The following is a 230,686-nucleotide window of genomic DNA, read 5'->3' as shown; positions in this document are numbered from 1 at the left end:
CACGACCTTGACGGAATACTGAGATATTCAGTGGATATCCTTCGACTGAGCATCTACCTGTTGTTGGGTGCTCTCGTTGTAGCGCTTATATACATAATAGTCCCGTATCTATAAATGGGGCACCAGGTTGATAGGAACGGAGTGATGTTATGAAATCGTATTTTAAACTTGCCAGGCACGAAGGGAACCGGATGCTATTTGACCTGGTTGAGATGTCTATCATATCTACCTACTGCGGGGAAGCTTTTCACCTGCATGCCGAAGGAGTGCGGGGAGCAGGGAAAACCACGATAATGCGGGCGGCCCGGGACATATTACCGAAGATTAGAAGGATTAAGGACTGTATATATAACTGTGACCCGGAGAATCCGCACTGTCCAGTACACAGGCACCTGGGAACGGAAGAGATACAGTCTCTTGGGATAGAGGAAATACCAATGCCTTTTTTGGAGATATCGCATTCCGCCAAAGTGGGGACGGTAGCGGGGAGTATCGACTTGGCGAAGATAACCGACCAGGTCAAACCGCAGGCGGCTCTTTTGCCCGGCATCATACCGCAGGCGCACAGAGGGATACTTTTCATTGACGAGATAAACCGGTTAGCTGACACTTCACCGGAGATAACCGATATCCTGCTGGACGTAATGGGTAACAAGCCGGGCAGGCTACAGATCGAGGAAGCGGGCCTCCCAGTAGTAGAAATTCCCATCACGGTATCGGTGTGGGCGGCTTCCAACCCTGACGAGGAACCGGGGCCCCTGGAAGAGGTGCGGAGGCAGCTATCGGACCGATTTGACATGGTCTACTACATGGGAAGAGCGGGGTCGGTGGAAGTAGTCGCGCAAATGCTGTTGAGTACCCGGAAGACCAAGACGGGAGTGGATGCCGAAGAAGTAAACTCGGCTAACGCCGAGTACCGTAAGAAGATAGTTGAGATGGCCAGGATGTACGAGGTGGCGGAGATGCCGGACTATCTCCGCGACTTTATCGCCCGGATGTATGTCAAGCACAACCTGGAGAGCCTGCGGGCTGTCGAAGCTATCCAGCAAGGGGCCATTCTGTACAGTGTACTGCACAAACGGAAGCAGGTTACCATCAGTGATGTGATCGACATGGTTCCGCTGGCGCTCAAGCACCGGGTAGATGGTGATACTTTTCTTAAGGTCACTAATAGCCTGACCTACGAATCTCCAAGAAAAAGAATACTGAACCTGCTCGGAAGAAAGCAGGAGACGGGGGAGGCTGGGTCGGCAGGATAACCTCGCGTCTGTTAAGAGCAAGAACATGGGAACGAGTTTGAAGGAGGGTGAAATGCCAGTGACCTCAATAGTGGAAGACTTTTGCAATAAGCTTGAACAACTCAGGCCTTTTTGTACAACAGGCATCTGCATATGGGTTACCAATACCGAAAAATTTGTCGGAATGGTCAAGGGGGAAGATTCACCTGGAGAATTCTTCGGAGTTGGGGATCCTCTTCAGGAAGGCGGAGCGGCACTCGAGGCCTTGCGAAGCAAGAGAGCGGTGAGCAGATTTGTTCCACGTGAGGTTTATGGGGTTGAGGCAAATGTAATTGCGGTACCCTTGTTCGACCCGGACAACCCGTACGAGCCTGTAGGTGTACTTGGACAGTCCCGGAGCCTCAAGAACCAGGTAGCCATAGTCAATATTTCCGAGACGCTGTATGCCTCTATCGAGCAGTTAAACCTCGCCTCACAGGAGGTGGCTTCAGGCGCTGAAGAGGTCGCGGTGCAATCTCAGAACATTTCGAATCTAGCTAACCGGGTAAGTGACGCGGTCAATGAGATCAAGACATTATTAAAGCGCGTTGGAGAAATCTCGCAAGAGACGAAACTTCTTGGAATTAATGCGCTTATAGAGGCTGCTCGCGCCGGAGAACAGGGACGGGGATTTGGCGTTGTCGCAGAGGAAATACGAAAGCTGGCGGACGGCGTCAGGCATCTCACCCAAGACATTAATCATACCCTGGTTAATGTTGAGGAACAGGTAAAAGATATGATTACCGCGGCTATTAAAGCCGGTGATTCTACTGCTCGCCAGGCGGCTTCCACCGAAGAGCTGTCCTCATCCCTCCAGGAGATTGAAGCAACCACCAATGGGTTACTAGATATTGCCAAACGGCTATAAAATACTTGCACGCATGCGTGCCGCGTTGTTAATGGAGTGTCCCGTGCTAGGACACAAATAGACGATATTAGGTGTACTGTTGTGGGACGCAGGCGGGTTTGCATACTTTTAAAATGGTGTTTCGAACAGAGGTTAAGAGAAAGACCGACGTATGGCAAGAGAATTGCATGCAGGACTGTATAAGCCAGGACTATTTCTAAGAAGAGTGTCTGCATAAATTACAAACGCTACGTTATACCGGGTTTTCCTGGCTAGGTCAGCTTTTCCTCCCGGAGTAGAGGTCGATCGTATCCGTGCGGTAGATACTGACGGGTAATATTGTGAAATAGAAGGGGGTGTGTATATAGCGTGATTTAGCTGGCAATGAAAAATATTCCGAAACTAAAGGAGGGGCGATTGTCTATGTTCAAAAAGATATTGGTAGCCATTGATGGCTCGGAACAATCAGTTAAGGCGGCACGCGCTGCGATCGATATCGCGAGTAAGAACGGCGGTGAGATACATTTGCTACATGTTGTCCGCCCACCTGCTTTCGATTACTCAGGTGTTGACTTTACGGGGTCTATGTTGCCGCCTGAGATTCCCGATTATTTGATAGATGAGTGGAGCAAAGTTGGGCAACTTATCCTTGACAAGGCCCGTAAAGAGGTAGAATCGGAAGACGTACAGACTACTATTGAGGTTGGGATGGGGGATCCCGCTCAGGTGATCTGTGATACGGCAGAGAAGGGCAATTACGAATTGATCGTTATGGGTAGACGCGGTGTGGGAGGTCTAGGTGGGTTATTACTAGGAAGTGTCAGCAACCGGGTTCTGCAATTAGCTTCTTGTCCCGTACTTATCGTACATTAACAGATTTGTTTTCAGGTGGATCGAGATGCCGTCTTCGAGGAACGAAGACGGCTTTTTTATTTAACCAATTCTTTTTCTGAGTTTAGCAAGGAATCGCCCGCTTTGTGGCATTACGGGCCATAGTTGACAATGCCCGACTGTGTCGCTTTGAGACATCTCTATCCGCCAAGTATTGACAGCCCCGTAAAGTACGTACCTTGACGCGCGGGATGGGACTGGCAAGGACCTTGCATTAGATATAGTCACCTTGACAATTGGACAGGTACTTGCGGAAAAGAGTATGCGCGCACAGGGTTCCAAAACGTTGCTATATACAGTAGCTATTTGGGTAAAATGCGGCTCATTAACATGGCGGACAGATGAAACATGTTGACACAATCACTATGTATCAGAAAGAAACACATTCATAAGATTAGACTTTTGCGCGCGGAGACGATACACAGTATGCGGTTTGGTGTTAAACATAAGTAACGATTGGCACGCTTCTTGCACAAACCAAAAGCGACGATTTGTTTATAACATCAGAAAGGGGGCCGAGAGGGTTGGGCGGCAAAACGATGGACGAGATACAGGTTGGGGAAAAGGCTGCGTTCAGCAAGACAGTGAGTGAGACTGACGTTTACCTTTTTGCTGGTATCACGGGTGACATGAACCCGGTACATGTCAACCGTGAATTCGCCGCGGAGACCCCATTTCGGAAACCCATAGCCCACGGCGTTCTCGGGTTAGGTTTAATCTCCAATGTCCTGGGTACCCAGTTGCCGGGGCCGGGGTCCATTTATGTGCAACAGTCTATAAAGTTTACCAAACCTGTATACGTTGGAGACACTATCACCGCGATGGTGGAGGTGATAGAAAAGGATGCTCAAAGGAATAAAGTTCGCTTGAGAACTTGGTGCCAAAACCAGGATGGCGTCATTGTCATGGATGGTGAAGCCCTAATGATGCCGAGAAAGGAGGTGAGTCGTGTAGATGGAGGACAAGCAAAAGTCTGTTAAGTGTAGCATTGATGACCAGGGTATAGCAATCGTAACTATTAATCGGCCGCATGCTCTGAATGCCCTTAACCGCGAGGTCTTCACAGAACTTGGCAAAGTGTTCGACGAACTGAGGGACAACCCTCGCGCTAGAGTGGTTGTCCTAACCGGCGAAGGACAAAAGGCTTTTGCGGCCGGCTCAGACATTACCGAGATGAAAGAGTGTTCAGTGTTGGAGGCCAGAGAGTTCGCCATGCTGGCTAACCGAACACAAGGGAAAATTGAGACTTTTCCCAAGCCAGTTATCGCGGCCGTTAATGGCTTTGCGTTAGGTGGGGGCTGCGAGGTAGCCATGGCATGCGATATAAGAATTGCTTCTTCGAATGCCAAGTTCGGTCAACCGGAAATCAATCTAGGGATAATTCCTGGTGGTGGTGGCACGCAGAGGTTGGCGCGGTTAGTCGGGCTGGGAAGAGCCAAAGAACTCGTGTATTCCGGAGGGATAATTGACGCGCAACGAGCTTATGAGATAGGTCTTGTCAACAAAGTCGTACCAGCAGAAGCATTAATGTCGGAAGCTTTGGGGCTAGCAGCTAAAATCGCCAGCAAGTCCATGCCCGTTTTGATGTTAGCAAAGGTTGCCTTTAATCATGGCTTTAGTATGGATTTGGACAAGGCGCTGCAGTTTGAGATCGAATGTTTTGCTGAGTGCTTTGGTACGGACGACCACACTGAAGGCATGTCCGCGTTTATAGAGCGACGCGAACCCGCATTCAAGGACAAATAAGTTGAGAAAGGAGACTGACTATGGAAGTGAAGAACATCGGCGTCATCGGTGCTGGTGCTATGGGTAGCGGAATAGCGCAAGTAAGCGCTGTAGCTGGCTACGACGTGGTCCTGCAGGACATCTACAGCACTGCCCTTGACAAAGCCAAGAGTACTATTGAGAAGAGCTTGGGGAAATTGGTTAGCAAAGGGAAATTGAGTGAGGCTGACATGAAGGCCGCCATGGAGCGCATCACGTTTACCACGGTGCTTGAGGAAGCCTGCCGAGATGCTGAACTGATTATCGAGTGCGTATTTGAGAATCTTGAACTCAAGCAGAAAATGTTCCAAGAATTCGAAAAGCTGTGCAAACCCGAGGCTATCCTTGGCACCAATACGTCTGCTCTGCCTATCACGGAGATTGCCAGCGTAACCAAGCGAGGAGACAAGGTTATAGGCATTCATTTTATGAATCCGGTGCCTCTTATGAAGGGTGTAGAGATCATTCGCGGGCAGCTCACGTCAGATGAAACCATGGAAACCACTCTGGAATACATCAAGAAGATTGGGAAAGAACCAGCTATTGCTGTAGACTACGCAGGCTTCATCGTCAGCCGGTTGCTAGACGTACTCATGAACGAGGCCGTAAAGCTGATGGAAGAAGGCAACAAACCTGAAGAAATTGATAAAGCTATGCAACTGTGTGCGGGTCACCCGATGGGTCCCTGTAAGCTGCTGGACTTGGTGGGAGCCGAAATTGCGATGCATGGCATGGAGACTATGGAACGAGATTTTGGCCCTAAATACAAACCGCATCCTCTGCTAAAGAAGAGAGTCCTGGCCGGCTTGCTGGGCGTAAAAACCGGCAAGGGATTCTATGAGTATTAAGCGCTATATGTCGTAATGAAGGGGGGTAACCGAATGAGAAACGTCAAGGAGTTGTTTGACCTGTCCGGTCAGGTGGCTATTGTTACCGGAGGAGCGGCAGGGATAGGAGTTCAAATGGCCTACGCGCTGGGAGAGGCCGGGGCCAACCTAGTCATAGCTGCCCGCAAGCTCGACCGCTGTGAAGAAGCAGCCCAACGGATGGAAAAGGAACTAGGGGTCAAGGTGATGCCGGCCCGGTGTGACGTTAGTAAGGCCGAAGAAATTGATCTTCTTTATGAGCAGGTCATGAAAGAATTCGGGCGAGTGGATATTTTGGTAAATAATTCTGGAGCCACGTGGGGGGCCCCATCCTTGGATTACCCGATCGATGGTTGGAACAAGGTCATTAATACAAATGTGACCGGTTCGTGGCTTATGTGCCAGAAAGCAGGTCAAATCATGGCCAAGCAAATGTATGGAAGAATAATTAATCTGGCTTCCCTGGCAGCATTTGTAGGCGCCAAGGCTGAAATTATGGACGCGGTGGCGTATCAAGCCAGTAAAGCGGCCATCGCTGGCCTGACTAAGGATCTGGCAGTCAAGTGGGCCAAGTACAACATCACCGTTAACGCGCTTGCCCCTGGATGGTTTCCTACCAAAATGACCCAGGGGACGTTGGACAAGAGCGAGCAACTCATGTTAGAGTACATCCCCATGGGCCGTTTTGGTGGCGATGATGAATTGAAGGCTGCCACCCTGTTTCTCGCTTCTCCCGGGGCAAGCTACTGCACAGGCGTGGTGTTAAGCGTCGATGGTGGCTGGGTGGCGATGTGACCTGGAGCCCTCCTTCCAAAGAGATGGGGTATCATGGTTGTCATACCCGTTAAGGGATGGTTCTAACGCTGGTACCCCACCCTCCCCTTATCTCATATGTAGGGTTGGTGTTTATTATAACCCTTTTAGCAACGTTTCGAAAGGAGATGTACTAGTTCAACACATGTGAGACATTATGGGCTAGCGCAGTATTGTTGTAAGAACTGGGTGGGGCTTATGTATCCCAGGCTTTGATGAGGTCTGAAGTCATTATAGACCTTGGAGGTCCATCGCTTCAACTCCGGCCGCATCGCATCCAGCCTTACATCGCCTTCGTAACACGACCAGAATTCTTCCCTGTACGTTCGGTTGAGCCTCTCCACCACTCCATTCAGTTTAGGGCTTCGCGGTGGCAGACAGAACAGCCTTATCCCATGTTCTTTACAGGCCAACTCGAAATCAGCGTAGAATTCACTTCCTCCGTCCACCTGTATGGCCTTTATTTCAAACGGGCATTCCTTTATGAGTTCCTCTAAAAACTCCTTGGCCAGAAAAGCCGTAGCTGCGCTCCTTACGTCCGCAAATCCCCATTTAGATACCACATCTCCTGCCGAAAATTGCTTGTACACACACCCGGGGTCCGGCCGCACGTCAAGGGTGTCAATTTGAATCATATCCCCAGGCTTTTCTACTCTGTATTCCTTGGGCTTGCGCGTGGCGTATATACGCTTTTTCGCTACTCCCCTTGCTTTGACCTTCTTTACCGGCTCCTTTAATACCCCTCTTCTTTTCAAATACCTGAGAATACGCCCTACCGTCGACTCTGATACCTCAAAACCTTTTCTCTTTAGCAGCACTACCAACTTCGCTTTTCCCCATCGCGGGTATTCTTCTCTTAATTCCCGGACCCTTTCTATCAATTCTACCGACCATGCCGGCTTCCTTACCCTCTTAGGCCTCCTCGACCTATCTTCAAGACTCCTTAGATTGCGTGGGTCAAATCTCTTTTTCCACCTGTAGTATGTGGACCTGGATATCCCGAATCTCCTGCATGTTACGGACACCGGATGAGTCCTGGCAAATTCCAAAAACTTAAGCCTAACCTTCGCTTCCTTCGAAATCTCTTTGATCCTCGAAAACCCTTTCGTCGATAACGGAATAATTCTGCCTATCCTCATGGAAGCTCCACTTCCATGAACCCGTAGACTTTTTTCGCTGTATAAGCTAAGCTTCATGGTAGGTGTGGGAGTCCTCCTTTCTATCCTTCGGTTTTCTTTCTCAAAACCTAGGATAAAGGGCCCCACACCTTCTTGTCTACTATACCCCCTTCCTTGCCTTGTCTTTCCCTCTACCTGTTTCACATGTGTCTGAACTTTGTCAGGAGATGGAAGTGAATGAGTTTTAAGAAGAGCAAGGACGACCTAGTATGTGTATCAGCGGTAAGGACTCCGTTCGGTCGTTTTGGCGGGTCAATGCGAGACATCGATATCTATGACCTAGGCGCCATTGCCATGAAGAACGCCCTAGAGCGGATAAAAATGGACCCCGAGTTGATCGACGAAGTCTGGTGGGGGTGTGGCGATACCACTAACTGTAAAGACCCCTACACCCCGGTTGTTGCTCGGCAAAGCATGTTGAAAGCCGGTATTCCACCGGAAAAGCCGTCTGTAACGTTTGACCAAGCCTGCATCTCTGGGATGGATGCGGTGAAATATGGAGGCCGGAGCATACAACTGGGTGAAGCCGAGATTGTCATGACTGGTGGTGCTACTAGCTTTAGTACGGTTCCATTCCTTCTCCGCGGCATACGGTGGGAAGGAAAACGTCACACGTCATTTCTAGTGGAGGATCCCATAATTCCTCTAGGATACAAGGATTACGCTCCGGTGGCAGTTGACTCTGGGGACGTAGCTGTTGAATACGGAGTATCCAGAGAGGAACAGGATGAGTTCGCAGTGGCCAGTCACGTTAAGTACGGCAAGGCCTACGAACGGGGTTTCTTCAAGCAGGAAATGGTTCCGCTGGAATTGGTCAAGAAGGATAAGAAAGGGAATGTAGTGTCTAAAAAGGTTTTGGAGATTGACGAGCAATATCGCCCTGACGTCAAAATTGAAGAACTAGCCAGGTTAAAGCCTATATTTGGCAATCCTACGGTAACGGCGGGTAACGCCCCGGGCATGAACGACGGGGCTTGCGCACAAATCTTCATGAAGCGGGAAAAGGCCGAACAGTTAGGGCTGGACGTCCTGTATACAGTGGTAGCCATGTCGTCAATAGCGCTTCAACCCCGGATTATGCCCGTATCCCCGGCATTTGCGATCAAAAAGTGCTTGGACGTGACCGGGTTAACCATCGACGATATGAAGTTCATCGAGATTAACGAGGCCTTTGCTTGCGTTCCACTGGTGGCAACAAAACTCCTGTCCAACCAGAGGTTCCTGACTAGCGACTACAACGAGATGGTTAAGGAAGCGTCGACCAAGCCCATCCTAGATAACGACGATAGCAAGTACCAGGAATTGAAGAGCAAGCTAAATGTCAACGGCAGTGCCATTGCGGTGGGGCATGCTAATACGGCCAGTGGTTCACGCATCATGATGACTGCTGCCTATAACTTGAAGGAAAACGGGGGCGGCTACGCTGCGTGTGCAATATGCGGCGGGCTGACTCAAGGAGCAGGTTGCATAATCTGGGTTGAATAACGACCTCATCCATAGCCCTGCGGAAGGTGGGGGCCTCCTTTTTGGGGGCTACCAGCCTTCCCGATTAGACGAAAGCCTGAAAAGGGAGGAGGAAGACCTGTGGCCAAGACCAAGATCCTTGAAGGAATAAAGGTAGTTGACTTTACTAGGGTGTATACCGGTCCGTTTGCGGGACAGATTCTTGCAGACATGGGTGCCGAAATTATAAAGATCGAGGATACCGGCCCTAACACCAATGAGCGCAGCTGGCCGCCCTTCGCACCCGGGACGGAGGAAAGCACGTATTTCATCGGCCTTAATCGGGGGAAGAAGAGTATAGAGCTGAACTTGAAGTACGAAAAAGCTCGCGAGATAGCATTTAAATTCATTGCCGAGGCTGACGTGGTGATGGAGAATTTTGCTCCCGGGGTAGCAGACAAGCTGGGAATAGGTTATGCAGCATGCAAGGCCGTGAAGCCAGATATTATATACACGTCTACTTCAGCGTTTGGTCAATATGGTCCTCTAAGCAGGCTCCCCGGGTACGACATGTTAGCCCAGGCGATGGGTGGGTTGATGAGTATTACGGGATACCCTGACATGCCGCTGCGGGTGGGCTCGTCTATTGGCGATGTAATTGCAGGTCTATACTGCTGCATCGGAATCCTAGGAGCTCTTCACTACCGCAGTCTGACCGGGGAGGGGCAGCACATCGATATCGCTTTGGTAGACTGTATCTTTACTTGTCTGGAAAACGCCGTACCGGCCTATACCATATGTGGCCGGGTCCCGCAACGCATGGGGAGCCGACACCCGGATGGGGGACCCTATGACGTTTATGTTTGCAAAGACGGGTTTGTAGGAGTAGTAGCGTCCAATGAAAAGCTGTGGGGTAACATGTGCCAGGCTATGGGACGTCCGGAACTTGCTACCGACCCCAAATTTAACAGTAATGCCGCCCGACTGGAAAACATCGAGGAAATGACCGCTATTATCAATAACTGGATGGCTAATTATACCGTGGATGAAGTGGTGAAGATACTAAGGGACGCCAGGGTGGCGGTGGCGCCGATTCTGGACGTACCGCAAATTGTAGAAAGCGAAAATACTAAAGCCCGGAACATGCTAGTTGAGTATGAACATGCTACAGCTGGAAAAGTGAAAGTGCCTGGGAATCCTATTAAATTCGGAGCATACGAAGCAATAGCGGAGCTGCCTCCGCCATTTAAGGGGCAACACACGAAGGAGCTGCTTCTGCAATTAGGGTACAGCGAGGCGGACGTAGAGCAGATGCTGAAAGACGGTGTCATTGGTGACGGGTTCATTACCAGAAAGAAATGAGGATTCGCGGAAAGGTATTCATTAACGGAGGTGGCTGTTTTGATCAGCTTTGAACTTACTGACGAACAAAAAGAAATGCAGGCATTGGCCCGCAAGTTTACCAGGAATGAAATAATTCCGGTGGCGGCCGAATTAGACCGCAAGAGTGAAATGCCGTGGGACATCATAAAGAAGGCTTTCGAAATCGGTCTGTGGAATTTCAACCTCCCCGCCAAGTATGGCGGTCTAGAACTGGACCATGTAACCGAGGCAATCCTCGTAGAAGAAATTGCCTATGGATGTCTTGGAGTCAGTGGAGCCTGGGACGGTAACACCCTCGCGCTCACCCCTATCCTCATTGCTGGCACGGAGGAGCAACAGGACCGGTGGTTGCCGCAGTTTGGAGAGGCTCCGGTCTTAGCAGCGTTTTGCCTAACCGAGCCCAACGCTGGGTCTGACGCTTCGAGCATGAACACCTTCGCGAGAAAGGTGGGTGACGAGTACATTCTGACGGGTACTAAGTGCTTCATTACCCACGGGGGAATCGCCAACATGTACACTGTCTTCGCGAAAACTGACCGGTCTGTCAAAGGGACTAAGGGAATCAGCGCGTTCCTGGTGCCTGGAGATGCCCCGGGCCTTTCCATGGGTAAAGTGGAGGACAAGATGGGCGACCGGGCGTCCCACATTGCTGAGGTCATTTTTGATGAAGTGCGGGTACCTGCTAGAGACCTTCTCGGTAAAGAAGGAGAAGGATTTAAGATCGCTATGCAAACGCTGGACAGAACCAGGATGAGCATCGGTGCAGCGGCGGTCGGGGTTGCGCGAAGAGCATACGAAGAAGCACTGAACTACGCCAAGCAAAGGGTTCAATTTGGTAAGCCCATCGCCAGCCAGCAGGCTATCGCCTTCATGCTCGCGGATATGGCAACGGAAATCGAGGCCGCCCGTGCCTTGGTCTGGAAGGCGGCTTGGGAGATTGACCATGGCAACCCCGACCCGAAGCTCGGAGCTATGGCTAAGCTGTATGCGGGAGACGTAGCGATGAAGGTTGCGGTTGACGCAGTACAGGTTCTCGGTGGGTATGGATATATGAAAGAATACCCGGTGGAGAAGCTGATGCGAGACGCCAAGATCCTGCAGATCTACGAGGGGACCCAGCAGATACAAAGGGTAGTCATCTCAGGAAGAATACTTGCCTAGATCGTTATCACAGCGTGAGGTATTCAAAGGCCCCAAAAATACGGTAATCGGTACGGCCTAGCGGCGGAGCTGTAACCGCCCGTTGGGCTGTACTGAGATACAGGGAGCGGGAAGGGAGGGGGGAGATAGGTTGGTAAAAGCACAAAGGGTTCTGCAACAATCAACTTGGTAAGGAGGAGATGGTGCAGTGGAAGGCGCGTACGGTCAAAGGTATATTCCTATTCCCGATGAGCATGCTCCGTTAAAAGCTATCCAGGTTGTAGTTTGGATTTTCGCGTGGATAGCCCTCATCCTGGACGTTATGGACTGGCAGCTCGTGTCAGTATCCGCCACCGCGATGATGGCCGACCTAAAGATTCCGGCGGCTTCTTTAGGGTTGGTTCTTGGGTTTCCTCTGCTGGGTGCGGGAATCGGTGGCTTGTTGTCTGGCTGGTTGTCCGACAAGTTTGGCAGGGTAAACGTGATGTTTTACTGCCTGTTATGGTATTCAATCTTCACAGTCTGTTTCGCTTTTGCAAACTCCCTAGGTATGATGCTGTTTCTAAGGCTAATGGTTGGTATCGGGTTGGGGGCCCAATGGGGTGTGGGTAATACCCTGGTTGCCGAGATTATGCCGGCTCGCCTTCGGATCATGTGTTCGGCAGTGATTCAAACGGGTTTTGCTTTTGGTCCGATGTTGGCGGCGCAGCTTGCTAAAGTGGTAATCCCCAGCTACGGCTGGAGGCCTTTGTTCTATTTCGGAGCTATTGGCGTTGTCATTGCTATTCTTGCTAAGATAGTAATTCCCGAGCCTGAAGCTTGGCTGAAGAAAAGACACGAAGCCCACCAGGGGCTGGTCAAACTTGGCAATATTGCCCAGCTCTTCTCTCCTGAACTACGCCGGCGTACCATATGTGCGTTCGGTTTAGTGTGGTTTACACTACTGGCCTACTGGGGTTCAATGAGTTGGATACCCAACTGGCTCGCCACTGACAGAGGGTTAGATATTGTTAAGGCTATGAACTACCTGTTAGTGTTGAACTGTGGCGGCGTCGTAGGTTACATCGTCTTTGCCTTTATTGCGGACAGGTGGGGACGGAAGCCGCCCGCCTATTTCGCCCTCGCAGCATCCTTCGTGGCAGTGTTGATATTTGTATCCATTAAGAGCGGCTCAACACTGCTGGCATTTGCACCGATATATGCTTTTATCACCTATCCGATATTTGGCATGTACGGCGGCTACATGTCTGAGCTCTTCCCGACTGAGGTTCGGGCTACGGCGGTGAATGGCATCTACAACTTGGCTCGGATGACGTCATTCTTTATGCCTTATATTATGGGTGCTATCGCTGCCGCCACTTCAATGACCGTGGCCATAGGATTTACGGCGGTTTTGTACCTGTGTTCGTTGGTGCCCCTTGCTCTCCTTCCAGAGACTATCAAAAAGGTGGGACAACGGGCGGTATCGTCTGGCGCAGGCGCTTAGCGGAAAAGATTGGAGCGTGTGGCCCGCAGAAGTGTGCTGGGGCCACACACTCTACACTGAGACAACACACGGGTCCCCCCAAGGGTCGGAAACAAGGATGTGGCAATGGTGGGTGTGAGCGTTGGTCTTAAGTTGGGAAAAGGACTGTACAACCAATGATACGGGTCATAGCGTCGCTTGGTGGTGATAATATGGTGAAGTCAAAGCCTAAGTGGAAGAATGTTGTTAATTCATGGACGTACAGGATCGCGGCTGCGATCATAGCTGTGGGAGTGACCTCAACTTTCTATTCAAATTTCCCAGCAGGTAATGTACCTTTGGTGGATAGTCTCATTTACTGGTCTATTTACTTAGTATGCATGGCAGTGATGTTGTTTATGGTGTTCGTGGTAGTCAGAAGACAGATGTAGGACCGCAAAGATGGAAATTAAAGATGGCTGAACGGTTGTGTCTCTTCTCCCATTGGTATCTTATGGGCTAATAAGCATAAGGAGAAACCGTTTGGGATAAGTTGTCAATTTACTTCCCCTGAATAGCTAAAGAGTCTAGCGCCCACATTACGGAACCGTGCGCTCCCATGCAATCGTTCAGCCTGTCTTTTATATAAGTAGCAGGTTTTGGCAATATATAGGTATTTGGCGAGATTCGCAAAAAAGTGAGTTCATATGCTGCAGTTTCTTGTTCCGGTTGGGCTATCAGGTGGGTACTCGTAGCCTTTCCGTTGTTGTAGTTTAATGTCGAAAACAGAAGCATGCTATAATGGGACTAGGCGGAATGTGTCTGTGCGGCCGAAATAATTCGCATGATGGGGGGGGTTGTTGAGGAATTCTGGAAAGGAGGGAGAATAGACGGATGCACGGGGACAAAAAGGAAATGATTCGTATCTGGAAGGTGTTGCGGGAAAAGGGGGAGTGTGAGGGAATTATAGTATCCCAGGAGATACGGGATTCCTGGGCCAGGAGCCGGGCTTATGGGGTAGACCCGTTTAAACGCAAGAATCATCATGTCCTTAGTGCAGAAGAGTTGGAGAAAAGGCGCATAAAAAACCGGGCACTACTCGAAGAGGCTACGGTGAGCATGCAGAACCTGTTCAAGTTCACTGAAGGTTCAGGGTTTGCTTTTACACTGGCGGATGGAGACGGGTACCTCCTCAAAAGGATAGGCGACAAGTGGGAACTGGAATTCACAGCCGGGGCCAACTTTAGCGAAGGAGCGAACTGGTCGGAGCAAGTCATGGGTACTAATGCAGTGGGGTTGGCACTGGCCCTGGGCAAACCGGTGCAGGTATTCGGCTACGAACATTACTGCCTGTGTGCGACCATAACTACCTGTTCGGCCTCGCCCATATTTGACAGTGATGGTAACGTTATCGGGGTGCTTGACATCACGGGTCCGTTTGAGCTTGTCAACCGTCATACATTGGGAATGGCTGTAGCCGCAGCGAGGTCTATAGAGAGGCAGCTTGCCTTGTACCAGGCTTGCCAGGAGAGTGAGATGGCCAACATGTACAAAAGCATTATCATGGACTCTATGTCGGACGGAGTTATAACCTTGGACCGAGAGGGAAAAGTAACGCATATGAATGGCCTGGCAGCCCGAATGTTGGGCCTCGATCCCCGGACGGCACTGGGTAAGAGGTTGTGCTCTCTAGTTCCATCAGGAAACAGGCTGTTCTTAGCCAAGTTGGCCGATAACAAAAAACTGTGCAGCGAACCGTTGATTCTGCGAAAAACGGATGAAACGGTTAAGCTGGCGGTCAGTTCTACCCCCTTGGTGAATCGCGATGACAAGGTACTTGGTAAGGTGGTTATTCTTCAAGCCATGCAGCAGTACAGGCGACTGATAAAACGGGTAGCAGGAGCACGGGCGAAGATCACGTTTGATGACATCGTTGGGAGCAGTAGCAATTTCAAAAGTGCGGTAAGGCAGGCAGAAAGGGCGGCTACTTCTGATTCACATGTGTTGCTATTAGGAGAAAGCGGAACGGGGAAGGATCTGCTTGCCCAAGCCATTCACAATGCGAGTAGCCGAGCGGGTGAGCCCTTTTTTGCTATAAATTGTGCTGCTCTACCCAGAGAACTTATTAGCAGTGAATTGTTTGGATATGAAGAAGGCGCCTTTACGGGAGCTCGCAAAGGAGGCAACCCAGGCAAATTTGAACTCGCAGACCAGGGTACGATCTTTTTGGATGAAATTGGAGAAATGGCGCTAGATCTTCAGGCATCGTTGCTACGGGTGCTGGAGGAAGGTAACGTTGTCCGATTGGGGGGAACGGAGGTAATTCCTGTTAACGTGCGGGTAATTGCAGCCACTAATAAAAATCTCATGGATGAGGTAAGGAAAGGCCGCTTTCGACTGGATCTTTACTATCGCCTTGGCGTAATTGTTATACAGATACCTCCGTTGAGAGAAAGAAAAGGAGATATCCCGGAACTTGTCGAGCATTTTATGAAGACCATAGGTCCGAGGATGGGAAAGAAAGTTGCCGGAATTGAGGACAGAGCTATGGATGTGCTTCTAGGGTATGATTGGCCTGGTAACGTCAGGGAACTGAGCAATGTAATAGAACGGGCAATTAGTATGATGCTTGGAGAGGTAATAACAGTAGATGTTCTGCCCTTCGATATAATCCAAAGCCAAGAAGGGTATATTCCTGTATGGGAAAAGACGCCTTCCCGGGATAACGTAGAAGAGCAACTCATAAGAAACTACCTGCGGAAGTTTAAAGATAATAAGAGTCGTGTCGCCAAAGAACTTGGGATATCGAGGAGTAGCCTGTATCGAAAAATGCAAAAGTACAGTATTGTATGAAGTTGCAACTCTCTAGTTACATTGGGGAAATTATTATCTGCGTTTGCTGCGACTGTGACGGTCGCAGTTTTTATTTGGGTCGAAATTCCCGGTAATTCTATGGAAGCCTGTACCGCCTCAATGTAAGCCGTAATCCGCCGTCGCCTGCCTATTATATACGGTCAGGATGTTTTCGTAAGCTAAGAGGGCTGCAGACATGCTCCCGGACAAAACCCGGAGAACGTAAATCTCAGATAATGGACAACAAGTTTATATCTCCAACTTCCACCCCTTCATGTCACACAGGAAGCTCCTTCCAAGCGCGTTGCCTATAAACACGCCGCAAGAAGAGCCGTAATCTGCAACATTGTTGCTATTATGGCCCTGCATGTTCCCTAGCCCTTACATTTATACGATAGACAGGCCGGACTTCTTCCTCAAATGTGTGAGAGGTGCGCATTGTTTGCTCCATACAAATCACTGACGCTGGTGGGAGAGAGGGGCAAACACGGCACCCCGCATAATTATCCCTTCCATGAGACCCGACTATGAGGCTATTGCCCGTTCGGTTCCATCACAGTGCAAAAGACCGTATTGTACGGCACGTGCAGTAAATCTGAACACCGTACAATAGCCTGGGTGTCCCATCTCGGGTCACTGACCCTAATTAAATGTACCGGATCGTATCCGGTAGCACTTTTAGCAGCTTAAAATTTACCTTCGAACCGAGGGTATAACCCTGATATGTCGAGTTCGGCATGATTCTTGCTACGACCTGCCAGCAGAGCACACTGCTTTTTTTGCTTTGCGTGAGGGCGATGTGGGGTATGAAGAGTGGTGGTCACTAAGACAAGCGGAACAAGAGACATGGTTTTTCTAGTTCAATCAGCGATCACGGATAACAAGGGAGGAAGACAATGTCATACGTTATTACAGATGAGTGTGTTGCTTGTGGTGTTTGTGTGGATGAGTGTCCTGTTGGGGCTATAACAGAGCATGAAGACAAGTACATTATTGACCCCGAACTGTGTACGGAGTGTGGTTCCTGTGTCGACGCCTGTCCTACGGGAGCTCCGAAGCTTCCGGGTGAATAAGACTGACTCATCCGTGCTGGTGCTTCGCGCAAATTAGTTAGGTGCTGGGTGTATGTACCACCTATGTACTCGCGAAGATACTATGCCAACGGCTGAGTGTTTCAGCTTGATCCGGGAGACCTCCATCCGAAATATGCATTTCGGTTTGTGCCTTTGCTATGTTGTTATGCCTCTTGTTCCGCATATCAACTCATAAGTGCCCGTAAGGTACGTTTGGGTTTGGCGTTTGAGTCCCATGCGGGAGTTGTTTTAGGTCCTATAACGCGTCTCGTCATCGGCGCGATAAGGGAAGCGTAGCTATTCGGGTATCGGGGTGCTTGGTCCAGAACCTACCTAAAGTAATGGAGAAAACTCATAACGTCGTGGATATTTACCACCTGGAATCTAATTGTGTCAGAGTGTGGCACGAAAGTTGCATTAAGCGTACCGTAGCAAGTGCTATGTAGGGGTGGGCCGAGTGCAGGTAGTTATTGTTTACAAGAATGACTGCCGGGCTACTTTGCTGGCAAGGGACTTACATGCCCGGCTGTCCTGCACCAAAGGGGTTGATGTCACTGTTCTCACAAGCCAAGACCTGCCAAACTATAATTACGGGGCGGAAGTAGTCTTTGTGCTCGGAGGAGATGGGACTGTACTGAGGGCTGCTCGGCATTTCAGCCGGCTCAGTGCTCCTATACTGGGTGTTAATTTGGGGAAAGTCGGGTTTCTGAGCAGTGTGGAACCGGAAGAAGTCATGGCTTCCCTGGACAAAATTCTAAGGCAGGAGTATGTCCTTGAAGAAAGGCTCATGCTGCAAGCCGTGGTTATTAAAAACAAAAAAGCACTATTAAGGGCGGTAGCCCTCAACGACGTGGTCATCAGGTCTGCTACGCCGCATATCGTTACTCTAAACTTGCAGCTCAATGGTAAGACTCTCGTTAGTTACCGAGGCGACGGAGTTATTTGTGCAACTCCTACGGGGTCTACTGGGTATTCGTTGTCGGCAGGGGGGCCAATCTTAAGTGCATCCGTGGCAGCGATTGTAATTACACCTATCAGCCCCCAATTTGGCAGTGCTAGGTCCCTCGTGGTCGGCGCCGATTCGCGCCTCGGGTTTGTAGTTGACTCTGACCGGAAGACCACCCTTTCTATCGATGGGGAAGAAACCTTGTTTCTTGCTAGCAAGGACAAGATTCTGGTTGAGCGAGCCAGTGAGGTGGCCCGCTTCGTCCAACTCAAACCGGTTGGCCAGCTTACAAAACTATGGCAGCGTATGGGTAGTGTAGAAGAAACCCTCCGGTTAGTGTCTCATAATCAAACACCCTGAACCGTCTTCCATATGTGTCGGAACGGTACACGGGTGTGAAGGTTAGTAGAAGGATTCCGACCGACAGGACTAAAACACAAGAGCACTCAAAGTACGCGTAGAAGGAGAAATATGCTCGATTCCTTTACGTTTCTGGAGGGCAAAGGAGGTGTTACTGTTATACGGATATGTTTGATAACTCCTTGTTTCATTTCACCATTACATGTGACGAATGGAGGGTTGTAAGATGTACGCAATAGTGTTCAGGGAGGAACTGGCACCAAAGATCAAGCTATTTAAAATCGAGGCGCCGGAAGTCGCACGTAAGGCCCGGCCCGGCCAGTTCATTATACTACGGATTGACGAGGAAGGAGAAAGAATACCTCTTACCATTGCCGATTACGACACAAATGTCGGCACAATTACCATTATATTCCAGGAAGTTGGTAAGACTACCGAATTGCTGGGTGAACTTCGGGAAGGCGACAGCATCCTTGATTTCGTAGGCCCCTTAGGGTGTCCGTCGGAGATAGAAAACTTTGGCACGGTGGTATGCGTAGGGGGTGGAGTAGGAGTAGCACCGGTATACCCTATCGCCCGTGCCCTGAAAGAAGCCGGGAACCGGGTGATATCCATAATCGGTGCACGTACTCGGGACATGCTTATCTGGGAAAACGAGATGCGACAGATAAGTTCCGAACTGCACGTAGCCACAGATGATGGGACCGCTGGCCGTAAAGGATTTGTAACCGATGTACTCACCGACGTATTGGCCCGGGAAAAGGTGCACAAGGTGGTGGCTATCGGTCCGGTGGTCATGATGCACGCTGTATCTCGGGTTACTCCGAAAGAGATTCCGGTCACGGTAAGCCTTAACCCGATAATGGTAGACGGGACTGGTATGTGCGGGGCGTGCAGGGTTGAGGTAGGGGATGCTACCAGGTTCGCTTGCGTGGACGGACCCGAATTCGACGGCCACCAGGTGAATTGGGAATTGGTACTGCAGCGTTCAAGGATGTTTGTTGAAGAGGAACGATTAGCGATGCAGAGTTTTCACCGTAAAGGGGGATGCAAATGTCAGAAGTAAGAAGAAAGATTATTCCTACCAAGCACCCTATGCCCCACCAGGATGCGAAAGAACGCTGCCACAACTTCAATGAGGTGGCACTGGGGTATGACGAAGACACTGCAGTAGCAGAAGCCCAGCGTTGTATCCAGTGTAAGAACAGTCCTTGTATGGAAGGCTGCCCGGTAGAAATCAATATTCCGGCCTTCATAAAAAAGATAACTGAGCGGGATTTCGCGGGGGCCATAAGCATCATTAAGGAGAAAAACAATCTGCCCGCCATTTGTGGAAGAGTGTGCCCTCAAGAAAACCAGTGCGAGAAAAAATGCACTGTTGGCAAGAAGCACGAACCGGTAGCCATCGGAAGATTGGAACGATTTGTGGCTGATTGGGAGATGGCGCACGGAAGCCGGTCTGTGAAGAAGGCAAAACCCAATGGCAAGAAGGTAGCTATAGTGGGATCAGGACCATCAGGACTTACGGCAGCGGCAGATCTCGCCCTTATGGGTTACAAGGTAACTGTTTTTGAAGCCTTGCATATGCCGGGAGGTGTACTTGTCTACGGGATTCCCGAGTTTCGGTTGCCCAAATCCATAGTAGCCCGGGAGATAGCCAGTATCGTCGAGCTGGGCGTGGAAATCAAAACCAACTATGTGGTAGGTAAACTAGGTAGGGTAGACGAGCTCTTGCAGGAAGGATATGATGCTGTGTACATTGGAACGGGTGCGGGTTTGCCATCCTTCATGAACATTCCAGGAGAAAACCTAAATGGAGTCTATTCGGCGAACGAATTCTTGACCCGCAACAATCTGATGAAAGCCTACAGATTCCCTGAATACCTAACTCCCATAAGAGTAGGAAAACGAGTAGCGGTTATTGGGGGAGGAAATGTAGCAATGGATGCAGCCCGTACAGCTCTTCGTTTGGGGGCGGAATCATATATTGTCTACCGTCGTTCCTTCGAAGAAATGCCTGCTCGCCGTGAAGAAATCGAACACGCCCGCGAGGAAGGAGTGCACTTTGAGATTCTCACAAGTCCTGTAGAAATTAAAGGAAATGAAGAGGGAAGGGTAACATCCATGGTATGTCAGAGATATGAACTGGGAGAGCCGGACGAGTCGGGACGGAGAAGCCCCATACCAATAAAGGGTTCGGAATACGAGATGCAAGTAGACACAGTAATAATGGCTATCGGGCAGGGCCCCAATCCCTTGATACAGCAAACAACCCCAAACCTGAAAACAAATAAGAGGGGGAATATAGTAGTTGATGACACCACGGGGCAGACTTCCATTCCAGGGGTTTTTGCAGGCGGGGACATAGTCACCGGGGCAGCTACTGTTATTTTAGCGATGGGGGCAGGGAAAAGAGCTGCTAGAGCTATACACGAGTACATTCAGAGCAAAGGATAAGGAAAAGAGGCAGACTGGTGAATTCATCGAGTGGGGAGGATGGTGAGTTGAGTCCGCATGACTGTCTAATACAGGGCCAGAGTTTAAATGATATTGGCCCAAAGCCCCAGAGCGGACGTGGCTCTGGTAGCTCATTACGATTCTCCCCCTTTTATCGTCATTATTGTTGATGCAGTGGTTTTTACAAAAATGGCCAATTGAGGAATTTTACCAACGAGAAAGAGTTCTTAAAGTCTTTCCTAATCATGAGTCAGTTTTAGGGCTGTCAAAGCTTTGTTCCTTGGGATAGGCATCAAAGTGGCCGAATGCCTCGTGTGGAAGAACGACCAACTGAACATGTATTGCGAAAGCAAGTTTGCCTAATTTAGCAAAGGTAACCGCTTCAATGATGCATAAGTAGCTGATGTAGGAGGGAGTTTAACCTGATCGGGTTCTCCCCGTTTTTATTGCATAATGCATATAGTTGGTGTATACAGCTTGCAATTGCCGGGACCTTAAATTAAGATACTTAATATATGAAAACCCGCGATATATCGAGCATCTGTGAATTAATTAACAAGTACCGGCTATCATGCTCTATTTGGGGCTGAATACATTTACGGAAGGGAGAGAAGGAGATGGAGAGGGTCTTGGTGGCTCCCAATCCCGCCAAAAAGGAATTTATCCGGCGTATCGAGCGGGAGAGCGGTACCGAGGTCAGTCTCTGCTACCAGTGCGGCAAGTGCGCGGCCGGTTGCCCTGTGGCTTTTGCTATGGACTATACGCCCCGGCAAGTTATAAGACTCTTGCAGCTTGAGTTGGTAGATGAGGCTCTGAAGGCCGAAAGCATATGGATATGCGCGACCTGCGAAACCTGCACTGCCCGGTGCCCGCGCGGGGTGGATATAGCATCTCTAATGGACGCTATGCGCCGGGAGGCTTTAGCTCAGGGGGTTGTCACCGACAAAAAGGTAGCATCCTTTAACCAGGCATTCCTGAATCTGGTTGAGAAGTACGGAAGAGTTCACGAGGTAGAGCTGACTTTGCAGTTCAACCTGAAGACCGGTCAGCTTTTCAAGGACATGGATTTAGGCCTGCCCATGTTTACAAGGGGTAAGGTACACCTCCTGCCGGCTGCGGTAAAAGGAAGGCAGGAAGTGAAGAACATATTTGAACGGGTAAGGCAGATGGGGGGTGACCGGAGTTGAAGCTGGCTTACTATCCCGGATGCTCCTTGGATGCCAGTGCCATCGAGTACAACCTTTCTACCCAGAAAACAGCATCGGTTTTGGGGGTGGAATTGGAGGAGATCCCGGGCTGGGGCTGCTGCGGGGCGACTTCGGCCCACAGCACCACCAAACTGTTATCGGTTGCTCTTCCCGCCCGGAATCTTGCCATAGCGGAAAAAGAAGGACTGGATGTTTTGGCCCCTTGCGCCGCCTGTTACAGCCGGTCCCGCGCTACCGAACACCGGGTGCGCGAGGACGCGGAGCTGGCCGAGAGGGTTCGGGAGGCCATAGGCATGCCTTACACTGCCAGCAACCGTACCTTATCGATATTAGAAGTGCTGGTGCAGACGGTAGGGCTGGAGGCCATTGCTGCCAAGGTGACAAATCCTTTGAAAGGGATGAAACCGGCCTGTTACTATGGCTGCCTCTTGGTAAGACCGGTCGAATACACGGGGTTTGATGACCCGGAGTACCCCCAGTCCATGGACAAAATAATGAAGGTTTTGGGAGCGAACCCGGTCAAGTGGTCGTACCAGACGGAGTGCTGCGGGGCTTCGCTCGTTACCATGAGACCGGATGTAGGCCTCAAGATGACCTACGCGATACTTAAGAACGCCGTTGAGCAGGGGGCAGACAGCATAGTGACCGCCTGCCCGCTCTGCCATATGAACCTGGACATGCGCCAAAGCCAGGTAGAAAAAACGTTTGGGGTCAAGTTTAACCTGCCCGTTTATTACATCACCGAACTGGTAGCGGTTGCTTGCGGTGTATCTCCCAAAGAAGTCGGTATCGACCGCCACTTCGTGGAGGCCTTTTATCACATAACTCATCTACCGCAGGAGATGGAGGAACCGCCTGCCGAGCCAGAAGGAAAGAAGGCTCAGAAGATTTCCGAAAGAATCGCCGAAGCTACACAACAGGGACAGCTAGAGAAAAAATCGACCGAGGAACCGGCACCCGAGTCAGGAGAGAAAACGCAGCCCGTGGAGCTCAACAAAGGCGCGGTGAAGCTCGCCGAGCGGCTTTTCCCGGATGACCAGGAGAAGGTCGAGCAAGCAGCTCGTTTGTTCAGCAAGGACCCGGAGAAGATGAAGAAAGTAGCCCAGATGATGGCCCAGGATAAAGAAAAGGCAGTCAAGGTCGCAGAAGCGTTTTTAAAGAAAGAGGCTAAGAGCGGGGCTGAGGAGGTGAGCAAAGAGTGAAAAGAGTAGGTGTATTCGTATGCGACTGCGGAACCAATATCGCGGGGGTTATCGACACGGAACGGGTGGCCAAAGAAGCCCTTACCATGCCCGGAGTGGTTTTCGCGACCAACTACAAATACATGTGTTCTGACCCGGGACAGGACCTCATCAAGAAGTCGATTAAGGAACACCGGCTCGAACAGGTAGTCGTGGCTTCGTGTTCACCCCGCATGCATGAAAACACTTTCCGCAAGGCCATAGCCGACGGAGGATTGAACCCTTACCTTTTCGAAATGGTGAACATCCGCGAGCAGGACTCATGGGTTCATTCTGATAAAGGCCAGGCGACTAAGAAGGCCATCGACCTCATCCGAATGGCTGTTTTCAAAGTCTTGAAGAACAAGCCCCTCACCTCCGGAACCATTCCCATCACCAAGCGGGCTCTGGTTATCGGCGGGGGTATTGCCGGGATGCAGTCAGCCTTGGATATCGCCGATGCCGGATACGAGGTTATACTGGTGGAGCGGGAGGCCACCATCGGGGGAAGGATGGTCCAGCTGGACAAGACCTTCCCGACCTTAGACTGCTCGGCCTGAATAAGCACACCCAAGATGGTTGCTGTGGCGCAGCACCCTAACATTAAGATGTATACCTACTCCGAAGTGGAGGCTGTCAACGGATATATCGGCAACTTCACGGTAACGATTCGCCGCAAGGCGAAATACGTGGATTGGGACAAATGCAACGGCTGCGGGACCTGCGAGACCAAGTGCCCGAGCAGGAACTTGAAGAGCGAGTTCGACCTCGGCTTGGGGACCAGGACCGCAATTTACAAGGCTTTTCCTCAAGCCGTGCCCAACAAACCGGTTATCGACGCTGCTAACTGCCGGAAGTTCAAGACCGGCAAGTGCGGCGTGTGCGACAAGCTTTGCCCTACCGGAGCGATAAACTTCGAGGACAAAGATGAAATAGTTACGGAGAATGTTGGAGCTATTGTTATGGCTACCGGGTTTGATCTATTCGATTGGACCCAGACTTACGGCGAATACGGATACGGACAGTATCCAGACGTCATCACCGGTCTACATTTCGAACGTTTGGTCAACGCTTCCGGTCCCACCGGGGGCAAGATCAAGCGGCCTTCGGACGGTAAAATACCGGAAAGCGTAGCTTTTATCAAATGTGTGGGTTCAAGGGACGACACCAAAGGCAAGACCTACTGTTCCCGGGCCTGCTGCATGTACACGGCTAAGCACGCTATGCAGGTCCTGGAAAAGATACCAGGGGCTGAAGCGTACGTGTTTTACATGGACGTCCGTACTGCTGGCAAGAGCTACGAGGAGTTCTACCAGCGTTCGCTCAAAGCCGGGGCCAAATACATCCGCGGCCGGGTCAGCAAGATCTACCCGCGCGGGGACCGCCTGGTGTTAAAGAGCGAGGATACCCTTTTGGGAAGGCCAATCGAGGTAGAGGTGGACATGGTGGTTTTGGCTACGGCTATGGTACCAGCCCGCGGGGCTGAGGAGATTGCCAAATTGGTGGGCTTTTCTACTGACAAAGACGGTTTCTTCCAGGAAGCCCATCCCAAGCTCCAGCCGGTGGAGACTTTCACCGGAGGGGTATACCTGGCCGGGGCTTGTCAGGGGCCTAAGGACATACCGGATACCGTGGCCCAAGCCAGTGCTGCGGCGGTCAAGGTGTGCGCGCTGTTCTCCAAGAGTGAGTTGGCCACGCAGCCGATGGTTTCGGAAGTGGATGCTTCCAAATGCTCCGGTTGCGAGTTGTGTGTACCGATCTGCCCGTACAAAGCTATCAGCATGAAAGCCGTTCAGGAACGGAGTCACGGTCATGTGATAGAGCGGAAAGTGGCTTCGGTCAACGAGGGTTTGTGTCAGGGCTGCGGAGCCTGTGTCGGGGCCTGCCGGTCCGGGGCTCTTAATCTGAAGGGCTTCACCGATGAACAAATAGTGGCGGAGGTGGATGCACTGTGTCTATAGATAATGGGAGCGGCTGGGAACCGAAGATTATCGCCTTTGCCTGCAACTGGTGTTCTTACGCCGGAGCGGACCTGGCAGGTCTTAACCGGTTGCAGTACCCGGCCGATGTGCGTGTAATTAGGGTTCCCTGCTCGGGTCGCATCGACCCGCAGTTCGTTATGCGGGCTTTCAGTCAGGGAGCGGACGGGGTGCTGGTTTCTGGGTGACACCCCGGAGACTGCCACTATGGTAGTGGCAATTATTACGCCAGAAGGCGCCACACCCTGATGAAGAACTTCCTAGAATACCTGGGGTTTGAGCCCGAACGTTACCACACTGCCTGGATATCGGGGTCGGAAGGGCAGAAATTCGCAGACGTGATAACCAAAGTGGTCGGCGATGTACGAAAAGTCGGACCCGCCAGAAAGTTGAGGGATGCCAAATGAAAGAACTTACGAGCCAGGTACGTGAGGTAGCGAAACGGCTTTTAGCAAACCAGAAGGTAGACTTGATACTGGGCTGGGAAAAGGGAGCCCAGCCGTTCCGCAGCAACCTAGCGGTAATACGCAGTACTGAAGAGGCAGACAGGCTGGTTTTCGACGAATTCTGTATCAACAACTTGAGCACCTATCTTCTGGATTACCGCGACGGACATGAAAAAATAGGCATTTTCGTTAAAGGATGCGATTCCCGCGGCGTGGTGCGGCTGATCGAGGATAACCAGTTTGCCAGGGAAAGGCTTTATATCATAGGTATTCCTTGTCCGGGCATGAAGGATCCGGTGGCCGCGGCCTGGGCAGATTCGGGCTTAGCCGGCAAGCCGGACAGCGAAGGGCTTGCAGCCAAGTGCCGCCAGTGCGTTCATCCGAACCCGGTGGTATTCGACGAGCTTTTGGGCAGCGAGCAGGCGCCTCACCTGGAAGGGGAGAGGTTCGCGGACGTAAAAAGGATAGAAGCCATGACCTCGGCCGAGCGATACGAATTCTTTGCCGAGATGTTTTCTCGGTGCATCCGCTGTTACGCCTGCCGGCAGATCTGTGTGGCCTGCAACTGCCGGAAATGCATCTTCGACGAGACCCGTCCCCAGTGGGTGGGCCGGGAGGTTAACCTGGCTGACAACTGGATGTACCATGTGGTAAGGGCCATGCACATAGCTGGGCGCTGCGTAGAGTGCGGTGAATGCGAGCGGGCTTGCCCGGTGGGCCTTCCTTTGATGCTTCTGAACCGCAAGCTGATCAAGGACGTCAACGAGTTATTCGGGCCTTATGAAGCCAGCTTGAAGCTGGAAGAAGGAGCCAAGCCTCCTTTGAGCGTGTACCGGCCTGATGACCCGGATAACTTCCTATAAAGAGAGGTGATACCGATGAAAGTACTGCCGAAAAACAAGGTAGAAGCTCTACTTGACTGGCTTGCGGAAAAAGGCGAGGTCTATGTACCCATGAATCAGGGTGTCACCAGCGAATTTGGCTTGTGGTCACCGGATACCAAGGGACAGCTTGACCTCCACAGCTTGAACACCTTGTTATCTCCTAAGGCGGTGGTTTTGCCCCAAACGGAAAGGATGTATACTTTTGTGGCTGCCGGCCCGGAGGCAGAAGTAACCGGGGTTTGCGAGCAGTCCGGAAACCGCTTTCTTTTCGGGATCCGTGCCTGTGACAGCAAGGCCCTGGCGGCTTTGGACCTGGTTTTCTTGACCAGGGGCTACGAAGACGGTTTCTACAAGGCCAGGCGGGAAGGGCTGGCCGTAATTGGCCGCGCCTGCGCAAAGCCCGGACCTAACTGCTTCTGCCAGGCCATGGGCGTGAATCCGCTGGAGCCGGAGGCTTGCGACGTGATCATATATGATCTGTCAGACGGCGACTTCGGGTGGGAAGCTAGAACTGAAAAAGGAGAAAGTCTCACCCGCGAGCTCCGTGATATATTGACCGAGAAGAGTTTCGATAAACCTCAGTTGGGGGCTTTCTCTACGAGTATCAACACCGAGGGTCTTTCTGAAAAGCTGGCGACCATGTTCGAAGACCCGGTCTGGGACGAACTGGCAAGTCCTTGCATGAACTGCGGTATTTGCACCTACCTGTGCCCCAGCTGTTACTGTTTTGATATCCAGGTCAAGACCAGGGGGAGCGAAGGTTACCGTTTCCGCTGCTGGGATTCCTGCATGTACCCCGAGTACACCCAGATGGCCGGGGGACATAACCCGCGGGAGCGAAAACAGGACCGGTTCCGCAACCGTTTCCTGCACAAGCTGGAGTTCTTCTGCGAACGTTACGGGACTTTCTTATGTACCGGGTGCGGGCGCTGTATCGTTTTCTGCCCGCAGGGGATCAACATCCTTTCTATCATAAACCGCTTGCAGGAGGTGAACGCGGATGTCAGGTAACTGCACGTGCGGTAATCCCCTGGTTCCCGGGATTGCCAAAGTGGTTGACATAATCGATGAAACTCCGGATGTTAAGACTTTCTACGTAACTACGGACAACGGCATCCCCTTCCCGGTAATGCCTGGCCAGCTGGCCATGGTCTCTCTGCTGCCGGTCGGGGAGGGTATGTTTTCCGTTTCCTGGCAGGCCGATGATCACCTGGAGTTTGCCATACGGCGGGTCGGGGTTCTGACCGATGCCCTGCACGAGATCGAGATCGGGCAGAAAATCGGGGTCAGAGGACCTTACGGCAACGGATTCCCGGTTAAGGAATGCGAGGGCAAGAACATGCTGTTCATCGGAGGCGGCATAGGATTAGCCCCGCTCCGGTCTTTCATCAAGTACTGCTTTCAGAACCGGGAAAAGTACGGAAAGATTCAGATTCTTTACGGGGCGCGCAGTGTGGCGGACCTCTGCTTTAAGCGAGAACTGTTCGAAGAATGGCCGGCCCAGCCTGACACTCAGGTCTTTACCACCATCGACCGGCCAGAACCTGGATGGGACGGGAAGGTGGCGTTCGTCCCCACTTACCTCGAGGAGTTGAACCCGAGTCCGCAAGACACCATCGCTGTCATCTGCGGGCCGCCGATAATGATAAAGCTGGTGTTAAAATCGATGGAGAAGATGGGATTCAGCGACGAGCAAGTTATAACCACCTTAGAAATGAGGATGAAGTGCGGCATAGGCAAGTGCGGGCGGTGCAACATCGGCTCCGAGTACATCTGCCTCGACGGGCCGGTTTTCAACCTGGCCCAGTTAAAGCGGCTGCCTCCCGAGTGGTAGGAGATATTCGCGGTTAAACGGCTCACCGTTGTCACTTGCAGAAACACAGAACCGGTTCTATTCAGACTCCCAAGCTCTAATGCACCATCGCGAGCGGAAATGTAAGGCGATTTGGAGAAGCGAGGGGACTAGATTCCTTGATCAGGCAGTAATCAGGGAACCTGTCCCCTTGGTTTTCTTACCGGAAGACGCTGCCTCCGTACAGCCAGCCCAGATAGAAAATGCCGACGATAACGATCACATGGAAGATCCACCATCCGGTTCTGAGAAAATGGAAGGTGCCCAGGTCCATAGGGGTATCGGTTCTCACCTGGTCGTCAGCCACCTGAAAACCTCCTTTCACCTAATTCACCACTGTTTTCATATCTTACTTTTTCCCAAAAACAGAAAATTATTCGCGGTGGGCAAAGCACCCGGCGGCTAAGTGTCTTAAGGATTCTGCTAGAAGGTTTTGACACCTGCATACTTTTCTGCTAAAAATACAATATATACTAGTAGTGCACAATACTGTGCACAGGGGTGCGAAAAGGGGGAATACTTTTGTTAGCCAGACCCGACATCTTGAATCCGACCCTTTACCGTTTGCTCGATATGTTTCGCCTTAATAAGGTGTACGTGCGGGGCGAAGGCAACTATCTTTACGATGAGGAAGGACGGCAATACCTCGATTTCATAGCCCAGTATGGAGCAGTTCCCTTCGGATACAACCCTCCCTTTTTGTGGGAAGCGATATCCGCTTTTCGGGAAGCGGGAATTCCCAGCCTGGTGCAGCCCTCCGTACCTCTAAAAGCTTCGGAATTAGCCCAGAAGCTGGCCGAGCTTGCGCCAGGCGAGCTTCAGTTTGCTACGTTTACCCAGAGCGGAGCCGAAGCGGTAGAAGCGGCCATAAAATTGGCGCGCTCGGCGACCGGCAGGTTCAAGATATTATCCTGCGAGAACAGTTTTCACGGAAAGACCATGGGGGCCCTGTCGGCTACCGGACGAGAAGTCTACCAGTCACCGTTTTTCGCTCCGGTTCCGGGATTCGAAAAAGTTCCTTTTGGGGACATTGACGCTCTCGAGGAAGTATTGGAGAGAGAGGCCGGCGAGATCGCGGCTTTCATCGTCGAGCCGATACAGGGAGAAGGGGGAATTGTAGTCGCCCCCGACGGGTACCTCAAGGCCGCTAAGGAATTGTGCCACCGCTTCGGGGTGGTTTTTGTACTCGACGAAATTCAGACCGGCCTTGGCCGAACCGGGCGGCTCTTGGCCTGTGAAAAAGAGGGTGTAGAGCCGGACATCCTGTTGCTCTCCAAGGCTCTGGGGGGCGGGCTGGTTCCGCTGGGAGTGTGTCTGTCCAGCCCCAGGGTGTGGAACGAGGGTTTCGGAAGGCTGCACAGCTCCACTTTTGCCAACAACAACTTTACCTGTCAGGTAGGGATTGCGGTTTTGGAGAAGCTGCTTGAAGACGAAGGACGGCTGTTGAAAGAGGTCGAGGCAAAAGGAGAATACCTGATTTCTAAGGTCGAGGAAATTCAGAGCCGCTGGCCGGGTGTTATTAAAGAAGTCCGGGGGGAAGGGTTGATGGTTGGCCTAGAATTCTCGGACTTCGGGCCCGAAGATTCGTTCGACATGATTTTCTTGAGCAAGCAGGGCGGGTTTTGCCCCTTAATATCCGGGCTCTTGCTCAACGTGTACGGCATCCGGTGCGCTCCATTTTTGAACAATCCCATGACCATGCGGCTGGAGCCGCCTTTGACCGTAACGGTTGAGGAAATCGATAGGTGTGTCGAGGCTTTAGACCAGATATGCGAAATCGTCTACAAGAAGGACTATGTTTGGCTGTTCAAATACCTCTTGGGGGACAACAGCCTGCCTGCCCAAATCAGGGATTACCGGAAGGCCACCTTGAGACCTGTGGTGGCTTCACAGCTAAAACCCGGAGAGAAGCCGTTGCACCGGTTCGCTTTCCTGATCCATTATCCGGGACGTGAAGACGTGGTGCACGCCACCCCCTCGCTAGAGCAGTTTACGGAAACTCAATTGGAAGAGTTCCTCGATTGGCAGGCAACTGAACCCGAGTCCCAGGTGCTGTGCCACATGCCTTCTCTGCGTTCCCGGACCGGCGAGGTGGTAGAAGGCTGGCTGATCGGGGTTCCTTTTGGTGCGAAGCAAATGATGACACTGCCCCGGTCGGTGGTCGTCCCCGTGATTCAGGAAGCTGTTGATATGGCAAGGGACATGGGGGCCGATGTAGTGGGGCTGGGCGCGTTTACTTCAGTGGTCACGCGCGGAGGTCGCGACGTGCAGGGAAGGGGCGTAGCAGTTACCAGCGGAAACAGCTTCACAGTCGCCATGGCGGTAGAGGCCACGTTCTTGGGAGCGGAAAAAATGGGCATGGATCTAGAACGGGCGACTGCGGCCGTGGTCGGGGCAACCGGATCCATCGGCAGGGTATGTGCCATTTTACTGGGAGAAAGGTTTGCCCGCATCAATCTTATAGGCAACCCATCCCGGAAAAACAGCAGCCTGCGCAGGTTGAGCAGTGTGGCTGACGAGATAGTGCTTCACGCCGTGTCGCGCAGGCGCCAAGGGGACCTACGGGGGCTTGCCGGATGGATCAACGGGGCCTTGAGCAAACTGAAAACCGGTTCAGAGGAGGGCGTGGACATTGCCCGAGAGCTGGAACACATCGGCAGTTCCTCCAATCCTGATGCCCTGCGCCCGCTTGGGGTTCTCGAGGCGGCAGCCAAACACCTGGGAGTGCCGTGCCCGGTGACGATCACTCTGGATATCGATAAAGGGCTGCGGATGGCAGACGTGATAATAACCGCGAGCAACTCGCCTGGCTACCTCATCGGTCCCGAGCACCTCAAGCCCGGGACTGTGGTGTGCGATGTAGCCCGGCCCCCCGACGTGTCACCTGCAGTCTCCGAAAAGCGAAAAGACGTATTGGTATTGGAAGGAGGGCTGGTCCAGCTTCCTGATAACGTCGCTTTCGGGTCTAACCTGGGCTGCCGTGCGGGCATAACCCTGGCGTGCCTGTCGGAAACGATACTCCTGGCCTTGGAAAACGATGGTAAGGATTACAGCATCGGCACTAGGATTCCCTTGGAAACGGTGGAGCATCTCCGCTGTTTGGGGGCCAAGCATGGTTTTAGACTGGCTGCCCTCCACTCCCGGGGCCGGGAAATAACGGACGAGGAAATACGAGAAATAAGAGCTCAGGCAAATCTTTGTGGTCAGCAAGCCGCAGGCGTCAGATAATCGAAAGACGCAGAATAACGCAGACCTTTATGACTCTCATCCGAGTCACCACTAGAGAATGAAAATGCGACTGTGGAGGAGTGTTAGCCAGCTCGCTCCAAGACTCCTCGCCTACAACACATCGGCTCTCTTCGGTGCGAAGCGGACCGCTCGGGATTCGGCATCCATGCACTCAGTCCCTCGCTGCTCGAAACCTCCTGTTTCTCGCTCCGCTTCGCAGCCCTCAGTTTCGCCGTGTGTTGCAACGGCTCGTCATACGTCGCTTCGCCCGGCTAACACTCCCCCTTCGACTCTATTTTCGGGGCAGACCCTTACGACACCTGCCGGTGTCACCACTAGAGAATGAAAATTCACAGAGGCTTTCTAACACCGCGGCAATCAACACTGCCAATTATATAATCATCTGTGGACATCTGTTAGAATCTGTGTGCATCTGTGGCTATTTTCGGGGCGGATTAACGCAGATTTTGGACCGAGGTAAAATACCCGGTTTTGTTTTTTTGAGAACGCAACATTGCTTAGGGAGCGATTGAGGAACTAAGGTAAAGTAATTTATAATACAAACAATAACAATACAAACAATCAGCGTTAATCAGCGTCTAGTGGTGACATTTCAACGGAAAGAAGGGGAGTGCTCGTGTACATTACCGAGATCAAGATCGGTCGGGATGGCAAGTGGTATGCCAACGGAAATGAGATGTTCCGGTTGCCGATAGTCAACCTGTTTGCCCGTCATCTAGAAAGAGATGAAAACGGCGGCTACTACATCCACCTGAGAGAAGAGACTTTCCCGGTGGTGGTAGAAGATGCTCCGTTTTATGCTATCGGCATCGATGAAAGTCAAGAGGACTTGACTTTGGTGTTTCACGACCGCCAGGAAATGAAGATAACCGAGCCCATGAAGATCCACTTCGTGGGAGATGTTCCCTATATAACCTTCAGGTGGGAAGGAGACACCCGTTTGTCTCGGGGTGTCTACTGGAGGATGTCCGAATACTTCGAGCAGAGGGGCGACGACATATACATAGTGCCGCCCAAGAAGAACTGAAGCGACCGCGCGCTGTTTTGGAGAAAGGAGGAGTAGATGTGAAGCTGTTGGAGCCGGTACGAATTGGAAACGTCGAGCTGAGGAACCGTATCGTCATGCTGCCCATGCATCTCGGTTTCTGCGAAGACGGTAAGGTGGGAGAACGGATTACTGAGTTTTACCGGGAGAGGGCCCAAGGCGGAGTAGGACTCATAGTAGTGGGGGGGTGTACCATCGACAAGCACAGCGCCTACTGGGGCATGGTGTCTCTGCAAGACGATAGTTACATCCCCGGTCACCGGCAGCTAAACCAGGTTATAAAAAGTCTAGGGGCTAAAACGTGCGCCCAGCTGTTTCAAGCCGGTCGCTACGCCACTTCGAGGTACAGCGGCATCCAACCGATTGCGCCTTCACCTATTGCCTCGAGCCTGACCCGGGAAGTTCCTAGAGAGATGACTGAGAAAGACATCGAGGAAGTAATACAGGCCTTCGCGGCTGCTGCCAGAAGGGCAGTAGAAGCGGGGTACGACATGGTAGAGGTTATTGCCAGCGCCGGTTATCTCATATCGCAGTTCTTTTCCCCTCTCACGAACCAGAGAGATGACGAGTACGGTGGAGATTTCGAAAACCGCTGCCGGTTCGGCGTTGAGGTCATCAAGGCCGTCCGCACGGCAATAGGCTCCGATTACCCGATTTCGGTGAGGCTCAGTGGGAACGAGTTCATGCAGGGCGGCAACGGCAGCCTAGAAATGGCCAGGTTCGCTGCCAGGCTTGAACAGGCGGGGGCTAACCTCTTTAGCGTTACCGGGGGATGGCATGAGTCTAGGGTGCCGCAGATAACCATGAACGTACCTCCGGGGGCTTATTCTTACCTGGCGCGAACGGTAAAAGAGGCTGTTAATAATTCTCAAGTCATCGCTTGCAACCGCATAAACGACCCGGTGATAGCAGAACAATTTCTCATAGAGGGGCAGGCTGACCTTGTAGGTATGGCGAGAGGCTTGATGGCGGATCCAGAGCTGCCGAGAAAGCTAGAAGAAGGCCGGTGGCACGAAATCCGTAAATGTATAGGTTGCAACCAAGGCTGCTTGGATGCGATTTTTGTTGGTGGAAGCTGCAGGTGTTTAGTGAACGCCAGGGCGGGACGCGAGGCCCAGACCAGACTTCGCCCGGTCGAACGGCCTAAAAAGGTACTGGTCATTGGCGGAGGTCCGGCTGGTATGGAAGCGGCTAGGGTAGCTGCTACGCGAGGTCACGACGTTACTCTCTGGGAGAAAGAAGTGAACCTGGGAGGTCAGCTAGAACTCGCAGCCGCCATACCGGGGCGCCAAGATTTTGTTCATTTGATCGATTACCTGGAAGACAGCTTAGTAGAGCTGGCAGTCAAGGTGGAGACTCAAAAGGAAGCGGATATAGGCGAGATAAAGAGATTCGGTCCGGATGCCGTGGTCATCGCCACCGGGGCCCGGCCGATTATGCCGGATATCCCGGGTATTGACTCTAAGAACGTGGTTGGGGCCTGGGAGGTACTGGCGTTCGAACCTGAACTCGGCAAGAGGGTGGTGATCATCGGCGGAGGGGCAGTAGGCTGCGAGGTAGCCCTGTTTATTGCCCGTATGGGGACCATCGATGCTGATACGGTCAAGTTCTTGTTGCTGAATGAGGCGGAACCCGTGGAGCGGATCAGGGAGCTGGCTCAGCGTGGTACCAAAGAGGTCGTGGTTGTGGAGCAGGACAAGAACATGGGACGGGGAATAGGCATATCAACCAGGTGGATTATCCTGCAAGAGCTGGCCCGAATGGGGGTACAGTTGCGGCCTTCTACCAAGGTCATAGCCATCGAGGAAGACGGGGTAGTGGTAAGCGATCCCCAGGGAAGAACCGAAAAGATACCAGCCGATGCCGTGGTAGTTGCTGTCGGATCTAAGCCCGCGAATTCCTTGTATGAAGAGATTAAGCAAGCCTTTCCAGAGACTTATTTAATAGGAGACGCGAAGGAGCCACGCAAGGCGTTGGAGGCGGTACATGAGGGTTTTGACGTGGGCAATGCGATATAGGGAAGGAATGGGTTCGGCTGCAGGAAGGAACATCTTCTGCGGTCGAACCCAATTGTGTTATAATCATCACAAGTGAGTTATAGGAGCGGGACGTAAAGTTGACTCGGGGATGGTGAGAGCGTAGTCGATTTCTTGAAGCATAGCCTCTCGGTCCTGTGGCAACCGACCTGTTATATTCCAGTAGTTGGATACATGGTCGCTGGTGACCATAGTACCTGGGCAATCCAGATTCTCGATAAGCAGCCGGATTTCCTGCAAAGCCTGGTGAGGAGTTAGGAGTTCGAATTCGCCACTGATGTACTGTTCATACAACGGCGAGTTTTGAACTGGCTGGTAGGTTCTGAATCTGATAAAGTCAGGGATAAACTGGTTCAGGACCCGAGCACTGTTTATCGCATGTTGCTCGCTCAGTTCTGGCCCTCCGATGCCCACTAGGTAGTACTCGCTGAGCTCGACCCCGGCTTGTTTCAGCTTTAATCCGGCCGAAATGATCTGGTCCGATGTAGTTCCTTTACATATGCGAGACAAAACGGTATCATCTCCGCTTTCCATGCCCATGTGAATGCGGGAAAGCCCTGCTTCTTTCAATGCAATCAGGTCCTCCAGGCTCTTCTTGTCAACGAAACGGGCCGAGCCATAGACTGTAATCCGTTCCAAGAACGGAAACAGCTGGCGAGCGTAAGAAAATATCTCGACCAGATCCTTGGTTTTCATTATTATCGTGTTGCCATCCGGGAAGAATATAGATTTTATCCAGTCTCCGTAATAGATCTTGGCCATACGCAGGTCGGCCTTGATTTCTTCAACCGGCCTGATTCTGAACTTGGTTCCTTTGTACATAGAACAAAACGTGCACTTATTATGAGGGCAACCGATGGTTGCCTGTATCAATAGACTGTTCGCTTCGCTCGGTGGGCGGTATACGACACCTTCGTAACGCATGTATTCACCTTCTCTGGGGGGTTTCGTATCTAGGTTAACAAAACTTACAGAAGAAGAAAAGGGGGATAATATGGGCAAATTTAAGCTGACTGCGAAGGAATCGCTTATGCTGGTCGTCGACTTTCAGGAGAAACTGATGCCCGCGATTGACCGCAGGGAGAAGATCATCCACAACGCCGGACTGCTTTTGCGCTTGGCCGGGCTCCTGAGTATTCCTGTGATCCTCACAGAACAATACCCTCAGGGTCTGGGGGTTACCGTGCCCGAGATCAAGGACGTGTTGCCTGAATACGCTCCTGTAGAAAAGAGATTGTTTTCTGCCTTTATCCCTGAAGTAGAGCAGAAGTTGAAGGAACTGAATCGCTCCCAAATCATCGTAACCGGAACCGAGACCCACGTTTGTGTTTTTCAAACGGTGCGGGACCTGGTAGCGGCAAGGTATGAGGTGTACCTGGTTCGGGATGCTGTGGGCTCAAGGTTTAAGGAGAACTACCAAAGCGGTTTAGAGTTGATGAGGGATCTGGGGGCTATCATCACCAACACCGAAACCGTTATCTTTGACCTGCTCCAGGTAGCTGAAGGGCCGGCATTCAAAGAAATGTCTAAGCTTCTTAAATGAAGGCCGTTTAGATGAAGAGTCAAAGCCTTGCAAGCGGGATGGCAGACTAGTTATCGTGTTGGAATATTAGGACGGTTTAAGACAGGGGTGCTGCATGTGAATCTGAGCGTGATGACCGTCGATGACGATGAAAGGGAAAGGATAGTGCTCCGTTATATATTGGAGCAGATAGAGGATGTAAAGATCATCGGTGAGGCCAACAATGGCTTAGAGGCAGTTCTTCTCATAAAAGACAAGAAACCGGACCTGGTTTTTCTCGACGTGAACATGCCCGAACTGAGCGGGTTGGAAACCGCGCAAAGGGTAGGAGAATTGAACAATCCTCCTCTGATCGTTTTTGTCACTCAGCATCCTGATTTTGCGGTGCAAGCCTTCGAGCTGGATGCTTTAGATTATATCGTGAAACCCATCACCCCTTCGCGTTTACAAGAAACCATAAACCGGGCTAAGAAACGGCTGGTTCACGAAAAACTTATCGAAAACCGAGTGGAAGAAAAGTTGAAGGAGCGCATAGATTTTTTTGTCAAAAGACTCCGCCGCGAAGAGGTGTTATTCGACAAGATACCGATTAGGGAGAGGGGAAAGATAACCCTTATCAATCAGGAGGATATCATTTTCGCCGAGAGTCAGGGCAAAAAAGTCTTTATTTATACGGACACCAACGAGTATCCTACTAACTATACATTGAACGAACTGGAAAACAGGCTTGACCGCAATACGTTTTTCCGGGTACACCAGGCTTTTATCGTGAATCTGAACCGCATCAAAGAAATCGAATCCTTCGGTGAAGGTTCGTATTTGATAAACCTGGAGAAGTCCAAAAAACAGATAATGCTCAGCCGTGCTCGGGCCAAAGTGCTGCGCAAGAAATTGGGGCTGTGAAGGCAGTACATCCCCAGAAATCGTCAGTTTATCCCTTTAAAATTTCACTTGACCGAGTCATTTGGAGCAGCGACAGGTTGCAAAAGAGCAACATGGCAGGTTTGGTAATATAGAGGTTTCTGAATGCTGGGTCTTATCATTGCCTTTCCGCTGGCCGGTCGTACCGCTCGATTTATAGAAATATCGTAAAGAAAAAGCTAACCATACCTGTTTCGAGACCAAATAGTAATGGAGATAGTGAAAACAATAACAAAATGTATTATGATGTAACTAGAGATAGAGTCGGAACGGTGAAAAGGACGGTCGGTTGACAGGAGGTGTTAATCATGAGTGACAGGGGGTTGTATGATGGAGCGGCAGTAAAGAAATTGTGGGAAGAAGAAAGATATCACGATGATTTTGAGATCGTGGACAGCGAGGGAGAAGAGGAAGAGGTTACGGTCTACGATGTCGATGTGGTCATGGGGTATTCGGTCGACATTCTGCAACTGGGTATCTACCTCTTCCTGGGGGCGTTGGTGACCGGGGTTATTTACACGGTGTTCCAGTACCTGTGACGTGCCGCGGGGCAGAGGAATGGAGTGATGTTTTATGAAACCATACCTGAAACTTGCCAGACACGATGGGAACCGGACCCTGTTTGATTTGGTAGAAATGTCCGTAATCTCTACCTACTGCGGAGAACCTTTCCACCTTCATGCAGAAGGACTGCGTGGAACCGGTAAGACAACCATTATGCGGGCGGCCAGAGATATCCTTCCTCCGATCAAGCGGATCAAAGGTTGTATTTACAACTGTGACCCCCAAGCTCCGCACTGTCCAATGCACAGGGATTTAACTCCGACCGAAATCGAGGCCATTGGAGTAGAAGAAATACCGATGCCGTTTTTGGAAATATCGCATTCGGCCAAGGTGGGTACGGTCGCAGGAAGTATCGATTTGGCAAAGATCACGGATCAGAATCATCCTCAAGCAGCGCTTTTGCCAGGCATTATACCTCAGGCTCACCGGGGCATCATCTTTATCGACGAGATCAACCGTTTAGCTGATACCTCGCCCGAGATAACGGATATCCTGCTAGACGTGATGGGGAACAAACCAGGCCGCCTGCAGATCGAAGAAGCGGGGTTACCGGTGGTGGAGATATCCATCACGGTGTCGGTATGGGCCGCCTCCAACCCGGACGAGGAGCCGGGACCGTTGGAGGAGGTCAGGCGGCAACTCTCGGACCGGTTTGACATGGTTTATTACATGGGGAGGCCGGGGTCGGTAGAAGTGGTCTCCCAGATGTTGCAGAACTCGAGGGCTATGAAGACAGGCGCGAACCTTGAAGAGTTGGAATCGGCCAACCAGGAATACAGGCAAAGAATAATAGAAATGGCGGCGCGTTACGCCGAGGCAGATGTACCAGACTTTGTCCGCAACTTCATCGCCAGGGTGTACGTCAAACACAACCTGGAAAGCCTGCGGGCGGTTGAGGCCATCCAACAAGGAGCTATTTTACACAGCATCCTGAAAAAACGGAACCAAGTTACGGTTGCTGACGTGATCGAGATGATCCCGCTGGGACTCAAGCACAGGGTAGACGGGGATACCTTGGTCAAGATAATGAACAGTCTGGAGTCGAGGTCTCCCAAAGAAAGCATCTTGAGCCTGCGGGACAAGAGGGAAAAGGGTAAGACGGGTCGAGAATCGAACGAAGAGCTTTTTGAGCCAGGAGCCCGAAGACTTAGAGATATCAGCAGGAGTGAATTGATCGCAACCGAAAAGGCACTGAACCCCAGCGATTTTTAGGGGGTGGTTCCTGTGGTAACTGATAAACATGCAGCCTTTGATAAATCGAGTGTCGTCGGCAACTATCTTTCCATCTATTTTGGGCAGGAACAGGGAGTCAGGTTGGGAGAAAGTACGGTGGTCAGTCGAAAGGCTCATGCCGTGGTTCCAGGCAAAAAAGGCAATGTGCGCATACTGGTGAACAGGGATGCAGGCCGTACCTATCTCAACTACGTTGACTCTGACCAGGTCGTACACATCGACGTGTTCCATGAACCTGGGGTAGTAGACGCTAGAGCGGTAGCCAAGGAAATATTCTGGGCAATTGAAAACTACCTGGTGGAAGAGAACCCGAATCTTAATTTCATGGAGGAAGAGAAGTTTAAAAACGTTCTAGACTATGCGTTGCGGATCGAGGTTACTACTCGAAGCGGAAAAGGAGTGGTGTATGACCTTTTCCAAGGAGAGGTGGGGCCGGTTTCGGAGGAAGAAGAAAAACTGAATCACGTTCACCTGTTGGCTAGGCTGACATCCGACCGGTACGGTGTGGTCCTCCCGGTAGCTGAAGCTGCGGAAGAGGCAGTAGTGAAGTCTGGGTTGCGGCTGGCTAAGGTGAAAAAGATATCTCATGGTAACGAAAAACAAAAGCCGGACAATTTTGCAGGATACATCGTGTTACCGTGGAAAAAGGCCAAGGGCGAATATAGCCAGATACTAATTCGTGAAAATCAGAACCAATTGATATTGAAACTTGCTGAAAAATTTGCTAACCTTGAAGAGGTTGAGGAATTCCTTGAAAGCTGTACCGCTAATATACTTAAGCGTAAAAGCCAGGACGAGCAAAGGCGGAAGTGGGGAGATGTAGACCACTACCTGGACCAATTGCAACAGCTGGGCTTGATTAAAAACGGACTTTTGGGTCCGGTCTTGACCAAGGAGGGACGCCAGCTCAAAGATTTTCTGCTCAAGCATCGGTGCGAACTGGAGGCCGAGATCAGGCGCAATATCCGGCACACCTCTTCGGTAGCCAGGAGATACCAGAAGATAGGCAAAAGCGATTACAAGCCGTCCCAGGTCTATTTCACCAACCGTAACAAAACGGTCAAGGTAGAGGATGGAACCTGGTCCGGAGACCTGGCGGTGCCGGAAACGGTTGTACAGGCCAAGAAGAGCAGTCTCCTGCGGGGAGAAAACCGGTTGACTATACACAAAGAGGACCTGCACGTGTACGACCGGAAGTCTTACGTTCCCATAGACGTTTGCCTCTTGATCGATGCGAGTGCCAGCATGGCCGGGGATAAGAGGCAAGCGGCGTGTTACCTGGCAGAGCACTTGCTCTTGACCGGCAGGGAAAAGGTAGCGGTTGTCACTTTCCAAGAGATGAGTGCCACGGTGGCGGTACCTTTTACACGGAATCAAAAGGTGTTGTCCAAGGGCTTGGCTCGCATCCGACCGGGGGGCCTGACTCCCATGGCGGATGGTATATTTACCAGTGTGGAGTTGATAAGATCTTCTCGGGTGCACAACCCGCTCCTGATACTGATAACGGACGGTATGCCCAACTTCCCGTTGTGGAGTTTTGATGCCAAGAGCGACGCCTTGGAAGCCGCCCGTAAGGTGGCTGAAGCGGGGATAAAGTTCGTTTGTATCGGACTTGAGTCGAATAAGGTATTTTTGCGAGATGTAGCCAAGCAAGCACGGGGAACCCTGTATATCGTGGACGACCTCAACCGGGATTCCCTGATAAACATAGTCAAGTACGAAAAAAGGGTTACTGAAGCTACTGGGATTTTGTAACTCAGCATTAGGCAAACTAGGTTTGCTTTAATGACTCCTCCTTCATAACTGTGAGCGCCTTGAGGGCGCTTCTTTTTTTGCCTGTTGCCGGGGCGGAATAAAAACACTGGCTTGTACATAGTATCTTAGGAGAAGGGTGGGGAGGGGATGGAACATGAGAAGCAGACGCTGGTGGCTGGTGGTTGTGCTGTTATACATCGCTTGCTTTAGTAGCGGGTGCTGGTTGACCGAAGATACCAGGCTCAAATCTTGGCGGGAGTGGATTAAGGTACCGGTGGAGGAGGGGAAGAAGGCTTCGTCAACCGCTGTTAAATCCAATCGTACCGCTAACATAAAAGAATTAACGAAAGAACGCATAACGGTTGAACTGTACTTCGCTCGTAAGGACGGTAAAGGCCTGGAGGCGGAAAAGCGGGATATTCCAAAGGAGGAAGGCATCGCTAGGAAAACCATCGAGGCCTTGCTGGCAGGGCCTCAAAACCCGAACCTGATCTGTCCTTTGCCTGAAGGAACCAAGCTTTTGGACATCAACATCAAGCCTGACGGGCTGTGCATCGTCAATTTCAGTCGGGAGATTACGACAGTAGCTCCGGGGAAGCCGGAACAGCTGGCCGTCGACGCGGTGGTGAAGACCCTTTGCCAGTTTCCCTCTGTAAAAGAGGTTAGGTTTATGGTAGAAGGGGATTATGTAGACACCCTGGCCGGAGGAGTAGACATTTCTCGACCATTGAAAGCTTGATTAAGAACCAAAAGCTCGGTGGAATGCTTATTTCCATGATTATCCGAACTTAGAATAACTAGCAAAACATGGGTTATTGACTTGTAGGGTAGAATGTAAGCGCGAAAAGTGCTAAATTATTTACTGGCATGTTTATGCGTATACTGAGTTTATGAAATGACATTTTTAAACAGGAGACAGGTTTTGAGAAGAGGTGTATTAGTTGGAACGTGCACAGCCCGTCGGGGTTTTTGACTCCGGCGTGGGCGGTCTTACGGTGGTAAAGGAGATAATCAAGAGGTTGCCCTGCGAGAACATAATATACATCGGTGATACGGCAAACGTACCTTACGGTGGGAAGCCGCCCCAAGAACTGATTCGGCTAGGCAAGAACATAATCGATTTTTTGATTAACCAAGGAGCAAAAGCGGTAGTGGCAGCATGCAACACCAGTTCGTCGGTGTCGATACCGATTTTAAGAGACATGTGCCCAGTACCGGTAATCGACGTAATAGTACCTGGAGCTGCCAACGCGGCAGCAGTCACCCGTAATGGCAGAGTCGGGGTCATTGCCACGGAGGCTACGGTGAAGACCGGGGCCTATACCAGACATATCAAAGCTCTATCTCCGGGGATTTCGGTTTATGAAGTGGCCTGTCCCCGTTTCGTGCCTTTGGTCGAGCAGGGGGTCCTAGAGGGGGACGAGGTAGAAGAGGTGGCGAACGAGTACTTGCAACCGTTGCGCCGGCAAGGGATAGACACTCTGGTCATCGGCTGCACTCATTACCCTTTCTTGATACCTGTTATTCAAAAAGTAATGGGCAAAGGGGTACGCTTGGTGGATCCGGCGGAAGAAACGGCTAGCCGGCTAAGAGCGACGCTGTTGGAACGGGGATTGGACAACCCGGGGACTACCAGCCCCCAATACCGGTTTTTTGCTACCGGTTCCAGCGAATCTTTTTTCCGGGTGGGGAAACTGTTACCCGAGATCGATATCCGAAAGGTGACGACGTTGAAACTGGAGCGGGGAATATGGGAAGGATAGGTTTTACTACGACTATACCGGTGGAGATGATTCTGGCGGCGGGCAAGGTTCCGGTCGACCTGAATAATCTCTTCATAAACGCGGATCGTCCCCAAGAACTGGTAGACCAGGCTGAGGAAGAAGGGTATCCGCGCAATATTTGCGGGTGGATAAAGGGCATCTACTCGGTCGCCCTGCAGCTGCCGGACATGGAGGCTCTGGTGGCAGTGATGCAGGGGGACTGTAGCAATACCCAAGCTCTGGTCGAGACTCTAGTGATGCAGGGGATCAAGACTATTCCGTTTGCTTATCCTTTTGATCGGGACCCGGACATGCTTAGACTTCAGATGGAAAAACTAAGGCAGGAGATGGGTGTAACCTGGGAACGAGTGGAAGAGGTAAGACAGGAACTGGCAGGTACGAGGGAGCTTTTGCGGGAGTTGGACGAGCTCACCTGGAAGCACAACCTGGTCAGCGGTTTTGAGAACCATTACTATCAGGTTAGTGCTACAGATTTTAACCAGGATCCGGAGGCTTTTACCCGCGAACTGGAAAGATTCGTGGATGAGGTTAAGTCACGGGCACCATTTCGGCAAGAAATTCGGCTGGCCTACATAGGGGTACCGCCCATAGTCAAAGACCTCTACCAGTACCTGGAGAGTCAAGGCGCCAGAGTGGTGTACAACGAGATCCAGCGGCAGTTTGCTATGCCGTTTAACGCTACCGATTTGGTGGAACAGTACCTGCTCTACACTTATCCCTACGGGGCTTTTGCCCGCCTCGATGATATTCTGGTCGAGATCGAGAAAAGAAACGTAGACGGGGTTATCCACTATGTTCAGACCTTTTGTTTTCGCCAGATCGAAGACATCATATTCCGCTCCCGTATCAAGAAACCGTTCCTTACATTGGAGGGAGACAAGCCGGGTTATCTAGATGCCCACACACGTATGCGGGTAGAGGCGTTCTTGAGGATGTTGGCTTCCGTTAAGGGTAATAAATGAGAGGTGGAGCGGTGTTGAGCTCGAGAACCGGGATGTGGCTAAAATGGTAGGTATTGATTTAGGCTCGCGCAATGTCAAGATAGTCCAGATGGTGGACGGTAAGGTTGTTAAGAAGCAGTCGTTTGATACGATTGCTTTCTACCGGCGCTTCGGGTTGGTAGGGGAGGGACGGCTGAGTCTTGATCTGGCAGAACTGGGCTTCGATGTGTACGAGGAACTTGTAGCCACCGGCTACGGGAAACTTGCAGTGACAGTGGAAGGGGCGGAACAGATTCCCGAGATTCAGGCCCATGTTTTGGGAGCTTGCCACAGTACTGGTTTCTCCAGTTTTACCCTGGTGGATATCGGAGGTCAGGATACCAAGGTGGTACAGATAAGAAACGGGCAAGCGGTCGATTTTCTTACCAATGACCGGTGCGCTGCCGGGTCGGGTCGTTATCTGGAACACATGGCGGGAATCCTGGGTATGGAGCTAGAAGAATTGGGAAGATACGACCAGGATCCGGTTCACTTGAATTCTACCTGTGCTATTTTCGGAGAGACCGAGGTCATAGGGCACATAGTAACCGGGTGCCCTGCACCCAGGCTGGCAGCAGGTGTGAACTACGCTGTTTACCGCAAGCTGGCTCCGATGATACGCAAGCTCAAGAGCGAGGTGTTAGTATTATCAGGCGGGGGGGCTCTTAATCAGGCTCTGGGCCGAATAATGTCCAGAGAGACTGGTTGCCAAGTCATTCAGGTACCGGAACCCCAATACAACGGGGCCATAGGATGCTGTATTTACAGGAGGAGGGTGTAATGGAATTAACGATTTTGGGGTGCTGGGCACCGTATCCCCGGGTCGGTGAGGCCTGTCCAGGTTACCTAATAAGAACTGAAAAGGCGACCGTGCTTTTAGAGTGCGGGCATTCCGTTTTTTCAGTTCTCCAGAAATACCAGGACTTCAAGCATCTGGACCTGGTGGTTATCAGCCATTTTCATCCTGACCATTACGTGGACCTTTATGCTTTTCGTCACGCTTTGCGTGCGACCAAGATGCTGGGGCAGCGGTCGGAGCCGTTACGACTGCTGGTTCCGGCCCAGCCGGTAGATATGTTCAACTACTGGTACAGCACCGAAGAGTTTAGGGTGGAGCCTATCGCCTGCCCGGTTGAGGTGCGAGATATCAAACTTAGTTTTGTGCCTGTTCTTCACACCATGCCGGGGTATATGATAGTGGCCGAGGATCAGAGAGGCCACCGCCTGGTTTATTCAGGGGATACCGATTACATCGAGGAGAGCTTGGGGGCAGCTGCTGGAGCAGATGTTTTGCTGGCAGAAGCGAGTATCCTGGATCGAGACCGGGAGTACGCCCGCAAGGCCAAGCATCTCACGGCTAAGGAAACCGGTCGGTGGGCAAACTGGTGCAGAGCCAAGAAGCTGGTTTTGACTCATTTTTGGCCCGAATATGACCTCAAAGAGATCGAAGCCGAGGCAAGATCCGAGTATTCGGGGGAACTGGTGCTCGCCCGTGAAGGGCTGAAGGTGGAGATTTGAATTTGTGCATGCTATACTTTTGTTTTTGTCTGCGTCTGTAAAGATGGTCATTATGGCAAAAGGGTGGGAAACGGGTGAGGGAAGTAGACTGTCAAGATATAGAGGCGGCGGTAGCCGACTTGGTAATCAGGGCCAACACTCAGCTGCCCCGTGATGTGTACGAGGCTTTAGAAAGAGCCTGCCAGGTAGAGGAATCGGACATCGGGAGAAGCTGTCTGGAGATAATTCTGAAGAACGCCGAGCTTGCGCGTTCGGAGGGGTTGGCCTTGTGCCAGGACACGGGACAGTTAGCCGTAAACGTCAAGCTCGGACAGGAAATACATATAACCGGAGGGAATCTGCTGGCGGCTATCAACCGAGGAGTGGCCAAGGGGTATCGGGAAGGATTCTTTCGGGCGTCGGTGGTAGATAATCCCATCTACCGCCGGAACACGGGAGATAATACCCCGGCCATCATCAACATCGAGGTCGTAGATGGGGATGGGCTGGAACTAGAGGCCATGCCGAAAGGCGCAGGTAGTGAGAACATGGGGAGACTAGCCATGCTCAAACCGAGTGACGGCTGGCCTGGTGTCGAAAGATTTGTACTCGAGACCGTAGAACAAGCAGGGCCTAACCCGTGCCCCCCGGTCATTGTGGGGATAGGGCTGGGCGGAAATATGGAGAAGGCAGCCCAGCTGGCCAAAAAGGCCTTATTCCGGCCCTTGGACGTCAAGAACCAGGACGAACGTTTAGCCCGGCTGGAAGGTGACTTATTGGAAAAGATTAACCGGCTGGGAATAGGCCCGCAGGGGTTTGGGGGACGGGTTACCGCTTTAGCTGTGGCCATAGAGTGTTTCCCTACCCATATTGCCAGCCTGCCGGTGGCAGTTTGTCTTGGCTGTCACTGTATGCGGCGGTGTACGACCAGGTTGTAGGAGGCAAAAGGATGCTGGAATTAAAGGCACCGTTATCGAATGAGACAGTGAACCGACTGCGGGTAGGAGATCTGGTTAAGGTGAGCGGCACGGTTTACACCGCCCGTGATGCGGCTCACCAGCTCATAGTGAAGGCTCTGGAGAAAGGGGAAAGCCTGCCTTTTTCTCTGGAAGGACAGATAGTGTACTACACCGGCCCTTGTCCTGCTCCGCCGGGAAGAGTAATCGGCTCCTGCGGACCTACCACCAGCGGGCGCATGGATGCCTACACCCCGCATTTGCTCTCTGCCGGGATGAAAGCCATGATTGGAAAAGGGGATAGGGGCGGAGAGGTAGTCGATGCCATGCAGAAATACGGAGCTGTGTACCTGGCAACAATAGGCGGAGCAGGAGCGTATTTAGCGGGTAAGGTCAAAAAGGCGGAAATGGTCGCTTACCCGGAGTTGGGACCGGAGGCAGTCATACGATTGGAAGTCGAGGGGTTGCCTTGTGTGGTTGCCATTGACTCCCGTGGAGGAAACCTTTACCATATAGGGAAACAGAGGTTCAACCGGGCTTGACGCGAGAGGTTCAAAAGCGTTCCAGCCTGCGCTTGAGGAGGAGTTAGTATGACTAGAACCAGCGGGCGGGCTTTCGACGAACCCCGGCCGATTAACATAATTACCGGATACACCAAGTTTGCCCCCGGATCAGTTTTGATCGAAACCGGGGACACCCGGGTAATATGTACGGCTTCGGTTGAAGACAAGGTGCCGCCCTTTCTCAAAGGAACCGGGACTGGCTGGGTGACCGCCGAATACTCGATGTTGCCCGGCTCGACCCCTACCAGGACTGCTCGGGAGGTAACCAGGGGCAGGGTCAGCGGCAGGACCTCAGAGATACAGCGGTTGATCGGACGGGCCCTGCGGGCGGTAGTTGATATGTCCGCGCTGGGCGAAAGGACCGTTTGGATCGACTGCGACGTCATTCAGGCCGACGGAGGAACCCGAACCGCTTCGATAACCGGGGCTTTCGTGGCCCTTTACCTGGCTATGCAGAAACTTAAAGAATCAGGTATAATCGAAAGACTGCCGGTCACCGATTACGTCGCTGCTACCAGCGTGGGCATAGTGCGGGGCATTCCTCTGCTCGACCTGGAGTACGGGGAAGACTCAGAAGCTGAAGTGGACATGAACGTGGTGATGACCGAGAGTGGAAAATTCGTAGAGATCCAGGGAACGGCCGAGAACAACCCTTTTAGCCAGGATGAGCTAGACGAACTGCTGCGCTTGGCTAAAAAGGGAATATCTATTCTCATCGCCAAGCAGAAGGCGGTTTTAGGGGCTGAGAAGTGAAATGGAAAGGAAGCTGGTCCTAGCAACACGTAACGGCAAGAAGTTGCAGGAGTTGAAGCAGCTTCTGGACGGCATGGGAGTGGAAATGCTCAGCCTTGAACAGTTTCCGGAGGTTCCCGAAGTGGAAGAGGACGGGGAAACGTTTGCTGAAAACGCAATAAAAAAGGCGAGGACTATAGCCGAAGTGACTGGAATGGTTACCCTAGCCGACGATTCGGGGCTTGAAGTTGACGCCCTCGGGGGCAGCCCGGGCGTGCACTCGGCCCGGTTTGCGGGGGAACACGGAGATGATGCTGCTAATAACGCCAAACTGATGGACCTGATGAGGGGCGTGCCTGAGGAAAAACGGGGTGCAAGGTTTCGGTGTGTTGTTGCCGTGGCCGTTCCTTGGGGCGAGGTACACCTAGCCGAAGGGACCTGCGAGGGAAAGATAGCCCACGAACCTCGGGGAGATTGGGGTTTCGGGTATGACCCGCTGTTTGTCGTAGAAGGGTACGGGCGAACCATGGCAGAACTGCCGCCCGAGGTCAAAAACAGCATCAGCCACCGGGGACGGGCTTTGGAGCGAGCACGGGCCATACTCGCTTCCTTATGGGAGGGAGAGTGAGTTGCGGATAGTTGTTTGCGGGGATACGCATGGCCGCATCAATATGATGAAAGCAGAACTAGGGAAGATGGAGGGAGTAGACCTTCTCCTGCACACGGGAGATTTCTATAAGGACGGGTTAGAGTTGGCGCGCTTTTCTGGAGTGCAGGCGCGAGTGGTTGTAGGTAACTGTGATATAGGGATGTCAGAGCCAGCGGAAGACTTGTTTGAGATTGAAGGCTACAGGTTTCTTTTGACACATGGTCATCTGTACAGGGTCAAAAACCATCTCATAAGCCTCAAGCTACGTGCCAAGGAGACAGGGGCAGACGTTGTAGTTTTTGGGCATACCCACGAACCGGGATGGGAGAAAATCGAAGGGATATGGTTTTTGAATCCGGGAAGTGCATCATTACCCCGGCTTCACCAGTACGGGACTTATGCCTTAGTCGAAATCGACCAGGACAGGATAACAACCCGCCTGGTGAAGATCCGATAACATGCAAATAAGGGACAGTTTTTGACGCTCAACGAAAAGGTATGGTAAAATAGTTTTTGCTACGGGGCGTGGCGCAGTTTGGGAGCGCGTCTGATTTGGGATCAGAAGGTCGCAGGTTCAAATCCTGTCGCCCCGACCAGCTCAAAGGCACACAAACCCTTGACAGACCTTAATTACAGCGATTTGTAAAATTCAGGGAGGCGGGGATAAGTCCTTCTAAGGATGTTGAAATATTGGGATTTCCTGAATCGTGGATTAACAAGGGATTAACCAGAGATTAACCGACTCGACAGTAGTTTGTAGGGCCTACAAAGGCCGATTTTTCTTTGAAAGGATGATCTGGTGATGGACGAGCGGACGCATAAAGAACAGGAAACGATATACGAGATATGCTCCTGCCGGTTCAAGCGGGCTAAAAACGGAGAATGGGAGCCTGGGATCGCGCTGAACGGCGGCAGTATAGCGGTGATAGACAAGTGCGGAAAAGAAGTCGAAGAAGTTTGGGATATTGACCGGACAGGGGATTTTGTTCTCAACATGGAGTGGTTTTTCGCAGGCAAAAAGTAACACCTAAGGCCCGTAAGGGCCTTTTTTATTTGCCCTAAAATATCACATAAGCTCCCTTATGTGATATAATTACCATGAAAGGAAGGTGTTTTTGGCATGAAAAACGTTGTTTATCTCGGTAAAAAAATGGCACATAACTGGGAAAGCGTTTTGGAGCGGTATGAGGACTACCTAAAAACAACCAGGGCCCGTCTCTCTGTGGAGAGCTACATGGGGGACTTGAGGCTGTTCCTGGAATGGCTTGGAGGCCGAGGCGAGGACAACCCCACGGCGGTAACTCCTTTGGATGCCTCAGAGTACAGAAGGTTTTTGGCCGACAAGGGATACAAGCCTGCCACGATTAACCGTAAAATCCAATCCCTACGCGCCTTTTACGGCTGGCTTCAGGAAGCCGGAATAGTGCCTGACAACCCCTTCCGGCGAACCAAGGCCGTACCTGCTCAGGAGCTCGCCCCTCGGTGGCTGACAAGGCCAGAGCAGGCAGCCCTGATGCGCGCGGTGCGGGCAAAGGGCAGGCTTCGGGACGAAGCGATGATAGCCCTGATGCTCTTCGCCGGACTTAAGGTGGGTGAATTGGTGGCCCTGGAGCGCGAGGACGTGGTCGTTCGGGAGCGGAGCGGAAAGGTGGTTGTAAGGCAGGGCAAAGGAAACAAGCGCAGGGAAGTGCCCCTAAACGCCACGGCCCGCGACATTCTCCGGCGATGGCTGGAGGAAAACCCGACCGGGCCCCTGTGGCCGTCTCAGAAGGGAGGCCGGCTGTCGAAAAGACAGGTGCAGAAGATCGTGGAGGACTGTGCATATATAGCCAAGCTAAAAGACGTTACCTGCCATAAACTCAGGCATACCTTCTGCAAGAACCTGCTCGACGCCGGGGTGTCTATCGACCAGGTAGCAGCTATGGCCGGGCACTCCCGGCTGGACGTAACCAAAAGATACACCGTGCCTTCGATGCAGGACTTACAGGAAGCAGTAGAGAGGACGAGCTGGGAGTGATGTGTCGATTAGAACGGTCATTTGTGTTTTCGCTCTTAAAACCTTTGACAACACCGTTCTACTCTTCTAGAACGGCCGTTCCAGGATGCGTTGACCTTGATTGCGATTTTCAGTCAACAAGCACCCTGAAAAGGCGGTCAACGACGCTGTTGACCATGGTCAACGTAAGAGTTTGGACGACATTTGGTCTGTTCGCTGGTTTCGCCACATCTGCTCTCTTCCAACTGATCAAGGAATTGGGAACGCAGGAAAAGGCAGCAGAAAGATTGGGATGGTCGGTTTCAAATGTAAGCTACTATAAGGCCATATCTGAATTACCGGATAGCGTTTTCACCGTAATTCGCAAATCAGTGAAAATTGAAATAAATGATACGGTGAAAGAAAATTTCACCGTGGTGAAAGGAAGACATTAGACGATATTTGGTCAGTCCGCTGGTTTCGCCACATTTGCTCTCTTCCAACTGATCAAGGAATTGGGAACGCAGGAAAAGGTAGCGGAAAAACTGGGGTGGGTTCAGCAAAACGTGAGTTACTATTTGCAAATAGCAAAACTACCCGAAGATGTTACAACGGAAATCCGCAACTCTGTTGGCAACTTTAAAACCTATCCAGGAAAACAAAAAAACAATAACAAATACTTGCGCTACCAATTGCGAAAATGTGATATAATAAGAACAGCACAGGTACATTGTATTGCGAGCTCAAAAAAATGTGCGAAATCCCGGAAGGCTTTTAAGCGTACCGGAAAAAGATGTGCGAAATATCTAAGAGCACATCCGTTAGCCTGTCAGCAGGCCCAAAATAGCGCAAGCTCAAGGCTTGCGTACGTGTGTTTGATTTGAAAGAAAGCCCTTCGTTTGTTCGAAGGGCTTTTTGTGCTTTTATGAGGACGTTGCGGACGCGCGCCCTCCATGTTGAGAGCTTAAAAAGAACAGGGCTTTCCTGTCATTTTGCCCGTCCTAAAATGTGCTGTTTTCCGCACGTAACGTAAAACCTGCCGAAAAAAAGAAAAGGCTGTAGAACACTCTATAGTCTTTTCTTTTCCTGCCCTTTCATCATATCGGAAAGTCGTCATCGTCTTCAATTTCTTTGATATCAGCGGGATCTTCGGTAGCTGGCCGGCGGCTCCAGCCTTTTATTAGGGCGTGTAGCGCTCGCAACAGTTCGGGGTCGTACTCATGCTCAGTTAGCTCCGTGTGTATTTGCAGTAATTCGTACGAGTTCTCGGGGATTAACATAGGTATCAGTTCATCGAGCCTAGTTTTCGCGAGCACATCAAGGCAATCCTGTATGCCTACACGATACCAAGCAAGGTGCCGTACGACCGAATTTGTGAATATATCGCTACCGCTCTTCGAACGCAACTCTCGCAAAATACCGTCAACGCCCTTACAAAAGTCGGATATCGACTGTGCTTCGCGAAGCAAGAGTCTATAGCTCCGCGCTTCGCCGAGTAAATCAGAAGACTCGTACCAGATGCGCTCGGCATCGGTTTTGTGTTCGGGTTGGCCAAAAACAAACGCCTTCAAGCGGGATCCAAGATGTTCTGAAGGAACAGTTAAACCCCGTTCAATTCGCGACAGGTGTGTAGGATCTACGCCCATAAGAGCAGCCAAGGTTCTCAGGGACATATTTTTCTCCCGGCGACGTTTACGAACTAAAGCACCGATGTTGTCGGTGTTCATACATAAACTCCTCCTAATTTGATTGTTGTTATTAGTATTATATTGCTTTAGCGACATTGAGAAAACAACAAAAAAAATGTAATGACTACACTACACTAGACTTGACATAGCAACATATATATGTAAAATAGAAGTAGAGATATCACTATCACTGTAGCGTGAACACCCACCTACCTGACATATAAAAAGGGGGTAAGGGCGAAGTATGCCCAAAAGCAAGGCAAAAATCAATTCCGCGATTTTAGACCACATTTTTACAGTAGGAAGTGGATACAGAGAGGACCTGTTCGCGTGGGACCCTGGGATCGGCTGCTGGCGTGCGCTCCTGACAGACGAGGAACTCGCGAGACGGGTGGAAGCAGAAACCGAACTGATCTGCTCAGCTGATCAAATTTGGCGCTGGAGGAAAAAGATGTTAATCGCCCCTGTCCAGCGCGGAGGGGCCCGGCCGGGGGCGGGGAGACCTAGGAAGACACAAGAAACACAGGAAGTAGGCGTGCCTGACGCTTATGACCGTGTTATATTCTTACACCGCCAGGACGTGTATGTACTGTCAAAATTTACCGTTTATGGGCAAGGGATATCGCATGGGGTCGACTCGTATTCCCTCACTACTTCCCCCACCACAGCGGCGGTTGTGGCCCTGCCGGGCACCGGGGGCGGAAAGAAGGGCCGCAGGGGAGGACGGAGCGACAGGCGGATGGCTGTGGCGAGGTTAGCCTGACTGGGAGGATGGCAAAAATGAAAACTGAACCGACAAATCTCAGAATGGAGCGAAACTTTGCGAGGGATACACATATTTTTCGTGCACCGAAGCAAGGTATAAAGAAACAATGTGAATATACACACACAGGTCAACCCGTGCAGCCTGCGGTTGTCTGGACCTGGGGAGACAAACGAGTGTTCGTTCTTCCGCTCGAAGTACTTGAACACTCTGGAATAGAAAAGTTACATTTCGTGCGAGATGTTTTAGCTGTTATAACGACATTATACATACAACAAAAAAACCGAAAGATAATCACCTCGCTTAGCCACATATGTCGCATGTTAAGACTTAGCGACAAAGGTGAAAATTTAACGCAAGTCTTAAACGCACTAGATTTTCTAAGTCTGTATACTATTAAAAGACAAAACGTTGTTCTGGGCTTCCAAAAAAGTGGAAAGGTCTCCTGGGGAGAAAAAATATTTGGTTTTTTAGACGGCTATACTCGTGTTTATGCGGAGGGGACCTTAGATGGACCGGAAAGGATCCTTCCTCCACGCCGACAACGAATAGAGATCCAGCTCAGCGAAGAATTTGCAAAGCTCTTAGACCTACGCGGACCTGAGGGACAGACACTTCTGAGTGAGTTGCCAGTAGACTTGTTGGTTCGGACAAGAAAGCTGAACCGTCGGCAAATAGCACCGGCCAAAAACCTTCTGTATTATTTATCCGGAAGAGGAGGCAGCGCAAAACTAAAAAAAGACACGTTGGTGGATATTTTACACATCAGCGCAAATCGGCCTAGACGAACGCAACAAACGTTATTGAGGCTACTTGACGCAATGACAGAGAAAAACATAATAAACTACACTTGTCACAAAGACACCTTTGACATAAGGCTTGTTTTTCCGACCTAGTATGCACATTTTTCCGACCCAGTATGCACATTTTTCCGACCCAGTATGCACTGGAAAAATTTTCTGAGCCTTGATAGGCCGAGGGTTCAGGGGGGTAAAATTCTTTAAGAATAATAAGAATTATAAGAATAGGGGCAAGCCCTTTTTAAGAAGGGGCTTGCCCCCTTTTTTTAAAATCCCAAAAAGGAGGTGTTGAGTGTTTTGGATAATCTTACCAGTTGGTTAGATGGCGTATATTCGCTTCTAGATCATGCCTTATTTTTCGGGGGTTTACCCGGTTTCAAGAGGTCTGGCTCAGGCTATATTGCGCGATGCCCGTGTGAAACACACGAGGACAAGCACCCTAGTTTTTATATGCCGGCTGGTCGGCCCTATGGTTTTTGTTTCGCCTGCGGGTTTAAACAAAGCTGGTGGGACGTGCTGGAATCCCGCGGCCTTCGGGGCTGGCAGGTGGTGGAGGAGCTGGCGAAGATGGCAGGCGTGGCCCCGCCCCCTCGCTCCCATTCGGGCGAGGTGGAGGGCGAGGCAGGAGAAGTAAAGGATGATGGGCGGGAGAGAGAGGACTGGTGGGAAACCCGGCGACGCGCGGTGTGGGAGCCGGAAGGCGCGGACGTGTTGGACTACCTTCGTTCGCGCGGGTACAGCGATGACCTGATCCAGCGGATGGATGTTGGCGCAAGACCTGTGAGCGAAGCGGGTGTCCCTGCCGGCCTAAAGCTCCCGGGCGGGCCCGAATACCGGCTTCTCGTCCCGTTCCGCTCCCGGGGCGGCCGCCTGGTTGCGGTAGCGGGCCGGCGGCTGGACGGCGGGGAGCCGAGATATATGTACCCGCCTGGTATGGGGCGAGCCTTGCTTGGCCAACACGTTCTGCGGCGCGATGCCGTGCCTGTGGTAGTTGAGGGCCTTATGGACGCTATAGTCCTTGAAGCGGCTGGTGTCCAGGGTGTGGTTGCCCTGGGCGGGGCTCAAGCAAGTGGTGGGCAGATAGAGGTGTTGCGCCAGTACCAGCGCGTGGTGCTGGCGCTTGATGCGGACGATGCCGGTCGTGCCGGGACCGAGCGGCTGGTCCGGGCCCTGGTCAGGAGCGGTGTGAAAACGTATGTGGCAGAGTGGGTTGGCGGCGCAAAGGATCCGGACGAGCTTTTCCGTACGGCGGGTGCGAGCCCGATTCGGGAGGCAATAGAAAATGCCACAGCAGGCCATAAATGGCTGATCCGGCGGCTGGCTCCGGGCCCGGGCGCGACAGACCAAGAGCGAGATGAATCGCTTGAGAAGGCATTGGATTTTTGCGAGGTGTTAGCGCGCCGGAGTCCAGCGGCGGCGGAGGACGCCGTACGGGAGATGGCGGCGGTTTATAGGCTGACGGTGGAGGCCCTGGGCGAAGAGGTGCAGCGGTTAGCTCGGAAACGGGCAGAGGAAGAAGAGAAGAAACGCTGGCAGGATGCGCTTCTGGCGGCCCAACGCGCTGTGGTGGAGGGGAAAATCGAAAAGGCGCGGGAGATGGTGCGGAAGGTAGAAGAGACGCGACCTGTTCTGTTGCCGATTCCAGCTGACCCTGAATTTTTGTTGCGTGCCGCGGCCGAGACCAAGGATGGGCTGGACACACCCTGGTACGGCCTCAATCGGCTTATGCGAATTGATCGCGGCGGAATGACTGTGGTGGGGGCGGCCACGAGCGTGGGGAAAACAACGTTTCTTCTGAACGTTTTTTTACACGCGCTTCGGAACAGCGATGGAACTGTGGTATATTGGTCGGGCGAGATCGCAGGCCCTCTTTTGGTTGCCCGGTTATTGGGGGTTTTAGTTGGGATGTCGGTTGGCGACGTGTTGCGTCTATTGCGTAGTGACGGGGAAGAGATGGATGAGTTAGAGGCTATGCAAAAGGAGTTGGCGACGCTTTTTGGGGAACGGGTGTACATCTTGGATAGGTCGGAAAGCACAGACGAACTCTGTTCTTTTGTACGGGGCTTGGCGCATGAACGGGAGGTGGCAGCAGTTTTTATAGATTATTTACAGATGCTTCCTCCTCCGGCGCGAGAGGGTCGCTATGCAACCCGAGAGCAAGAAGTTACTGCGGTTGCCAAAACATTACATGAAATTGCTCGTGATTTTAATGCAGCAGTGGTTACTGCCGCACAGCTTAGCCGCAGTAACCACCGGTACGCGGAAAGACCGTCGTTGACGGATCTGCGTGAAAGCGGCGGAATTGAGCAGTACGCAACGAGCGTTATCGGTCTTTGGAACGCAAGCATGGCCCGGGGCGCGGAAGTCTTTTCTTCTGGCGCGGTTCCGGCGGCCCCGCCGAGTGGCTGGTACTGGACACCGCGCGACAAAGACATTCCGGAGGCGGAGGCGGCGATGGCGATGGCGGCTAGCTGGGGTAAGACACTTCTGGAGGTATCTATCCTTAAATCGCGCTGGCACGGTAACGTAGGTAAAACTGTGCCCTTGATGTTGGACGGTGCCAGCGGCCGGATAACAGACCTGCCGGATGTGCCGGGCAGTTGTGGTTTTTGTGAGGGGAGCGGTGATGTTGGTGATGTCGTTGTGTCTTTGGGGTCTTTGGGGGCGACGGGCGGCAGCAAGAAGCGGGGCGGGAGGTGATGTGCCTTGGGAAAAAAGAGGTGGGAAAGGGTAACAGTTTTGGCGGCGGGGATGGCAACCCCTAAGAAGGCCCCTGAAGAGCGGGGGCCTTCTGATGTGTGGGACGCGCTTCTTCGTGCTACCGCTGGCGAACTCCGGGCCCTGCTGGAATTCGCGCGCGCCTGCGGCGCCGAGTTGGTTTACGGCGCCGGCGGCTGGCGGATCGAGGCCCGGCAAGCCCTAGGGGATGAATACCCGGCCTGGCGCGAAGCGATGATGTCTCACGTGGCGGAGCTCCAGGCCGCGCTTTCTGCCCTGGCTACTCCCGGCCCCAAGTCTGCTTTAGGACAGGGACAGAAAATTAAACCCTTGACGCGGTGTGCGGGATGTGGACAGGTGGTGGTACTTGGGGAATGGGAAGAGTTGGCAGAGGCAGCGTGGTGCGCTGTTTGCTGGAAACAGTTGGAAAGTAGGAGGTGTTAAAAGTGCCTTTTCCGCCAAAAGAACCGTCACGAGCTCGTTGCCGTGCTGGTCAGCACGCAACGATATTTGTGTCAAGGTCTTTCCGGGACTTTGTGGCTAGCGAGGCTAAGAAGCGAGGCCTTTCGGCTTCGGCGTTCATAAGGCTGGCCGTGGCAAAACTGGTGGAAGCAGAAAAAGAGGAGCTCCGATGACAGGGGCTTTTATTTTTAAAGAGCGGCGAGAGGAGGTGGTGGAGTCTCACAAGAGAGGGTCTGAGCAATCTCAACGCTTTTATGAAATGCTTTCATGAAATTGTTGGTAGGCAAAATTTAACTCAGGAGGTAGATGGTAGTGAACAGAAAGGCGATAGGCGGCGACGAACTGGTAAAAAGAATTGCAGACAAGACCGGACTGCTCCAGAAGGACGTAAGGGCGGTGCTCCGGGCTTTTGAGCAGGTCGTGAAAGACGCGCTGACGGACGGGTACGAAGTCCGGCTGGTCGGCTTCGGCACGTTCAGGACGAGAAGAAGGGCGGCCAGGAAAGGGCAGATTGGAGGCAGGGCCTACGAGATACCGGAGACCGTCGTCCCGGTGTTCGCACCGGGCAAGGGGCTCAAGGAAGCCGTGGGCGGCGAGACGGCGAAGCAGGGGTAGGGAACTCCGACGCCCTTTGCTCCGGCCTTGGGCCTTGGGCTGGACGGGCCCAAAGTGAGTGGTAAAGAGACGATTGCAGGGAGGTGGAGATTTGAGACGCTTCGGTATTGTTCTGCTGACCACGTTGGCGTTGCTGATGCTCCTGCCGGGCGCGGCATGGGCGTGGGTGGACGTAAAGGAGGCAACGCAGGGTGCGGTGCTCGCTGCGGCGCAGGACGGTCTGAAGGTGTACTTCGTTCCGGGAGCAAGGGCGACGGTCTCGGTGCCGCAGGTGGTTTCGGCCTGGAGCCGCCTGCCGGAAGATATCCGGGACAAGCTGGAGGGGCCCGTGTCCGTATATCTGGCCCGGGACGACGGGTCGCTGGTGGTGGACAGCAGCGTTTCAGCCAGCGTACGGCTCCAGGTGCTGGGAGTGTGCTCGGGGGCGGACACGGTGGTGTTGTATCCCGGCGCGGGGGTGCAGACTTTCCTCCACGAGCTGGGGCATATGCTGGACCACCGGTACGGAAGGGCCACGTCCAGAGAGTTTCTCCTGGCCCTGGTGCGGGACAAGCCTGCGCTCAGTACGGAGCCCGGCTATGTGGCGGCGGCGGTGTCCTACCTGTCGGGCTTTGCTCCCGACGCCGGCGGAGGGGACGTGCAGGTTTTCTTTTCCAGGGTCATGAAGGAGGAATTCGCCGACGCCTTTGCGCTGTACGCGGCGGACCGGGCCGGAATCGTGGAGGCGCTGCCGTCAACGTGGGAGGAGGTGAGGGCGAAGTACGCTGCGCGGTTTGAGTACTTTGATTCCCTGTTCTCGGTAGGGAGTAATTCTTAAACCGAAAACTAAGAAGATAAAACCAATTATGAGAAACCTTGGCAAAGCCCTATCGATTGATAGGAGCTTTATTTTTAAAGGGGGTGGGAATGAAGTTTTGCGAGCAGCGTCAGATATATTAAAAAAATCAAAAACGAAGGAGGTTAAATCAGTAATGCAGAAACTTGTGAAAGTACTGTCGATTTTCGCGGTGTGCTTGTTGCTGTGCGGGGTTGTCGCGGGCCCGGCTCAAGCGGTTACTGCACTGCAACCTACCCTAGAACAAGGTTTAGCCCAAGCGTTCGGGTATAAGTGGGGAGTATTAGAGTACACGCCTGTTAAAGAATTACCTTCGGGATATACTTTAGCGGGCACGGCGCTGGTGGGTTTTTGGACCAATGTGGTAGGCGAGGAGGGCCTTAATTTCCTGGCTGCTCCTATTGTCGCTACCGACGATAACAAAGCCTATATCATGATACCCCTGCCTCGTTCGAACGAACGGTTTGGATGGGCTGTGGTAAAGACGGAAACGCCGTCTTGGGAGTGTGATTTTGCACGAAAGATACAGGTTAAAATGGCGCACAAGGACGACCCTGACGCAGTAATCATGCTTGAGGCTGCTCTAGTGCCGTTGAAAGACCTTAAAGCGATTAACCATTCATACCTATACCCGTTGACTGTTTACGAAATGCCCAAATCTGTTAATTGGTCCAATGGTATTTACTAGTTTGCTGCCCACCGGTCATTTGATCGGTGGGCCAAACCAAACTTCAGAAAGGAGTGTTTTTATGCGAAAGCTCATGTCGATTCTGGTTGCTGTTTTAGTGCTGCTGGCCTTCTCCGGCCCGGCGTTCGCCTGGGTGATCTCTGAGGAGGATTATGCGGGACAGGCTCCCGTAAAGATCCTGATTAACGGCAAGGAATTCACCTGCCAAGACCAGAAGCCGTTTACCCTGTACGGGCGGACGTACCTGCCCTTCCGGGAGATAGGAGAGGCGTTGGGGTACAAGGTTGAGTATGTCCCTCAAAAAGGCCCTTGCAGGGCGATAATAAGTTGGGAGGATAAGGACGGGACTTATGTTAACCTTTACCCCGGCAGCACGAGTATGTACGTGGTGCCTCAAGGGGACCAAAGTAAAGTCTACAGGAAAAGTATCGATATTCCCCTGGTAGTCAAAGAAACGAACCGGACCGTGCTCCCCATCCGTCCCGTGGCCGAAGCCTTCGGCTGGAAAGTGGAATGGGATGGCAAAACGAGGACGGCAATACTGACCAAGGGGGTGTAGCTGTTGCGCCTAGTCAAAAAAAGCTTAAACTGCCTGCTGGCCGCCGCGATGCTTCTGGCGGTCTTTGTTATGCCTGTCCGAGCCGTTGTGGTTGGCCAGAACGGGGTTATGCTGGAAACCGTAGTACAGTCTCAAACCGAGGACTTGTATGTAGATCGCGATATGAAAACTGGAGTTGTTAGGAGCATCAGCTACGACATCGCATCCACCTACTCCACTGCCGGCATTCGCTACCGGACCACAGCTGTCACCATCCAGTTTCCCGGGATCCCCGGCGAGGTAATAATCCCGGTCAAAGACCAGTTGCTAACATACAACCAGGCCCTGAAGTCCAGCCCCGGCTTCAAATACGGCCAGACCTATTACTCTCAAGTAACCATCTCCAGAGACGCCATAATCAACGCAGCTCCAGAGCAGTACCGAGAAACGGTCAAGAAGGCCCTGGACAACCCCGAAGCTGTAGGCACGGTCAAGACCGGGGCGCATATCGAGATATATGACGTAAAGACTGACAAAGTGCTGGCCGTGCTGACCAGTCCCGAGGACGTGCTGAGGCAGACCATCATGCCCCAACACCGGGCCGACATGGTGACGAGGTGGCAGAATCTTGACCTGACAGCGGGTAAGAGAATACAGGCCGTGCAGATGCCCGATATCTCGGTCCGTTCCGATAAAGACGTCTACACTGGAGCTCCGGGATCTACAGTAAACATCATCGTGGCCGTCAAGAACGAAGGAAACATACCGACTGTCACCGACTTCGGAGCTCGTTGGCAGTCGGACGACTGGTCCAAGAAGATCTTCAGCAGGACTAACATCAATCTCAACCCGGGAGACGACCCGCACTATACGATTCCGGTAACCGTACCGACTACCGAAAAGAAGCTGGTCTTGAGGGCCAACATCGACGGCAACACGCCTCCGAACGAAGCCACCCTCGACAACAACACCAAGGTCGTGACGATAAAACCGGCGCAGGTAGACCTGAAGGTTACGATTACGCCGGTGCGCAACCCCGTCCCAATAGCCTGGAACTCTTCACACGGCAAGATAACGGCCAACGTGCAGGTAACCCGCAAGGACTCGGGGGAGCCCGTCCCGGCGAGGCTGACCATCACGGGACCCGGAGGAACCAAAACACTAAACTTCACTTCGATACCCGGACAGGCGTATGGGAACTACTACACCTTTGACAGAGCAGTTCCGGGAACCTACACGATAACAGCAGAAGTCTGGCCGACACAAGGACAGGACGCAAATCCAGCAGACAACAAAGCTTCCTGCCAAATACAGGTAATAAAGAAACAAGCTCCTATAACTGATGTTCCTAGAGAGCCCGACATACATGGCGAGTTGGGCGGAATGTGATATAATATACCTAGAGCTTGGTGTTAATGGTAATCATCCCCTTTCGGCAGAACACTCGGGGTCTAGTGCTTCGGGTGTTCTGCTTTTTTATGAGAAAAAAACAAAAGGAGGTATGCTTATGCGCAAGAAGGCAGAACACAAAGAAACTCACAATGTCATGCTGGTGATGCGGAAGGAAGATTTCGAAGCGCTTCGGGCGGAGGCGAAGAAAATCGATATACCAGTGGCTTCCTACGCAAAGTACCTGATTTATGAGGGCTTGCGCAAGCGAAAGGAAAGATGATATGCAAAATATGTTTTTTACGAAACTGCCAATTGAGCTCCTGGCCCATTCCATGCACGCAGGTGTGCTGGCAGTGCGGCTGCTAAGGGAGGTGCAGATACCTGGTATTCGAGAGGCCGTGTTCGTAACAGCGGCTTTTTTACATGACTTAGGAAAGGCTCACTGGCCGGAAAAGTTTATTATGGCTCCCCGGTATCTGCTGTCCAACAGCGAGTGGTACACCATGCGGGCACACCCGTTGGTAAGTGCAGATATAGCCTCCGAGCTAGGAGTATGTCCCGAGGCTGTAGAGATTATTCGCCAGCACCACGAGCGGCCTGGAGGGAAAGGGTACCCTCTCGGTATAGAACCTTCTGAGGCGGCTATGTGGCTTTCAGCCGTTGATGTAGTAGCGGCCATGTCCGAACCTAGGGCGTATCGTAAAAATCTACCTTCTATCGACGAAATTCGACGGGAGCTGGCATGGTGCCCGACACACATTAGGGAGACGGTAATCAACCTGGTTATTAACGCTAAGACAGTAAAGGAGGCGATTTAATGCGTGTTGCAGTGGATGTAGGATACGGCTGGACAAAAGCCCTTTCCGAGGACGGGAGGAAGGTTTCTTTTCCTTCCGCTGTATCCCGAGCGATAACCGATACGACCGGAGGGCTTTTTATCAGTCTGCCTCATGAGGTTAAAATTAACGGGGCAAATTGGTTTGTCGGTGAAAGAGCAAAGCAGTGCGTTTCCTGCCTGACCTTGCCTGGTCAATCCAGAAAGAACGGCGAAGTCCACGACATACTTCTCTTGACGGCGTCGTACCTTGCAGGGGCAGGAGAAAACGGAGACAAGCCCGAGCTGGCCGTGGGGCTGCCCCTGGCGTATTTCAAGAGCCAGAGGGACTGGCTGGCCGAGCACGTGCAAGGTTTAAACGCATGGGTCGGCGTCAACGGCACGGAGAGACACATATCCTTCACGCATGCGGAGGTCTTCCCCCAAGGGGCAGGGATTCTGGCCCTTTGCACAGACCTGCCGACGAGGGGGTATATACTCCTGATTGATGTAGGGACGTACACGACCGAGTTTCTGCTGTTTGAAGTCCGGCAAGTGGACGGTAGAGTGAGATATATCCCCATCCCGGATGCTTGCTCCAGTATAGAAGTGGGGGTACACACCGTTCACCAAGCCCTGGCGATATCATGGCGAGAAAAGGCCGGAGTGCCTCTTCCCGATCGTATGGTGGAAGAAGTAGCGCAGGCGGCGGCCAAGGGAGAGCCCGTCCTGCACGCAGGGAGGACGGTGGATTTGACGAAGCAGTACCATGCCGCCGTGAAGCAGACCGCGACGGCGATAGAGGCAGGGATAAAATCCGTGCTCCAGGACCGTGCTGAATTCGTCGCCAAAACCGTACTTGCCGGGGGAGGGGCACATGTGTTTGGCTCGCACTTACGAATGGCTTTTCCGAACAGTGAGACGCTGCCCGATCCTGTTTACGGGAATGCGAAAGGCTATCTCCGGCTGATGCAGAACTAACGGGTAGTTTGGAGGGGTTTGTATTACATTTGTAATACAACTTTAATCCAAGCTCAGTGTAATACATTTGTATTACAAAACCTGTTGGAAGCGAGGAATATCAATGCCTGAGAAGAAGCAGACCCGAACCAAGGTTATAGCGATACGCCTGCCCGAAAACCATCCCATTTTCCTTCTTCCTGAGGGCAGACGGTCTAAATTTGTCCGGCAGAGGCTTGAAGCCGATTTGCCGGAGGTTGATTATTTTCTGTTTCTTGAGGCCATTAAGGAAACTGTACGGGAAGTGCTCAGGGAAGAACTGCCTACACAGAACAAGGAAGAGAAAGAGAAAAAGGCGACGGTGAACCCCGTAGAACTGAAGCAGGACATTCTGTCCATTTTCGGCTGATATTGACGAAAATGGAGTATAGTGCTATCATGTAATTGGACGCGGGGCAGTTGAATACATACGGTCGTCGCCGATTCCCTGATATGTGAGCGAAGTCGGGTGAGTCGGCTTTTTGCGTTTTGGCTTCTTAGATTTTTCGGGAGGAGGTAACGACCGTATGTATGATGCGTACAACCTGTTTTATACGATAAGCGAGTTATACGACTTAATCCCCCGGATGGCGATATTCCTCATAGCTGCCCCGTTTGCGTGCAAGATATTCTTCGAGGCAGTATTGGCCTTGGCTGGCATGGGCTTTTACAGGGAAATGACTGCCTCGATACTGGCTAATATAACCGTGTTCATACTAGGGTACTTCTACGTCGTCCGTTTTTTGGACACGGGCTTTCTGTATCAGGGCTTTAATGTATTAAACGACTTGCAGCACGCTTTAACAAGCCTACCCTTCTAACAAGGAGGGCGGGCTTTGTTTTTTGCAGAAACCCAGCTCACTCCGTTCGCCCGACATCCACACCCTACCCTACGGAGTAGGACAGATGATGCTGGAATATTCAGGTAGCGACAGCACGTTAACGCAGGCGTCGGACTCCCGGCATCCTAGCGTCTGACGCCTGGCTCCTGGCTCCTATGCCGGAATTTGCCAAAGGAGGTGGTAGCTATTACCAGCAGAATAACCATACGGCTTCCCGAGAAACTGCATGCGTATTTGGTGACTGAAGCGAAGAAGAAGCACACCACGATATCGGCCGTTGTGGTGGACGCAATACAGCGACACCGGGACGGCTTCGTGGCCGAGGTCTTTGCCCGGGCCTGCCTGCGCCTGCTGTGCGAGGCCCGGGCCCAGGACCCGGAGGGCGCCCGGCGCCTGGAGTCCCGGCTGTTGACCGAAGCGCTTCGCGAGGCCCGGAGGGCCCGGGAGGGGGTGGAGCCCGGAGATGAGTAAGTGGAGAGTGAAGGTGGTGCCCTTACGGGATCCGCGGAAGGTGATGCGGGTTCTCCAGAGCCTGAGACGGCTGGCCGACCACGACTACGACGACCTGCTCCCTTCCGAGTTCTGGACGGAAGGCACCTACCAACTGCACCCACGCTGGGTGAACGCGTACCTTTTTGTGCTGGACCCTTTGCCCGGCCTGGACTGGGTGGCCCACGCGCGCCGGGCCGCGAGGCTCCTGGAGGCCCGGCAGGGAGTGGAGCTGGACTGGGCAGCAGGAGTGCGAAAGTCCGGGCAGGTGTGGCTAGTGGCGAAGGTGATGGCGTGGGAAGGGGACCGCCACGTGCGGTGGCACCCGGCCTCGGGGGATATAGAGGCCCTGGTGCGCATGTATCCTCCCCGTCCCAGGAAAAGGGAGGAGGAGCGAAGCCGTGAAAGGATGAGGTGAGATGGAAGGTATTGTTCAGACAGTAGCATTTACGGCCGTGCTGGTCATTGCGTTTGCGTACATGCTTTTTGGGCGAAGCGCAGGGAAATTGCTGTTGTGGGTGATGCTGCCGGTTATTTTTGTGACCTGGGTTTATTGTCTGCTGGCGAGGTGATGGTATGCAAAGAGCAGCACTTGTTAAATGGTTAGCAATCGGCATACTGGCGATTACAATGCTGATGGTCGCGACTATGTACCCGTACGGAGTGCTTTTTGTTTTGGTCTTGGCTGGGGGAGCTGCTCTGCAGCCCAGGTACGGGACAAGGGCATGGATGCCTGCTGTGCTGAGTGTTGGTCTGGCGGTTATATTCGTCTTTATGACATGGTCTGCGCTTAATTTTCGCCAGGAAATGAAGCAGGTCCTAAGCATAAAACCAGGGCAGAGCGTCCCTGTAGAGTCGGGGCCCGTACGGGTGAACATAGGGCTGATGCTTTCTTCGACGCCTTTTGACAAGATACCCCTGCCTGAGAAGGCAGGAAGGGCAGGGCTTCTGGGAGGTGTGATACTGGGTGCTATCCTGGCTGTTGGGTACAGACAGGGAACGGAGCACGGGCCGGACCGGGTTCACGGCCTGAAGGTAGCGTCCGGCGCAGCTCAGAAAGGCACCAGCAGGTGGGCCGGGGATGCGGACGTGGCGAAGGTGGCTGAGTTCGGGCCTCCCAAGGAAGGGAAATATGGTGGAGGAACTATAGTGGGGAAACTTCGTGGGAGAATAGTGAGACTACAGCCTGAAAAGTCCAAGCCTCCACTCCCACAACACGCCTGTGTGGTGGCCGGCACAGGCGCTGGGAAATCGTTCAGTTTCGTGATCCCGAATGTGGTGTCGGCTGCGATGGAAGGAGAGTCGGTGGTAGTCACCGACCCGAAGGGCGAGCTGGCGTGTACCTTGGGGCCGTGGCTCAAGTCAAAGGGGTATAAGGTGTATCTGTTTAACCTGGGAAATCCTGAATGGTCGATGTGCTGGAACCCGGTGATGGAGTGTCAGGATGATGAAGAGATCACAGCTTTTGCAACGGCTATAGTGCAGAACGCGGCAAGGGACAACAGTGGGTACTTCGTAATGAAGGAGATACAGCTTTTGAAAGCTCTTATATACCTGCTCCGTGCCGATTTTCCCGTTGAACAGGCACATCTCCGGAGCGCGCTCTCCCTGCTGAGCTGGCCCAAAGAAGCCCTAGACCGGCGATTCAGTGAGGCGTACAGGGTGGGTAGGCTGCCTCAAGTCGGGTATGAAGAATGGTGTGGTTCGGTGAGCTCAAACTACGACAACGCCGTTTCTGGACTCACGGCCAAGCTCGGGGTCGTTCGTGCGGAGTCTGTGGCGAAGCTTCTCTCCCGGCACGAAATAGACCTTTCGGCCATCGGCAGAGAGAAGGCTGTGCTGTTTTGTGTTTTACCGATTGGGGCAGGACACCTGAAACCCGTGCTGGCTTCGTTCTACTACTTCTTCTTCCGGCGTCTCTACGGGCTGGCAGCTGAGAACGGGGGCAGGTTGCCCAACCCCACTAGGTTCATCTTGGACGAGTTCGCGAACGTGGGACAGATACCGGGGTTTGTGGAAGTCATCTCGACCGCCCGCTCGCTTGGGATCAAGATCCAATTCGTACTGCAAGGCCTGAAGCAGCTCCAGGACGTCTACGGTGGCCCCGAGGCCATAATGGCGAACTGTCCCATCCAGCTTTTCCTCGGCGGGGATGACGCGACGACGACCCGGTACTTCAGTTCCCGTCTTGGTGAAGCAGCGGTATATGCTGAGTCCGAGCGCAAGGACGTTACCATGCCTTGGAATAGGATTGAGATACCCAAACGTACCGAGACCATCGTGAGGCGTGCCCTGATGGAGCCTGAGGAGCTTTCCCGCATGGACCCGATGGCTGCCGTTTGCCTGGTGCGCTGGTGCCTGCCTATGTATTTACAGAAACTGGGATGGACGGAGCTGCCCCAGAGCAAGGATATCCTGTCCCTGGCTGTTGCAAAACTATCTGAGCTCCAACCTGCGCGACCGGACGTGGTAGTGGATCTCCCGGAAATTCCAGAAGGAAGAAACGATGAAGCGCCGGACCGGGATCGTTCTTTCGAGAGGGGGAGCGATCTCAACGCTGACGGCGGGATAGGAGACTTTCTCAAGTCCCCGAAAGATGAACCTGAAAACCCAGATTATTTGTAATTTCCGGGTCAAGTGCTCAAATTGAGCACTTGATTTTCTATTATTTTCCCCTTAGGAGGTGCTAAGTGACATGACCGGTACGACTCATATAGCAGGGGGCGCACTGGCCGGAGCGATAGCAGGACACCTGACCGGGGATCCGGTAGTAGGGACGGTAATAGGCGCAATAGCAGGGCTTTTTCCTGACGTAGACCATCCGGGGAGCTTGGTGGGGCGACGCTTGCGCCCTATAGCTGTACTTCTCGAGGTGATGTTCGGGCACCGTTCTATTACTCACACCGTATGGTTCTGTTTAGGAATATGTTTGCTAGTAGGGATTCTTGCCGGCATAGTAAACGGCTTTCTGGTTCCTTTCGGCATACAAGGGCTTTCAGTGAGCTTAATTTCGATGTCAGTCGGAGCAGGAGCTCTCTCTCACTTAGCCCTAGACGCGCTGACTCGTTCAGGAATACGGCCGTTTCTGCCGGTTCCGCTCCCGGATCCGCTCCGGCGGCTGGAGCACATTCACGGGCCGTTGACTACCGGAAACCTGCTGTCGGAAGCACTGGTGACGAGCGTCTGCTGGCTGCTTGCTCTTTACTTTTTATGAAAGGGTGAAACCAGGATGGAATGGCTTAGGAAACAGTGGACAGATCACCCCCAAGCCGTGTACTTGGGCGCTCTGCTGCTGTTAACTGTATTGGCTTGGATAATCAGCGTGGGTTTGGTCGGTTCGCCTTCGAACAGTCTTGAGGGAGACGTCAAGCAGGAACAAACTTTCTCTGCTCCACGCAAAGGCTGGGATAACGACGTGAGATACGCCGTGGCTTCTGACGACTATTACGGAGTGCAAGTGACAGTAACGCCTACAGACGCAAATAAAGCAGTGATAAGCGCAAAAAGATCCGGGATGGGGATAATAACGACTCTATCCCCTGAGACAGCAAAAGCTGAGGTATCGTTCATGCTGTCCAAAAACTATTTCATACGCACCAAGCCAGCAGTGGGGCAAATGAGCACAAACATCAGCGACTACGCGCCGAAGACTTGCGTAACGGTGACTGGTGTTAGGGACGACGGCGTTAGGGTGTCCCTGGGAGAACAGTCGTGGAACAGAATTAGCCCGGAGTACCAAGAACTGGCAGTTACTACACAGGGTTTTACGAGAGTCGACATGACAGTGACCATCGGGCAGGGAGACGGCGTATGGCTCCCTCTCGAGGTTGAGATCAAGGAGGCGAACGTCCATGCAGCGCACTCAAAGTGAGTACGATGGGATAATGGCTTTTATATGGGCTGTTGTGAGCGTGACGATTGTGGCTGCGGTGCGATATCCGTATATTGCAGCCAGCATCGCTGCTGCTGCGTTGATTTCGCATTTCCTTCGCCTGCCGGAAGGAGCTCAATATCTGGTCTACGGCGCGCTTTTCGTATCGGGGGCGTGGTTTACTAATTACTATCGTTACTATCGGCAGTGGAAGCAGCAAACTAACCAGCTGGCGTCGGGACAGGAAACAGTCGTCCAACAGGCGGCTCAGCCTCAACAGGCAAACAAAAAATCCATTCACCGTTCTGTAGATGAAATCTGGGCCGAGATAGACTCCCTGACCGGGCTGGCAGAAGTGAAGGAGGCCCTTCACGAGATAGCGGCCGTGGTGCAGGCGGACCGGGAGCGACGGAAGCAGGGGCTTCCCCCGATGAAGCAGTCCCTACACATGGTCTTCCTGGGGAACCCCGGCACGGGCAAGACCACGGTGGCCAGGCTGGTGGGGGAGCTCTTCGCTTCGATGGGCGTCCTTCCGTCCGGGCACATGGTGGAGACCGACCGGAGCGGGCTGGTGGCGGGGTATATCGGACAGACGGCTCTCAAGACACAAGAGAAGATACGCCAGGCGATGGGCGGTGTTTTGTTCGTAGATGAAGCCTATTCCCTTGCCCGTGGAAGCGATGATAAGGATTTTGGCAGAGAAGCTGTCGATGTTCTGGTGAAGGCGATGGAAGATCACAGGGACAGACTGTGCATTATCTTTGCCGGGTACACAAAGGAGATGCAGGAGTTGTTCAAGGCCAATTCGGGACTGGAAAGCCGTATCGCCTTTACCATCACGTTCCCGGACTATACCCCCGAAGAACTGGTGGAGATAGCCCGGCTGTATGCGAAAAAGCGCGGCTGGAATCTTGGGCCGGGCGTGGAGGAGGCCCTGCTGGGGCGTTTTAAGGCGGTGTCTGACATTGGGAAGGCCGGGAACGGGCGTTACGCAAGAAACGTGATCGAGCAGATGGAGCGAAAGGCGGCCGTACGGATCTCCCGGAAGCAGGGGCCTGTCGATGTATTGACCATTGGAGATTTTAAACAAGGAGGATGATGGTATGCTGAAAAAGGCGAGTGTGTTGGTTTTGGTTTTATGTCTGCTTACAGTTGGAGCGACTCCGGTTCAGGCTAAAGATTATCCGGTATACGGCTTGCTTGAATTTAGAAATCACATTGAACCCGAAGCAAAACTGATTAAATCAGAACATGGTCTTTCAGTGTACGCTTACAGGAATGCAGCGCCCACAGAGTCTCAAGTAAACACGCTGTTTCAGGTGTGGAGTAAGCTTCCCGACGCTGTTAAACAAACTAGATACAACAAACCTGTAAGGGTATATTTTGTGCCGGACCCTGCAACGGATCCTAATTGTCGGGCACGAGGACGCTATCTCGAGCTCGGCGCATTTCTAGGGTTAGGAGATATCATATTGTACCCATCAGCGATCGACGGGACTTATAATCTAGCTTATGTGTTTTTACACGAGTTAGGGCACATGTTTGACGAGGCGATCGAGGATTCGTCCGAGTCATTAGACTATTTTATTGCAATGTTTGATGACCTACAGATAGACGGACTGCGGGGAAAACTGAACAAATCGCCTTACGAGAGTCCTTTGAAGCTAAATAAGATGTTATCGGAGGACTTTGCAGACGCATTTGCGAGTTACGCTGGTTTGTATTGGGGCATAAAAGAGGTTGCACCCCCTGACGAGTTTTTATGCGAGCGGGAGCGGAAAGCGTATCAGCATAGGTTTGTCTTTATCGAAAAACTCGTAAACAAAGCAGAGGAAAAGCAAAAAGAAGGCAAGGAAGGTGACGCCTAATGCTTACACATGTTGATCCTATAGAGGTCTTATTTCAAGCAACCAGGACAAGGAAGCCTATAGAGGGCCTCGTAGCAGCGCTGGAGAGAGTGGAGTCCCGACCCGTTTGGGCGGTCCGGCTGGCGAATCCGGTGCTGGAGATACGGGCTATCTGCCCTGTTGAGTGGAGCGGTGTCCATGAGAAAGATATGCCCGCGCTAGTTGGCACAAAACAGGTGTTCTTACCAAAGGAGCTCGACCGCGAGGCCGGCGTGGTTGTGTTGTCCCGAAGCGAATATGTCGAACAGGCTAAGGAGACCTTGAAAGCAACGATAAAACAGGGAGACGTGCTCCCTGCAACCGTGATAGCCGTTCTCCCACGCCGGGAGGATTCTCCAGCTCGGCTGGTAGTGGAGGTAGCAGGCGTCCCGGTGGAAATACCCCGGAAGCTGGCTTCCCGATCCTTGTCCCTGCCGTTGGATAGGCAGTACCGGCCGGGGCAGGTGATCGCGGTGAAGGTACTGGATCCGGAGAATCTGACCTTTTCGGTGAAAGACGCCTACCCCGACCCGTGGCAGGCGTACTCCTTTACGCGTGGGCAGATAATTTCCGGCACGGTAATACAAATAGTACAAGGTATAGTTTTTATAGAGCCGGACGTAGCCCCCGGCATAGCCGGAATCTCCCCCTACCCGGTCCGGGGGGAGGTGAGACGGGGAGACAGAGTGCAGTGCATAGTGGCGACCTTCGATCGTGAAAGAAAGAAACTACATCTTCGCCTTAGAAGGGTGATGTAGCATGAGGGGAATTATTACCGACGAGATGACGGCTGCAGTGCTGGCTTTCATTGAAACAGTCGGCCCGTGCCCTAAGCAGGCGGTAGCACGGGCCTTTCGCATGAGCGAAAGCGATCTGGACAAACACTATTCCCGGCTTCGTGCAGGGGGCTTTCTACGATGCGTCAAGCTAGGGGGAGTGACTTTCTTCATCCCGGCAGACTACGGACGCTTCGACCCTGCTGAAGCCGAGACCCGAGGATGGGTAATGGCCCGGCTGAAAGAAGCCGGGTGTGTGATTCTAGGGCCGGACCGGGTGCGCTTCCCTTCAATGGACGAAGCCCGAGTCCGGGTTTTCCCGGACCGGCGAGAAGCTGAGATTATGATCGCCGGCCAGCGGTATTTCATTTCCCAAAAAGATGCTAAATCTGAGAAAAGCCTAACACAAATCACGCGGAAGGGATAGATACCTGTGAAGGAAATAGAAATGCGATATATAACAGCGATAGGGAGCGGGATCATAACCGGGATAACAGCAGCCGTGATCACGTCAATATTCGCGTGGGCCCTGTGCGACTTCTTTCAACGTCCCTTGTGCCTATCGGCTCTCCTGCTGAGTTTGGGATTTTTCGTGCCGGGCTATTTTTGGTGGGGTGGAGGTTTGGATGACACCGATCAGCGCGTGTTATATCAACTGGGGCTAGTAGCCGGCCTTTCAGCAGGGCTTATTTTGTTAGTACGTCCTATTGCTCATCTCTTGAGCTACATGGTAAAATTAACTTAGGTTGGTTGGTGTTTAGGAGTCGTGCCCTTTAAAGGGCGTTAGGTGTTTAAAAGTTTATGCTCCCTTCGGGAGCGGTAGGTTTTTAAGAGTTAAACAGGCGTTTTGCGAGTCTCAAACAGGCTTGCGGCGCCTGTTTTTTATTTTTCGAGAAAGGGGATGGCTATATTGGGTACAGCGAGAAGAACTGCGTACTACATGTTAGCAGGCATAGCCCTGCTCTGTATCAGCGTAGGCAAAGGCCTTATAAAGGCGAGTCCCTCAGTGTTCGAGGACTTCCTTCGCGCTCTTCCGCGTTCAAGGAGCCTTTTCGAAGCGGTTCTGTTCGGCCTGGGAGGGATAGTCCTGGGGTTCCTGCTGACAGCAGCAGTGATATTCTTAGGGACGGTCCTTTATGGGGCAGGTAGGGCAACAGAGTGGGGATCCCGTAGGGTACTGCCTGAACTGAGAGAAACAACATGAAAGCGAGGTGATGTCCGATCGGCGGCGGCCCTGTCCCGCGTCCGAAAACTTTCGAGGCGCGGCGACAGGGGCCGTGCCTCGGGCATTATCAAGATAAGGGAGAGGAGATTATGACTCACGAGGAGATCAGAGAACTGTTGGCGAGAATCGAAACGCTTAGAAAGGAGCGCAACGAGCTCCTGAGACGGGCTGAAGACTTAGCAGCTGAAATCGAGACCCTAAAGACTATGCTGATGATGCAGGTTCCTCCTGTTGAACCGGATGTGTCCGTGCCGATACAGCAGGACCAACCCGGAGAGGAGGAAACCGCTGAAGGCGTTTTCAGGGTTCTCGAGGCGAGAGAGTCCAAACCAGGGGTAATAAGAGCTTTTGTTGAAGCAGAGGACGGCACTAAGACGGCTATGTACGCCAAGAACGGAGCGGGTAGAGAGCTCGCTTCTTCACTGGGCAAAACCGTAACCGTGACGTACAAAAAGCTCGACAAAGGCTTGTTCGCATTGAAAGTTAAAAGCGGAGGTGAGTTGAATTGATCACGAAAGACAAAAAAAGACTCGGAAAGTCGGAAATAACAGCCGAACTTTTGGCGATGGTGCTTCCTCTGACAGGGCATGATGAGGAATTGGACGACAGGATAGTATGGGGACCAAAGGGAGGGTTTAAAGGGTTTGAAGAATGCCCTTTAAGCTGGATCAGGTTGCCCGACAAACACTTGACCAATCAGGTAATTGCTAAGAATATCCGGCACGGGTTGCATTACGCATACCGCGCCAGTAACTACCTGAGTAAGTACTATCCTTACCCGGCGGACGCCTGGCGGCCTACGACAGCGTACATCCCATACACCCAGGAAGCACTTAAAATTTTAAAAGCCTATCGATGCAACGAGCTTTTCAAGGAAGTACGCCGTATTTTCCTCAACGAAGGTCCTCAGAAGGCCTTGGATTTTATCATTAGTACCGTGAGCATAGACGAGTAAAATTCCGAGAGTCAAAAAGGGACCTCCGGCCCGCAACCATCTCAGAAAGGAGGGATGGAGCGGGCCGGACACGCCCGCTCCGTGTTCAATTTCTGTGAGGCCCTTTCTCCGCATCGAATTCGAGGCGGACTGGGAAACCTTATTCAACAAACGCAATGCGCGCAATAAACGCAAAAAGCGGAGAGTTATTTTTAAAAAAGGGATAGTATCCCTTGTCTCGGCCACGGATTATTTACCGTCCAGGAGCTCCTGGTCGGTTGACTGGGCCGCTCCTCGGCGGTAAAATGGAGATGTGATACGATGCCAATTATATGCGAGTTTTGGGGCTTTAAGGTTTATATGTACTACCAAGATCACCTGCCGCCGCACTTCCACGTGCGCGGACGCGGGACGCACGCAGTCATTTCTCTTCCAGATGGTGCTCTCTTAGCAGGAGATCTCCCGTCAGGAATCGCTTCCCACATCGCGGCGTGGGTTCAAGAAAACGCGGAGGCGTTAATGGAAAACTGGCGGCGGGCACGCTGTAAGGAACCTTTGTTAAAGGTTCCTTCGCCAAAGCGAGGTGTATAACATGCAGTTTAGCGAGGGTATTGAGAGCGTCCTTCATGAGGTTCGAAGCGTGTACCCGGTTGCTCCCTATTACCTGATACTGGAATTCGAGAGCGGAGAGTACCGGGTGGTCAACTTTGAGCCTTTTCTTGAGGGGCCGATGTTCGAACCCTTGAAAGATCCTGCTTTCTTCCGTCAGGTGAAAGCTGACCCGGAGGCGGGGACTGTAGTCTGGCCTAACGGGGCGGATATGTGTCCGGACGTGTTGTACGCCAAGAGCGTGCCGTTGAAGCTGCCGGAAGAGCTGGGAGCATAAAACCAAACAACAAGGCGAGTTTCAGAAGCGGCCTAGATAGGCCGCTTTGATTTTGCACGGGCCGTCCGGCCCGCAACCATCTCAAGAAAGGAGGGATGGAGCGGGCCGGCTGGGCCCGCTCCGCTTATAATGGCGAGCGTATACGAGATCGTTACGGACAAAATCATCCAAGAGCTTGAGAAAGGGGTAATTCCTTGGAAACAGCCGTGGGCAGGCAAGCCCTTCCCGGTAAATTGGGAAACACAGCGTCCGTACCGGGGAGTCAACCTTCTGCTCCTTCCTCCTGGAGGGGAATACGCGACATTTAAGAAGATCACAGAAGCAGGGGGCAGGGTTAAAAAAGGGGCAAGGTCCTACACAGTGGTTTTCTGGAAGCTCTTGGACGTAGAAGAAGAAGGAACAGACGGCGAAACCGAAACGAAGACAGTCCCCTACCTGCGGTACTACCGTGTGTTCGAGGTAAATACCCAGGTGGAGGGGCTGCGGAGTAAGCAGGGGATAGGTCAATACAACCACGAGACAAAACCTACCGCCGAAGACATTGTGGCAAGAATGCCCAACAGCCCCGAAATAGAGCATTTTCCCGGAAGCGCAGGGTACTCCCTGAAGCGGGACGCTATCAGAATCCCGCGCTTGTCCGATTTTGAGACCGTAGAAGAGTATTACCAAACGCTCTTCCATGAACTGGTCCACAGCACGGCGCATCCTGGCAGGCTGAATCGGAAGGTGGGTCCCAAAGGCTCCAGGGAGTATGCCAAAGAGGAGCTCGTGGCCGAGATCGGGGCCAGCTTCCTGATGGCCGAAGCGGGGTTGGAAATACCCCTAACTAACACGGCAGGATATATAGACTACTGGTTGGGGGTGCTTCGGCGGGACAAGAGACTAATCGTGGAAGCCGCAGGAGCCGCTCAAAGGGCGGTTGATTATATCCTGAACAGGCAGGACGAAATACTACCGGCAAAACATATCGCCTAACGAATTTTTAACACTGCGATAAACAGGGCCGTCCGGCCCGCAACCATCTCAGAAAGGAGGGATGGAGCGGGCCGGACACGCCCGCTCCGTGTTGAATGGAAGTAACCTTGTTTGAAGGCGGAGAGTTGACACAGAAGCAGACTCGTCGTAGAAGGAAAAAGCAAGAAACGGCGAGCTACTACTGGGTCACGACCCGGCTGTTGCGCGAATCCGGCCCCTGGTACTCTCCCCCGATTACAGGGCCCGATGCTGTTGTGTCGCTGGTCAACGAACACCTAAACCTGGAAAACGCCGACAGAGAACACTTCGTGGTGCTGTATTTAAACAGTGGAAACCAGGTCACTGCCGCGCAGGTGGTGTCTATTGGATCCCTGTCCAGTACAGTAGTACACCCAAGAGAAGTGTTCAAGACGGCTATCTTGACCAGCTCTATGTCCGTAATAGCAATCCATAACCATCCTTCAGGAGATCCCGAACCGAGCTCAGAAGATATAGCCGTTACAAAACAGCTTGTCGAAGCTGGGAAAATCCTGGGAATAAAAGTGCTAGACCATATCGTTATCGGGAATAAGCGATTTTGGAGTATGCGAGGCATGAAACAGATATGAGAGACCGCCGGAAGGCGGTTTTTGTTTTAGGAGGTGCAGTAATGCCAATGTTGCTAAAAAACTGTTTTAAATGCAGGTTTTTTAGAACGATTTTTTGTGTTCATCCGGAAAGCATTGCGGCCACAAAAGAACAGATGCTTCCTGGTTGGTATCTGTGCTGCCAAAGAAACATCAAACTTGACGAAACAATAAAACCTGTAAAAGGTTTTCCGTGGATTGATCACCAGGTTTTGCGCCAGTTTGCAGCATTAAACGGAGCCGTATCCGTCAAATGCCCATTGGATGTCTCACCACGGCCCTTGCAAGGCGCATTATTCCGATGCGAGGACCTGGAACAAGGGCACCAAAAGGCGGACTAAGGATACTTACTACGCGCAATTTTAGAGAGGGCAAAAGAGGGGGTATATCGCGCACCCCCTCAAATTTTAGGTGCTCAAAACACTACACAGTGAGGTCTTAGAGAGGATAAAAGCCATTTTGAGAGGGGTTGATCTGATGCTCAGAGCATTTTACTATCCCGGTGCAAAAGGAACTATTCTCGCCGACGTGCTCCAAGTCTTAGAAAGCATTCCGCATCAGCACTACTGCGAACCCTTCGGCGGCTCGGCAATAGTGCTGCTCAACAAGCGTCCGGCGGAAATCGAAACCCTGAACGACCTTGACGGCGAGATAGTGAACTTCTTCAGGGTGCTCAGGGATAAACCGGAGGAGTTGATTCGGGCGGTAGACCTGACTCCGTATTCGCGGCAGGAATACCTATTAGCTATTCAGCAGAATGAAGAAATCTCGGACCTGGAGAGAGCCCGACGGTTCTTCGTGAGGGCCTGTCAAAGTTACGGAGGAACAGGAGCACAGAAACCCACGCGAGGCAGATGGGCGTACTCAGTGACAGGACACTGGACCGACACGGGAGCGGCAAAGTATCGACGGGTAGCAGAAAACCTGTACGCCGTTGCCAAGCGACTTCAGCGAGTACAAATCGAGTGCGATGACGCCTTTAATGTAATTAGGCGTTATGACTCTCCCGAAACCCTCTTTTACGTCGACCCTCCCTATCCGTTAGAAAGCAGGGTAGACCATAGCATCTACGCACTGGAGCTTGCCGATGAAAGCCACGATGAGCTTGCCGAGGTGCCGGCAGGGATAAAGGGAAAGGCAGTGCTCAGTACCTACGACTGCCCGCTGGCGAGAAGGTTGTACCCGGAAGGGAAATGGAAGTGGCACGGTTTTCCGGCCCGCGCAAATATCTCACGAGATCGACCCGCGCGAACAGAGATACTTATCGCGAATTACTGCTTCCCCAGGAACTTGTTTTAGACATAAAACAATGAGCTGTTATTTTTTCACAGCATTACCATTTCTACCGGCCTCAACAACGGGGGTTTTGTCTCGGGGATAGAATGAAGTATACCCCGCGCATTTTACCCGCCGTTTTGGGGCAAAATCGGGCAATCCGTTTAAAATTAGGGAAGGAGGTGAGGCGTTATTAAAGTCTATACCGTACCGGAAGTGGCAAAACTGTTGAGAGTGAGCAAAGACACGGCATATATGCTGGTGTATTCGGGACAGATAAAGACCATCAAGGTTTCTCCTAAGAGAGGGCTGAGGATACCTGAAGAAGCATTGAGAGAGTTTCTTAGGCAGGACAAAGGCGGGGATAGGTAGAATGCTTACCTATCCCCGCCTCCCTTTTTTAGGGAGGTGTTCGGATGCTTGAGAAACGAGGCAAGGGATGGCTCGTAAGAATCTATTTGGGAAGGGGTGAGGACGGTAAAAAGAAGTACTTCACACAGATGATATACGCTCCAACAGAATACATGGCCCGGCAGATGGAAGCCGATATAAGGCGAAAGTTAGTGAAGCCTGCCGGATACCGTGTGGCAGTGCACTCTTTGGGTGAATGGTTCGATGTGTGGCTGTCAGAGATCAAAGACACGGTTTCCTACCGTACGTGGAAAGAGTACGAATCCCATGTGCGGAAGCTAAAACCGCTTGTCGGGGACCTGCTGTTGTATTCTGTCCAAGCCGAGGCCCTCTCCAAGCGGCTGGCAGGACAGTTTACCCATCTCAGGCCCAAGACGAGGAAAAACCTTTACGCCACGCTTAAAACGGCTGTAAGAGAAGCCGTGGAGAGGAAACTTGCTCCGAGCGACGCTTTGGTGGGCTTTAAACTGCCTAGAGTGCCGCACGAGATAAGGCGAACCCTAGGCCGAGACGAACTCAAAAGGCTTATCGAAGCCGCTAAGGAGTACAGGCACGGACTCATCATAAGACTGTTGTGCGTAACCGGAGCAAGGTTAGGGGAGATACTCGGTCTCACGTGGGACTGTGTCGATGTTGAGCGAAGAACCATTACCATCGAAAAAAGCGTAGATACCAAACATAGAGTGCTTAAAGGGGACGTCAAGACTCCCCAGGCCAGACGCACTGTGGAGCTGGACGACGAAACCACGGCTCTACTCAAGGCTGTTATGCCGTCCGGCAAGGTAGTGCCGATACACTGGCAAAAAGAAAAAAGCCTGGTATTCCAGGCCGACGACGGTAGGCCGGTGAAATACGAGGCAGTAAGGAAGACACTGCGCAAGGCACTCGAAAAAGCAGGGCTGCCGATCATTCGAATTCACGATATTCGACATTCGGTTGTAACCCTCCTGCTTTCTGAGGGAGTACCCCCAATTCTTGTGGCTAACTTGGTCGGACACAACGTAGGCACGACGGTTAACTGCTATGCACAACAGGTCAGGCACGGCAAGGGTTTGCACCTCTAAAACGGGCACGGTATAATAAACGTGTGAGCGCACGGATTAACAAAAAGATTAACAACCGTGCGACGACGCTCGAAATTACGGGCTTTTAAAGGCACGGAATCAGGTTCAAATCCTGTCGCCCCGACCAGCTCGATAACCAGAAAGCCTTGATAGACCTTTATTTCAGCGATGTAGAAATTTGAGGGAGGCAGGGTCCCTACAGAATTCGGGTTGAGTGTTTACGAGAATCATAATAGAGAGAAACGTGACAGAGGGATGGTTCCCGTATGGTCATGTTTTGGGTGATGGAGCTCACCCCGCGTTAAGCGAAACGGCACCGGCTAATAGCTCCTGTCTAATACCAACCTAGACAGGGGCTTCTGTTTTTTAAGCTCATTTCTTTTAGAGAGGGGAGCAAGATCGGGTGTCGGCCAACATCTTATCGGAGACAATCGAATACCTCGAAAGCATTCGGACATACATCGACAGTGCTACCGCATCCGGGCTGGAAACTCTAAAAGAGAAAATGAAGAAAGACTACTTCAACCTGGCCATCCTCGGACAACAGAAACGGGGCAAGTCTACTCTCGTCAACGCGATTTTGGGGCAGCCGGTGCTGCCGATGGCAGTGACCCCCGCCACTTCGGTCATAACGGTTGTCGAGTACGGGGCTGAACCGACAGTCACAATTATCCACGAAAACGGCCTGCGCCGGGAAGTGACGGTAGGGGAGCTGGCAGATTACATCACCGAAGAGAGAAATCCCAACAACGAAAAGCAGGTAGCGATAGCCCACATAACCTTTCCCTCACGGCTTCTCGGCCGGGGTATCCGGCTGGTCGATACCCCCGGCGTAGGTTCCATTTTTGAACATAACACCCAGACGGCTTACGGATACCTGCCCCATATCGATGCTGCCTTATTTGTCTTCTCGGTCGATACACCGGTAGCAGTCGAGGAGATCAGGTACCTGCGCGATGTTCGCGAGCAGGTTCCTATGATCTACTTTGTTCTAAACAAGGCTGACTTCTATGCTGACCATGACGTGAAGCGGCTCGTGGATTTTACCCGCGTTGCGTTGGAAAAGGAGCTTGGGCAGTCGGTCGACGTGTATCCTTTATCTGCTCTTATGGCCTTGGAGGCGCAGGTAGCCCAAGACCCGCAGAAACTGGAGGAAAGCGGTTTTGCGGTGCTCGAAGAAGCCGTACTGGGTTACTTTTATACGCACCGGGACCGATTGCTGGAGGTGGCATTGCGGAACAAACTGGGCAATCTCCTGTTGCAGGTGTCGACCTCGCTTCGGGTGGAACGGCAGGCCCTCGAATTGCCGGTAGAAGAACTGCGGGCAAAGATAGCCAGCTATACCGAGTTTTTGGGAATAGTCGACAGGGAAACTCGGGATGTGGCCGTGCTCCTAGACGGCGAGGTGGAGAGAATACTTGAGGATCTGGATAAAAAATTTGGAAAAGACAGGTCGTCGTTAGAAAAGACCTTGGCTTTGATGTTGGAGAACTGGTACCAGCAGAATCAGGGTTTAAAGACCAGGTTTTTTATTAAAGCTATCGAACAAGAAGCCCTGACCAATCTCACCTCGGTTTTTGAAAGATGGAGGCAGGAAACGGATAAAGAGGTGGCGCGGGAATTCGAAGAGGCCCAGAACCGCTTCCTGTCCAGGCTGGACGACATTATATCGCGAATTTTGGGCAAGGCCTGCGAGGTTTTCGGTATCGATTACACGGGGGAGAGGTTCAGAGTAGACGTCACGGGGAAGTCAGAGTTCTACTATAAGGTGGGCCTGGACCCGCTGATGCTTGAGATCTCGCCCAGGGCGTTCTCGGGGTTGCTCCCCCGCCGGCTCCTTAACCGGATAATCTGGCAAGGAATGGCCAAGGACATTCCCCAGGACGTAGACCGGAATTACGGCCGCATCCGGTATGATTTCTTGAACCGCCTGCGACAGTCGGCTTTGGCCTTGAAGTCGCTTCTGAAGGAGGAGACTGAGCGGGCCAAACAGGCGGTAAACGCCAGTATAGAACAGGCCATGGAAATCAAGGGTAAAGGAGAGCAGGATGCCGTGGAACGCAAAGCGGAAATCGAGAAACACATAGAAAAGATGCACGCTTGTCTTGCTGAATTGAAGGGGGCGGCCAACAATTAGAAATAAGGGTAAATTTTGACTCAAGAGTTCGCTGCCGATTTCGCTAATTAGCCATACCGGAACGGGTATACGTGTGACTGTTTTCTTTCATGGGGACATTTTCACTGAACTATTACAAGGTGACAATATCACAGAACGATAACAATGAACTAGTACAAACCGTTGCAAAACCAGGATAAAGACAGTATAATAAGAAAGCGCAAGCGGGTGTAGCTCAATGGTAGAGCCCCAGCCTTCCAAGCTGGTTGCGTGGGTTCGATTCCCATCACCCGCTCCATGCGTTATGGTCCCTGTAGCTCAGCAGGATAGAGCAACGGACTTCTAATCCGTAGGTCGGGGGTTCGAATCCCTCCAGGGACGCCATCGCGAATTACAGGCGGTGCAACGCGCGTTCGTTGGGTAGAGTTAAGGAAAATTCCAATCACATTGACAGAGGATCGCGTGGTGGGCGTAGCTCAGTCGGCTAGAGCACCAGATTGTGGCTCTGGGGGTCGTGGGTTCGAGTCCCATCGCCCACCCCAAGTTTCTTTCTGAAAAGCCTTGATAATTTGGCATTTGAGGCAATTTGTAAAATAATGGAGGGCGGAACCTCTTCCTTTCAGGAATGCCGACATATAAAGTATTCTTTCTAGGGTTGTAATCAAAGTGTTAAACAGGAAGAAGTAATAACGCTAGGCTAATAGCTTAGCTTTTTTTGTTTAACATATTCTCGACGGGTACTGCTGGCCGGCTATCCCCCAGAAAAAGGGGGTCTTAGGATGGTATAAAGACCTGCCGTGGCTGAATTCAAGATCAGAGAGGAAGAAGCTGAATTCTGGGATGCCCACAGCTTGCGCGATCACTGGAACTAGATGGGGCCCGTTCAGGTGGAGGTAGATCCATAACTGACCGATATGGTTGCCAAACGGCGCAAGACTAAACGGATTACGCTCCGGCTCCGGGATTGCTAGCTGGAGGCCGTCAAGAGAATAGCCGAAAAGAAAGACATACCTACCAGACCCTGATACGCTTCCGGGTGGCTGAAGCCATCAGGCCGGAGGAAGAGAAAGAAACTTAATGTATCCCATTCCGAATCAGAGGCCTTCCTGTTTGGAAATTCACCTCTGCCTGCAGTCGTAGTATAATGTAACTACGGAGGTGACTACAATGGAATTTGTAAGCGTCAGGGACTTCAAAGCCCGCACCAGTGAGTTTATGCGCAAGAAAGAGGCCGTAATGGTTTTCCGAGGAAGCAAACCGGCGGGAATATTTATCCCTTGGGAGGATATAAGCCTTGAAGACGAGGTTCGGCGAGCAGCCCTGAAGGCTTTAGCGGAAAGGATTGCCGGAGAGCGGGAGAAAAAAGGGATAACAGAGAAAGAGGTGCTGGAGGACTTTGCGGCTTTCAGGAAAGATCGCCGTGGACGCTAACGTAATCCTTTCGGCGCTGATAGGCGGAAAGGCGATCAGGGTATTCATTGAGGCTAAAGAGTTAAAATTCGTCACGACTGACAGAGCGGTTGGCGAAGTAAGAGAATATATCCCGGTCCTGGCTAAAAGGAAGAGTTTGAGCAGAAACGTCATGGAAGCGGTGTTTTCTCTGTTGGAGCTGGAAGTTGTGGAGAAAGAGGCTTATCTGCAGCACGTCCCGACGGCCTTGGAACTGATCGGAAGGCGAGATCCTGATGATGCGGACCTTGTAGCCTTGGCCCTCGCTCTGAACTGCCCGGTGTGGACGAACGATAATGACTTGGTCGAGTTAAAGGAAATAAAAACCTTAACCACAGCGGAAATCTTGTGTTTGGTCGATAGTTGGGAAAATGGTTGAGTTTCACAAGCGCTAAGTACGGACTCCTGCGTTGTCTTTGTCAACGGACCTGTTGCCAAACTCACCGAAGTGAAGGATTTTTGCGGTTAATGTAGAATATTACACCATAAAAAGCAGAACATGGAGTGGTTCGCCTTGATGGGTCGTCGCGTATCCCAAGCCCAAGCTGTTTTACTACACGTCACTTGAAGAACGCATCCCCCAGGACCACCTTCCCCGGAAGATTTCCAGCGTCATCGACTTTTCTTTCATCTACGATTACGTCCGTTGCTGCTACAGTCACACCGGTTCTCCCTCTGTAGACCCGGTTGTTATTTTCAAGATGGCTTTGCTCGGATATCTGTATGGGATACCATCCTATCTAAGGCCCGGGTTCGCTTCGGAAGAGAGGTCTATGAGCAGTTCTTTCGCCACGTTGTCCAAGTATGTTAGGACCGAGGATTGGTACAAGGGGAAAAGGTATTCATAGACGCTACCATCATTCAAGCCAATGCTTCCCTTGATTCCTTAGTAGAAAGAGGAGTCTGTCACCAACTGCAAACGACACCGGAGGAATACCTTGAGCAGGTTTGGGGCGGACCAGCAAGAGATGGACGAGCCGCACCGACCCCGACGCATCGCTGGTTACCAGAAAGGGCTGGTTGAAGCCGATTCTGGCTCACAAGGTGCATATAGCTGTGGACGGAGGAAAAGCCCGAATTGTCACCGCCGTGGAAACGACGCCCGGAGGAGTAGCAGAGAGTCAGGTTCTGGCCACTCTTTTGAGCAAACACATCTTTGTCACCCATTGCAGGCCGGAAGAAGCAGTAGCCGACAGGGCTTACGGGACAAAAAATCTCAGGCGAGAAAGGATTAAAGCCGGTTTCAGATATGACAGTGAACGCGATATCTATATCTGTCCCCAAGGGAAAACGCTTTACCAGACAAAGGAACAAGCTGACGGCTCGGTAGTGTATAAGGTACACCGTCTGGCGTGCAAAGGGTGTCCCCACCACGGTACACTATTGTAAGGCTAAACGACCCGCGATAAAGAGGTACACGGACGAAGAACTTCTTTTCCGGGCAGAGAGCCACTTAAAGACGGAACGTGCAAGAACAAGCCTCAGGCAGCGCACATACTGGCCCGAGACCGTGTTCGCGGAGATGAAGGGTCCGCGAGGACTGCGCCGTGCAACCCTACGTGGTACGACGAAGGTACACACTCAGGTCCTGTTAGCCTTAGCGGTGCACAACATCAGGCAACTGGTCAAGGGAACAGGAAGAAAGAGAAAAAACTTGCGCAGGTTCACAGTTTAGTAGCCAACGTATTTGCGTCATTGTGGACTAACCCGTTCCCAATCCTCTTGCCTTAGCTAGTCGATAACGAAGCTGGCAAGAGGTCCGTTATCAGAAACAAGAATCATAAAACCCGCGTAAACCGTTCGGGACATTACGGCTGCGCTCCTGTTATTGGCCTAAGGCATCCTACAGTGTCTTGACGCCATCCTATGTATATGTTCTCTTGACAAATATCGGCAGAATGTATCAATATATACTGTGAAAAAGGGAAAGAAGTCCTAGTTGTACTTGGCATCAATCAGAACAAACGTTTTAAAAGAAGGTATCTTAAAGTCATAAGACCGGAAGCTGGAACAAGTATGTAGATTAATTGCGGAAAGACTTCTGATGTCATTCCGGCAGTGAAAGCGATGATTCGAATCTGAAGCCGGAATATGCAGGGATAAATTGGCAGTCCGGGCACAAAAAAGAAGTTTAGTGTGAGATTTCGATTCTGGAATCGTCGTTTCATGGTAATGACTAAGTTCGAATCAGACGGTTCAGTATTAGACGTATTTGTAAGCAAGGGATGGAAGAAATAAAAAAACAGGGAAAGGATAAATTGGCATGATATTTGCAGCCAACCAACCAACCAACCAACGGCTTCATAAAACGTGTATTCGATCTGTCAGTTTGCGCAGTAATAGCATGTTATGCTGCGTGTTTTTTACATGATCACGATAACGACAATAATCTAAGAGTTGGTACAGGCCCGGTCAGGGATATCGTCGATCTCTGCCCGGGTCTTGCTTTATGTAAACTAACACAAGTGTTGCGTTTTGACCGGCCTCAACATTCCACCCGAGAGATGAAGGGAATGATGGCTCTATGTCACATGTGAGGATATCTGGCGGGATTTTGGCCAGATTCCTGGTTGGGATTCGCAAGTGCCAGAACATACTTTGGCAGTATGACCCGGGCACTTACTTGCACTGTCAGAAAGTAGCTCAAATCGCATTCTTGCTGGGACGTTTGGTGGGACTTGACTCAGTGTCTAATCAGTACATTTATTTGGGAGCTCTGGTACATAACCTGGGCAAAATCACCATACCCAAGACTACCTTACACAAGAAGACGGCGTTGACTTCGGCGGAACTGGCCATCGTGCGGGAGCATCCACGTTGTGGCAGGGAAATTGCTCTCTGTATTATGAAAAACATATCAGATACTGAAAAACAGACGGTTTTGGATGCTATCGAGTACCACCACGAACGTCCGGACGGGAAAGGATATCTTTATGGTATTTCTGGTTCTGAGATTCCCTTGGCTGCAAAGATTGTTGTTGTAGCCGACGCGTTGGATGCCATGGTCAGTTATCGTCCTTATCGTTCTCGACCGAGCGGTCTGAGACAGGCGTTGAAGGAGTTGCAGGAGAACTCTGGCTCTCAGTCTGACGCGCAGATGGTTGAGAGGCTGGTGAAATTTCTCGCTGGAAGGTATTGATAAGTTTTGTCGTCAACATGGTCAAGGGCACCGATGAACATGCGGCAGCCGGGGAAGCACTATCAGCTGCCGTAGAAGAAGTAGGTTCACTGGCCGAATAGCTGGGCGACATTGCCCAAAAGCTCTAGTGGTTCGGATTCGAAATCTTGGAAGGAAAGTTGCTCAAAATCCGAAAACTCTTGTATACCCTAGAGAGAACAAACCCGTGGAGATCACTTAATTAATTCCCTCGTCCATAATACGGTCCGTGGACGGGTAATTGTTTTTTGGAACACATTCCGTGTTAAAGTTCTTTGGAAGCTAACGGTGTGAATATCAGACAGGAACATCTGACGCAGCGGACCGATGGTGACACTCCGATCAAGGTGAGCAAGGAAACGTTGGCTCAGAAAAACTTGTTTGTCAAGTATTGAGACGCTCGAAAATATGCCTGTGCTTCGAGGTCGTACTACAATCCTGACCCAGGGTTTTGGAAAGCATAAAATCGGCATAAACCGTTCTGGTGATTGCGGTTGAGCTATCGTTCAGGCCTACGTTAACCTGCAGTGTCTTGACACTGCTTGATTCGCTAATTTTGGCTCTTAAGTCAAAGAGGATTTGATGGAATTAATTATTGATTACGGGTGATAAAAAGCAGGGAAACATTGAACTACGTTGAGGATCTGCTCGAAAGAACATATACGGCGTATTTGGCAAGAAATTAGAGAGTCGTGGTCCGGAAAAAATGGCATTGCTTGCAGCGAGAATTCTTCTAGCGGCCTAATGACCAGCCTAGGAGGACGTGGGATGAGAAGAACGTATCGGTTTGAAGGGTCGAGCGTCAGCGAAGCCATCGCGAAGGCGGAAGAGACTCTGAAGGTTTCCCGAGAAAACATGAACATTGAGGTGGTCAAAAAAGACAGACGAGGGTTTTTGGGGCTTGGTCGCACTCGAGCCGTTATTAAGGTGACTTTAATTGACCCCAGGAGCGGCAGTGTGAGAGAAGATAAAGGCGATGGACAGCTAAACCGGTTGATACTTGAGGCGGCTGAAGAAGTAACCGAGGACCATGATGGCCTGGTAGGTGTCAAGGATGGATGCATAATCGTAATTCCACCAACAGGCAATGGGCGCTTTCCTGTTGTAGTTCCTTGCCCGGGGATGAGGCTCAAGGTAAATGGTATTAACTGTACCAAGCGAACAGTGGTGACTGACAGGGATAGTATCGAATGCGAAGTGGTGGCCACAGAGGAACAAAAGCTGTTCGAGGTTGAGGTCTCCAAGGACGGTTTTTGTGCCTACCTTACTGTCTATCCTCCAGTGAAGATAGTTAAGAGGCTTCGCGACTCCGAACCGGTCACTGAGCTCGAACTTGCTGTAGACGAGTTTGTGGAGCCTTTGCCTCCCTTGTCTGTGACTGAAGCGTTGGAGGCTCTGCGTGAAAAAGGGGTAGTATATGGTCTTGATGAGGAGAAGGTCGAGCAGGCAGTCCTCCGGCACAGTGGAATTCGCGTGGCAGTGGCTTTTGGCAAGCCGGCTGTACCTGGGAAGAACGGGTATCTGGACCTGGTGTTTAAGCGGCGTGTGAAAGCAGCCAGTGAGAGGAACAAAAAGATAAAAATTGATTTCCGAGAGCTGGCCGCCTTTGAGTTGGTAGAGGTGGGCGAGGTTATTGCCAGAATCATTGATCCAGTTCAAGGGCAGCCGGGGATGACGGTAACGGGAAAAGAGATACCCTGCGGGGTAGCCAAGCCGGTTCAGTTTAATGTTGGACAAGGAGTCAGGCAGGTCGATGATCGTTTGATTGCGACGATAAGCGGCAGGCCGAAGGTGACAGGAAGTTTGGTAGAAGTTTTGCCTCAGCTGGTAATTGAAGGTGATGTTGACCTCAGTACGGGTAACATCAAATTTTCAGGTGATGTCTTCATTCAGGGGGGCGTTGCACCTGGAATGACTGTCAGAGCTGAAGGCATGGTCATGATCTCAGGCATAGTAGAGAAAGCTTGCGTGATAGCTGGAGACGGAGTGATTAGCCTGAATTCAGTACTGAACTCGCGGGTACGGGCAGGGGGTGAATCAGCCGAGTTAGGCAAGGTGTTACCCCTTGCTAAGCAGATACTTCACGACCTGGAAATACTGAGCGACGCGGTGGAACAGGTAAACTTGAGACTCCAGTGGCGTGGAGAAGAACCGGTTCAGGCAGGAAGGATAGTCGAGGTACTGATTGAAAGGAAACTGCGTGAGCTTCCTCGTATGGCGAAAGAAGTTCTTGAAATATGCGAGCAGAAGGGGCTACATTTAGAAGCAGGCGAGGTCAAACTGTTTCAATCCATAGGAGACTTCGTCCTTCACCCCCTTTCCAGTCTGGTCAGCGGTGAGGCAGACCAGGTGCGTCAGTTGGTTGTGGATTTAAAGGAGTGGATATCGAACGTAGAGGATCGGATGAAAAGAAAATCGGAGGTTTATTTACGGTATGCTGTCAACAGCGAGGTTTATGCTACAGGGTCCATAACTGTTGACGGACAAGGCTGTTTCAACACCTTGCTTTCCTCGGGCGACCGGGTTACTGTGAAGGGAGAACCCGGCGTGTTCAGGGGAGGCCAGATAATTGCTGCCAACGAGGTTTACATAAAGGAGCTGGGATCCGAGGCGGGGGCTTTGACCAAAGTGGATGTGCGCGAAGACCGCCGGGTAGTTTGTGAACGCATCTTAGGCAGTACTCTCATCGGGATAGGAAGACGTTCGGTGAGAATAGATGAGCCCCGAAGATCTTTGGTGGTTTGGATGGATAAAGACCGAAGGATAAGGATGAGGTGAAACCGTGCGAATTCTTTATTCACGGCAGTACCGGCTTTATTTGAGCGAGTATATGCCGCCTTCAGGCTTCCTGCATGTTGTGAGGTATGCGATCGATTTGTTTAAAACAGCAGAACCGAATCAATTCCTAAACAAGCTGTTACCATATATATTGAGAAACGTTAATAAGATTGATTGGAACGCTGCTACTTGAAAATTGATAACAAATGGGTTGGAAAGACCATAGGCACGTAGACGTGCAATATTACCTGGGATAAAAGCTCAGGCACCTACCATCTCCACCTTGCGGCAAGTATCTTAACTCACGGCTACATGCCATTTGACCGGGAAGTTTTTACTCAAAATTTGGGACATGACCTTTACCGATGTCAGCTACCGCTTGGGTATACTTGTAGGGTGATATGTGGGATGTACTAAAGATAACTTTAAACTAAAAAACCCGCGGTAGAACCCTGGAGGCGACGCCTTGTGCTCGAATATTTGTGGAAGGGTGATATAGGTGACCAATAGGTGTTGTACATTACGTTTTCGAAATTGCGTAAATGTCGATGCCAATAGTTAGAACTGGTTTGATTCTTACGTCACTGCTCTTCGTCCATAACCGTATAACTCAAGAATGAGGAAGAAGATCGAGCCGGATTTGATTCTCTGTGCCGGGGATATGAATAGGCATCTGATATCCATTAGCCAGGGTGCGGTGCTGCTCCCATTTTTTGTTTTCAGATGATATCGGACTGTGCAAAGGTATCACTCGATAAACTTAGGAGGCAGCGGTTTACCGCCCATTGCGATTACTGCCTGCTCTATCGTTTGCAAGCCGCGGGTTATCATTTGCTTGGAAGTACCATGGGCGAGCGGCTTCCCTTCTTCATTGGTAACCATTGCTTCGGCCAAGCACACATTTCTTCCGATTTTTATGCGGCGACCCTTGACAATAAGCTTTCCTTCTTTAACTGGGGCCAAATTGTCAACGTTCAGATCGAGCGAAATTAACCCTATATTTTCATCTAGCTCGCAATACACTGCCCAGTAGGCCGCAGTGTCAATCAACGAAGAATAGACGCCGCCGTGAATACCTCCGAACGGATTAAGATGCTTTTTTTCCATCGTTGTTTCCACTAATGAATAGCCGGGACCGATATCGCGAACTACCATGGAAAGCAGTTGAAAGTAAGGCCCCGTGTTTATCAAATCGATAACTGCCTGTACGTGTTCGGGATTGAGCTTTCGCGCCATTAAGGATCACCCCCTTTCATTTACCCACCAGTTTTGTCCTCTTAGGAGTTTACTTTAGGTTTTATCCTCGACGTTGATTTGCTGTGCTACGTACTCGTCGAGTGCTTCTATCTTAACCAACCCAATGGCTAGGGATTTGTGGAAAGACACGACCATTTCTAGCATTTCTTCTTTAGATATAGCCTTTAATATTATCCATTTATAGAGCAGGTATTTTTCGACTGCTAGAATGGCATGGGCGATAGGAGCTACTGGCAGATTGCGAAAAATTCCATGCCGTATACCGTAGTCTATGTTTTTGATAGAGAATTCAATAAGCTTGTCATCAAACTCTTTTAGGCACTGGTCAATAACGTCGCTTGTTCCCGCTGCTCGGCAATATATCTCCGACAGTTTTTCATTTTGAGCAAACACTTCCATGGTCACTCTCTTTGTTTCGATGAAGCGAACGTAAAGATTTTTTTCCTGGGTGTAATAGTTCTTTATGCTGGAAATTATCTGGCTTAAGAATTCCTCTAAAAGTGCTTTTAAGATTTCTTCTTTACTGTTGAAGTATTTATAGAACGTACCGGTGCCGAGACCGGACCTGTCGATGATAGATCGTACTGAGGTATTGGAATATCCTTTTTCTGCAAAAAGTTCAAGCGCACTTTTCAGCAACCTTTTTCTTTTTTCCATCATTTTTGCCTGCAGATTCAAGCGTTTTGTATCCTGTAACAAGTTCAAGTACCTCATCCCTTCTGAATGAACGTTCGTTCCTAATCTTGTTACAAATTATAACTCTAATGTTTTTGACAAGCAAGCGAGACTTTTGCAAACTGACCGCTCCTTAAAAATCGGGGATATATCGTAGATAAAAAAGGACTTCACCCCCCCGTTTTGCCGAATTCTTTAGGTGAAAACATCCGAAAACAACAAGACAGAAAATACCATGCCCAAGCTATTATCCCGCTTAACCGGCGCAACGCCAAACAGCCCAAAGCCGAGTTTGACTGGGACGGAGTCTACTGTTTCTTCCTACGATAACTGGCAACGATTTTGCCGGTAGCGGTTGTTCTCGGTTTGTTTGAGTCTGGTTTTTTCGGATTATGCAAAAGTCTCTATTATAGAAAACTCTCTCGCTTAAGCAGGAATTTGCCTATAGAAAAGCTAAGACTTACTTCGCCAAGGCATACTATTTAAAGGCTGAAATGCGTCTTTGGGAGGTGTAGCAATATGCTCTACCGTTACAAAGTTATTCTGGAGTGGGATGAGGAAGGCAAGGGATATGTTGTTTCCGTTCCCGCCCTGCCTGGATGTTTCACCCAAGGGAATATCGTTGAGGAAGCCCTGGAGAGGGCCAAAGAGGCTATAGCGGGACACCTTGAAGCTTTAGCCCAGGAAGGTTTACCCCTGCCCACTAAAGACGTTGAAATAGCCGAAGTGCAGGTAGAGATAGCCTCATGAGCAGGCTACCCAGGGTCACGGGTAAAGAAGTGGTTAGTGCGTTAAAGAGGGCTGGCTTTGTGGTGAATCCCAAACCGCTGGGATGGTTTTTCTGGTTTATTTTTTGATTTGGCGGGCGGCACCCGACTGTCGAACATCTCTAAACCGCGCCAGCTCTTAGCATCCAAATCAAAGTCAACCGCAGGAACCGTCCCCGTGGTTGCCGCTGAAAAATCTCTTGCCATTATGTTGACCGATCAGCCATATTTGAATTTCTTTAACTGACCCTGCAGAGGGGGCGAAATGTGGGTTTTGGAAGGTTAAAAAAAGAACAGGCTCTGTAAGCTTATCATTGAACGCTGCCTGGAAGAAACGGCCGGGGACCGTTATTCTCCCTTGCGGTAAACCAGGCCCTCAAAAACGGCGATCAGATTATTCTTTTCGTCGCGTACTTTTACCCGGTAAAGCCGGGTCCGCCTCCCCTTAGTCTCTTCCACGGCCTCGGCGGTAAGGACTGCTCCGGGCGGGGGTGCCTGGACATAGGTAATTGTTACGCTCAGCGCGACAGCAGTTGTTCCCCCTGCATTGCTGGCAGCACCAAAGGCTGCATCGGCCACGGCAAAGATGGCCGCTCCATGCGCTCCACCGAGGAAATTACACAGCGAGTCCGACACCGCCATTTCTACCACCGCATACCCTGGTCTGACTTCTAAAAAGCGCATGTCCAGGTGGCGAGCAAAAGGATCGGCTGTAATTTTTTCTTTCACCTGGTCCTGACTCGCTTCATCACCCAGATTCATTGTTGCCACTTCACATCCTCCTTTCGTGATAGCCGAACGGTTTGTAAAAACCTTGACAAAGACAAAACCTGAGTCCAGTCAGAAGACCCTAACCACCTTTTTCAACAGGCAAGCCCGGCAGCGCAGGTTGCAGCCCCAGAAATAAAGACAGGCAATCTCGAAATCGGGTGAGTAAGTGACATGATAAACATTCGTGGCTTTTGCCAGCTGTAAAGAAGGGTTTGACAAACCCGGTATTTCTGTCGCCTTCATCATGCTTTTCCACCGCCTTATTCCTCTAACGTCTTCTGCAATCGCACCTCACCACATGCAGGATCATTTCCACAATGTGTCGAACCATTAACATGAGACCTCGCCCTCACCCTCCTTTGTTGACATTCGTGTTGGGATTTGATTACCCTATAGAGGCAACCTGCGAGGTCCCTTCTGCTACTTCCTGTCTCAATTTACCTACCACGATTTTACACTTTTGCGGGCGAAACGCGATAGCTTAAACGAGTTTTCTTGACAGTAGCTGTGAACAGGGCTAAAATTTGTTATGACAGGATTTTTGGGAAATTGGGGTTTATATTTGAGGAGAGGTTTAAATGGCTGTTACCAGGCGGCAGATGGACTTCTTGCGAATCATCAAACAGGTCTACGAAGCTACGAGCCTGCCCGTGCACTACGCTCGTGTGGCTGAATTGCTGGGAATAAGCAAATGGAGCGCTTATGAAATGCTGAAAACACTGGAAAGAAAAGGATTCCTGACCAGCCAGTACGAGGTCGACCAAGAGAAAAAGTATCCTGGGCGGGCACGGGTAATGTTTGCGCCTACTCAACTGGTTAATCTCGTATTGTCGGGAAAAACGTTGGAAGACATGGCACCCGTCAAGGAGTTTCAGTTGCTCAAAGAAAGATTAATGTCCTTCTACGACAAAACCACCAAGAACGCTCCCGAGGAACTTGTGGAACAAATGAGGACTGAATTGTCCAGCGCCGAAAATCCCTTAGTGTTCTGCGCATACGTAATCACCATCTTGATTTTGCAGTTGCAAACCTTGAGCAAAACCAGCATTTCTCTGCTCAAAAACGTGGCTTTGGAAGTATCCGAAGGGAAAATAGGGCTGGCCATGTTTGTTGGTGCTGCAATTGGCAGCATGGCAAAAACAGCTTCCCGGGTTCAGAGGCTTTCTCATATGGTTGACTGCCTGTCGGGGTTCCAGAAGAATCTGGCAATGCTGAGCCAATCTGAGCAGGCGCTGCTGATGAACTTTTTGAGTGAGACATTGGCAAAAGCGACATAATTTTTTTGCGAGTTATTTGTGGAATTTGGGGATAATGTTGATATTGGGGTAAGGGGTAATTTTTTTAAGATGATTTTGGGGATTTTGGGGAGACTTTCCCTGAACAGGAGGTGAGAAAACGTTATCTTTATTTGCTCTTATTCTTAAGATTCCCGGACGTGGTTGGCACCATCCCATCCTTGATTTAAAAAATAGGGGCAGAAAGGAGTGACTGAAAAGTGTTTGAGTACGCCAAAAAGATGGTCGGAGAAGCCGTGATAACGGAAGCGGCGAATTACCTAGCCAAAGACCCGGAAAACAACATTGAAAAACTTCTAAATATCGCCAGTAAGCTGGCTATACGCCAAAACCATAAAGAACAGATTGCATCTGCCGGTAAACACCTTTCCGACAGAGATTCTCACTGGCACAAGCTGCTTGTCAGGACTTTGAGAGAAACCCATCCGAAAGTCCGCGAACGTCTGGCCGTCAATTTCATCATCAACTCGGTGCTGCTCGGCATCCCCAAACAATACGAATTAGCGGAAAAGCTGGGTTATGCCGTACCGTGGGCTATTCTCATGGACCCTACCGACCGCTGCAACCTACGCTGCAAAGGTTGCTGGGCGGGCGAATATGCCAAGAAAAACGACCTCACTTTTGAACTGATGGACCGAATAGTCAAGGAAGGCGAAGAACTCAACATATTTTTCTACCTTTTCTCCGGCGGCGAACCGCTCCTCAGGAAAGACGACATTTTAAAGCTGGCAAAAAAACATCCCGACAGCGTTTTCCACATCTTCACCAACGGGACTCTGATTGATGAAAAGTTTGCCGAAGAATGCGCAGACGCAGCCAACATAATATTCGCGATCAGCATCGACGGTTTCGAGGAATCCACCGACATGCGCCGCGGTAAAGGGACCTTCGCCAAAGTCATGCGGGCTGCCGATATCCTGCATAAATATGGGCTTATTTACGGTTTCTCAACCACTTACCACCGCCACAACGTCGAAGAAATCACCTCCGACGAATACATCGACATGCTCGTCGACAAGGGTTTCCGTTTCGGATGGCTTTTCACCTATGTTCCGGTAGGTTCTGAGTCTGATTTGGAATTTATGGCCACTCCTGAGCAGAGGGCGTATGTTTGTAAGCGCATCCGAGAGATTAGGGCCACCAAGCCTATCCTTGTTGCCGACTTCTGGAACGACGGGGAACTCACCGGCGGGTGCATCGCGGGGGGACGGCGCTATTTCCATATCAACGCGGCCGGCGATGTAGAGCCGTGTGCTTTTGTCCACTATTCTTGCGTCAACATCAAGGACACGAGCCTAAAAGAAGCGCTCGGTAATCCGCTTTTTCTGGCTTATCAAGAGCGGCAACCGTTCAACGAGAACCACCTGCGTCCCTGCCCCCTTATAGACAATCCGCGGGGGTTGGCGGCCTGCGTCAAGGAGAGCGAGGCCCGTTGCACCCAGACGGTTTCGCTTGATGCCGAAAAATTTGCCACGAGCTTAGAAGCCTACGCTGCCGAGTGGGGCAGGAAGGCCGACAGGATTTGGGAACAAACAAGGAGAAACATTGACCGATAAAAAAGGGGAGGATTTACTGTTTAGTTCCATTGGTGGGACTGAAAGCTGTGGGATACCGGTGAAGCGTGTAATAACCGGTATCCCATTGTACAGCACTCGGTTTTAACATCACGGTTCAGCTCGGCCATTATTTTATTTTCAATGCTTCTTGCAGTCCATATCCGTCTGGAGAAATGTGATGGACCAAACCTATTCGTTCCGCTTCCTTTGCATTGATATGGCGCCCGGTCATGAGTATTTCGCCTGCTCGGGAAAGCCCTATCGAGCGCGGCAAACGTTGGGTAGAAAACAGGAGTCCTAGATTGACACCCGTAGCACCAACCCGGGCCGTCTCCTCCATAACCCTTATGTCAGCACAAAGAGCGAGCTCCAAACTGGCTCCCAGCGCAAAACCGCTGATAACTGCTTCTTGCAAAAATTCTATTCCAAGCGCATAGCATATTATTGGAAAAAATGTTGCGAAATTGGTGCTATTTAGTTGCCTGCGTGAGGTCGTTGTTCCCTATAATGGACGTATAGAACTGTTTGAAAGAAGCAGAAAGGTACTTCTATCTATTTAAATGTTCTATCTATTTAAATGAATATATGCAGCAAACGTGAAATACATTTGCTTACCAGCGCTAGGAGCGGGTTGCCAGAGGGAGGGGTTAATATGGCGGGGGGATGGCTATTGGATGGACAACAACTTCTCATGGATGCTATTATGACGGTCCCTTACATAGCCGCAATGATAGTCGACAAACAAGGCTACGTGGTGTTTGTCAACAGGACCTATCTGAAGATGCTAAAACGCACCGAAAAAGAGACATTGGGCAAGCATGTCAGTGAGATCACGCCTAACAGCCGCACTTTAGAAGTTCTCAAGACCGGCAAAGCTATAATCGGTTACTACTGGCCGATCAACGGGTACGAAGGAGTCGCTTCCAGCATACCGTTGTTTAAAAAAGGCGAACTAGTCGGGTGCCTGGCCTACAGCATATTTCTCGATGTTTGGGACGGCAAGACCTTAATGGAAAACCTGGTTAACGAATTAAACGTGTATAAGAAGGAAATAACCAGTTTGTACGCATCGAAGTATACGTTTGACGCCATCATCGGTGAGTCACAGGCTTTGCAGAAGGTCAAGAAACTGGCTTGTCAGGTAGCAAACCATCCGGATACCACGGTGCTGATTACCGGAGAAAGCGGAACCGGAAAAGAGTTGCTGGCTCACTCGATTCATAGCGCATCAAGCCGCGCCAGATTTCCTTTCGTGAAGGTAAACTGCGCAGCCATACCTGACAACCTGCTGGAAGCGGAGTTATTTGGTTATGGAGAAGGGGCTTATACCGGGGCCAAAAAAGGAGGCAAGCCCGGCAAGTTTGAGGTAGCTAATGGCGGCACCGTTTTTCTGGATGAAGTAGGGGACATGTCCTTGGCTATGCAGGGGAAACTGCTGAGGGTGTTGCAGGAAAAAGAGATGGAAAGGCTGGGAGACAACAAACCGATACGGGTGAACGTGAGGGTCATAGCTGCTACCAATCGCAACCTCGAAGAAATGGTCGAACAGGGGAGGTTCCGCGAAGACCTTTACTACCGGCTAAATGTTGTAAGGATCCACATGCCGGCCTTGCGCCACCGGTCTGGAGATATCCCTCTGTTAGTTAAGTATCTACTGTGTAAACTGAACAAAAAGTTAAAAACGTCGGTGATGGGGGTATCCGCGCCGGCTATGGAAAGGATTATGAAGTACAGCTGGCCGGGTAACGTGCGTGAGCTGGAAAATGTTTTGGAAAGGGCGTTGATTCTTGCAGAGATGAGCGGGTCCAAAACCATAACCCCTGAGTACTTAGTGCTGATGAACGACAGGGCAAATGCGTCTGCGGTTTCATTTGGGAAAGGGCTGAAGGCCCTGACCGAGGAGTTCGAACGACAGGTAATCGCCCGTGTCTTGGAAGAGACCGACTACAATAAGATGGAGGCTGCCATTCGCCTGGATATCGATGTTTCTTCACTTTACCGCAAGATAAAACGGTACGGGCTTGGGATCGGCAAAGGTGCTGGGGTCTAATCGAAGAGGGTTCAAAATGTCGGCGGCAAAGCCAAAGAGGAACTTTAAGCTGCCAGTTTCAGCCAAGTGAAACTGGCAGCTTGCATTTTCTCAGGCCTTTTTTACAGTCCCCTTCGAAATACCCCCTCGGGGTACACGACCCCAGTTTCCATAGGATGCCAAAACCTTGACCTTAGGGTTTAACGCCCTTTATAAACGGGTTTCCGTTTCTCCATAAAAGCTTTCATCCCTTCTTTCTGGTCTTGGGTAGAGAACAAGAGGGCGAATACTTTCTGTTCGAAAGCAAGCCCTGATGCGAGATCCACGTTCATACCGTAGTTGATAGCTTTTTTGAGAACACGCAGGGCCCCCGGAGGTTTGGCCGCGAGTTTGGCTGCTATTTTTTTGGCTTCGGTCATCAGCTGATCCGGAGGAACCACTTTGGCGACGAGGCCAAGACGTAACGCGGTGTCTGCATCAATTGGATCTCCCAGCATCGTCAAATACTTACACCACCCCGGGCCAATCAGGCGGGCAAGCCGTTGGGTTCCGCCCGCTCCCGGAATGATGCCCAGGTTGATCTCGGGCTGGGCGAACGTGGCATTTTCGGAACAAATGCGGATGTCACAGCACAGCGAAAGTTCGCACCCACCGCCCAGAGCCATTCCTGCTATAGCCGCTATAACCGGTTTTTCCAGATTAGCAACTTTGTCAAAAGCTTGGTGACAAAGGGCGATAAACGATTCGGCGGTGAGCGAATCGGCCCCCGACATGAACGCTATGTCCCCACCGGCGGCAAAGACTTTTTCCCCGCCCGTTATTATGAGCACTTTTACTTCGTCGTCCGCCGCTATATTGTCCATAGCATTCGACAGCTCGGTTAACATTTCACCATTTATGGCATTCAGTTGTTTGGGGCGGTTCAAGGTAAGGATCCCGATACCTGCGTCTTTCTCGAAAAGCAAAGTCTTAAATTCCATGCCGACCTCTCCCCCTCATTTCAATCCACTTTCACAACCGCGCAGTCCCCCTGGGCCAGCCCTCCGCAGATGGCAGCGACCCCGTATCCACCTCCCCGGCGGCGAAGCTCGTTCACTAAGGTTAGGGTTATCCGGAGACCGCTCGCTCCTACCGGGTGACCGATGGCTATCGCCCCGCCGTTGACATTAGTAATGTCGCGAAGCTTTTTTACCTTAGCTTCATCGAAATCACCCAGGATCTTGGTGGAAACCAGGGGCATGGCTGCAAAAGCCTCATTGATTTCTATGAGTTTGATGTCATCTAACGTCAGGCCAGTCGCGGCCAAACCCTTCTGAATAGCAGGAGCGGGAGCGATGGCGATTTCTCGGGCCGGGCGGGCGATGCTCACCACCCGCAGCAGGGTTGCTAGAGGCTTTAACCCCAGTTCTTGAGCTTTTTTTCTGGTAGTCACGACCACACCGGCAGCGCCCGTATTCATTCCCGGAGCGTTACCGGGAGTGACGGTAGGGCTCCCATACACCGTTGGCAGTTTGGCGAGTTCCTCTAAAGTGGTATCCGGGCGGGGCTGGGTGTCCCGATCCAGTATTACCGGCGGTTTTTTCTTACCCTGGGGTATTTGAATTGAAAATATCTCCTCTTTGAATATTCCCCGGGCTTCGGCTTGGGCATACAGCTTGTGGCTGCGTAAGGCCCATTCGTCCTGCATCTCGCGGGTTACGCCGTATTCGACGGCCACTTCCCCCGCGTCGACTGCCAGAACCCCAAAGCCCGCGTAACCCAGTTGAAAAAGGATATCCACCAGCTTGGCGTTCCCCAGACGGGGGCCTTCCCACCGGTACTCGGGAGGCAAGTAATATGGGACTCGGCTCATGTTTTCGACCCCTATGGCCATGCTGATCTCGGCCTCGCCTATCATCAGGTTCTTCCATGACTCCTGCAAGGCGGTCGTGGATGAGCAGCAAGCCCGGTCGATGCTCATAGATAGGGTTTCTTGCGGCAAGCCAGCTCTTATCAAAGCCTGGCGGGCGATGATGTCGGTCTGGGTTCCGGCTTCCAGAAGCAGGCACTGCCCCAGGTTGACCTCGTCGATCATCTGGGGTTCCAGTCCGGACCGTTTCAACAGTTCGGTTATCGTCCACTCTGCCAGCACGGCGCTGGGAACATTTTTAGTTACGCCGCCAAAGCGGTCAAAAGGCGTGCGCGCCGAAGCGATTATCACCACTTCGTTGTCAGGCATGGATTACCCCCCTTTCTTCTTCTGCAAGCTATTTGGGCTGCATCCTCAGGGCTCCGTCTAAGCGGATTACCTCGCCGTTCAGCATCGGATTTTCAACTATGTGCTGGGCCAGGCGCGCATACTCATCCGGTTTCCCCAGGCGAGAGGGAAATGGAATCATTTTGCCAAGGGCTTCCCGCACTTTATCCGGGAGCTGACCCAGCATCGGGGTATCGAAAATCCCCGGAGCCACGGTACATACCCTTATCCCGTGCTCGGACAAATCGCGGGCTATGGGCAACGTCATCCCTACCGTAGCTGCCTTGGATGCCGCGTAAGCCACCTGGCCTATCTGTCCCTCAAAGGCGGCTACCGACGCCGTGTTGATTATTACTCCCCTTTCTCCCTCTTCATTGGGAGGGTTCTCGAGCATGCGGGTGGCTACGGTTCGGATTACATCGAAGGTTCCGACTACGTTCACTTCGATGGTTCTTCTGAAGAGATCAAGATCATGGGGCCCTTTCTTCTTGTCAGTGGTCTTCATAGCTGCGGCAAACGCAGCGCAGTTCACGAGAATGTCGACTTTTCCGAACTTTTGTATGGTGAACTCCACGGCTTTCTGCACGTCATCCGGTTTAGCGATGTTCGTCTTTATGAAAGCTGCGTGTTCTCCCAGGCGTTCGGCCAGGGCCAGGCCTTTTTGTTCGTTGAGGTCGAATATCACCACGTTAGCTCCGTTTTTAACAAACCTGATGGCGGTAGCTTCGCCCAAGCCCGAAGCACCTCCGGTAATGATAGCACTCCGGTTCGCTAGTTCCATAATCTAATTCCTCCTTCCCAATTTCCATCACAGAACCCGATGACACTCGGACGTGTCCCAGTAGGCAAATCGAAAAATAATACCGGTGCTAACCTGTGGCTGGTTCCTTCACAGCCCCAATCCCCGGGCGATTATCAACTTCATGACTTCCGAAGTACCTGCGTAAATGCTCTGGACGCGGGTATCGGCCCACAGGCGAGAAATTTCGTACTCCGTGCAATAGCCATACCCCCCGAACAATTGAACACAGCGGTTGGCAACCCGATGGGACATTTCGCATACCCAATACTTTGCCATGCTCACCTCCTGAACCACGTCCTTACCCGCCATGTGGTGTAACACCAGGGTATCGACGAAGCCCCGGGCGAGCTGGATCTCGGTTGCTATTTCCGCCAAAACGAACTGGGTGTTTTGAAAGGAACTGAGAGGCTTTCCGAAAAGATGCCTTTGCTTTACGTAGTCGAGGGTCAGTTTTAAGCACCTTTCGGCCAGGGTGACGTTGACGATAGCGGCCAGCAGGCGTTCCTGCTGCAGCTTCTGCATTAGGTAGATGAACCCGTTCCCTTCTTTCCCCAAGAGGTTGCTGGCGGGTACCCGGCAGTCTTCAAAAAAGAGTTCGGCTGTATCCTGGGCGTGCAGGCCTATTTTGGGTATTTGCCTGCTTCGGATAAACCCGGGGGTATCTCTTTCCACCAAAAAGAGGCTTACCCCCTTGGCTCCGGCTGCGGGATCCGTCTTGGCAGCTACCACCACCAGATCGGCCAGAATCCCGTTAGAAATGAAGGTTTTAGAACCGTTTAAAATATAGTGGTCTCCATCCTTGACGGCCCGGGTTCTCATTGCCGCCAGGTCCGAACCGGCACCCGGTTCAGTCATGGCAATGGCCAGTATGATGTCGCCGCTGACGCATTTTGGCAGCCAGCGGGCTTTCTGGTCCTCTGTTCCGTAACTGGCGATGTACGGGGCGACGATATCGCTGTGCAAGAATGAGAAAAAGCTGATGACTCCTTTACTGCCTATTTCTTCGTTGATCACCACCGAAGCCAGAAAGTCGGCCCCCGCCCCACCGTATTTTTCATCCACCCAGGGGCACAAGAAACCGTAGTCCCCCATTTTCTTATAGACTTCACGCGGGACAATGCCTTTTTCTTCCCACTCGTTGTAATAAGGGACGACCTCGTTATCGAGGAAATCGGAAAAGGCACGCCGCAGCATCTCGTGCTCCGGGGTAAAAGGGAGAATTCTTTCCATCACCTATCCACCTCCTTAGTCCCCGGCGATCACAGCATTTCGATGACTGCCGCAATTGCCGGGCCACCTCCGGCGCACAGCGAAGCACACCCGATTTTGGCACCTCTGCGGCGCATTTCATACAGCATCGTAACCACCAGCCGCACCCCTGTAGAACCGGTGGGGTGACCCAAACCGATGCCCGAACCGTTCGCATTGACCCTGCTCATGTCGATTTTCAGCTCGCGGTTGCAGGCCAGCCACTGGGCGGCGAAGGCTTCGTTGATCTCGAAGTAGTCCACGTCCTTCATCTCAAGGCCGGCATACTTCAGGGCCTTGGGAATTGCGAACACCGGTCCGATGCCCATTATCCGGGGGTGAACACCGCAGGACGCCGTGCTGATTACCCTGGCCAAGGGCTTTACACCCAACACTTCGGCTTTGTTCCGGTTCATCAGGACTACCGCTGCCGCACCGTCGTTTAGGCCCGAGGAGTTACCCGCGGTCACGGTTCCGTCTTTTTTGAAAACAGGCGGCAGTTTGCTCAAGGCTTCAACGGTGACATCAGCCCGGGGATGCTCGTCGGTATCGACTACGACCGTTCCCTTGCGGGCTTTGATTTCTACCGGAGCGATTTCGTCTTTGAATTTCCCCTCCTTGATGGCGGCTGCTGCCCGGGTATGGCTGGTATAGGCCAGTTCGTCCTGTTCCTCGCGGGATATCTTGTACTCTTCGGCTAGGGTCTCGGCGGTGATTCCCATGTGATAGCCCATGATGGCGCAGTTCAGCCCGTCCCATATCAAAGAATCGAACGGCCCATCGTCAGCGTGGAACAGGCGGTATCCCTGGCGGGCTTTGAAAAGATAGTATGGAGCCTGGCTCGGGCTTTCTACCCCGGCAGCTAGAACCACATCGTTTTTGCCCAGCATGATCTCCTGGCAGCCAATCTCCAGCGCCCGGAGCGAAGAGCTGCACTGCTGGTTGATGGTGGCCGCATAGGCCTCCCAGGGAACCCCGATTAGGCCCTGGACCTGGCGGGCAGGATTGCCCTTGGCCCCTCCCTGCAGACAATGGCCCAGCAGTACCTGGTCTACCGTGTCAGGACTAATGCCGGTTCTGTCTAGGGCCGCCTTTCCGGCTATCGCTGCTAGCCGAATAAGCGGTACATCTTTAAGGCTGCCCATGAAGTCCCCTATGGGAGTCCTGGCTGCCCCCACTATTACTACCTCTCTCACCACTGGCAATGACACTCCTTTCGGCTTGATAAGGCTCTGCCCAAACCCGTTTTCTGGACTGGCATCCCTCCTTTCAGACGCTTTGTAAGTCAATCGCATCGCAAAAAGCGTGCCACTGGGGTGAGGATGGTCTGAAAGCCCGGTTTGACGCAGTACGGCTGCTCTTGTTCTTCCTCGACCGTAGTCAGAGTTTGGCAAAAATTCTTTACTGAGAACTCTTGGTTTGCCGAATTCTCCCCTAGGAGCCCTGAAATGCGAGACTTGGCAAAATTGACAAGGTTTTGAGATTCTGCAGAAAAAGCGCGGGCAAGGAAATTTTGCAAATGGTTGTCACTTGTGCAAAACGTACAACTGTACGTCTTTCGGGCAAGGAAAAGGTCTTTATGCTTATAAATTGGAAGCAATGCCGATTTTGGCGTAACACATGGGAAATAAACAGGTCATCTGCAGAGAGGACAGAAGGGAGTGCGTCGGAAATGAGCGCTGCTGGCATGGTACTTGCAAAACCAGCAAACCGATGCGGCAAAGTTTCCACAAGGCCTCTATAGCGTGGTGGTTCGAGGTCGCTGGCGAGAAGGGAGGGAAGGACTTGGCTTCCAGCAAGGTAGTTTCTCTGAAAGAAGCAGTACAAGAAATACAGGACGGGGACGTGGTTTTTCTGGGCGGACTCATCGACTGCCGCCGGCCCATGGCTGCAGTTTACGAGATGGTCAGGCAGAAAAAAAGAGGGCTAATCCTCTTGGCCGAGTGTTCGCTGGCAGAGGACATCCTGGTCGGGGCTGGCTGCGTGGCTGCCTGGCGGGGGTGTTACACCGGTATGGCCAGTTTCGGGTTGTCGCCTGCCACACAACGAAAAATCGAGCACGAGGAGCTTATCCCCGATGAGATCGGCCATATCGATATCATCCTGGGGGCCATGGCTGCTATGGCGGGAAGCCTCTTCGTCGCCACCCGGGTCACCCTGGGCAGCGATGTCCTCAACCCTTCGTACGACCGTACTGCCTGCATAAGAAACCTGGCCCGAAACCCAGAAACGATTCCGCGCAAAAAGTTCGTTCTCGTGGAGGATCCCTTTTACGGGCAGGGGACGGTGAAACTGCAGCCAGCCATGCGAATAGATGTAGCGGTTATCCATGTACAGGAAGCAGGGGAAGAGGGTACTGCAAGGATACAGGGCAGCCTGGCTTTTGACCACTACGCCGTACACGCGGCACGAAAGGTAATCATTACGGCGGAACGGGTGGTACCTGAGGAGTACCTGCGGCGGGATCCTAACCGTAACCAGATTCCGGCAACCAGCGTGGACCGCGTAGTAGAGGTGCCGTGGGGCGGACATCCGAGCCAGGTTCCAGGGTTCTATGACGTGGATATGCCTTACATCCGTGACTACTCAGTGCGGGCCCGCACGGAGGAAGGGTTCAAGAACTGGCTGGACGAATGGGTGGTAAGCCTGCCGTCTCGTGAAGCCTACCTGGATAAGCTGGGAGCTGCCAGGCTGGAAAAACTGCGCAGCGTTCCTCCCTTCGGCTACCGTCCGCGCAGAGCGCATGAGGCCGGCGAGAATAGGGGTATTCGTGAGGCGTATTGGCCTGGCGAAGCGACGTATAACGAGCAGGATGACCCTGCTCAAGTGGGCCGTTCGGCAGGGGAGGGGGTGGGACCGGATAGAAGGAAGCACAACCCAACTTGAGGAAAGGAGGTCCATCATGAAAAAGAGCAAGGTAGTGAGCCTGCAGGAGGCCATGCAGGAAGTGAAAGACGGTGACTGCATAGTCATGGGAGGCGTGGTGGAGGATCGCCGTCCGGTTGCCGCTGCTTACGAGCTGGTACGCCAAGGAAAAAGGGGCCTGATAATTCTAGCCGAGTGCTCTCTTTCCGAGGACATACTGGTGGGCGGCGGGTGCGCTGTTGCTTATCGGGGTACGTACAGTTCTATCGGGGCTTTTGGTATCTCCCCCTGTATTCAGCGGATGTCTGAGGAAGGCCGCATCATCATAGATGACATAGGGCACACGGAGGTGTGTCTTGAAGCCCTGGCAGCCATGGCAGGAGCGCCCTTTATCGCGACGAAACTTTGTTTAGGTACTGACGTGCTGAATCCCGCATACGACAACGTGGCTAAGATCAGGGAACTGGCACGGAACAAAGAAGTTCTCCCCGCCCAAAAGTACGTGCTGATGGAGGACCCATTTTTCGGGGAAGGGGTGGTGCAGCTTCACCCGGCCCTAAAGGCGGACGTTTTCATCGCCCACGTGCAGCAGGCAGGAGAAGAAGGGACGGCAAGGATTGACGGGAGCCTAGTCTTTGATCACTTTGCGGTCCATGCGGCTAAAAAGGTGATAATTACGGCGGAACAGGTGGTGCCGGAAGAATACCTGCGCCGGGATCCGAACCGTAACCAGATACCTGCTACCAGTGTCGACATGGTGGTAGAAGTACCCTGGGGAGCTCATCCCGGCCAGGTTTATAACTACTACGACATGGACATTCCCTTTTTGACGGAGTACGCCAAAAAAGCTCGCACCCAGCAAGGGTTCGAAGAATGGGCTGATGAGTGGATATTCAGTGTCAAGGATCATCTCGGCTATCTAAACAAGCTGGGGGCAGCTCGGTTAGAAAAACTCCGGGCCATACCTCCTTTTGGGTACCGCCCGAGAATGAGAGGAGGGATAAAGTAATGGCTCAGTTTGTGCGACCTGGAGATTATACACCGGCAGAGGCCATGGTAATTTACTCGGCCAGGGAGCTGAAAAATTTTGATGGGAAAATGGGGTTGATAGGTATCGGTTTACCACTTCTGGCAACCCAGGTAGCCAAAAAGCTGTACTGTCCGAACATGATAATGATAGTAGAAACCGGCCAAGCGGATGCTAATCCCATCGAAATTCCCATTTCTATCATGGACAGCCGGCTGACCTACGGGTCTTCCTGGCAGATGGGAGATCCCGAAGGGTTATTCCCGTTGGTCAGGGGGGAAATCGACTTCGGCTTTATCGGCGGGGCTCAAATCGACAAATACGGCAACGTAAATTCCACGTTCATAGGCAGCGATTACAACAAACCGGCCAAACGGCTGGCGGGAACGGCAGGAGCGGTCGACATCGGGGGATTCGCCAAAACCACCATCACCACCATGCACCACCAGAAGCGTCGGGTAGTAGAAAAGGTAGATTACTTGACTACTCCGGGATGGATGGTAAAGAAGTGGCCAGAAGGCACCTGGGTGAGGAGGGAAGAGTTGGGCTTGCCCGGAGGGCCTAGCTGCTTTATTTCCACCCTGGGTATCATGCGATACGACGACGAAACCAAAATCATGTACGTGGATCAGTACTTCCCCGGGGTCACGGTGCAACAGATTAAGGAAAACACCGGATTTGACATCGATGTTTCCCGGGCCACTGAGGCGGAACCTATATTAGTCGAAGAGCTGAGAGTGCTGCGGGAAGAAGCTGACCCCCTGAACATTTACCGGACCAGGTAGGCTGGTCCGGTTCAACGCTCAGGGAACCAGGGCTGTACAGTAGTGCAGACAGGAGGTGGAAAAATGGGCTTGCCTCTGCAAGGAATCAGGGTGCTCGACCTCTCCATGTATCTTCCCGGCCCGCTTTGTTCCCAATTCTTAGCCGATTTTGGGGCCGAGGTTATCAAGGTGGAAGAGCTTACAGGGGAGTGGGGGCGCTGGGTACCCCCGAAGATGGGAAAACAGAGCGCGCGGTTTTACGCTGTAAACCGCAACAAGAAGAGCATAGCCCTGAATCTGAAAACAGAAAAAGGGAAAGCCGTCTTCCGCAAACTGGTAGCGACTGCCGACGTGCTTCTGGAACAGTTTCGGCCCGGGGTTATGGATAAGCTGGGACTGGGCTACCAGCAACTTAGAGGAATCAACTCGCGGCTGATCTACTGCGCCATAACCGGATACGGGCAGACCGGCCCGCTAAAAATGGCGGGCGGGCACGACCTGAACTATCTCAGCCTGGCCGGGGTTACCGGCCTAACCGGAACCAAAGAGGGTAAGCCCGCCATGTCCGCCGCGCAGATCGCCGACATCGCGGGAGGAACCCACGGGGCTGTAAACGCCATTCTGTTAGCTCTCCTCGGCCGGGAGAAGAGCGGGGAAGGCCAGTTCTGTGATGTGGCGATGATGGATGGGGCCATCAACATGCTGGCCTACACCCTTGGAGAATGGTCCGGCGCCGGGCAGGAACCGCGAAGGGGAGCAGAGCTTCTCACCGGGGGTTATGCTTGTTACAATATCTACGAAACCAAGGACGGCAAGTACGTTTCCTTGGGGGCCATTGAAGATAAATTCTGGCAGGGATTCTGCGCCAAGATAGGCAGGCTCGACTTCATCCCGTTACAGTGGGTTCAGGACAAACAGGAAGAAATGATCAATGCCATAGGCGAGGTATTTAGAGATATGACCCGCGACGAGTGGGTCGAGTTTTTTGCCGACAGCGACATATGCTTTACTCCCGTTTTGAGCCTGGAAGAAATGGCAAAGCACCCGCAGGTCATGGAGCGGGAGATGGTCATAATGATAGACGATTTTCTCGGCACCGGAAAGGCCATGTTTGTACCGGGTATCCCCGTGAAGCTCTCACATACCCCGGGGCGGGTCAGGCTCGACTTTCCCGAGGTAGGCGAACATACCTGCGAGCTGCTTGAGGAACTGGGCTACACCTCCGAAGAGATATCGAATCTCAAGAACTCGGGCGTCGTGCAGTTTTAGGGAAGATCAACAACCCGGCACTCAGCCTGTGGCTGGGAGAAACCCGCAGTTGTTGGGGGTTTCGTTTCCTTTCGACTCCGGCTGAGTGCCGGCTTGACTTCATGGGGGCGAAGACCTTTTGCAGTACTGCCACGAGGGAAGTGTAAGCAGCCTGATCCGGCAGCGTAACGCTCAGGTCAGAAAAAAGCGGTGAGAACCCAAGAAAAAGCGCGTTTCGGGGCACAATTGAATGGGAGATCAACGTTATGGTATATTGAATGTAAACCAGCGTAGAGTTTCCGGTTGGAAAGAGTAGAGTTTTGTACATAATCCATTGAAAGTGGGGACTCTCTCGTCGATAGTTACTGACGTAGCTAATCACATCAAGGTTCCCAAGGATGTTTTGGTGAGGGAACTTTTCCATGAAAGATAAACTTGGGATTTCTGTGGTTACCTATCTAGGCCTTGTTTGTTAGTGGTTGCATGGTGTTGAACCCAGGCTATTTGGAAAAGGACGTGAGGCGGGGTGCTGTCAGCGGACGGGCAGAAACTGTTCGAGGCCAGGTACGCCATCCGGGACGAGAAGGGAACAGTGGCCGAAACCTTTGACCAAGCAGTAGGACGCCTGGCCCGGACTGTAGCGACGGCCGAAAAGGAACCGAGCCAGTGGGAGGAAAGGTTTGCCCGTATCATAGGGGAGCTCTTTTTTGTGCCGTCAACCCCAATCTGGGCCAACGTGGGCAAGCCCGACCGCCCTTGGCAACCGGCAGCCTGTTTTGTCCTACCCCTTGAGGATTCCCTGGAATCTGTATTCGAGACCCTGAAAGATACCGCCCTCGTGTTCAAATCGGGCGGAGGGGTGGGTTACAATTTCTCGGCCATCCGGCCCCGCGGGTTTCCGGTCCGCTCCAGCCAGGGCCAAGCCTTCGGGGTGGTGGAGCTCTTGCGGCTGTACGACCACGCGGCCGGGATTATCGTGCAGGGTGGGGTGCGGCGAGGAGCCTGCATGGGGATTCTGAACGCTGACCACCCCGAGATCCTCGAATTCATCCGGGCAAAACTGGCAGGGGGGCTGGCGAACTTTAACCTGTCGGTAGGGGTTGGCGACGCTTTCATGGAGGCCGTGCGCGAGAACGGCACCTGGCGGCTAGTTTTCAACGGTCAGGCGATCGCGGAATTACCAGCGGCCGAAGTGTGGGAAGCCATCGTCGAGGCCTCCCACGCTTGCGGAGAACCGGGGCTGGTTTTCCTTGATGCTCTTCAGAGGTCTAATCCCATTAGAGGAACAGTAATCGCCGCTACCAATCCCTGTGGCGAAGTCCCACTTCTTGCCGGGGAATCCTGCATTTTAGGAAGCATAAACCTGGCGCCTATGGTTGATGCCGCGGGGAACCTGAAAGAAGTGCAACTGGCGGAGACGGTCGGGATAGCGGTTAGGTTTTTGGACAACCTGATCGACGTGGGACAGTACCCGTTGACGTTCATAGCCCAGACCACGAGGGCTACTCGCAGAATCGGCGTTGGCTTTACCGGGCTGGCTGATGCTTTAATCAAGTCGGGCCTGGCCTATGATTCGGAAGAGGGGCGGGCTTGGGCGGACCGGGCTGCGGCCATCATCAAAGCAGCGGCTGAGGAAGCTTCTCGCGAGCTGGCGCGGGAAAAGGGGGCTTTTCCCTGGTGGGGAAGAAGCGTCTACTACCCGGATGACCCCCGGCGCAACGCCGCTCTCCTGAGTGTGGCTCCTACTGGGTCAGTCACGCTCATCGCTGCTTGCGAGGGGTACGGCATAGAGCCGATTTTCGCTGTGGCCTACACCAAGTCCACCAGTGCCGCCGGCAAGATAGAAGTGTTCTCTCCCCTGTTCTTGCAGGAATGCGAGAGGCATGGCATACCGGAAACGGTCCGGTCTGAGGTAGCCCGGCGGGGGAGTTGCCAGGGGGTTGACGGTATTCCCGCCGATATGGCCCGGGTTTTCAAAGGGGCCCGGGAGATCGCCCCGGAAGACCACCTGCTGATGCAGGCCGCGGTACAGAAGCACGTGGACAACGCGGTCAGCAAAACGGTCAACTTGCCTCGCGAAGCCACACCAGCCGACGTTGACCATACCTTCCGCTTAGCGTGGGAACTCGGACTCAAGGGGGTCACGGTCTTCCGGGAGGGCGCGAAACCAGCTCCCGTGACGGTGGGGGCAGGCGAACCTGAGGAACCGCCTGAAGCGCATCGAAACTGCTGCTGGGTGTGATACTTTATATGATATTGCACGCAGCCCGTGAGGACACTTGTCGGCATCACTGCTTAAATCTGGAACACATTTTATTTTCGAAGCAGGCCCCCCGTGGCACGCACAAGGGCCACGACTAGGGAACGATCAACAATCCGGCTACGAAGGCGACGGCATCTTGTGCCAGCTCCACAGCATCCTGTGCCAGTCTCGCGTTGAAGACGCGTGCTGGAATGCTGTCCGGCAGACCGTTAGGATAACGGGTGGCAATGTAATAGCCGTCAAGACAAGACCACACGGAACGCTTCTTTTCAAACCGGGGTTCGTATTTACTAGCGCGAGCAAGCAGGGAATCGACCGAGTGTCCCACTACTAATTCTTCTCCTTGCGCATAAAGGAACGCTTTTAAGGCCTTTTCGACCACTTGCTGCGAGAGAAAACAGGCAAGATGATACCCGCCCTCGCGCGCAAGCAACTGTACCCACTTAAGATCTTCGTTGGCCTGTTCCAACCATCTTAATCCTTCCTCAAGCGGGGTTCGCCTCATACAACACCACTCCCTCAGCGAGAGCTTTTTTTAAAAAGGGGCTGTCTTTTAATGATTCAAACTCCTGCTCGGTATAGACTATGATATCGGCATCAACCCGGGGCATGAGCTTTTGGTAGACCCAGCCGCACCGTTCGACGAACGGCAAATTGCTGTGCATGACAACGAGGAGATCGATATCGGTGAAAAGGTCCAGGCGACCGCGAGCCATGGAACCGAAGAGCAGTATCTTACTGGCACCGAGCCTGCGAAGTTCGAGCGTCAAGCGCTCGACTTCCAGGCGGAGCAGGTTGGCATGGTTCTCTCTCTCTTTTCCCGTAGTCGCTACGTCCAGGTGCAATCACTCCTTCAGCGCAAGTCATGGCGATCCATGTTAACCAGCGTCTAAGAATTGTGGCCTTCGTGGGCGGTGACGCGCGATATAGCCTCGCTCTGCAGCCTTCGCCCCACGGTGTGGCGCACGATAGCCTGGATGAGCTCGTCTTTGCGCTGCCTGCTTTTAACCGGCGCTTTTAAGGCCCGGCCCAGGGCCAAAAGATTGGCATTGGTTTTGGTCGACGGGTGAGCGGCCAGAAAAGCACGGGCCTCGGCCTCATCCCGGACGGTGGCTAAGAAAGCTTCGATGTCGGCAAAGCCCGGTTTCCCCTCGGCAGCGGCCGGTTTTTCCGCTTTTTCCTTTGGCTTTTCCTTCTCCTCGAGGACCCAGCGCAGTTTTCCCTGGACTAAGGCCCGGAATTCTTCGTCGGTCATCTGCGACAGGATGTCGCTCAAGAAGCTGAGAGCTTTAATAAGTTCCTCTTTCTTCATCTCATCACCTGCCCCGAAGATAGCCACAGATGGACACAGATGGTCACTGATGAACACAGATGGTCTTATAACCAAGAATTTTCCATCATATATTACAACGGCCCGGTTTTCATTCGCCACTGGTGACACTTTCAAGTGTCGTGGGGATGTGTAATATCTGCGACAATCTATAATAATCTGTGACCATCTACGGTAATCCGATGATAATCTGTGTTAATCTGTGCTTATCTGTGTTAATCTGTGGCTCTAAATCCCGCACTTTTCCATAAACTCAGCTACTAACGCTTCCAATTCCTCTTTAATCTCGCGCTGGGTGGGGTTGGCGGTTTTGCCCAGAATTACGGGGATGCCGTACTCAGGGGCATCGGCGTACATCGTCTTATTCTCTCGGACGTAGCTTTTGAAAGCCGGTAGACCGAGCTCTTTTTCTACCCGGTTCATGTAAGTGCGCTGCGCGGAGTACGGTTCTTTGGAGCGGAAGCTGACCATAGTGTACACGACTCCAGCCAAAATGGGATTAATCGGCTGGTAAGCACCATCGCTTTTTTCTGCGTACAGGTTGTAACGGTTTACCAGGAACTGTACGTGGCCAAGTAGAGTCTCCATCCCCAAGGTTGAGAGGTAGTCAGGCTTGGTCGGGATGATGTAGTAATCGCACGCTGCAACCGCGGTCTGGGTGATGATGTTAAAGGCCGGGGGACAGTCGATGATGGCCACGTCGAAGCGCCAGGGCGGGATCTGCTCCAGTGCCCGTCTGAGCCGGGAAAGCACCCGCAGGAAATTGGCCTGGCTCTGGCGTTCCGATGCCCCGGCCAGGGCTCCTCCCAATTCTATGTCGATCTCGAACAAGGTGAGATGAGAGGGAACCAGCTTCAAAAACCCGGTGTTGCTGATAATTTCGCGTTCCGGCTCCGCCCATATCTCGTCCAGGGGCAGCTCTCTGCCTGATTTAATAAACTCGTCGTACCAGCGCTTAATCGTCCTTTTTTCCCGGAGGTTTCTGTCCCAGAAAGGGACGCTGAAGAAAGAAAAAGTGAGGTTGGCCTGGGGGTCGAGGTCGATCAGGAGGACCTTCTTGCCGGCGGCAACGCACCCGGCACCCAGGTTAGCGGCCAAGGTAGTTTTCCCTACCCCGCCCTTAAAGTTAACTAAAGCCACGGTTTTCATTCCTCTTTTCCCCCTCATCTTCCCCAGCCCTTTTGATTTCTAGCCACAGATGAACACTGATTTTTCCAGTGTAACACAGATGCTGTCTGTGGGTGACGTTCAATCAACCGCAGAAGGTTAAAAAACTGCTTCAAAAACCAGTGTCTGGCACTGCCCCGGTCTTTTTACTTTATAACACATAATCGATGCTTTTTAAAACAGGTTTCGGGCGGTATCTCCTTGACATCTGCCCCGAATTCTTATATATTTACTATCGTCAGAAACACTGGGGTGTAGCCAAGTGGTAAGGCACCAGACTTTGACTCTGGCATTCGTTGGTTCGAATCCAGCCACCCCAGCCACTCAAATTCAAGCGGGCCATTAGCTCAGTAGGCAGAGCACCTGACTTTTAATCAGGGTGTCCGGCGTTCGAGTCGCCGATGGCCCACCAGGAAAAATCAAGGCCCCTCCGAGGTTGGAGGGGTTTTTTAATGTTTCAAATTTACCAGTTTTTATCGCAAAATATCGCACTTTATCGGTAGTCAGGTAGTCAAAAAGTAGTCAGAACAACCGTTCGAAAGAGCACCTGATTAGGAGCACCTGATTTGATTTTATGACTTGCTCAGGTGGTAAATATTCTGAATCTGACGTGCGGCCTGGGCAATATGCTCATCTTGGATATGGGTATAAATGTTTTTGGTTGTGGAGATGTCGGCATGACCAAGGAGATACTGGCAGGTTTTTGGGGGTATGCCTAGTTTATCAAGTGCGGTGGCATAAGTGTGCCGCAGCATGTGCCAGGTAAAGTAGAAACTGACCTTCTTTTGGACTGGCTCAAGTAGTCTCCTGACTGCCGTTTTGGTCATCTGTGTGCCCTGGTCGGAGGGAATAACAAACATGGACTTCTTAGGTTGAGACTGGAGCATGTCCCAAAGATGCGGGGGAATAGGAATAATCCTTTCCTCCGCTTTGCTTTTTGGAGATTTCTCTTTAGGTTGATTGTTGACGAACTCTACCGCCTTTTTCACGTGGATGGTCCGCGTATTCTCATCTAGGTCGGACCACTTCAAGGCAACCATTTCACCACGGCGCAAGCCACAGTACAAGGCTAAGTGGGTGGCGAGTTCCGCCCGGGTGCCCTTACAGGCTTGCAGGAGCTCTGCTACCTGTGCAGGCGTCAAAGCTTGCCGTTCGTTCGCCGGCACCTCATAGTATTCCGTGTACTGGGCCGGGTTACCACTTATCAGCCCGTTGCGGACCGCGTACTTGAACATCCCGTTTAGGGCCACCAGGACCTGCCGCTGAAGGCTCTTTGATTTGCCTTGTTCGCCCATTTGATTGATGAGGTTCTGGACATGGATGGGCCTCACATCTTTGAGCTTCATATTCCCCAGAGCGGGGAATATGTATTTGTTCATCGCCAGCAGGTATCCTTCCTGAGAACTGTTCCCTGTTTTGCCCTCTTTGACAGTTCTCCACCACTTTTCAGCCCACTCCTGGACCGTGATTTTGTTATCTGGGATGACCCCCAAAGCATACTGCATTTTTAAGGTTTCCTTTGCTTCGTTGACCTCTCGGATGGTGCGGCCATATACAAACTTGACTTTGCCGCCGGGCAAAGTAACTTTGGCCTGGTAGCGGCCGTCAGGACGTTTTTTCACGCGGTTTTCGCCTCCTCTCTAGAGAGTCTGCCTTTATTGGCTGTTAGCCTGTAGGTTTTGAAGACGTATTAGAAGAGGGTTAGCATTAATAGATGACGTGTCCAGTTGTTGCGCTGCATAGCGTTGTAATATGGCAATCTCTTTATCCAGTTGTTTTTGCTTGCGGTAGATTATGGCCAACTGTTCATAATACCATGGTGCAACAACCCAATTTTTAGCCTTACTTTCGGCTTCCACTGCATCCACAAGCGCAAGTAATAACTGCTCAGCTTTTTCATATTCACGGGTACGCTTGAGTTCTTTTACTGTGTCGACGTACTTTGTATAGTATTTCCCCAAATAGTATCCAGGTGGCTCAGGAACCTTTCGTGGGGGGAAATCCAGATTGGTGTATATCTTCGTGCTTGGGTTATCCTGTACTCCTTCACCCTCATAAGGGGGCCAGGACACCTCGTATTGGGCTAAAATCTTTCTGTCTACGTCAAGAACTGGGCCAAGGTAGCCGTTGACCCGGGGCTTGCCAGCCAACTGTTGAAGAGCTTTTTGCCGATATGATTCGCCTCGCACCAAATCAAGAGGCGGTCCCCAATCGCGCCATTCCTGTTTTTCCGCCCAGTCAATTGAGGTATTAGCATCGACAACTTCTATTCGTTTTAGGGCAATTACCTTTTGCATCAACCTGGTAAGCCAAGTCATTCTCATATGGCCCCCGATACCTCATCATCTCCACCGGCACACCCACCCTGGCCGCAAATTGTTCCAGGGTTTCGTCTTCTTCAGGTGTTTCGTCCCAACTCAATAGTTCTGCCGCAAACCGATGTGCTTCGTATTCGGTCTTCGATTCCATCAAAGTATGTTCTGCAAGCCAGAAGTATCCATAGCCTTTCGGTGACAGGACCAGATGTCCTAATTCATGCGCCAGTACAACCCGTTTCAGCCAGCCGGGAAGATTAGCATTGAGAATGACAGTTACCTGCCCGGCGATGTTAAGCACCATGCCCCGGATTCGACCCCGGAATGGGTGTTCGTCCACCTGGATACCCAGCTGTCGGGCCAGGCGATACGGGTCATTGGTTTCCTGTTCGCCGACTAGATACTGAACGGCCTGACTTATGTAATTTCGTTTCATAATGAACACCTGCTTGCCCTCGAAGAAAGTGTCGAAAAATGTCGCCTGCCTTAATTATGATAAAACCTGCCACATTCCGGTTTGAGCAGCAGGTTACTTTTGTTGGCTTCGAATATGTCTCTGGGTTGTCAACTCTTAGGAAGAAAATCTGTTCAATATTTTTTGCGCAATAGTCAAGGCTGTCTCGACATCTTCCAAACAGATCTTAGCATTGGCCTCATAATCACATTTATTACGCCAATCACGAAGTCGTCTTATGTCATTTGCCATAATCCTAAACTGGGGCTTGTTAATACGTTTATAAAAGTCAATTAAGTCTCTGTGAGGACTATTCCGTTTCTTGGCATAAGGAGTAAAGCCGAGATATTGCTTTGCATAATCTTGGGCGAGCCCAAAAATGGCATAATAGGCCCTGCTTATAGCTGTTCGAGTTATTGCTTCCCTGGATACTGAAACATCCCTATCATCAAAGTTTGCCAAGTATTGAGCTAAAACGAGGTACTCTCCCCAGTCAAACATCTCAAATTTATCGCCTCTCGAATTGTGGTAATATGAAAAACTGCCCTTCTTCACCGGGCGGAGGCAAGTATTTGCTTTCTATTGCGTCAATTATTTCAACTAGAGGTTCTCCATACATGTCAGTAAGCAAATTTATGACAATGTACTTGAAGTCAGGATCCTCGTAATCACGTTCAACAGCAACGGTTACGCGGTTTTCTGGGCGAGGAAATCTTCGGCACGTTTCTCGTACCGCACCCGCTAGGTACTCGATTATGCCTGGATGGCTTAAGAGATATTCGCGGAAATCCTCAGCATTTGCTATTTTAACACCTAACCGAACCATTTCCTCTATCATTTTGTTAACCCTCGCTTCTGTGCTAGCGGCCACTTCAGGTCCCCAATTGGGCAGGACTTGACTGATAAGTCCGACTACATTGGAAATCAGTTCGGCTTTCGTCGTCGGTTTTCTTGGGACAGCACCATCCAAAGGTGAACCAGAAAGATACCTGAATCGCTCTATGGAGGATGAAGAATAATAATCAACAGTCGCTGAAATATTCATGGCTTTTCCTCCTCAAAAATAGCACGAAGAGAATCTGTAATACAACCTTCGAAGGTTTCAACCACACGGCAATGGGCAGTGTCGATCCACCCCAAGATATCTTCTTTGGAGAATAAAACGGGATTCAGTGATTGGCATGACAGTACCAGCCGAAGAACGACATGCTTCAGGGTTTGGTCTTCTGCTTGACCTGGAGGCGGTGGTGCCAATTCGACCCTTAGTTGACAATTGTCTGATGCGTCGAAGAGGCAACCCAAGAAAAATGAAAGAAGTTTTTGAGGTAAGTCTGGCCCCACGTACGGTCTAAAAGCAAAATACTCATCTAATTCAACATTCTCCTGTGGTATCTTGATGTGGTTAATATACTGAAGAATGATGTTCTGAACTCGGGGCGTTTCTGAAATTATTTCGGTCAATTCAGAAATGGTGTTTGCAATTTTAGGTTTGAACTGTTGCCACGAATGGTAAGGCGCTAGCCGGCTTACGGCTAAAACTCCCGGAGCTATGAAAACGGTATCTCTGTTGTCGTCACTCATAAAAAGGGAGCCATCGATAATGTAAATATCCTGTTTAATCTCATTGCCTTCTTGATTAATGCGCGCTTCTTGAATTGATCTTCGGCTCTTCTTTGGATAGCTTTTTGATAATCTTTCATAAAGCATCCCTGGTATAGTATGGTCCCAAGAAAAAGTATCATCAAACTTGATCTGACACACTGCCTCAATAATCGGAGGCTTCTTGTACCTTCGTTCTTTCACCCAATACCACTCCCTGGAGGCTTCAATTATCTATACCACAACCGATACCTAATGCCTGTTCTTCAGGTATTAGAGTCCCTACCCTTCTCCCTTTCCCGCTTCCGCTTCTCCCTCTCCCACTTCAGCCTGAGATAGTCCTATTGCTATTGTATCCAAAACTAATGCCGGGCGATAGATAACTAACGTAAATCGAGAGAAATTTTTGTACGACCACTGACAATAACCAACTCCGTTAGTTATGATGAAAGTAACCAAAGGCGTTAGCGACGGGAGGTGAAAGTTTCATCATCAAACCGCGTACTAGAAAGAAATACCAACGGAGTACAGGAGGCAGATACCGGAACATGAAAAGGAGTATTCTCCTTTTGATATCCCTCTTCTCAGTCTTTCTACTATTCTCGGGTGGCTGCACGACGGTCAGCTCCTCTGAAGATGTAGAAGAGTCCCCCGGGCAGGCGCTTACTCAAACAGAACAAAAGAGAATAGACCTATACCTCGCCGCCATGAAAGCGGTATTCGCAGAAGAAAACGGCGGTAGCCAGTTCATTGCGGTAAAGTTGGAGACCCTGGAAGGATTGAGTTCGGAGGGCAAACTGGCGGTGATGGCAGGACTGAAGGATTTGTCCCCTCACGTCTACGACTTTGAAAAGATACATATGGGCCAGAAGAGTAGTCCTTCAGGTTTACTTTTTCGACGCATCAACGAGTAGCCTATTTCCCATGCCGGTTATTCACGGCTGTTTTTCGTTAAGACCCAAATACTCTTTCAAGGCATTTTGCAGTAAGTGCGAAAAATTCACGTTATGTTCCCGAGCCAGGTCGTCAAGCCACTTGGGTATGGTCAATGTTTTCTTGACAGATCGGTGCTTCATTTCGTCACGGAAAGGCGGCATCCAAGCTTCAACAAGAACCACCACCTGGTTGGGCTCCGCTTTTATCGTGTTTGCGGGGCTGGGATCGGGTATGGCGCAACCGTCTTCCTCCAACCCATAAAGGTGAAGGGCTAACGCTTCTTTTGCCATATACAGGGCTTCTTCGTCAGTATCGCCGCACGTGTAACATCCGGGCAAGTCGGGAAATTCTACTGATATGCCGTCATTTGCATAGTCAAAGATGGCAGGATATACATATTTGTCCTTACCCATGGTTGAGTCCCCCTTTTCTAATTATTGCGTGTTATGACTCGTCTAAGCCCGCTACCATCATCCAACCGGCTTGCTGTATCAAGCGGATCAGTTCCCTTGACGAGTATGTCTTCACACGCTTCACCTCGTAAGCTAATTGTAACACGTACAAAAATACGTGACAATCGAAACTCCGGGGAATGGTACTCTCATCAAAAGAGTGCTCTATGGTGCCGCGCAAAAAATATTTGCGCGACCCAATCAAGAGGGCGAGAGGCTTGTATTAGTTAGGAAGATATTATAGGGAGATCATAAAAAAACGCCCTTCGCGGGCGTTATTGCAGCCACAGAACTATGACGCGATGGCTGGAGGCGTTATCCCAGGAAACCAATTGCTCCTCCAGGTCCTCAATCTTCGCTTCAAGCTCCCTCTTCTGCGAGGCATCTTCGGTCGCGGCGAGCTGGGCTACCAAGCCCCGGTACTGCTCCAAGGTCCGGGCGAACTCCTGGGTCACGTCCCGGGTCTCTTCCTGGTAGTCGACCACCTTACCCAGTCCCATAACCGCGTCTTCCAAAGCTTCCGCCTGAGCCGGATCCACCAGCATCCGGTACACGATCCATTTCTCGCTCCCGGCCGACTGCTGGGCCACCAGCTCCGGTTTGATTCCGAAGCGGGAAGCTATATTCTCGGCCTGCGACTGGGCCGTACCGAGATCCGCAACCGACAAGCGGACCAGGGTGCTGGTTATCTTGCGTTCCTTATTGAGAAACACCCGTGCCTGGGTGGTTGTTCCCGATGGCTTGACCGGAGCACTTGTTTGCCCAGGATTTACGACGGCTGTCTGTCCTTCTTGGGACGCTGCTCCGTTCTCCGGGCCAAGTGCGCTGCTCCCCGGCTTGACAGAAGGCTCTGACGCATTGCCCGACTGCTGAACCGATCCCGATCCATCTGAACCGCTCGAATCCGCCGTCTTAACTTCTGCCGGGGGTTTCTCCGTCTCATGGGCAACTTCACCGGGACGATGCGGGACATCAGGCTTTACCGCCCACCAGCCGAAAACGAGCACCGCCGCTGCCGCCGCCACTGCCAGGAACTCGCGCCAGCGCCTGAAGCCGGCGAATCTGACCTTCGCCTTCCGAGGCTCCCCAGCCGCCGCTTCATCCCTGAGCCGGGCCATTACACCCTCGGCAAAACCGGACGGAGCAACGACATCGGGCCGGGCCTGCCTCAAGGCCTGAGACATGTCCTCCCACAAGGCCAGTTCCCGACTGCATTCCCCACACCCTTCCAGGTGCAGGCGCAGGGCCACGGCAGAAGCCTCATCCAGCTCCCCGTCCAACCAGGGCGAAAACAATTGTCTCGCATCGACACAGTTCATAAAAATCCCTTCTTTAGCCACAGATGCACACTGATTTGTAGCCACAGATTAACACAGACTTATAACCACGGATGAACACAGATCTCTTCCCATTAACAGTGATATCCTTAAGAGTAACAGCAGCGATACTATAAAACCCGGCGCTTGATAGTCACTTTAGGAGCGAAGTTAATTAAGGAGTCCTATTCGCAAGCCAGTGGCCTTCAAGTAGTTTAGTAACTGGGCTTCAAAAACCGGGTCTATATTGTCTGCTGCTTTGATTTCTATGACAACCGAACTGTCTACCAAAAGGTCTGGTACATAATACCCGACTACCACGCCTTCGTACTGCACTTGAATCTGTTTCTGCTGCTCTACTACCAGGCCATTACGTTCCAGTTCTATCTTAAGCGCGTTTTCATAGACCTTTTCCAAAAACCCTGAACCCAACGTATTATGTACTTTATAAGCACACCCTATTATTTTTCGCGTAATGTCTTCACATAAGTATTCCATAAGACATCTGTGTAAATCTGTGCTAATCAGTGTTCATCTGTGGCCATTAATCTGCGTCTAATCCTTTATCTGTGGCCCTAGAAAGTCCCGCAAAGCCTTTCTTGCCCGGTTGAGCCGGGACCTCACGGTACCCACCGAGCAGTTCATCACCTCGGCTATCTCCTCGTAGCTTAAGCCCTCGAACTCCCGCAGCGTCAACGCCGCCCGGAACTCCGCCGGAAGCCGGGCCAGCCCTGCCAGGACCAGTTCCCGGAGTTCCCCCCTCTCCACTTCCTCGAGGGGGTCCTCCGCGGCCGCTGCTACCTGGCGAGCCACCTCACCGTCGCCGGTATCCACCGGTTCATCCAGGGAGATTACATTATCCTTCTCCCGACGCCGGGAGTTCAGATACTGGTTGACCGCTATCCTATACAGCCAGGTGCCGAGGTCCGCGTCGCTCCTGAAAGACCCTATCCCCCGGTAGGCCCGGACGAAAACCTCCTGGGCCAGGTCCTGGGCATCGTCGTAGTTCCCGGTGAGCCGGTAGCACTGGCTGAACACCTTATCCTGGTAAGAAATGACCAGCTTCTCGAACGCTCGCAGGTCTCCAGCTTGCGCCTTTTTCACCAGGTCCTTAGCTTCGTTATTGTATTTACCCAACGTCAGACACTCCTGACACGCCGGGAAAGACCCGGCTATGTATTTAGACACAGATATTTCACAAAAAGTTCCCTCAACTTGAGCCACTGATAAACACAGATTATCACAGATGACCACAGATGACCACAGATGACCACAGATGACCACAGATGACCACAGATGAATGGAATGACCCTGTTTGATAAAAGCAGAGATAACGAGACCCTTCCTGCCACGGAGCAGCCTTGGAGTCGATGGGAAGCGCCAACCGCCAACACCAAGGCCCCTAATACAATGATAAAGAAAATCTGTGTTCATCAGTGCAAAATCTGTGTGCATCTGTGGCTAATTATACCCCAAAAATTTCCCTCCGGCCCCGGGAACTTTTTCACCCCCTTCCGTGTCTAACTAATACAGACAGCCACACTCTGCGCATCACAGCCCAGTCACACCAGCACACGCGAACGGCTGCACGCTAGAAAGGGAGGGATGGACAAGAAAAAGCGGCTCGTATCGGGTTAACGCTCGATGATCACCTCTCTAATGGAGGCTTCCGCCTCAAGACCACCTAGCAACATAAAAGAAGGAGGGAAAATAATTGCGTAAAGCAAGAAACAGCAAACTAGCTCTATTACTCGTACTCACCATGCTGGCAACTTTGTTCGTTGGAATTGGGACAGCAAGTGCCGGTACTACTTACAGCATAGCTACTGCTATTCCAGAGTTCGATCCAGCAAATGCCAATGCGAGTAATCTGACTGTAGCCACAGTACACTACAAGTTTGACCCTGCCGTGAGCGGAACCTCTACCGCTCTAATCGAAGTGGTGGACTCCAATGGCCAGCTCCTTGATATCAAGTCCGCAGTTTATAGCGACATAGAAGGGAGCGCCACTGGTAGTTGTACTGCAGTAGGGGGAAGCTTAAACACCTACAAGTTATCATTGAATGTAACACCATTAAACGGCAAATATCAGGGTACTTTACAATTGACCGTAGACGCTAAAGATTGTGCTGCTGGAGATGTTAAGGTACGCTTCAGCTCTACAACTGGGCAGTTTGTTGCCGGCGAGTTAGTGGTTGCTCAGGCGACCGGGGGAAATGTCACGGTTTCGATGGTCAGCGTTCCCGCTCTTGGTGATAACGGGGGCACCGTTACGTTCAGGGTTAAGGAAAATGCTGCTGGCGCATTGAAAGATAAAGCTAATACCATTAAATTCAAATTCCCGAACGGATTCACCGTTGGTTCCCCGACATTTACGGTGATTTCCGGTAAATACGGCGTGAGTCCGGGAACTGCCCTTGTTGCTGGTGATTTTTCCTCCACCGGTACCGACGGCAGGGATGTTAAAGTTACTCTAGCATCAGGCAAAGCAAGTACCGTAGAAAAGATCATAGTTGATGTGGCTGTACCTGTTACCATAGATGAGTCTACCGCCACTCCCGGAGATGTCATGGTTACTATCAGCGGTGAAAGTACGGTAACGAATACGGAAATCAAAGCTGCCACTTACGGGAACTACAGTGTTGAGGTTTCTGCCAAGTCGGAAAAGACGATTCAAGCTGGTCAGTATGACCAGGAACTGGGCAAGATACTCATTAAAGAATCTTTGCCCAATAGTTTGTCACAGAACAAGACCATAACCTTTACTTTGCCCGACGGGTGCAAATGGAATACCCTGCCTTCGTTTTCTGCCAGTGACTCGAAGAACTATGGCAATTTTGCCGTAGGCACATTCAGTCTGGTAGGAAATGACAAACGTATGTGTAAGGTATCAGTTAACGTTGCGTCCAGTGGGACCAAGAGTCCTGAAATCGTATTTAAGGGCGGAAGCATCACCGCTGCAGCAGACTTTTCAGGCGACGTCATAGTTAAAATCGGAGGTTCGGCTGGAGCCACTGGTGAAGCTAAGATAGGTGTAGCCGTCGCTCCCGTCACCGCATCGGTTGACAAAGTTCCTAACGTCGTTATTGGTCAGTCTGCACAGGTAGCTGTTGCTCTAACTCTTACCGAAGCCAAAGCTGAAGCTATTAAGAAATCAGTTGATACATGCACTGCGTACACGGCGAGTCCTTACTCAATCACCATTGGTAATGACGCTACCAGGAGCGGGGAAATCGTCATCAAAGCTCCTCCTGGCGTACGCTTTGCCGATGCTCCCAAGGTTAAGGTTATCGAAGGCGACATTGACCTAGGTACCGTAAGCTATGACAATGATGCCAGAACAGTCACAATTAAAGTTGATAGTGTTAGTGGTAAGGCCAGCAAAGTTGAGATTAGTGACATGAAACTCATTGTTGACCGCACCGTACCCGAAGGGGACATTGTGATGGAAATTGGTGGCACAGCGCTGGTTGAGAACGATCAGGCCGCGCCTGCGGGCGTCGAGTGGTTCTCGAACAAGCATTGGGTAACTAAGGTAGCTGTAGCTAAGGTGGTTACCCCGGCTCCTGGTGTGACCAAGGGCAATGCGGTGTTCACTCTGGGTCAGGCCAGCTACACCCTGAATGGCTCGACCGTCACCATGCCGGTTGCTCCGTATGCTAAGAACGGGCGGACCTACCTGCCGCTCAGGTTCTGCGGCAACGCTATCGGCATCGATGACGCCAACATCTGGTGGGACAGCGCTACCAAGACTGCGACCCTGAAGAAGGATAACACCATCGTTCAGGTCAAGCTCGGCAGCCAGGCCCTGTATGTGAACGGCGTACAGGTATCCACCATGGACGTTGCTCCTGAGGCCAAGGACGGCTACACCATGCTGCCCATCCGGCCTGTACTCGAAGCCTTCGGCGCCAAAGTAACCTATGACGCCGCAACTCAGGCCATCAGCATCGAGTATTAGGAGTGACTCCACAGGCCTAACAGGCAAAAAGAAAGGCTCGGATCTCACGATCCGGGCCTTCTTTTATCCTTAGACGCAGATTTACGCAGATTTTTAAAACTAATAGTAAACAACCCCATACATGTTATACTTATTGTATAACAAGTACCCAGGAGGTTTTAGAATGCGTGAAAAAACGCGCCTAAAGGCTATTAGGTTCCCCGAATCCCTTGTCCGTGACTTAGGCAAGTATGTTCGACAGGGTAAACAGAGCGAGTTCATCATCAGGGCTACCGAAGAAGCACTCTTACGCCTGAAGCAGGCAGAGGCTCTTAAAGAAGCTCATGGTTTGTTCAAACCCGATGAATACCCCGAATTTAGGGACCGGGAGAGCACTGAAAAATGGGTGAGAAACCTGCGGCAAGAAGCCGACAAGAGGGTGTCCGGGTGGTCAGAGCGTGAAAAGTAAACGAGGAGTAGAGGCATTCCTCCTTGACACGACTGCGCTGATTGATTTTTTGCGGGGCGACAGACAAACCCATGCTCTCTTGCAAGTCCTCTCAGAAAAGGCTCACTTAGCCGCCTGCCCAATAACCGTAGCCGAGGTTTTTGCGGGTGCCAAAGAAAAAGAACTGCCGGGAGTAGAACGCTTCTTGTCCAGCCTCAAATTCTATTCCATAGATTATGAAGCGTCGCGCTTAGCCGGGCGCTGGCGCTACACTTACGCAAGGGCAGGTGTTACTCTGAGCTTGCCGGATACCCTCATCGCAGCGGTAGCCGTACTCAACAACCTGGCCCTGGTAACGGCCAATCGCAGGCATTATCCAATGGAGGAGTTGATTATCATTACTCACTGAAAAGGGCGGTCGGTTGGTATCGGCTTACCTTCTTGGGCCATGACTTCCAAGTAAAGCTCTATTGCCTCTTTAATTCGTTCTAAAGCTTCCTCTTTAGTGCTCCCCAGGTGACACATCCGGGAAGCGCAGGAACTTCTGCCGTCCACCTGCCGACGTCTTCCGGGGTCAGCTGAATGTTGAAATGACAAATCGTCCTGCTAACCTCCTGGGTGGACGCAAGTGGGGGCGGGAGCTATAATATAACCAGGGAGGGATGATAACTGGAGCCGAGTATAAGCCGCCAGGCGAATGACGTAGTCTTAAAAGCCACGGGCGAAGCCTTCAGGGATGAGGCTTTGAAAGCGATAGGACTGGACGTCCCGCCGATACGAGATATGCTTCCCACCGTAATCCCGGTAGCCGAGGTCAAAGAAGATATGAAACCGGAAGAGCTTACCGAACTACATTATATAACCCATATTGAAAATATGAAATCAATCATGCGGTTTGGCTTATTGTCAAATAGGAGAGCATCAAGGACTCGGCATAATTCAGTTGCGATGCAGGTGATACAGGAACGGCGTGCGGGGAAGAGGGTTCCAGGTGGGCTTTTGCTCCACGACTACGTCAACCTTTATCTATGCGCACGCAATCCCATGATGTACAAGCTGCGAGGCCGGCACAAAGAGCTATGCGTACTGCGGATCGACGTCGGGGTTTTAAATATACCAGGGACTATCGTTACTGACCGCAATGCTTCGAGTGATTGGGCATGTTTTTACCCGTCGCCTGTAGGCCTTAAGCATGTCGACCTCGAGCTCGTTTGTGCCCAGTCATGGGTTCACAACGATGAGATAGAAACGTTCAAACACAAATCGATTAAGTGTGCAGAGGTACTTGTACCGCACCATGTTCCAACTTCCTTCTTCAAAGGCGTTTACGTATCGTGTGCTGAAAGCATGAGTAGGCTCCACTGTTTAGCTGGGGATGGCAAACTGGAGATTGAAGTGTACCCCCATATGTTTTTCCTGTAGGAGGATTCTATATGGTTAAGGTAGTTGTGGGCGATATATTTGAGTCCCAAGCGCAGACGTTGGTCAATACGGTCAACTGTGTTGGAGTAATGGGCAAAGGCATAGCGTTGGAGTTCAAGAAACGTTTTCCCGAAATGTTTGCAGACTACCAAGCAAGATGTGCCCGCAATGAGGTTCGCGTGGGCTACCCATATCTATACAAGTCTTTAGTACCTCCTTGGGTTCTTAACTTTCCGACGAAACGCCACTGGCGCTCTCTTTCGAGGGTGAAGGATATCACCAAGGGGCTCGATTATCTTGTACAACACTACAGGGAGTGGGGTATTACTTCGTTAGCAGTGCCACCTCTTGGATGTGGGCAGGGTGGGCTTGAGTGGCGGGTCATGGGGCCTATACTGTATGGCGCTCTGAGCAGGATGGATATTCCAGTTGAGCTTTACGTACCGGCGGGCACCCCTGATTGGCAACTTGATGCCGATTTCTTGGGCAGTTTGTCGAGTCCAACTCGCGGCAGGAATCGGTCTGAGGAAACGATGGAGTTCAACCCAGCGTGGCTGGTATTGGTCGAAATTCTGAAGCGACTGGAGGAAGAGCCTTATCACTGGCCAATAGGGCGTGTTACATTTCAAAAAATAGTATATGTTTCGACCCGGGAAGGAATACCAACCGGTTTGCAGTTTGGGCGCAGCAGTTATGGACCTTTTTCACCTGGGCTGAAAGCACTGATGACCAGGTTGGTTAATATGGGGCTTATTTGTGAAAAGCCGCTGGGACGCATGATTGAAGTGAGGGTAGGCCCGGCCTACAAGGACGTCAGAACTAAGTATCAGGCTCAAATAGAACAATGGGGTGGTGTCATAGATCGGATTGTCAGCCTTTTCATGAGGATGAAGACCAATCAAGCCGAAATAGTGGCCACGGTACTTTATGTAAACAGCGAGCTTATGGAGCGTACGGGGGAAAAACCCACTGAACGCGATGTTTTGAATGAGGTGATGCTCTGGAAACAGCGCCGGAGGCCCCCTCTAGACGAAAACGAGGTAGCGGTTGCTATACGAAATCTAGCAGCCCTTGGATGGGCTCAGGTCAGGGCGAGTATGAACTTGCGGCTCTATGGTGAATGATGATGCGGTTGAGCAACATACAGGCATTTGGTTACGTTCGAACCCGGATTTGTTCCGGGTTTTTTCACTAATTGTGCGGTGGTTTCACTGCATAACCCAGTACATTAGTGTTCATTCATCTCACGTGGTACATTATTGCTCATCTACGTTAATCTGCGTCTATTATCGTCAATACCCGGTTGACCGGTCGGTCGGTCGGGAGTATACTGAACGGTAGAGAGGACTGTATTTCGGACAGGGGAGGATACATACAATGAAGCGTTGGTCAAAGTTGTTGAGGAAGGTACGGGTGGGCAAGGGGATCCTGAGCCTGGGGCTGGCTTTTGCCCTGCTGGTCGTGCAAGGAGGCTGGCAGGTGGCGCAGGCCAAGGAGCCGGCAACTCCCGAGCTCAGCCTGAACCGGGCCATCGAGCTCGCTCTGACGCAGTCGGAGAGCGTGAAGAAGGCGGAGAAAGAGGTAGACCGCACGGAGGAGTGGAGGAACTACCGCTCAGACCAGCTCGACTACACTCCGACCGAGCCCCCGGGGAACGCCTTGGTGGAGGTGGCTTGGGCTCAGCTACTCAGCGCTGATCTTTCCTGGCGCATGAGCAAGAAATCGCTGACGGCAGAACAGGATAAGGTGGCTCTAGATACCTGCAAAAAATACTTCGACGTTCTGGCTACCCAGGACAAGGTGCAGTCGGCAGAAGCTGCGCTGGACAGCGCGCGCAAGCAGCTTCAGGTGGCCCGAGCCCTGTACAACGTGGGGATGGGCACCCAGGCGGCCCTGACGGCGGCGGAGGCGCAGTACCAGGCGGCCCAGGCGACCCTGAACGCAGCACAAAATGACCTAGATAAGGGGTATGTCCTTTTGAACCAGCTGGTTGGCCTATGGCCGGAAGACCGCCCCGTTCTCACCGATAAGGTGGACTTCAAGGCCCTGGAGATCACAAACCTGGACTACGAGGTGGAGAAGGTCCTGGAATCCTGCCCGACCGTGTGGCTGGCCCAGGAGACCGTGACCATGAAGAAATACCTGGAAGACATGACCCTGTACACCGGTGAGTACCGGCCTTACCAGGCCCGCAAGATCGAAGTGGAACAAGCGGAGCTGGATGCCCTGACGACCAAGGAGATGTTCGAGCGGATTACCAGGTCGCTGTATTACGGGGTGAAGAACCTGGAGGAATCATACTCCGGGGCGCAGGAAGCGGTGCGGGCGGCCCAGGAGAACCTGAAGGTGGTGAAGGCCAAGTACGAGGTGGGCCTTGCTACTTCGGCCGAGGTGGCGGCCGCCGAGAAGTCGCTGGCCGAGGCTCAGTACACCGCTTACAACCTGGCTTGCCAGCACGCTTACATGAAGCTGGCCTTCGAGAAACCATGGGCGTATCTGTCGAGCCTGAGCAGTAACTAGAGCCACAAGCCACAGATGCACACAGATTAACACAGATGTTCACTGATGACATTTGGTGAAATTATTAGAACCTCTGATTTCTCTGGAAATCGCCTGTTAGTGCTCCACCAGACATTCGAAACATCCCTACGGGTTTTATATTAGTTTCCCACTCGTTATCTGTGTTAATCAGTGCCCATCAGTGTCCATCTGTGGTTCCAAATATGTGATCGTCTGTGGCTAATTAGGGTTTATTCTAGAAAGGAGTGGAGAAGGGGTTGTGGGAGAGGGTTAGGAAGGTCTTGGCCGGGCTGGTAGTGCTGGTTCTTTTAGGCACAGGAGCAGCCGGCTGCGGCAATAAAAAAGAAGAGGCGGTCGAGCCGGCCCAGATTCCGGTTCAGGTAGAAAAAGCCAGGCTGGCCGATGTGGAGAAGATAGCGGTATACAGCGGAACCTTGAGGGGAGTAGAGGAAGCTGTCGCCTACCCCAAGCTCTCGGCGGCAGCCGGGGCAGTGAAGGTAGTCGAAGTCATGGTCAAGCCGGGGGACCGGGTGTCGCAGGGCCAGACCCTGATCCGGCTTGATTCCGGTGACTTGGAGTACCAGATCCGGGCCTACGAGGCGCAGCTGGCAGGGCTCGTGGCTCAGAGGGAAGGGGCCCAGGTTCGGCTGTCGAATCTGAAGCAGACCCTGGATCGAACCAGGTTTTTGTATGATCAGGGGGCTGTGTCCAAGTCTGACCTGGAAAGGGCTGAGACCGAGTACGAAGCGGCGGTGGCGGGTTTGAAACAGATCGACGCCGGCATCGCTGGGGCCCAGGCTAACCTGGACAACGCCCGCCGCAACCTGGCCAACTGCAACGTGCCGTCTCCCGTAGGCGGTACCGTGGGAACGGTCAATGTAAGCGCTGGAGACAGCGTGACAGCCCAGACCCCGGTGACGGTCGTCTCGAACACGTCCCGGCTCGAGGTCCAGGTGAACGTGGCCGAAGCCGAGATAAGCTATGTCAAGCCCGGAGCCCAGGTTAAGGTTTACGTGCAGGCGGCATCGCCGGAGCCGTTCACGGGAACGGTTGACACGGTGGCTACGACGGCGGACAGCCGCATGAAGACATACCCGGTCAAGATCCTGCTCGACAACCCGAAAGGAATGCTAAAGTCAGGGATGTTTGCCGAGGTGCACCTGCCGACCATGGTCAGGCACCAGGTAGTGGCGGTTCCCCAGGAGGCAGTCGTGGCCAAGGGAGCCCGCCGGGTGGTGTACGTGGTGGACTCGAAGAGCGTGGCCCATGAGAGACCCGTAACCGTAGGGGTGGAGAACGAGAACCTGGCCGAGATTACGGAAGGGCTCAAAGCTGGCGAGCCGGTTGTGGTAAAGGGATCGACCCTCATCCGTGACGGGGATAAGGTAAAGGTTGTGGCAGGAGGCGTTGACAAGTGAGGCTTTCGCGGTTTGCAGTTCACCGCCCGGTCACGGTGGCCATTTTGGTGGGCGTCCTGATAGTCCTCGGCATCGTGGCTTTTTCCCGGCTGGCGGTGGATCTCTACCCTGACATAAAACTGCCGGTGGCGGCAGTCATAACCACCTACTCCGGGGCCGGCCCGGAAGAGGTGGAGTCCCAGGTGTCGCGGCCTATCGAAAGCATCATGGGTACCCTGGGCAACGTGAAGGAGATACAATCCTGGTCGGCCCCGGGCTCGTCCATCGTCATTGTACGCTTCAACTGGGGCACCGATATGGATTTTGCGACCCTGAACATGAGGGAAAAGCTGGCCTTGATCGAGACCTACCTGCCGGACGGGGTAGATAAACCGACGGTGGTGAAAATGGACCCCACCATGATGCCAGTCCTCCAGATAGGGGTTACCGGCGGTACAGATCTTGCCCAATTGCAAGACCTGGTGGAAGACAAGATTAAGCCGGAGCTGGAGCGGATCGACGGGGTAGCTTCGGTGGTCCTAACCGGTGGAGTGACCCGTGAGGTCAGAGTGGACGTTGACCCGGTGAAGATCGCCAATTACGGCTTGACCATGAGCCAGATTACCCAGGTTCTGCGGGCTGACAATTTCAACCTGGCGGGAGGGACTGTAAACCACGGCGACCGGCAGCTTTTCATCCGCAGCCTGCAGCAGTTTGAAAACATCGATGACATCAAGAACGTGACGGTTACTACCCCTGCAGGAGCCAATGTGCTGCTTTCCCAGGTAGCCCAGATAACCGACGGTTATAAAGACGCCCAGCAGTACACGCGGGTAAACGGAAAGCCCAGCATCGGCATCCACATCCTGAAGCAGACCGATGCTAACTCGGTCAAGGTGTCGGAGAAGGTTCGAGCGACCTTGCAGGAGCTGAGCAAGACCATTCCCGGCGGCATTGAGGTCGGGGTGGTCTTCGACCAGGCCGATTTCATAAACCAATCGATGGGTACCATCAAGCGGTCCATGCTGGAAGGTGCGCTCCTGGCCATGCTAGTCATTTACGTGTTCCTGCGCAGCGTGCCCAGCACCCTGGTCATCGCAACTTCTATACCGCTGTCGGTGGTTGCCACTTTCCTTTTGATGTATTTTTCTAAAATGACCATGAACATGGTGACTATGGGCGGGGTGGCTCTGGCCATCGGGCGCATCGTGGACGACTCTATCGTGGTCCTGGAAAGCATATTCCGCCACCGCCAGGCCGGCAAACCTGCAGTTCAGGCCGCCGTGGAGGGGGCGTCCGAAGTCGGCAACGCCGTTATGGCCGCGACTTTCACTACGGTGGCCGTGTTTTTCCCGGTGGTGTTCGTGGAAGGCATCTCCGCCATTTTGTTTAAACCGCTGGCGATGACTGTATCTTTCGGGATACTGAGTTCCTTAGTGGTGGCCCTCACTATCATTCCCCTCCTTTCCAGCCGGATGATGACCGGGGACATCGTGCATGAGGTGAAAACGGAAGAAGGTTTATCCGGCCCCCGTCGTGTTCTGGCACGGCTCTATCTTTTCCTCGACAGCCTGGGCGAGCGCTACCGTCGGGTCATCCGCTGGGCCTTAGGGCACAGGCGGCTGATAGTGGTTACCGTAACAGTGCTGATGGTAGCAAGCGTAGCCCTGGTGCCTCTCATCGGAGCCGAGTTTTTGCCCAAGTCTGATGCCGGGCAGATAGGGATCACCATAGAAATGGATAAAGGAACAGTGCTGCAAGAGACTGACCGAGTAGCATCCAAGGTCGAGGCACTGGTCAAAGCAATACCCGAGGTTACCACGGTGTTTACCAGTGTCGGCTCAGAAGGCAGCATGATGTACATGACCGGGGCCTCAAGCACGGACACCTCTACCTTGAAGGTCATGCTCTGCAAGAAAAGCCAGCGCAGCCGTTCTACGGCCGAGATTGCAGAAGAAATCCGGAAGAAGACAGGGGATATTGCCGGGGCCAAGATCACGGTTACCGAGGTTGACCCCATGATGACCGGCATGACTTCTTCTACGCCGGTGAATATTGAGATCTCGGGTGACGACCTGGAGGTGCTCAAGGGGCTGTCTGACCAAGCGGTTGACATCGTGCGCGCGGTGGCAGGTACACGGGAGGTCCAATCGAATCTGACGGAAGGCAAACCCGAAGTCAGGATCAAGGTGGATCGTCGCAAGGCTGCTTATTACGGCATCACGCCAGGCCAGGTGGCGCAGACGGTGCAGGCGGCCTTCGAAGGCACGGTCGCCACCCGCTACCGGGTAGAGGGGGACGAAGTCGACGTGCGCGTCCGCTACCAGCCCTCGGATCGGGATGACTTGTCGGAACTGGGTTCACTTATGATAACCACAACCAGTGGTGCCCAGGTGCCTTTGAGCCAGGTAGCCGAATTCGAACTGGCGCGGGGGCCGATGACCATTACCAGGATCCACCAGGTACGAACTGCCCAGATAACGGCCAACATTTCCGGACGCGACCTCAACAGCGTGATACGGGACATCCAAAAACGTATGGATAAAGAACTGGTGCTGCCTACGGGTTACACCGTCAAGTACACGGGGGAAAACAAGGAGATGGTGGAGTCCTTCCAGAGCCTTTTGTACGCCCTGCTTTTGGCGGTGGTCCTGGTGTACGCGGTCATGGCCATCCAGTACGAATCTTTCTTCGACCCGTTCGTTATCATGTTCTCGGTGCCGACCTGTTTCATCGGCGGGGCTTTCGGGCTGGCGGTTACGGGCAGAACCTTCAACGTGGTCGCCTTCATCGGGGTCATCATGCTGGTGGGTATCGCGGTCTCGAATGCCATCGTTTTAGTCGACTATATCAAGACCCTGCGGGAACGGGGAATGGAGCGGAACCAGGCCATAGAGGAAGCCGGGGCCGTAAGACTGCGCCCGGTATTGATGACGGCCCTCTGTACCATCATCGCCCTTTTCCCGCTGGCCTTGGGCTTGGGTGAAGGGGGAGAACTAGAGGCACCCCTGGCGACTGTGGTCATCGGGGGATTGACGGCATCGACGGTGATTACCCTGGTCTTGGTGCCGGTAGTATATACGATATTCGACGACTACGGGCGCAAGATCGGCGGCTGGATTAAGAGCCACAGATAAACACAAGCCACAGATGAACACAGATTTTCACGGATTTACACAGATAATTTTTATTAGTTTGACGCTGATTAACGCAGACAGCAGATGTAGAATGAGGCGCAATCCATCGTATTCGCGAATTGGGCGCGATTTACTCGCTGAAATATCACGTTATTTATAAATGATTATCATTATGTTAATTATTGATTACATCTGTGTTAATCTGTGCCCCATCTGTGTCAATCAGTGGCTTATAGGAAGGTGGGGCGGAGTGAGCGAAGGGACCAAACGGGAAAGGATACTGGAGGCGGCGGTGACCGTGTTTGCCGAAAAGGGCTACCATCAGGCTCGCATCGAGGAGATAGCGGCCCGAGCGGGAGTCGGCAAGGGCACGGTCTACGAGTATTTTGCCAGCAAGCTCGAGCTGTTCCAGGAGATGTTCCGGGCGGTTTTGGGGAGGTATTACGAGCGTCTCCAGTCAGTCAGGGAAGAGGGGCAGACGGTAGTCGAGCGGTTGCGGCTCCTCTTAGAACTTCACCTGGACTTCATTTCCCAAAACGCGAGATTCGCCCGGGTGGCTTTCGCGGACGGGGTGGGCTATGACCAGGAATTGGCCTTCTGGATATACGAACAGCGAAAAGCCAAGCTGGAACGAATGCGGGCGCTTTTCGAGGAGGGTATCGAACGGGGCGAGTTCCGCCCGGTGGATGCCGCGATTGCCGCCTCCATTTTTATCGGGGCCATGACCTCACTCATCGTGCCCATCGTTATGGAGGGCCAGGAAGCTGATCCCTCGCTCCTCGCCCGCCAGGCTATGGATATATTACTAAATGGAATGGTGAATTAGCCGGTTTGCTCCAGGAACGGGTTGCGATATACTGGGGGAGAGAAAGAAGAACGGTGGGTGATTAACATGGATGCCGCGCCGCTTACGGACGAGATTTTGAGGGAGCTGGCTCGCCTGTCACCCGAAATGCAGCGATTGGTTCTTGATTTTGCTCGCAGGTTGGCTTCGTTTCCTCAAGAAGGGGTCTCCGGGAATGACCTTATACGGTTTGCGGGAATTTTGAGCCCAGACGAGGCTGGTGAGATAGAACGAGCAATTGAAGAAGGATGCGAGCAGGTGGATCCCAGTGAGTCGATAGAAGGCTTGAAGTTGGAAAAGTGGTAAAAGCTGTGAAAGCGAGGGCGGGTATGCGGGCGATGATTATGGCAGCCGGGGTTGGGTCCCGGCTGATGCCGCTTACGGCCGAGCTACCGAAGCCGATGGTGCCGGTCGCCAACCGGCCGGTGATGGAAAACATCATAGGGCTGTTGGCCCAGCACGGGATAACGGAGATAATTGCCAACCTGCACTGCCACGGGCCGGTTATTAAGGAGCATTTCGGTGACGGGACGAGGTTCGGGGTGAGCCTTCTCTACTCGGAGGAGAAGGAACTCCTGGGGACCGCCGGAGGAGTGCGCCGGTGCGAGTGGTTTTTGGGCGACACTTTCGTGGTCATGAGCGGTGATGCCCTGACGGATGTGAATCTGACAGACCTGGTGGAAGCCCACAAAAGGAACGGCGCGCTTGCTACCATTGCCCTGCGGGAGATGGACGAGGTGGAACACTACGGGGTCGTCATCGTGGGCGAGGACGGCCTCATTCAGAGTTTTCAGGAGAAGCCGCGCCGGGAAGAGGCCTTAAGCCGGTTGGTCAACACGGGGATCTACGTGTTTGAACGGGAAATTTTCGATTACATACCCGAGGGCGAGTTTTACGATTTCGGGCGCCAGGTATTTCCCCACCTGGTGCGCATTAAGGCGCCTTTTTACGGCCACGCTATCGACCGGTACTGGTGCGACGTAGGTGACATCGAGGCCTACCGCCAGGCCCACAGGGATGTGCTCGAAGGCAGGGTGGATTGCCCCATAGAAGGGCAGCTTTTGCAAGGTACCCTGGGGGTCACGAATATTCTGGTGGGCGAAAGGGTGGAGCTCGGGCGCGGGGTAACGCTGAAAGGGTGCGTCGTTATTGGGCCCGGCTGCCGCATTGGGGACGGAGCGGTGCTTGAGGACGCTGTGATTTGGGAGGATACGGTGGTAGAAGCGAAAGCAGTTATCAGAGGCTCGGTCATCGGCAGCCGCTGCCGCATCGGCCGCGGAGCCGCGGTCAGTCCAGGTGCGGTTATTGGGAGCCGTTACGTAGTGCACGAGGGGACAATTGTTCCTGAGAACGCCCGCCTCATGCCTCCAAGGTGAATCCAGGCAGCGGAATGACGAGCGCGCAGCGGAGGCGGTTCTGGTTTTGCATGGCACGATGTGCAAAACCAGAACCGCCCTTGTTTTATGTTTCTTGCACGTTCTTCTCTGTACATTAAGCGCAGCTTGTTTGGTGATCTTATGGTAGGACGCCTGTTTTGATTCTATCCGTGCACGAGGTTGACAACAGGGTGCTGGACGGGTCGGCGGGCAGGGAATCGCCTAGCAAGTGGCGAATATGCAACCACGGGGCCATAGGAGCCACAGATGGACACTGATAGGCACAGATGAGCACAGATTATCATTATAAAGGTATCTACGCTATTGTGCATCTCAATTACTTTCATCAATCAGTGTAAATCAGTGACAATCTAATGTGTATCTGTGGATTCAAGATCGGGAGGTGGATGGCATGGAGAGGAGTTTGTTGGAGAAGGCGAGGGAACTCTTAAACCGGAACCTGTTGACCACGACTCTGAGCACGGTCGATAAGGAGTATAATGTCAATGTGGCGGTCATTACGGTGGTGGAGATGGTCGACGACGAGACGATACTGTGTGCCCGGTTCGGGGCAGAGCAGACATACGCGAACCTGAAGGAGACGGGCAAAGGGGTCTTCATGGTCCTGGTTGCCGACGAGCAGGGGAAAAAAGACGGCATCCGGGTCTACGTGCGTCTCGCCGAGGACCTGACGGAGGGCCCTTATTACGAACGTATCAAAGCCAGGCTGGAAGCTACCCCGTATGGGAATTTCCCGCTCAAAAACTGCTTGGTATTCAAGATCACCGGCATCGCCCCGATTTCAACATTGAAGAGATGATAAGACGCGGAACAACGGGCCACAGATTTGCACAGATTTCTTTATAATTGACGCTGATTAACGCAGACAACAGACGGTTATAGAATAAAATGCAAAACATAGCATTCACCCACAGGGTACGATTACATTATTGCGTACAATTAAATCTGCGTCATTCTGCGTCTAATCGTAAGCAGTGTCAATCTGTGATAATCTGTGTTTATCTGTGGCTAACACTAACAGGAGGGTTTGTATTGCGGAACAAAGTCATGGTAGTATTTGGAACCAGGCCGGAGGCCATTAAGATGGCCCCGGTGATCAAGGCTTTGCAGGAGATGGAGCAACTGGAGGTAAGAGTAGCGGTGACGGCCCAGCACCGGGAGATGCTGGACCAGGTCCTAGACCTGTTCGGCATCGTTCCCGATTACGACCTGAACCTGATGCGGGAGAACCAGGACCTGTTCGGTATCACCTCACGGGTATTGGAAGGGATGCGGGACGTATACGAACGGGAACGGCCTCGCTTGGTGTTGGTACACGGGGATACCACAACTACCTTTGCCGCTGCTCTGGCGGCTTTTTATCTTCGCATCGCGGTAGGGCATGTGGAGGCTGGCTTGAGGACCCGGCGCAAGTACTCGCCCTTCCCGGAGGAAATGAACCGGACCTTGACCGGGCGCTTAGCCGACCTGCACTTTGCCCCGACCGAAACTGCCCGGGCCAACCTGCTGGCGGAAGGGGTAGCGCCGTTTCGGATCTGGGTTACAGGTAATACCGTTATCGACGCTCTCTACCAGACGGTAAAGCCTGATTACCGCTTTACGGGGGAATTGGCGGAATTGGATTTCACCCGGCGGATTATTCTGGTCACCACCCACAGGCGGGAGAACTGGGGGACGAAAATGCGCCAGATTTACGAAGCTCTGTGCGACATCCTGGAGGAGTTCGACGACGTGGACGTGGTTTTTCCCGTGCACAAGAACCCGGTGGTGCGGGACGTGGTAGAAGAAGTTCTTGAAGGGCGGGAGCGGGTTTACCTCATCGAGCCCTTGGACTACGAGCCCTTCGCCCACCTGATGGCCGCATCCCACCTGGTCATGACCGATTCCGGGGGACTGCAGGAAGAAGCGCCGTCCCTGGGCAAGCCGGTCCTGGTGCTGAGGGATACAACTGAGCGGCCGGAGGCGGTCGAAGCCGGCACGGTAAAACTGGTAGGAACCGACCGCCGCCGCATTTACGAAGAGGCCAAGAGGTTACTCACCGACGAGGAGGCGTACCAGAAGATGGCCCGGGCCGTAAACCCTTACGGGGACGGCCAGGCTGCTCCCCGCATCGCCAAGGTAGTGCGGGATTTTCTGCACAATTATTAGCCACAGATGGACACAGATGGGGCACAGATTTACACAGATTTTTGTTTTTGACGCAGATTAACGCAGATTAAAATTATGAATAGTTGAAATCATAGCAAATTATGATTAGTGTAATTAAGATATGGCAACAGCAGCAGTAGATATACAGTACCATCTTTAAGCACAGATTCTTAATCACAAGCTTTAATTCTCAACTCTCAAATCTCAATTCTAAATTTTAAATCCTCTTAAATCTGCGTCAATTCAATATCAGTGTTCATCTGTGAACATCTGTGTAAATCTGTGGCTGGGGAGGGGGACTTCGAGAGAAGGAGTGAATCGGAGTTGGCCCAGTTGTTTGAGAGCTTCCTAAAAACGGCGGTGGCGTTTTTCGGGATACTGGTGTACACGCGGATTTTAGGGAAACAGCAGATCAGCCAAATGACCTTCTACGAGTACGTGACCGGCATTACCTTCGGTTCCATTGCCGCTGCTATCGCGCTAGACCGGGGGACTAACACCGGCATCTTCTTGTGGGTACTGACGGTATTCGTTGCTCTAAACTATTTCACAGGGGTGCTTACGGTTAAGAGCCGTCCCATGCGCAAGCTCATCGAAGGGGAACCGACCATCCTCATCCACAACGGCAAGATTCTCGAGCACAACATGGCCAAACTCAGGTATGACATGGAGAACCTCATGATGCAGCTTCGTGAGAAAAACGTTTTCAACATCGCCGACGTCGAGTTCGCAGTTGCCGAAAACGACGGCAACCTTTCGGTTTTGGTCAAGTCTCAGAAACGCCCCGTTACTCCCGGCGACTTGAACATGCCGACCAGGTATGAGGGGATTCCTTCCGAGATCATCGTCGATGGCGAGGTCGTGTACCAGAACCTGAAGCAGAACAACCTGGACGAGCAGTGGCTTATCCAGGAATTGAAAAAGCGGGGGTACAACAGCCCTAAGGACATCTTGTACGCCAGCCTCGATACAGACGGAAACCTCTATATCGACGAAACGAACTAATGTTGATATTCCCGACTGGTACCAGCCCTCTTACCTCAACTCGGTCGTGGTAAACGTGGACGGTAATATGGAGCCGGTCAAATAGCTGTCTCAGCATAACTTTTCCGCTACCGTGCATTGCCAGGTTAAATAGTTCGTCCCTCGCGTCACCTCCTTCAACGGCTTGGCTGAAGTCAACCTGGATTTTCTTTTCCTGCCGAGGTTTAGTATTTACCAGTTGGCCTGTGGCAGCGTCTATCGTTGCGGCAGCGTCCCAAGTCATCTGTACCTCTTGCTGTATAGCTTGGTACCCTACCTGCCAGTAGCCTTTCTCCAGTGCCCGCCTGATGAAGTCCAGGTCCTGCTCCAGTTTTTGCAAGCGCCGGAGTTCTTCCGATTGGTGCTTGTGCTGCTCCCGCAGGTCAGCTATCTGCTTTTCTAAAGCGGAGGCTTCCTTTTCGTACTCGCCTACTGGAATTCTGCCCTTGCGGAAAAGGTAATTCAAATTCCCCAACTCGTCCTGCAGTTGTTTAACCTGCCGGGTAGAAGGCCCTACCAGCAGTTCAAGTTCCCGCTTCCTTCTCTCCCAGCTCTCTAAGTGAGCTTCGATAGCCTCTTTCATTTTCGCAGGTTCCCGCAAGGCTTCCAGTACCTTTTGAGTAACCTGCTCATCTAGCAAATTAGCTGGCAACCTTGGAGAACCGCACATGGGACTTCCATCTCTGTGGTAGCGTTTAAGTCTGCCGTAACAGGAGTAGACCGGTTTAGTACCGTGGTCATAGGCTCCCCTAAACTGTAATCCGCATATCCCGCAGTGAATAATGCCAACCAGCAGCGGCATCTCGTGAGTGCGTTGCCAGAACTTAGCACGCTTCCTGCGCTCTTGCGCTAACTGGTATAAATGGTCATCAATAAGCTGGGGGAAAGGAATGGGAATCCAGTCATCTTTAGTATATTCAGGTTCTGCATTTTTCCCGTCGCGACCGAAGAAATTTTTTCCGATGTAGGCTTGGTGGGTGAGTATCTGCCTTACTGTGGCGTTAGACCAGTGCTTGATAACCTCTCCTTTTTGACCTCTTTTGCCTCTGACCCCTACCCGAACCCCACGGACAGCAGAGGGCGGGAGGATACCCATTTGCGTTAATTTATCCGCTATAGTTTCCATCCCCAGCGGTTGGCCGCTTTCATCACCATACACGTACCAGTGGTAAATAAGCTTAACAATCCTTGCTTCTTCCTCGTTAACCTCGAACTCACCGGTAACAGGATTCTTGCTATAACCGTATAGTACATGACCGCCAGGGAACTGCCCCATCCTTGCTTTTTGGTATTTTCCCATTCTCATCCTCTCGGTAATCATTTCTCTTTCGTGTTGAGCAAAAGCAGATATAATAGTCGTAAACATCTTTGCTGTTGGGTCTTTAGTATTGACGAATGGTTCCTGTATACTGACATAGGTTATGTTGTTTTTCTCAAAAACGTCTTCAAGCAAATATATGGTATCTTTCGCGCTTCGAGTTAACCTGTCAAGCTTCCAGAATACGACAGTATCGAATGAATGCAAAGGAATATCTTGGATTAATTGCTGAAGGTCGGGTCTATCCAATGAGCTTGCGCTGTAGCCTTCATCACGATAAATCCTGACAAGCTCCCATCCTAATGCTTTGCAATAGTTTCTGATAGCTTCTGCTTGAGCTTCAAGAGAGTAGCCGTGTTGCGCCTGTTCTTCTGTGCTTACCCTTACATATCCAACGGCTCTACTCACAGTGGGACACCTTCCTCTACAGCTTGCCCTCTAATTCTGGCTTTGTGCTGGAGCATATTGAAAATAGCCAATCCGGCGCAGTAGAGGGCAACGTCTTCCCGCCTGATGAACCAGCGGTCAATCCCGTCATCACCTCGTTTTTTGATGCCTGGCAGTTTCTTGTCTCGGAGGAGATTAGCTACCGCAACGGGCGATATTCCGAGAATTTCAGCCGTTTCATTGGTAGTAAATAGCTCGTTCACCAGATTTCACCTCCTATGTTATTATTATAGGATGTATGCTAGGAACTTAAAAGAGGGCTTCCAAAATTTTCTACAAGATTCGAAACGGCCAATTTTGGCAAAGAAGTACCATATTTATTACCATCATATTCACGGCATGGACAAGTTATACCACTTGAACGTGAGTGAAATACCTAAAATAAAAAACAGGGTGCGAAGATTAGTACCCTGCAATCATTTTTATTCTAACGGTGCTAATGCCGCATCAGGAGGAGGAATTTCAAAAGGTCTCTCTCTAGAATAATATTTACAATAAGGAGCAATGCAGCACGTGTCACAATGAGGGTGGTAGTGCGTGCATACTAACGCGCCAAAATCAACTAATGCCAGATTAAACCTCTTAACACAGTTACTTTCTGGCAGTAACACCTCTACAAAACGCCAGATTTGTTGGTCCCTCTCTTTGTTATTATTCTTTGTTGAGCAAACTCCAAAGTAACGCTCGAGAATTCTTATCACATTTGTATCAACGATGGGAGTTCTCTTTTCATAAGCAAAAGACAATACTGCGGAAGCGATATAACTGCCTACGCCCGGCAGACTAATCAAGTTATCAAAGGAATCTGGAACAAGACCGTTAAAATTTTCTACGATTGACTTAGCTAAGCTTCTCAGGATTTTGCTTTTTGCTGCCCACAACCCAAGGGGTTTCAGTAGTTCCTGTAGCTCGGGACCAGCGTTTAATAACTTGGCCGGAGTAGGGTAGAGATTAATAAACTCAGCGTATATGTTCTCGACCTTTCTGGCGTTAGTTTTCTGCAGAAGTACTTCGGCCAACAAGATATACCAAGGATTATGAGTTTCCCGCCACAAAAAAGAACGCCTGTTCTTTTCAAACCACTTCAGTAGCCCCTCTTGAAAGAACAGTATTTTGGACGAGCTAGCGCCTTCATTCGCCAGCTCAAGAGGGTTTTTACTGTCAATTGTCGAATTACTCATACTAAGCACCTGCCAAAAGCTGGAGGGAAAATTATGTCTCTACCCTTACAACCGGTAATGACTAAGTTCTTCGCAAATAAAATTGAGAGTTCAAGTCCGGACTGGCCTGATTACCTGCTCGAGATAGCTAATATCTTTGCCGAGTTTGATGGAGAAGAACTTGACCGTGACCGCCTCTTGGACCGATTTCGAACTTTAAGCGACCGGTCACCCTACGCGCTTCGTGACCCGTCGAACTTCAGGGACGAGTTTGGTGCTTACGGAACCTATCTGGGTATCTACCACATAGAGCGTTGCGACGGCCAATGGGTAATTGCCCTCTCCGGTGCCGCAAGGCAATATCTCTGCACTTCTGAGCCGGATGTAGAAGCCTTTTGTCGCGCACAACTGTCGCTTTTCCAGTATCCCAATGGGGCAGGGGCGGTTTATACAAAAACACCAACAGGCAGACTTAATGTTCGTGTTCAAGCTAATATACTTACCGACACGCTACGAGAGGTCAGCCACGGGATAAGATTAGTCCCGTTTCGCATGATTTGCAAAGCTTTGTTGGCAAAGTCAGCGGCTATGAATATTGAACCGCAAGACGCCACCTTAGAGTACCCGGAAATACTTGCTCTTGCAAATGATTCCCGCACAAATACAGACCCCTCTCCATCGGATGAGCAAATCATCGAGGTTCTTAATGATGTACAAACCAAAAACTGCCCCCCATGGCTTTTTGAAAACCGCCTGCTTACAAAGTTTAAGAGAAACTTTCATATATTTACCCACACCGGGCTTATATCTAGAACCGAAAGGGGGCTCAACCTAAATATTGACACCGCCGATAAATTGCAAGCAGTAAAAGAAATTGCAAATATGAATACCTTCTTCTCAGCGCTTAATGCGTGTAACGTGGCACCCGAAACGAGAGAGTGTGTTGAAACAATCATAAAGAGCCCCGAATGGGGCCGTTACTATGACGCATCTAATCTTCCTGCCAGGTCACTCACTCTAGTAACTGGCAGCTTTGAGAGCGATTTTGCAAGCCCTGTTATGCTTCTTCTGAGGGAAGAAGCACTTCCTGCGGCTGCCTTCCCTCCTCTAAGCCGTTATGAAAGTTCCAGGCCTTCCCACAAGCAGGTAAGTGCTCGCGAAGCAAGCAATCCGGAAATAGCCCGTTTGAGAAGAGAAAAAGCAAATCGGGATCACGCTAGATTGGTTGAAAGATTCGCCGCGATGTCCCGGCTAGCTGGGGGAGACCCTCATGAAAACTTATTCATTGACCTGTTTGTAGAGATTAACAACAGAAAGTATATCTTTGAAATGAAAAGCTGCAACTCTAACAATCAACTCGCGCAGGTTAGAAAGGGTATATCTCAACTCTACGAATATAGGTACCGCTCGGGTCACAGCGACGCTCTCCTGTGTCTAGTGTTGCAATGCCCACCGAGCGAGCCGTGGCTAGTAGACTATCTCGTTAAAGATAGAGGGATTTTTGTTTGCTGGTTAACCGACGATGTAAATATCCAGTGCCCGAGTGAATGCCGGGAAGCTTTTCAACCATTTTTACCGGGCTAGTGCTATTTTTCCCTCAGAGAAATCTTTTTCCGCGTCACTTAATAGGTAATCAAGTTGGAGGCGCTCCAAAATCTCTCTGTAGTCGGGAGCTTCGTAATTGAAGGCTTCCCGCAAAACTTGCGCACCAAGAACAGCCCCAAAAACTGGAGGTACGGAGTTGCCGATTTGCCTTATGGGGTGACGGCTGGTTCCTGAAAAAGCCCAAAAGTCCGGGAATGTTTGAATACGAGCAGATTCTCTTGGCGTGACCTCTCTAGGCTGAAAAGGGTGTACGTGCCCCTTGCCACCGCCTTTATCGGAACCAACCACAATTGTATAACTCGGCCTATAGGGGTGCAATTTATTGATTCTAGTTTTTGAGTCTCTCTCTCCAAAGGCTAATCTAGAGTAACGGTCAATAATCCTCTGGCTGTGAACTCTACCAACGTGATTTGGTATGTGAGGACAGGGCGGTTCTGGAAGCCCTCTTAATACTTGAGCAACTACGGGTGTAGGCAGTAGTTCTGGATATAAAGAAATTGACTTGCCATTCGCCTCAGGAGAGTGAGTGGGCTGAGGCTTGCTAATTTTTATCCCGCTTCTTGACCCGAATACGATTAAACGGCTGCGGAACTGAGGCACACCATAATTGGCAGTATCTAGCAAGTAATGCGTTAGGGTATAATCTTGGGTGCCAAATTCGTTTTTGCCAACCTCCTCCATGAATCGCTCAAAAACCTTACCGTCATCTATTGTTAGCAAGCCGGCCACATTTTCAAAAATAAAGACTTCGGGCTGGACCTCCCTGATAACCCTTATGAAATCCCATAAAAGGGTACCGCGAGGGTCGTCCATTCCTTTACGCCGCCCGAAAACAGAGAAGGACTGGCACGGAGGCCCACCAATTACTAGAGATACCTTGCCACGGTCTAACCTCGCAGCTCTCAAAATATCTTTGGTATTCAGTTTTCTAATATCTCGCTGAAGAACAACCGCATTTTGCAAAAAGGAGTGCTTGCCGGTTTCTTTTCCTAAACGCCTGTTGGAGCGGAGCGTCCTGCAACTATGGTAATCAATATCCGTGCAGAGTCGGGTCTCGAAGCCTGCTGCCTCGATTCCCAAATCAAATCCACCCGCGCCAGAGAATATCGAGATAGCGTAAAGTTTTTTAGACATCCTCTCGACTACCTCCTTTGGTGGCAACTCGCTCATTCCGGTTATGAATAAAATCTTCCGACCCCATTTTCCCTTTAAACCTGTTTAGCTGGTCTAAGGAGTAGCGCCGGTGTCCACCTGCAGTTCGCAGAGGTACAAGCAGATTCTGTTTTTCATAACGATATAATGTTGCTGTCGAAATACCAAGTATTTTACTAGCCTCGCCAATAGTAACCAGTGTATTTGGAGAAGAGGCCTCAGTAGGTAACATTTTCCTCACCACCTACATAATAAACTACGACAAAACTGCGCAAACTCCTTCAAACTCACTCAAACTTATTCAAATATTTTTTGGTAAGGATTCCGTCCTGGCCTTCCAGAGTGACTGTAGCTCCCCAGTAATCCCGAGACTCAAATGTCTCGTTATTGAACACCCAATAATCAAGGTCATGGATTATGCGGTGAGCTAGAATCAGTAGTTGAACGTCCTTCTTCTCATAGGCAAACTCCAACATTCGGGCAAACGCTTCGAGGTCAGCCTTTAAGTCCTCTGACCCAACTTTTTCTGCTACCTCCCGAGGACGAGTGACTAGGTTTAGCTCACCTTCGCCACTGACGTACTCTTTTACTCTGGTCTCCCACAGGTACTCTTTCGAGTTTGAAGCCCAGGTTGAATTATCCGTAAACCGTTTATAATGACCGGAAGCAACCAAGTCGTTTAGCTGGAAATGAGCCTGCCGGACGAAACTGTTTACGCTCTGGAAGTCTTCGGGCTTGATGCTGGAGATTGCCTTCTCTACTGCTTCAGTGTGCCTATCCGTGACAAGCCTGCCTGTGGCGTCTACCCGAACCTTGCTCCCATCGGGTAACGTTCCTTCTCGGGTTTGACTACTCGCAAACCCATAACCGGTAATAGAAACAAGGGCGATTGTCAGAGCAGTAAACAAAACAATGCGTTTCATTGCCATTACCTCCGTGGTATTACGGTAGCCCTCAACGCATCCCACATCTCACCGGTCACTAGACCTAACCGCCAAATGGCGATACCGTCAAGCCCGTACCGCTTGGCAATGCCTACCTTCGTTAGAATGCTTTCCGCTGTTTCCGTGGGGGCAGAAATTCCGAGTACCAGCTTTTCCGATGGAACATTAGCCCTAGCTATCTCCACTGCTTGAGTGACAAGGCTTACCGGCTCCGGCGTGGAGCCGTAGTCGTAGGCCATGATGATAATCCGGTCAGCCAATTCTCCCAGCGCCTTGTAATCGTAACCGTGATAGGCGCTGTTCGGGGCGTGGAGGGTGAGGGTTAGTGTGAGGTTAGCAGCCTTAACCTGTTCCGCTAAGAGCAGGACGAACCTGGTAAAAGAGCCCTGCACCACCTTTAACTGCTCACCGTCATCTCGGTAGCCCAAACCCTCAAAGTCCAGGTTTACTCCTTGGTATAGTACCGCTTCTCTCATTATACCATTAACCGCCCTGGTCATGGCAGCATCATCCGTTAACAGGGACGAAATCGTGCCGTCACCGTCAGTCACGTGGACCACCATTTCGGTTTTCAGGTTGTACTCCCTAGCTGCTTCCAGCACCTTCTCCCAACTATCCGGCCTTTGCCAGCCTGTTCGGCTTTTGGTCAGGAGGTTGCCACCTTTGTCCAGACTGTACCAGCCCAGCGCCAGTTCAGCTACTACATCGGTGTTTCCGCTGGCAGTTTCCGGGTACGGCATCCTAAAGAGGTTAGTCCAACTGCTGGTCTTGCTGTCGCCCAGGGCGTAGAACCCGATTACCGCCATCTCTTTGGGCGGGGAGGTAATCCTGACCCCGTTAATCGAGTTATCCCAATCCACCTTACAATTAAGGGCTTCGCTGAAGAACCGCAACGGTATCATCGTCCTGCCGTTAAGAATTTGCGGAGGAACGTCTAGGAGGATAGGGGAGTTATTGCGGTAGGCGGTCTTATTCCCAATCTGGAGCCGGATAGAGGTTTTCCCGTCCGTAGCACTTATCGTTTGAGTAGTGCCGTCCCAGGTAACCTTTACGTTCAACGCTTCCGCTATCGCTCGGAAGGGAACCAGGGTGCGCCCGTTCTGGATGACCGGCTGCACGTCAAAGGTAACCGGCAGCCCGTCAATCAGGACGGGAATTTTCTGCTGTTCCTGAGCGAAGGCCGGCAGTGCAAAACCACCGGCCACGGTAATCATCACAGTTAAAGCAAGGAAAAGCAAGCGCCTCATTTTTAACCTCCTATTGCAATAGAAGTCGAATATCATCGCATCAACAGGAAACATGTAACAATTTCGCCCTTGACAAAGGTAATTCCTCCCTCTCACAGAATTTCATCGTCCAGGTCTTGCACTTCATCAGGTTCAAAGCCGAGGGCATCCAGGAGAGCGTGAAATTCTTCACTATCAGGGTCAACGTCACGCCCGAGGAAGTCTTCAAATTCCTCCAGCAGTTCCCAGCCGGTCATTGTAAGTTCACCTCCTTAGAACGGCCTGATGTAGAGGGTAACCCCTCTGGCTTTGAAAATCTGGCGCAGGAGAAGCAACCGCTCCTCCGCTTCTTCTTTGGTCTTGTAAGTCTGGCAGCCTGCCAGAAAGGAAGTGCCGTCGGATCTGGTACCGAATATCGCCCACCGGTTGGTCACTGGCTCATCACTCCCGCAGGTAGGTAAAGGGAGGAGTTCCCGTTTTTCCACCGGTTGTAATGGCAGACGTAGTCGCTGCCGAAGGCAGCCACCGTTTCCGCGGTAGCCCTTTTGGTGGGAGGGTTAACGAATCCCATCCGGCAGCGGGAAAGCTCTCTACTGTAGAGAGGGCAGGTCTTGCAGGTACGCACTTTCAGCATGGTATCACCTCCCAAGAAAATTGGTAATTGGTACCGGAGTATATAAAAGTATTGAAGAGAAAAGTTCCATAAGGCATAGAGCCGTATAATTGGTTTGCAGGAGAGAAAAACCAGAAGGCGCCACGTTTTCTTTACGCAGCGCCTTCCTTCTTGGCTTTTTCCTGTTCAGGTTCCGTTTCTTTCTTCTCCGCTTTGCGTTTTAGGTAGTACCGCTGGATTTCCTGCTCTACTTCGGCAATCTTTTTCGAGTACCAGTCAACTCTCAGCCTTTGCTCCAGCATCTTCAGTTCCGCCAGCTCGTCGCCGTCATCAAACTTCTCGCGATAGGCTTCCTCCTGCTTGATGGCGTACTGGAGGTTGGCGCGGAAGGCATCTCTTTTCGACCGCAACGCCTGCAACTCCGGTGGAGTGTTGCCAGGCGGGATTATTAGAGACTGCTTAGGTTCAACCGGCTCGCTCTTGGCTCTCGCTGCCATAGTAAATCACCTCCTTATCGCGACCTGACAATGGTAATCTGGAACTCGCTACCGTCTGGCAGCCTTACTACCAAACCAGCGCGTCACGCGTCAATACTCCAGCTTCCTCAAAACTCCTGACCCGGGTACCTTCGGACAGCTCTTCTTCCAGCAGCATTTGCAGCAAGCTCTCCATTTCTTTGTCCGTCAAGGTAATCACCTCCCTTCGCTATAGAGCAGTCTCTTAAGTCGGTTCAGGACAGTGCCTACGTCGTCTCCGGAGTTCAGAAGCTGGCTGTGAATGCAGGAAAGGTCGTAAACGAGAGAAGCTGGAGCCTCTTTCACGAGCATCTCCAGCTTCTTCGCAGCTACCACAGAACAAGTGTCTGTAGGTAGCGTTTGTTGGTGTTCCAGACATCGGATGATGTCTCGCACTCTTTTGAGTGTTTCTCGTTTGGTCAAGGTAGTACCTCCTTCCTGTGTTGGAATATTCTGTCTAATTATGTTAAAATTATAATGTACTTCCCAAGGACTTAAAAGATGGCCACTAAAATTTTTGTCGGAAATTGTCGGCACAAAAATAAGAGGCCCCGGTGAGCCTCTCTTAACTGACAGGACTTCTTCGCATGAAAAGGTTTGCCGGCCTAATCAGCGATAACCGTACTTACTCGTTCCAATGCAGCGTTGACGATGGTTCTCCATAAACGAAGCCTGCTAGCTACATCATTATAAAGCTCCAAGTTTGGGGGTTCTCCCAGTATCCCCAATCCAACGTCTATGAGTTTCAACTGAGCCTTCAGGTAATGAAGATAACGGTAAGTGTCTCCCAAGCGTTCTCCGCCGTCATTGCCCTTTTGGGCGGCAAACGCCATCGTTATGGCTTCCTCATCCAATTGAAACTCGAACTCATCAATCTCATTAAGGAGGACGGAAAACATCATGGCTTCCTCTATTGGCCGTTCCGCCTCCCATGCTTTTTCGGTGGCCATAATCTCACCTCCATTTAAGCTGCTAAATGTCGTCAGTTGCCACTCCCGTCAAACCAGCTACCCTGCAACTCTCCTGTAAAGCGCAGCGTGCACAGGCGCTGAATTTGCTGCTGTAGTTCAAATTCGGTTGCAGCCGGTATTTTTTCTGGACCGGCCTCAACAATTTTCCTTTGAACCCTTTCCAATAATAGTGTAACGAGCCGGTTCCAAAAGTTAATCTCTTCAGCAGCAGCACCCCGGGTAGCTTCATCGTCTACGAGAGGTAGCGCGGCGTTCAAGATTTCTAATCGGGCCTTTAAATGACAGAGCGTGAAGTAAGCGGTAACCAGTTCCTCCTCGTCGCCCATACCGAAATTCAAGTTCTTCGGGTCGGTAAGGACGATGCGGAAAACACCCTCATTATGAAAGGATACAACTGAATCAATCGTGTCGATTTCGTGCTGGAAGATTGCCGCTACGCTGTCCTTGAAAGTCCAATCTTCTGGATGGATAGGGTTTTCCTGCGCCCTGTTCACTATGCTGCGCCTCCTTTCAACAGGACTGAAGGTACCTACAATCTCAGCGGCCATCCAGTATCACCTCCTTTCCAATTCCAATGGTACCAGGTGAGCGAGGAAAAGTAAGATAACAAGTAGGCCCAACGGTTTGGGCAGGTGCGGATCTGAGTTGGGGGTATTCTCATCAGTAGCGTGATGAAACGAAATGTAAAGTAGACCCAAAGGTAGCGCCAAGGTTTGGGCCAACGTTGGGCCAAATTTGGACCTTCGGGAAACAGAAAAGTAGGCCCAAAGGCCCAAAGGTATATATATACCTTGGGCCTATGGACCTACTTTGTGCCTACTCAACTTGGGTTTGGACTTACGCAGTTTCGGTTGCCGCGGTATCTTTCTCCTGCTTTCCGACCCAGCGGTAGATTTTGGGTTTCTGCCCCTTACCGCCTTCCTCCGTTACGGGCATGTTCCTGTCCTGAAGCTCGCGAATGTAGCGCCGGACGGTTTCGTCGCTCACCCCCAGTTCCTGGACTATGTCTTTGAAGGCTATGCCGCCCTCGCCGCTTTGCTTAATGAGTTCCAGCACTTTGCCGCGAGTAGAGGTATCCTCGACCCTCACCACAAAGCCGGTGGTCGTCATCTTGAAGGTTTCCTGGTTGACGTAAACCTCGATGGCCCTGTCCGTGACTCTCCCGCGTGAGTCGGTCAGCGGCGGGATGTCTCTACCGTCCAGTCTCAAGAGAAGGATGCGGTCGCCGGTGGCTTCGTTGGTTTTGTCCGTTTTTTCCAGGAAAATGCCCACGTCAGCTTCCCCGCTGCTCCGGCTGGAACCACGGAAAGCGTCCCAACCGGTGTCTACACCCTGGCGCTTGCCGAAGTGATGGACAACCAATACCGCCGCGTCAGGGAACCGCAGGACAAGCTCGTGCAGGCGGTCCCACACTTCACCCATTTCCCAGGCCCGGTCCTCAACCTTGCTGTGAATCCTCTGGAGCGGGTCGAAAATAATCAGGTCGGGCTGGTAATCCTCGCAGGCCTCAATCAATTTGTCCACCCAGTAGGGGTTATCAAGCTTTACGCCCTGGCGGTGCACCCAGCGGACGCTAGCTGGAGGAATGTCGCTCAGCAGGCGCTTTATTCTTCTCGCGAAGGCGACGGGAGAGCCCTCCTCTTCGACGCAGAGAACCTTGCACGGCCTGTGGACGCTCCAGCCAGGGTATTCCAGGAAATCCTCCCCGCTGGCCGCCGCCCGAATCAGGTTGAGGATGAAGAAGGTTTTCATGGCCTTTTGCGGCCCGCCGACCAAAACCTTATCGCCCCTGGCAATCAACCCGTTGATGAGCCACGGTATCTCCTGCTCTGCCAGTTCCAGCATTTCTTCGTGGGTGGTAAAAAAGCTCCTGGTTTTCCGCCAGGGAATTAGCTCGGCCAGTTCCGCGTCGCTGTGAAGGCGGAGCCAGTCGCACACGTCTTTTCCGGCCTCGCCCCGCTTCCAGGGGAGCTTCACCACAACGCAGCGGTAGTCTCCCAGGACTTTAACGGCGTTAGCGACAAAGTTGTTCCACGATGGGTCGTCAGCTTGAGGGATGAGGTAGACCGTGTGGATGCCTTGAAATTCCCGCTCCCACTCCCGACGGAAGGTAGCTCCGGGAACGCTCAAGACCGGCACGTCAATCCCGCAGCTTTCCAGCGCCTGGATAGTCCGCAAGGCGTCGCTCTCGCCCTCCACAATCACCGCCTGGTCGTGACCTTCCAAGGCGCCGAGATTCCAAAGAACGAATCGGGAGCCCTTCGCCCCGCCCTTGCGGCCGTCTCTAGCCCGGCCGCGAATACCGACAACCTGCCCGTTGACGATGAAGGGAACAACGATGCACTCCTCCTGCCCGGGGACAAAACCTTCTGGAACGTAGCCCCAGCGGTAGCGGGTCAAAAGTTCGTAGTTGATACCTCGCGCGGCCAGGTATTCCTGCACGATTTCTAAATCCGGGGAGAGCATTTTAGCGGCTTCGCTTGCGTACTCGTTGAAACCCTTCGGCGGGATGACAAAGGCGCTGCTGTAGTTGTCCACCTTTTCGAAAGCTGGCTTGTCTTCAAACCGCAGTTCAAAACGGTATTGGTCAAGGGTAAAGCTTGCCTCGTCTTTCGGCAGCCCGAGGATTTCCGTGAGGAATCGAAAAGGGGAGAAGCTGCCGCAAACCGAGCAGTGGTAGACGCCGCTTTTAACGTTGACCGCAGCGGATGGCTTCTTGTCCCCGTGCTGGTGGTTTAGAGAGTTCAGGCAGCGGGCGGAGATGAACCCGTTGCTGTCAGGCTGCCTACCGACTATTTCCGGAAAATGCGGCTCGTAAAACTCCCGGTAGGGTTCAGGGTGGGCCACCTTTGCGAAATGGATTGCCCAACCGTGGCTAGATGGTAGGTTGCTGTCCAGTAGCCTCGTTACGGTCATTTTGACCAGCCTCCTTCTTCAATGTCTCTCGTTTGATGTAGTTAATGCGGTCGCCAAGCTCTCGCATCGCTCTAACGTAATCGAACAGGTTCACGGTCAGGTTCTTGTCACCCTCGAACCTTGTCCGCAAGTCCCGCAGGGTAGAGAAGTCCGCTTCCGGGTAAAGGAACATTACTTTTTTCGCTCCCTGGAAGGGTACCTTAATTTCTGGCTGGTACCCTTCCAGCAAGAGGTAAGCGGCGAAATGCAGGTCCTTCGTGTAGAAAGGCTCTCGTTTCATAGCTGTCAAACCCCCTTGATTTAAGTTGGTTTTTCTTTCCACGTATAAAATATATTGACGAAATAAGATCCGAGGTGCATAGAGGCTTATAAACGTTAATGCAGCGATATTTTAACGCGCTAACTCGCGATTTTACTTTCTTTCAAGTAAAGATAGCCGTTTGCTACTACTGACAAAGTTACCAGCGACCAGATAACCCAGAACATTCCTGGCACCTCCTTATCCGGCATTCTCCAACTGCTTCTTGATACGGCGCGGTACTAGCTCGTAGTGGTAGGTTGCTTCACTGCACTGCATTCCCAACGGGCAGTGGCAGAGAGCTTCCCACTCGTTGTCACCAAAGGCGCAGGTAAAGTCGTACCCGAAATTTCCAAAACAGGTGCGAGATAGCCTTTCAGCCAGCTCGTCTTTCATTAGTTCGTCCCACTTATTCCAGTAAGCAATCGGTAGCATGACGTTCATCCTCCTTCGTGGTTACTCGTTAAAGATTTTCTGGTTAATCAGCCTGCTGAGTTCGTGAGAGGGCGGTAGCGTCCTGAACAGGCTGCTCCAGAAACCGCTGTCGTCACGCTTCTCAACGTCCGGTTGAATGTTGTCTGGATACTGCCAGCGTGCGACGTTGGACAAAGTTTTCAGGTCACCGGAGAGGTAGCTTCTCTCAGCCTTTTCCTTTTCCACGGTAGCCTGAACTCTCTTCACAAAGGTGTACCAATTGCTGGCAAGTTCATGCCCTCGTTTGAAGAATTCTTCCATCTCTAATTGCGTGTACGTGGTGCCCTCACATTTGCGGGTGGGCGTGGAAATCTTATCAACGGTGGCATCGTCTAAAGTGCCCGCGGTCATCAGCATGGAGAAAATATCGGTCAACTGTTTGGTAACCTTTTCCTTAGCTGTATCCGTGAGCCTGTCCCGGTAGTTGAGGGTATTCGGCAATTCCTTTAGCCACTGGCTTAACCGTCCCTGCAAATCTTTGGCCTGCAACGTTACCGCACGGTACATGCTCGGCGAGTAGGGTTCGTAACGTTCTTTATTGTCCTTGGAGAACCGTGTGAAGTCACTAGGAGCAAACGGCGGGCGTTTCAGCCCGTAGGTATCTTCGAGGAAGCGACCAATGCGCTCCAAGTCGTAGCTTCCTTCCTTAACCTCTCTCTGCAAAGCGGTAGCTCGCCGGAAGTTCTTTCGGACGACCTCCTCCTTAACGGAATCTAATAGCCCCTGGAGTATTTCATCATCGGAACGAGCAAAAGATGTCCCGTTGGTAATAGATTTCGATACCTCGTAGTTACGGAGCACTACTTCCACGTAGTTTTCAAGGGAACTTCGGTTGCCCCTCAATACTTGCCATTGTTTAGCAACCCTATCAACCTTCTTGCGGAATATCTCATCCTTTTCGTAGCGCTTCCTTACCTCATCCCACATACCTGCCCCCTCCTTTTGGGATTTGGAAGTAGTAGCGGTATTAGCAGCTTTAGTGGTAAAATGTTGGAAGAGCAAGCGCATCAGGTTGTCAATGCGCTCTATCGTCTGTGCTTCTTCCAAGTTGCTCTTGACGTACTTAACGAAGGCATCTTCCTGCGGATATTGGTTCAGCTGTTCCCGAGCTATTCTACGGGTGGTTTCTACGTCGCTGGTACTGGTCTCATTTTTCTTGATTGAGCGTTTTGCAAGCGGGTCAATAAACGATTTGCCAATCTGCTCTCCGTGAGGAGCGAAAAAAGCAGTCTCGCCCGTTGATGGGTTAAATCGCTTAATTGCGGGTCCAAATTCGGTATTGACTTTTTCCTCGACCCAACCATCGAACGGCATCTGACAACACCTCCTTTGCAATGAATGATTAGGCTGCTTTAATGGTAATCAGGAAACCGATACTTGAGGGAAATTCAAGATTAGTTCGTTGAGCGAAGAGATAAAATGCCGCATATGACTGACGTTTCGGACTAAGAGGAGATCCGGCTTTTCCGTTGAATATACTAGTAGAAGTGAGTTATCACTGGCGAAATTGCTATTGACTGTTTTCGCATCTTTGCCGGTGTGTTAAGTTAATAGGGACAATGGCGTTATTTGAGCTGACGGCTTGATATGGAGGTAAAAATGTCTCGCATACGGTTCGGCCCTGAAGGATGGAAGGCGGTTCTGGCGGAGGAATTCACCTTCGCCAACGTGAAGGCCCTGACCCAGGGGATTGCCGCTTACCTTAACAGCAACAACCTGGGCAAAAAGGGAGTGGTGGTAGGGTACGACAGCCGTTTCTTGGGAGATAAGATTGCTCGGGCGGTAGCCAGGGTTCTGGTGGCCAATGGCATTAAAGTTTTTCTCTTGCGCCGACCGGTTCCGACTCCGGTAGTCGCCTTCGCGGTACGTGAACGCGCGACAGGCGGGGCTCTGGTGGTTGCCGGCGGATCATGTCCGTATGAGTACCAGGGCTTGAAGTTTATACCCGAGTACGCCGGGGCGGCAATGCCAGCAGTGGCTGAAGAGATTCAGGCGGAGACCGACCGCGTGCTCGAGTGCCGCAAGGTGTACGAGCTATCCCTGGAAGAGGGGGGAAAGCTGGGATTGGTCGAAGAGATCGAGGTAGAGAATGATTACCTGCGGCACCTGAGCAGGATGGTAAACCCCGAGATATTTAAAGAGGGGCAGTTAAAGGTCGTGGTGGACCCTATGTTCGGGGCCGCGGTCGGCTGCCTGGATCGGTGCCTGGAGGCCTTCGGTTGCGAGGTGAGGGTCGTGCATGGGTACCGGGACGTTCTATTTGGGGGGCTCAGGCCGGAACCAGTCGATACCTCCCTGGATGATTTAAAACGGGCGGTGAGGGCGTACGAGGCGGACCTAGGGCTGGCCTTGGACGGTGAGGGCGGCCGTCTGGGGGTAGTAGATGAAACGGGGGAGTTTCTCACCCCGAACCGGGTGCTCTGCCTGGTTCTTGATCATTTGTTAAAGACCCGTAGCTTCCGTGGCCCGGTAGCCAGGACCGCAGCTACCACCCGGGTGCTGGACAGGATAGCGAAAAAAAACGGCCTGGGGGTAAACGAAACCCCACTCGGCTTCCACTACATTGGCGAGTGCCTGCGGGAACGGGGGTGCATGCTGGGGGGCGACGAAGAGGGGGGCCTAAGCGTCCTAGGGCATGTTCCGTGTAAGGACGGCATACTAGCCGGGTTACTGGTGGCGGAAATGGTGGCTTTTGCGCAGAAAAGCCTGAGCGAGATTTACGGGCAGTTCACAGAGGAATACGGGCGAACCGAGAACCAGCGGTTAGATTTCTGTTACAGAGAACAGGATAGGGAACGCGTCACCGCCCGCTTGCAGGAATTCAGCCCTAAAGCCATCGCCGGGGTCAAGGTGGAAAAGACGCTCAGCGTGGAAGGGAAAAAGTTCGTCATGGAGGACGGGAGCTGGGTTCTGGTCAGGAATCCGGAAACCCGGCCTGTTGTAAGCGTTTATATCGAGGCTCAAGACCGGGTGCGGTTGGCCGATATCCAACGGGAGATTCAAAACGCGCTAGGACTATCATCCCAATAAATTCGGTCGCTTGGCCGAATTCTTTTTTTGCGGGTTTTGGGACTATCATAAAGTTGGTGAGGTAGACTGAAAGCAATAGATGTCAGGCAACTGGAAAAGATAGTTAACGATATAATGACGACAATCGAGAGCGGGCGGGAGGAGATTTACGGCATTGCCGACACCGCCCGGAATGAGCTGGCCTGATTGCAGGGGGAACTGGAACAGCTCAAGTCAGAGATATTGTCTACCATCGCCGAGGTGGAATCGTGCGAGCGGGAAGAGAGGATGGCTCGCGTCAGGTTGATGGAGGTCAGCCGGGACTTTCAGGCATACAGCGAGGAAGATATTAAACAGGCGTACGAGGAGGCTCACAGGCTGCAGGTGCAGCTTTCGGCCCTGCGTGAAAAAGAAAAGCAGCTGCGCCATCGCCGGGACGAGCTGGAGAGGCACCTGAAGCAGGTGGAAAGCATAGCCCGGAAGGCGGAAGGTCTGGTAGACCGCATCAACATGGTGCTGAAGATGCTGAAGGGCAATGTAGGCGTCATTACAGGCCACTTGGAAGAAGCCAACAAGAAACAACAGCTGGGGCTGTGGGTTATCCAGGCCCAGGAGGAGGAACGACGACGCATCTCGCGCGAGCTACACGACGGCCCGGCCCAGAACTTGGCCAACATCGTGATGCGGCTGGAGCTGATGGAACGGCTGTGGGACAAGGATCGGGAGCGGGTCAGAAGGGAACTAGCCGAGCTTAAAGAAGTGGTAAGGCAGAACCTGAGCGACATCAGACGGGTCATCTTCGATCTCAGACCCATGGCTTTGGATGACCTGGGTTTGGTCCCTGCGATAAAACGATACCTGGCCGACTATGCCCAAAAATATGACATGGAAATCGATTTCCTATTTTTTGGCGAAGAGCGGCGGCTGGATCTAGCCCGGGAAGTAGCCGTGTTCCGGCTGATCCAGGAGGCAATAACCAACGTCCGCAAGCATGCCGGGACCGACCGGGCTCAGGTGAAACTTGGTATTGCTCCGGAGAAGGTTACGGTGGTGATCAAGGACGAGGGGTGCGGATTTGACGTGGAGGCTGTAAGGGAAGGCAAAAAGGAAAGCTTCGGTCTTTTGGGGATGCAGGAGAGGGTAGGATTATTCGGGGGCAAGTTCCGGGTGAAGTCGGCACCAGGGCAGGGTACTCAGGTAATAATCGAGGTGCCTTTGGAACGGGAGGGAGAAGGGAATGGACAAGGTAAGAGTGCTTATCGCGGATGACCACGCCCTGGTTCGGGAAGGTTTAAGGAGGCTTCTGGAACTGGATGAACGCATTGAAGTGGTGGGAGAGGCCGGAGACGGGCAAGGAGCCATCAACCTGGCGCGGAAGTACCGGCCGGACGTAATTCTGATGGACGTGAACATGCCCGGCACCGACGGCGTCGCCGCCACCCAAGTCATAAAAAAGGAGATGCCCGAGACCGATATCATCGCTTTGACCGTTTACGAGGACGAACAGGTAGTGGAAATGGTCAAAGCCGGGGTTTCCGCCTACGTTTTGAAAGACGTGGGTCCGGACGAGCTTACCAGCACGATATTCAAGGTGAGGGAAGGAAACGTCATCATCCACCCGCGGGTGGCAGGCCAAGTGGCAAAAGAACTGGTACGTCAAAACCGTAGGAGAGATGAGATGAAGCTGACCAAACGCGAGCGGGACGTGCTGGAGTTGCTGGTTAAAGGTTACTCGAACAAGGAGGTAGCGGCCGCGCTCTTCATCAGTGAGAAAACGGTGAAGAATCACCTTACCAGCATCTTCCGGAAACTGGAGGTGAAGGACCGGACCCAGGCCGTTATTTACGCTCTCAAGAACAAGGTGGTAAAGACGGAGTAGCGATTTTTTGCCAGAACAAGAACCCTTTTTCCCCGGCATATCTATATTACAAAGGGCCGAGGGAGGGGTTCTTTTTGGTTTTGATACTCAAGTGGGTGAGCCTGGTCATATGGGTGGTCATGGTGGCCTGCCTGGTATTTCGTCCGGGTGCTGAGAAGCACGGAAAGAAATGGAGGCTCGGCCGTCGCTGGCTTTTCAGCATTACCGGCCTGCTTAAGCGATCCTACCACCGTGCCCGTTACCTAAAGTTTGCCACCGGTTATCCTAGAGCATGACCATGTACCGTTCGCGCCTTGAGTTTTCCGCGGCCAAAATAGCCGCCATCCTCTGTTAGTGGGACTAAAGTCCTACATTAACTTCCTGCCTTTTTCGCCTCCGAATTGAGAACCTCGACCGATTTCCCCAGGTTTAACCTCCACGTAGAATGAAAGCAGGATAAGACGTTTTGGGCATTTATTCTGAAAAATCTTAGGTAAAGGGGGAAAACGGTATGTTGAGCTTAGTCAAGCGTCTGCTGGTGGAAGAAGAAGGCCAAGGTATGGCCGAGTATGGGCTGATTTTGGCGTTGGTGGCAATCGCGGTTATAACGGTACTCGGTTTGATGGGTGGCTCCATAAAGGACAAATTCCAGGAAGTGATAGACGCATTGTGATATCGGGTCAGCGTCTGTCGGGGGGCGGGAGCTGATGCCGCTCCCCTCCTCCATTAACCTTAGAATTAAGAATGCAGAATGAAGAATTAAGAATTGAGAATTGTTCCTCGTTGCAGGTCTTTACTCTCAGCCCTTAATTCTCAATTCTTCATTCTTAATTCTGAATTCTAAATTGAGGTTTTGGGGGCGAGGCCATGACTTGGATTATGGTAGGGTTGCTGGCCTTGGCAGTGTATTTCGATGTTAGAGAACGTCGTATACCTAACTGGCTCGTACTGACAGGAGTATTAACAGCCCTGGGCTGGCATCTTTACCAGGGCGGGTTTTCGGGATTGGTCTTCAGCTTGAAAGGCCTGGGGCTTGGCCTCTTGTTGTTGATGCTGCCCTTTGCCATGGGAGGCATGGGAGCCGGTGATGTGAAGCTCTTGGGAATGGTCGGGGCTTTTAAGGGCGTTGTATTCGTATTCAACGCATTTCTGTGGATGGCTCTCATCGGAGGACTAATCGCATTGGCGGTCTTGATCCGGGAACAACGCCTGGGCGAATTCCTGGTGCGTATCGGGCGGGGGATGATCCTGGCCCTGACTGGGGGAAGGGCCAAGTTATTACTGACAAGCGCCAGCATCGAACCGTTTTCCGTGTCGTTCCCGTATGCCGCCGCTATCGCCATGGGAGCGGTAGCTGCGTTGTTCAGGGGTTGGTGCTAGTGTCGGTGAACCGATTGCGACGGGCAGTAGAGAGAAATGAAGGCCAGGCTCTGGTGGAATTTGCTCTGATTCTGCCGATCCTCCTGGTTTTGATTATGGGCATCATCGAGTTCGGCCGCATTTTCTTTTCCTATCTGGTAATCACTGAGCTGGCGCGGGAGGGAGCCCGGTACGGAGTGGTAGGACATACGGAGCAACAGATAGTGGAGCACCTTGAAGGTATGGCGAGTGTTCTTGACCCCGAGAAACTGGTGATAGACGTTACCCCCAACGACGGAGAGCGAGTCCGGGGACAGGGGCTCACGGTTGAGATCGACTACACGGTGGATTTGATAGGTCCGTTTATCGGGGCGTTGCTGCCTGACCCTTTCCCTGTTGTGGCTTCGTGTACCATGCGGCTGGAATGAAGGGGTGAACGGACAGTGCAGCTATGGCGGAAACTAATCGGCGGTGAGGGAGGTACAGCTGCGGTCCTGTTCGCTCTGAGCTTGACGGCTTTGCTGGGTTTTACCGCCCTGGTCACGGACAGCGGCCTTTTGTTTCTCAACCAGAGTAGAGTGGCCAATGCGGTAGACAGCGCCGTGCTGGCCGGAGCGCAGGAGTTGCCAGGTAATCCCGACGCTGCCTTAGCGGTGGCCCGAACATATGCTGAGGCCAACGGGGTGACCGATGCTGAGGCGGTTTTCAGCGTGTCGGAGGACGGACGTCAGATCGTGGGTGAAGCCACCCGTCGGGTCGGGCTGTACTTCGCCCGGGTGCTGGGGTTCACCCAAGGCGAGGTAAAAGCCAGGGCCGCGGCCCGGGTGGGAGCTTTGACGGCGGCAACCGGCTGTGCCCCGCTCGGGGTTTTGGAAGACGAATTTGAGATCGGGGCCGAGTACACGCTGAAAGAAGGGGCCGGGGACGGGCAGCACAAGGGGTGGTTCGGCTGCCTGCGGTTAGGCGGGTCCGGGGCTTCGGTTTACCGGGACAACCTGAAATACGGTTACCAGGGTGAAATAAAGGTCGGGGACGTGATACCTGTAGAACCGGGCAACATGTCGGGCCCCACCTCGGAAGGCATAGACTACCGGTTGAACCAGTGCCCACATTATCCGAAATGTTCAGGCGAACATTATGAAAGAACCTGCCCGCGGGTTTTGCTGGTTCCAATTGTTAGGATAGAAGAAACGAATCCCGGCGGTTCGGTCAAAAGCGTAAAGGTAGTGGCCTTTGGAGCCTTCTTGGTGGATGAAGCTCCGGGCTGCGGGCACGAGAACCAGGTTACGGGTCACTTCGTGGAAACCGTGTTTCCGGGAGCGGGTGGCGACGGTACCGCGGAGTACGGGGCGTATGGAGTGCAGCTGGTGGAGTAGAGGGGGGAAGAGCATGAAGGGTAGCAAAAAGTACTGGATACTGGCCATATTGTTTGGTCTAGCAGCGACAGTACTGGCCTACCGTTACATAGCAGGGGTAAAGGCCCGTTACGAGCCGAAAAACCTGGTACAAGTGGTGGTTGCGGCTACTGACATCCCTAAGAACTCCGTCATTACCCGCGAGAAGGTCAAGCTGGAACTTGTTCCGGCCCAGTTTGCCCATCCCGCCGCCGTTCGGGACCTAGACGAGGTGGTGGGTCGGGTGGCCGCGAGCTACATCGTGGCTGGGGAAGAGATCCTGTCCGCGAAGATCATCTCCGATGCTGAAAAGACCAACAAACTGGCTTACGCTGTTCCCATGGGTAAGCGGGCGGTCTCAGTTCCGGTTAATGCAGTGAGTGGGGTTTCTGGTTTAGTCAGGCCCGGCGACCGGGTCGACGTTATAGCTACCGTCGAGCTTGCATCAGGGCAGGAGAATGTCGCGGTGACCAGCTTCATCCTTCAGGATGTGGAGGTGCTGGCGGTGGATCAGAACCTGGACGAGACCAAACCGGTCCCGGCGGCGAAGGAAGAGGCCGCACCGGCCACGACTGTTACCCTGGCAGTAACCCCAGAAGAGGCGCGGCCTTTGGTGTTAGCCTCAGAACAGGGGAGTATACGGTTGGCCTTGCGCGCTCCCGCCGATCACGACCGGGTTATGCTTCCACCCGTACGGCTTGTCGATATTGTCGGGGGGCAGTGACTTTCGCAGCCACAGATAAACACTGATTAGCACAGATGACCACAGATTTCATTCAGTGGCTATTTTTGGGGCAGACCCTCATGACACCTTTCGGTGTCACCACTAGAGAATGAAAATGACCAGCAGCAGAGTTATTTCGAGGAGTGTTAGCCAGCTCGCTCCAAGACTCCTCGCCTGCAACACATCGGCTTACTTCGGTGCGAAGTGGACCACTCGGGATTCGTCCGGCACTCAGGGAATGGCATGCTCCGGGAAATCGCTGCTTACGGAAAGGGCTTCCAAGCTACACTCATCCTGAGTGCCGGAACTCAGTCCCTCGTTGCGCGAAACCTCCTGTTTCGCGCTCCACTTCGCAGCCCTCAGTTTCGCCGTGTGTTGTCCGGCACTCAACGGTAGTAGCGAGCGTCGTTCTATCATTGAGCCGTCGGGTTGAGTGCCGGAGCTCGTCATACGTCGCTCGCCTGGCTAACACTCCTGGGGACCGCATTTTTGGGGCAGAGGTGATGGTACGTGAACAGGATCAGGGTGGCTATTGCCGATGACGTGAAAGAAACTCGCCAGAACATCCGCATGTTGCTGGAACTTGACCCGGGTTTACAGGTAGTGGGCGAGGCAGCCAATGGGCAAGAGGCGGTCGAACTGGCACGGGCGATGGCCCCGGATGTTATCCTTATGGATATCAACATGCCGGAAATGGACGGGATACGGGCCACCGAACTGATTTCCATGGAATTCCCCGAAATCTCGGTCATCATCATCTCGGTGCAGGGGGAGCAGGAATACCTCAAGCGGGCCATGCTGGCAGGGGCACAGGAGTATTTAATCAAGCCTTTTACTGCAGATGAGCTCGCCTCCACGGTAAAACGGGTAGTAGAGTTGAACCGCAAGCGGCGAGAAAGGCAGAAGGCCCAGGCCGAGGCCAAGAACCACCAACCCAAAATAGTCACGGTCTTCAGCACCAAAGGCGGGGTGGGTAAAACCTTGATCTGCACGAACTTGGCGGTGGCCTTGGCCCGGCAGACCGGGGAGAAGGTAGGGCTTGTGGACCTGGACCTGCAGTTCGGAGACGTGGCGGTGATGATGAACGTCTATCCGAAACGCACCATAGCCGAACTCATGCAGGAACAGTACGAAATCGATGCCGAGCTTTTGGAGAACTACCTGTACGAACGCCACGGTGTCAAGGTCCTAGCCGCTCCGAACAAACCGGAACTGGCGGAACTGGTGACTCCCGACGGCGTCGCCCGGGTATTGAAGGCGTTTGTGAAGAACCACGACTACGTTCTCGTGGATACGCCCCCGGTCTTTAACGACACCACCCTGGTGGCCCTGGATGCATCGGACCGGATTCTTCTGGTAGCTACCCTGGATCTGCCTACTGTCAAGAACATCAAGCGCAGTGTCGATATTCTAAAGACCCTGGGGCTGCTGCCGAAGGTGAAGCTGGTGTTAAACCGCGCTTCCGGGGCGCAGAGCATCGAACCTGAAGACGTGGAAAGGGTCTTGGAGATAAAGATTGAGGCTTACCTGCCCAGTGAGGGGAAGCTGGCCCTGCAATCAGTGAACCGGGGACAACCGTTGGTACTGATGGATGCTGCTGCCCCTCTCAGCCGGGGAGTTTATTCCATGTTGGGGTTGGTAACCGGGTCTTCTGCAGGGCAAGATGGACACACAAGAACGAGGCCAAGCAAAGGCCGCGGTTTCTGGAGCCGGCAAGCGGTAGAGGTCTAGGAAGGGACAAGGTAAGGCTTTTTGTATCAGCAAGGGCTGGGAAGACGGCAAGCGTTAGAAATTGGAGGTCAAGTAGGGGGAAGAGACTATGTCCCTGTTGAAGAGGCTGGAAGCTGAGAAATCGGAGACCCGCAAGTTGGACAACCGGCAAGAAAAAACCAGGGACCCGCACCAGGACCTGGTTCAGCTTATCCACCGGGAAGTGATAAAAGAAATCGACAGCGAATTCTTGAAGTCCCGGAGCAATGGCGGCGAAACCGACGACGAGCAGATCCGACAGGAAGTGAAAAGGATAGCCGAGGCGGTCCTTGACCGCGAAGGCGGGGTACTTTTGAGGGTGGAACGGGAGAGGATAATGGCCCAGGTTCTGGATGAAATACTAGGCTTTGGGCCGATAACCCCGTTGCTCGAAGACGAAGATGTGTCTGAAATCATGGTCAACGGGCCCCACCAGGTCTACGTGGAACGAAAAGGCAAGCTGGAGCCGGTGAACATCGGTTTTCGCGACGACGAGCACGTGCTTCACGTCATCGAGAAGATAATTTCTCCTTTAGGCCGGAGAATAGACGAGAGCATGCCTATGGTGGATGCCCGCCTGCCGGATGGGTCGCGGGTAAATGCCATCATCCCGCCGTTGGCTTTAAACGGCCCGGTGCTTACCATCCGCAAGTTCGGGTCAGATCCCTTGACGATTGAAGACTTGATTCGCTTCGGGACTCTGACCCCGGCTATGGCTAAGCTTCTGGAGGCCTGTGTCAAAGGCAGGCTGAACATCGTGGTATCTGGTGGAACCGGAGCCGGTAAGACCAGTACCTTAAACGTTCTCTCTTCTTTTATTCCTGGGGACGAGAGGATTATCACCATCGAGGACGCGGCGGAGCTGCAGCTTTCCCAAGAACACGTGGTTTCGCTGGAGACCCGGCCGCCCAACATTGAGGGCAAGGGTGCCATTGCCATCCGCGACCTGGTCCGAAATGCTCTCAGGATGCGGCCGGACCGGATAGTTGTGGGCGAGGTGAGGGGGGGAGAAGCCTTGGACATGCTTCAGGCTATGAACACCGGTCATGACGGTTCTCTGACGACCGGGCACTCCAATTCGCCTCGGGATATGATTTCCCGCTTGGAAACCATGGTCTTGATGGCGGGAATGGAGCTTCCGGTGAAAGCGATTCGCGAACAGATAGCATCTGCCCTCGACCTCATCGTGCACCAGGCCCGGATGAAGGACGGAACCCGCAAGATAACCCATATTACCGAAGTAACCGGAATGGAAGGGGACGTAGTGGTATTGCAGGACATCTTTGTCTTCGAGCAGACCGGGGTGGATGCCAAGGGCCGGGTTTTGGGACGGCACCGGGCCACTGGTATACGTCCCAGGTTCCTGGACAAACTCGCCGCTGCCGGAATCAACCTTTCAGCGGAGATTTTTTTGGGAGAATGATATTGGAAATGGATTGTGCGCGTGTTGGGGGTGGGAAGATGGGGTTTGTACTGGTCATGGTTTTCTTTACGGCGATGTTCTTTACTCTGGCCCTGGTCCGATTGCTCGACCGCAAATCAGAAGTTAAGGACCGGCTAGAGCGGTACATCGCGGGAAATGCCGAGAATGAGAAAAAAGAAAAGTCAACCCCCGCTCTTAAGGCCGGGTTCGAGAGAATGGCCTCGGTTTTTGCTTCGAGGTCCTACACCGAGAAAATCCAGGTCGAACTGCTGCAAGCCGGACTACCCTTGAAAGGAGAAGAATTCATTACCCTCTGGGTGCTCTTGGCGACCGCGATTCCGGCGATGACCTGGCTTGTTACCCGGAACTGGCCTTTGGCCATCCTGGTGCTACTGCTGGCAGTCTTTGGGCCCCGTTTCTATCTCCAGCACAAGAAGGGCGAGCGGCTGAAGACTTTTAACCAACAGCTCGGAGATGCCTTGGTTATTATGGCTAACGCGCTCAGGGCGGGGTTTGGTTTTCAACAGGCCATGGAAACGGTGAGACGCGAACTACCCCCGCCGATTTCCACCGAGTTTGAATGGACACTGCGCGAGATTCAGCTGGGCTCGACTACCGAGGAAAGCCTCCTTAACCTCTGCGAACGCGTGAAAAGCGATGATCTCGACATGGTGGTGACCGCGGTACTCATCCAGCGGCAGGTAGGAGGCAACCTGGCCCAGATACTGGACAACATTTCCCGAACTATCCGGGATCGAACCCGCATCAAGGGAGAGATACGGACCTTGACCGCCCAGGGGCGACTGTCCGGAATCATTATCGGCCTTCTCCCGATTGCCCTTCTGTTCATACTCCTCATCCTGAACCCGGGTTACATGACCCCGTTCCTGCAGAATCCTTTAGGCCTATACCTGTTAAGCGGGGCTGCGGTGTCGGAACTAGCCGGCCTCTATGTTATCAAGAAAATCGTCGACATCGACGTGTAGGAGGGATATGGGGTGGAGCTGGCTGTCTACGGTGCCGTGTTCCTTGCCGGGTTTTGCCTGACCTTGGGAGTGGGGTACACGTTGTTCTGGGAACGGATGGCCGTCTTGGAAAGACTTGAGCACTACACCGAGGAGCGCAAGAAGACCATTTACCAGGAGCTGAACCAACCGCTATCGCAGCGGGTTTTCAAGCCCCTGATAGGAGCCGCATTGCGAGGCATGAAGCGGTTCGTTCCTAAGGAAAAGGCCCGGGCTTACGAGCACAGGCTGACTCTGGCTGGCAACCCGCACGGGCTTGAAGCCGAGACCTTCGTGGCTGCCAAGTACGGGGTGTTTGCAGCTGCGGTGCTGCTGGGGCTTTTGACCCGCTCGCCTTGGCTGCTTGTGTTACTGGGCATGGCCGGGCTTTTGCTGCCCGATATGTATCTGAACCTGTGCCGGCGGCAGCGCTCGGAGGGCATACTCAAAAGCCTCCCCGACGTGTTGGACCTTCTGAGTGTCAGCGTGGAGGCCGGCCTGGGATTCGACGCGGCCTTGCAGAAGGTGGTAGAAAAAAGCCAGGGCCCCCTGGCGGACGAGTTCGACACCGCCCTAAACGAAATCAGGATGGGCAAGCCCAGGCGCGAGGCGCTTCGGGACATGGCGCGGCGCGTGGAAGTGGATGACGTCTCGACCTTCGTGGGAGCGGTAGTTCAGGCGGATACCCTGGGGGTCAGCATCAGCAACGTGTTGACGGTGCAGGCTGAACAGGTTCGCCAGAAGAGGAGACAGCGGGCGGAAGAAAAGGCGCAAAAAGCTCCGGTAAAGATACTCATACCCATGCTCTTTTTTATATTTCCCACTATTTTTATAGTGCTTTTAGGCCCGGCTTTGCTTCAAATCGGCAAGGTTTTCAAGTAGGAGGACGTTTGCTTGCTGGTTATAAACCTTACACGAAACCAGGTGCTGGCGGAGCGGGCGGTTTACGCTGGTACCTTTTGGTCCCGTTTCCGCGGGTGGATGGGCAAGAAAACAGCGGAGTTCGGGGAAGCGCTTTTACTCGATCCCTGTCGAAGCGTGCACACTTTCTGGATGAGGTTCCCCATCGACGTCGTTTTTGTAAGCGCAGACGGGTTAGTCGTGCACGTCATTGAGAAAATGGAACCGTTTCGCTTTAGTCCTGTAGTTAGACGTGCCAAGCTGGTAATTGAGCTTCCGCCTGGTGTCGTGAGCCGTACCGGAACCCGGGCAGGCGACAGGCTGATGCTGCAGAATAGTGGTGGTATTTTTTTATAAAATAGGGACTTCTTTCGTGTTGCAAACAGAGAGACTATAGTCATGTTTTCGCGTTGCGCGTCGCGGAAACCCACCCCTGTCGATGGTTCTGATAAACAAGGTAAAAACGTTGACAGTTCGGGCATTTGGTGCAAGAATAAAGATAGGAAAAAGGGGGGAGGGGTTAGTATGCCATGCCGCAGGTATGTTATTTACGTGGCGTGGAACGACAAGAAATACAAGCTGGGAATGTCTGCCAATCCCCAGATCGACCTTTCCTTCTTGAACCGTAATGAGGGATACGACCATATAGCCTACATCTCGTCTCCCCTACCCCTGGCTGTAAGTGACTATGTGCTGTCGACCATTTCGAAACCCCAGGAACGGATAGGTAAAGACTATTCTTCCGGGCTCAAGCTGCCCCTTGTTAGTTCTCCGGCGAGAAGTGTGAAGCGCATTATAGACGCCAAATTCAAGCAGGTGAAGAAGGAGCTGGAACAGCTTAAAGAAGAATGCTTTTTGGAAAAACCTTTACATTTTTCCAGTAAGTCCATCAGTATAGACTATTTTTCCCTGCACAGGTACGAGGATGCTCTCGAAGACATTCTGGCGGGCCGTATTTATTACCGTCGCGAGATAGAGCGACGTTTGAAGGAGCGGGGAATTGAACTAGATAACTTGGATGTTTTGCTTCATCTTTCGACCCTGAGGGGGCAAGTCCAGCAGGTACCATCGATCAAGATAGCGGAACCTGACAGGATGGTGTGCAACCGGTGTGGTCACCACGAACGTATCAAGAAAGCGTACTGCAACGTAGGCAAGAGAGAGTGCTATTTCTGTGAAGGCTGCCTTATGCTAGGTGAGTCTAAACCCTGTGAGGCACTGTACGCCGCTCCGGCCCGTCCCCGGATGCAGGAGAATTATGTGAAGAGCGTAAGGCTGAACCTGGACATCGCTTTCAGCTTGCCACAGTATGAGGCGTTTGAAGCACTGGCACGCTTTGTACGCAAGGATAGCTTGTCGGAGGCCATGGTCTGGGCGGCCAGCGGTGCGGCCCGTCCTGAAGTTGCCTACGGGGCTATCAGGGAGATTTTGAAGCGGGGAGGCAGGGTGCTTTTTGGTATACCGCGTAAAGAGATCATGGAGGAGATGAACTATCGCCTTACCCAGGCTTTCCCCGGGGTTACAGTGGCCGGGGTACGGGGTAAGGTGACCAAGGCGGTGAAGGACCCGGACATCGTTCTGGCTTCTGCCTATCATGCTCTCAAGTACTACCGCAATTTCGACCTGGTCATCCTGGACGAAGCAGAGGCTTTCCCGTTTCGGGCTTGTGATATGCTGGTGAATGCCCTGAGGCGGGCTAGGAAGACAGACGGCAAGTACGTCTATATAACCTCTACGCCTGACTCGGCTATGTATGCCCGGGCCCAGCGCGGCGAGGTCAAGGTTATCATGATACCTCTGCGGGTGCACGGGATTCCGCTGCCGGTGCCAAAAATGATAGTCGAGAAAGATATCCAGGGGGAACGCAAGATTCCCGACAGCCTGTTTGGGTTGGTCCGGGAAACTATCGAAGAGGACCTGGCCCAGCTCCTAGTGGTGGTGCCGGACCAGGGTACTTCGGCGAGGATAGGCGCATTTTTGCGGGAGAAGTTCATGGAAATGGCGTATGGCGATGCTGACCGGCTTTTGATGTCGACCGGGTGCCAGGACGAGGAGCAGCAACGCAAGGTCAACAGCTGGGTGCGGGGAGAATTCCCAATCCTGGTTACGACCAACCTGACCCGGCGAGGGGACGTGGCCCCTAACACCAACGTTATCGTAGTTTACGCCGATAACCCGACTTTTGATGAGGGTGCCCTGCTCCAGCTTGCCGGAAGAGTGGGGTGGTCTGATAGTTACCCGACCGGGAAGGTATGGTTCATAGCCTCGCGGATGACGCGCCCCATAGAGGGGGCTATAAGAAAGATTAACCTGTTGAACGAGGAGGCGGAAAAGAAGGGGCTGCTCGAAACCGGCGCCGTGAAGCGCAGTGATCTGAAGTCATGAGGTGGGGCCTATGTTTGAGTTCCTATTCGATCTGGTTTTTCCTCACAACACCTGTGCCCTCTGCCGCAAACCGGGCCTTTACTGGACTGGGAGGCCGTGGTGTGAGGAGTGTGACCGAAAACTAGAGGCGACGAGAGAGAACCGGCCTGTTTGCGATAGATGCGGAAAGTACCTGTGTGGCGGGGATAATCAGTGCCAGGATTGTAGCGAACAAGCTCCGCCATTTTTTATTGCCCGGGCCGTGGGACCTTATGAGAAGTGTTATAAGGTGGCAGTGAAGCTTTTAAAGTTCATGTGCCGGGGTTATATTGCCGTCCGCATGGGGCGGATGATGGCGGAAGTGGTGAAGAACGAGCCGCGCTATTGGCCTCTGGACCTGGTTATCCCGGTCCCCATTTCGCAGCCGAACCTGATGAAACGCGGGTTCAATCAGTCCGAGGTACTGGCGCGGAACGTGGCCAAAGCCCTGGGGCTTAAGATGCTGCCGGACGTATTGGTGCGGGTCAGGGAGACCCCTTCCCAGCGGGAATTGACCAAGGAAGAGCGGCAGCAGAACTTGAAAGGAGCTTTTGATGTTCGGGATTGCGAAAAGATCAGGGGAAAGAATATACTTTTAGTAGACGACGTGTACACTACCGGTTCTACGGCTAAGGAGTGCGCGACGGTTCTCTTGGACGCCGGGGCCAATCGGGTTTCGGTTATAACTTGGGCCTCAGGCAAGGGATTCTGAGCGAACCGCAGCCACAGACCCGGCACTCAGCCTAGGTCTAAGTTAGTGACTGGCGGATTGCAGTTCGCTAGGAGCTATGTATTACGATTTAGCTGAGTGCCGGGAGATGTACACAGACCTGGCACTCAACCTAAATCCCGGCTAGCGACCAAGGCCTTCGAACCCATGGTCGTATTACAACTTCATTCAGTTGAGTGCCGGGCTGATTGACACAGATATTTTAATTTAATTAGACGCTGATTAACGCAGAATAGAAATAAATAACAATAATAACAAATAATACACAAAGAATAATATGCTGGTGTGCTAATATATTATCATGGTAATGTACAACAGCCAGAGTGTATTTAATAGTGATAACTTAATGATAACTTATTAATGTCCAAAACCTGCATAATTCTGGGTCTAATGAATATCTGTGTCCATCAGTGAAAAATCTGTGTTAATCTGTGGCTTGTAAGCAGAGGTGAGAGAATGCAGGACCTGAGGAACTGCCCGGAATGTGACCGCCTATTCGTATACATGGGGCGGAACCTCTGCCCGCGGTGCGCGGAAAAGGCCGAAGAGGAGTTCAGGGTGGTGAAGGAGTACATTAGGAAGTATCCCGGAGCCACCGTCATCGAAGTGGCCGAAGCTACCGGGGTTGATGAGCTCAAGATTCTGGATTGGCTGAAAGAAGGCCGCCTCATATCCAAGGGCCTGGCCAAGGCTGCGGTGTTTTATTGCGAGAGTTGCGGGACCCGCATATCGGAAGGGCGGTTCTGCAGGCGGTGTCTGGATGAACTGAATAAGGCCGTTACCCAGACCGTAAAGGCTTTAAAAGGCGAGCCTGAGAAGCGCAGCGAACCTGGAGAGAGTCGGGGTAGGGACCGCATGTTCATAAAAGAAAAAGACGCGCGTCTGGGTTCGGATGATGACGACTGAAGGCTAAAGCCGGAGCAGGAAGAAGATAGGCGGAGGAAAACGGCAGAGAAGGCTTCTGAGAAGGTTCAAGTTTGGCTGGCGCATGACGAAACTCATAATAGCTATTACAAAGATCAATATCCGTAGACTATGTGTGAGAGCTGTTGGTGAACGCTTATTCGAGTCAACGAAAGGTTATTCACTCAACAAAACCGCAAAAGACGACGGGGTATCCAGGTACAGGAGAACCCGCGCCGCAGTGATAATCATGCTTTGACCAGGCTGAGTGCCAGGTCTGTGCCAATCTGTGTTAGTCTGTGGCCGGAAAGAGGGTGTTAAGTATGAACATAAGTACGAGTCAAGTGCAAAACGTCTTAAAAATATACGGTCGCCAGTTCAAAGCCAACCGGGTCCAGCCCAAGAACGAGGCAAACGCTCCGGTGCAGGCGGATCAGGTGACCATATCCAGTGACAGCCGGGTGAAACAGAAGGCGGTGGCGGCGGCGAAGGCTGCTCCCGAGGTCAGGGAGGAGAAGGTCAACGAGCTGCGCCAGGCCATAGCTACCGGCACCTACACGGTGTCTAATGAAGAGGTCGCGGAAAAGATAATCTACCGGTCGCTGGTGGATAAGCTGGTCTAGGTGCAACCGACAACTGAGAGATGGTGTTAACAGGGGACTGCGCATGGTCCCTTTTTGTTTGGGGGAGTTAAGAATTGAGAATTAAGAATTAAGAATGAAGAATGAAGAGAGGGAGGGATTGGGGTGGAAATATTGGATGCTTTTCTCAGGGTGTTGGAAGAAGAGACCGAGGTGTTGGAAGACCTGATCGCGATTGCGCGGGAGAAAAAGCAACTGGTAGTGCTGGGGAAGGTAAAGGAGCTACAGGAACTGTTGAACCGGGAGGCGCGGGCAGTGACTGCTCTGGAAAAGGCAGAGGCTGAGCGCCACCAAAGGCACGAAGCTTTAGCCCAGGAGTGGGGCAGCACCGCTCTTGACTTGCGTGGGGGCCAGCTTATAGAGAAAGCGCGAGAGCTCGGCCTGGAGCAGGCCCGGGAACTGGAAGAGCGTATTGAGTCCCTTAACCAGGCTGTGACTACGCTAAAGTTTTTGAACCGGGAAAACGAAGATCTCATTAAGCAGTCTATCGCTTTTATCCAGGCGGTGGAGCGAGAACTGACTGGAGGCGGCGCTACCACTTACACGCGTAGCGGAGGCCTCGTGTCCGACCAGCCACCGACCAGCCTGGTGGACAGAAAGATCTAGCCGCAGAGCCATAGGGCCACAGATAAACACTGATTGGCGCGGATGCACACAGATTATAACAGTATAAAATGGTGTTGGGCAGTTTACAAGAGGGTTCATGATTCCGAGCTGTACTTCAGCAACGCCGAGAGAATTTATTCGAGAGACTGGCTGACTTTTATTAGGGGGTTGTCCTTTTCAAATAGAGTTATGTTTTAAACCAGTATTTTATCAGTGTTAATCTGTGCCAATCAGTGTTCATCTGTGGCTGAAAAAGGAGCGTCCTTCATGCGTTCGATGTTTCTCGGACTAGAAATAGGAAGAAGAGCCATCATGACCCAGCAGACGGCACTGGACGTGACCGGGCATAACGTGGCCAACGCCAACACCGAGGGGTATTCCCGTCAGGTAGCGGTAATGGTTACCACTCCCGCTTACCACAGCCCAGCCCTGACCCAAAATCTGAGCGTGGGGCAGATAGGTACAGGGGTCAAAGTCTCGGAGATCCGGCGCCTGCGCGACGGGTTCGTGGACATGCAGGTCCGGGACGAGACGAATACCACCGGTTACTGGCAGGCTCTGCAAACTGCCCTGGACAAGATTGAAGCGGTGATAAACGAACCCAGCGACGAGGGACTTCGTGGGGTGCTCGACAACTTCTGGCAGGCTTGGCAGGATCTTAGCGAGTCTCCTGAAAACGAATCAGTCAGGCAGGTCGTGGCCCAGCGGGGGATGGCGGTAGCCGACACCTTCCACCACATTTACAACCAGCTTCAGGAACTGAGAGAAGACTTGAATTCCCAGGTTAAGGCCAAGGTGGACGAGCTGAACTCCTACGCGACCCAGATAGCTGACTTGAATCTGCAGATACAGGCCATAACCATCGCCGGCAAGGAGCCTAACGACCTGAAAGACCGGCGGGACCTCCTTTTGGACCAGCTGGCCAAGATAGTGGACGCCAAGATTGTATATGAACTGGACGGGATGGTTACGGTGATGGTGGGCGGCACTCCGCTGGTCCAGGGGATAACCACCATGAAAGTCGGGCTTAACGCCGACACCAACGGAATTTACAAAGTTGTGTGGGACCCGGACCCGTCCGGACACCCGGGAACTTCGATTACCGGGGACCCGGCTGACGACCCGGGATACACCGAGCTGCATCTCAAATCGGGCGAGCTTCTGGGCCTGCTTGAAGCCCGGGGCCCGGCGGATCACTCAACTCTGGGCAGCGAGCGTAACCTGGTGCCAGACCTCATGAACCGGCTTAACCTCATGGCGAAAACCGTGGTCATGACCACCAACGCCCTGCACCGGGCCGGCTACAGCCTGAATAACACCACCCCCTACCCCGACGGGCTTGATTTCTTCAAACAGGCGAACGAGGACAGCATCACCGAATGGGCAAAATACATCCAGGTGGCCGATGAGATAGTATCAGACCCCAAAAACATCGCAGCTGCTCTGAACCGTACCAGCGACGACACCGGCAACCCGGTTAATTTCGGAGACGGCGCCAATGCCTTAAAGATTGCCCAGCTCAAGCACACCCTGAACCGGAATGAATACTGGACTGCCTCGGACGAGATAGATGTTACTTTCCCCGACAGTACTCAGTTTCAGGGGAATTTCACGGTGAGGTATGGCGGGGTCGATTACGAAATTACGATGAGTGCTCCGGCCGAGCCCTACCAGGACTTCCAGGAGGTAGTGAATGCTATCTCTGGCCAACTGGAAGCGATGGGACTGAACGTCGGGGTGAGGGCCGAGGGCAAGAGGCTGGTTTTCTACTCGTCAAGCGACCAGTTCCAGGGGGTTACAGGCGGGACGTTCCCGGCTTCCGGGTTCAGTAATGTGGCTGCACGAACGATGATCCAGCAGGTGACGGTAGACGACTACTGGCGCTCCCAGGTCTCTTCCGTCGGGGTCATCTCGCAGGAGGCGACCCGGATGGTGGAGAACCAGGAGGTGCTTCTGGACCAGCTCGAGGCCAAGCGCCAGGCCACCAGCGGGGTTTCGCTCGACGAAGAGATGGTGAACATGATAAAGTTCCAGCACGCCTACAACGCCGCGGCCCGCTACATCACCGTCATCGACGAAGCCGTCGACGTCATCGTCAACCGCATGGGCGTGGTGGGAAGATGAATTAAGAATTGAGAATTAAGAATTAAGAATGAGGGGGTTGTCGATCGGGAAGACGGTCTGATGGGATGATCAGAGTAATGCGTGATGGTTCAATTCTTCATTCTGCATTCTTAATTCTACATTCTTCATTAAATGGGGTGTTACTGTGAGAGTCACGAATTCGATGATGATAACCAACCTGAAAAGGGACCTATCCACCAACATGAGAACCCTGGAGAAATACCAGAATATGCTGGCTAGCGTCCAGAAGATAAGGAAGCCCTCCGACGATCCGGTGGCGGTCATCAACACCCTGCGCTACTCGAGTACCATAATGGAAGCCGAGGAATACCTGGGGAAGATAGACGAAGCCAAGAACTTCCTGAACACCACCGACAGCGCCCTGGGCAACATCACCGATATCCTGCAGCGGGCCAATGAACTCACCATCCAGGGACTGAACGGGACGAACTCCGAAGCTTCGCGCGAAGCGATAGCCAAAGAGGTGCGCCAGTTGGCCGACCAAATAGGGGTCATCGCCAACACCACATACGGTTCGAAACATGTATTCGCGGGAACTAACGTCACCGAAGCCCCGTTTACCGGAAGCTCGTGGATAGGAAACGACAGGGTGATGGAGCTTGAGATCGGGGCCGGGGTTAAGATACCGGTTAACTCCGTAATGGGCAAGTTTTTCTACAACGAGGATGCGGACGAACCCGGGCTTTTCCAGCTTTTGAACGGGATAGCCGACCACCTTGAAACCGGGGATACTACCGCGCTGCAGAAGGACCTGGGGCTGGTGCAGGAGCGGCTCGACCAGTGCAACTCCGAACGGGCCATCGTCGGGGCTAAGGTGAACCGCCTGGAGCTCCAGCAGAACCGGCTCGAAACCACCCGGACCAACTACACCGAGCTTTTGAGCAAGAATCAAGACGCGGACATGGCCGAGGTGATAATGGACCTGAAGATGCAGGAAAATGTCTACCGGGCATCGCTCGCTGCCGGCGCCCGCATCATTCTCCCTAGCCTGGCCGACTTTTTAAGGTAGAATTGAGAATTAAGAATGAAGAATGAATGAGTGAAGGATTAGATGAACAGGGATAATCTCATCCAGGACAAGAGCTATCGTTTCGCCCTGCGGGTTGCCCGCGTGTACCAGTATTTGGTGAGAGAAAGAAGGGACTATGCGATAGCGAAACAGGTGCTGCGTTCGGGAACCAGTATAGGCGCTAACGTAGAGGAAGCCGTAGCGGCTCACTCGAAAAAGGATTTCATAGCTAAGATGACGATAGCTCTGAAAGAAACACGGGAGACGATATACTGGTTGAGGCTTCTGCGTGACAGCAGCTGGCTCGAGCAGAAGTATGCCAATGACATACTGAGGGATGCGATAGAGCTTCGCAAGATCCTAACCGCCATCGTCAAAACATCCAAGAAAAACGACTCCTAATTCCAAATTCTGCATCCTTAATTCTAAATTCTTAATTCTGAATTCTGAATTCTTAATTCCATGGGGTGTCACCATGCAACTTAGGATCGACCAAGTATTCGCCCGCATAGGGCTGAGCATCAAAGATCCAATGTTTCGTCTAGACGTGACTTCGCCCAGGCTGAACGTGAAGTCGAATCCGCCGCGGCTGGAGATAACGAGCCGCCTGCCGGACATCAGCATCGACCAGACCCAGTGCTTTGCCGACATGGGAAAAAGGACCCCGGTAGAGTTTATGAGCTACATGGCGAACCTGGCCTGGGCTTCGGGACAGCAGGGAACCGAACGTACAGCAGCAGAAGGCGAAATGCTGGCATCCATCGAAGATGGGGTGACCGTTTCCGACATCGCCTTCGAAAACTCGTTCGACATAAAGGAGTACGACGTGGCTGCGGTGCCGTCACACCCGCCCGAAATCGGCTTCGCCGTATACCCGGTCAATATCAAGGTAGAGCCGGGAACAGTCGAGGCCGACCTGGAACCGGGAGCGGTGCGCGGGAATCTCGACTGGGGGCAGGTGAGAGCCTACCTCCTACAGCCACCGCAGCTCGATATTCAGTACGTCGGCAGAAACTACGATAACATAATTTAGAATTGAGAATTCAGAATTTAGAATTAAGAATTGGCGACGGGTGCGACCAAACGGTAATTCTTAATTCTGCATTCTTAATTCTTAATTCGTTCAGTCGATTTGGGGGTGTTGGTTTTGTTGCTAAAAAGCAGCCGCCTGGGCGAGATCGAAATAGATGATAAGCAGGTCATCGACTTCCCGGACGGCATTCCCGGCTTCGAATCGGAAAAGAAATTCGCCATTTTTTCTCTGGCACCGGACGCCCCGTTCTACTACATGCACTCGGTCCAGAGCCCTGACCTCTGCCTCGTCCTGGCGGTGCCTTTCATGTTCTTCCCCGACTATGCGGTTGACCTACCCCAGGAGGAACTGGGGAAGCTAGCCGCAGAGGAAGACGCAAAAGGACTGGCGGTTTTTGTGGTGTTGACTATACCCGACGACTTCAGAGATACGACTGCCAATCTCCTCGCCCCGGTAGTCGTTAACCTGGATAAGCAAAAGGGAGTGCAGTATGTGCCGGTGCAGTCCCCCTACAGCACCCGTCACCGCCTGTTCAACCCGCAAGAACCAAAAAAAGCGGCTTCCGCCGGGCAGGGGTTGTAGAGTATGCTTGTATTGAGCAGAAAAAAAGACGAGGCCATAGTCATCGGAGATAGCATCCGCATTACGGTAATCGAGATTCAGGGGGACAAGGTGAGGCTGGGCATCGAAGCGCCGCGCGAGCTCGCGGTGTACCGCCAGGAGATCTACGACGCCATCCGCGAGGAGAACCGCCTGGCAGCCCAGACCGCCACAGGCATAGAAGGACTGATAAAGGAATTAAGAGTTAAGAATTAAGAATGAAGAATGAAGAATGAAGAATTAGGAAATTAATTCTTAATTCTGCATTCTGAATTCTTAATTTACAGATGGGGGTGGAATGATGGTCACGAGGATAACCGGATTAGCGAGCGGCATCGACATCGACCAGTGGGTCAGCGACCTCATGAAGGCCGAGCGCACCCGGGTCGACACCTGGTACCAGAAGAGGCAGGTACTGGAATGGCAGCGAGAAGACTACCGCAATATAAACACCAAGCTCCTGGCTCTCAGGAACGCTACCTTCGACCTCAAGCTCCAGGGAAGTTTCCAGTCGAAAACGGCGACATCTTCCGACACCAGCGTGCTCACCGCGTCGGCAGGTACGTCTGCGGTTGCCGGCACCTACACCGTGAAGGTGAACAGCCTGGCGAGCGGGGTGTACAAGTCTAGCACCGAATCCCTTGCCGACGAGCAGGGGACCAGCGGGACCAAGACCCTGGCCGAACAGTTCGGGTTGAGCGGCACTGTTACATTTACCCTGGAAGGAACCGTAAACGGCGAGGCCGTTTCTAAATATTTTTCGTTCGACACCTCCACCGCCAACATATACACGGTGGTGAGCGAGATAAATAAGGCGAATATCGGCATCAAGGCTTCGTACGACAGCACCTTGAACCGGTTCTTTCTCGTGACCGGCTCCACCGGCAGCCAGGCTAAAATCACGGTCAAGGCGGACGACCAGGGTTTCCTCAGGGACAAGCTGAAGCTCGGTGTCGAACTAAACACTACTTATCAAGGGACTAACGCCAGCATCGACTTTAACGACCTGACAGGTCTGGAGTTTTCTACCAACCAGTTCACGGTCGCCGGCATCACCTTCAACCTGAAGAGCACGTCCGCCAGCACGGTCACGGTCAGTGTCGGAAACGACACCGAGGCGGTCGTCGAGAAGATAAAGGCCTGGGTCAACGCTTACAACGACGCGGTGGGACTCATGTTTACCGAGCTGAACGAGGAGCGCTACCGCGACTACCAGCCCCTGACCGACGACCAGAAAAAAGAGATGAAGGAGTCTGACATAGAGAAGTGGGAGGCGAAGGCGAGGAGCGGGCTTTTGAGAGGAGATTCTCTCCTCTACGGTGTATACAGCCGCGTGCGTTCTGCCGCCATGGCCCGAGTCGAGGGCCTGTCCGGGAGCTACACCTCTTTGAGCGCCGTCGGCATCACCACCGGTTCCTACCGGGAAGGCGGCAAGCTCTACCTCGACGAGTCCAAGCTCCGCCAGGCCCTAGCCCAGGATACGGAGGGAGTCATGAACCTCTTTACGAAGACCAGCGAGACCTCATCCGGTCAGGGGCTCGCCGTGCGGCTCTACGACGAGCTGACCAAGAGCATGAAGCTCATCACTGACAAAGCCGGCTCCGGTACCGGCTACTACGACTCGAGCACCATCGGCCGGGAAATCTCGCGCATCAACACCACCATCGACAAGCTGGAAGACCGCTTGAAAGACATGGAGGACCGGTACTACCGCCAGTTCGAGGCCATGGAGCAGGCCATCCAGCGCATGAACCAGCAGAGCATGTGGCTGGCCATGCAGTTCGGCGGCTCTAGCCAGCAGCAGTAGAAATTGTTTAGACGCAGAACGACGCAGGAATAAATTAAAATAAAAGAATTAATAATAACGTCTGCGTCAATCTGCCCTAAAAATGCACCGGCATTTTCATTCTCTAGTGGTGACGCCATCAGGTGTCGTGAGGGTCTGCGTCTTTCAAAAATCTGTGGCTCAAAAGAAGGAAATCGCGAGAAACGGAATGCAATCGCGCGAAAAATGCCATAGAAAGTTCGAAATCCACCCTGAAAAGATTAAACCTCTGGGGTGGATTTTTCGATATTTTACGTAACAGCACCGGAGCCGGGCCCGTGCCCGGGACTCCGGGAAAACAGGAAAGGAGGGGTAGAGAGGAATTAAGAATGAAGAATTGAGAATTAAGAATTAACAATCAGTGCCAGAACGCAAACCAATTCTTAATTCTCCACCTTCAATAACTTAGTTCCACGTTCCTGATATAATTCTTCATTCTAAACTCTTAATTCTTAATTGATCCGGCGGCATGGACGCCGCCCGAGAACGTTACAAGGAGGTAGATTTTTTATGCGTATCAACCACAACATCGCGTCTCTCAACACCTATCGCATGCTTACCCTGAACAACACCTTAACCGCCAAGTCCCTGGAGAAGCTCTCTTCCGGCCTTCGCATCAACCGCGCCGGCGACGACGCCGCAGGTTTGGCCATAAGCGAGAAGATGCGGGCCCAGATCCGGGGTCTCGACATGGCCGTGCGCAATTCCCAAGACGGCATCTCCATGATCCAGACGGCTGAGGGTGCCTTGAACGAGGCCCACTCCATCCTGCAGCGCATGCGCGAGCTGGCGGTGCAGGCGGCCAACGACACCAACACCGACGTTGACCGCGCCGAGATCCAGAAGGAAATGAACCAGCTCACCTCGGAGCTGAACCGCATCGGCAACACCACCGAGTTCAACACCAAGAAGCTGCTGGACGGCGGCGGTTCGAAGGCCACCGAAGGCACGGTGCTCACCACCACTGAAGGCGGCAAGGCAGGCAATATCTCGCCTGTCGAGACGCTGGCTGCCAGCAACACCGCCAAGGCGGAGACCAGCTTTTATTTCACCAATGACGGCGGCGACGACCTGCGCTTTATAATCCGGGCCAAGGACACCGGCGAGGAACTGAACGGCTGGATGTTCAAGCTGGTTCACGATGCTGACGCGGGGGATGAAAATGTCGAGAGATCCGGTTACCTGGTCACGGTGACCACTGACCTCTCAACTAAAACCGCGCAAAATATCGAAGACCTCATCAACAACTCCGGGTTGGTGACCAAAGAAGTGGACGTCCAGGTGGTGTATGCCAGCGGAACAAACGCCGGCCAGGCCTTCACCGGGGGACTCAACTCAGCGACGGCCTTAAACAACCGCACCACGGCGGCCATGACCGGCGGGGCCAGCTCGCCTACCCGCGGTGTGTACGCCTTCGACATTACCCAGGCGTTTGTCAAGAATACCGACACCTTTGATCTGCGCATTGCCCGCGACGGCGTCATCGGCGGGTACCAGACCATTAAGCTTCAGGCTAGGCTAATAGGAGATGGGTCATCGGGCAACATCGACTTCACCATCGGCACCGCTGCCGACAAGTACAATGCCGAACAGCAGGCGCAGAGCATCGCCACCGCCCTGGCAAATAATACTACAGTCAATACCCTTTACGACGTCTCTTACAGCGGCACCAAGGTCATCCTGACGGAAAAGGCGAACAAGATAAGCGAGATTGCCGTGGAAAAAGTGAGCGTATCCAGTACCGCCGTACAGGGAGTCATGACTTACACTCACACTTCGCAAAACATGCTCACCGCCGGGGGGAAGTTCACCATTGACGGCGTGGACATCCTGGTGGTGGACGACGCCGTTAAGTATGCTGCCGAGATTACGGCCGGGCAGGCCATACTTTACGAGACTACGGACACCGCGACAACCCAAATGTCAAAGCTGAAAGATGCCATAACCAACAACACCCGGCTCAACGGCAAGTATTCGGTATCGCACAGTTCGGGTACCTTGACCTTCACCCAGGTCTCCGGTTTTGAATCCGATACCCCTGTAAGCATGATCCTCTGGGACCGGGCGGGCAACGGCTTTGAGGCCACCTTCCAGGTGGGAGCCAACAGCGCCCAGAGCATGACGGTTCAGATTAACGACATGCGCTCTCTGGCCCTGCACGTGTCCGGTCGCACCGCGGGCGGTGACGTGGTGGCCGGCAACGGGCAGATCGCCAAGCTGACCACCACCAAGGTGGTCACCAACGGCACCACCAATGAAGCGGTGGAGTACGCCCTGGACGTGTCCAGTTACGACACGGCTACGGCGGCCATCAGCGTAATTAACGACGCCATAGAAACTGTTTCCGCCGAGCGCTCCAAGCTGGGTGCTTATCAGAACCGCCTCGAGCACACCATCAACAACCTGGGAACCTCGGCCGAGAACCTGACCGCTGCCGAGTCCCGCATCAGAGACGTGGACATGGCGAAGGAGATGATGGAGTTCACCAAGATGAACATCCTGACCCAGGCCGCGACCGCCATGCTGGCCCAGGCCAACCAGCAGCCGCAGTCGGTCCTGCAGCTCCTCGGAAGATAGCAAGTTGTCAATTATCTGGGGGCTGGGAGTTTCTTCTCAGTCCCCTATTTTGTCCAGGCATAACGAGTGTGATTTAAGGGTGGGACGGCAATGACACGTCAGACAACCGAATGCGTGTGCGATTTCTGTTTTTGCGGAGTTATTCGATGAGGGTATTCTGAGAATGAGTGGACACTTCAGGGCTGACGCTGACGCAATCTGTCGTCCCCTTGTATTTGCAGGTGGCGTCATATTGTGCAGACATTAACCCAGGGAATATTGACCTGGGTCATAGGATGCTAACAGGGATTACTCCGGCGACCAGTTTGAAGTGAGCGTTCAGTGCTGGAAGCTTCTGCCCCAAGCCGATTGTCAGGTAAAAAGGGGTATCATACTGGTAACGGCCCAAGGCGTTTGTTCTTATTACATTTTCCCAGGCGATGTCTGTAACCACCAGGTTGTATTCGTTACCCTGGTAGGTAAAATGGGCTCTTACCTGCAGGGAATGACGAACACTCAAAGTAACTTCAAAGGTAGCTGTGGCTACTTTGATTAGCATTATGGACGACTTCAGATTGCGGCATTCCTCTGGTGTCAGCCTATCACTAGCATTCCCCAGTACGTATTCTTGATCGCTAAGAAGCCCATCGAGAACTTTTCTCCTATCGGTGCGTTGTCCTTCCAGAAGGTTATAAGTTTTTCTCCACGGGAAAGTTCTGTCAATTACCCAATTCTCCGGTTGGTAATACAGGGGCTCAGGCTGAGTAACCGCGATTTCGATGACGTCCAGAAGCTTCGGTAAGTCGCCCCTCCTTTGGTATCTTATGTCATTCTCATAAAGTTCTGCTCCGCCCGCGTTTACCGGTCGCAGCCAGGTGCGAGTTTCAGCGTCTATACCTGCAATGCACGTTCCTCTCATCTTGCGTGAGACGGCAAGACACAAGAGCTTTTTCCTCGGCATTCAACCCCTCCCCATGGACTTTACAGATGTTCTATTCTCGTTCCCGGGATTAGACTGGCGAAGTACTCTGCGACCAAGCGTCGGTGACAAAAGTTTGGTTTATCTTCCGCGCAGAGGAAACACACAGCATCGGATTCAGCAATTCGGTCTGTGTAAGTGCTTGCTTCTCGCTCTTGCAAGAGGTTTAGGAATCGCTTTTCGTACTCTGGCCAGGAGATCGCTTTCTTTTTATAGCTGCCCAACAAATCCTGGGTAGGAGCCAAGTTGGTCAGGTGTTCATATTCGATACCTACCAACCCTAGCACGTATGCCAAGTCATCTTTCTTAGCGAAGCCCGCCAACTGCGAAGTGTTGTTTAATCTTATGTCTATGACTTTCTTAACTCCGGCGCTCTTCAAGCGAGCTACGAATTCCCGCAGGTTTTTCTTACTAAAACCAATGGTATAAATTACCACAATATCACCTCAAAATAGGGTTGTAACGTAGGGGCTATCTACCTCCTCGCGCTGACTAGGGGGCTCGTACTCAAAGGCTTCGATGCCATACTGCCTCATGAACTCTGCTACCAATGAACGATGACAAATGCTGGCGTCGGGACAAAAGCAGACCAACGCTATAGACTTACCGGCCTTTAGCTTTTTCCATAGCCGCCGAAGGGCTGACTTCTTTTCTTCTTGTTCTAATTCCCCAACGAACTGTTCTTTGTAAATGGGCCACCACATTTGCGGATCTTGGTCTTTCCAACGGCTTATGAACTGATTAAAAAGCCCGGGACTCGGAGCAAGTTCTGGTACCCAGAGCAGGCTGCTGGAAGGCGTATACGACCTAGTTATCTGCCAGCGTTCGTCACATGAGACTTGCCTGCATCGAGTTAGAGACACCGTAATCAGCTGGCCAGCCATAATCATCACATCCGTCAGCGTGTTGCTTCTGTTGACATTATACCACTTGCGCAAGCTTTGCGAACCAAACAGTTCAAGGGGACGGCAAACTGTGTGAAAACGAAATTGTGATGCGTAATCATACCTCTAGTTGTATAATATCCACTCGCTTGCGAAACCAGCAGTGCCTAGAGTGTATATTTATGCTGTAGCCAGCCAGTTCTCACACAGTCTGACGGTTCTTCTGTGTAAACACTTGGACCATTTGTCCAAGTTATTTCGTTCTAACCGGGAGCGTGCACGAGAACCTTCCCCGTGTGACTGTTTATGAGAATATATTTTGGGCAGAAAATAAAAGAAAGCAGGAGATAGCAGGACGTAATTCGCTTCAATGTCTCAAAAAGCCTGTTAACGATTTTTCAGGGATGACGATAATATACATCGGGTACGCGCGCGAGGCGGTGTTGGGAGCGCGGTGATTATGGTATAGACCAAAATCAACGTGCAAGGAGGTCGTTTGTCCATGAGGATCAACCACAACATCGCGTCGCTTAATACCTACCACCAGCTTTCCCTTAGTAACATTCTAATCTCCAAATCCCTCGAGAAGCTCTCTTCCGGCCTTCGTATCAACCGTTGCAACTAAGCGCTGCCATAACTGTGATCAGTCGAGCTATAGGTTTGGTTTCAGCCGAGCGGGCCAGGCTGGGAGCTATCCAGAACCGCCTGGAGCACACCATCAATAACTTGGGTACTGCTCTGGAAAGCCTGACGGCAGCGGAGTCGCGCATAAGGGACGTGGACATGGCGAGAGAGATGATGGAGTTCACAAAGAACAATATCCTGCAGCAGGCAGGCACGGCGATGCTTGCCCAAGCCAACCAGCAGCCGCAGTCGGTTTTGCAGCTCTTAGGAAGGTAGGCTGCAACAACGCCAGTGGTGGAGGTGGTCGGGCAATGAGCATGACCCATGAGGTGGCGAACCGGGCGTTAGGCCTTGTGGAAACCATGGGAGAAGCGCTGGTTTTTGCCTCGGAACGGGCCCAGGATGAGGACACGTTCTGGACGGTGAACACCATATGCGATGTAGGCGAGGCGCTGGTAGCGATAGAACGGGCGTTTCAGGCAGTAGGAATCGAATGCAAGACTACCCTCTGGCAGGAATGGTCTGACTGGCTGTGGGAGGTCCTGGACCGGGCAGCCCGGGCCTGCGTGGAAGAAGAGTGGGAAAGGGCCCGGGAGATACTGGAGGGGCAGCTCATACCTGCTTTTGAGGGATGGAAAGAGGAGACGGGCAAGATTCTTGCGCCTTGTGTTCTTTGTTAAGGCGGGCGGCTGAGGGTTTTCTTCCCGCGCTTCCCGGGTTAGACAACAGCTCTGGAGTGCTTGTTTTGCTCCAGAGCTTTTGTTATACCTTAACCAGGGGGAGGCGCAGGTGAAAAAGGAGAATGGGGGATTGGAAGTTGGGGGAGAAGAAGCGGAGATTACTGATGCCTCAGTATATGGCGAAGTTCAGGTGTATAGGTAATGAGTGCGAAGACAGCTGCTGCGTGGGCTGGAGGGTGACGATTGACGAAGAGACCTACAAAAAGTACCGGCGGGTGAAAGAGCCCGAACTGGCCGGTATGTTTGCGAAGCACGTGGGGCGCAACCGCTCCCAGCCGTCGCCTGCTGAGCACGCGCGGGTGAGGATGAAAAAAGACGGTCGCTGCCCCTTTTTGACCGGTGAGTCGCTCTGCCTCATCCAGCTTAGGCTCGGGGAGGAGTATCTTTCGAACACCTGCTACACGTACCCTCGTACTGTCAACGAAGTGAACGGGGTGTTGGAGAGGTCGGCGACCATGTCCTGTCCGGAAGCGGCGCGGCTCGCGCTTTTGAACCCGGAACCGATGGAGTTTGATCTTGTCGAAGAAATGGTACCGGAGCGGACGCAGATCAAGACCAAGGTGGACAGCAGGGCTCTTGCGGCTGCCAACCGACCGGTGCGGTATTTCTGGGAGATACGGGAGCTGGCTGTCGATATCCTGCAGAACAGGGCTTTGCCTTTGGACGACCGGATGGTGCTTTTAGGCATGTTTTGCCGCAGGCTGGGCGAGGCGGTTGAGGGGGGGCAGGTACAGGAGATCCCCGGCATTGTGGACGAGTACCGCCGCGTGCAGAACGATAAGGCAACGGCGGAGATGCTGGCTGGTGTGCCGACCCAGGTGGAGCTGCAGGTTAAGCTGGCTAAGGAACTTGCTGACGAGCGATTTGCCGAGGGCATAAGCAGTGCCAGGTATCTGGAGAACTTCGCCTGGTTCCTGGCAGGGGTGGGATGCGTGAAGGGGGCTTCGTTTGAGGACGTGGCGGTCCGCTACCGGTCGGCTTACGAGGACTACTTCGTGCCGTTTGTCAGGGAACACGGCTACATCCTAGAAAATTACCTGGTTAACTACGTATTCCGCAGCCTGTTTCCCTTCGACCAGAAGGATATCTTTGACGCCTTCGTGATGCTGGCTGTGCATTACGCAATGATAAAGCTGCAGCTGGTCGGCGTAGGGGCTTTTCATAAAGGGCTGACTCAAAAACTGGCGCTTCGCGTCATCCAGGCCTTTGCCAAGACGGTGGAGCACAACACGGCCTACCTCACCCGCATAATCGAGCTTCTGACTGCCGGCGGCTACAACACCTTGCCCTGGATGGCCATACTGATGAAGAACTGAGCCTGTGGCACAACTGACACAAGGGGACGGTTCCGCTGTGCTAAATGTTAGCGAGCACACCGGAACCGTCCCCTTGTGTCTCCAGGGTTGTCCCTCATCTCTAACTGGGAGGCTATCTTTGCCAGTAGAAAAGGGGCGATATCCCCGCTGTAGGTTCGTTTAAGGAGTTCTGCTCGCAGTTTGCCCGGTGTGATATCGGGATGACGAGCCAGAATTGAGTTCATCGCCATCATTCTCGAGGCGTCGAACATGGAAGCCGCCATCAGCAGTTTCTGTTCGCCGGACTTTGCTTTCATAAAGGTATCTATGAGATTTTCGATCTCAGGGTGAGTATCGTTCACGGAGTATCTCCTCCAAGAATGCGTCAACCGCCAGTTCCTTGGCCCAGTATCTTAGGTAGTCCATGTCTATCTGCCCGTGGAGCGAGTCCAACAAATCCTTTATATCTCGTATCTGAATTTCTGAACGAGAAGCTCTAGCCCATTCGAGTTTCGATAATACCAAGTCTTCGGGTGTAACTATCCATACGTCGAAAGTGCCAATTTTGACACGTTTTCTCCTTGCGAATTCGGTTGCCCGGTACGGGGTATCTTTCCGCACGATAAAGTCAACCTTTACGACGGCATCGTAATGTATTGTGTTGAACAAACCTCGGCAGGCGATAGCTTCTCGCACCATATCCGCATCTATGTAAAAGTCTTTCTCGAATAGGCCAACGAGAAGATCAACATCATCACTGCGTAGTTCCACTACTATGTCTATGTCTCTTGTCATCCGGGGACGACCGTAGAAGCTTAAGGCCATAGAGCCCGAGAGCATATACGGTATTTCGCCTTGTTCCAATCGCTCCGTCACCGTTCTAAGAACTTCAATCTCGGTAGGATAGGTCAAACCAAACTCCTCTCTTTCCCAAGCTCGCAGCTCGAGCCTGAGTTAATTGTAGCCCAGCCTGCCAGACAGGTGCAATATACACAGGCTCAACGTCCGGAAGTTCGCAGGACAGGGGGACGGTTCCTGTGTGCTAAATGTTAGCGAGCACACAGGAACCGTCCCCTTGTGCCTAGACGGGGATGGCTTCCTCGAGGACGGTTTTAACGAACTCGGGAGCGGCATCGTTTAAGATGACCAGGTCGACGCGGCAGGGGATGCGCGAGTCTTCCAGGGCCTCCTTGAACAGGGAGAGCTCGCGAGGGGTTGGGGGTGCATAGAACCAAACGCCCAGATCCAGGTCCGAACCTACCGTTTCAGTTCCGGACGCGCGCGACCCGAAGATAACCAGCCGGCAGTTTTTTAGACCGGTCTTCTTAGCAGCTTCCTGGATTTCTTGTCTTATGAATTCAATGCTTATGCTCACGCCCGCTCCTCCATCCGCGCGAGTATCGTTCTCATAAGTGGAGCATAAAGTCGGATGCGCTGGAACACCTCGTTAGCTGTCGACTCGTCGTAAGTGTGTACGGTTAGGTTCCGATCGTCAACCATGTCCATGGCTTGAATGGTTTCCGTATCATCTGCGATGCCGGATTGGTTGAGTCCTCGCATTACTTGTTTGGGTGATCCGGCTTCTAGCCCCTCGATTTCCAAGAGATACCGTCGAGCGGCCTTCCAAAACGTCTCAAATGTGTATTCAAAGCGCTGGATAGCTGCGTCCCTTTCGACGGCCGACGGGGCAGGCAGCTCGAGGAGTTCTTCCAGGGTGGCCAGTGCCTTTTGCGCCCGTTCCAGTCTTGTCCTAAGTTGATGCAGCCGCTTCATGGTAGCTAACCCCCTTGAGAATAATGTTGGATCTGCATTACAGAACATGCAATGCAAAGCATCTGTGGAACGCCTGGACGTGTTTTAGCGGCGAGAAAGAGCCATCGAAAGAGGCGAAGATATGATTGGCGTTCGCGATAACGATACAATCAGTATACATACAAATTCTAGCAATGGCAATACCACCGGCAAGCACCGCGTTATCGTTAGGCAATGATTGTTTTGGGGCAGGATGAATGGATATAATTAACATACGGGACATACGGGGAGAAGGTTTCGCGGGTGAAAGAGGTTGTTACTACGTACAGAACCGGGGATTTTAATTTGTGGATCGGGCTAATGTCTTCAGAAGAGAGGCCGGTTGAGAGGTGATGATACGATGGCTGAAATTTTTTTTGAGGATCTCGAGCGCACGATTGCTTTGGGCAGACGTGAAGTTGATAGAGAGATATTAAGAAGGCGCGAGTGTCGGGAGAAACCCTACCGCCGCAAGCCGCGTGACGAAGAAGAAAGGAGGATACTGACCATAATTGCTAAGAAGAAGTGGGAACGGGCTGAGAAAGAGGGGAAAATAGCCTACTTATCACCCACGGAGTGGTATTATGAATTGGATGAATAAGCTGAAAAAGCTTCGAAATAAGTCCAAGTTTGAGCGCATGCTGGGAGTGGCCGAAGTGTTTACCGGCATATCCCAAGAGCGGTTCGGGGTGACTCCTGTCATAGTAGGCGGCATGGCCGTGGAGGTATACACCAGGGGCGAGTACGTTACCGCGTGCAAAGCGGGGGATTTTACTTGGCGGTGACTTAACACCGGATGTAAGGTGCAGGCGGATATGCGTATTAAAAAGGCGGAATCAGGAATGGCTGAAGGAAAAGGGAGAGCTGATATCAGCGACTACAGGGTCTTGCGGCGGCGCTTGCTGGGACTGGAGGAACGAAAGAAAGAGCGCTTGTACCGGCTCGCTTGGCAGAGGGCTGTGGATGTAGCAACTATGCTGAAGGAGCGATACGGGGCAGGAGAGGTATACCTTTACGGTTCTTTAGCCTGGGGCGGGTTCGACGAGCATTCCGACATCGATCTCTTCGTGGTAGGGCTTGCGGGAGAATATTGGCAGGCTTACATTGATGCCGAAGCCGCAGCCAGTCCCTTTCTGGTTAGCGTGGCCTGTGCAGAAGACTGTACGGAGAGTCTGAAGGCAAAGGTTAAAGAAAAGGGGGTGCGGCTGTGATCACGCCGGTCGAATACTTGGCTTTGAAGGCCAGAGTGGAAGAAGAGTTAGAGAACATCCGGCGTCTGGAGACATCGCTTAAGAAGTTGCGGGTGTTTCCGAGGATAGCTACCGATAACATCAGTGGACTGCTGCTGGATGACGAGATTTCATGTCGGGTGTTAGGTTCGTATCTCCACGATTATTATTGCTACCTGGAGCGGGTTTTTGTGCATGTTGCCCGCAGCTTCGGCGAGCGTGTACCTGACGGGTCACAGTGGCACAAGGAATTGTTGGACGAGATGGCTTTGGCCATCCCGGGGGTTCGAGTAGCGGTGATAAGCAAGCAGACAAAGGGTAAACTTGACGAGCTTCGAGGATTCAGGCATGTTTTCCGCAACATGTACGGTTTTAACCTAGACCCGGAAAAGTTAAGGGCACTGCTCACCAAGTTGCCTGCAATATCGTCCGCGGCCAAGAAAGACTTGGCGAAGTTTTTTCAGCAGATGGACCGTTTGCTGCTGGAAGAAGCGTAGACCGCAGGCGATTCCTCTTTTCCCCCGCAATTTACAACGTAGCCTCAAATCTGTTATCATGTAGCTACCAGGAGGTGGTCGAATGAAGGCGGGCGTTCGCGAGGTGAAAAATCGTTTGAGTGAATACCTTCGGCGGGTAAAGCAGGGGGAAATCATCTACATCACCGAAAGGAACGTTCCGGTAGCCAAGATTGTCCCCGTTGAAGAGAGTGTGAAGGAAGAAGTGCTGGATATGGTTGAACGGGGATTGGCTTCTTGGGACGGAGGGAAACCGGCGGGGATTCCCAACGGGCCAGAGATAAGCGGACCTGCTTCCATCGAAGCACTGGTGTCGGAGGACCGGCGGTGATTCTGTACCTGGACACGAGCGCGCTGGTAAAGCTTTATGTTCGAGAAGCAGGGTCCGAAACGGTGCGGACATTTGTAGACAGTGCGTCTTTAGTTGCTACCAGCAAAGTAGCTTATGCCGAGGCGCGGGCAGCTTTTGCCAGGGCTTTCCGCGAGGGGGTTCTGGGAGAGGAAGGCTACCTTCAGGTGGTTGCGTCCCTGCAGTCCGATTGGCCGCGGTACCTGACCCTGGCGGTTTCTGATTCTCTGGTGTGGCTAGCAGGAGAGTTGGCAGAGCGTTACCGGCTGCGGGGGTTTGATTCGATTCACCTGGCTTCCGCGATGACTTTAAAGGGAATGGCCAAAAGCCCGGTCCGAGCAGTGTGCTTCGATGCCAGGCTTTGGGACGCTTTTCTCAGTTCGGGGTTTGAGGTAGTCCCGGAAGTGAGACCGGGATGAACTACAGATGGCATTCTGTCAACATGTTCAGCGAAAAAGCCGCTTCCTGCTTGGCTAAAGACGGGTAGGGGTTTTGACGATAACCTTAATGAGGCCAAACGGATTTGGGGAAGGGGGCGCAAGGATGCGCGTGGAAGGTTATCAGGTAAGCCTTACGAGTTCCTGGCAGGAAAAGAAGACGCAGGTGATAGAGGAACGGTTGGAAGTCTGGGATGGTGGCGCGGGCAGGGGCGGCGGGCCTGCGGGTGAGTGGCTCCAGGCTGACAGGGTGGAGCTTTCGACAACAGCCCTGCAAAAGGCCAAAGCCGCGAACGATACCGAGAGTGCGGACGATGTGGAGTTACCATCTGAGCTAGAAGAAAAAGTTAGAGTAGTGGCTCTGCTGGTGGAGATGTTTACCGGACGCAAGGTGGAGGTTAACAAACTGAAGCTGCGGAAGTTGAACGGTGAAACCGAGGCAGGAGAACCGGCGGTGACCGTTCCTGCCGGCAGCGGGCAGGTCAGGCGGGGGTGGGGTCTCGCCTACGAATACCGCTTTTCTTACAGTGAAGAGGAGAGGCTGTCCTTCTCCGGGCAGGGCGTGGTCAAGACCGCGGACGGGCGGGTGCTTAACTTCGATTTCCAACTGGACATGAGCCGTTCGTTCGCGGCTGAGGAGAGGCTGAGCCTGCGTTTGGGGGACGCGGCGGTAGATCCTTTGGTGATAAGCTTCGGCGATAACGGCATCTCGTTTACCACCGAGCCCTGGGAGTTTGACCTGAACGGTGACGGGGTGAAAGAAAAACTGGCAACTCTTGCTCCGGGGGCTGGATTTTTGGTGTTGGACCGAAACGGCGATGGGGTTATAAACGATGGGCGGGAGATGTTCGGTCCCTCTATCGGCGACGGCTGGGCCGAACTAGCGGCGTATGACAGCGACGGAAACGGATGGATCGACGAAGGTGACTCCGTCTACTCCCAACTGCGGGTCCTGGTACCGGCCGGAGGCAGCGAGGTAATGTTCAGCTTGTCGGAGCTTTCCGTAGGCGCCGTTTTCTTGGGCCGGGTTTCGACTCCCTTCTCCTTCCGCTCGCCAGCGAATTCCGACCTGGCTTTCTTGAGAAGCGGGGGGATTTACTTCAAAGAAAACGGCCAGGCCGGGTTTGTGGGAAAGGTAGACATGGTTGATTTGAAAGCGTGAAAAAATCTGAAAAAATCAGGGGGACGGTTCCTGCGGTTTATTTTTTGAAATAAACCGCAGGAACCGTCCCCCTGATCGACCTAGGACTGGGTGCTGTTTTCGGTACTAGACTGGCCGTTTTGATTACCGGTGTCTTGACCGAAACCATGCCTGAGTCCCTTGCCTTTGCCGTGCCAGTTCTTCATGAGTTGCTTTTGTTCATCGGTTAAGATCTGGTTCATTTGGTCGCGTTGTTTCTGCATCAGCTCTTGAAGCTGGGCACGGAGTTCGTTGATTTCTTTCATCTTGGCTTCAACTGCCGATTTGTCCGGGTTGGTGTCGAGCTCCATCTGCTTCAGCTCGAACATGGCGTCTGCCAGTTTTTGGCGCAGCTCCTTGGTGGCTTCATAGGTGCTCTGGTTGAGCTCTTTTAGTTTTTGGCTCTGATCCTCGGTCAGATTGAGCTTCTGCGACAGAGGGGTCCAGTTGTCGATACTGAGCTGACCGCGAAGCCCGCCGAATCCCAGGCCCAAGCCGGCAGCAGACGCCACCGAGGTTACGCCGAATACCAGTACCAAACTCAAGACTAGAAACAGGACTTTTTTCTTCAAATCTTCACCTCCTTTATCGGCAGTCTGGGAAGCCGGCTCAAACCGAGAGCCGCTTCCTAACTAGAGTCTATCCCGAAAGTTTTACGATTCTGTGAACAGAAATCGAAAGAATTAGGAAAATTACTGTCAATACTGCCACGCATACACGGTAAGCCGGCACTCGGCACGTCCCCATCATCAGCGCCGTCTGGAAAACCGGCTAGTGGATCGGTTAGTTTCTGGCCAGATTTTGCTTGCTGCTGGATGCTTGCATAAAGAAGAATACAATGGGAGTTGTGTCGTTTGCTGCTTTCGATGGAATTGGTTAAAGTGAGCATTGGTTGTTTCCGATATGTTTAATATGAGACTAAGCAGGAAGACAGCAGGGAGGCGAAACGGATGCGGATCGAGGGGCCAGGGACGGCGAGCGATGTGAGCACCGCAAAGATCGAACCGGTCCGTCCGGTATCGGTCGATATGATCAGGGAAAAGCGGGTTTTGGAGAAGACCGAGGATGAAAACAGATTGAAAATTTCGAAAGAAGCGGACGGAGAAAAGGCAACGAGGGAACCTGAGAGCCTGGACCGGGCGGTAGACATTGCCAATAAGGCCATGGAAATTTCCGGTTATAACCTGCAGTTTCGTATACACAAAGAGAGCGGAAGGGTTCAGGTGAAAGTGGTGGATGCCGAAACCCAGGAGGTCATCAGGGAGATTCCCCCGGAACAGATGTTGAGGCTCTCTGCCAGTATAATGGAAATGCTCGAGAACTTCCATAAGATGGTAGGACTAATGGTAGACGAATTGGTGTGAGGCAGGGAGGGGTAACATGAGTGTGAACATTAACGCTTATCAACAATACAGGAACTCGACGGTCGAAACGGCGAGCCCAGGAGCGCTTCTTCTCATGCTGTACGACGCCGCGATTCAGAATCTGGAAGGAGCCAAGCGGGCCATAGAGGGTAACGATATGGCCGGGGCTCACAATTACCTGACCCGGGCCCAGGACATCGTTTTGGAACTGATGAGCACCTTGAACATGGAGTATCAGATATCGAAGAGCCTGTGGAGCCTATACGACTACCTGTACCGGCAGCTGGTTCAGGCCAACGTGAAAAAGAGCGTGGAGCTGGTCGAAGAAGTATACGGTTTTATGACCGAACTCAGGGACACCTGGCGGGAGGCAGTTAGAAAAGCGGGACGAACAGCGGCAGTGAGTGGCGGCAAGTCCCAAGGCATTTGCATGGAAGGGTAGAAGTGATGAGTGTTTTGGAAGAAGTGGTGGAAAAGCTCAGGCGGGAAAAAGATATTTTCAGCGAGATGTTACAAATAGCTGACCGGCAATTGCAGCTCGCCCGAGGGGCGGAGGATGAAAGCTGGTTGGACGAGTTTCTGAGGCTTTTGGAGCTGCGCCAGGGCTTGATGCAGGAAGTAGACCAGTTGACCAAAGAGGTCGAAGCCGTAAGGGCGAGACCGGGGTCTTATGAGGAGACTGGAGAGGTAAGAGAAAAGTACCGGACGTTGGTAGACGAGATTAAGGGTCTGATAGCCCAGATACAGGCCAAGGACACGACCTGTCAGGAAATAATGCAGGCCAGGCTTAAAGGGCTGGAAGAGAAGCTGGGAGAGGTGCGGACCAGCCGCAAGGCCAACCAGGCTTACCGCTTGCCGCCGGGCACCAATCCGGCATGGTTCATCGACAAAAAAAGGTAACCCCTTAACCGGGGACGATAACGGCGGGATATACCGCCTTTTTTTGTTTTATCGGGGCGAGTTTAGAGCAGACCGGTTATTTTGCTTGCTATTATGATTTGCGGGGAGTATAATGACATTAACTGCTCGGGGAATTCACTCAGGCAAGGCGGTCTTACCAACTTTGCCGGTTCGGGAGGAGCCGGAGCAGAATATCCAAAAAGTGAGGGGTTTTTTTAACATGTTCCAAGACAAGGTTTTAGTGTGTAGGGACTGCGGTGAGGAGTTCGTTTTCACTGCCGGAGAACAGGAGTTCTACGCAGAAAAAGGATTTGAAAACGAACCGAAGCGGTGCAGGGTATGTCGGCAGAACCGGCAGGGTAGAAACACGGGCGCCAGGGCACCGCGGGAAATGTACACAACGGTGTGTGCCGGGTGCGGCGGAGAAGCCAAGGTTCCGTTCAAACCGGTAGCAAACCGTCCGGTGTACTGTCAAGACTGCTTTGCCAAACAAAGAGCTATCTAGGTTTCCGAGCAACACAAGTGACAGCGAGGCCCGGGGAATTCCCCGGGTTTTTCGTTTCTGTACGAGATTCTATTTTTCGATGATTTCCGCTAACAACCGATGGGCAAAAGGATCGACAGGAAGTTTTATCCACAGGAGTTTTTTGCCAGAGGTGGGTTATTAACACTGTTATCCACAGAAAGGGCGGGCCTTAGGCTACATTTTTCGCGTGTTCATTTCATAGCCACAGACCCGGCACTCAGCCTGAATCTGTGCCGAGAATAAGCCACAGATATGCACAGATGGTCACCGATGAACACAGACTTTATATTAAGAGATTTTTAGATTCTCCCCTTGGAAAACCAAGTTTTTGTACTCTAGTGGTGACACTTGCCAGTGTCGTGAGGGTCCGCCCCGAAAATCGCTTAGTGGGAGGAGTGCACAGTCACATTTTCATTCTCTAGTGGTGACCCGGATGAGAGTCTTAAAGGTCTGCGTTTATCTGTGGTTCTTAGTTGGGGTCTGGAGGATTTAACCGGTAATTGTAGAATATAATATCTAGTAACGCAAGGAAGGGAGTGGTCGTATGAGGATCGAGGTCAGGGGCAAGAACATCGAACTAACTGATGCCTTACGAGAGTACGTCGAGAAAAGGTTGTCCAAGCTGGAACGCTTCATCGACGACCTCAAAGAGGCCCAGGTGACCTTGTCGGTCGAAGGAGATACCCACCGGGTTGAAGTGACCATTCCGCTAAACGGGGTTATCCTCAGAGGGGAGGAGAAGACAGACGACATGTACAGCTCGGTCGACCTGGTGGTTGACAAGCTGGAAAAGCAGATTGACAAGTACAAGACCCGCATCTACCGGCGCTACCGGGAGGTAGGACTGAAGAAGGGGGCCACGGGGGAGGCTCCACCGGTAAAAGAGGAGGAAAAAGGAGAAGCCGCTAAGGTGGTCAGGACCAAGCGGTTTGCGCTGAAGCCGATGGATGTGGAAGAGGCGATTATGCAGATGAATCTGCTGGGGCACAGCTTTTTCGTGTTTTTCAACGTGGAGTCTGCGGAAGTGAATGTCTTGTACCGTAGGCGAGACGGGAATTACGGGCTGATCGAGCCCGAGTTTGAGTAGTTGCCGGGCCCGAATTGTGATAGTATATAATTGTATAGCTACTAGCGGGGAACCTGATCAGGTTCCTCATTTATTTCAAGTGAGGTAGAGGATTATGGTCTTGGGCTTTTTGAAGAAGGTATTAGATGCGAATGAACGGGAGGTCAAACGGCTGTGGCATATTGTTGAGGAGGTTAACAGCCTGGAGCCTCAGGTGCAGGCCTTAAGCGATGAGGGGCTGGCGGCTAAAACCTTGGATTTTAAGAGGAGACTGGAGAATGGAGATACTCTTGACGATATATTACCTGAAGCCTTTGCGGTAGTGAGGGAGGCGTCCAGGCGCACCCTGGGGATGAGGCACTTTGATGTTCAGATTTTGGGCGGGATAGTCCTGCACCAGGGGCGTATCGCGGAGATGAAAACCGGTGAAGGTAAGACCCTGGTAGCTACTTTGCCCGCATATCTCAATGCCCTCACCGGGCGGGGAGTCCACATAGTGACCGTGAACGATTACTTGGCTTCTCGCGACGCGGAGTGGATGGGGCCAATTTACCGCAGCCTCGGGCTTTCCGTAGGATTAGTGGTCCACGGACTGAACCATGAAGAAAAGCAGCGGGCATACCAGGCCGATGTTACTTATGGTACCAACAACGAATTCGGTTTCGATTACCTGCGGGACAACATGGTTACCACTCCCGAACACAAGGTGCAGAGGGAACGCTATTACGCCATCGTGGACGAAGTAGACTCGATTCTCATCGACGAGGCGCGAACTCCGCTCATAATTTCGGGGGAAGCGGATAAGCCGACTGATCTGTATTACAAAATCGCCAAATTTGTGCCCAGGCTGAAGCCAGAGGTAGATTACAAGGTGGATGAAAAGGCTCACCTGGTAACCTTGACCGACGAAGGGGTGGCCAAGGTCGAAAAATACTTCGGCATCGAAAACCTGGGTGATGATAGGTACATGGAACTGGCTCATCATGTGAACCAGGGACTGAAGGCGCACGCCTTGATGAAGCGGGACCGGGACTACGTCGTGAAGGATGGCAAGGTCATCATCGTGGACGAGTTTACAGGGAGGTTGATGTTCGGGCGCCGGTACAGCGACGGCCTGCACCAGGCCATCGAAGCCAAGGAAGGCGTCAAGATTGAAAGGGAAAGCCAGACTTTGGCTACCATTACATTCCAAAATTATTTTCGCCTGTACGAAAAACTGGCAGGGATGACTGGAACGGCGGCTACGGAAGAGGAAGAGTTTCGCAAGATCTACGGGATGGACGTGGTGGTGATTCCCACCCACAAGCCGATGATTCGCGTCGATCTTCCTGACTTTATTTACCGTACTGAAGAAGGTAAATTCCAGGCAGTCGTAGAAGATATTGTCGAGCGGTACCGAAAAGGGCAGCCGGTGCTGGTAGGGACCATTTCAATTGAAAAATCGGAAAGGCTCAGCAGTATGCTATCCCGGCGCGGGGTCCCCCACCAGGTTTTAAACGCCAAACACCACGAAAAAGAGGCCCAGATCATCGCCCGGGCCGGGCAGAAAGGGACCGTAACCATTGCAACCAATATGGCTGGTCGAGGGACGGACATCGTGCTGGGAGAAGGCGTGGCCGAGCTGGGAGGGCTCTACGTTTTGGGGACCGAGAGGCATGAAGCCCGCCGCATAGACAACCAGCTGCGGGGTCGTTCCGGGCGCCAAGGAGACCCGGGGGAATCGCGGTTCTACGTCTCCCTGGAGGACGACCTGATGCGTCTTTTCGGTTCGGAGAGCATCGAGGGCTTAATGGACCGGCTGGGGATGGATGATTCCGTACCTATTGAAAACAAACTGGTTTCCAGGGCTATTGAGAACGCTCAGAAGAAAGTGGAGAGCCGGAATTTCGAGATCCGTAAGCATGTTCTGGAGTACGATGATGTCATCAACCAGCAGCGTGAAGTTATATACGCGGAACGCGACAAGGTGCTCTATGGAGAAGACCTGACCGAAACCGTGATATCTATGATGGAAGACGTGGCTGAGCTGATTGTGGACCGATTCGCGGGTGAGGAGAAATACGCGGACGGGTGGGATTTAGCGGGGCTCTTTAATTACGTGGAGCGCAACTACATCCCGGAACCGGATTTTGGACCCGAGGAATTTAAGGGCATGACCCGGGATGACGTGGTTTCGTTCTTAAAGGAAAAGGGACGCCTGTTTTACGAAAAGCGCCGGTCCGAGATGGGCGACGAGACCATGCAGGCTCTGCAAAAGGTTTTGTTGCTCCGCATAATCGACGACAAGTGGATGGACCACATCGATGCCATGGACCAGCTACGGCACGGTATAGGTCTCAGGGCTTACGGGCAGCGGGATCCGCTGGTTGAGTATAAATTCGAAGCTTATAACGCGTTTCAGGATATGGTTGCCAGTATTAAAGAAGATGTTGTCAGGTATGTGTTCCGGGTCAAGGTGGTCAGCCAGCCCCGGGAAAGGGTGACGGTTGAAAGCCGGGAGCAGGAGGGCGGCCGTAAGCCGGTGCGGTCTTCGAAGATCGGGCGCAACGACCCGTGCCCTTGCGGCAGCGGTAAAAAGTATAAGAAGTGTTGCGGGAGAGGAGTTGGCTGATGGATCTCACTTCGCTGATCGGACTTATTATAGGCCTTGCCGGTCTTATCCTAGGGTTCGTTTTAGAAGAGGGAAAAGTGGGGATGTTGCTGAAGGAGACCGCTGCTCTCATCGTCTTTGGCGGTACCATAGGCGCAGTCACCGTCAGCTTCAGCTCCGAGGAGTTAAAGACCATTCCGTATTTTTTGAAGGTTGTGTTTACCAATAAAAAAATAGAATTTGGAGAAACCATCGACCAGTTGGTACAGGTAGCGGATAAAGCGCGGCGAGAAGGACTTTTGAGCCTCGAAACCCAGCTCGAGGAATTGGAAAACGAGTTTATGCGCCGCGCGCTGCAGCTGGTCATCGATGGCACTGATCCAGAGCTTACCCGCAACATGTTGGAGATGGAAATCGAGGCCTTCGAGAAGCGGCAAAAACTCGGGGTCGATATTTTCAACGCCGCCGGAGGTTTTGCTCCGACTATGGGAATAATAGGAACGGTCATGGGACTGGTGCAGGTCTTGAGTAATGTCAGCGAGCCAGACAAACTAGGAGGAGCCATTGCGGTGGCTTTCATCGCCACCCTGTACGGTATTTTTTCCGCCAACATTTTATGGATTCCGTTTGCCGGCAAGATAAAGGTCAAGACGGAAAAAGAAGTCAAGCTCATGGAGTTGGTTCTTGAGGGCGTGCTTTCGGTGCAGGCGGGGGAGAATCCCCGGGTTATCAGGGAGAAACTCATGACTTTCCTGGCGCCTGCGGAAAAACAAGCTATGTTTGAAGCCCAAAAGGCAGGGGTGGAAATGTAACATGGCCCGAAATTCTAAGAAAGAACAAGAAGGTGGTGAGGGTGGCCCCAGCATGGAGCGGTGGCTACTCACTTATTCTGACCTCATAACTTTGTTGATGATATTTTTCGTTGTAATGTACACCATGAGCCAGGTAGATGCCCAAAAGTTTCAGGCTTTAGCCAATTCTCTGAGCATGGTCCTATCCGGAAAGTCGATTTCTATTATGGAAACGCCTGGCCCTTCTGTGGTAGAAGGGAGAAGCGGGCAGATCATACGCGAGGGGCAGGGCGATACCCCTACCCTGCAGGGGAACCTCGAGGCCATTGAAAAGCAGCTTGCCGAATACATCAAAAGCGAAGAAGGCCTGGCGGGAAACATCGTTCTGATGGAGCAGGAGCGGGGCCTGGTCATAAGCTTGAAGGATACTCTGCTTTTTCCTAAAGGATCAGATGTTTTGACTCCCCGGGCACATGAAATAATACGTAAAGTGGGCGAGAGCCTGAAAACCATACCTAACTACGTAAGGGTAGAAGGACACACCGATGATCTGCCTATCAATACGCCAAAGTTTCCTTCTAACTGGGAACTCTCGGTCTTACGGGCCACCAATGTGGTGCATGTGCTGGCCGGGGAGGTGGGTATTCCTCCCGATCGTCTTTCTGCTACGGGATACGGAGAGTATCGGCCTTTGATGCCCAACGACAGCGAGCCCAACCGGGCCATGAACCGTCGAGTGGATATAGTAATACTGAAACAGAAATACGATTACTTTGAACCGCCTCAGAGCGGAGAGTAGGGAAGGAGGGGCCTATAAATGCTTTCAGAAAACGCCTTAAACCTGGCTTGCGAAATTAAAAAGAGACTTGAAGAAATCGGAGGTTCTCTTTGACGTAGAGGGACTGAAGCACAGGATAAAAAAACTGGAGGACAAAACCTGCCAACCCGGTTTTTGGGACGACAATCAGGAGGCCCAGAAGGTCGTTAAGGAGATGAGCGGGCTCAAGGAACGGGTAGACAGTTATGAATCACTTGTCCGCGAGATAGAGGACATCTCAGCACTTTTGGAATTGGCGGAGGCCGAGGAAGACGAGGAGCTTTACCGCGAAGCAGCGGCTGAGTTGGCCCGGCTTAACCGCCGGTTTCGCGAATACGAACTCTCTATCATGTTCAAGGGAGAACACGACGACAGCAATGCTATCGTTTCTCTGCACGCCGGGGCAGGAGGTACCGATGCCCAGGACTGGGTGGAGATGCTTTTGCGCATGTATACCCGCTGGGCTGAGGATAACGGGTATGAGGTTGACATAATGGATTACCTGCCGGGGGAAGAAGCAGGGATTAAGAGCGTGACCTTGCTGATAAAAGGGAAATACGCCTATGGCAAGATGAGAGCCGAGGCTGGGGTGCATAGACTTATCAGGGTATCTCCCTTCGACGCCTCGGGAAGAAGGCATACTTCTTTTGCCTTGGTTTCAGTTCTGCCGGAAATTCAGGATGATGTGGAGGTTACCATTTCTTCCGATGACCTGCGTATAGATACTTTCCGCGCCGGGGGTGCCGGGGGCCAGCACGTGAACAAGACGGACTCTGCCGTACGTATCACGCACCTGCCTTCAGGCATCGTGGTGCAGTGCCAGAACGAGAGGTCCCAGTACGCCAACAAACTAGCGGCCATGAAGATATTGCGGGCTAAATTGTACGAACTGAAACAGCGAGAGCAGGAAGAGAGCCTGCAGAAGCTGAAAGGGGAGTACAAGGAGATAGCTTGGGGCAACCAGATAAGGACTTACGTATTGAACCCGTTTTCCCTGGTGAAGGACCACCGTACAGGGCTCGAGGTAGGCAACGTTAATGCTGTCCTGGACGGAGACATTAACGATTTTATTACCGCGTATCTGGGGCAGAAGTACGGAGCGGGAATTGAGAATTAAGAATGAAGAATGAAGAATGAAGAATGAAGAATGAAGAATGAAGAGTGAATTCGGGGTTAATCGGCGTCGAAGAATTTATAGAGAGGGAGTTAACTGAGGATGCGGGAAATTAGCCAACAAGCCGTGACAGAACTGAAAGAGCGGGCCAGGAGCCTGAGGTGCGAGGTGATTAAAATGCTGGGAAAAGCCGGCTCCGGGCACACGGGGGGCTCGCTTTCTGCAGCCGATGTCGTGGCTTGCCTCTATTTCTGGGAGATGAGGCTCGATAATGCCAACCCGGGTTGGCCAGAGCGGGACCGTTTTGTACTCAGTAAAGGACATGCCGCTCCTTTGCTGTATGCGGCTCTGGCGGAAAAAGGTTTTATCCCCAAGGAAGAATTGCAAAGTCTTCGCCGCTTGGGCAGCCGGCTGCAGGGTCATCCTGACATGCGAAAAGTTCCTGGGGTGGAAGCTTCGACCGGTTCCCTGGGCCAGGGAATAGCCTGGGCAGTGGGTATGGCCCTAGCAGGGCGTTTGGATGCCAAGGATTATCGAGTTTACACCCTGTTGGGAGACGGGGAGATACAAGAGGGAGAGGTGTGGGAAGCCGTGATGGCTGCCGCCCACTACCGGCTGGACAACCTAGTGGCTATTGTCGACTACAACGGGTTGCAGATTGACGGGGCTGTAGATAAGGTAATGTCTCCCCTGCCTATTGCTGCCAAATTCGAAGCCTTCGGGTGGAACACGCAGGAGATTGACGGTCACGATTTTCAGCAGATCATGCAGTCTTTGGAGGCAGCGCGGGGCCACAAGGGAAGACCTTCGGCTATCGTGGCCCGTACCGTTAAGGGCAAGGGAGTCTCATTTATGGAGAACGGGGTCGACTGGCACGGCAAGGCTCCCAATACGGAGCAGGTGGAAAGAGCCTTGGCCGAACTGGCAGTCAATTGAGTATATACTGAGGGACAGGAATGCAAATCCAGAACCGTCCCCGGTTTGCATGAAGGGAGAAGTGGCGAGTGGAGAAGATAGCGACTAGAGATGCATACGGGCAGGCTTTGGTTAAGCTGGGGCATTTACACGAAAATGTAGTAGTTTTGGATGCCGACTTATCCAAATCCACCAAAACCTCGGAGTTCGGCACAACGTTTCCACACAGGTTTTTCAATATGGGCATCGCCGAGCAGAATATGATGGGTACAGCAGCCGGCCTGGCAGCTATGGGCAAGGTGGTTTTTGCCAGCTCTTTTGCGGTGTTTGCTACGGGGAGGGCCTGGGAGCAGGTGCGCAATTCCATCGCTTACGCGGGTCTTAATGTCAAGATCGCCGCTTCCCACGCCGGCATTACCGTGGGGGAAGACGGGGGCTCGCACCAGTCGGTAGAAGATATAGCTTTGATGAGGGCGATACCCGGTATGAAAGTTTTGGTGCCGGCAGACGCGGTCGCTACCGAAAAACTGGTCATGGCCGCCTATCGGGAGCCGGGACCGGTTTACCTGCGATTGGGACGCCCGGCTGTTCCAGTCATTTACGGTCCGGGCTGGGACATGAGTATTGGTCAGGGCATCGAAATACGACAGGGTAAAGACGCGACTATCATCGCCTGTGGAATAATGGTTTACCATGCCTTAGAGGCGGCCAAAATACTGGCGGGCGCTGGCTTGGAGGTTTCTGTCGTCGACATGTTTACTGTAAAACCTTTGGACGAGGATATGATTTGCCGCAAGGCGCGTGAGACCGGAGCCCTGGTAACGGCCGAGGAACACAGCATAATCGGGGGATTAGGGGGAGCAGTTTGCGAAGTCGTTTCCGGGTGCTGCCCGGTTCCAGTGGTTAGGGTCGGGATACAGGATCTGTTCGGTCAGTCTGGTACCCCGGACGAGCTTATGGAATATTACGGGTTAACCGCTAAACATTTGGTGGAGGCGGTGGAAAAGGCAGTCCGTTTAAAGAAAAAAACATGAGCCACAGACCCGGCACTCAGGCTAGGTGTAGGCTAGTGACTGGTGGATTGCAGTTCGCGAGGAGCTGTGTATCGCGATTTAGCTGAGTGCCGGGAGATGGACACAGATTTGACACAGATTGACACAGATGGGTTTATTTGACGCAGATTAACGGAGATAATTTTCGCCGAGCATAAACCTGAGGGGATTGTTAGCCGGGCGAAGCGACGTATGACGAACTCCGGGCACTCAACCAAGGGCCGTCAATATGAGTAAAATTTGAATATTCTCGTTGAGTGCCGGACAACACATGGCGAAACTGATTCATTCTCTAGTGGTGAGACACTCTTAGTGTATTGGGAGTCTGCGTCATTCTGCGTCTAATAATAAAAAACACATCTGTGTTCATCAGTGCTCATCTGTGTATATCTGTGGCCATTTTTCCCGGCAAATACTAGGAGGATTTTGAGGAGCGGTGTAGAACCACCTATAATTAGGTGGTTTTTTGTTGGTAAATGCGAGGTTCAAAGTCGGGGAGGGAATAAGTCTTGCTAGTGCAGTTGTATAACGTTTCCAAGACCTACCCCAACGGGGTTAAGGCGTTGAATGACGTTTCTCTTAAGATAGATCGAGGAGAGTTTGTGTTTTTGATGGGGCAAAGCGGGGCCGGAAAATCCACGCTTTTGAAGCTTTTGTACCGTGAGGAATTACCTACCCGCGGGCAGATATTCATCGCGTCGCGGAGCGTGGTCAGGATGAAGGCCGGAGAAATCCCTATGCTGCGAAGAAACATTGGGGTGGTTTTTCAAGATTATAAGCTGCTGGAGAACAAGACGGTTTTTGAAAACGTCGCTTTCGCTATGCAGGTAGTTGGGGGCAACCGGCACGACATCAGCCGCAGGGTTGAGGAGACCTTGAGGTTGGTGGGGTTGAGGGACAAGGCCGGCTGTTATCCTTCACAGCTTTCAGGTGGCGAGCAGCAGAGGGCCGGGATAGCCCGGGCTATCGTGAACCGGCCTTTAATCGTGATTGCGGATGAACCCACCGGTAACCTCGATGCCGACACTTCATGGGAGATCATGGACCTTTTGCAGGAAGTTAATAAAAACGGGACAACGGTGATCATGGCTACCCACGCCCAGGAGATTGTGAGAAGGATGCAAAAACGGGTGGTGTTCTTAAAAGAGGGTAGCGTGGTTCACGATTCCTTACCGGAGGAGTTTATTGCATGAGCCTGCGTAATGTAGGCTATTACTTCGGTGAGGCAGCGAGATCCCTGTACCGGAACCGGCTCTTGAGCTTGGCCACCGCTTCGACGGTGGCGGCTTGTGTATTGATCCTGGGGGTGGCGGTTTTGATGATAGTGAACGCCGAACAGGTTATGTCGAACCTGGAGTCGGACGTAGAGATAGTAGCTTTTTTGGAGAAAGACTTGAGCCACCAGCAAGAAACAGAGATCGGCAAAGAATTGAGTTACATCCCCGAGGTTAAGGAAGTCAGGTACGTTTCCCGCGACGAGGCCATGAAACAACTGGCCAAGAAATTTGGCAAGAAAGAAAGCGAGCTGATCCAAACCCTGGGCGGCGAGAACCCGTTACGCAACAGTTACCGCATTAAAGCCAACGATCCCCATCAGGTCCCGTCTTTGGCCCGCAAGATTCAGGGCATCCCTGGTATTTACCGGGTGCGTTACGGGCAGGGAGTAGTAGAAAAGCTCTTCGCTGCCACCCGGTGGGTCAGGAACCTGAGCCTTGTGGTGACTGTACTCCTAGCCGGGGCAGGCGTTTTCCTTATTGCCACCACCATCCGTCTCAGTGTTTATTCCCGGCGCAAGGAGATCTACCTGATGCAGTTGGTGGGAGCGACTAGGTGGTTTATCCGGTGGCCGTTTTTCATCGAGGGGATAATTTTGGGGATCGCGGGATCGGCGGTCGCGGCTTTAGTATTGTCGGTAGGCTATTATTATCTGGTGAATAGCCTGGGCCTGGCGGTTTCGTTTATTCCTCTGGTGCGGGACACGTCTTTGCTTTGGAAACTGGGCGGGGGGCTCCTGGCAACGGGGGCAGCGTTAGGGATTATTGGAACCTACATCTCGGTGAACCGGTATATGAATATCTAGAGTTCAGTCATATTGAAACCACACAAGAGCCGGGATGCAGGTTAGGCTGTTTTGAAGGGCGCTTCGGGGAATTGTGTTAAGGCGAAAGAGTCCAAGATGCCCGGACAAGGGTAGAAAATGGTGAGGTTGGAGGGCAGGAGATGAAGGAGCATGCCAAGGGGCTTATCGCGTGTCTCACTTTGGTGTTTTTCTTGGCAGCGCTTTTTCCGGCTTACGCTGGCCAACTCGAGGAGAAACAGAAAGAACTGCGTTCGATTCAGCAAGAGATAGCCAAACGCAGGGATCAGATTAAGAAGGCTAAACAGCAGGAAAAGGACATAATGAAACAGATCGAGGTTATTGAGAACGGGATGGAAGAAACCAGGAAAGAGATTCAGAGCCTCGATAAGCAGGTATCGGTAGTGGAAGGAGACATAGATTCTATTCAGCGGGACATCCAGAAGGCTGAGGCTCATTTGAATGAGCAAACGGACTACCTAGCTCAGAGGCTGGTTACGGTGTACGAGACCGGGGACGTGTCTTACCTGGAGGTGCTTCTCGATTCTACCGATATCGTGGATTTTCTGACCCGTTATGACCTGCTGAAAGAGATAGTGAGCCAAGACATGCAGCTCATAGAGGAGATACAGGCTGAACGCGCGGACCTGGAGCAGAAAAAGAAATTACTCGAGGCCAAGAAAAGCGACCTCTTGTACACCAAGCAGAAACGCGAAGCCCAGGCCGAGTTTTTGGAAGAGCAGGCCGGCATGAAGCAGGAGGTCTTAAACCAGGTCCAGAACCAGAGGGAACAATACGAAAAGGCACTGGAAGAATTAGAAGAAACCTCCCGCGAGCTGGAACGCTTGATCCGCTCGCTGCAGAAACCGGAAAGTGCTTATCAGGGAACCGGAATCTTCTGTTGGCCGGCACCTGGCTACACCAGGGTAACTTCAGAGTACGGAATGCGTTACCATCCCATCCTGGGGATCCGCAAACTTCACACCGGGATTGACATCGGGGCTCCCTACGGGGCTCGGGTGGTGGCCGCGGATGGAGGGACGGTTATCTATACCGGTAGGATGGGGGGATATGGCAACACGATAGTTGTCGACCACGGGGGAGGCGTGTCTACCCTGTATGCTCACTTGTCTGCTTACAGGACTTCGACCGGAGCGAGGGTCGATAAAGGGGATACGATAGGACTGGTCGGTTCTACGGGTTGGAGCACCGGAGCGCATCTACATTTTGAGGTGCGGAAGAACGGTACCCCGGTCGATCCGAGGGGATGGATATGAGAATGGAAGTTGGAAGTTGGAAGTAGGAAGTTGGAAGTTGGAGGCCAGAATGGAAGTTAGAGGCCGGAAGTAGGAAGTAGGAAGCCAGAATAGAAGTTGGAGGCCGGAAGTAGGAAGTTGGAAATGTGGAAGTTAGAGGCTGAAGAGATCGCCTGGGAGGGGCGATTTTTTGTTTTGTTAAATGGCAACACTTGGGTTAACATATTAGTTGTTGACCGGTAATAAACTTAAGGGGAAATGGAAGGGGTAGTGGTATTGAAGAATAACAGGTTTATCAAGGGATGTGTGATATTTTTTGCCATCATAGGTTTTCTTGTTACTTTGACTACATCTTACCTATTCATCACGTATCGAGGTAGCTTAACCAGTCTAGCGACCGAAACCTTGTTATTGAAGACAAAGGCATTAAAGCCAGCCGATACTCCGGGGCTCATCAGAGGCGCGATGAGGGGTATGGTGGATTCCCTGAATGATCCTTACTCTGCTTACTTGGATCCTAACCAGTATCGCGACTTGACTATAAAGATACAAGCGACGTTCGGGGGCATCGGTATCGTTGTGGGAGCCGATGAGGAGAACCGGTTGAAGGTGGTATCAGCTCTTAAAAATACGCCTGCCGAGCGAGCTGGGATAAAATCGGGCGATGTAATTACCCGCATAAACGAGGACTCTACTCAGGGCATGAGTTTGGACGATGCGGTGCGGCTGATGCGAGGAGAACCAGGGACGCAGGTTACAGTCGGTATCTACAGAGAAAGCGAACGGAGGGAGTATGAGTTCACGATAACCCGAGAAATAATCAATGTTCCCTCGGTGGAGTCAAGGTTGCTGCAAGGAGACGTGCCTGTAGGATACGTACACCTGCTTCAGTTTACCGCCACTTCTGCTAGCGAGATGGAAAAAGCTATACACGCCTTGGTAGAGCAAAAAGCCAGGGGACTCATACTCGATCTAAGGGATAACCCTGGGGGTGATTTCCAAGCGGCCCTTGATATTGCTGATCTGTTCCTAAATGATGGGGTTATCGTTAAGGTCCGTAACCGTTATGGACGGGAGGTGGTACACGAAGCTCATGCTGGAGCTTTTGACATGCCGTTTGTTGTGCTCGTAAACGGGGGGAGTGCTAGCTCTTCCGAGATTTTAGCAGGGGCCCTGAAGGATCACGGGGTAGCACCCCTGGTGGGAGAGAAAACCTTTGGTAAAGGGCTAGTACAGACGGTATATCCTCTGGCCGCGGGCGATGCTTTGAAGCTGACAACGGATAAGTATTTTACCCCTAAGGGGACTGATATAGACCATGTTGGGATTGCACCGGATTACACGGTACCGGCCGGCAAAAACGGCGAGGACCAACAGTTGGCAAGAGCCAAATCTATCCTGCTAGAGGAGATTTCATCCCGCAACCCCTAAACCGAAGCCACAGACCCGGCACTCAGCGCATCGAGGACCGTGGACACTACGCCCGAAATGGCCATCCTGCTCTATTTGGACACGTTTTCTGCTCATCCGGCTGAGTGCCGGGCAGATGAACACTGATATTTAATTAGACGCTGATTTACGCAGAAATAGAAAAGATAAGATAAAAACAAATATTATACAGTAAACAATAAAATTACCAGACTCCGGCACTGCCAGCATACAACATAATATCCTTTATTTGCTATGTCGCTTAGAAAACCCAGACCCGCTAATAGTGAAAACCAGCATATGGTAAACAGCCGGGAATGTCTCCGCTACATACAAGCGAATTATGCAACCAAAGTTCTGTTTTTTGTACCAAGCAGCAAATTCATCTAGTAGAATAATCTGAAATAATCTGCGTAATTCTGCGTTTCAAATAACATCTGTGTTAATCAGTGCAAATCTGTGTTAATCTGTGGTTCCGTTTGAGGAGTGATCCGGTTGAGCGAAGTGGGATCATTTGTCGTCGTAGTCCTAAAGCTGTGGCTGCAGATTATTCTCAGCCCACTCTTTCTGGTTTTGATCATCGTCGTGGGCTGGCAGTATCGGCGGATGCAACGGATGTCGCAGGGACTGTTCCCGACGAACAGGAATATGTATATCCGTTCGACTTTGCTATCAACTCTGGTTGGAATCGCAGGCGGTGTTGCGGGCAGTGCAGGCCTGTTGGGATTAGGCGTGGACCTGGCCAGAATGGGGATAGCCTATCTGTTCATTACCGCAATTCTTCTGATGCTGATTCACCCCCGGTTCCTTTGTTTTGCCTATGCCGGGGGTATAATTTCAGTTTCCCATCTAGTGTTCGGATGGCCGGATGTTAGTGTTGGCCAGCTTATGGGCCTAGTAGCCGTCTTACACATGGTAGAGAGCATGCTCATCTATTTTTCGGGGCACATAGACCCCATGCCGGTCTACGTTCAGACTGAGAGACACGGTGTTGTGGGAGGCTTCAACCTGCAGAAGTTTTGGCCAATACCTTTGGTTGCCGTGATGAGCGTGGTTGACCCGAGAACCGCCAGCACTGGGATAACACTGCCTGACTGGTGGCGGGCCGGATGGTGGGCACTTTTTCACGACAGTTCAGGCGTTCCCTCCTCTGTCAGCTACGTATTGCTGCCGATAATAGCTATTTTGGGATACGGGGAAGTTACAACTACGGCTTCGCCCCGACAAAAAAGCAAGGTGTCGGCGCGTAACTTGTTCTGCTTCAGCCTTGTGCTGTTAATCCTGTCGGTCATGGCTTCACGTAACCCGCATCTCTGCATCCTACCGGCCCTTTTCGGTCCTCTAGGGCATGAACTCGTTATATGGTTGGGAATCAAGGCGGAATCGGAGGCTACTCCTTCGTACGTCATGCCCGAGCGAGGGGTAATGATTCTGGAAGTGTTGCCTGGATCCACGGCGGCGCAGGCCGGGCTAAAAAGAGGGGACGTGGTGGTGGGAGTCAACGGTTTGACGGTTAACAGCCGGGAAGAGATGGAGGCTTTGCTGCGGTATTACGGAGGCGAACTGCAGCTAGAGATCTGTCGCGAGGGGCAGGCTTTTTCTTCCTCCTTTGCGAGAAAGCCAGGGCAAAGTCTTGGCATTGTGCTAGTACCGGATCCTGGGGAAGAAGGCGTGCGCAGACGGCATGCTGCATTTCGTTCTCAGCGCTTCTTGAACTGGCTGAAAAGATTCTTGCGCTAAAAGGGGTTGGTCGAAGAGCTGAGTTGGCTCAGTTTTCCGTAGATTCCGATATGGCCGGTTGGCTGATAGGATTCGGTAGTGGTTACATTTTGCTTACCCTCCGAATAGCATAATAGTAGCCTGGGCCCGATGCGAGGGGCGAGGCTGCTTGTAGGGGAAAAGGTTTTAGGGGGGAGGCAGATCGTGAATAAGCGGGGACGAATAAGGTACTTGTTGGCCAGCAGTAACACAGGGCAGGGCTACAGCTCGTTTCTGCCGGCTTTGATAAATGAGCTGAACAAGGTTTACATCCTTAAGGGAGCACCAGGCTCAGGCAGATCCACTTTTATCAGGCAGGTGGGTTTGGCCCTGGCGACTAAGGGATACGAAACGGACTTTTTCGTTTCTCCTTTCAACGCTTCATCGCTAGAGGGCGTTATTTTTCCGCAGTTAGGGCTAGGGGTTGTAAATGGGGATCTCGAATGCAAAATTGAGGCCAGATACCCGGGAATTGCAGGGGAGGTCATAAATCTGGGCGAGCATTGGGACCGTGAACAGTTGGTAGAACACCAGCAGGAGATAAGAGACTTGGTAAATGAGATACAGAAACATGTTGAACTCAGCCGGGGCCTACTTAAAGAGGCGAGCCGGGTAAAGGAAGGGCTGAAAAGTTTCTGGGTAACTGGGCTCAATCTGGAACGAGTGGAGGCCCTGGTTACGCGGCTGGTGACGGAAATACTCGACCGGATTCCTACCGAAAGGCATTACTTTGGGTCTACACTTAGCCCCCAGGGGTTTGTCAGTTATATCGACCAGCTTAGCGGGTCTTGTGCCTGCAGGTATGTCTTACAGGGACCACCTGGCAGCGGCAAGTCAACGGTTCTGTTGGCTTTAGGTGAACGAGCTTTGGCTAGGGGGTGTCAGGTGGAGTTTTACCACGACGGGTTAAACCCCGACAGTCTGAACATGATCATAATGACCAGTCTCGGCGTGGCCGTGGTCGATGCCAGCGGGCTTACTCTAACCGCCAGGCCTGGTGATATAATTATAGATACCCGGGAGTGTATTGAGTCAGAGCCAGAAGATTTTTTCGAACACGAAATCAACGAAGCCCAGCGCCGGCTGGACGCGCTGGTAGAGGAAGCGAGTGCTGTTCTCTCTAAGGCCGAGTTTTGCCGGAAGCGTTTGCAGAAGATCTACAGCCGGGCCATGGATTTCAGCGAGATCGAACGCATCCAGGCCCAGATAATCGAGGAGATTCAATAAATTTGAGCCACAGATTTACACAGATTAGCACAGATTTACACTGATTTATAAAATAAAAAAACATACTATATGAAGATTAGCCTGCTCCGAAAATAGGATCTTAGAGAAGTCTTGGAGCGAGCCGGCTAACACTCCTCAGGAAAAGCTTCTGTGTGGGCATTTTCATTTTCTACTGATGATACGCCTGCACGTGTTATGGGAATCTGTGTTCATCGGTGCTTATCTGTGTTTATCAGTGGCTATAATTACTCACTTGGGAGGTTGCGCGGTGCAGTTCAAGCTTCGTTCGGAGTACAAGCCGACTGGCGACCAGCCGCAAGCTATAAAAGCCATCGTAGAAGGCGTGAGGCGGGGGTACAGGCACCAGACCTTGATGGGGGTTACCGGGTCCGGGAAGACCTTTACCATGGCCCACATAATAAACGAGCTGCAGCGGCCGGCTCTGGTTATTGCTCCCAACAAGACCTTGGCCGGGCAGCTTTACGCCGAATTCCGGGAGTTTTTCCCGGAGAACGCCGTGGAGTACTTTATCAGTTACTACGACTACTACCAGCCAGAGGCGTACGTTCCCCAGACTGATACTTATATTGAAAAGGACTCTTCCATAAATGACGAAATAGACAAGCTGCGCCACTCCGCTACCGCAGCTTTGCTGGAAAGGCGAGACGTGATCATCGTGGCCAGCGTTTCTTGTATCTACGGGTTAGGGTCCCCCGAAGATTACGGGGAAATGGTGATTTCCCTGCGTCCAGGCATGGAAACAGGGCGCGACGAGCTCTTGAAGAGACTGGTGGAGAACCTGTACGAGCGAAATGAAATCGATTTCAGCCGGGGCAAATTCCGGGTGCGCGGGGACGTGGTAGAGCTGATGCCGGTATCTGCCGGGGAAAATGCCATCCGTATAGAGTTTTTCGGGGATGAGATCGAAAGGATACTGGAGTTCAATCCCCTGACGGGGGAGATATTAGGCAGGAGGACTCACGTTTCGATTTTCCCGGCTTCCCATTACATCACTACCCGGGAAAAGATGCTGAGGGCGGCGGCAGAGATTGAAAAAGAATTGGAGGAACGGGTGGAGCTCCTCAAAAAGGAAGGTAAGCTCTTGGAGGCTCAGCGCCTGGCCCACCGCACCCGGTATGACCTGGAGATGATAAGGGAAATCGGTTATTGCAAGGGGATAGAAAACTATTCCCGTTATATTACAGGAAGACAGCCGGGGGAACCGCCCTATACCTTGATCGACTTTTTCCCCCGGGATTTCATTGTCTTTATCGATGAGTCTCACATAGGAATACCTCAGTTGCGCGGGATGTACGAAGGGGACCGCTCGCGCAAGCAGACCCTGGTGGACTATGGTTTTCGCTTGCCTTCGGCTATGGACAACCGCCCGCTTACGTTTGAGGAGTTCGAGGCCAAGGTTAAGCAGTGTATTTACGTCAGCGCTACCCCCGGGCCTTATGAGCTGGAAAACAGCAGCCAGGTAGTGGAGCAGATTATCAGGCCTACCGGCCTAGTCGACCCGGAGGTGGAGGTAAGACCCACCCAAAACCAGATAGACGACCTGATGAAGGAGATACGGCTGAAGGTGGACAAAGGCTACCGGGTGCTGGTGACGACCTTGACTAAACGGATGGCCGAGGAGCTTACGGATTACCTGAGCGATGCCGGATTCCGGGTTAGGTACATGCACTCCGAGATCGACGCCCTTGAAAGAATGGATATACTGCGGGGCCTGAGACTGGGAGAATTCGACGTACTCGTTGGAATTAACCTTCTCCGGGAGGGGCTGGACCTGCCCGAGGTGGCTTTGGTAGCTATACTTGATGCCGATAAAGAGGGGTTCTTGCGTTCGGAGCGGTCGCTGGTTCAGACCATCGGGAGAGCTGCCCGTAACGTGGAAGGTAAGGTTATAATGTACGCTGACCACGTCACCTCCGCTATGAAGGCGGCAATCGACGAAACCAACCGGCGCCGGGCCATCCAGCTGGAGTACAACCACCAGCACGGGATCACACCCCGAACAGTTACTAAAAGCATACGGCCCCCCATAGAGGCTACGATTGCCGAAGAGCCTGAGGAATACAGGAGCTCGACATTTGAGGGATTGAACGCCAGAGAACGAAAACGGTTGCTGACCGAGCTGGAACTGGAAATGAGGAGAGCAGCAGAGATGCTGGAATTCGAACGGGCAGCCTACTTGCGCGATCTCATAAGACAAGCCGAGGGAACCCGTGGGAAGAAGCGGGGAAAAACGAAAACTAGAATTCATTAGACGCTGATTTACGCTGATTTATAATTAAGCCACAGACCCGGCACTCAGCCTAAATCTGGGTTAGTGACGGGCGGATTGCAATTCGCTAGGAGCTATGTGTTACGGTTTAGCTGAGTGCCGGGAGATGAACACTGATTATCACAGATTTACACAGATATTTTTGGTAATAATAGCCATATCTTTTTGCACGGGTATGCTATATTTTACAAGTATTACCTCAACCCAAACAATACTAGACATAATAAACAAAATTAGGAAAGATTTTTGATAGCACTAGGTAATATGCCATAGAAGGACTTTTCTGAATAGGCCTTGTTAAACACCCAATTGCAAAATCATCTGTGTTTATCAGCCCGGCACTCAGCTGACTGAAATTGTAACATGCCGGTAGGACCCTAAAACGCTAGCCGCTAACCAAAGACTTGAGCTGAGTGCCAGGTCTGTGTTCATCTGTGGCTACTAGACAAGGTGGGAATGGTGAAGAACTGTATAGTCGTTAAAGGAGCACGGGAACACAACTTAAAAAACATAGACGTTACTATTCCCCGGGACAAGCTGGTGGTGTTTACCGGGGTATCGGGGTCAGGCAAGTCATCGCTGGCTTTCGACACCATCTACGCCGAAGGACAAAGGCGGTACGTGGAATCCCTTTCAACCTACGCCAGGCAGTTTTTGGGACAGATGGAGAAACCGGATGTGGATTACATCGAAGGGCTTTCTCCTTCTATTTCTATTGATCAAAAGGCAGCCTCCAATAACCCCCGGTCCACGGTCGGAACCGTGACCGAGATCTACGACTACCTGAGGCTTTTGTTTGCCAGGGTAGGGAAACCCCATTGCCCTCATTGTCACCGTCCTATCCAGCGCCAGACGGTAGACCAGATAGTGGATGCGGTCTTGGCATTGCCAGAAAGAACCAGGATAAAGGTTTTGGCTCCCGTAGTTAAAGGCAAAAAGGGGGAGCACCAGAAGCTCTTGTCAGACCTTTTTCGAAACGGCTTTGTGCGGGTAATAGTAGACGGCATCGAATATACTTCGGATGAAGAGATAAAACCGGATAAGAACCGGAAGCACGATATCCAGGCAGTGATCGACAGGCTGGTGGTAAAGGAAGGGGTCAGGAGCAGGCTGGCGGAAGCCATCGAACTGGCTTTCGAATTAGCCAACGGGACGGCAGTGGTTCAGGTCCTGGGAGATGAGGGCGAAGAGGAGCTGTGGTTCAGCCGTGAATTCGCCTGCCCGGACTGCGGGTTCAGCCTGCCCGAGATAAGCCCCCGCTTCTTTTCGTTCAACAGCCCATACGGAGCCTGCCTGGAGTGTGACGGGCTTGGGTTCAAGCAGGAGATCGACCCGGCGCTGGTTCTGGATGGGGAGAAAAGGCTTCTGGAGGGCGCGGTTAAACCGTGGGGCAACAACCTGTGGACCTACTATAACGTAGTGCTCCGGGCGGTAGCGGATAAATACCGTATACCCCTAGACCGCCCGGTCAAGGAACTGTCTCCAGAGCAAGTAAACTTGATACTGTACGGCAACGGGCCGGAGAGGATTCCCGTCAGGTACACCAACAGCTATGGAGAAACCGAGGTATTCAGGGCTAGTTTTGAAGGGGTTATCAACAACCTCTATCGCCGCTACCAGGAGACTGCCTCTGATGCGACGAGAGAGGAGATCGCCCGCTACATGACTTCCAGCCCGTGTCCCCGGTGCGGGGGAACCAGGCTCAAGGAAGAGGTTAGGTGGGTGCTTCTGGGGGACAAATCTATCGCCGATGTTTCCAGCCTGTCGGTGGCTCAGGCTCAGGAGTTCTTTGATGGCTTGAGACTTTCGCCGCGTGAAGAGCATATTGCCCGCCAGGTAATAAAAGAGATAAAGGGGCGCCTATCCTTTTTAGTCAACGTGGGGCTCGAATACCTGACACTGGACCGGGCGGCAGGTAGCCTTTCCGGAGGGGAAGCCCAACGTATCCGCTTGGCCACGCAGGTCGGATCGGGACTGGTGGGGGTTCTTTATGTTTTGGACGAGCCGAGCGTGGGCTTACACCCCCGGGACAACGCCCGATTGCTGGCGACCCTGGAAAACCTGCGGGATTTGGGCAACACCGTTATCGTGGTGGAGCATGATGAAGACACCATAAGGGCGGCGGACTGGGTAGTGGACATAGGGCCTGGGGCTGGCATCCACGGCGGGAGGGTTGTGGCTGAGGGCGCCGTGGCTGAGATCATGGAAAATTCCGACTCTGTGACCGGGCAGTACTTAGCGGGGGTGCGCCGAATCGAGGTTCCGACCCGGCGAAGACCCGGCTGCGGCAAGTTCTTGACCGTGAAAGGAGCCCGCCAGCACAACCTTAAAAACCTGGACGTGAGTATACCTTTGGGGACATTTACCTGTGTGACCGGGGTTTCCGGCTCGGGTAAGAGTACCTTGATCGAAGAAATCCTGTACCGGCGCCTGATGCAGGTGCTTTACCGGAGCAGGGAAAAACCGGGAGAACACGATGAGATCCTGGGCACCGAGCATATCGATAAAGTGGTGAATATCGACCAGTCGCCGATCGGCCGAACGCCCCGGTCGAACCCGGCTACTTACACCGGGGCTTTTGACGGCATTAGAGAGCTTTTTGCCAATACTCCAGAGGCACGTATGCGCGGGTACAAGCCGGGACGCTTCAGTTTTAACGTGAGAGGAGGCAGGTGCGAGGCTTGTTCCGGTGATGGTATTATAAAAATCGAGATGCACTTCTTGCCGGATGTGTACGTGCCTTGCGAGGTTTGCAAAGGTAAACGGTACAACCGGGAGACCCTGGAAGTAAAGTACAGGGGCAAAAGTATCGCAGATGTGTTGAACATGACTGTCGATGAGGCGGTAGAGTTTTTTGCCCATGTGCCCAAAGTCTACCGCAAGCTCAGGGTATTGTCTGATGTAGGGTTGGGGTATATCACCCTGGGACAGCCGGCCCCTACCCTTTCGGGAGGGGAGGCACAGCGGGTGAAGCTGGCTACCGAACTGTCCCGTCGCTCGACCGGAAAGACCGTATACATCCTGGACGAGCCAACTACAGGCCTCCACAAAGAGGATGTCAAGCATCTCTTGCAAGTCCTGAACCAGTTGGTGGACGCCGGGAATACGGTTATAGTCATCGAGCACAACCTAGATGTTATAAAGTCAGCCGACTACATAATAGACCTGGGGCCAGAAGGCGGGGAACGCGGTGGAGAGATTGTGGCTTTGGGCACGCCTGAGGAAGTTGCCCGCAACCCCCGCTCCTATACGGGACAGTTCTTGAGAAGGGAACTAAGAATTGAGAATTAAGAATTGAGAATTAAGAATTGAGAATTAAGAATTAAGAATTAAGAATTAAGAATTAAACCATCATTCTTCATTCTCAATTCTTAATTCTGCATTCAGTTCATGGTGGTGTTGAAGTGAAGGAAAGGCTGGGTAAAGTGCCGCAAAAACCCGGGGTGTACCTCTTTAAAGATGAGCGGGGGCAGGTCATTTACGTGGGCAAGGCCAAGGCCTTGAGAAACCGGCTGCGCTCGTATTTCCAGTCGCCTTCGCAGCTTCTGCCCAAGGTGAGGGCGATGATGGCCAAGGTTAGGGATTTCGATTACGTCGTGACTGCCAACGAAGTAGAGGCCTTGATTCTCGAGAGCAACCTCATCAAATCTTACCAACCCCGGTATAACATAATGCTCCGCGATGACAAGAGCTACCCTTACCTGAAGGTGACCATGGCTGAAGAGTACCCGCGCCTGGTTATCGCCCGGGAAAAAAAGGACGGGGTATCCCGGTATTTCGGACCGTACAGCGATGTAGGGGCCCTGCGACAAACCATCCGCCTTCTGACCGGCATTTTCCCGGTACGCACCTGCCGCACGCTGAGGCTGGGAAGACGCCCCTGCCTGAAACGAGACATAGGTCGTTGTCTGGCTCCCTGCACCGGGGAAATAAGCCGGGAGGAGTATATGCGGGTAGTGGCCGACGTGTGCCGTTTCTTGGAAGGGGACCACGCCGGTCTTTTAGCGGGGCTGGAGGAAGAGATGAGGGAAGCTGCCGACAAGCTAGAGTTTGAAAAAGCGGCCCGCTTGCGGGATACCATAAGAGCCGTGGAAAAAGTCTCGGAAAAACAGAAGGTTGTTTTGGAAAACCCCTGGGAACTCGATGTAATGGCTTTTGCCCCGGTAAACCGAGAGATGCTGGGCTTGGTATTCAAAGTGAGGGCTGGACGGGTGGTGGGCAAAGAGACTTTCGAGTTAAGGACGGTCATGGGGGAAGGACTAAAAGAAATAGTAGCTTATTTTATTCAAAGGTATTACAGCGAGAGCCCGGACCTGCCCCGCGAGATACTGATCCCAGTTGAACCCGAAGGCCGGGAAGTATTGGAGACCTGGCTTTCCGAAATGAAAAAAGCAAGGGTGACTATCAAAGTGCCGCACCGGGGAACCAAGCGACAGTTGATGGTGATGGCCGAAGAGAACGCCCGGCTGCTGGCCGAAGAAAAAGCAAGGGCTGGTGAGGGGCACGGCGTTTTGACGGCTTTGGCCCAGGTGCTTTCACTGGAGACAGTACCCTTCCGCATAGAATGTTATGATGTTTCTCACTTGTCCGGAGAGGGCACGGTAGGTTCTATGGCGGTTTTAACTGCAGGAAAGAAGGATAAATCTGCCTATCGCAGGTTTAATCTAGGGAAGAATATCAATGACGACTACCAGGCTCTGAGCGATATATTGCGCAGGCGGCTAACCCGGGGGCAAGAAGGGGACCCGGCGTTTTTGCCGATGCCTGACCTGGTAGTCATAGACGGGGGACTGGGCCAGGTTAACGTGGCCCAGCGGGTGATGCAGGAGATGGGGATAACGGTTCCGGTGGTCGGCCTGGCCAAGAAGAACGAAGAAATATACTTTCCCGGGCAGCGGGAGCCGTTGAGGCTTCCGAGGAGACATCAGGCTCTACACCTGTTACAGAGCCTGCGCGACGAAGCCCACCGGTTTGCGGTCACGTACCAGCGAAAGCGGCGCAGCCGTAACATCACACAGTCAGAACTCGATAGGATCGCAGGCATAGGGGAAAAACGAAAACTGGCGCTCCTCCAGGCTTTCGGTTCGGTTGACGCCATCAAGAACGCTACTCCGGAGGAACTGAGCCGGGTGAAAGGGATGAACCGAACTGTAGCCGAAAAGGTTTTCGCGTTCTTCAATCCAAAGGGTGACGGGGATTAGTTGCCTAGATGGGGTAACGCAAGATTGGCCTGAGTATACTGGTTAGTTGTTCCAGTCTTTATGGTACAATGTAATTGAAGTAATCATACCTATGTTGACAGCAGTTGATCCGTGACTACGTGTAGGCAAAGCTTAAACTGGAACGGAGGTGATAGCATGCGGGGCTGGGTAGTTAGGTGGTTGGCTAACATCATCGCCATCATCATTACGGCAGCGATCGTGCCTGGTTTCGAAGTGACGGTTACAGGCGCTATTATTGGTTCGGTTTTTTTAGGTATCGTCAACGCGATTATTCGCCCGGTTATCATAGTATTGACCCTACCGATCAACATCCTTACTCTCGGTTTGTTTACCCTGGTTATCAACGGGCTCATGCTCTGGTTGACTGCCAGTGTAATCAAAGGATTTGATGTTTCTGGTTTTTGGGCTGCAGTTCTCAGTGCCCTTATCATCTCGGTAGTCAGCGCTGTGCTCAGCTGGGTGGTAAAAGACCAGCATGAACAATAAGATCCGAGCGCGGGAGTGAAGGAGCTAATGACCATCAGATTGGTAGCTTTGGACCTGGATGATACCCTTCTCGATTCACATCTGGCGATATCCCGCGAGTGCCAGCAAGCCATCGAAGAGGTTAACCAAAAAGGAGTAAAGGTGACACTAGCTACGGGCCGGATGTTTAAGTCGGCCCTGCCTTATGCTCAGCAGCTTAACATGAACGTGCCCTTAATAACTTACCAGGGAGCTTGGGTGAAAAACTCTTTTTCCGGAGAAACTATCTACTACAAACCGGTTCCCTCTGAGTATGGTTTACTCTTTCTAGAGCGAGTTCGTTCCCTGCCCTGTCATTACCAGACTTATCTAGGAGATGAACTTTACTTCGATAGACTTACTCCACAGGGATTAGCGTATGCGGAGATGGCAGGGGTAGAGCCGGTTATCGTAGACCGGTTGGAGACCGTTGTCGAACAAGGACCGCTGAAGATACTGGTAATCGAAGAAGACACGGATCGTCTTGACTGCTGGGAACGTGAACTTAGGGCAGAATTTGGTCACTGCCTTTACATTACCAGGTCAAAACCGCACTATTTAGAAGCCATGCACCCGGAAGCGACCAAAGCTCATGCCCTAGCGGCTTTGGCAGCCTACTGCGGGATAAGCAGGGAGGAGGTCATGGCGGTCGGCGACAGCTATAACGACTTGGACATGATCCGCTGGGCAGGACTGGGGGTAGCGGTAGCCAATGCACGCGAGCCTGTTCGGAAAGCCGCGGATTACGTGACTTGTTCCAACGACGAACACGGAGTGGCGGAAGCCCTCAGAAAATTTGTCTTGGAGAGGGAGGAGAGAGAAGGTGGTATCTAAAGTCTACTTCACCGATTTGCGGGCGACTGGCAACAAAGGCCTGCTGGACAAGCTAGAAAAACTGATGGAGAGAGCTGGTTTTGACACTCTCATAAGCCCGGGGGACCTGGTAGCCATAAAGATCCATTTCGGGGAAAAGGGTAACCTGGCTTACATACGGCCGCCCTACGTGAGACGGGTAGTAGATAGAGTAAAGGAACTGGGAGGCAAGCCTTTCATAACTGATGCCAACACGCTTTACCGGGGCAGCCGCAGTAACGCGGTCGACCACTTGGAAACGGCGATAATGAACGGGTTCGACTATGCGGTAGTTGGGGCTCCGCTCCTTATAGCTGACGGTCTTACTGGGCGCGATTACATAAAGGTTAAGGTGGAAGGGCGCCATTTTAAAGAAGTCAATATCGGGGCTGCGGCCTACCATGCCGATGCCATGATCGTGATGACCCACTTCAAGTGTCACGAACTGACCGGGATCGGAGGAGCGATAAAAAACGTGGGCATGGGGCTAGGGGCAAGAAGCGGCAAGCAGCAGATGCATTCCGATTTTCAACCCAGGCTAAAAGAAGACAAGTGCACCGGTTGCGGCCGCTGTGCTGAATGGTGCCCGACCGGGGCCATCAGCATGGTGGAGAGAGGAGAAGGGGAAAAGCCCAGGGCAGTCATCGACTACGAGAAGTGCTATGGCTGTGGGGAATGCGTGATATCGTGCCTTTTTGGGTCAATCAACATAAGTTGGAAGACCACACCGCAGGTCATTCAAGAGAAGATGGCGGAATATGCGCTGGGGGCGGTCAAAAACAAACAGGGCAAGACAGGTTACCTATCGTTTGTGGTGAACGTCAGCCCCGAATGCGATTGTTACGGTTTTAATGATGCGCCGATTACCCGGGACGTTGGCATTTTTGCTTCGTTTGACCCGGTCGCTCTCGACTTAGCCTGTGCCGAAGCGGTAAACCGGTTACCGGGCGCAGCCGGATCCGTGCTCGAGGGGGTGGCCGAGGGAGTGGACAAGTTTCAAGCCGTGCATCCCGGAATCGACTGGAGGTACCAGTTGACTCACGGCCAGGAGATAGGGTTGGGGTCCATGGAATACCAGCTGGTAAAGGTGTGAGGTTGATGAAGGTCGCACCGAGGGAAAACGGCTCACCACTGAAGGCACGTTCCTGGATTGTGGGGGTGGATTTGGGCGGGACCAAGATCCTGGCGGGATTAGGCGATACCGAAGGCAATATCAGGGCGGAGCTTAAGGTCGCTACCAGAGCAGAAGAAGGCCCGGAAAGGGTAGTAGGACGAATAGCACAAACGGTGTGCGAACTGCTTCAACATACCGGGGTGAAGGAAAAAGAGATCGGAGCTATGGTAGTAGGGGCACCGGGGCCTCTCGATCCTTCGTCTGGTATCGTCTACCAGCCACCTAACCTTCCGGGGTGGGACAGTTTTCCCCTAAAAGAGAGGTTGTCCGGTTATTTTCCGGACTTCCCGGTGATGATAGACAATGACGCTAACCTGGCAGCTTTGGGCGAGTATCGTTTCGGTTACCAGCAGGTTTTTGACAACCTGCTCTTTATGACTGTGGGGACCGGGATCGGCGGGGGAATCATCCTGGACGGGCGAATTCATCATGGAGCCTGCGGGGCGGCGGGGGAATTCGGCCATATGGTGATACTGCCGGAAGACGGTCCCCTTTGCGGATGTGGAAACCACGGCTGTCTGGAAACGCTGGCTTCGGGAACGGCCATAGCGCGGGAAGCCCGGGACATGGTAAGAGCCGGCAAAGGGGCTTTGCTGTGGGAACTGGCAGGCCGCGATATGGAGCGCTTGACTGCAGAGGTGGTCGGGGAAGCGGCAAGAAAAGGAGACGAAGCGGCTAGCGAGATCATCGCCCGGGCTGGATACTATCTGGGAATCGGGTTGGCCAATCTGGTTAATATTTTCAACCCGGCAGCCATAGTCATAGGAGGAGGGGTTGTCTCTGGTTTGGGAGAATTACTGCTGGTACCCGCCCGGGAGGAAATGAAGCGACGGGCCATGAAGCTTCAAGGCGAGAAAGTGCAGGTATTGCGAGGTAAACTGGGTACTCGCGCCGGGCTGTTAGGATGTTTCGCGCTGGCCGCCCAAAAATATCCAACCACGCCCAATCTGTGTCAATCTGTGGCTGAAATCAAGGAGGGATTTTGATGGCGGTAGAAATGGGACCGGAGATGATGTTCGAATTCCTGTACAACCTACCCGCACAGTTTGAGGGATGCCTCAAAATGGACTTTTCCAAGGCATCCGGACTCAAGAAGGAGTACGCCAACATTGTGGTGACTGGGCTGGGGGGCTCAGCCATCGGAGGCGATATTCTAAGGTGCTATTGCCAGAGCCGTTTGCCGATACCGGTGGTGGTCAACCGCGACTACATGTTGCCGCGGTTTGTGGGGCCGGATTCTTTAGTCCTGGCGGTCAGTTATTCAGGGAACACGGAAGAGACTCTGAGTGCTTACGAAGACGCCCGGGAAAAAGGTGCGAGTATAATCGCTTTCACGACTGGGGGTAAGCTGGCTGAGATGGCGGCTCTAGATGGTAACCCAGTGATCACGATAACCGGCGGCCTGGTGCCGAGGGCTGCAACCGGGTACCTTTTTGCTCCCCTGGTCCTGGTCTTAGAACGACTTGGTCTCGTGTCCGGGGCCTCCGAAGATGTGAAGGAGACGGTAACCGTTTTGACCCAACTGCGGGAAGAAATTGAGCCCGGACGTGAAGAAGATTCCAACCGAGCCAGATTCATTGCCGGCCAGCTTTATCAGAGAATACCGGTTATCTGGGGGTGTTCGTCTACTTCGGAAGTGGCGGCCATGCGCTGGAAAGGCCAAATCAATGAGAATGCCAAGGCCCCAGCTTACTTCAACGTGTTTCCAGAGCTGAATCACAACGAGATAGTAGGTTTCGAGGTGCCCGAGGATCTGGTAAAAAAACTGGCGGTGATAATCCTGCGGGACCCAGATGACCACGGGCGGATAACGAAGCGGATTGAAATAACCAAAGATATTCTTCAGGGCAAGGTGAGCAGCGTAGCAGAGGTGGAGGCGCGGGGAAACAGTTTCCTAGCCAAGACCTACTCGCTTATCTATGTGGGAGATTACGCCAGTGTTTACCTGGCAGAGCTGTACGGAATTAATCCCACTCCAGTCCAGGTCATAGACTACCTGAAAGCAAGAATGGCAGAATAGGCAGAAAGTGAGAACAAGAATTTAAGAGAAAGAGCTAAGATTTAGGAATGTATAGACGGTACATCTGCTATAATGATTTATGAAGTAGGAGTTGGACGAGGGTAACTTTTGGAAAAGCTTGCGGGCTTCACAGCAAGGGACTATAGCCTGCAAAGAAAGGGAGAACAAGCTTGTTACTGGGCAGTAAGGACCTGGAAGTACTGATTATCACCGGTTTATCAGGCGCGGGCAAAACTCAGGCCGTAAACTGCCTGGAAGATCTGGGTTATTTTTGTGTTGACAACCTGCCGCCCGCATTGGTCTCCAAGTTTACGGAGTTATCCGCTCAGCTGGAAGGCAATAAGATGAAAGTAGCTTTTGTGATAGATGTCCGCGGGGGGCAGTTTTTTAATGACTTGTTTGCTGTCCTTGACGATCTGGAAAGACAAGGGATAAAGCACCAGATACTTTTTTTAGAAGCCTCAGATGAGGTTTTGCTACGCCGGTTCAAGGAATCGCGTAGGAAGCACCCTTTAGCTCCTTCCGGACGGTTGGTTGAAGCCATACGTTTAGAAAGGAAAATGCTGCAAGAACTCCGGGGCAGGGCCAATGTTATTATCGACACCTCAGCCATGTCGGTTTCAAAGCTAAAAGAGGAACTGACCCGGCTATTCGGTAGCGATGATGATAAGGATGTGATGACTATTACGGTCGTGTCCTTCGGTTACAAACTCGGACTTCCGATGGATGCCGACTTGGTGATGGACGTTCGTTTTTTACCGAACCCCAATTATGAACCCGATCTGCACTATCTTACAGGGGAAGACGATGAGGTTAAGAAATACGTTCTGGGATCAGATACAACCAGGTCTTTCTTGCGCCGGTTCTTGAACTTACTGAAATTCCTCTTACCTTTCTACGTCAGGGAAGGTAAGACTCACCTGGTACTGGCGGTAGGGTGTACGGGTGGGCAGCACCGCTCGGTGGTTTTGGCGGATTATATCGGCAAACAATTACGCAAGCTCGGTTACCGGGTGATTCTGAAACACCGGGATGTGGAAAGGTACAAGGTGGAGAACTTTTAATCCATGAAAGAGAACTGCTTGTTAAGTGACCAGGTTCGGGAAGAAGGGCCCCACATCGTTACGGTAGGAGGAGGAACCGGGCTTTCCGTTTTATTGAGGGGATTAAAGCGCTACACCAATAACCTCACCGCTGTGGTGACTGTGACCGATGATGGGGGCAGCTCTGGTAGGCTTCGCGGGGAGCTGGGTGTAGTACCACCTGGCGATATCCGCAACTGTTTGGTGGCCTTAGCGGAAACTGAAACTTTGATGGACCGTGTGTTTGACCACAGGTTTCGGGGCGGTAAGGGTTTAGAAGGACATAACCTAGGGAACCTGCTTTTGGTGGCTATGGCCGAGATTACAGGTGATGTGATTTCTGCCATCAAGGAAGTGGGTAAGGTACTGGCTGTCAGGGGCCGGGTTTTACCGGCAACCCTCGAACAAGTACTGCTGGCAGCCGAGCTTAGCGATGGGTCATTTATCATTGGGGAGACCTCGATTCGCGAAGTTACAAAGGGAGTAAGGAGGGTATACCTTGTCCCTGAGAACTGCAAGCCATTGGAGGAAACCATGGAGGCCTTGGCCCGGGCTGATGCTGTGGTGCTGGGCCCGGGGAGCCTCTATACCAGCATAATACCAAACATAATGGTCAAGGGGGTGGTAGAGGCCTTACTTCGTACGAATGCGGTAAGGATATACGTGGCCAATATCATGACCGAGAAAGGTGAGACTGACGGCTATTCGGTAGCTGACCATATACAGGCAGTCTACGACCACGCAGGGAAAGCCTTCCTCGATTATGCGGTAGTTAACGTGGGACCGATTGCGGACAGCCTGTTAGAGCGGTATTACTCCGAAGGAGCGATGCCGGTAGTGTTTGACCCGTCGAGGGTGGCCCGGATGGGGATCAAGATTATTAAAGAAGACTTGGTGTCTCGCGGGGAGGTGGCATGGCACGACAGCGACAAACTGGCCAGGGTAGTTTTGGGCATCATAAAGGACCGGAAAGGTTGATGCCCGCTGGGACGGGGACTAAGTTATGAGCTTTTCTAACGAAACAAAAAACGAATTAGCGCGGATAATTCCTGAGAAGGAGTGCTGCCAAAGGGCAGAACTTTCGGGTTTGTTGAACATCGGCGGTACATTTACATGGGACGATAGTCAAAATGAAATGGTTTGGGAATTAAGCACCGAAAACGCGGCTACTGCTCGTAAAGTGTTCAAATTGGCAAAAGCTTTGTTGGCGGTGCCGGTAGAAGTTACGATTTTAAATAAGAGACAATTGAAGAAAAATAAGGTTTTCATTGTTAGAGCCAGGCAAGAACGCGACGAAATGTTTTTAATGCAGGAATTAGGCCTTTTTAATGGACAAGGCCGGCGAGTGGAGAGAGTTCCAGAGAGTCTGGTTCACCGGCGCTGCTGCAAGAGGTGTTATCTCAGAGGAGCCTTCCTGGCCCGGGGATCGGTAAACAAACCAGAAGGAGAGTACCACTTAGAAATAACATGCCCTTCGCTGGTAACGGCACAGGATGTGGCAAAGCTTTTAGAAAAACTGGGCATAGCTGCCCGCGTAAGCGAGCGCAAGAGCGGAATTGTTTTATACATCAAGGAGAGCGAAAGTATTGTCGATTTTCTCAGGGTAGCGGGAGCCAGTACAGCTTTGCTCGATTTTGAAAACGTTAGAATTGTCAAGTCCGTACGTAACCAGGTGAACCGGTTGGTTAATTGCGAAACTGCGAACCTGGAAAAAACTGTAGCTGCTTCCTGGCGACAGACCGAAACCATAACCAGACTTATAGAAAAAGTGGGACTGGAAGGCATCCCAGAATCCATAAGAGACGTGGCGATCCTACGTCTCAAGAATCCTGACCTGAGCCTTAAGGAACTTGGAGGCATGATGGAGCCTCCGTTGAGCAAATCCGGGATTGCCTACCGGATGAGACGGCTGGAGGCCATGGCCAGGAGAATACTGGGTGACACGATTTAGAAGGAGATTTTGCTGTACTTGTAGAAGTATGTAGGTGCTATGGCACTTGATTCGGGGGGGGAAGTTCGTTGAGACTTATCCATGACTTGTCCCTGGAACAACGCCAAAAGCTGATCATAACGCCGGAGTTGCGACAAGCCATCGCTATTCTGCAGATGTCGGCACTGGAGTTGGACGAGTATCTTCAGCAGGAGCTGGCCGAAAACCCTTTTCTAGAATTAAAGGATGATCCTGAGCCGGTGGAGGTCGAGTTAAAATCAGAGGATGAGGGTTTTGAAACCGAGTGGTGGGAGTATTTTTTGGATAGAAGTGATTTAGGCTATCTGGGACCCAAGGAAAAGAGCGAAGAAAGTAAGGGATACGAAAACCTGTTGACAAAGGCGCCTACCCTTCACGAACATTTACTTTTCCAGGCGGACATCACTTTAAGCGACGAAGATATGGTAATAGGAGAGTTTTTGATCGGATGTATTGACGACAACGGGTATCTGAGGGTGGGTATAGCCGAGGCCGCGCAGCACCTCGGGGTTGCGAATGAACAGGTGGAAAAGGTATTGAAAGTAATTCAAACGTTTGAGCCTTACGGGGTGGGAGCCAGAAGCCTGTCGGAGTGCCTTTGTATTCAGCTTGTGCAGACAGGCAAGATTAATCCTGTTGCCGAAAAGATAGTTAGAGAGCATCTGGATGACCTGGGCAAGGGGAGGGTAGCCAAGATCGCTGCTCGAATGGGGATCTCGGTCAAAGATGTACAGGAAACGGCGGATCTTATACGCACACTTGACCCCAAACCCGGGCGACAGTACGGTAATAGCTACGATATAAGATATTTGGTGCCGGATGTTATAGTAGAGAGGATTAACGGGGAATATGTTATTCAAGTATGTGAGGGAAATCTTCCCCGGCTAGTTATCAACCAATTTTACCAGAACATGCTCAAACAACCTGGACTATTCGGGCACGAGGCCAAGAAGTTCATGGAAGACAGGTTTGCTTCTGCATTGTGGATTATACGCAGCATCGAACACCGGAGGCTAACCCTTTATAAAGTAGCCAGTTGCATAGTTGAGGTGCAGAGGGAGTTCTTGGACAAAGGGGTGAAATACCTTAAGCCCCTGAACCTTAAGCAGGTAGCAGATATGATCGGAGTACACGAATCGACCATAAGCCGGGCTACTGCTGGCAAATATATTCAAACACCTCAAGGGGTATTCGAATTGAAGTATTTCTTTGGCAGTGCTGTTAGTGCAGCGGAGGGCATTGAGAAGTATGCTTCCCGCAGCGTAAAGAAACTTATCAAGGAGATGATTGACGCGGAAGACGCCAGAAACCCGCTAAGCGACCAAAAAATAGCGGAGGTATTGGAACAGTCAGGGATCAAAATATCTAGGCGTACAGTTGCCAAGTACCGAACTGAACTGGGAATAATGTCAACGTCAGCGCGTAAGAGGTATTAGTAGCCCCAAAGAATCGGCAAGCCGGTCTCGAAAAGGGACCGGTTTTGTATTTTGTATTTCGATTAGGGTGTAAAAAAGACTAACATCCGGCTGAATGTGTTATAATATATTTGGTTTGTGATAGCATTTTGTGTTAGCGCGGGTGCGATGGGACGGGATTGACCCTCTGGGGCAGTTCCGGACGGGAGATGAACGGATGGAAAAGATGGTTTTGGTTTTGGAGCGTATTGCTCCCGAACTCCTGTATATAGTGAAGCTGCGTTACAGCATACTAAGAGAGATCCTACACCACCAGCCGGTCGGTCGCAGACAAATAGCCAAAAGAATTGGCTGTTCAGAGCGGTCAGTTCGGGGTGAGGTAGAAAACCTAAGGGAAAAGGGAGCACTGGTTATATCGCCTTCGGGGATAAGTTTGACCGAATACGGTAGAGAACTTATAGAAGAGGCAGACGAGATTATATGCTATCTGGAAAAATTGAACACCCTAGCAGCGCAGCTGCAGGAAGAATTCTCGCTAGAACAGGTCATCATTGTTCCCGGGGATTCGTCGCGCGACATTTACGCCAAGAAGGACATAGGGAGGGCAGCAGCTAGGTGCCTGAAGGAGTCCCTGTATGACGGGTGCCGGGTGGCAGTTACCGGGGGAACGACTTTGGCGGAAGTTGCTCATTCAATGTCAGGGGTAGTGACTGCCCGCGACGTGCTGGTGGTTCCAGCTCGAGGCGGGTTGGGAGGCGAGGTTGAGGAACAGGCCAATGTGGTGGCAGCCAGAATAGCCAAGGCTATCGGCGCCGAGTATCGGTTACTGCATTTACCTGACAACCTGGAGGAGTCCCTTTTAGAGAGCTTGAAGAAAGACGCCCGCATTAAAGAAGTGGTAGAATTGGTCAAATCTTGCAATATTCTGGTGCATGGGATAGGAGTAGCCTTGGAAATGGCAGCTCGCAGGGGCCTTTCTCCCGAAGGGTTGCAGGTACTGGAAGAGAGAGGGGCGGTGGGAGAAGTTCTCCGTTATTATTTCAACAGAGAAGGGCAGATAGTGTACTCACAACCGGGGATAGGTATAGAGTTTGAGGATATGGGAGGGTTGAAAAAGGTAATCGCGGTGGCGGGAGGAAGCAACAAGGCAGAAGCTATAGCTGCTGTTTTGCGGAATCACAGGCGGGGTGTTCTCGTTACCGATGAGGGCGCCGCGCGGAAGATATTACAGAAAGGGTGATGAGAGTGGCCGTAAAAGTTGGTGTTAATGGTTTTGGCAGGATAGGGCGTCTTTTTACCCGAGTAGCCTTAACGCGTCAAGACATCGAGGTTGTGGCAGTAAATGATCTGGGTGATGCTAAGAGTTCGGCCCATCTTTTCAAGTACGATTCGGTTCACGGTATTTACCCGGAAAAGGTTGGGGTAGAGGGCAGTGATCTGGTGATCGGGGACATACGTATAAAGTACTTGCAGGAGTCAGATCCAGGTAAGATCCCGTGGGCCGATTTAGGGGTAGAAGTGGTGGTGGAAGGGACCGGGCGTTTCACGGATAAGGCCAAGGCGAGTGCGCATTTCAAGGGCGGGGCTAAGAAAGTGGTAATTACTGCGCCTGCCGATAACGCTGATATCACTCTAGTGATAGGAGTCAACGATTCGGCATATGACCCGCAGGCTCACCATGTGATATCCAACGCTTCTTGTACCACGAACTGTCTTGCTCCTTTGACCAAGGTCGTACATGAACGGTTTGGAATCGTAAAAGGGCTGATGACGACCGTGCATTCATATACGAACGACCAGCGGATACTGGATCTTGCCCACAAGGATCTACGCCGGGCTCGAGCCGCAGCCCTTTCTATAGTTCCCACTACAACCGGAGCGGCTAGAGCCATCGGACTGGTCATACCTGAGCTTAAGGGTAAACTGAACGGGATGGCCATAAGGGTACCAACCCCCAATGTTTCACTGGTGGACTTGGTAGCTGAGGTGAAGCAGCCGGCAACAGTAGAGGAAATAAATCTTGCGGTCAAGGTAGCTAGTGAGGGGCCTATGAAGGGCATAATTGAATACTGCGATGAACCGTTGGTGTCAAAAGACTTCAACGGTAATCCCAGTTCTTGCATCTTCGATGCGCTTTCTACCATGGTGGTGGAAAGAAACATGGTAAAAGTCGTAGGATGGTATGACAATGAATGGGGTTATTCGAGCCGAGTGGTTGATGTCGTTGCTTTACTAGGACAAAAAGGCTTATAGCAGGAGGTGTTCGGCTTTGCGGGGTCTTAAGGACATAGATGTCAAAGGGAAAAGGGTACTGGTCAGGGTGGACTTCAATGTTCCGACTGATAAACAGGGAAACATCCTCGACGATGCTCGCATAAAGGCTTCTCTCCCAACTATCCGTTACCTGATTGACCAAGGGGCCAAAGTGATTTTGATGAGCCACTTAGGACGTCCTGACGGGAAAGTGGTGGAAGCTTACCGTTTGGACAAGGTTGCCCAGCACCTTAGTACTTTGTTGGGGCAGGAGGTTAAGAAACTTCCGGACTGTGTCGGGAAAGAGGTAGAAGATGCAGTGGCGCAGATGCAGCCAGGACAAGTGGTGCTGCTGGAAAATGTACGGTTCCATGCGGGCGAAGAAAAGAATGATCCGGAGTTTGCCGCTCAATTAGCGGCTTTGGGCGACGTGTTCGTTAACGACGCGTTTGGCACGGCTCACCGGGCACATGCTTCTACGGCCGGGGTTACCCGGTATCTGCCCAGCGCTGCCGGGTTTCTGATGGAAAAAGAGGTAAAGATGTTGCGCAGCGTGATGGAAAGCTCTGAGAGTCCACGGGTGGCCATCATTGGCGGGGCCAAGGTTTCGGATAAAATGGGTTTATTACAGAATATGCTCGACAAGGTGGACGCTATTATAATCGGGGGAGGAATGGCAAATACTTTTCTCAAGGCTGAAGGATACTATATAGGAAATTCTTTGTGTGAAGACAAACTTTTGGATTTTGCCCGTTCGCTTCTGAAACAAGCTGAAGAAAAAAGGATAAGAGTGTTGCTGCCAGTCGATGTGGTAGTGGCGGACCGCTTGGCAGCTGATGCCCAGAGCCGGGAAGTAAAAGTAGACCAGGTCCCGGAGGGATGGATCATCGTGGATATCGGCAGCGAGACCGCCCGGTTATTCGGCGAGACTATCAAGTCGGCCCACAATATAATCTGGAACGGGCCTATGGGTGTTTACGAATACGAAAGGTTTGCCCGGGGCACAGAGGAGGTGGCAAGGGCGGTAGCGGCATCAGGTGCTGTAAGCGTAGTCGGTGGAGGAGACTCTTTGGCCATCATAGCTCGTCTAGGGCTAGAGGACAAGATGACTCATATCTCGACCGGAGGAGGTGCTACTCTAGAGTTTTTAGAGGGCAAGGTTTTGCCTGGGGTAGCCAGCTGTGAAGGTTACCAGTTCGTGGGGTGAGGCAACGAGTGAGACTACCTATTATCGCTGCTAATTGGAAAATGCATAAAACGGTAAAAGACAGTCTGCAGTTCGCCGAAGAGTTCATAGAGATGCTGGGTGAAGACCACAAGGGGATAGAGATAGTGATATGTCCGCCGTTTACCGCCCTCTATTTGTTAGGAAAGAGGCTCAGAGGTACTGGTATCGAAGCGGGGGCCCAGGACGTGTTTTGGGAGGAATGGGGTGCTTACACCGGAGAGGTATCGCCAGGGATGATCCTGGAGACCGGGGCCAAGTATGTGATAATCGGTCACTCGGAGCGGCGTCATATTTTGGGTGAGGGTGACACGGCCGTCAACCGCAAGGTCAAAAGGGCTTTGGCCAGCGGGCTTGTCCCCATTATGTGTGTCGGCGAGACCCTGGCCGAGCGGGAAGAGGGGAGGGCGGTTTCAGTAGTCCGGCGGCAGTTGGAGGAAGGATTAAAAGGGGTCGAACTGTTGCGGCCCCACCTGGTTATAGCCTACGAGCCGGTCTGGGCCATCGGAACGGGGGTGAACGCTTCGCCTCAGGATGCCCAGGAAATGAGCCGCTTAATCCGGGATGAACTAGGCGGTCTTTTTGGGGTGGAAGTCGCGCAAGAGATGAGGATATTATATGGGGGCAGTGTGAACCCTGGCAATATAGGAGGTTTTGTCGCCCAACCCGATATTGACGGGGCTCTGGTAGGGGGAGCAAGCCTTGAAGCTCGTTCTCTTGCAGACATCGTGAAGCAGACGGAGGAATCAGTCTATGGTAGCTAGACTATTGGTGTTGATGATTCTCGACGGGTGGGGAATGGCTGAGGCTTGCCCATCTAACGCCATTACAATGGCCAACCCGGAGAACTTCTACCGTTTAAAACGGGAATACCCCTTTACCTGTTTACAAGCTTCTGGCCGGTCGGTGGGATTGCCGGAAGGGCAGATGGGGAACTCGGAAGTCGGGCATCTGAACATAGGAGCGGGAAGGATAGTATACCAAGAGATAACCCGCATCACCGAGGCCATCGAAGACGGTTCATTTTTTGAAAACCCTGAATTAGGGGAGGCGCTGGAGCAGGCGCGGAAAAAGGGTGGGGCCGTTCACCTTATGGGGTTGGTATCGGACGGAGGGGTTCATAGCCACCTGGAGCATATCTTTGCTCTTCTCGAGCTGTGCCGCAAAAAAGGAATTGATCAGGTATTTGTCCACTGTTTCTTAGACGGTAGGGATGTACCACCATCCAGTGCTTTAAGTTACATAAGAGCATTGGAAGAGAAGATGGAAACGCTGGGCGTGGGCCGCATCGCTACGGTTATGGGGCGATACTGGGCCATGGACCGCGATAAGAATTGGGAACGGGTGGAAAAAGCTTACCTGGCTATGGTAAAGGGAGAGGGAGTCAAAGCCGCCAATGCGCGGGCCGCGGTACAGCAGTCGTACGAACTTCGGGTTACCGACGAATTCGTGGAGCCTACGGTAATCGTAGACGCTGATGGGAAACCGGTAGCATTGGTGAGAGACGGCGATTCCATTATATTCTTCAACTTTAGAGCAGATCGGGCTCGTCAGATAACCCGGGCTTTTGTTGACCACGATTTTAGTGGTTTCACGCGCCCGGTGTTTCCCCGGACCTACTTTGTCTGCATGACCCAGTACGATGTAACCATAGAGGCACCTGTTGCCTTTGGCCCACAAAACCTGTCGAACACCTTAGGAGAAGTCTTGTCGGAGGCTGGTCTTGTCCAATTGCGCATCGCCGAGACCGAAAAATATGCGCACGTTACCTTCTTTTTCAATGGAGGGGTAGAAGAGCCTAACCCCGGCGAGGACCGAATTCTTATCCCGTCTCCGCGAGTGCCTACCTATAATCTCAAGCCGGAGATGAGCGCCTACGAGGTCACGGACAGGGTAATCGAAGAAATAAGAAAGGGCAGGTACGACGTCATTATCATGAATTACGCCAACCCTGACATGGTTGGCCATACCGGGGTACTGGAAGCAGCGGTTCAGGCCATCAAAGCGGTAGATGAATGCCTGGGCCGGGTGGTGGAGGCGGTACAGGCGGCTGGAGGGATAACGCTGGTAACCGCAGACCATGGCAACGCGGAAACCATGTGTGAACCGGGGACCGAAGAACCTCACACGGCCCATACCTGTTCCCAAGTGCCCTTTATTTTGGTCAGCGAAGAGCACCGTAAGTGCCGCTTGCGTTCAGGGGGTTCCCTACGGGACATCGCTCCCACCATACTTGCCTTGCTGGATCTGCCGGTTCCTGCGGAAATGACGGGAAAGAACTTGATTCAGTGTTGAGGTTTATTAGACGCAGACGGACGCAGATTTTTGGCCACAGATGGACACTGATTAGCACAGATTTACACAGATGTCTCATGGTGAACAATTCAGTGGTAGGAGAGGCCAAGGCAACAGAAAACATGGACCAAGTTTTCGAGGCTCGTTTGCTGGAGTATTTCAAGGCCACCGGAATAAGACTGGAGTTACTTGTCAACCTTGGCCCCAAGGTCACTGTCGAACCTCGGGCTTTGTAATTAGGCTCAACTAGTTTTAGTTACGACAAATCATCTGTGTTAATCCGTTGGTATCTGTGCAAATCTGTGGCTCTTATACCATTTCGGAAAGGAGAGAGTGAAAGTGAGTATTATCACCGAGGTTTACGCCAGAGAAATACTGGATTCGCGGGGAAACCCGACGGTGGAGGTCGAGGTCCTTTTAGAAGATGGGACCATGGGACGGGCTGCGGTTCCTTCCGGCGCGTCCACTGGTGCTTTTGAGGCGGTGGAACTGCGGGATGGGGACGCAGAGCGTTTCGGCGGCAAAGGCGTGCTGAATGCGGTGGATAACGTCAACACGGTCATCGCCCCGGAGGTTGTGGGGATGGATGCGCTCGACCAGGTGGGGATTGACCGGTTGATGATTGACCTCGATGGGACTGACAACAAGGGCAAGCTGGGAGCTAACGCTATCTTAGGCGTGTCGATGGCTGTGGCGCGGGCTGCTGCTTCCTACCTATCCATGCCGCTTTACCAGTACCTGGGCGGCGTAAACGCCAAAGAACTGCCGATCCCGCAAATGAACATCTTGAACGGCGGCAAGCACGCGGATAATAATGTGGACATTCAAGAATTCTTGATCCTACCGGTAGGAGCTACTTCTTTTGCCGAGGCCCTGCGCATGGGGGTGGAGGTCTACCATACCCTGAAGAAGGTATTGAGTAAAAAAGGGTTTTCTACTTCCATCGGGGATGAAGGAGGATTTGCTCCCAACTTGCCTTCGAATGAAGCCGCGATTGAAGTAATTTTGGAGGCTATTAAAACGGCGGGGTACAAGCCGGGGAAGGATATTTACCTGGGACTGGATGTTGCTGCCAATGAGATTTTCAAGGACGGGAAATACGTTTTTGCCAGCACCGGCCAAGAGCTGACCGCCGATGAGGTGGTCGAGTTTTACGATGGCCTTGTGCGTAAGTATCCTATCATATCCCTGGAAGACGGGCTGCAGGAAGAAGACTGGGAAGGGTGGAAAAAGCTCACCCGTAAGCTGGGCAAGAAGATTCAGATCGTCGGAGATGATATTTTCGTAACCAATCCCCAGCGTTTTACCACAGGAATAAAAAAGGGTGTGGCCAACAGCATACTTATCAAACTGAATCAGATAGGCACGGTCACTGAGACCTTGGATACGATTGAAATGGCTAAAAGAGCCGGTTACACCTGTGTAGTATCCCACCGTTCCGGGGAGACGGAGGACACCTTCATCGCTGACCTGGTAGTAGCGACCAACGTAGGGCAGATAAAGACCGGGGCTCCGGCCAGGACTGACCGGGTAGCGAAATACAACCAGCTGTTGCGGATAGAAGAAGAATTAAGCGATATCGGGCTGTATCGTGGGTTGGGGGTTTTCTATAATTTACAAAAATGAATACATTTTTGCACCCGCGTGTGCTACAATGTGTTTAGTTTGGACTAGTCTTGGCACAGGAGGTGAAGTTATTGCTCAAAATCATAGTTACAGCTTTGCAGGTGCTGGTGGGGCTCGGGTTGATCTCCACGGTTATCCTGCAATCAGGTCGCAGCGCGGGTATTTCTGGGGCTATTGCCGGCGGGGCCGAAGCCATATTCGGGCGTAAGAAGAGCAAGGGGCTGGACGAATTACTCAACCGGCTCACAACCGTTCTGGCCGTACTTTTTATGATCCTTACGCTAACTCTGGCGCTGATGGGATAACGGATATCACAACTTAAGAAAGGGTGAAACCAGTAGCAATGGATGTAACTGCAATCATTCCGGTATCAGGCATATTCGCCTTGTTGTTCGTCGCTTATTTGACATGGAGCATATTCAAGATGGACCGGGGCACGGCAGATATGCAGAATGTTGCCGATGCCATTCGGGAAGGCGCTTATGCCTTTCTTAGAAGACAGTACGGGACGATTATGACCCTGGCCGTGGTGGTGGCCGTTCTGCTGTACTTTGTTACATCGAAGCAGACGGTAGGGCCCGCAGGCAAACAGGTGGTCATAGGATACCGTACAGCACTGGCCTTTTTCCTGGGAGCTACTTGCTCGGCTATCGCAGGGTTTATTGGCATGTACGTGGCTGTTAACTCAAACATAAGGGCTGCAGCAGGAGCCTTGCGTAGCTTCCCAGACTCTCTTAAGGCTTCGTTCCGGGGCGGAGCTGTAACAGGCTTAGCGGTTACCGCTCTGAGCCTCCTGGGTGTATGGGGCCTGTTCACGGCTTACGGGGGCAGAACCAATCC

At 52.3% G+C, this 230,686-nt stretch carries 245 protein-coding genes, 6 tRNA genes, 1 pseudogene and 1 riboswitch (2 of these 253 cut by a window edge); of the genes and pseudogenes, 196 read left to right on the top strand and 56 right to left on the bottom strand.

Annotated features, from left to right (window positions below):
* The 8 genes from SLIP_RS10370 to SLIP_RS10335 form a co-directional block, all read left to right on the top strand.
* Positions 1-114: the end of a hypothetical protein gene (locus SLIP_RS10370; protein ID WP_013176243.1), read on the top strand. It extends 117 nt beyond the left edge of the window; 114 of the gene's 231 nt are visible here — the last part of the coding sequence; its start codon lies off the left edge, out of view; its stop codon occupies positions 112-114.
* Between the two features lie 35 nt (positions 115-149).
* Positions 150-1,259 carry a magnesium chelatase ATPase subunit I gene (locus SLIP_RS10365; RefSeq protein ID WP_013176242.1) on the top strand — a complete coding sequence of 370 codons (1,110 nt, stop codon included), beginning with the start codon at positions 150-152 and terminating at the stop codon, positions 1,257-1,259.
* Between the two features lie 52 nt (positions 1,260-1,311).
* Positions 1,312-2,145 (top strand): methyl-accepting chemotaxis protein, encoded by an 834-nt coding sequence (locus SLIP_RS10360; protein ID WP_013176241.1) that lies wholly within the window; start codon positions 1,312-1,314, stop codon positions 2,143-2,145.
* Between the two features lie 402 nt (positions 2,146-2,547).
* Entirely contained in the window at positions 2,548-2,997 is a 450-nt protein-coding gene (locus tag SLIP_RS10355) for a universal stress protein (protein ID WP_013176240.1), read from the top strand.
* A gap of 542 nt (positions 2,998-3,539) precedes the next feature.
* Complete coding sequence (locus SLIP_RS10350) at positions 3,540-3,995, top strand: MaoC family dehydratase (protein WP_041433017.1); 456 nt, start codon at positions 3,540-3,542, stop codon at positions 3,993-3,995.
* Positions 3,970-4,761 carry an enoyl-CoA hydratase-related protein gene (locus SLIP_RS10345; RefSeq protein WP_013176238.1) on the top strand — a complete coding sequence of 264 codons (792 nt, stop codon included), beginning with the start codon at positions 3,970-3,972 and terminating at the stop codon, positions 4,759-4,761. Before SLIP_RS10350 ends, SLIP_RS10345 begins: the two co-directional genes overlap by 26 nt.
* A gap of 20 nt (positions 4,762-4,781) precedes the next feature.
* The gene (locus tag SLIP_RS10340; protein WP_013176237.1) at positions 4,782-5,627 is read left to right on the top strand and encodes a 3-hydroxyacyl-CoA dehydrogenase family protein; all 846 of its coding nucleotides are present in this window, start codon (positions 4,782-4,784) and stop codon (positions 5,625-5,627) included.
* Between the two features lie 33 nt (positions 5,628-5,660).
* Positions 5,661-6,440 carry an SDR family oxidoreductase gene (locus SLIP_RS10335; protein ID WP_013176236.1) on the top strand — a complete coding sequence of 260 codons (780 nt, stop codon included), beginning with the start codon at positions 5,661-5,663 and terminating at the stop codon, positions 6,438-6,440.
* Positions 6,441-6,613: 173 nt separating this feature from the next.
* On the opposite strand, the gene SLIP_RS10330 is transcribed toward SLIP_RS10335, so the two are convergent.
* Positions 6,614-7,597 carry a helix-turn-helix domain-containing protein gene (locus SLIP_RS10330; protein WP_013176235.1) on the bottom strand — a complete coding sequence of 328 codons (984 nt, stop codon included), beginning with the start codon at positions 7,595-7,597 and terminating at the stop codon, positions 6,614-6,616.
* Between the two features lie 216 nt (positions 7,598-7,813).
* Between SLIP_RS10330 and SLIP_RS10325 the strand changes: the two genes are divergently transcribed.
* From SLIP_RS10325 to SLIP_RS10245, 17 genes are all read left to right on the top strand, one after another.
* Positions 7,814-9,121: a thiolase family protein gene (locus tag SLIP_RS10325; protein ID WP_013176234.1), complete on the top strand. Its 1,308-nt coding sequence runs from the start codon at positions 7,814-7,816 to the stop codon at positions 9,119-9,121.
* A 99-nt stretch (positions 9,122-9,220) separates the two neighbouring features.
* Positions 9,221-10,441, top strand: coding sequence for a CaiB/BaiF CoA transferase family protein (locus tag SLIP_RS10320; RefSeq protein ID WP_013176233.1), 1,221 nt, complete (start codon positions 9,221-9,223; stop codon positions 10,439-10,441).
* Positions 10,442-10,480: 39 nt separating this feature from the next.
* Positions 10,481-11,623: an acyl-CoA dehydrogenase family protein gene (locus tag SLIP_RS10315; protein ID WP_013176232.1), complete on the top strand. Its 1,143-nt coding sequence runs from the start codon at positions 10,481-10,483 to the stop codon at positions 11,621-11,623.
* Between the two features lie 187 nt (positions 11,624-11,810).
* Positions 11,811-13,088 (top strand): MFS transporter, encoded by a 1,278-nt coding sequence (locus tag SLIP_RS10310; RefSeq protein ID WP_013176231.1) that lies wholly within the window; start codon positions 11,811-11,813, stop codon positions 13,086-13,088.
* A gap of 191 nt (positions 13,089-13,279) precedes the next feature.
* Positions 13,280-13,498 (top strand): hypothetical protein, encoded by a 219-nt coding sequence (locus tag SLIP_RS10305; RefSeq protein ID WP_041433015.1) that lies wholly within the window; start codon positions 13,280-13,282, stop codon positions 13,496-13,498.
* A gap of 442 nt (positions 13,499-13,940) precedes the next feature.
* Complete coding sequence (locus tag SLIP_RS10300) at positions 13,941-15,899, top strand: sigma-54-dependent Fis family transcriptional regulator (RefSeq protein ID WP_013176229.1); 1,959 nt, start codon at positions 13,941-13,943, stop codon at positions 15,897-15,899.
* A gap of 896 nt (positions 15,900-16,795) precedes the next feature.
* On the top strand, positions 16,796-16,972 hold the full coding sequence (locus SLIP_RS12465) for a DUF362 domain-containing protein (RefSeq protein ID WP_013176228.1): 177 nt from the start codon (positions 16,796-16,798) through the stop codon (positions 16,970-16,972).
* Positions 16,973-17,429: 457 nt separating this feature from the next.
* Complete coding sequence (locus SLIP_RS10295) at positions 17,430-18,278, top strand: NAD(+)/NADH kinase (protein WP_013176227.1); 849 nt, start codon at positions 17,430-17,432, stop codon at positions 18,276-18,278.
* 226 nt (positions 18,279-18,504) lie between these two features.
* Positions 18,505-19,344, top strand: coding sequence for a sulfide/dihydroorotate dehydrogenase-like FAD/NAD-binding protein (locus SLIP_RS10290; RefSeq protein WP_013176226.1), 840 nt, complete (start codon positions 18,505-18,507; stop codon positions 19,342-19,344).
* Complete coding sequence (gene gltA / locus SLIP_RS10285) at positions 19,332-20,735, top strand: NADPH-dependent glutamate synthase (protein ID WP_013176225.1); 1,404 nt, start codon at positions 19,332-19,334, stop codon at positions 20,733-20,735. The genes SLIP_RS10290 and gltA overlap by 13 nt, the downstream gene beginning before the upstream one ends.
* A 617-nt stretch (positions 20,736-21,352) precedes the next feature.
* Positions 21,353-21,922 (top strand): 4Fe-4S dicluster domain-containing protein, encoded by a 570-nt coding sequence (locus tag SLIP_RS10280; RefSeq protein WP_013176224.1) that lies wholly within the window; start codon positions 21,353-21,355, stop codon positions 21,920-21,922.
* The gene (locus tag SLIP_RS10275) at positions 21,919-23,145 is read left to right on the top strand and encodes a CoB--CoM heterodisulfide reductase iron-sulfur subunit B family protein (protein ID WP_013176223.1); all 1,227 of its coding nucleotides are present in this window, start codon (positions 21,919-21,921) and stop codon (positions 23,143-23,145) included. The genes SLIP_RS10280 and SLIP_RS10275 overlap by 4 nt, the downstream gene beginning before the upstream one ends.
* The gene (locus SLIP_RS10265) at positions 23,142-25,124 is read left to right on the top strand and encodes a CoB--CoM heterodisulfide reductase iron-sulfur subunit A family protein (protein ID WP_013176222.1); all 1,983 of its coding nucleotides are present in this window, start codon (positions 23,142-23,144) and stop codon (positions 25,122-25,124) included. Before SLIP_RS10275 ends, SLIP_RS10265 begins: the two co-directional genes overlap by 4 nt.
* The gene (locus SLIP_RS10260; protein WP_013176221.1) at positions 25,115-25,549 is read left to right on the top strand and encodes a hydrogenase iron-sulfur subunit; all 435 of its coding nucleotides are present in this window, start codon (positions 25,115-25,117) and stop codon (positions 25,547-25,549) included. The genes SLIP_RS10265 and SLIP_RS10260 overlap by 10 nt, the downstream gene beginning before the upstream one ends.
* A complete protein-coding gene (locus tag SLIP_RS10255) occupies positions 25,546-26,451 on the top strand; it encodes a 4Fe-4S dicluster domain-containing protein (RefSeq protein ID WP_013176220.1) in 906 nt (301 codons plus the stop codon). Before SLIP_RS10260 ends, SLIP_RS10255 begins: the two co-directional genes overlap by 4 nt.
* Positions 26,452-26,466: 15 nt before the next feature.
* A complete protein-coding gene (locus SLIP_RS10250) occupies positions 26,467-27,483 on the top strand; it encodes a 4Fe-4S dicluster domain-containing protein (protein ID WP_013176219.1) in 1,017 nt (338 codons plus the stop codon).
* On the top strand, positions 27,473-28,306 hold the full coding sequence (locus SLIP_RS10245) for an FAD/NAD(P)-binding protein (RefSeq protein WP_013176218.1): 834 nt from the start codon (positions 27,473-27,475) through the stop codon (positions 28,304-28,306). The genes SLIP_RS10250 and SLIP_RS10245 overlap by 11 nt, the downstream gene beginning before the upstream one ends.
* A 178-nt stretch (positions 28,307-28,484) precedes the next feature.
* Here the strand turns inward: SLIP_RS10245 and SLIP_RS12790 are convergent, their stop codons facing one another.
* Positions 28,485-28,631 (bottom strand): hypothetical protein, encoded by a 147-nt coding sequence (locus SLIP_RS12790; RefSeq protein WP_013176217.1) that lies wholly within the window; start codon positions 28,629-28,631, stop codon positions 28,485-28,487.
* A 215-nt stretch (positions 28,632-28,846) separates the two neighbouring features.
* Between SLIP_RS12790 and SLIP_RS10240 the strand changes: the two genes are divergently transcribed.
* The 3 genes from SLIP_RS10240 to SLIP_RS10230 all read left to right on the top strand — a co-directional run bounded on the left by SLIP_RS10240 (position 28,847) and on the right by SLIP_RS10230 (position 34,636).
* The gene (locus SLIP_RS10240; RefSeq protein WP_013176216.1) at positions 28,847-31,552 is read left to right on the top strand and encodes an aminotransferase class III-fold pyridoxal phosphate-dependent enzyme; all 2,706 of its coding nucleotides are present in this window, start codon (positions 28,847-28,849) and stop codon (positions 31,550-31,552) included.
* 637 nt (positions 31,553-32,189) lie between these two features.
* Positions 32,190-32,600, top strand: coding sequence for a DUF1285 domain-containing protein (locus SLIP_RS10235; RefSeq protein ID WP_013176214.1), 411 nt, complete (start codon positions 32,190-32,192; stop codon positions 32,598-32,600).
* A 38-nt stretch (positions 32,601-32,638) separates the two neighbouring features.
* Positions 32,639-34,636 (top strand): oxidoreductase, encoded by a 1,998-nt coding sequence (locus tag SLIP_RS10230; RefSeq protein ID WP_013176213.1) that lies wholly within the window; start codon positions 32,639-32,641, stop codon positions 34,634-34,636.
* A gap of 66 nt (positions 34,637-34,702) precedes the next feature.
* Here the strand turns inward: SLIP_RS10230 and SLIP_RS10225 are convergent, their stop codons facing one another.
* Entirely contained in the window at positions 34,703-35,578 is an 876-nt protein-coding gene (locus tag SLIP_RS10225) for a radical SAM protein (protein ID WP_013176212.1), read from the bottom strand.
* Positions 35,579-35,648: 70 nt separating this feature from the next.
* Between SLIP_RS10225 and SLIP_RS10220 the strand changes: the two genes are divergently transcribed.
* The 19 genes from SLIP_RS10220 (at position 35,649) to SLIP_RS10130 (ending at position 50,240) form a co-directional block, all read left to right on the top strand.
* Positions 35,649-36,197: an isochorismatase family protein gene (locus tag SLIP_RS10220; protein ID WP_013176211.1), complete on the top strand. Its 549-nt coding sequence runs from the start codon at positions 35,649-35,651 to the stop codon at positions 36,195-36,197.
* 96 nt (positions 36,198-36,293) lie between these two features.
* Complete coding sequence (locus SLIP_RS10215; protein WP_148216573.1) at positions 36,294-37,079, top strand: LytR/AlgR family response regulator transcription factor; 786 nt, start codon at positions 36,294-36,296, stop codon at positions 37,077-37,079.
* A gap of 326 nt (positions 37,080-37,405) precedes the next feature.
* The gene (locus SLIP_RS10210; RefSeq protein ID WP_013176209.1) at positions 37,406-37,636 is read left to right on the top strand and encodes a C2 domain-containing protein; all 231 of its coding nucleotides are present in this window, start codon (positions 37,406-37,408) and stop codon (positions 37,634-37,636) included.
* A 34-nt stretch (positions 37,637-37,670) separates the two neighbouring features.
* Positions 37,671-38,873 carry a magnesium chelatase ATPase subunit I gene (locus tag SLIP_RS10205; protein WP_013176208.1) on the top strand — a complete coding sequence of 401 codons (1,203 nt, stop codon included), beginning with the start codon at positions 37,671-37,673 and terminating at the stop codon, positions 38,871-38,873.
* A 12-nt stretch (positions 38,874-38,885) separates the two neighbouring features.
* Positions 38,886-40,649: a vWA domain-containing protein gene (locus tag SLIP_RS10200; RefSeq protein ID WP_013176207.1), complete on the top strand. Its 1,764-nt coding sequence runs from the start codon at positions 38,886-38,888 to the stop codon at positions 40,647-40,649.
* A gap of 154 nt (positions 40,650-40,803) precedes the next feature.
* A complete protein-coding gene (locus SLIP_RS12205) occupies positions 40,804-41,388 on the top strand; it encodes a GerMN domain-containing protein (RefSeq protein WP_013176206.1) in 585 nt (194 codons plus the stop codon).
* A gap of 202 nt (positions 41,389-41,590) precedes the next feature.
* Positions 41,591-42,412, top strand: a complete 822-nt coding sequence (gene murI, locus SLIP_RS10190; protein WP_013176205.1) for a glutamate racemase — start codon at positions 41,591-41,593, stop codon at positions 42,410-42,412.
* Positions 42,400-43,395, top strand: coding sequence for a 2-hydroxyacyl-CoA dehydratase family protein (locus SLIP_RS10185; RefSeq protein ID WP_013176204.1), 996 nt, complete (start codon positions 42,400-42,402; stop codon positions 43,393-43,395). The genes murI and SLIP_RS10185 overlap by 13 nt, the downstream gene beginning before the upstream one ends.
* A 43-nt stretch (positions 43,396-43,438) precedes the next feature.
* The gene (locus SLIP_RS10180) at positions 43,439-44,194 is read left to right on the top strand and encodes an acyl-CoA dehydratase activase (RefSeq protein WP_013176203.1); all 756 of its coding nucleotides are present in this window, start codon (positions 43,439-43,441) and stop codon (positions 44,192-44,194) included.
* A complete protein-coding gene (locus SLIP_RS10175; RefSeq protein ID WP_013176202.1) occupies positions 44,194-44,931 on the top strand; it encodes an MBL fold metallo-hydrolase in 738 nt (245 codons plus the stop codon). Before SLIP_RS10180 ends, SLIP_RS10175 begins: the two co-directional genes overlap by 1 nt.
* Before the next feature lie 74 nt (positions 44,932-45,005).
* Positions 45,006-45,848 (top strand): fumarate hydratase, encoded by an 843-nt coding sequence (locus tag SLIP_RS10170; protein WP_013176201.1) that lies wholly within the window; start codon positions 45,006-45,008, stop codon positions 45,846-45,848.
* Positions 45,849-45,859: 11 nt separating this feature from the next.
* On the top strand, positions 45,860-46,408 hold the full coding sequence (locus tag SLIP_RS10165) for a Fe-S-containing hydro-lyase (RefSeq protein ID WP_013176200.1): 549 nt from the start codon (positions 45,860-45,862) through the stop codon (positions 46,406-46,408).
* Between the two features lie 48 nt (positions 46,409-46,456).
* Entirely contained in the window at positions 46,457-47,182 is a 726-nt protein-coding gene (gene rph, locus SLIP_RS10160) for a ribonuclease PH (protein WP_013176199.1), read from the top strand.
* A 1-nt stretch (position 47,183) separates the two neighbouring features.
* Complete coding sequence (locus SLIP_RS10155) at positions 47,184-47,789, top strand: XTP/dITP diphosphatase (RefSeq protein WP_013176198.1); 606 nt, start codon at positions 47,184-47,186, stop codon at positions 47,787-47,789.
* Between the two features lies 1 nt (position 47,790).
* Positions 47,791-48,267 carry a metallophosphoesterase family protein gene (locus SLIP_RS10150; protein WP_013176197.1) on the top strand — a complete coding sequence of 159 codons (477 nt, stop codon included), beginning with the start codon at positions 47,791-47,793 and terminating at the stop codon, positions 48,265-48,267.
* 62 nt (positions 48,268-48,329) lie between these two features.
* Positions 48,330-48,406: transfer RNA gene (locus SLIP_RS10145), tRNA-Pro, on the top strand.
* A gap of 206 nt (positions 48,407-48,612) precedes the next feature.
* Positions 48,613-48,834, top strand: a complete 222-nt coding sequence (locus tag SLIP_RS10140; protein WP_013176196.1) for a hypothetical protein — start codon at positions 48,613-48,615, stop codon at positions 48,832-48,834.
* Positions 48,835-48,930: 96 nt separating this feature from the next.
* A complete protein-coding gene (locus tag SLIP_RS10135; RefSeq protein ID WP_013176195.1) occupies positions 48,931-49,827 on the top strand; it encodes a tyrosine-type recombinase/integrase in 897 nt (298 codons plus the stop codon).
* A gap of 149 nt (positions 49,828-49,976) precedes the next feature.
* Positions 49,977-50,240 carry a transcriptional regulator gene (locus tag SLIP_RS10130; protein ID WP_013176194.1) on the top strand — a complete coding sequence of 88 codons (264 nt, stop codon included), beginning with the start codon at positions 49,977-49,979 and terminating at the stop codon, positions 50,238-50,240.
* Between the two features lie 642 nt (positions 50,241-50,882).
* On the opposite strand, the gene SLIP_RS10125 is transcribed toward SLIP_RS10130, so the two are convergent.
* A complete protein-coding gene (locus SLIP_RS10125) occupies positions 50,883-51,512 on the bottom strand; it encodes a helix-turn-helix domain-containing protein (protein WP_013176193.1) in 630 nt (209 codons plus the stop codon).
* A gap of 205 nt (positions 51,513-51,717) precedes the next feature.
* Between SLIP_RS10125 and SLIP_RS10120 the strand changes: the two genes are divergently transcribed.
* The 46 genes from SLIP_RS10120 to SLIP_RS09905 all read left to right on the top strand — a co-directional run bounded on the left by SLIP_RS10120 (position 51,718) and on the right by SLIP_RS09905 (position 86,857).
* Complete coding sequence (locus tag SLIP_RS10120; protein WP_013176192.1) at positions 51,718-52,236, top strand: hypothetical protein; 519 nt, start codon at positions 51,718-51,720, stop codon at positions 52,234-52,236.
* 17 nt (positions 52,237-52,253) lie between these two features.
* Complete coding sequence (locus SLIP_RS10115; protein ID WP_013176191.1) at positions 52,254-53,132, top strand: hypothetical protein; 879 nt, start codon at positions 52,254-52,256, stop codon at positions 53,130-53,132.
* Between the two features lie 417 nt (positions 53,133-53,549).
* The gene (locus SLIP_RS10110; RefSeq protein ID WP_242649103.1) at positions 53,550-55,736 is read left to right on the top strand and encodes a DnaB-like helicase C-terminal domain-containing protein; all 2,187 of its coding nucleotides are present in this window, start codon (positions 53,550-53,552) and stop codon (positions 55,734-55,736) included.
* Between the two features lie 6 nt (positions 55,737-55,742).
* Entirely contained in the window at positions 55,743-56,198 is a 456-nt protein-coding gene (locus SLIP_RS10105) for a hypothetical protein (RefSeq protein ID WP_013176189.1), read from the top strand.
* Positions 56,199-56,200: 2 nt separating this feature from the next.
* Positions 56,201-56,389, top strand: a complete 189-nt coding sequence (locus SLIP_RS10100; protein ID WP_013176188.1) for a hypothetical protein — start codon at positions 56,201-56,203, stop codon at positions 56,387-56,389.
* A 139-nt stretch (positions 56,390-56,528) separates the two neighbouring features.
* A complete protein-coding gene (locus tag SLIP_RS10095; protein ID WP_013176186.1) occupies positions 56,529-56,831 on the top strand; it encodes an HU family DNA-binding protein in 303 nt (100 codons plus the stop codon).
* Positions 56,832-56,922: 91 nt separating this feature from the next.
* Positions 56,923-57,648 (top strand): M48 family metalloprotease, encoded by a 726-nt coding sequence (locus SLIP_RS10090; protein ID WP_013176185.1) that lies wholly within the window; start codon positions 56,923-56,925, stop codon positions 57,646-57,648.
* Positions 57,649-57,802: 154 nt separating this feature from the next.
* Positions 57,803-58,354: a hypothetical protein gene (locus tag SLIP_RS10085; RefSeq protein WP_013176184.1), complete on the top strand. Its 552-nt coding sequence runs from the start codon at positions 57,803-57,805 to the stop codon at positions 58,352-58,354.
* Positions 58,355-58,415: 61 nt separating this feature from the next.
* Positions 58,416-58,913, top strand: a complete 498-nt coding sequence (locus SLIP_RS10080; protein WP_013176183.1) for a copper amine oxidase N-terminal domain-containing protein — start codon at positions 58,416-58,418, stop codon at positions 58,911-58,913.
* Between the two features lie 3 nt (positions 58,914-58,916).
* Positions 58,917-60,281, top strand: a complete 1,365-nt coding sequence (locus SLIP_RS10075; RefSeq protein ID WP_013176182.1) for a hypothetical protein — start codon at positions 58,917-58,919, stop codon at positions 60,279-60,281.
* A 118-nt stretch (positions 60,282-60,399) separates the two neighbouring features.
* Positions 60,400-60,564, top strand: coding sequence for a hypothetical protein (locus SLIP_RS12785; RefSeq protein ID WP_013176181.1), 165 nt, complete (start codon positions 60,400-60,402; stop codon positions 60,562-60,564).
* A gap of 1 nt (position 60,565) precedes the next feature.
* Entirely contained in the window at positions 60,566-61,102 is a 537-nt protein-coding gene (locus tag SLIP_RS10070; protein ID WP_013176180.1) for an HD-GYP domain-containing protein, read from the top strand.
* Positions 61,102-62,079, top strand: a complete 978-nt coding sequence (locus tag SLIP_RS10065) for a ParM/StbA family protein (RefSeq protein ID WP_013176179.1) — start codon at positions 61,102-61,104, stop codon at positions 62,077-62,079. Before SLIP_RS10070 ends, SLIP_RS10065 begins: the two co-directional genes overlap by 1 nt.
* Before the next feature lie 103 nt (positions 62,080-62,182).
* Positions 62,183-62,467 (top strand): hypothetical protein, encoded by a 285-nt coding sequence (locus tag SLIP_RS10060; protein WP_013176178.1) that lies wholly within the window; start codon positions 62,183-62,185, stop codon positions 62,465-62,467.
* 157 nt (positions 62,468-62,624) lie between these two features.
* Positions 62,625-62,918, top strand: a complete 294-nt coding sequence (locus SLIP_RS10055; RefSeq protein ID WP_013176177.1) for a hypothetical protein — start codon at positions 62,625-62,627, stop codon at positions 62,916-62,918.
* A gap of 198 nt (positions 62,919-63,116) precedes the next feature.
* Entirely contained in the window at positions 63,117-63,410 is a 294-nt protein-coding gene (locus SLIP_RS10050) for a hypothetical protein (protein WP_013176176.1), read from the top strand.
* Positions 63,403-63,846: a hypothetical protein gene (locus SLIP_RS10045; RefSeq protein ID WP_013176175.1), complete on the top strand. Its 444-nt coding sequence runs from the start codon at positions 63,403-63,405 to the stop codon at positions 63,844-63,846. Before SLIP_RS10050 ends, SLIP_RS10045 begins: the two co-directional genes overlap by 8 nt.
* Position 63,847: 1 nt before the next feature.
* A complete protein-coding gene (locus tag SLIP_RS12780; RefSeq protein ID WP_013176174.1) occupies positions 63,848-64,000 on the top strand; it encodes a hypothetical protein in 153 nt (50 codons plus the stop codon).
* A 4-nt stretch (positions 64,001-64,004) separates the two neighbouring features.
* Positions 64,005-66,053, top strand: coding sequence for a VirD4-like conjugal transfer protein, CD1115 family (locus tag SLIP_RS10040; protein ID WP_013176173.1), 2,049 nt, complete (start codon positions 64,005-64,007; stop codon positions 66,051-66,053).
* 70 nt (positions 66,054-66,123) lie between these two features.
* Positions 66,124-66,642, top strand: a complete 519-nt coding sequence (locus SLIP_RS10035) for a metal-dependent hydrolase (protein ID WP_013176172.1) — start codon at positions 66,124-66,126, stop codon at positions 66,640-66,642.
* A gap of 15 nt (positions 66,643-66,657) precedes the next feature.
* Positions 66,658-67,299: a hypothetical protein gene (locus tag SLIP_RS10030; protein WP_013176171.1), complete on the top strand. Its 642-nt coding sequence runs from the start codon at positions 66,658-66,660 to the stop codon at positions 67,297-67,299.
* On the top strand, positions 67,280-68,398 hold the full coding sequence (locus tag SLIP_RS10025) for an AAA family ATPase (RefSeq protein ID WP_013176170.1): 1,119 nt from the start codon (positions 67,280-67,282) through the stop codon (positions 68,396-68,398). The genes SLIP_RS10030 and SLIP_RS10025 overlap by 20 nt, the downstream gene beginning before the upstream one ends.
* Positions 68,399-68,402: 4 nt before the next feature.
* Positions 68,403-69,167, top strand: a complete 765-nt coding sequence (locus tag SLIP_RS10020; RefSeq protein ID WP_013176169.1) for a hypothetical protein — start codon at positions 68,403-68,405, stop codon at positions 69,165-69,167.
* Positions 69,167-69,943: an RNA-binding protein gene (locus tag SLIP_RS10015; RefSeq protein WP_013176168.1), complete on the top strand. Its 777-nt coding sequence runs from the start codon at positions 69,167-69,169 to the stop codon at positions 69,941-69,943. The genes SLIP_RS10020 and SLIP_RS10015 overlap by 1 nt, the downstream gene beginning before the upstream one ends.
* Before the next feature lies 1 nt (position 69,944).
* Positions 69,945-70,388 (top strand): hypothetical protein, encoded by a 444-nt coding sequence (locus tag SLIP_RS10010; RefSeq protein WP_013176167.1) that lies wholly within the window; start codon positions 69,945-69,947, stop codon positions 70,386-70,388.
* Positions 70,389-70,871: 483 nt separating this feature from the next.
* Positions 70,872-71,165, top strand: a complete 294-nt coding sequence (locus tag SLIP_RS10000) for a hypothetical protein (protein ID WP_041433001.1) — start codon at positions 70,872-70,874, stop codon at positions 71,163-71,165.
* Positions 71,166-71,275: 110 nt separating this feature from the next.
* A complete protein-coding gene (locus SLIP_RS09995) occupies positions 71,276-71,695 on the top strand; it encodes a hypothetical protein (protein WP_013176164.1) in 420 nt (139 codons plus the stop codon).
* Positions 71,692-72,141: a hypothetical protein gene (locus tag SLIP_RS09990; RefSeq protein ID WP_013176163.1), complete on the top strand. Its 450-nt coding sequence runs from the start codon at positions 71,692-71,694 to the stop codon at positions 72,139-72,141. The genes SLIP_RS09995 and SLIP_RS09990 overlap by 4 nt, the downstream gene beginning before the upstream one ends.
* Before the next feature lie 300 nt (positions 72,142-72,441).
* Positions 72,442-72,711 carry a DUF4160 domain-containing protein gene (locus SLIP_RS09985; RefSeq protein WP_013176162.1) on the top strand — a complete coding sequence of 90 codons (270 nt, stop codon included), beginning with the start codon at positions 72,442-72,444 and terminating at the stop codon, positions 72,709-72,711.
* Position 72,712: 1 nt separating this feature from the next.
* Positions 72,713-73,006 carry a DUF2442 domain-containing protein gene (locus tag SLIP_RS09980; protein WP_013176161.1) on the top strand — a complete coding sequence of 98 codons (294 nt, stop codon included), beginning with the start codon at positions 72,713-72,715 and terminating at the stop codon, positions 73,004-73,006.
* 129 nt (positions 73,007-73,135) lie between these two features.
* Positions 73,136-73,981, top strand: coding sequence for an ArdC family protein (locus tag SLIP_RS09975; RefSeq protein ID WP_013176160.1), 846 nt, complete (start codon positions 73,136-73,138; stop codon positions 73,979-73,981).
* A 125-nt stretch (positions 73,982-74,106) separates the two neighbouring features.
* A complete protein-coding gene (locus tag SLIP_RS12965; RefSeq protein ID WP_049765110.1) occupies positions 74,107-74,589 on the top strand; it encodes a JAB domain-containing protein in 483 nt (160 codons plus the stop codon).
* A gap of 495 nt (positions 74,590-75,084) precedes the next feature.
* Positions 75,085-75,906: a DNA adenine methylase gene (locus SLIP_RS09960; RefSeq protein WP_013176157.1), complete on the top strand. Its 822-nt coding sequence runs from the start codon at positions 75,085-75,087 to the stop codon at positions 75,904-75,906.
* Between the two features lie 168 nt (positions 75,907-76,074).
* Positions 76,075-76,254, top strand: coding sequence for a helix-turn-helix domain-containing protein (locus SLIP_RS09955; protein ID WP_041432996.1), 180 nt, complete (start codon positions 76,075-76,077; stop codon positions 76,252-76,254).
* Positions 76,255-76,298: 44 nt separating this feature from the next.
* Entirely contained in the window at positions 76,299-77,357 is a 1,059-nt protein-coding gene (locus tag SLIP_RS09950) for a tyrosine-type recombinase/integrase (protein ID WP_013176156.1), read from the top strand.
* 271 nt (positions 77,358-77,628) lie between these two features.
* Positions 77,629-77,697, top strand: a riboswitch (Fluoride riboswitch).
* A 63-nt stretch (positions 77,698-77,760) separates the two neighbouring features.
* Complete coding sequence (locus SLIP_RS09945; protein WP_013176155.1) at positions 77,761-79,494, top strand: dynamin family protein; 1,734 nt, start codon at positions 77,761-77,763, stop codon at positions 79,492-79,494.
* A 203-nt stretch (positions 79,495-79,697) separates the two neighbouring features.
* Positions 79,698-79,771, top strand: a tRNA-Gly gene (locus SLIP_RS09940).
* A 9-nt stretch (positions 79,772-79,780) separates the two neighbouring features.
* Positions 79,781-79,857: transfer RNA gene (locus SLIP_RS09935), tRNA-Arg, on the top strand.
* 81 nt (positions 79,858-79,938) lie between these two features.
* Positions 79,939-80,015 (top strand) — tRNA-His (locus tag SLIP_RS09930).
* A 625-nt stretch (positions 80,016-80,640) separates the two neighbouring features.
* On the top strand, positions 80,641-80,904 hold the full coding sequence (locus SLIP_RS09925) for a hypothetical protein (RefSeq protein WP_013176154.1): 264 nt from the start codon (positions 80,641-80,643) through the stop codon (positions 80,902-80,904).
* On the top strand, positions 80,894-81,301 hold the full coding sequence (locus SLIP_RS09920) for a PIN domain-containing protein (protein ID WP_242649102.1): 408 nt from the start codon (positions 80,894-80,896) through the stop codon (positions 81,299-81,301). Before SLIP_RS09925 ends, SLIP_RS09920 begins: the two co-directional genes overlap by 11 nt.
* A gap of 235 nt (positions 81,302-81,536) precedes the next feature.
* On the top strand, positions 81,537-81,770 hold the full coding sequence (locus tag SLIP_RS13180; RefSeq protein WP_479725383.1) for a transposase: 234 nt from the start codon (positions 81,537-81,539) through the stop codon (positions 81,768-81,770).
* 100 nt (positions 81,771-81,870) lie between these two features.
* Positions 81,871-82,311 carry a transposase gene (locus tag SLIP_RS09915; RefSeq protein WP_041432994.1) on the top strand — a complete coding sequence of 147 codons (441 nt, stop codon included), beginning with the start codon at positions 81,871-81,873 and terminating at the stop codon, positions 82,309-82,311.
* On the top strand, positions 82,256-82,597 hold the full coding sequence (locus SLIP_RS13145; protein WP_083762033.1) for a transposase: 342 nt from the start codon (positions 82,256-82,258) through the stop codon (positions 82,595-82,597). Before SLIP_RS09915 ends, SLIP_RS13145 begins: the two co-directional genes overlap by 56 nt.
* 849 nt (positions 82,598-83,446) lie before the next feature.
* Complete coding sequence (locus tag SLIP_RS09910; RefSeq protein WP_049765053.1) at positions 83,447-84,061, top strand: HD-GYP domain-containing protein; 615 nt, start codon at positions 83,447-83,449, stop codon at positions 84,059-84,061.
* Between the two features lie 786 nt (positions 84,062-84,847).
* A complete protein-coding gene (locus tag SLIP_RS09905) occupies positions 84,848-86,857 on the top strand; it encodes a flagellar assembly protein A (RefSeq protein WP_013176151.1) in 2,010 nt (669 codons plus the stop codon).
* Between the two features lie 747 nt (positions 86,858-87,604).
* Here the strand turns inward: SLIP_RS09905 and SLIP_RS09900 are convergent.
* The gene (locus tag SLIP_RS09900; RefSeq protein WP_013176149.1) at positions 87,605-88,093 is read right to left on the bottom strand and encodes a PaaI family thioesterase; all 489 of its coding nucleotides are present in this window, start codon (positions 88,091-88,093) and stop codon (positions 87,605-87,607) included.
* A 54-nt stretch (positions 88,094-88,147) separates the two neighbouring features.
* Complete coding sequence (locus tag SLIP_RS09895; protein WP_242649101.1) at positions 88,148-88,813, bottom strand: TetR/AcrR family transcriptional regulator; 666 nt, start codon at positions 88,811-88,813, stop codon at positions 88,148-88,150.
* 495 nt (positions 88,814-89,308) lie between these two features.
* Between SLIP_RS09895 and SLIP_RS09890 the strand changes: the two genes are divergently transcribed.
* Positions 89,309-89,539, top strand: a complete 231-nt coding sequence (locus SLIP_RS09890; RefSeq protein ID WP_013176147.1) for a type II toxin-antitoxin system HicB family antitoxin — start codon at positions 89,309-89,311, stop codon at positions 89,537-89,539.
* 365 nt (positions 89,540-89,904) lie between these two features.
* Here SLIP_RS09890 and SLIP_RS09885 read toward each other — a convergent pair whose 3' ends face one another.
* Both SLIP_RS09885 and SLIP_RS12775 read right to left on the bottom strand, forming a co-directional pair.
* The gene (locus SLIP_RS09885; protein WP_041433639.1) at positions 89,905-90,318 is read right to left on the bottom strand and encodes a hotdog fold thioesterase; all 414 of its coding nucleotides are present in this window, start codon (positions 90,316-90,318) and stop codon (positions 89,905-89,907) included.
* Between the two features lie 78 nt (positions 90,319-90,396).
* Positions 90,397-90,573 (bottom strand): hypothetical protein, encoded by a 177-nt coding sequence (locus tag SLIP_RS12775; RefSeq protein WP_169303762.1) that lies wholly within the window; start codon positions 90,571-90,573, stop codon positions 90,397-90,399.
* A gap of 332 nt (positions 90,574-90,905) precedes the next feature.
* On the opposite strand from SLIP_RS12775, the gene SLIP_RS09880 reads away from it, so the two are divergent.
* Both SLIP_RS09880 and SLIP_RS09875 read left to right on the top strand, forming a co-directional pair.
* Positions 90,906-91,604 carry a LexA family protein gene (locus SLIP_RS09880; protein ID WP_013176145.1) on the top strand — a complete coding sequence of 233 codons (699 nt, stop codon included), beginning with the start codon at positions 90,906-90,908 and terminating at the stop codon, positions 91,602-91,604.
* A 218-nt stretch (positions 91,605-91,822) separates the two neighbouring features.
* Positions 91,823-93,178, top strand: coding sequence for a radical SAM protein (locus SLIP_RS09875; RefSeq protein WP_013176144.1), 1,356 nt, complete (start codon positions 91,823-91,825; stop codon positions 93,176-93,178).
* Between the two features lie 127 nt (positions 93,179-93,305).
* Here SLIP_RS09875 and SLIP_RS09870 read toward each other — a convergent pair whose 3' ends face one another.
* Positions 93,306-93,593, bottom strand: a complete 288-nt coding sequence (locus tag SLIP_RS09870; protein ID WP_049765051.1) for an enoyl-CoA hydratase/isomerase family protein — start codon at positions 93,591-93,593, stop codon at positions 93,306-93,308.
* Between the two features lie 237 nt (positions 93,594-93,830).
* On the opposite strand from SLIP_RS09870, the gene SLIP_RS09865 reads away from it, so the two are divergent.
* Positions 93,831-95,228, top strand: coding sequence for a sigma-54 interaction domain-containing protein (locus SLIP_RS09865; protein ID WP_013176143.1), 1,398 nt, complete (start codon positions 93,831-93,833; stop codon positions 95,226-95,228).
* A 179-nt stretch (positions 95,229-95,407) separates the two neighbouring features.
* Here SLIP_RS09865 and SLIP_RS09860 read toward each other — a convergent pair whose 3' ends face one another.
* The 5 genes from SLIP_RS09860 to SLIP_RS09840 all read right to left on the bottom strand — a co-directional run bounded on the left by SLIP_RS09860 (position 95,408) and on the right by SLIP_RS09840 (position 100,689).
* Entirely contained in the window at positions 95,408-96,187 is a 780-nt protein-coding gene (locus SLIP_RS09860) for an enoyl-CoA hydratase/isomerase family protein (RefSeq protein WP_013176142.1), read from the bottom strand.
* Positions 96,188-96,207: 20 nt separating this feature from the next.
* Positions 96,208-97,425, bottom strand: a complete 1,218-nt coding sequence (locus SLIP_RS09855) for a thiolase family protein (RefSeq protein WP_013176141.1) — start codon at positions 97,423-97,425, stop codon at positions 96,208-96,210.
* Between the two features lie 28 nt (positions 97,426-97,453).
* Positions 97,454-98,224: a 3-hydroxyacyl-CoA dehydrogenase gene (locus tag SLIP_RS09850; protein ID WP_013176140.1), complete on the bottom strand. Its 771-nt coding sequence runs from the start codon at positions 98,222-98,224 to the stop codon at positions 97,454-97,456.
* A gap of 108 nt (positions 98,225-98,332) precedes the next feature.
* The gene (locus SLIP_RS09845; RefSeq protein ID WP_013176139.1) at positions 98,333-99,475 is read right to left on the bottom strand and encodes an acyl-CoA dehydrogenase family protein; all 1,143 of its coding nucleotides are present in this window, start codon (positions 99,473-99,475) and stop codon (positions 98,333-98,335) included.
* A gap of 29 nt (positions 99,476-99,504) precedes the next feature.
* Positions 99,505-100,689, bottom strand: coding sequence for a thiolase family protein (locus tag SLIP_RS09840; RefSeq protein WP_041433634.1), 1,185 nt, complete (start codon positions 100,687-100,689; stop codon positions 99,505-99,507).
* 589 nt (positions 100,690-101,278) lie between these two features.
* Here SLIP_RS09840 and SLIP_RS09835 point away from each other — a divergent pair.
* The 5 genes from SLIP_RS09835 to SLIP_RS09815 all read left to right on the top strand — a co-directional run bounded on the left by SLIP_RS09835 (position 101,279) and on the right by SLIP_RS09815 (position 107,639).
* Positions 101,279-102,379: a CoA transferase subunit A gene (locus tag SLIP_RS09835; RefSeq protein WP_013176137.1), complete on the top strand. Its 1,101-nt coding sequence runs from the start codon at positions 101,279-101,281 to the stop codon at positions 102,377-102,379.
* 16 nt (positions 102,380-102,395) lie between these two features.
* Entirely contained in the window at positions 102,396-103,367 is a 972-nt protein-coding gene (locus SLIP_RS09830; RefSeq protein WP_013176136.1) for a CoA transferase subunit A, read from the top strand.
* Complete coding sequence (locus SLIP_RS09825) at positions 103,367-104,170, top strand: CoA-transferase subunit beta (protein WP_013176135.1); 804 nt, start codon at positions 103,367-103,369, stop codon at positions 104,168-104,170. Before SLIP_RS09830 ends, SLIP_RS09825 begins: the two co-directional genes overlap by 1 nt.
* Positions 104,171-104,233: 63 nt before the next feature.
* Entirely contained in the window at positions 104,234-105,418 is a 1,185-nt protein-coding gene (locus tag SLIP_RS09820; RefSeq protein ID WP_013176134.1) for a CaiB/BaiF CoA transferase family protein, read from the top strand.
* Between the two features lie 505 nt (positions 105,419-105,923).
* Positions 105,924-107,639 (top strand): adenosylcobalamin-dependent ribonucleoside-diphosphate reductase, encoded by a 1,716-nt coding sequence (locus tag SLIP_RS09815; RefSeq protein ID WP_013176133.1) that lies wholly within the window; start codon positions 105,924-105,926, stop codon positions 107,637-107,639.
* Between the two features lie 115 nt (positions 107,640-107,754).
* On the opposite strand, the gene SLIP_RS09810 is transcribed toward SLIP_RS09815, so the two are convergent.
* The 4 genes from SLIP_RS09810 to SLIP_RS09795 all read right to left on the bottom strand — a co-directional run bounded on the left by SLIP_RS09810 (position 107,755) and on the right by SLIP_RS09795 (position 110,139).
* A complete protein-coding gene (locus tag SLIP_RS09810) occupies positions 107,755-108,165 on the bottom strand; it encodes a HEPN domain-containing protein (protein WP_013176132.1) in 411 nt (136 codons plus the stop codon).
* On the bottom strand, positions 108,146-108,505 hold the full coding sequence (locus SLIP_RS09805; RefSeq protein ID WP_013176131.1) for a nucleotidyltransferase domain-containing protein: 360 nt from the start codon (positions 108,503-108,505) through the stop codon (positions 108,146-108,148). Before SLIP_RS09805 ends, SLIP_RS09810 begins: the two co-directional genes overlap by 20 nt.
* Before the next feature lie 44 nt (positions 108,506-108,549).
* Positions 108,550-108,972 (bottom strand): hypothetical protein, encoded by a 423-nt coding sequence (locus tag SLIP_RS09800; RefSeq protein ID WP_148216571.1) that lies wholly within the window; start codon positions 108,970-108,972, stop codon positions 108,550-108,552.
* A gap of 246 nt (positions 108,973-109,218) precedes the next feature.
* Positions 109,219-110,139 (bottom strand): ParA family protein, encoded by a 921-nt coding sequence (locus tag SLIP_RS09795; protein ID WP_013176129.1) that lies wholly within the window; start codon positions 110,137-110,139, stop codon positions 109,219-109,221.
* Between the two features lie 266 nt (positions 110,140-110,405).
* On the opposite strand from SLIP_RS09795, the gene SLIP_RS09790 reads away from it, so the two are divergent.
* Both SLIP_RS09790 and SLIP_RS09785 read left to right on the top strand, forming a co-directional pair.
* Positions 110,406-110,480: transfer RNA gene (locus tag SLIP_RS09790), tRNA-Gln, on the top strand.
* A 13-nt stretch (positions 110,481-110,493) separates the two neighbouring features.
* Positions 110,494-110,569: transfer RNA gene (locus SLIP_RS09785), tRNA-Lys, on the top strand.
* 160 nt (positions 110,570-110,729) lie between these two features.
* On the opposite strand, the gene SLIP_RS09780 is transcribed toward SLIP_RS09785, so the two are convergent.
* The 6 genes from SLIP_RS09780 to SLIP_RS09755 form a co-directional block, all read right to left on the bottom strand.
* Positions 110,730-111,779 carry a tyrosine-type recombinase/integrase gene (locus SLIP_RS09780; RefSeq protein ID WP_013176128.1) on the bottom strand — a complete coding sequence of 350 codons (1,050 nt, stop codon included), beginning with the start codon at positions 111,777-111,779 and terminating at the stop codon, positions 110,730-110,732.
* Positions 111,780-111,812: 33 nt separating this feature from the next.
* On the bottom strand, positions 111,813-112,475 hold the full coding sequence (locus SLIP_RS12200; protein ID WP_148216570.1) for a hypothetical protein: 663 nt from the start codon (positions 112,473-112,475) through the stop codon (positions 111,813-111,815).
* On the bottom strand, positions 112,408-112,908 hold the full coding sequence (locus SLIP_RS09770) for an ImmA/IrrE family metallo-endopeptidase (RefSeq protein WP_013176126.1): 501 nt from the start codon (positions 112,906-112,908) through the stop codon (positions 112,408-112,410). The genes SLIP_RS12200 and SLIP_RS09770 overlap by 68 nt, the downstream gene beginning before the upstream one ends.
* A gap of 135 nt (positions 112,909-113,043) precedes the next feature.
* Positions 113,044-113,427, bottom strand: a complete 384-nt coding sequence (locus tag SLIP_RS09765; RefSeq protein ID WP_013176125.1) for a hypothetical protein — start codon at positions 113,425-113,427, stop codon at positions 113,044-113,046.
* Positions 113,428-113,434: 7 nt separating this feature from the next.
* Positions 113,435-113,971 (bottom strand): hypothetical protein, encoded by a 537-nt coding sequence (locus tag SLIP_RS09760; protein WP_013176124.1) that lies wholly within the window; start codon positions 113,969-113,971, stop codon positions 113,435-113,437.
* Positions 113,968-114,729: a TIGR04255 family protein gene (locus SLIP_RS09755; protein ID WP_013176123.1), complete on the bottom strand. Its 762-nt coding sequence runs from the start codon at positions 114,727-114,729 to the stop codon at positions 113,968-113,970. Before SLIP_RS09755 ends, SLIP_RS09760 begins: the two co-directional genes overlap by 4 nt.
* 344 nt (positions 114,730-115,073) lie before the next feature.
* Here SLIP_RS09755 and SLIP_RS09750 point away from each other — a divergent pair, with 344 nt between their 5' ends.
* The gene (locus tag SLIP_RS09750) at positions 115,074-115,439 is read left to right on the top strand and encodes a hypothetical protein (RefSeq protein WP_049765048.1); all 366 of its coding nucleotides are present in this window, start codon (positions 115,074-115,076) and stop codon (positions 115,437-115,439) included.
* Positions 115,440-115,460: 21 nt separating this feature from the next.
* Here the strand turns inward: SLIP_RS09750 and SLIP_RS09745 are convergent, their stop codons facing one another.
* The 4 genes from SLIP_RS09745 to SLIP_RS09730 all read right to left on the bottom strand — a co-directional run bounded on the left by SLIP_RS09745 (position 115,461) and on the right by SLIP_RS09730 (position 118,366).
* Complete coding sequence (locus tag SLIP_RS09745; RefSeq protein ID WP_013176121.1) at positions 115,461-115,874, bottom strand: type II toxin-antitoxin system HicB family antitoxin; 414 nt, start codon at positions 115,872-115,874, stop codon at positions 115,461-115,463.
* A gap of 314 nt (positions 115,875-116,188) precedes the next feature.
* A complete protein-coding gene (locus tag SLIP_RS09740) occupies positions 116,189-117,232 on the bottom strand; it encodes a zf-HC2 domain-containing protein (protein WP_013176120.1) in 1,044 nt (347 codons plus the stop codon).
* Between the two features lie 168 nt (positions 117,233-117,400).
* Positions 117,401-117,727 carry a GxxExxY protein gene (locus tag SLIP_RS09735; protein ID WP_013176119.1) on the bottom strand — a complete coding sequence of 109 codons (327 nt, stop codon included), beginning with the start codon at positions 117,725-117,727 and terminating at the stop codon, positions 117,401-117,403.
* Between the two features lie 57 nt (positions 117,728-117,784).
* Complete coding sequence (locus SLIP_RS09730; protein WP_013176118.1) at positions 117,785-118,366, bottom strand: sigma-70 family RNA polymerase sigma factor; 582 nt, start codon at positions 118,364-118,366, stop codon at positions 117,785-117,787.
* 577 nt (positions 118,367-118,943) lie between these two features.
* Here SLIP_RS09730 and SLIP_RS09725 point away from each other — a divergent pair.
* The 3 genes from SLIP_RS09725 (at position 118,944) to SLIP_RS09715 (ending at position 122,026) form a co-directional block, all read left to right on the top strand.
* Positions 118,944-121,190 (top strand): copper amine oxidase N-terminal domain-containing protein, encoded by a 2,247-nt coding sequence (locus SLIP_RS09725; protein ID WP_013176117.1) that lies wholly within the window; start codon positions 118,944-118,946, stop codon positions 121,188-121,190.
* 163 nt (positions 121,191-121,353) lie between these two features.
* Positions 121,354-121,638 (top strand): hypothetical protein, encoded by a 285-nt coding sequence (locus SLIP_RS09720; protein WP_013176116.1) that lies wholly within the window; start codon positions 121,354-121,356, stop codon positions 121,636-121,638.
* Positions 121,628-122,026 carry a type II toxin-antitoxin system VapC family toxin gene (locus tag SLIP_RS09715; protein ID WP_013176115.1) on the top strand — a complete coding sequence of 133 codons (399 nt, stop codon included), beginning with the start codon at positions 121,628-121,630 and terminating at the stop codon, positions 122,024-122,026. The genes SLIP_RS09720 and SLIP_RS09715 overlap by 11 nt, the downstream gene beginning before the upstream one ends.
* Here SLIP_RS09715 and SLIP_RS09710 read toward each other — a convergent pair.
* Positions 122,020-122,214 (bottom strand): type II toxin-antitoxin system HicB family antitoxin, encoded by a 195-nt coding sequence (locus tag SLIP_RS09710; RefSeq protein WP_242649100.1) that lies wholly within the window; start codon positions 122,212-122,214, stop codon positions 122,020-122,022. The genes SLIP_RS09715 and SLIP_RS09710 overlap by 7 nt on opposite strands.
* Positions 122,215-122,361: 147 nt before the next feature.
* Here SLIP_RS09710 and SLIP_RS09705 point away from each other — a divergent pair, with 147 nt between their 5' ends.
* From SLIP_RS09705 to SLIP_RS09655, 11 genes are all read left to right on the top strand, one after another.
* Complete coding sequence (locus SLIP_RS09705; RefSeq protein WP_013176114.1) at positions 122,362-123,039, top strand: DUF4433 domain-containing protein; 678 nt, start codon at positions 122,362-122,364, stop codon at positions 123,037-123,039.
* Positions 123,040-123,050: 11 nt separating this feature from the next.
* The gene (gene darG / locus SLIP_RS09700) at positions 123,051-124,163 is read left to right on the top strand and encodes a type II toxin-antitoxin system antitoxin DNA ADP-ribosyl glycohydrolase DarG (RefSeq protein WP_013176113.1); all 1,113 of its coding nucleotides are present in this window, start codon (positions 123,051-123,053) and stop codon (positions 124,161-124,163) included.
* Positions 124,164-124,416: 253 nt separating this feature from the next.
* Positions 124,417-125,559, top strand: coding sequence for a TolC family protein (locus tag SLIP_RS09695; protein WP_013176112.1), 1,143 nt, complete (start codon positions 124,417-124,419; stop codon positions 125,557-125,559).
* A 257-nt stretch (positions 125,560-125,816) separates the two neighbouring features.
* Positions 125,817-126,977 carry an efflux RND transporter periplasmic adaptor subunit gene (locus tag SLIP_RS09690; RefSeq protein ID WP_013176111.1) on the top strand — a complete coding sequence of 387 codons (1,161 nt, stop codon included), beginning with the start codon at positions 125,817-125,819 and terminating at the stop codon, positions 126,975-126,977.
* The gene (locus SLIP_RS09685; RefSeq protein ID WP_013176110.1) at positions 126,974-130,093 is read left to right on the top strand and encodes an efflux RND transporter permease subunit; all 3,120 of its coding nucleotides are present in this window, start codon (positions 126,974-126,976) and stop codon (positions 130,091-130,093) included. Before SLIP_RS09690 ends, SLIP_RS09685 begins: the two co-directional genes overlap by 4 nt.
* 250 nt (positions 130,094-130,343) lie before the next feature.
* The gene (locus SLIP_RS09680; protein WP_013176109.1) at positions 130,344-130,919 is read left to right on the top strand and encodes a TetR/AcrR family transcriptional regulator; all 576 of its coding nucleotides are present in this window, start codon (positions 130,344-130,346) and stop codon (positions 130,917-130,919) included.
* A gap of 57 nt (positions 130,920-130,976) precedes the next feature.
* Positions 130,977-131,243: a hypothetical protein gene (locus SLIP_RS09675; RefSeq protein WP_049765047.1), complete on the top strand. Its 267-nt coding sequence runs from the start codon at positions 130,977-130,979 to the stop codon at positions 131,241-131,243.
* 5 nt (positions 131,244-131,248) lie between these two features.
* Positions 131,249-132,313, top strand: coding sequence for a nucleotidyltransferase family protein (locus SLIP_RS09670; RefSeq protein WP_242649099.1), 1,065 nt, complete (start codon positions 131,249-131,251; stop codon positions 132,311-132,313).
* 412 nt (positions 132,314-132,725) lie between these two features.
* Positions 132,726-133,133, top strand: a complete 408-nt coding sequence (locus SLIP_RS09665) for a pyridoxamine 5'-phosphate oxidase family protein (RefSeq protein ID WP_013176106.1) — start codon at positions 132,726-132,728, stop codon at positions 133,131-133,133.
* 248 nt (positions 133,134-133,381) lie between these two features.
* Entirely contained in the window at positions 133,382-134,482 is a 1,101-nt protein-coding gene (gene wecB / locus SLIP_RS09660) for a non-hydrolyzing UDP-N-acetylglucosamine 2-epimerase (RefSeq protein WP_041433626.1), read from the top strand.
* Positions 134,483-134,806: 324 nt separating this feature from the next.
* Positions 134,807-135,487 carry a YetF domain-containing protein gene (locus SLIP_RS09655; RefSeq protein WP_013176104.1) on the top strand — a complete coding sequence of 227 codons (681 nt, stop codon included), beginning with the start codon at positions 134,807-134,809 and terminating at the stop codon, positions 135,485-135,487.
* Here the strand turns inward: SLIP_RS09655 and SLIP_RS12195 are convergent.
* The 3 genes from SLIP_RS12195 to SLIP_RS09640 all read right to left on the bottom strand — a co-directional run bounded on the left by SLIP_RS12195 (position 135,423) and on the right by SLIP_RS09640 (position 138,451).
* Complete coding sequence (locus SLIP_RS12195; protein ID WP_013176103.1) at positions 135,423-137,231, bottom strand: recombinase family protein; 1,809 nt, start codon at positions 137,229-137,231, stop codon at positions 135,423-135,425. The two genes, SLIP_RS09655 and SLIP_RS12195, sit on opposite strands and share 65 nt — an antisense overlap.
* The gene (locus tag SLIP_RS09645) at positions 137,228-137,473 is read right to left on the bottom strand and encodes a helix-turn-helix domain-containing protein (protein WP_013176102.1); all 246 of its coding nucleotides are present in this window, start codon (positions 137,471-137,473) and stop codon (positions 137,228-137,230) included. The genes SLIP_RS12195 and SLIP_RS09645 overlap by 4 nt, the downstream gene beginning before the upstream one ends.
* 219 nt (positions 137,474-137,692) lie before the next feature.
* Positions 137,693-138,451, bottom strand: a complete 759-nt coding sequence (locus SLIP_RS09640; RefSeq protein WP_013176101.1) for an HhH-GPD family protein — start codon at positions 138,449-138,451, stop codon at positions 137,693-137,695.
* Between the two features lie 33 nt (positions 138,452-138,484).
* Between SLIP_RS09640 and SLIP_RS09635 the strand changes: the two genes are divergently transcribed.
* Positions 138,485-140,014: a hypothetical protein gene (locus SLIP_RS09635; protein WP_013176100.1), complete on the top strand. Its 1,530-nt coding sequence runs from the start codon at positions 138,485-138,487 to the stop codon at positions 140,012-140,014.
* Here the strand turns inward: SLIP_RS09635 and SLIP_RS09630 are convergent.
* From SLIP_RS09630 to SLIP_RS09570, 16 genes are all read right to left on the bottom strand, one after another.
* Positions 140,003-141,169 carry a DNA cytosine methyltransferase gene (locus SLIP_RS09630; RefSeq protein ID WP_013176099.1) on the bottom strand — a complete coding sequence of 389 codons (1,167 nt, stop codon included), beginning with the start codon at positions 141,167-141,169 and terminating at the stop codon, positions 140,003-140,005. The genes SLIP_RS09635 and SLIP_RS09630 overlap by 12 nt on opposite strands.
* A complete protein-coding gene (locus SLIP_RS13140; RefSeq protein ID WP_013176098.1) occupies positions 141,162-141,419 on the bottom strand; it encodes a MerR family transcriptional regulator in 258 nt (85 codons plus the stop codon). The genes SLIP_RS09630 and SLIP_RS13140 overlap by 8 nt, the downstream gene beginning before the upstream one ends.
* 55 nt (positions 141,420-141,474) lie before the next feature.
* A complete protein-coding gene (locus SLIP_RS12190) occupies positions 141,475-142,110 on the bottom strand; it encodes a hypothetical protein (protein ID WP_013176097.1) in 636 nt (211 codons plus the stop codon).
* Between the two features lie 5 nt (positions 142,111-142,115).
* A complete protein-coding gene (locus SLIP_RS09615; RefSeq protein ID WP_013176096.1) occupies positions 142,116-143,378 on the bottom strand; it encodes a stalk domain-containing protein in 1,263 nt (420 codons plus the stop codon).
* Between the two features lie 92 nt (positions 143,379-143,470).
* Positions 143,471-143,614, bottom strand: a complete 144-nt coding sequence (locus tag SLIP_RS12770; protein ID WP_013176095.1) for a hypothetical protein — start codon at positions 143,612-143,614, stop codon at positions 143,471-143,473.
* A gap of 15 nt (positions 143,615-143,629) precedes the next feature.
* Positions 143,630-143,791, bottom strand: coding sequence for a hypothetical protein (locus SLIP_RS12765; RefSeq protein WP_013176094.1), 162 nt, complete (start codon positions 143,789-143,791; stop codon positions 143,630-143,632).
* Positions 143,788-143,991, bottom strand: a complete 204-nt coding sequence (locus SLIP_RS09610; RefSeq protein ID WP_013176093.1) for a hypothetical protein — start codon at positions 143,989-143,991, stop codon at positions 143,788-143,790. The genes SLIP_RS12765 and SLIP_RS09610 overlap by 4 nt, the downstream gene beginning before the upstream one ends.
* A gap of 131 nt (positions 143,992-144,122) precedes the next feature.
* Complete coding sequence (locus SLIP_RS12185; RefSeq protein ID WP_013176092.1) at positions 144,123-144,467, bottom strand: hypothetical protein; 345 nt, start codon at positions 144,465-144,467, stop codon at positions 144,123-144,125.
* A gap of 67 nt (positions 144,468-144,534) precedes the next feature.
* The gene (locus SLIP_RS13035) at positions 144,535-144,657 is read right to left on the bottom strand and encodes a hypothetical protein (protein WP_278078294.1); all 123 of its coding nucleotides are present in this window, start codon (positions 144,655-144,657) and stop codon (positions 144,535-144,537) included.
* Between the two features lie 5 nt (positions 144,658-144,662).
* Entirely contained in the window at positions 144,663-144,908 is a 246-nt protein-coding gene (locus SLIP_RS09600) for a hypothetical protein (protein WP_013176090.1), read from the bottom strand.
* Positions 144,909-145,090: 182 nt separating this feature from the next.
* Positions 145,091-145,435 (bottom strand): hypothetical protein, encoded by a 345-nt coding sequence (locus tag SLIP_RS09595; protein ID WP_013176089.1) that lies wholly within the window; start codon positions 145,433-145,435, stop codon positions 145,091-145,093.
* A gap of 32 nt (positions 145,436-145,467) precedes the next feature.
* Positions 145,468-146,004 carry a hypothetical protein gene (locus SLIP_RS09590; RefSeq protein ID WP_013176088.1) on the bottom strand — a complete coding sequence of 179 codons (537 nt, stop codon included), beginning with the start codon at positions 146,002-146,004 and terminating at the stop codon, positions 145,468-145,470.
* A 289-nt stretch (positions 146,005-146,293) separates the two neighbouring features.
* On the bottom strand, positions 146,294-148,372 hold the full coding sequence (locus tag SLIP_RS09585) for an AAA family ATPase (RefSeq protein ID WP_013176087.1): 2,079 nt from the start codon (positions 148,370-148,372) through the stop codon (positions 146,294-146,296).
* Entirely contained in the window at positions 148,332-148,652 is a 321-nt protein-coding gene (locus SLIP_RS09580) for a hypothetical protein (protein WP_013176086.1), read from the bottom strand. Before SLIP_RS09580 ends, SLIP_RS09585 begins: the two co-directional genes overlap by 41 nt.
* A 219-nt stretch (positions 148,653-148,871) precedes the next feature.
* Positions 148,872-149,105: a hypothetical protein gene (locus SLIP_RS09575; protein WP_013176085.1), complete on the bottom strand. Its 234-nt coding sequence runs from the start codon at positions 149,103-149,105 to the stop codon at positions 148,872-148,874.
* 21 nt (positions 149,106-149,126) lie between these two features.
* Positions 149,127-150,458 (bottom strand): hypothetical protein, encoded by a 1,332-nt coding sequence (locus tag SLIP_RS09570; protein WP_013176084.1) that lies wholly within the window; start codon positions 150,456-150,458, stop codon positions 149,127-149,129.
* Between the two features lie 285 nt (positions 150,459-150,743).
* Between SLIP_RS09570 and SLIP_RS09565 the strand changes: the two genes are divergently transcribed.
* From SLIP_RS09565 to SLIP_RS12960, 27 genes are all read left to right on the top strand, one after another.
* Positions 150,744-152,174, top strand: coding sequence for a phosphohexomutase domain-containing protein (locus tag SLIP_RS09565; RefSeq protein WP_013176083.1), 1,431 nt, complete (start codon positions 150,744-150,746; stop codon positions 152,172-152,174).
* 186 nt (positions 152,175-152,360) lie between these two features.
* Positions 152,361-153,422 (top strand): sensor histidine kinase, encoded by a 1,062-nt coding sequence (locus SLIP_RS09560; protein WP_049765046.1) that lies wholly within the window; start codon positions 152,361-152,363, stop codon positions 153,420-153,422.
* The gene (locus SLIP_RS09555) at positions 153,391-154,032 is read left to right on the top strand and encodes a response regulator (RefSeq protein ID WP_013176082.1); all 642 of its coding nucleotides are present in this window, start codon (positions 153,391-153,393) and stop codon (positions 154,030-154,032) included. The genes SLIP_RS09560 and SLIP_RS09555 overlap by 32 nt, the downstream gene beginning before the upstream one ends.
* 74 nt (positions 154,033-154,106) lie before the next feature.
* Positions 154,107-154,307, top strand: a complete 201-nt coding sequence (locus SLIP_RS09550; protein WP_013176081.1) for a hypothetical protein — start codon at positions 154,107-154,109, stop codon at positions 154,305-154,307.
* Positions 154,308-154,522: 215 nt separating this feature from the next.
* The gene (locus SLIP_RS09545) at positions 154,523-154,684 is read left to right on the top strand and encodes a Flp family type IVb pilin (protein ID WP_013176080.1); all 162 of its coding nucleotides are present in this window, start codon (positions 154,523-154,525) and stop codon (positions 154,682-154,684) included.
* A 194-nt stretch (positions 154,685-154,878) separates the two neighbouring features.
* Positions 154,879-155,391, top strand: a complete 513-nt coding sequence (locus SLIP_RS09540; protein ID WP_013176079.1) for an A24 family peptidase — start codon at positions 154,879-154,881, stop codon at positions 155,389-155,391.
* A complete protein-coding gene (locus SLIP_RS09535; protein WP_013176078.1) occupies positions 155,391-155,798 on the top strand; it encodes a TadE/TadG family type IV pilus assembly protein in 408 nt (135 codons plus the stop codon). Before SLIP_RS09540 ends, SLIP_RS09535 begins: the two co-directional genes overlap by 1 nt.
* 15 nt (positions 155,799-155,813) lie before the next feature.
* Positions 155,814-156,746 (top strand): TadE/TadG family type IV pilus assembly protein, encoded by a 933-nt coding sequence (locus SLIP_RS09530; protein ID WP_013176077.1) that lies wholly within the window; start codon positions 155,814-155,816, stop codon positions 156,744-156,746.
* 13 nt (positions 156,747-156,759) lie between these two features.
* Positions 156,760-157,488 carry a Flp pilus assembly protein CpaB gene (cpaB, locus tag SLIP_RS09525; protein ID WP_013176076.1) on the top strand — a complete coding sequence of 243 codons (729 nt, stop codon included), beginning with the start codon at positions 156,760-156,762 and terminating at the stop codon, positions 157,486-157,488.
* Between the two features lie 510 nt (positions 157,489-157,998).
* Positions 157,999-159,219 (top strand): CpaE/TadZ family protein, encoded by a 1,221-nt coding sequence (locus SLIP_RS09520; protein ID WP_013176075.1) that lies wholly within the window; start codon positions 157,999-158,001, stop codon positions 159,217-159,219.
* A gap of 88 nt (positions 159,220-159,307) precedes the next feature.
* Positions 159,308-160,660, top strand: coding sequence for a TadA family conjugal transfer-associated ATPase (locus SLIP_RS09515; RefSeq protein WP_013176074.1), 1,353 nt, complete (start codon positions 159,308-159,310; stop codon positions 160,658-160,660).
* Between the two features lie 38 nt (positions 160,661-160,698).
* Positions 160,699-161,646 (top strand): type II secretion system F family protein, encoded by a 948-nt coding sequence (locus SLIP_RS09510; RefSeq protein WP_049765045.1) that lies wholly within the window; start codon positions 160,699-160,701, stop codon positions 161,644-161,646.
* A gap of 12 nt (positions 161,647-161,658) precedes the next feature.
* Positions 161,659-162,546: a type II secretion system F family protein gene (locus tag SLIP_RS09505; RefSeq protein ID WP_013176072.1), complete on the top strand. Its 888-nt coding sequence runs from the start codon at positions 161,659-161,661 to the stop codon at positions 162,544-162,546.
* A gap of 12 nt (positions 162,547-162,558) precedes the next feature.
* A complete protein-coding gene (locus SLIP_RS09500) occupies positions 162,559-162,921 on the top strand; it encodes a DUF192 domain-containing protein (RefSeq protein WP_013176071.1) in 363 nt (120 codons plus the stop codon).
* A 168-nt stretch (positions 162,922-163,089) separates the two neighbouring features.
* Positions 163,090-164,949, top strand: coding sequence for an ATP-dependent helicase ComFA (locus SLIP_RS09495; RefSeq protein WP_013176070.1), 1,860 nt, complete (start codon positions 163,090-163,092; stop codon positions 164,947-164,949).
* Between the two features lie 10 nt (positions 164,950-164,959).
* Positions 164,960-165,679, top strand: a complete 720-nt coding sequence (locus tag SLIP_RS09490; protein ID WP_013176069.1) for a ComF family protein — start codon at positions 164,960-164,962, stop codon at positions 165,677-165,679.
* Between the two features lie 474 nt (positions 165,680-166,153).
* A complete protein-coding gene (locus SLIP_RS09485; protein WP_013176068.1) occupies positions 166,154-166,603 on the top strand; it encodes a TIGR03826 family flagellar region protein in 450 nt (149 codons plus the stop codon).
* A gap of 320 nt (positions 166,604-166,923) precedes the next feature.
* Entirely contained in the window at positions 166,924-167,223 is a 300-nt protein-coding gene (flgM, locus tag SLIP_RS09480; RefSeq protein WP_013176067.1) for a flagellar biosynthesis anti-sigma factor FlgM, read from the top strand.
* Positions 167,224-167,346: 123 nt separating this feature from the next.
* Positions 167,347-167,847 carry a flagellar export chaperone FlgN gene (flgN, locus tag SLIP_RS09475; RefSeq protein WP_013176066.1) on the top strand — a complete coding sequence of 167 codons (501 nt, stop codon included), beginning with the start codon at positions 167,347-167,349 and terminating at the stop codon, positions 167,845-167,847.
* Between the two features lie 267 nt (positions 167,848-168,114).
* Entirely contained in the window at positions 168,115-169,971 is a 1,857-nt protein-coding gene (gene flgK, locus SLIP_RS09470) for a flagellar hook-associated protein FlgK (protein ID WP_013176065.1), read from the top strand.
* A 145-nt stretch (positions 169,972-170,116) separates the two neighbouring features.
* Positions 170,117-171,001, top strand: a complete 885-nt coding sequence (gene flgL / locus SLIP_RS09465) for a flagellar hook-associated protein FlgL (RefSeq protein WP_013176064.1) — start codon at positions 170,117-170,119, stop codon at positions 170,999-171,001.
* A 42-nt stretch (positions 171,002-171,043) separates the two neighbouring features.
* Positions 171,044-171,403 (top strand): four helix bundle protein, encoded by a 360-nt coding sequence (locus tag SLIP_RS09460; RefSeq protein ID WP_013176063.1) that lies wholly within the window; start codon positions 171,044-171,046, stop codon positions 171,401-171,403.
* A 73-nt stretch (positions 171,404-171,476) separates the two neighbouring features.
* The gene (locus SLIP_RS09455; protein ID WP_013176062.1) at positions 171,477-172,034 is read left to right on the top strand and encodes a DUF6470 family protein; all 558 of its coding nucleotides are present in this window, start codon (positions 171,477-171,479) and stop codon (positions 172,032-172,034) included.
* 114 nt (positions 172,035-172,148) lie between these two features.
* The gene (gene fliW, locus SLIP_RS09450; protein ID WP_013176061.1) at positions 172,149-172,616 is read left to right on the top strand and encodes a flagellar assembly protein FliW; all 468 of its coding nucleotides are present in this window, start codon (positions 172,149-172,151) and stop codon (positions 172,614-172,616) included.
* A 3-nt stretch (positions 172,617-172,619) separates the two neighbouring features.
* Entirely contained in the window at positions 172,620-172,850 is a 231-nt protein-coding gene (gene csrA, locus SLIP_RS09445) for a carbon storage regulator CsrA (RefSeq protein ID WP_013176060.1), read from the top strand.
* An 82-nt stretch (positions 172,851-172,932) separates the two neighbouring features.
* Positions 172,933-174,441 carry a flagellar hook-associated protein 2 gene (locus SLIP_RS09440; RefSeq protein WP_041432986.1) on the top strand — a complete coding sequence of 503 codons (1,509 nt, stop codon included), beginning with the start codon at positions 172,933-172,935 and terminating at the stop codon, positions 174,439-174,441.
* A gap of 528 nt (positions 174,442-174,969) precedes the next feature.
* A complete protein-coding gene (locus tag SLIP_RS12960; RefSeq protein WP_013176058.1) occupies positions 174,970-177,036 on the top strand; it encodes a flagellin N-terminal helical domain-containing protein in 2,067 nt (688 codons plus the stop codon).
* A gap of 268 nt (positions 177,037-177,304) precedes the next feature.
* Here the strand turns inward: SLIP_RS12960 and SLIP_RS09430 are convergent, their stop codons facing one another.
* The 3 genes from SLIP_RS09430 to SLIP_RS09420 are packed head-to-tail and all read right to left on the bottom strand — an operon-like array spanning position 177,305 to position 178,878.
* Entirely contained in the window at positions 177,305-177,976 is a 672-nt protein-coding gene (locus tag SLIP_RS09430; protein ID WP_013176057.1) for a dual OB domain-containing protein, read from the bottom strand.
* A gap of 20 nt (positions 177,977-177,996) precedes the next feature.
* Positions 177,997-178,431 (bottom strand): DUF488 domain-containing protein, encoded by a 435-nt coding sequence (locus SLIP_RS09425; RefSeq protein WP_013176056.1) that lies wholly within the window; start codon positions 178,429-178,431, stop codon positions 177,997-177,999.
* A gap of 9 nt (positions 178,432-178,440) precedes the next feature.
* Positions 178,441-178,878: a DUF488 domain-containing protein gene (locus SLIP_RS09420; RefSeq protein ID WP_013176055.1), complete on the bottom strand. Its 438-nt coding sequence runs from the start codon at positions 178,876-178,878 to the stop codon at positions 178,441-178,443.
* Between the two features lie 502 nt (positions 178,879-179,380).
* Here SLIP_RS09420 and SLIP_RS12955 point away from each other — a divergent pair.
* From SLIP_RS12955 to fliB, 4 genes and pseudogenes are all read left to right on the top strand, one after another.
* Positions 179,381-179,503 (top strand): flagellin N-terminal helical domain-containing protein, encoded by a 123-nt coding sequence (locus SLIP_RS12955; RefSeq protein ID WP_242649098.1) that lies wholly within the window; start codon positions 179,381-179,383, stop codon positions 179,501-179,503.
* Positions 179,503-179,778: pseudogene (locus tag SLIP_RS12950) on the top strand (flagellin); the annotation flags it as partial. The gene SLIP_RS12955 and the pseudogene SLIP_RS12950, both read left to right, overlap by 1 nt.
* A 35-nt stretch (positions 179,779-179,813) precedes the next feature.
* On the top strand, positions 179,814-180,182 hold the full coding sequence (locus SLIP_RS09410) for a DUF8042 domain-containing protein (protein ID WP_013176053.1): 369 nt from the start codon (positions 179,814-179,816) through the stop codon (positions 180,180-180,182).
* Positions 180,183-180,304: 122 nt separating this feature from the next.
* Complete coding sequence (gene fliB / locus SLIP_RS09405; protein WP_148216566.1) at positions 180,305-181,558, top strand: flagellin lysine-N-methylase; 1,254 nt, start codon at positions 180,305-180,307, stop codon at positions 181,556-181,558.
* A gap of 47 nt (positions 181,559-181,605) precedes the next feature.
* On the opposite strand, the gene SLIP_RS09400 is transcribed toward fliB, so the two are convergent.
* The 4 genes from SLIP_RS09400 to SLIP_RS09385 form a co-directional block, all read right to left on the bottom strand.
* Positions 181,606-181,899: a hypothetical protein gene (locus tag SLIP_RS09400; RefSeq protein WP_013176051.1), complete on the bottom strand. Its 294-nt coding sequence runs from the start codon at positions 181,897-181,899 to the stop codon at positions 181,606-181,608.
* Positions 181,880-182,449, bottom strand: a complete 570-nt coding sequence (locus SLIP_RS09395; RefSeq protein ID WP_013176050.1) for a nucleotidyl transferase AbiEii/AbiGii toxin family protein — start codon at positions 182,447-182,449, stop codon at positions 181,880-181,882. Before SLIP_RS09395 ends, SLIP_RS09400 begins: the two co-directional genes overlap by 20 nt.
* A 169-nt stretch (positions 182,450-182,618) precedes the next feature.
* Positions 182,619-182,912: a nucleotidyltransferase family protein gene (locus SLIP_RS09390; protein ID WP_013176049.1), complete on the bottom strand. Its 294-nt coding sequence runs from the start codon at positions 182,910-182,912 to the stop codon at positions 182,619-182,621.
* A complete protein-coding gene (locus tag SLIP_RS09385; protein WP_013176048.1) occupies positions 182,909-183,310 on the bottom strand; it encodes an HI0074 family nucleotidyltransferase substrate-binding subunit in 402 nt (133 codons plus the stop codon). The genes SLIP_RS09390 and SLIP_RS09385 overlap by 4 nt, the downstream gene beginning before the upstream one ends.
* 379 nt (positions 183,311-183,689) lie before the next feature.
* Between SLIP_RS09385 and SLIP_RS09380 the strand changes: the two genes are divergently transcribed.
* The 7 genes from SLIP_RS09380 (at position 183,690) to SLIP_RS09350 (ending at position 187,020) form a co-directional block, all read left to right on the top strand.
* Complete coding sequence (locus SLIP_RS09380; RefSeq protein ID WP_013176047.1) at positions 183,690-183,929, top strand: hypothetical protein; 240 nt, start codon at positions 183,690-183,692, stop codon at positions 183,927-183,929.
* Positions 183,913-184,113, top strand: a complete 201-nt coding sequence (locus SLIP_RS09375) for a hypothetical protein (protein WP_013176046.1) — start codon at positions 183,913-183,915, stop codon at positions 184,111-184,113. Before SLIP_RS09380 ends, SLIP_RS09375 begins: the two co-directional genes overlap by 17 nt.
* A 57-nt stretch (positions 184,114-184,170) precedes the next feature.
* On the top strand, positions 184,171-184,539 hold the full coding sequence (locus SLIP_RS12945; RefSeq protein WP_013176045.1) for a nucleotidyltransferase family protein: 369 nt from the start codon (positions 184,171-184,173) through the stop codon (positions 184,537-184,539).
* Positions 184,536-185,054 (top strand): ribonuclease toxin HepT-like protein, encoded by a 519-nt coding sequence (locus tag SLIP_RS09365; protein WP_013176044.1) that lies wholly within the window; start codon positions 184,536-184,538, stop codon positions 185,052-185,054. The genes SLIP_RS12945 and SLIP_RS09365 overlap by 4 nt, the downstream gene beginning before the upstream one ends.
* Positions 185,055-185,136: 82 nt before the next feature.
* Positions 185,137-185,403, top strand: coding sequence for a type II toxin-antitoxin system Phd/YefM family antitoxin (locus tag SLIP_RS09360; protein WP_013176043.1), 267 nt, complete (start codon positions 185,137-185,139; stop codon positions 185,401-185,403).
* Positions 185,400-185,840 carry a type II toxin-antitoxin system VapC family toxin gene (locus SLIP_RS09355; RefSeq protein ID WP_013176042.1) on the top strand — a complete coding sequence of 147 codons (441 nt, stop codon included), beginning with the start codon at positions 185,400-185,402 and terminating at the stop codon, positions 185,838-185,840. Before SLIP_RS09360 ends, SLIP_RS09355 begins: the two co-directional genes overlap by 4 nt.
* Positions 185,841-185,964: 124 nt before the next feature.
* Complete coding sequence (locus tag SLIP_RS09350) at positions 185,965-187,020, top strand: hypothetical protein (RefSeq protein WP_013176041.1); 1,056 nt, start codon at positions 185,965-185,967, stop codon at positions 187,018-187,020.
* 80 nt (positions 187,021-187,100) lie between these two features.
* Here the strand turns inward: SLIP_RS09350 and SLIP_RS09345 are convergent, their stop codons facing one another.
* Complete coding sequence (locus SLIP_RS09345) at positions 187,101-187,610, bottom strand: Spy/CpxP family protein refolding chaperone (protein ID WP_013176040.1); 510 nt, start codon at positions 187,608-187,610, stop codon at positions 187,101-187,103.
* A gap of 378 nt (positions 187,611-187,988) precedes the next feature.
* Here SLIP_RS09345 and SLIP_RS12175 point away from each other — a divergent pair, with 378 nt between their 5' ends.
* The 38 genes from SLIP_RS12175 to SLIP_RS09160 all read left to right on the top strand — a co-directional run.
* Positions 187,989-188,402 carry a flagellar protein FlaG gene (locus SLIP_RS12175; RefSeq protein WP_013176039.1) on the top strand — a complete coding sequence of 138 codons (414 nt, stop codon included), beginning with the start codon at positions 187,989-187,991 and terminating at the stop codon, positions 188,400-188,402.
* Positions 188,403-188,418: 16 nt separating this feature from the next.
* Positions 188,419-188,844, top strand: coding sequence for a flagellar export chaperone FliS (gene fliS / locus SLIP_RS09335; RefSeq protein ID WP_013176038.1), 426 nt, complete (start codon positions 188,419-188,421; stop codon positions 188,842-188,844).
* Positions 188,845-188,846: 2 nt separating this feature from the next.
* Positions 188,847-189,302 (top strand): flagellar protein FliT, encoded by a 456-nt coding sequence (locus tag SLIP_RS09330; protein ID WP_041432982.1) that lies wholly within the window; start codon positions 188,847-188,849, stop codon positions 189,300-189,302.
* 220 nt (positions 189,303-189,522) lie between these two features.
* Positions 189,523-189,807, top strand: a complete 285-nt coding sequence (locus SLIP_RS09325; protein ID WP_013176036.1) for a zinc-ribbon domain containing protein — start codon at positions 189,523-189,525, stop codon at positions 189,805-189,807.
* Between the two features lie 565 nt (positions 189,808-190,372).
* Complete coding sequence (hpf, locus tag SLIP_RS09320) at positions 190,373-190,915, top strand: ribosome hibernation-promoting factor, HPF/YfiA family (RefSeq protein ID WP_013176035.1); 543 nt, start codon at positions 190,373-190,375, stop codon at positions 190,913-190,915.
* A gap of 94 nt (positions 190,916-191,009) precedes the next feature.
* Complete coding sequence (gene secA / locus SLIP_RS09315) at positions 191,010-193,505, top strand: preprotein translocase subunit SecA (protein ID WP_013176034.1); 2,496 nt, start codon at positions 191,010-191,012, stop codon at positions 193,503-193,505.
* A complete protein-coding gene (locus SLIP_RS09310; protein WP_013176033.1) occupies positions 193,505-194,296 on the top strand; it encodes a flagellar motor protein in 792 nt (263 codons plus the stop codon). Before secA ends, SLIP_RS09310 begins: the two co-directional genes overlap by 1 nt.
* A gap of 1 nt (position 194,297) precedes the next feature.
* Positions 194,298-195,074 (top strand): OmpA/MotB family protein, encoded by a 777-nt coding sequence (locus SLIP_RS09305; RefSeq protein WP_013176032.1) that lies wholly within the window; start codon positions 194,298-194,300, stop codon positions 195,072-195,074.
* A gap of 67 nt (positions 195,075-195,141) precedes the next feature.
* Entirely contained in the window at positions 195,142-196,209 is a 1,068-nt protein-coding gene (gene prfB / locus SLIP_RS09300) for a peptide chain release factor 2 (protein WP_083762019.1), read from the top strand.
* A gap of 99 nt (positions 196,210-196,308) precedes the next feature.
* Entirely contained in the window at positions 196,309-197,142 is an 834-nt protein-coding gene (locus SLIP_RS09295) for a transketolase (RefSeq protein ID WP_013176030.1), read from the top strand.
* Between the two features lie 68 nt (positions 197,143-197,210).
* Positions 197,211-198,155, top strand: a complete 945-nt coding sequence (locus SLIP_RS09290) for a transketolase family protein (protein WP_013176029.1) — start codon at positions 197,211-197,213, stop codon at positions 198,153-198,155.
* Between the two features lie 527 nt (positions 198,156-198,682).
* Positions 198,683-199,366, top strand: coding sequence for a cell division ATP-binding protein FtsE (ftsE, locus tag SLIP_RS09285; RefSeq protein ID WP_013176028.1), 684 nt, complete (start codon positions 198,683-198,685; stop codon positions 199,364-199,366).
* Positions 199,363-200,253, top strand: coding sequence for a permease-like cell division protein FtsX (gene ftsX / locus SLIP_RS09280; RefSeq protein WP_013176027.1), 891 nt, complete (start codon positions 199,363-199,365; stop codon positions 200,251-200,253). Before ftsE ends, ftsX begins: the two co-directional genes overlap by 4 nt.
* Positions 200,254-200,393: 140 nt before the next feature.
* Positions 200,394-201,527, top strand: coding sequence for a murein hydrolase activator EnvC family protein (locus tag SLIP_RS09275; protein WP_013176026.1), 1,134 nt, complete (start codon positions 200,394-200,396; stop codon positions 201,525-201,527).
* A 237-nt stretch (positions 201,528-201,764) separates the two neighbouring features.
* Positions 201,765-202,937, top strand: coding sequence for a S41 family peptidase (locus SLIP_RS09270; protein WP_041432979.1), 1,173 nt, complete (start codon positions 201,765-201,767; stop codon positions 202,935-202,937).
* Positions 202,938-203,438: 501 nt separating this feature from the next.
* Positions 203,439-204,674, top strand: a complete 1,236-nt coding sequence (locus SLIP_RS09265; protein ID WP_242649163.1) for a PDZ domain-containing protein — start codon at positions 203,439-203,441, stop codon at positions 204,672-204,674.
* Positions 204,675-204,857: 183 nt separating this feature from the next.
* On the top strand, positions 204,858-205,919 hold the full coding sequence (locus tag SLIP_RS09260) for a hypothetical protein (protein WP_013176022.1): 1,062 nt from the start codon (positions 204,858-204,860) through the stop codon (positions 205,917-205,919).
* A 268-nt stretch (positions 205,920-206,187) separates the two neighbouring features.
* Positions 206,188-208,191: an excinuclease ABC subunit UvrB gene (gene uvrB / locus SLIP_RS09255; protein WP_013176021.1), complete on the top strand. Its 2,004-nt coding sequence runs from the start codon at positions 206,188-206,190 to the stop codon at positions 208,189-208,191.
* A gap of 474 nt (positions 208,192-208,665) precedes the next feature.
* The gene (uvrA, locus tag SLIP_RS09250; protein ID WP_049765042.1) at positions 208,666-211,500 is read left to right on the top strand and encodes an excinuclease ABC subunit UvrA; all 2,835 of its coding nucleotides are present in this window, start codon (positions 208,666-208,668) and stop codon (positions 211,498-211,500) included.
* Between the two features lie 113 nt (positions 211,501-211,613).
* On the top strand, positions 211,614-213,410 hold the full coding sequence (uvrC, locus tag SLIP_RS09245) for an excinuclease ABC subunit UvrC (RefSeq protein WP_013176019.1): 1,797 nt from the start codon (positions 211,614-211,616) through the stop codon (positions 213,408-213,410).
* A gap of 156 nt (positions 213,411-213,566) precedes the next feature.
* Positions 213,567-213,917, top strand: coding sequence for a phage holin family protein (locus tag SLIP_RS09240; RefSeq protein ID WP_013176018.1), 351 nt, complete (start codon positions 213,567-213,569; stop codon positions 213,915-213,917).
* 27 nt (positions 213,918-213,944) lie between these two features.
* A complete protein-coding gene (locus SLIP_RS09235; protein WP_013176017.1) occupies positions 213,945-214,769 on the top strand; it encodes a Cof-type HAD-IIB family hydrolase in 825 nt (274 codons plus the stop codon).
* On the top strand, positions 214,759-215,880 hold the full coding sequence (locus SLIP_RS09230) for a DUF362 domain-containing protein (protein ID WP_013176016.1): 1,122 nt from the start codon (positions 214,759-214,761) through the stop codon (positions 215,878-215,880). The genes SLIP_RS09235 and SLIP_RS09230 overlap by 11 nt, the downstream gene beginning before the upstream one ends.
* Positions 215,881-215,885: 5 nt before the next feature.
* Positions 215,886-216,947, top strand: a complete 1,062-nt coding sequence (locus SLIP_RS09225; protein ID WP_049765041.1) for an ROK family protein — start codon at positions 215,886-215,888, stop codon at positions 216,945-216,947.
* A complete protein-coding gene (locus SLIP_RS09220; protein ID WP_013176014.1) occupies positions 216,947-217,981 on the top strand; it encodes a bifunctional phosphoglucose/phosphomannose isomerase in 1,035 nt (344 codons plus the stop codon). The genes SLIP_RS09225 and SLIP_RS09220 overlap by 1 nt, the downstream gene beginning before the upstream one ends.
* A gap of 170 nt (positions 217,982-218,151) precedes the next feature.
* Positions 218,152-219,045, top strand: coding sequence for an RNase adapter RapZ (gene rapZ, locus SLIP_RS09215; protein WP_013176013.1), 894 nt, complete (start codon positions 218,152-218,154; stop codon positions 219,043-219,045).
* Positions 219,046-219,048: 3 nt separating this feature from the next.
* Positions 219,049-220,041 (top strand): gluconeogenesis factor YvcK family protein, encoded by a 993-nt coding sequence (locus SLIP_RS09210; protein ID WP_013176012.1) that lies wholly within the window; start codon positions 219,049-219,051, stop codon positions 220,039-220,041.
* Positions 220,042-220,066: 25 nt separating this feature from the next.
* Entirely contained in the window at positions 220,067-221,014 is a 948-nt protein-coding gene (whiA, locus tag SLIP_RS09205; RefSeq protein ID WP_013176011.1) for a DNA-binding protein WhiA, read from the top strand.
* 68 nt (positions 221,015-221,082) lie between these two features.
* The gene (rpoN, locus tag SLIP_RS09200) at positions 221,083-222,468 is read left to right on the top strand and encodes an RNA polymerase factor sigma-54 (RefSeq protein WP_013176010.1); all 1,386 of its coding nucleotides are present in this window, start codon (positions 221,083-221,085) and stop codon (positions 222,466-222,468) included.
* A gap of 196 nt (positions 222,469-222,664) precedes the next feature.
* A complete protein-coding gene (locus tag SLIP_RS09195; RefSeq protein ID WP_013176009.1) occupies positions 222,665-223,687 on the top strand; it encodes a sugar-binding transcriptional regulator in 1,023 nt (340 codons plus the stop codon).
* 5 nt (positions 223,688-223,692) lie between these two features.
* Positions 223,693-224,700 (top strand): type I glyceraldehyde-3-phosphate dehydrogenase, encoded by a 1,008-nt coding sequence (gene gap / locus SLIP_RS09190; RefSeq protein WP_041433584.1) that lies wholly within the window; start codon positions 223,693-223,695, stop codon positions 224,698-224,700.
* Between the two features lie 16 nt (positions 224,701-224,716).
* The gene (locus tag SLIP_RS09185) at positions 224,717-225,907 is read left to right on the top strand and encodes a phosphoglycerate kinase (RefSeq protein WP_013176007.1); all 1,191 of its coding nucleotides are present in this window, start codon (positions 224,717-224,719) and stop codon (positions 225,905-225,907) included.
* Between the two features lie 8 nt (positions 225,908-225,915).
* The gene (gene tpiA, locus SLIP_RS09180) at positions 225,916-226,689 is read left to right on the top strand and encodes a triose-phosphate isomerase (protein WP_013176006.1); all 774 of its coding nucleotides are present in this window, start codon (positions 225,916-225,918) and stop codon (positions 226,687-226,689) included.
* Positions 226,679-228,220, top strand: coding sequence for a 2,3-bisphosphoglycerate-independent phosphoglycerate mutase (gpmI, locus tag SLIP_RS09175; RefSeq protein ID WP_013176005.1), 1,542 nt, complete (start codon positions 226,679-226,681; stop codon positions 228,218-228,220). Before tpiA ends, gpmI begins: the two co-directional genes overlap by 11 nt.
* A complete protein-coding gene (locus SLIP_RS13030) occupies positions 228,109-228,456 on the top strand; it encodes a GxxExxY protein (RefSeq protein ID WP_341271047.1) in 348 nt (115 codons plus the stop codon). Before gpmI ends, SLIP_RS13030 begins: the two co-directional genes overlap by 112 nt.
* Before the next feature lie 103 nt (positions 228,457-228,559).
* A complete protein-coding gene (gene eno, locus SLIP_RS09170; RefSeq protein ID WP_013176004.1) occupies positions 228,560-229,846 on the top strand; it encodes a phosphopyruvate hydratase in 1,287 nt (428 codons plus the stop codon).
* Between the two features lie 71 nt (positions 229,847-229,917).
* The gene (gene secG / locus SLIP_RS09165; RefSeq protein WP_013176003.1) at positions 229,918-230,151 is read left to right on the top strand and encodes a preprotein translocase subunit SecG; all 234 of its coding nucleotides are present in this window, start codon (positions 229,918-229,920) and stop codon (positions 230,149-230,151) included.
* Positions 230,152-230,189: 38 nt separating this feature from the next.
* Positions 230,190-230,686, top strand: the 5' portion of a protein-coding gene (locus SLIP_RS09160) for a sodium-translocating pyrophosphatase (RefSeq protein WP_013176002.1). 1,666 nt of this gene lie beyond the right edge of the window; 497 of the gene's 2,163 nt are visible here — the first part of the coding sequence; it begins with the start codon at positions 230,190-230,192; its stop codon lies beyond the right edge, outside the window.

Origin of the sequence: Syntrophothermus lipocalidus DSM 12680, from assembly GCF_000092405.1 — a bacterium.
Taxonomy (GTDB): domain Bacteria; phylum Bacillota; class Syntrophomonadia; order Syntrophomonadales; family Syntrophothermaceae; genus Syntrophothermus; species Syntrophothermus lipocalidus.
This window is presented reverse-complemented; position numbering and strand designations above follow the sequence as displayed.

Coding starts and splice junctions, on each gene's coding strand:
- SLIP_RS10115 (WP_013176191.1), top strand. CDS start 52,254: ATGAAAACTGAACCGACAAATCTCAGAATGGAGCGAAACTTTGCGAGG.
- SLIP_RS09540 (WP_013176079.1), top strand. CDS start 154,879: ATGACTTGGATTATGGTAGGGTTGCTGGCCTTGGCAGTGTATTTCGAT.
- SLIP_RS09950 (WP_013176156.1), top strand. CDS start 76,299: ATGCTTGAGAAACGAGGCAAGGGATGGCTCGTAAGAATCTATTTGGGA.
- SLIP_RS10245 (WP_013176218.1), top strand. CDS start 27,473: ATGTCAGGTAACTGCACGTGCGGTAATCCCCTGGTTCCCGGGATTGCC.
- SLIP_RS10045 (WP_013176175.1), top strand. CDS start 63,403: ATGAGTAAGTGGAGAGTGAAGGTGGTGCCCTTACGGGATCCGCGGAAG.
- SLIP_RS09750 (WP_049765048.1), top strand. CDS start 115,074: ATGAAAAGGAGTATTCTCCTTTTGATATCCCTCTTCTCAGTCTTTCTA.
- flgK (WP_013176065.1), top strand. CDS start 168,115: ATGCGTTCGATGTTTCTCGGACTAGAAATAGGAAGAAGAGCCATCATG.
- SLIP_RS09495 (WP_013176070.1), top strand. CDS start 163,090: ATGCCATGCCGCAGGTATGTTATTTACGTGGCGTGGAACGACAAGAAA.
- SLIP_RS09310 (WP_013176033.1), top strand. CDS start 193,505: ATGGATCTCACTTCGCTGATCGGACTTATTATAGGCCTTGCCGGTCTT.
- rph (WP_013176199.1), top strand. CDS start 46,457: ATGACTAGAACCAGCGGGCGGGCTTTCGACGAACCCCGGCCGATTAAC.
- SLIP_RS09985 (WP_013176162.1), top strand. CDS start 72,442: ATGCCAATTATATGCGAGTTTTGGGGCTTTAAGGTTTATATGTACTAC.
- SLIP_RS10185 (WP_013176204.1), top strand. CDS start 42,400: ATGGGAAGGATAGGTTTTACTACGACTATACCGGTGGAGATGATTCTG.
- SLIP_RS09820 (WP_013176134.1), top strand. CDS start 104,234: ATGGGCTTGCCTCTGCAAGGAATCAGGGTGCTCGACCTCTCCATGTAT.
- SLIP_RS12185 (WP_013176092.1), bottom strand. CDS start 144,467: ATGGCAGCGAGAGCCAAGAGCGAGCCGGTTGAACCTAAGCAGTCTCTA.
- SLIP_RS09795 (WP_013176129.1), bottom strand. CDS start 110,139: ATGAAAACCGTGGCTTTAGTTAACTTTAAGGGCGGGGTAGGGAAAACT.
- SLIP_RS09380 (WP_013176047.1), top strand. CDS start 183,690: ATGGCTGAAATTTTTTTTGAGGATCTCGAGCGCACGATTGCTTTGGGC.
- SLIP_RS12785 (WP_013176181.1), top strand. CDS start 60,400: ATGCGCAAGAAGGCAGAACACAAAGAAACTCACAATGTCATGCTGGTG.
- SLIP_RS13140 (WP_013176098.1), bottom strand. CDS start 141,419: ATGTTACCTACTGAGGCCTCTTCTCCAAATACACTGGTTACTATTGGC.
- SLIP_RS10040 (WP_013176173.1), top strand. CDS start 64,005: ATGCAAAGAGCAGCACTTGTTAAATGGTTAGCAATCGGCATACTGGCG.
- SLIP_RS10290 (WP_013176226.1), top strand. CDS start 18,505: ATGTACGCAATAGTGTTCAGGGAGGAACTGGCACCAAAGATCAAGCTA.
- SLIP_RS10020 (WP_013176169.1), top strand. CDS start 68,403: ATGCTGAAAAAGGCGAGTGTGTTGGTTTTGGTTTTATGTCTGCTTACA.
- SLIP_RS09440 (WP_041432986.1), top strand. CDS start 172,933: ATGATGGTCACGAGGATAACCGGATTAGCGAGCGGCATCGACATCGAC.
- SLIP_RS09720 (WP_013176116.1), top strand. CDS start 121,354: ATGCGTGAAAAAACGCGCCTAAAGGCTATTAGGTTCCCCGAATCCCTT.
- SLIP_RS09490 (WP_013176069.1), top strand. CDS start 164,960: ATGTTTGAGTTCCTATTCGATCTGGTTTTTCCTCACAACACCTGTGCC.
- SLIP_RS10255 (WP_013176220.1), top strand. CDS start 25,546: ATGAAAGAACTTACGAGCCAGGTACGTGAGGTAGCGAAACGGCTTTTA.
- SLIP_RS09910 (WP_049765053.1), top strand. CDS start 83,447: ATGTCACATGTGAGGATATCTGGCGGGATTTTGGCCAGATTCCTGGTT.
- SLIP_RS09385 (WP_013176048.1), bottom strand. CDS start 183,310: ATGAAGCGGCTGCATCAACTTAGGACAAGACTGGAACGGGCGCAAAAG.
- SLIP_RS10165 (WP_013176200.1), top strand. CDS start 45,860: ATGCTGGAATTAAAGGCACCGTTATCGAATGAGACAGTGAACCGACTG.
- SLIP_RS09455 (WP_013176062.1), top strand. CDS start 171,477: ATGCAACTTAGGATCGACCAAGTATTCGCCCGCATAGGGCTGAGCATC.
- SLIP_RS09565 (WP_013176083.1), top strand. CDS start 150,744: ATGTCTCGCATACGGTTCGGCCCTGAAGGATGGAAGGCGGTTCTGGCG.
- fliB (WP_148216566.1), top strand. CDS start 180,305: ATGGGGGATTGGAAGTTGGGGGAGAAGAAGCGGAGATTACTGATGCCT.
- SLIP_RS09890 (WP_013176147.1), top strand. CDS start 89,309: ATGCTCTACCGTTACAAAGTTATTCTGGAGTGGGATGAGGAAGGCAAG.
- SLIP_RS10120 (WP_013176192.1), top strand. CDS start 51,718: ATGCCCAAAAGCAAGGCAAAAATCAATTCCGCGATTTTAGACCACATT.
- SLIP_RS10210 (WP_013176209.1), top strand. CDS start 37,406: ATGAGTGACAGGGGGTTGTATGATGGAGCGGCAGTAAAGAAATTGTGG.
- SLIP_RS10135 (WP_013176195.1), top strand. CDS start 48,931: ATGAAAAACGTTGTTTATCTCGGTAAAAAAATGGCACATAACTGGGAA.
- SLIP_RS09410 (WP_013176053.1), top strand. CDS start 179,814: ATGAGCATGACCCATGAGGTGGCGAACCGGGCGTTAGGCCTTGTGGAA.
- SLIP_RS09195 (WP_013176009.1), top strand. CDS start 222,665: ATGGAAAAGATGGTTTTGGTTTTGGAGCGTATTGCTCCCGAACTCCTG.
- SLIP_RS09270 (WP_041432979.1), top strand. CDS start 201,765: ATGGAAGGGGTAGTGGTATTGAAGAATAACAGGTTTATCAAGGGATGT.
- SLIP_RS09745 (WP_013176121.1), bottom strand. CDS start 115,874: ATGGGTAAGGACAAATATGTATATCCTGCCATCTTTGACTATGCAAAT.
- fliS (WP_013176038.1), top strand. CDS start 188,419: ATGAGTGTGAACATTAACGCTTATCAACAATACAGGAACTCGACGGTC.
- SLIP_RS10060 (WP_013176178.1), top strand. CDS start 62,183: ATGCCTGAGAAGAAGCAGACCCGAACCAAGGTTATAGCGATACGCCTG.
- SLIP_RS09825 (WP_013176135.1), top strand. CDS start 103,367: ATGGCTCAGTTTGTGCGACCTGGAGATTATACACCGGCAGAGGCCATG.
- SLIP_RS12190 (WP_013176097.1), bottom strand. CDS start 142,110: ATGAAACGCATTGTTTTGTTTACTGCTCTGACAATCGCCCTTGTTTCT.
- SLIP_RS10250 (WP_013176219.1), top strand. CDS start 26,467: ATGAAAGTACTGCCGAAAAACAAGGTAGAAGCTCTACTTGACTGGCTT.
- SLIP_RS10035 (WP_013176172.1), top strand. CDS start 66,124: ATGACCGGTACGACTCATATAGCAGGGGGCGCACTGGCCGGAGCGATA.
- SLIP_RS10125 (WP_013176193.1), bottom strand. CDS start 51,512: ATGAACACCGACAACATCGGTGCTTTAGTTCGTAAACGTCGCCGGGAG.
- SLIP_RS09830 (WP_013176136.1), top strand. CDS start 102,396: ATGAAAAAGAGCAAGGTAGTGAGCCTGCAGGAGGCCATGCAGGAAGTG.
- SLIP_RS10220 (WP_013176211.1), top strand. CDS start 35,649: ATGGGCAAATTTAAGCTGACTGCGAAGGAATCGCTTATGCTGGTCGTC.
- SLIP_RS09375 (WP_013176046.1), top strand. CDS start 183,913: ATGAATTGGATGAATAAGCTGAAAAAGCTTCGAAATAAGTCCAAGTTT.
- SLIP_RS09360 (WP_013176043.1), top strand. CDS start 185,137: ATGAAGGCGGGCGTTCGCGAGGTGAAAAATCGTTTGAGTGAATACCTT.
- SLIP_RS09575 (WP_013176085.1), bottom strand. CDS start 149,105: ATGCTACCGATTGCTTACTGGAATAAGTGGGACGAACTAATGAAAGAC.
- SLIP_RS10175 (WP_013176202.1), top strand. CDS start 44,194: ATGGAATTAACGATTTTGGGGTGCTGGGCACCGTATCCCCGGGTCGGT.
- darG (WP_013176113.1), top strand. CDS start 123,051: ATGGTTAAGGTAGTTGTGGGCGATATATTTGAGTCCCAAGCGCAGACG.
- SLIP_RS09430 (WP_013176057.1), bottom strand. CDS start 177,976: ATGCCGAGGAAAAAGCTCTTGTGTCTTGCCGTCTCACGCAAGATGAGA.
- SLIP_RS09485 (WP_013176068.1), top strand. CDS start 166,154: ATGCAGGACCTGAGGAACTGCCCGGAATGTGACCGCCTATTCGTATAC.
- SLIP_RS09695 (WP_013176112.1), top strand. CDS start 124,417: ATGAAGCGTTGGTCAAAGTTGTTGAGGAAGGTACGGGTGGGCAAGGGG.
- SLIP_RS09740 (WP_013176120.1), bottom strand. CDS start 117,232: ATGAACTGTGTCGATGCGAGACAATTGTTTTCGCCCTGGTTGGACGGG.
- SLIP_RS12945 (WP_013176045.1), top strand. CDS start 184,171: ATGGCTGAAGGAAAAGGGAGAGCTGATATCAGCGACTACAGGGTCTTG.
- SLIP_RS09580 (WP_013176086.1), bottom strand. CDS start 148,652: ATGAAACGAGAGCCTTTCTACACGAAGGACCTGCATTTCGCCGCTTAC.
- ftsX (WP_013176027.1), top strand. CDS start 199,363: ATGAGCCTGCGTAATGTAGGCTATTACTTCGGTGAGGCAGCGAGATCC.
- SLIP_RS09305 (WP_013176032.1), top strand. CDS start 194,298: ATGGCCCGAAATTCTAAGAAAGAACAAGAAGGTGGTGAGGGTGGCCCC.
- SLIP_RS09325 (WP_013176036.1), top strand. CDS start 189,523: ATGTTCCAAGACAAGGTTTTAGTGTGTAGGGACTGCGGTGAGGAGTTC.
- SLIP_RS10030 (WP_013176171.1), top strand. CDS start 66,658: ATGGAATGGCTTAGGAAACAGTGGACAGATCACCCCCAAGCCGTGTAC.
- SLIP_RS09510 (WP_049765045.1), top strand. CDS start 160,699: ATGGGGTTTGTACTGGTCATGGTTTTCTTTACGGCGATGTTCTTTACT.
- SLIP_RS09850 (WP_013176140.1), bottom strand. CDS start 98,224: ATGGAACTAGCGAACCGGAGTGCTATCATTACCGGAGGTGCTTCGGGC.
- SLIP_RS10225 (WP_013176212.1), bottom strand. CDS start 35,578: ATGCGTTACGAAGGTGTCGTATACCGCCCACCGAGCGAAGCGAACAGT.
- SLIP_RS10155 (WP_013176198.1), top strand. CDS start 47,184: ATGGAAAGGAAGCTGGTCCTAGCAACACGTAACGGCAAGAAGTTGCAG.
- SLIP_RS09845 (WP_013176139.1), bottom strand. CDS start 99,475: ATGGAAAGAATTCTCCCTTTTACCCCGGAGCACGAGATGCTGCGGCGT.
- SLIP_RS09925 (WP_013176154.1), top strand. CDS start 80,641: ATGGAATTTGTAAGCGTCAGGGACTTCAAAGCCCGCACCAGTGAGTTT.
- SLIP_RS10055 (WP_013176177.1), top strand. CDS start 62,625: ATGTATGATGCGTACAACCTGTTTTATACGATAAGCGAGTTATACGAC.
- hpf (WP_013176035.1), top strand. CDS start 190,373: ATGAGGATCGAGGTCAGGGGCAAGAACATCGAACTAACTGATGCCTTA.
- SLIP_RS09960 (WP_013176157.1), top strand. CDS start 75,085: ATGCTCAGAGCATTTTACTATCCCGGTGCAAAAGGAACTATTCTCGCC.
- SLIP_RS09585 (WP_013176087.1), bottom strand. CDS start 148,372: ATGACCGTAACGAGGCTACTGGACAGCAACCTACCATCTAGCCACGGT.
- SLIP_RS09295 (WP_013176030.1), top strand. CDS start 196,309: ATGCGGGAAATTAGCCAACAAGCCGTGACAGAACTGAAAGAGCGGGCC.
- SLIP_RS10065 (WP_013176179.1), top strand. CDS start 61,102: ATGCGTGTTGCAGTGGATGTAGGATACGGCTGGACAAAAGCCCTTTCC.
- SLIP_RS09665 (WP_013176106.1), top strand. CDS start 132,726: ATGGAGAGGAGTTTGTTGGAGAAGGCGAGGGAACTCTTAAACCGGAAC.
- SLIP_RS12780 (WP_013176174.1), top strand. CDS start 63,848: ATGGAAGGTATTGTTCAGACAGTAGCATTTACGGCCGTGCTGGTCATT.
- csrA (WP_013176060.1), top strand. CDS start 172,620: ATGCTTGTATTGAGCAGAAAAAAAGACGAGGCCATAGTCATCGGAGAT.
- SLIP_RS09995 (WP_013176164.1), top strand. CDS start 71,276: ATGACTCACGAGGAGATCAGAGAACTGTTGGCGAGAATCGAAACGCTT.
- SLIP_RS09735 (WP_013176119.1), bottom strand. CDS start 117,727: ATGGAATACTTATGTGAAGACATTACGCGAAAAATAATAGGGTGTGCT.
- SLIP_RS09860 (WP_013176142.1), bottom strand. CDS start 96,187: ATGGAATTTAAGACTTTGCTTTTCGAGAAAGACGCAGGTATCGGGATC.
- SLIP_RS10340 (WP_013176237.1), top strand. CDS start 4,782: ATGGAAGTGAAGAACATCGGCGTCATCGGTGCTGGTGCTATGGGTAGC.
- SLIP_RS10010 (WP_013176167.1), top strand. CDS start 69,945: ATGAGGGGAATTATTACCGACGAGATGACGGCTGCAGTGCTGGCTTTC.
- SLIP_RS09640 (WP_013176101.1), bottom strand. CDS start 138,451: ATGAGTAATTCGACAATTGACAGTAAAAACCCTCTTGAGCTGGCGAAT.
- SLIP_RS12175 (WP_013176039.1), top strand. CDS start 187,989: ATGCGGATCGAGGGGCCAGGGACGGCGAGCGATGTGAGCACCGCAAAG.
- SLIP_RS10080 (WP_013176183.1), top strand. CDS start 58,416: ATGCGAAAGCTCATGTCGATTCTGGTTGCTGTTTTAGTGCTGCTGGCC.
- SLIP_RS10015 (WP_013176168.1), top strand. CDS start 69,167: ATGCTTACACATGTTGATCCTATAGAGGTCTTATTTCAAGCAACCAGG.
- SLIP_RS10085 (WP_013176184.1), top strand. CDS start 57,803: ATGCAGAAACTTGTGAAAGTACTGTCGATTTTCGCGGTGTGCTTGTTG.
- uvrA (WP_049765042.1), top strand. CDS start 208,666: ATGGTGAAGAACTGTATAGTCGTTAAAGGAGCACGGGAACACAACTTA.
- SLIP_RS09545 (WP_013176080.1), top strand. CDS start 154,523: ATGTTGAGCTTAGTCAAGCGTCTGCTGGTGGAAGAAGAAGGCCAAGGT.
- gltA (WP_013176225.1), top strand. CDS start 19,332: ATGTCAGAAGTAAGAAGAAAGATTATTCCTACCAAGCACCCTATGCCC.
- SLIP_RS12465 (WP_013176228.1), top strand. CDS start 16,796: ATGTCATACGTTATTACAGATGAGTGTGTTGCTTGTGGTGTTTGTGTG.
- SLIP_RS09975 (WP_013176160.1), top strand. CDS start 73,136: ATGGCGAGCGTATACGAGATCGTTACGGACAAAATCATCCAAGAGCTT.
- SLIP_RS09240 (WP_013176018.1), top strand. CDS start 213,567: ATGCGGGGCTGGGTAGTTAGGTGGTTGGCTAACATCATCGCCATCATC.
- SLIP_RS09900 (WP_013176149.1), bottom strand. CDS start 88,093: ATGGCGCGAAAGCTCAATCCCGAACACGTACAGGCAGTTATCGATTTG.
- SLIP_RS09880 (WP_013176145.1), top strand. CDS start 90,906: ATGGCTGTTACCAGGCGGCAGATGGACTTCTTGCGAATCATCAAACAG.
- SLIP_RS09595 (WP_013176089.1), bottom strand. CDS start 145,435: ATGGCCACCGAAAAAGCATGGGAGGCGGAACGGCCAATAGAGGAAGCC.
- SLIP_RS09235 (WP_013176017.1), top strand. CDS start 213,945: ATGACCATCAGATTGGTAGCTTTGGACCTGGATGATACCCTTCTCGAT.
- SLIP_RS10025 (WP_013176170.1), top strand. CDS start 67,280: ATGCAGCGCACTCAAAGTGAGTACGATGGGATAATGGCTTTTATATGG.
- flgM (WP_013176067.1), top strand. CDS start 166,924: ATGAACATAAGTACGAGTCAAGTGCAAAACGTCTTAAAAATATACGGT.
- SLIP_RS09905 (WP_013176151.1), top strand. CDS start 84,848: ATGAGAAGAACGTATCGGTTTGAAGGGTCGAGCGTCAGCGAAGCCATC.
- SLIP_RS09865 (WP_013176143.1), top strand. CDS start 93,831: ATGGCGGGGGGATGGCTATTGGATGGACAACAACTTCTCATGGATGCT.
- SLIP_RS12775 (WP_169303762.1), bottom strand. CDS start 90,573: ATGATGAAGGCGACAGAAATACCGGGTTTGTCAAACCCTTCTTTACAG.
- SLIP_RS10305 (WP_041433015.1), top strand. CDS start 13,280: ATGGTGAAGTCAAAGCCTAAGTGGAAGAATGTTGTTAATTCATGGACG.
- SLIP_RS09635 (WP_013176100.1), top strand. CDS start 138,485: ATGTCTCTACCCTTACAACCGGTAATGACTAAGTTCTTCGCAAATAAA.
- SLIP_RS09770 (WP_013176126.1), bottom strand. CDS start 112,908: ATGAAACGAAATTACATAAGTCAGGCCGTTCAGTATCTAGTCGGCGAA.
- SLIP_RS09570 (WP_013176084.1), bottom strand. CDS start 150,458: ATGCCGTTCGATGGTTGGGTCGAGGAAAAAGTCAATACCGAATTTGGA.
- SLIP_RS10335 (WP_013176236.1), top strand. CDS start 5,661: ATGAGAAACGTCAAGGAGTTGTTTGACCTGTCCGGTCAGGTGGCTATT.
- SLIP_RS10325 (WP_013176234.1), top strand. CDS start 7,814: ATGAGTTTTAAGAAGAGCAAGGACGACCTAGTATGTGTATCAGCGGTA.
- SLIP_RS09420 (WP_013176055.1), bottom strand. CDS start 178,878: ATGGCTGGCCAGCTGATTACGGTGTCTCTAACTCGATGCAGGCAAGTC.
- SLIP_RS09800 (WP_148216571.1), bottom strand. CDS start 108,972: ATGAAGAAAGAGGAACTTATTAAAGCTCTCAGCTTCTTGAGCGACATC.
- SLIP_RS12955 (WP_242649098.1), top strand. CDS start 179,381: ATGAGGATCAACCACAACATCGCGTCGCTTAATACCTACCACCAGCTT.
- SLIP_RS09210 (WP_013176012.1), top strand. CDS start 219,049: ATGAAAGAGAACTGCTTGTTAAGTGACCAGGTTCGGGAAGAAGGGCCC.
- cpaB (WP_013176076.1), top strand. CDS start 156,760: ATGAAGGGTAGCAAAAAGTACTGGATACTGGCCATATTGTTTGGTCTA.
- SLIP_RS12205 (WP_013176206.1), top strand. CDS start 40,804: ATGAGAAGCAGACGCTGGTGGCTGGTGGTTGTGCTGTTATACATCGCT.
- gpmI (WP_013176005.1), top strand. CDS start 226,679: ATGGTAGCTAGACTATTGGTGTTGATGATTCTCGACGGGTGGGGAATG.
- SLIP_RS09765 (WP_013176125.1), bottom strand. CDS start 113,427: ATGTTTGACTGGGGAGAGTACCTCGTTTTAGCTCAATACTTGGCAAAC.
- SLIP_RS09225 (WP_049765041.1), top strand. CDS start 215,886: ATGAAGGTCGCACCGAGGGAAAACGGCTCACCACTGAAGGCACGTTCC.
- SLIP_RS10365 (WP_013176242.1), top strand. CDS start 150: ATGAAATCGTATTTTAAACTTGCCAGGCACGAAGGGAACCGGATGCTA.
- SLIP_RS09630 (WP_013176099.1), bottom strand. CDS start 141,169: ATGTCTAAAAAACTTTACGCTATCTCGATATTCTCTGGCGCGGGTGGA.
- SLIP_RS09275 (WP_013176026.1), top strand. CDS start 200,394: ATGAAGGAGCATGCCAAGGGGCTTATCGCGTGTCTCACTTTGGTGTTT.
- SLIP_RS12960 (WP_013176058.1), top strand. CDS start 174,970: ATGCGTATCAACCACAACATCGCGTCTCTCAACACCTATCGCATGCTT.
- SLIP_RS12200 (WP_148216570.1), bottom strand. CDS start 112,475: ATGACTTGGCTTACCAGGTTGATGCAAAAGGTAATTGCCCTAAAACGA.
- SLIP_RS09885 (WP_041433639.1), bottom strand. CDS start 90,318: ATGAATCTGGGTGATGAAGCGAGTCAGGACCAGGTGAAAGAAAAAATT.
- SLIP_RS09610 (WP_013176093.1), bottom strand. CDS start 143,991: ATGCTGAAAGTGCGTACCTGCAAGACCTGCCCTCTCTACAGTAGAGAG.
- SLIP_RS09615 (WP_013176096.1), bottom strand. CDS start 143,378: ATGAGGCGCTTGCTTTTCCTTGCTTTAACTGTGATGATTACCGTGGCC.
- SLIP_RS09590 (WP_013176088.1), bottom strand. CDS start 146,004: ATGGCCGCTGAGATTGTAGGTACCTTCAGTCCTGTTGAAAGGAGGCGC.
- SLIP_RS10140 (WP_013176196.1), top strand. CDS start 48,613: ATGGACGAGCGGACGCATAAAGAACAGGAAACGATATACGAGATATGC.
- SLIP_RS10280 (WP_013176224.1), top strand. CDS start 21,353: ATGGAGAGGGTCTTGGTGGCTCCCAATCCCGCCAAAAAGGAATTTATC.
- wecB (WP_041433626.1), top strand. CDS start 133,382: ATGGTAGTATTTGGAACCAGGCCGGAGGCCATTAAGATGGCCCCGGTG.
- SLIP_RS09220 (WP_013176014.1), top strand. CDS start 216,947: ATGGCGGTAGAAATGGGACCGGAGATGATGTTCGAATTCCTGTACAAC.
- SLIP_RS09555 (WP_013176082.1), top strand. CDS start 153,391: ATGGACAAGGTAAGAGTGCTTATCGCGGATGACCACGCCCTGGTTCGG.
- SLIP_RS09855 (WP_013176141.1), bottom strand. CDS start 97,425: ATGCCTGACAACGAAGTGGTGATAATCGCTTCGGCGCGCACGCCTTTT.
- SLIP_RS09350 (WP_013176041.1), top strand. CDS start 185,965: ATGCGCGTGGAAGGTTATCAGGTAAGCCTTACGAGTTCCTGGCAGGAA.
- SLIP_RS10360 (WP_013176241.1), top strand. CDS start 1,312: ATGCCAGTGACCTCAATAGTGGAAGACTTTTGCAATAAGCTTGAACAA.
- SLIP_RS10345 (WP_013176238.1), top strand. CDS start 3,970: ATGGAGGACAAGCAAAAGTCTGTTAAGTGTAGCATTGATGACCAGGGT.
- SLIP_RS09460 (WP_013176063.1), top strand. CDS start 171,044: ATGAACAGGGATAATCTCATCCAGGACAAGAGCTATCGTTTCGCCCTG.
- SLIP_RS09515 (WP_013176074.1), top strand. CDS start 159,308: ATGTCCCTGTTGAAGAGGCTGGAAGCTGAGAAATCGGAGACCCGCAAG.
- SLIP_RS09980 (WP_013176161.1), top strand. CDS start 72,713: ATGCAGTTTAGCGAGGGTATTGAGAGCGTCCTTCATGAGGTTCGAAGC.
- SLIP_RS10300 (WP_013176229.1), top strand. CDS start 13,941: ATGCACGGGGACAAAAAGGAAATGATTCGTATCTGGAAGGTGTTGCGG.
- SLIP_RS10205 (WP_013176208.1), top strand. CDS start 37,671: ATGAAACCATACCTGAAACTTGCCAGACACGATGGGAACCGGACCCTG.
- whiA (WP_013176011.1), top strand. CDS start 220,067: ATGAGCTTTTCTAACGAAACAAAAAACGAATTAGCGCGGATAATTCCT.
- SLIP_RS10330 (WP_013176235.1), bottom strand. CDS start 7,597: ATGAGGATAGGCAGAATTATTCCGTTATCGACGAAAGGGTTTTCGAGG.
- secA (WP_013176034.1), top strand. CDS start 191,010: ATGGTCTTGGGCTTTTTGAAGAAGGTATTAGATGCGAATGAACGGGAG.
- SLIP_RS10355 (WP_013176240.1), top strand. CDS start 2,548: ATGTTCAAAAAGATATTGGTAGCCATTGATGGCTCGGAACAATCAGTT.
- SLIP_RS10180 (WP_013176203.1), top strand. CDS start 43,439: ATGGTAGGTATTGATTTAGGCTCGCGCAATGTCAAGATAGTCCAGATG.
- SLIP_RS09760 (WP_013176124.1), bottom strand. CDS start 113,971: ATGAATATTTCAGCGACTGTTGATTATTATTCTTCATCCTCCATAGAG.
- SLIP_RS10070 (WP_013176180.1), top strand. CDS start 60,566: ATGCAAAATATGTTTTTTACGAAACTGCCAATTGAGCTCCTGGCCCAT.
- SLIP_RS09810 (WP_013176132.1), bottom strand. CDS start 108,165: ATGAGGCGAACCCCGCTTGAGGAAGGATTAAGATGGTTGGAACAGGCC.
- SLIP_RS12770 (WP_013176095.1), bottom strand. CDS start 143,614: ATGACCGGCTGGGAACTGCTGGAGGAATTTGAAGACTTCCTCGGGCGT.